Annotated in this window: 210 protein-coding genes, 7 tRNA genes and 2 pseudogenes (2 of these 219 cut by a window edge); 73 read left to right on the top strand and 146 right to left on the bottom strand. The window is 53.4% G+C overall.

Features of this window, described 5'->3' with window-relative positions; all coding sequences use genetic code 11:
• From alkB to LDB27_RS07275, 4 genes are all read right to left on the bottom strand, one after another.
• Window positions 1-55: the beginning of a DNA oxidative demethylase AlkB gene (alkB, locus tag LDB27_RS07290; protein ID WP_000884989.1), read on the bottom strand. It extends 596 nt beyond the left edge of the window; the window shows 55 of its 651 coding nt (coding positions 1-55); the start codon lies at window positions 53-55; its stop codon lies off the left edge, out of view.
• A gap of 2 nt (window positions 56-57) precedes the next feature.
• A complete protein-coding gene (ada, locus tag LDB27_RS07285; protein ID WP_000975979.1) occupies window positions 58-1,119 on the bottom strand; it encodes a bifunctional DNA-binding transcriptional regulator/O6-methylguanine-DNA methyltransferase Ada in 1,062 nt (353 codons plus the stop codon).
• Window positions 1,120-1,199: 80 nt separating this feature from the next.
• The gene (apbE, locus tag LDB27_RS07280; protein WP_058111721.1) at window positions 1,200-2,252 is read right to left on the bottom strand and encodes an FAD:protein FMN transferase ApbE; all 1,053 of its coding nucleotides are present in this window, start codon (window positions 2,250-2,252) and stop codon (window positions 1,200-1,202) included.
• 114 nt (window positions 2,253-2,366) lie between these two features.
• Complete coding sequence (locus LDB27_RS07275; RefSeq protein ID WP_000865520.1) at window positions 2,367-3,503, bottom strand: porin OmpC; 1,137 nt, start codon at window positions 3,501-3,503, stop codon at window positions 2,367-2,369.
• A gap of 727 nt (window positions 3,504-4,230) precedes the next feature.
• Between LDB27_RS07275 and rcsD the strand changes: the two genes are divergently transcribed.
• Together rcsD and rcsB are read left to right on the top strand one after the other, a co-directional pair.
• The gene (gene rcsD / locus LDB27_RS07270) at window positions 4,231-6,900 is read left to right on the top strand and encodes a phosphotransferase RcsD (RefSeq protein WP_000083205.1); all 2,670 of its coding nucleotides are present in this window, start codon (window positions 4,231-4,233) and stop codon (window positions 6,898-6,900) included.
• A 16-nt stretch (window positions 6,901-6,916) separates the two neighbouring features.
• A complete protein-coding gene (gene rcsB / locus LDB27_RS07265; protein ID WP_001061919.1) occupies window positions 6,917-7,567 on the top strand; it encodes a response regulator transcription factor RcsB in 651 nt (216 codons plus the stop codon).
• Window positions 7,568-7,670: 103 nt separating this feature from the next.
• On the opposite strand, the gene rcsC is transcribed toward rcsB, so the two are convergent.
• The 4 genes from rcsC to LDB27_RS07245 form a co-directional block, all read right to left on the bottom strand.
• The gene (gene rcsC / locus LDB27_RS07260; RefSeq protein WP_000876070.1) at window positions 7,671-10,517 is read right to left on the bottom strand and encodes a two-component system sensor histidine kinase RcsC; all 2,847 of its coding nucleotides are present in this window, start codon (window positions 10,515-10,517) and stop codon (window positions 7,671-7,673) included.
• Between the two features lie 117 nt (window positions 10,518-10,634).
• Window positions 10,635-13,271, bottom strand: a complete 2,637-nt coding sequence (gyrA, locus tag LDB27_RS07255) for a DNA topoisomerase (ATP-hydrolyzing) subunit A (protein WP_001281271.1) — start codon at window positions 13,269-13,271, stop codon at window positions 10,635-10,637.
• Window positions 13,272-13,680: 409 nt separating this feature from the next.
• Window positions 13,681-14,883, bottom strand: coding sequence for a mandelate racemase/muconate lactonizing enzyme family protein (locus LDB27_RS07250; RefSeq protein WP_000705581.1), 1,203 nt, complete (start codon window positions 14,881-14,883; stop codon window positions 13,681-13,683).
• Window positions 14,884-14,897: 14 nt separating this feature from the next.
• A complete protein-coding gene (locus LDB27_RS07245; RefSeq protein WP_000098081.1) occupies window positions 14,898-16,223 on the bottom strand; it encodes an MFS transporter in 1,326 nt (441 codons plus the stop codon).
• Between the two features lie 49 nt (window positions 16,224-16,272).
• Here LDB27_RS07245 and LDB27_RS07240 point away from each other — a divergent pair, with 49 nt between their 5' ends.
• The 5 genes from LDB27_RS07240 (at window position 16,273) to yfaE (ending at window position 22,106) form a co-directional block, all read left to right on the top strand.
• Window positions 16,273-17,157 carry a GntR family transcriptional regulator gene (locus LDB27_RS07240; RefSeq protein WP_000944714.1) on the top strand — a complete coding sequence of 295 codons (885 nt, stop codon included), beginning with the start codon at window positions 16,273-16,275 and terminating at the stop codon, window positions 17,155-17,157.
• A gap of 82 nt (window positions 17,158-17,239) precedes the next feature.
• Window positions 17,240-17,968 carry a bifunctional 2-polyprenyl-6-hydroxyphenol methylase/3-demethylubiquinol 3-O-methyltransferase UbiG gene (gene ubiG / locus LDB27_RS07235; protein ID WP_001091009.1) on the top strand — a complete coding sequence of 243 codons (729 nt, stop codon included), beginning with the start codon at window positions 17,240-17,242 and terminating at the stop codon, window positions 17,966-17,968.
• 355 nt (window positions 17,969-18,323) lie between these two features.
• The gene (nrdA, locus tag LDB27_RS07230; protein ID WP_001076491.1) at window positions 18,324-20,609 is read left to right on the top strand and encodes a class 1a ribonucleoside-diphosphate reductase subunit alpha; all 2,286 of its coding nucleotides are present in this window, start codon (window positions 18,324-18,326) and stop codon (window positions 20,607-20,609) included.
• Window positions 20,610-20,721: 112 nt separating this feature from the next.
• Window positions 20,722-21,852, top strand: coding sequence for a class Ia ribonucleoside-diphosphate reductase subunit beta (nrdB, locus tag LDB27_RS07225; protein ID WP_000332026.1), 1,131 nt, complete (start codon window positions 20,722-20,724; stop codon window positions 21,850-21,852).
• Window positions 21,852-22,106, top strand: a complete 255-nt coding sequence (gene yfaE / locus LDB27_RS07220; RefSeq protein WP_000533921.1) for a ferredoxin-like diferric-tyrosyl radical cofactor maintenance protein YfaE — start codon at window positions 21,852-21,854, stop codon at window positions 22,104-22,106. Before nrdB ends, yfaE begins: the two co-directional genes overlap by 1 nt.
• 1 nt (window position 22,107) lies before the next feature.
• On the opposite strand, the gene LDB27_RS07215 is transcribed toward yfaE, so the two are convergent.
• The gene (locus LDB27_RS07215) at window positions 22,108-23,298 is read right to left on the bottom strand and encodes an MFS transporter (RefSeq protein ID WP_023214986.1); all 1,191 of its coding nucleotides are present in this window, start codon (window positions 23,296-23,298) and stop codon (window positions 22,108-22,110) included.
• Window positions 23,299-23,458: 160 nt separating this feature from the next.
• Between LDB27_RS07215 and LDB27_RS07210 the strand changes: the two genes are divergently transcribed.
• Window positions 23,459-24,337: a LysR family transcriptional regulator gene (locus tag LDB27_RS07210; protein ID WP_000176721.1), complete on the top strand. Its 879-nt coding sequence runs from the start codon at window positions 23,459-23,461 to the stop codon at window positions 24,335-24,337.
• Window positions 24,338-24,452: 115 nt separating this feature from the next.
• On the opposite strand, the gene glpQ is transcribed toward LDB27_RS07210, so the two are convergent.
• Together glpQ and glpT are read right to left on the bottom strand one after the other, a co-directional pair.
• Entirely contained in the window at window positions 24,453-25,523 is a 1,071-nt protein-coding gene (gene glpQ / locus LDB27_RS07205) for a glycerophosphodiester phosphodiesterase (RefSeq protein ID WP_000858946.1), read from the bottom strand.
• Between the two features lie 4 nt (window positions 25,524-25,527).
• Window positions 25,528-26,886 (bottom strand): glycerol-3-phosphate transporter, encoded by a 1,359-nt coding sequence (glpT, locus tag LDB27_RS07200; protein WP_000948739.1) that lies wholly within the window; start codon window positions 26,884-26,886, stop codon window positions 25,528-25,530.
• A 272-nt stretch (window positions 26,887-27,158) separates the two neighbouring features.
• Here glpT and glpA point away from each other — a divergent pair, with 272 nt between their 5' ends.
• From glpA to sseL, 4 genes are all read left to right on the top strand, one after another.
• Window positions 27,159-28,787, top strand: a complete 1,629-nt coding sequence (gene glpA / locus LDB27_RS07195) for an anaerobic glycerol-3-phosphate dehydrogenase subunit A (RefSeq protein WP_000701885.1) — start codon at window positions 27,159-27,161, stop codon at window positions 28,785-28,787.
• Window positions 28,777-30,036, top strand: coding sequence for a glycerol-3-phosphate dehydrogenase subunit GlpB (gene glpB / locus LDB27_RS07190; protein WP_000667152.1), 1,260 nt, complete (start codon window positions 28,777-28,779; stop codon window positions 30,034-30,036). The genes glpA and glpB overlap by 11 nt, the downstream gene beginning before the upstream one ends.
• Entirely contained in the window at window positions 30,033-31,223 is a 1,191-nt protein-coding gene (glpC, locus tag LDB27_RS07185) for an anaerobic glycerol-3-phosphate dehydrogenase subunit GlpC (protein ID WP_001285726.1), read from the top strand. Before glpB ends, glpC begins: the two co-directional genes overlap by 4 nt.
• A 425-nt stretch (window positions 31,224-31,648) precedes the next feature.
• Window positions 31,649-32,671 carry an SPI-2 type III secretion system effector deubiquitinase SseL gene (sseL, locus tag LDB27_RS07180; protein WP_001017718.1) on the top strand — a complete coding sequence of 341 codons (1,023 nt, stop codon included), beginning with the start codon at window positions 31,649-31,651 and terminating at the stop codon, window positions 32,669-32,671.
• Between the two features lie 233 nt (window positions 32,672-32,904).
• On the opposite strand, the gene LDB27_RS07175 is transcribed toward sseL, so the two are convergent.
• The 7 genes from LDB27_RS07175 to LDB27_RS07145 all read right to left on the bottom strand — a co-directional run bounded on the left by LDB27_RS07175 (window position 32,905) and on the right by LDB27_RS07145 (window position 39,365).
• Entirely contained in the window at window positions 32,905-33,081 is a 177-nt protein-coding gene (locus LDB27_RS07175) for a hypothetical protein (RefSeq protein ID WP_001112766.1), read from the bottom strand.
• A 5-nt stretch (window positions 33,082-33,086) separates the two neighbouring features.
• A complete protein-coding gene (yfaU, locus tag LDB27_RS07170) occupies window positions 33,087-33,890 on the bottom strand; it encodes a 2-keto-3-deoxy-L-rhamnonate aldolase (RefSeq protein WP_000992941.1) in 804 nt (267 codons plus the stop codon).
• 25 nt (window positions 33,891-33,915) lie between these two features.
• Window positions 33,916-35,205, bottom strand: coding sequence for an MFS transporter (locus LDB27_RS07165; RefSeq protein ID WP_000028928.1), 1,290 nt, complete (start codon window positions 35,203-35,205; stop codon window positions 33,916-33,918).
• A 55-nt stretch (window positions 35,206-35,260) separates the two neighbouring features.
• Complete coding sequence (gene rhmD, locus LDB27_RS07160; protein ID WP_001530644.1) at window positions 35,261-36,466, bottom strand: L-rhamnonate dehydratase; 1,206 nt, start codon at window positions 36,464-36,466, stop codon at window positions 35,261-35,263.
• A gap of 13 nt (window positions 36,467-36,479) precedes the next feature.
• Complete coding sequence (locus tag LDB27_RS07155; RefSeq protein WP_000894173.1) at window positions 36,480-37,262, bottom strand: IclR family transcriptional regulator; 783 nt, start codon at window positions 37,260-37,262, stop codon at window positions 36,480-36,482.
• A gap of 249 nt (window positions 37,263-37,511) precedes the next feature.
• Window positions 37,512-38,708: a nicotinamide mononucleotide deamidase-related protein YfaY gene (locus LDB27_RS07150; protein ID WP_000935683.1), complete on the bottom strand. Its 1,197-nt coding sequence runs from the start codon at window positions 38,706-38,708 to the stop codon at window positions 37,512-37,514.
• A 114-nt stretch (window positions 38,709-38,822) separates the two neighbouring features.
• Window positions 38,823-39,365: a YfaZ family outer membrane protein gene (locus tag LDB27_RS07145; protein ID WP_001562414.1), complete on the bottom strand. Its 543-nt coding sequence runs from the start codon at window positions 39,363-39,365 to the stop codon at window positions 38,823-38,825.
• Between the two features lie 278 nt (window positions 39,366-39,643).
• On the opposite strand from LDB27_RS07145, the gene nudI reads away from it, so the two are divergent.
• On the top strand, window positions 39,644-40,069 hold the full coding sequence (gene nudI, locus LDB27_RS07140) for a nucleoside triphosphatase NudI (protein ID WP_001249905.1): 426 nt from the start codon (window positions 39,644-39,646) through the stop codon (window positions 40,067-40,069).
• Window positions 40,070-40,114: 45 nt separating this feature from the next.
• On the opposite strand, the gene pmrG is transcribed toward nudI, so the two are convergent.
• Window positions 40,115-40,720 carry a lipopolysaccharide core heptose(II)-phosphate phosphatase PmrG gene (gene pmrG, locus LDB27_RS07135; protein ID WP_000879257.1) on the bottom strand — a complete coding sequence of 202 codons (606 nt, stop codon included), beginning with the start codon at window positions 40,718-40,720 and terminating at the stop codon, window positions 40,115-40,117.
• A 298-nt stretch (window positions 40,721-41,018) separates the two neighbouring features.
• Between pmrG and arnB the strand changes: the two genes are divergently transcribed.
• From arnB to arnF, 7 genes are read left to right on the top strand one after another with little or no spacing between them, the layout of a single operon-like run.
• On the top strand, window positions 41,019-42,158 hold the full coding sequence (arnB, locus tag LDB27_RS07130; protein ID WP_001279301.1) for a UDP-4-amino-4-deoxy-L-arabinose aminotransferase: 1,140 nt from the start codon (window positions 41,019-41,021) through the stop codon (window positions 42,156-42,158).
• A 2-nt stretch (window positions 42,159-42,160) separates the two neighbouring features.
• Window positions 42,161-43,144 (top strand): undecaprenyl-phosphate 4-deoxy-4-formamido-L-arabinose transferase, encoded by a 984-nt coding sequence (gene arnC, locus LDB27_RS07125; RefSeq protein WP_000458893.1) that lies wholly within the window; start codon window positions 42,161-42,163, stop codon window positions 43,142-43,144.
• A complete protein-coding gene (gene arnA, locus LDB27_RS07120; protein ID WP_000648762.1) occupies window positions 43,141-45,123 on the top strand; it encodes a bifunctional UDP-4-amino-4-deoxy-L-arabinose formyltransferase/UDP-glucuronic acid oxidase ArnA in 1,983 nt (660 codons plus the stop codon). The genes arnC and arnA overlap by 4 nt, the downstream gene beginning before the upstream one ends.
• Window positions 45,120-46,019, top strand: coding sequence for a 4-deoxy-4-formamido-L-arabinose-phosphoundecaprenol deformylase (arnD, locus tag LDB27_RS07115; protein ID WP_000169775.1), 900 nt, complete (start codon window positions 45,120-45,122; stop codon window positions 46,017-46,019). The genes arnA and arnD overlap by 4 nt, the downstream gene beginning before the upstream one ends.
• Window positions 46,016-47,662, top strand: a complete 1,647-nt coding sequence (arnT, locus tag LDB27_RS07110; RefSeq protein ID WP_225519934.1) for a lipid IV(A) 4-amino-4-deoxy-L-arabinosyltransferase — start codon at window positions 46,016-46,018, stop codon at window positions 47,660-47,662. The genes arnD and arnT overlap by 4 nt, the downstream gene beginning before the upstream one ends.
• Complete coding sequence (gene arnE, locus LDB27_RS07105; RefSeq protein ID WP_000580688.1) at window positions 47,659-47,994, top strand: 4-amino-4-deoxy-L-arabinose-phosphoundecaprenol flippase subunit ArnE; 336 nt, start codon at window positions 47,659-47,661, stop codon at window positions 47,992-47,994. The genes arnT and arnE overlap by 4 nt, the downstream gene beginning before the upstream one ends.
• On the top strand, window positions 47,994-48,371 hold the full coding sequence (gene arnF / locus LDB27_RS07100) for a 4-amino-4-deoxy-L-arabinose-phosphoundecaprenol flippase subunit ArnF (RefSeq protein ID WP_000538694.1): 378 nt from the start codon (window positions 47,994-47,996) through the stop codon (window positions 48,369-48,371). The genes arnE and arnF overlap by 1 nt, the downstream gene beginning before the upstream one ends.
• Here arnF and pmrD read toward each other — a convergent pair.
• The 9 genes from pmrD to LDB27_RS07055 form a co-directional block, all read right to left on the bottom strand.
• On the bottom strand, window positions 48,366-48,623 hold the full coding sequence (gene pmrD / locus LDB27_RS07095; protein ID WP_000455132.1) for a signal transduction protein PmrD: 258 nt from the start codon (window positions 48,621-48,623) through the stop codon (window positions 48,366-48,368). The two genes, arnF and pmrD, sit on opposite strands and share 6 nt — an antisense overlap.
• A 97-nt stretch (window positions 48,624-48,720) precedes the next feature.
• On the bottom strand, window positions 48,721-50,088 hold the full coding sequence (gene menE, locus LDB27_RS07090; protein ID WP_225519933.1) for an o-succinylbenzoate--CoA ligase: 1,368 nt from the start codon (window positions 50,086-50,088) through the stop codon (window positions 48,721-48,723).
• Window positions 50,085-51,047: an o-succinylbenzoate synthase gene (gene menC / locus LDB27_RS07085; protein ID WP_001255555.1), complete on the bottom strand. Its 963-nt coding sequence runs from the start codon at window positions 51,045-51,047 to the stop codon at window positions 50,085-50,087. The genes menE and menC overlap by 4 nt, the downstream gene beginning before the upstream one ends.
• Entirely contained in the window at window positions 51,047-51,904 is an 858-nt protein-coding gene (gene menB, locus LDB27_RS07080; RefSeq protein ID WP_000640013.1) for a 1,4-dihydroxy-2-naphthoyl-CoA synthase, read from the bottom strand. Before menB ends, menC begins: the two co-directional genes overlap by 1 nt.
• A 14-nt stretch (window positions 51,905-51,918) precedes the next feature.
• Window positions 51,919-52,677, bottom strand: a complete 759-nt coding sequence (gene menH / locus LDB27_RS07075) for a 2-succinyl-6-hydroxy-2,4-cyclohexadiene-1-carboxylate synthase (RefSeq protein WP_000979134.1) — start codon at window positions 52,675-52,677, stop codon at window positions 51,919-51,921.
• On the bottom strand, window positions 52,674-54,344 hold the full coding sequence (menD, locus tag LDB27_RS07070; protein WP_000116398.1) for a 2-succinyl-5-enolpyruvyl-6-hydroxy-3-cyclohexene-1-carboxylic-acid synthase: 1,671 nt from the start codon (window positions 54,342-54,344) through the stop codon (window positions 52,674-52,676). Before menD ends, menH begins: the two co-directional genes overlap by 4 nt.
• An 85-nt stretch (window positions 54,345-54,429) precedes the next feature.
• Entirely contained in the window at window positions 54,430-55,725 is a 1,296-nt protein-coding gene (gene menF, locus LDB27_RS07065; RefSeq protein ID WP_000555675.1) for an isochorismate synthase MenF, read from the bottom strand.
• Between the two features lie 100 nt (window positions 55,726-55,825).
• Complete coding sequence (gene elaB, locus LDB27_RS07060; RefSeq protein WP_001522308.1) at window positions 55,826-56,131, bottom strand: stress response protein ElaB; 306 nt, start codon at window positions 56,129-56,131, stop codon at window positions 55,826-55,828.
• A 54-nt stretch (window positions 56,132-56,185) separates the two neighbouring features.
• A complete protein-coding gene (locus LDB27_RS07055; RefSeq protein WP_000568159.1) occupies window positions 56,186-56,647 on the bottom strand; it encodes a GNAT family N-acetyltransferase in 462 nt (153 codons plus the stop codon).
• Window positions 56,648-56,707: 60 nt separating this feature from the next.
• Here LDB27_RS07055 and rbn point away from each other — a divergent pair, with 60 nt between their 5' ends.
• Window positions 56,708-57,625 carry a ribonuclease BN gene (gene rbn / locus LDB27_RS07050; protein WP_000419094.1) on the top strand — a complete coding sequence of 306 codons (918 nt, stop codon included), beginning with the start codon at window positions 56,708-56,710 and terminating at the stop codon, window positions 57,623-57,625.
• Window positions 57,626-57,690: 65 nt separating this feature from the next.
• On the top strand, window positions 57,691-58,695 hold the full coding sequence (locus LDB27_RS07045) for a chemotaxis protein (RefSeq protein ID WP_000368564.1): 1,005 nt from the start codon (window positions 57,691-57,693) through the stop codon (window positions 58,693-58,695).
• 140 nt (window positions 58,696-58,835) lie between these two features.
• Here the strand turns inward: LDB27_RS07045 and nuoN are convergent, their stop codons facing one another.
• From nuoN to lrhA, 15 genes are all read right to left on the bottom strand, one after another.
• The gene (nuoN, locus tag LDB27_RS07040) at window positions 58,836-60,293 is read right to left on the bottom strand and encodes an NADH-quinone oxidoreductase subunit NuoN (protein ID WP_000156669.1); all 1,458 of its coding nucleotides are present in this window, start codon (window positions 60,291-60,293) and stop codon (window positions 58,836-58,838) included.
• 6 nt (window positions 60,294-60,299) lie between these two features.
• Complete coding sequence (nuoM, locus tag LDB27_RS07035) at window positions 60,300-61,829, bottom strand: NADH-quinone oxidoreductase subunit M (RefSeq protein WP_000926430.1); 1,530 nt, start codon at window positions 61,827-61,829, stop codon at window positions 60,300-60,302.
• Window positions 61,830-61,905: 76 nt separating this feature from the next.
• Window positions 61,906-63,747: an NADH-quinone oxidoreductase subunit L gene (gene nuoL, locus LDB27_RS07030; protein ID WP_001056582.1), complete on the bottom strand. Its 1,842-nt coding sequence runs from the start codon at window positions 63,745-63,747 to the stop codon at window positions 61,906-61,908.
• Window positions 63,744-64,046, bottom strand: coding sequence for an NADH-quinone oxidoreductase subunit NuoK (gene nuoK, locus LDB27_RS07025; RefSeq protein WP_000612687.1), 303 nt, complete (start codon window positions 64,044-64,046; stop codon window positions 63,744-63,746). The genes nuoL and nuoK overlap by 4 nt, the downstream gene beginning before the upstream one ends.
• Window positions 64,043-64,597, bottom strand: a complete 555-nt coding sequence (gene nuoJ, locus LDB27_RS07020) for an NADH-quinone oxidoreductase subunit J (protein WP_000393522.1) — start codon at window positions 64,595-64,597, stop codon at window positions 64,043-64,045. Before nuoJ ends, nuoK begins: the two co-directional genes overlap by 4 nt.
• A 10-nt stretch (window positions 64,598-64,607) precedes the next feature.
• On the bottom strand, window positions 64,608-65,150 hold the full coding sequence (gene nuoI / locus LDB27_RS07015) for an NADH-quinone oxidoreductase subunit NuoI (RefSeq protein WP_000172747.1): 543 nt from the start codon (window positions 65,148-65,150) through the stop codon (window positions 64,608-64,610).
• Between the two features lie 14 nt (window positions 65,151-65,164).
• Window positions 65,165-66,142: an NADH-quinone oxidoreductase subunit NuoH gene (gene nuoH, locus LDB27_RS07010; RefSeq protein ID WP_000118515.1), complete on the bottom strand. Its 978-nt coding sequence runs from the start codon at window positions 66,140-66,142 to the stop codon at window positions 65,165-65,167.
• Window positions 66,139-68,865 carry an NADH-quinone oxidoreductase subunit NuoG gene (nuoG, locus tag LDB27_RS07005; protein ID WP_001528469.1) on the bottom strand — a complete coding sequence of 909 codons (2,727 nt, stop codon included), beginning with the start codon at window positions 68,863-68,865 and terminating at the stop codon, window positions 66,139-66,141. The genes nuoH and nuoG overlap by 4 nt, the downstream gene beginning before the upstream one ends.
• Window positions 68,866-68,895: 30 nt before the next feature.
• Window positions 68,896-70,233, bottom strand: coding sequence for an NADH-quinone oxidoreductase subunit NuoF (nuoF, locus tag LDB27_RS07000; protein WP_000800048.1), 1,338 nt, complete (start codon window positions 70,231-70,233; stop codon window positions 68,896-68,898).
• Window positions 70,230-70,730: an NADH-quinone oxidoreductase subunit NuoE gene (nuoE, locus tag LDB27_RS06995; RefSeq protein WP_000545038.1), complete on the bottom strand. Its 501-nt coding sequence runs from the start codon at window positions 70,728-70,730 to the stop codon at window positions 70,230-70,232. The genes nuoF and nuoE overlap by 4 nt, the downstream gene beginning before the upstream one ends.
• 2 nt (window positions 70,731-70,732) lie before the next feature.
• Window positions 70,733-72,535 (bottom strand): NADH-quinone oxidoreductase subunit C/D, encoded by a 1,803-nt coding sequence (nuoC, locus tag LDB27_RS06990; protein WP_000247855.1) that lies wholly within the window; start codon window positions 72,533-72,535, stop codon window positions 70,733-70,735.
• A gap of 86 nt (window positions 72,536-72,621) precedes the next feature.
• Complete coding sequence (nuoB, locus tag LDB27_RS06985) at window positions 72,622-73,284, bottom strand: NADH-quinone oxidoreductase subunit NuoB (protein ID WP_000386728.1); 663 nt, start codon at window positions 73,282-73,284, stop codon at window positions 72,622-72,624.
• 15 nt (window positions 73,285-73,299) lie between these two features.
• Window positions 73,300-73,743, bottom strand: coding sequence for an NADH-quinone oxidoreductase subunit NuoA (gene nuoA / locus LDB27_RS06980; protein ID WP_000062993.1), 444 nt, complete (start codon window positions 73,741-73,743; stop codon window positions 73,300-73,302).
• A gap of 394 nt (window positions 73,744-74,137) precedes the next feature.
• Window positions 74,138-74,290, bottom strand: coding sequence for an STM2329 family putative cytoplasmic protein (locus LDB27_RS06975; RefSeq protein WP_001121022.1), 153 nt, complete (start codon window positions 74,288-74,290; stop codon window positions 74,138-74,140).
• Between the two features lie 79 nt (window positions 74,291-74,369).
• Complete coding sequence (gene lrhA, locus LDB27_RS06970; RefSeq protein WP_225519932.1) at window positions 74,370-75,308, bottom strand: transcriptional regulator LrhA; 939 nt, start codon at window positions 75,306-75,308, stop codon at window positions 74,370-74,372.
• Window positions 75,309-76,239: 931 nt separating this feature from the next.
• Here lrhA and alaA point away from each other — a divergent pair.
• Together alaA and yfbR are read left to right on the top strand one after the other, a co-directional pair.
• Window positions 76,240-77,454 (top strand): alanine transaminase AlaA, encoded by a 1,215-nt coding sequence (gene alaA, locus LDB27_RS06965; RefSeq protein ID WP_000074540.1) that lies wholly within the window; start codon window positions 76,240-76,242, stop codon window positions 77,452-77,454.
• Between the two features lie 93 nt (window positions 77,455-77,547).
• Entirely contained in the window at window positions 77,548-78,147 is a 600-nt protein-coding gene (gene yfbR, locus LDB27_RS06960; protein WP_000813882.1) for a 5'-deoxynucleotidase, read from the top strand.
• Window positions 78,148-78,238: 91 nt separating this feature from the next.
• Here the strand turns inward: yfbR and LDB27_RS06955 are convergent, their stop codons facing one another.
• From LDB27_RS06955 to yfbV, 4 genes are all read right to left on the bottom strand, one after another.
• The gene (locus LDB27_RS06955) at window positions 78,239-80,065 is read right to left on the bottom strand and encodes an SLC13 family permease (protein ID WP_001012861.1); all 1,827 of its coding nucleotides are present in this window, start codon (window positions 80,063-80,065) and stop codon (window positions 78,239-78,241) included.
• Between the two features lie 76 nt (window positions 80,066-80,141).
• Window positions 80,142-80,819: a sugar phosphatase gene (locus tag LDB27_RS06950; protein ID WP_001555201.1), complete on the bottom strand. Its 678-nt coding sequence runs from the start codon at window positions 80,817-80,819 to the stop codon at window positions 80,142-80,144.
• Window positions 80,812-81,306 (bottom strand): YfbU family protein, encoded by a 495-nt coding sequence (locus LDB27_RS06945; RefSeq protein WP_000426135.1) that lies wholly within the window; start codon window positions 81,304-81,306, stop codon window positions 80,812-80,814. Before LDB27_RS06945 ends, LDB27_RS06950 begins: the two co-directional genes overlap by 8 nt.
• A gap of 82 nt (window positions 81,307-81,388) precedes the next feature.
• Window positions 81,389-81,844 (bottom strand): terminus macrodomain insulation protein YfbV, encoded by a 456-nt coding sequence (gene yfbV, locus LDB27_RS06940; protein WP_225519931.1) that lies wholly within the window; start codon window positions 81,842-81,844, stop codon window positions 81,389-81,391.
• Between the two features lie 339 nt (window positions 81,845-82,183).
• On the opposite strand from yfbV, the gene ackA reads away from it, so the two are divergent.
• The 3 genes from ackA to yfcC all read left to right on the top strand — a co-directional run bounded on the left by ackA (window position 82,184) and on the right by yfcC (window position 87,345).
• The gene (gene ackA, locus LDB27_RS06935; RefSeq protein ID WP_000095689.1) at window positions 82,184-83,386 is read left to right on the top strand and encodes an acetate kinase; all 1,203 of its coding nucleotides are present in this window, start codon (window positions 82,184-82,186) and stop codon (window positions 83,384-83,386) included.
• A 76-nt stretch (window positions 83,387-83,462) separates the two neighbouring features.
• Window positions 83,463-85,607 (top strand): phosphate acetyltransferase, encoded by a 2,145-nt coding sequence (pta, locus tag LDB27_RS06930; RefSeq protein WP_000086692.1) that lies wholly within the window; start codon window positions 83,463-83,465, stop codon window positions 85,605-85,607.
• A gap of 217 nt (window positions 85,608-85,824) precedes the next feature.
• A complete protein-coding gene (gene yfcC, locus LDB27_RS06925; RefSeq protein WP_122066093.1) occupies window positions 85,825-87,345 on the top strand; it encodes a putative basic amino acid antiporter YfcC in 1,521 nt (506 codons plus the stop codon).
• Between the two features lie 48 nt (window positions 87,346-87,393).
• Here the strand turns inward: yfcC and LDB27_RS06920 are convergent, their stop codons facing one another.
• The 5 genes from LDB27_RS06920 to LDB27_RS06900 form a co-directional block, all read right to left on the bottom strand.
• Entirely contained in the window at window positions 87,394-88,347 is a 954-nt protein-coding gene (locus LDB27_RS06920; protein WP_000593028.1) for a transketolase family protein, read from the bottom strand.
• On the bottom strand, window positions 88,340-89,170 hold the full coding sequence (locus LDB27_RS06915) for a transketolase (RefSeq protein WP_001103261.1): 831 nt from the start codon (window positions 89,168-89,170) through the stop codon (window positions 88,340-88,342). The genes LDB27_RS06920 and LDB27_RS06915 overlap by 8 nt, the downstream gene beginning before the upstream one ends.
• Window positions 89,167-90,558 (bottom strand): PTS ascorbate transporter subunit IIC, encoded by a 1,392-nt coding sequence (locus LDB27_RS06910; RefSeq protein ID WP_001518515.1) that lies wholly within the window; start codon window positions 90,556-90,558, stop codon window positions 89,167-89,169. Before LDB27_RS06910 ends, LDB27_RS06915 begins: the two co-directional genes overlap by 4 nt.
• Before the next feature lie 20 nt (window positions 90,559-90,578).
• Window positions 90,579-90,851: a PTS sugar transporter subunit IIB gene (locus tag LDB27_RS06905; RefSeq protein ID WP_000699818.1), complete on the bottom strand. Its 273-nt coding sequence runs from the start codon at window positions 90,849-90,851 to the stop codon at window positions 90,579-90,581.
• Window positions 90,852-90,931: 80 nt separating this feature from the next.
• On the bottom strand, window positions 90,932-91,375 hold the full coding sequence (locus LDB27_RS06900) for a PTS sugar transporter subunit IIA (protein WP_000901810.1): 444 nt from the start codon (window positions 91,373-91,375) through the stop codon (window positions 90,932-90,934).
• Window positions 91,376-91,627: 252 nt separating this feature from the next.
• On the opposite strand from LDB27_RS06900, the gene LDB27_RS06895 reads away from it, so the two are divergent.
• Window positions 91,628-92,647 carry a LacI family DNA-binding transcriptional regulator gene (locus LDB27_RS06895; protein WP_000026949.1) on the top strand — a complete coding sequence of 340 codons (1,020 nt, stop codon included), beginning with the start codon at window positions 91,628-91,630 and terminating at the stop codon, window positions 92,645-92,647.
• 5 nt (window positions 92,648-92,652) lie between these two features.
• Here LDB27_RS06895 and yfcD read toward each other — a convergent pair whose 3' ends face one another.
• The 3 genes from yfcD to yfcF are packed head-to-tail and all read right to left on the bottom strand — an operon-like array spanning window position 92,653 to window position 94,515.
• Window positions 92,653-93,207, bottom strand: coding sequence for an NUDIX hydrolase YfcD (yfcD, locus tag LDB27_RS06890; protein ID WP_000230214.1), 555 nt, complete (start codon window positions 93,205-93,207; stop codon window positions 92,653-92,655).
• A 56-nt stretch (window positions 93,208-93,263) separates the two neighbouring features.
• A complete protein-coding gene (yfcE, locus tag LDB27_RS06885) occupies window positions 93,264-93,815 on the bottom strand; it encodes a phosphodiesterase (RefSeq protein WP_000772458.1) in 552 nt (183 codons plus the stop codon).
• A 55-nt stretch (window positions 93,816-93,870) separates the two neighbouring features.
• Window positions 93,871-94,515, bottom strand: coding sequence for a glutathione transferase (yfcF, locus tag LDB27_RS06880; protein ID WP_000043011.1), 645 nt, complete (start codon window positions 94,513-94,515; stop codon window positions 93,871-93,873).
• A 142-nt stretch (window positions 94,516-94,657) separates the two neighbouring features.
• Here yfcF and yfcG point away from each other — a divergent pair, with 142 nt between their 5' ends.
• Window positions 94,658-95,305 (top strand): GSH-dependent disulfide bond oxidoreductase, encoded by a 648-nt coding sequence (gene yfcG / locus LDB27_RS06875; RefSeq protein ID WP_000566563.1) that lies wholly within the window; start codon window positions 94,658-94,660, stop codon window positions 95,303-95,305.
• A 125-nt stretch (window positions 95,306-95,430) separates the two neighbouring features.
• Window positions 95,431-96,324, top strand: a complete 894-nt coding sequence (locus LDB27_RS06870) for a TIGR01777 family oxidoreductase (RefSeq protein ID WP_001166272.1) — start codon at window positions 95,431-95,433, stop codon at window positions 96,322-96,324.
• 51 nt (window positions 96,325-96,375) lie between these two features.
• Here the strand turns inward: LDB27_RS06870 and hisP are convergent, their stop codons facing one another.
• The 10 genes from hisP to LDB27_RS06820 all read right to left on the bottom strand — a co-directional run bounded on the left by hisP (window position 96,376) and on the right by LDB27_RS06820 (window position 106,905).
• Window positions 96,376-97,149: a histidine ABC transporter ATP-binding protein HisP gene (gene hisP / locus LDB27_RS06865; RefSeq protein ID WP_001293591.1), complete on the bottom strand. Its 774-nt coding sequence runs from the start codon at window positions 97,147-97,149 to the stop codon at window positions 96,376-96,378.
• Between the two features lie 13 nt (window positions 97,150-97,162).
• The gene (hisM, locus tag LDB27_RS06860; RefSeq protein ID WP_000569771.1) at window positions 97,163-97,870 is read right to left on the bottom strand and encodes a histidine ABC transporter permease HisM; all 708 of its coding nucleotides are present in this window, start codon (window positions 97,868-97,870) and stop codon (window positions 97,163-97,165) included.
• On the bottom strand, window positions 97,867-98,553 hold the full coding sequence (locus tag LDB27_RS06855; RefSeq protein WP_000965498.1) for a histidine ABC transporter permease HisQ: 687 nt from the start codon (window positions 98,551-98,553) through the stop codon (window positions 97,867-97,869). Before LDB27_RS06855 ends, hisM begins: the two co-directional genes overlap by 4 nt.
• A gap of 180 nt (window positions 98,554-98,733) precedes the next feature.
• Window positions 98,734-99,516: a histidine ABC transporter substrate-binding protein HisJ gene (gene hisJ, locus LDB27_RS06850; protein ID WP_000731868.1), complete on the bottom strand. Its 783-nt coding sequence runs from the start codon at window positions 99,514-99,516 to the stop codon at window positions 98,734-98,736.
• A gap of 237 nt (window positions 99,517-99,753) precedes the next feature.
• Entirely contained in the window at window positions 99,754-100,536 is a 783-nt protein-coding gene (argT, locus tag LDB27_RS06845) for a lysine/arginine/ornithine ABC transporter substrate-binding protein ArgT (RefSeq protein ID WP_000754423.1), read from the bottom strand.
• A 288-nt stretch (window positions 100,537-100,824) separates the two neighbouring features.
• A complete protein-coding gene (locus LDB27_RS06840) occupies window positions 100,825-101,394 on the bottom strand; it encodes a UbiX family flavin prenyltransferase (protein WP_000825676.1) in 570 nt (189 codons plus the stop codon).
• Window positions 101,395-101,420: 26 nt separating this feature from the next.
• Window positions 101,421-102,827, bottom strand: a complete 1,407-nt coding sequence (locus LDB27_RS06835; RefSeq protein ID WP_000380350.1) for an amino acid permease — start codon at window positions 102,825-102,827, stop codon at window positions 101,421-101,423.
• Between the two features lie 63 nt (window positions 102,828-102,890).
• Entirely contained in the window at window positions 102,891-103,994 is a 1,104-nt protein-coding gene (locus LDB27_RS06830; RefSeq protein WP_000281915.1) for an alanine/ornithine racemase family PLP-dependent enzyme, read from the bottom strand.
• Window position 103,995: 1 nt separating this feature from the next.
• Window positions 103,996-105,417, bottom strand: a complete 1,422-nt coding sequence (locus LDB27_RS06825) for an APC family permease (RefSeq protein WP_000072512.1) — start codon at window positions 105,415-105,417, stop codon at window positions 103,996-103,998.
• Between the two features lie 90 nt (window positions 105,418-105,507).
• On the bottom strand, window positions 105,508-106,905 hold the full coding sequence (locus LDB27_RS06820; protein ID WP_000132314.1) for a diaminopimelate decarboxylase family protein: 1,398 nt from the start codon (window positions 106,903-106,905) through the stop codon (window positions 105,508-105,510).
• A gap of 211 nt (window positions 106,906-107,116) precedes the next feature.
• On the opposite strand from LDB27_RS06820, the gene LDB27_RS06815 reads away from it, so the two are divergent.
• Window positions 107,117-108,544 carry a sigma-54 interaction domain-containing protein gene (locus LDB27_RS06815; RefSeq protein ID WP_000168923.1) on the top strand — a complete coding sequence of 476 codons (1,428 nt, stop codon included), beginning with the start codon at window positions 107,117-107,119 and terminating at the stop codon, window positions 108,542-108,544.
• Between the two features lie 35 nt (window positions 108,545-108,579).
• Here the strand turns inward: LDB27_RS06815 and purF are convergent, their stop codons facing one another.
• The 9 genes from purF to pdxB all read right to left on the bottom strand — a co-directional run bounded on the left by purF (window position 108,580) and on the right by pdxB (window position 117,735).
• Entirely contained in the window at window positions 108,580-110,097 is a 1,518-nt protein-coding gene (gene purF / locus LDB27_RS06810) for an amidophosphoribosyltransferase (protein WP_000334205.1), read from the bottom strand.
• Between the two features lie 37 nt (window positions 110,098-110,134).
• On the bottom strand, window positions 110,135-110,623 hold the full coding sequence (gene cvpA, locus LDB27_RS06805) for a colicin V production protein (protein ID WP_000262102.1): 489 nt from the start codon (window positions 110,621-110,623) through the stop codon (window positions 110,135-110,137).
• A gap of 310 nt (window positions 110,624-110,933) precedes the next feature.
• A complete protein-coding gene (gene dedD, locus LDB27_RS06800) occupies window positions 110,934-111,608 on the bottom strand; it encodes a cell division protein DedD (RefSeq protein WP_000157030.1) in 675 nt (224 codons plus the stop codon).
• Window positions 111,598-112,866, bottom strand: coding sequence for a bifunctional tetrahydrofolate synthase/dihydrofolate synthase (folC, locus tag LDB27_RS06795; RefSeq protein WP_000792289.1), 1,269 nt, complete (start codon window positions 112,864-112,866; stop codon window positions 111,598-111,600). Before folC ends, dedD begins: the two co-directional genes overlap by 11 nt.
• 67 nt (window positions 112,867-112,933) lie before the next feature.
• Window positions 112,934-113,848, bottom strand: a complete 915-nt coding sequence (gene accD, locus LDB27_RS06790) for an acetyl-CoA carboxylase, carboxyltransferase subunit beta (protein WP_000118383.1) — start codon at window positions 113,846-113,848, stop codon at window positions 112,934-112,936.
• A gap of 149 nt (window positions 113,849-113,997) precedes the next feature.
• The gene (locus LDB27_RS06785) at window positions 113,998-114,657 is read right to left on the bottom strand and encodes a DedA family protein (RefSeq protein WP_000364317.1); all 660 of its coding nucleotides are present in this window, start codon (window positions 114,655-114,657) and stop codon (window positions 113,998-114,000) included.
• A 48-nt stretch (window positions 114,658-114,705) separates the two neighbouring features.
• Window positions 114,706-115,518 (bottom strand): tRNA pseudouridine(38-40) synthase TruA, encoded by an 813-nt coding sequence (gene truA / locus LDB27_RS06780; protein ID WP_000016631.1) that lies wholly within the window; start codon window positions 115,516-115,518, stop codon window positions 114,706-114,708.
• Window positions 115,518-116,531: an aspartate-semialdehyde dehydrogenase gene (locus tag LDB27_RS06775; protein ID WP_001289141.1), complete on the bottom strand. Its 1,014-nt coding sequence runs from the start codon at window positions 116,529-116,531 to the stop codon at window positions 115,518-115,520. The genes truA and LDB27_RS06775 overlap by 1 nt, the downstream gene beginning before the upstream one ends.
• 67 nt (window positions 116,532-116,598) lie before the next feature.
• Window positions 116,599-117,735, bottom strand: coding sequence for a 4-phosphoerythronate dehydrogenase PdxB (gene pdxB / locus LDB27_RS06770; protein WP_000699176.1), 1,137 nt, complete (start codon window positions 117,733-117,735; stop codon window positions 116,599-116,601).
• 103 nt (window positions 117,736-117,838) lie between these two features.
• On the opposite strand from pdxB, the gene flk reads away from it, so the two are divergent.
• A complete protein-coding gene (gene flk, locus LDB27_RS06765) occupies window positions 117,839-118,840 on the top strand; it encodes a flagella biosynthesis regulator Flk (protein ID WP_000553395.1) in 1,002 nt (333 codons plus the stop codon).
• Here the strand turns inward: flk and LDB27_RS06760 are convergent.
• Both LDB27_RS06760 and LDB27_RS06755 read right to left on the bottom strand, forming a co-directional pair.
• Window positions 118,837-120,015, bottom strand: coding sequence for an MFS transporter (locus LDB27_RS06760; protein ID WP_000127720.1), 1,179 nt, complete (start codon window positions 120,013-120,015; stop codon window positions 118,837-118,839). The genes flk and LDB27_RS06760 overlap by 4 nt on opposite strands.
• 179 nt (window positions 120,016-120,194) lie before the next feature.
• Window positions 120,195-120,569: a hypothetical protein gene (locus LDB27_RS06755; protein WP_001051266.1), complete on the bottom strand. Its 375-nt coding sequence runs from the start codon at window positions 120,567-120,569 to the stop codon at window positions 120,195-120,197.
• A gap of 172 nt (window positions 120,570-120,741) precedes the next feature.
• Between LDB27_RS06755 and LDB27_RS06750 the strand changes: the two are divergent.
• The 3 genes and pseudogenes from LDB27_RS06750 to LDB27_RS06740 form a co-directional block, all read left to right on the top strand.
• Window positions 120,742-120,873 (top strand): annotated as a pseudogene (locus LDB27_RS06750) (helix-turn-helix domain-containing protein); the annotation flags it as partial.
• Window positions 120,819-121,136, top strand: a pseudogene (locus tag LDB27_RS06745) (hypothetical protein); the annotation flags it as partial. The pseudogenes LDB27_RS06750 and LDB27_RS06745, both read left to right, overlap by 55 nt.
• Window positions 121,136-121,654, top strand: a complete 519-nt coding sequence (locus LDB27_RS06740) for a YbjP/YqhG family protein (protein ID WP_000847542.1) — start codon at window positions 121,136-121,138, stop codon at window positions 121,652-121,654. The pseudogene LDB27_RS06745 and the gene LDB27_RS06740, both read left to right, overlap by 1 nt.
• 66 nt (window positions 121,655-121,720) lie before the next feature.
• Here the strand turns inward: LDB27_RS06740 and LDB27_RS06735 are convergent, their stop codons facing one another.
• Window positions 121,721-122,377 (bottom strand): CPBP family intramembrane glutamic endopeptidase, encoded by a 657-nt coding sequence (locus LDB27_RS06735; protein WP_001142914.1) that lies wholly within the window; start codon window positions 122,375-122,377, stop codon window positions 121,721-121,723.
• A 97-nt stretch (window positions 122,378-122,474) separates the two neighbouring features.
• Window positions 122,475-123,689: a beta-ketoacyl-ACP synthase I gene (gene fabB, locus LDB27_RS06730; RefSeq protein WP_000817159.1), complete on the bottom strand. Its 1,215-nt coding sequence runs from the start codon at window positions 123,687-123,689 to the stop codon at window positions 122,475-122,477.
• Between the two features lie 159 nt (window positions 123,690-123,848).
• On the opposite strand from fabB, the gene mnmC reads away from it, so the two are divergent.
• On the top strand, window positions 123,849-125,849 hold the full coding sequence (mnmC, locus tag LDB27_RS06725; RefSeq protein WP_000816076.1) for a bifunctional tRNA (5-methylaminomethyl-2-thiouridine)(34)-methyltransferase MnmD/FAD-dependent 5-carboxymethylaminomethyl-2-thiouridine(34) oxidoreductase MnmC: 2,001 nt from the start codon (window positions 123,849-123,851) through the stop codon (window positions 125,847-125,849).
• 51 nt (window positions 125,850-125,900) lie between these two features.
• Here mnmC and LDB27_RS06720 read toward each other — a convergent pair whose 3' ends face one another.
• Genes LDB27_RS06720 through prmB form a run of 6 tightly spaced genes read right to left on the bottom strand, consistent with a single transcriptional unit; the run spans window position 125,901 to window position 130,447 of the window.
• Complete coding sequence (locus LDB27_RS06720) at window positions 125,901-126,176, bottom strand: YfcL family protein (protein ID WP_000559749.1); 276 nt, start codon at window positions 126,174-126,176, stop codon at window positions 125,901-125,903.
• A 32-nt stretch (window positions 126,177-126,208) separates the two neighbouring features.
• On the bottom strand, window positions 126,209-126,757 hold the full coding sequence (locus tag LDB27_RS06715; RefSeq protein ID WP_001066345.1) for an elongation factor P hydroxylase: 549 nt from the start codon (window positions 126,755-126,757) through the stop codon (window positions 126,209-126,211).
• Complete coding sequence (locus LDB27_RS06710) at window positions 126,757-127,566, bottom strand: sulfite exporter TauE/SafE family protein (RefSeq protein ID WP_000368599.1); 810 nt, start codon at window positions 127,564-127,566, stop codon at window positions 126,757-126,759. Before LDB27_RS06710 ends, LDB27_RS06715 begins: the two co-directional genes overlap by 1 nt.
• Entirely contained in the window at window positions 127,566-128,390 is an 825-nt protein-coding gene (mepA, locus tag LDB27_RS06705) for a penicillin-insensitive murein endopeptidase (RefSeq protein ID WP_000750428.1), read from the bottom strand. The genes LDB27_RS06710 and mepA overlap by 1 nt, the downstream gene beginning before the upstream one ends.
• A 3-nt stretch (window positions 128,391-128,393) precedes the next feature.
• The gene (gene aroC / locus LDB27_RS06700; protein WP_000918457.1) at window positions 128,394-129,479 is read right to left on the bottom strand and encodes a chorismate synthase; all 1,086 of its coding nucleotides are present in this window, start codon (window positions 129,477-129,479) and stop codon (window positions 128,394-128,396) included.
• Window positions 129,480-129,514: 35 nt separating this feature from the next.
• Entirely contained in the window at window positions 129,515-130,447 is a 933-nt protein-coding gene (prmB, locus tag LDB27_RS06695) for a 50S ribosomal protein L3 N(5)-glutamine methyltransferase (protein WP_001542449.1), read from the bottom strand.
• Window positions 130,448-130,612: 165 nt separating this feature from the next.
• On the opposite strand from prmB, the gene smrB reads away from it, so the two are divergent.
• Complete coding sequence (smrB, locus tag LDB27_RS06690) at window positions 130,613-131,164, top strand: endonuclease SmrB (RefSeq protein WP_000730794.1); 552 nt, start codon at window positions 130,613-130,615, stop codon at window positions 131,162-131,164.
• 99 nt (window positions 131,165-131,263) lie between these two features.
• Here the strand turns inward: smrB and sixA are convergent, their stop codons facing one another.
• From sixA to LDB27_RS06670, 4 genes are all read right to left on the bottom strand, one after another.
• Window positions 131,264-131,749, bottom strand: a complete 486-nt coding sequence (gene sixA / locus LDB27_RS06685; protein ID WP_001195800.1) for a phosphohistidine phosphatase SixA — start codon at window positions 131,747-131,749, stop codon at window positions 131,264-131,266.
• Between the two features lie 208 nt (window positions 131,750-131,957).
• A complete protein-coding gene (gene fadJ, locus LDB27_RS06680) occupies window positions 131,958-134,105 on the bottom strand; it encodes a fatty acid oxidation complex subunit alpha FadJ (protein WP_000214151.1) in 2,148 nt (715 codons plus the stop codon).
• The gene (fadI, locus tag LDB27_RS06675) at window positions 134,105-135,415 is read right to left on the bottom strand and encodes an acetyl-CoA C-acyltransferase FadI (protein ID WP_001248130.1); all 1,311 of its coding nucleotides are present in this window, start codon (window positions 135,413-135,415) and stop codon (window positions 134,105-134,107) included. Before fadI ends, fadJ begins: the two co-directional genes overlap by 1 nt.
• A gap of 177 nt (window positions 135,416-135,592) precedes the next feature.
• The gene (locus tag LDB27_RS06670; RefSeq protein ID WP_000030904.1) at window positions 135,593-135,877 is read right to left on the bottom strand and encodes a YfcZ/YiiS family protein; all 285 of its coding nucleotides are present in this window, start codon (window positions 135,875-135,877) and stop codon (window positions 135,593-135,595) included.
• 370 nt (window positions 135,878-136,247) lie between these two features.
• Here LDB27_RS06670 and fadL point away from each other — a divergent pair, with 370 nt between their 5' ends.
• Entirely contained in the window at window positions 136,248-137,555 is a 1,308-nt protein-coding gene (gene fadL, locus LDB27_RS06665; protein ID WP_001549822.1) for a long-chain fatty acid transporter FadL, read from the top strand.
• A 60-nt stretch (window positions 137,556-137,615) separates the two neighbouring features.
• Here the strand turns inward: fadL and mlaA are convergent, their stop codons facing one another.
• Complete coding sequence (gene mlaA / locus LDB27_RS06660) at window positions 137,616-138,371, bottom strand: phospholipid-binding lipoprotein MlaA (RefSeq protein WP_000776787.1); 756 nt, start codon at window positions 138,369-138,371, stop codon at window positions 137,616-137,618.
• Window positions 138,372-138,659: 288 nt separating this feature from the next.
• Here mlaA and LDB27_RS06655 point away from each other — a divergent pair, with 288 nt between their 5' ends.
• Window positions 138,660-139,601, top strand: a complete 942-nt coding sequence (locus LDB27_RS06655; RefSeq protein WP_000377772.1) for a formate/nitrite transporter family protein — start codon at window positions 138,660-138,662, stop codon at window positions 139,599-139,601.
• A gap of 75 nt (window positions 139,602-139,676) precedes the next feature.
• Window positions 139,677-139,751: transfer RNA gene (locus LDB27_RS06650), tRNA-Arg, on the top strand.
• A 155-nt stretch (window positions 139,752-139,906) separates the two neighbouring features.
• On the opposite strand, the gene pgtE is transcribed toward LDB27_RS06650, so the two are convergent.
• The 4 genes from pgtE to pgtC all read right to left on the bottom strand — a co-directional run bounded on the left by pgtE (window position 139,907) and on the right by pgtC (window position 145,546).
• Window positions 139,907-140,845: an omptin family outer membrane protease PgtE gene (gene pgtE, locus LDB27_RS06645; protein ID WP_000716003.1), complete on the bottom strand. Its 939-nt coding sequence runs from the start codon at window positions 140,843-140,845 to the stop codon at window positions 139,907-139,909.
• 267 nt (window positions 140,846-141,112) lie between these two features.
• Window positions 141,113-142,360, bottom strand: a complete 1,248-nt coding sequence (gene pgtA / locus LDB27_RS06640; RefSeq protein ID WP_000930843.1) for a two-component system response regulator PgtA — start codon at window positions 142,358-142,360, stop codon at window positions 141,113-141,115.
• The gene (gene pgtB / locus LDB27_RS06635; RefSeq protein WP_000678501.1) at window positions 142,350-144,356 is read right to left on the bottom strand and encodes a two-component system sensor histidine kinase PgtB; all 2,007 of its coding nucleotides are present in this window, start codon (window positions 144,354-144,356) and stop codon (window positions 142,350-142,352) included. The genes pgtA and pgtB overlap by 11 nt, the downstream gene beginning before the upstream one ends.
• Complete coding sequence (gene pgtC / locus LDB27_RS06630; RefSeq protein WP_000467983.1) at window positions 144,353-145,546, bottom strand: phosphoglycerate transport regulator PgtC; 1,194 nt, start codon at window positions 145,544-145,546, stop codon at window positions 144,353-144,355. The genes pgtB and pgtC overlap by 4 nt, the downstream gene beginning before the upstream one ends.
• A gap of 435 nt (window positions 145,547-145,981) precedes the next feature.
• On the opposite strand from pgtC, the gene pgtP reads away from it, so the two are divergent.
• Window positions 145,982-147,373, top strand: a complete 1,392-nt coding sequence (gene pgtP, locus LDB27_RS06625; RefSeq protein ID WP_000955744.1) for a phosphoglycerate transporter PgtP — start codon at window positions 145,982-145,984, stop codon at window positions 147,371-147,373.
• A 249-nt stretch (window positions 147,374-147,622) separates the two neighbouring features.
• On the opposite strand, the gene LDB27_RS06620 is transcribed toward pgtP, so the two are convergent.
• Window positions 147,623-147,865, bottom strand: coding sequence for a YfdY family protein (locus LDB27_RS06620; protein WP_000639889.1), 243 nt, complete (start codon window positions 147,863-147,865; stop codon window positions 147,623-147,625).
• A gap of 521 nt (window positions 147,866-148,386) precedes the next feature.
• On the opposite strand from LDB27_RS06620, the gene lpxP reads away from it, so the two are divergent.
• Together lpxP and ypdK are read left to right on the top strand one after the other, a co-directional pair.
• On the top strand, window positions 148,387-149,307 hold the full coding sequence (lpxP, locus tag LDB27_RS06615) for a kdo(2)-lipid IV(A) palmitoleoyltransferase (RefSeq protein ID WP_000484431.1): 921 nt from the start codon (window positions 148,387-148,389) through the stop codon (window positions 149,305-149,307).
• A gap of 402 nt (window positions 149,308-149,709) precedes the next feature.
• The gene (gene ypdK, locus LDB27_RS06610) at window positions 149,710-149,781 is read left to right on the top strand and encodes a membrane protein YpdK (RefSeq protein ID WP_010723117.1); all 72 of its coding nucleotides are present in this window, start codon (window positions 149,710-149,712) and stop codon (window positions 149,779-149,781) included.
• A gap of 49 nt (window positions 149,782-149,830) precedes the next feature.
• Here ypdK and alaC read toward each other — a convergent pair whose 3' ends face one another.
• Together alaC and glk are read right to left on the bottom strand one after the other, a co-directional pair.
• A complete protein-coding gene (gene alaC, locus LDB27_RS06605; RefSeq protein ID WP_000763118.1) occupies window positions 149,831-151,069 on the bottom strand; it encodes an alanine transaminase in 1,239 nt (412 codons plus the stop codon).
• 721 nt (window positions 151,070-151,790) lie between these two features.
• Complete coding sequence (glk, locus tag LDB27_RS06600) at window positions 151,791-152,756, bottom strand: glucokinase (protein WP_000170372.1); 966 nt, start codon at window positions 152,754-152,756, stop codon at window positions 151,791-151,793.
• A 203-nt stretch (window positions 152,757-152,959) separates the two neighbouring features.
• Here glk and LDB27_RS06595 point away from each other — a divergent pair, with 203 nt between their 5' ends.
• Window positions 152,960-154,195: an ion channel protein gene (locus tag LDB27_RS06595; RefSeq protein WP_000468928.1), complete on the top strand. Its 1,236-nt coding sequence runs from the start codon at window positions 152,960-152,962 to the stop codon at window positions 154,193-154,195.
• Window positions 154,196-154,214: 19 nt separating this feature from the next.
• Here LDB27_RS06595 and LDB27_RS06590 read toward each other — a convergent pair whose 3' ends face one another.
• Entirely contained in the window at window positions 154,215-155,867 is a 1,653-nt protein-coding gene (locus tag LDB27_RS06590; RefSeq protein ID WP_001180876.1) for an alpha-keto acid decarboxylase family protein, read from the bottom strand.
• 179 nt (window positions 155,868-156,046) lie between these two features.
• On the opposite strand from LDB27_RS06590, the gene mgrA reads away from it, so the two are divergent.
• Window positions 156,047-157,045 carry an L-glyceraldehyde 3-phosphate reductase gene (gene mgrA, locus LDB27_RS06585; RefSeq protein ID WP_000640283.1) on the top strand — a complete coding sequence of 333 codons (999 nt, stop codon included), beginning with the start codon at window positions 156,047-156,049 and terminating at the stop codon, window positions 157,043-157,045.
• A gap of 113 nt (window positions 157,046-157,158) precedes the next feature.
• Window positions 157,159-157,485 carry a DUF2502 domain-containing protein YpeC gene (ypeC, locus tag LDB27_RS06580; protein ID WP_000490091.1) on the top strand — a complete coding sequence of 109 codons (327 nt, stop codon included), beginning with the start codon at window positions 157,159-157,161 and terminating at the stop codon, window positions 157,483-157,485.
• A gap of 60 nt (window positions 157,486-157,545) precedes the next feature.
• On the opposite strand, the gene LDB27_RS06575 is transcribed toward ypeC, so the two are convergent.
• Window positions 157,546-158,787 (bottom strand): Nramp family divalent metal transporter, encoded by a 1,242-nt coding sequence (locus LDB27_RS06575; protein ID WP_000131734.1) that lies wholly within the window; start codon window positions 158,785-158,787, stop codon window positions 157,546-157,548.
• 342 nt (window positions 158,788-159,129) lie between these two features.
• On the opposite strand from LDB27_RS06575, the gene nupC reads away from it, so the two are divergent.
• Window positions 159,130-160,332: a nucleoside permease NupC gene (gene nupC / locus LDB27_RS06570; protein ID WP_000376342.1), complete on the top strand. Its 1,203-nt coding sequence runs from the start codon at window positions 159,130-159,132 to the stop codon at window positions 160,330-160,332.
• Between the two features lie 53 nt (window positions 160,333-160,385).
• On the opposite strand, the gene LDB27_RS06565 is transcribed toward nupC, so the two are convergent.
• From LDB27_RS06565 to LDB27_RS06555, 3 genes are all read right to left on the bottom strand, one after another.
• The gene (locus LDB27_RS06565; RefSeq protein ID WP_001112936.1) at window positions 160,386-162,575 is read right to left on the bottom strand and encodes a sensor domain-containing phosphodiesterase; all 2,190 of its coding nucleotides are present in this window, start codon (window positions 162,573-162,575) and stop codon (window positions 160,386-160,388) included.
• A 190-nt stretch (window positions 162,576-162,765) separates the two neighbouring features.
• Window positions 162,766-162,841 (bottom strand) — tRNA-Ala (locus LDB27_RS06560).
• Window positions 162,842-162,883: 42 nt separating this feature from the next.
• Window positions 162,884-162,959: transfer RNA gene (locus LDB27_RS06555), tRNA-Ala, on the bottom strand.
• A 221-nt stretch (window positions 162,960-163,180) separates the two neighbouring features.
• Between LDB27_RS06555 and LDB27_RS06550 the strand changes: the two genes are divergently transcribed.
• Both LDB27_RS06550 and LDB27_RS06545 read left to right on the top strand, forming a co-directional pair.
• Window positions 163,181-163,543, top strand: coding sequence for a MerR family transcriptional regulator (locus tag LDB27_RS06550; protein ID WP_000472034.1), 363 nt, complete (start codon window positions 163,181-163,183; stop codon window positions 163,541-163,543).
• 1 nt (window position 163,544) lies between these two features.
• The gene (locus LDB27_RS06545; protein WP_000826514.1) at window positions 163,545-163,937 is read left to right on the top strand and encodes a MerR family transcriptional regulator; all 393 of its coding nucleotides are present in this window, start codon (window positions 163,545-163,547) and stop codon (window positions 163,935-163,937) included.
• A gap of 53 nt (window positions 163,938-163,990) precedes the next feature.
• On the opposite strand, the gene gltX is transcribed toward LDB27_RS06545, so the two are convergent.
• A complete protein-coding gene (gene gltX / locus LDB27_RS06540) occupies window positions 163,991-165,406 on the bottom strand; it encodes a glutamate--tRNA ligase (protein WP_000695623.1) in 1,416 nt (471 codons plus the stop codon).
• Between the two features lie 258 nt (window positions 165,407-165,664).
• On the opposite strand from gltX, the gene LDB27_RS06535 reads away from it, so the two are divergent.
• The 4 genes from LDB27_RS06535 (at window position 165,665) to LDB27_RS06520 (ending at window position 166,058) form a co-directional block, all read left to right on the top strand.
• Window positions 165,665-165,740 (top strand) — tRNA-Val (locus tag LDB27_RS06535).
• A 45-nt stretch (window positions 165,741-165,785) separates the two neighbouring features.
• Window positions 165,786-165,861 (top strand) — tRNA-Val (locus tag LDB27_RS06530).
• Between the two features lie 41 nt (window positions 165,862-165,902).
• Window positions 165,903-165,978 (top strand) — tRNA-Val (locus tag LDB27_RS06525).
• 4 nt (window positions 165,979-165,982) lie between these two features.
• Window positions 165,983-166,058: transfer RNA gene (locus LDB27_RS06520), tRNA-Lys, on the top strand.
• 317 nt (window positions 166,059-166,375) lie between these two features.
• Here LDB27_RS06520 and LDB27_RS06515 read toward each other — a convergent pair.
• The 4 genes from LDB27_RS06515 to xapA are packed head-to-tail and all read right to left on the bottom strand — an operon-like array spanning window position 166,376 to window position 169,673.
• Window positions 166,376-167,260: a LysR family transcriptional regulator gene (locus LDB27_RS06515; RefSeq protein WP_000438884.1), complete on the bottom strand. Its 885-nt coding sequence runs from the start codon at window positions 167,258-167,260 to the stop codon at window positions 166,376-166,378.
• A 51-nt stretch (window positions 167,261-167,311) separates the two neighbouring features.
• The gene (locus tag LDB27_RS06510; RefSeq protein WP_000658727.1) at window positions 167,312-167,470 is read right to left on the bottom strand and encodes a XapX domain-containing protein; all 159 of its coding nucleotides are present in this window, start codon (window positions 167,468-167,470) and stop codon (window positions 167,312-167,314) included.
• Window positions 167,471-167,528: 58 nt separating this feature from the next.
• Window positions 167,529-168,785: a nucleoside permease gene (locus tag LDB27_RS06505; RefSeq protein ID WP_000513239.1), complete on the bottom strand. Its 1,257-nt coding sequence runs from the start codon at window positions 168,783-168,785 to the stop codon at window positions 167,529-167,531.
• Window positions 168,786-168,839: 54 nt separating this feature from the next.
• Window positions 168,840-169,673, bottom strand: coding sequence for a xanthosine phosphorylase (gene xapA / locus LDB27_RS06500; protein WP_001119754.1), 834 nt, complete (start codon window positions 169,671-169,673; stop codon window positions 168,840-168,842).
• Between the two features lie 255 nt (window positions 169,674-169,928).
• On the opposite strand from xapA, the gene LDB27_RS06495 reads away from it, so the two are divergent.
• A complete protein-coding gene (locus tag LDB27_RS06495) occupies window positions 169,929-170,690 on the top strand; it encodes an outer membrane protein OmpK (RefSeq protein ID WP_000722939.1) in 762 nt (253 codons plus the stop codon).
• A gap of 61 nt (window positions 170,691-170,751) precedes the next feature.
• Here LDB27_RS06495 and LDB27_RS06490 read toward each other — a convergent pair whose 3' ends face one another.
• Complete coding sequence (locus LDB27_RS06490; protein ID WP_001109838.1) at window positions 170,752-171,678, bottom strand: LysR family transcriptional regulator; 927 nt, start codon at window positions 171,676-171,678, stop codon at window positions 170,752-170,754.
• Window positions 171,679-171,767: 89 nt separating this feature from the next.
• Between LDB27_RS06490 and LDB27_RS06485 the strand changes: the two genes are divergently transcribed.
• Window positions 171,768-172,766 carry a bile acid:sodium symporter family protein gene (locus LDB27_RS06485; RefSeq protein ID WP_000765569.1) on the top strand — a complete coding sequence of 333 codons (999 nt, stop codon included), beginning with the start codon at window positions 171,768-171,770 and terminating at the stop codon, window positions 172,764-172,766.
• On the opposite strand, the gene LDB27_RS06480 is transcribed toward LDB27_RS06485, so the two are convergent.
• The 3 genes from LDB27_RS06480 to zipA form a co-directional block, all read right to left on the bottom strand.
• The gene (locus LDB27_RS06480; protein WP_001519708.1) at window positions 172,763-172,981 is read right to left on the bottom strand and encodes a DUF3820 family protein; all 219 of its coding nucleotides are present in this window, start codon (window positions 172,979-172,981) and stop codon (window positions 172,763-172,765) included. The two genes, LDB27_RS06485 and LDB27_RS06480, sit on opposite strands and share 4 nt — an antisense overlap.
• Before the next feature lies 1 nt (window position 172,982).
• A complete protein-coding gene (gene ligA, locus LDB27_RS06475; protein WP_000433269.1) occupies window positions 172,983-174,998 on the bottom strand; it encodes an NAD-dependent DNA ligase LigA in 2,016 nt (671 codons plus the stop codon).
• 71 nt (window positions 174,999-175,069) lie between these two features.
• Window positions 175,070-176,056, bottom strand: a complete 987-nt coding sequence (gene zipA / locus LDB27_RS06470; protein ID WP_000983115.1) for a cell division protein ZipA — start codon at window positions 176,054-176,056, stop codon at window positions 175,070-175,072.
• A gap of 231 nt (window positions 176,057-176,287) precedes the next feature.
• Here zipA and cysZ point away from each other — a divergent pair, with 231 nt between their 5' ends.
• The 5 genes from cysZ to crr all read left to right on the top strand — a co-directional run bounded on the left by cysZ (window position 176,288) and on the right by crr (window position 181,151).
• Window positions 176,288-177,049, top strand: a complete 762-nt coding sequence (gene cysZ, locus LDB27_RS06465; protein ID WP_000255008.1) for a sulfate transporter CysZ — start codon at window positions 176,288-176,290, stop codon at window positions 177,047-177,049.
• A gap of 163 nt (window positions 177,050-177,212) precedes the next feature.
• Window positions 177,213-178,184, top strand: coding sequence for a cysteine synthase A (cysK, locus tag LDB27_RS06460; protein ID WP_000036904.1), 972 nt, complete (start codon window positions 177,213-177,215; stop codon window positions 178,182-178,184).
• Window positions 178,185-178,567: 383 nt separating this feature from the next.
• A complete protein-coding gene (gene ptsH / locus LDB27_RS06455) occupies window positions 178,568-178,825 on the top strand; it encodes a phosphocarrier protein Hpr (protein ID WP_000487600.1) in 258 nt (85 codons plus the stop codon).
• Window positions 178,826-178,873: 48 nt separating this feature from the next.
• Complete coding sequence (gene ptsI, locus LDB27_RS06450; RefSeq protein WP_000623118.1) at window positions 178,874-180,601, top strand: phosphoenolpyruvate-protein phosphotransferase PtsI; 1,728 nt, start codon at window positions 178,874-178,876, stop codon at window positions 180,599-180,601.
• Window positions 180,602-180,641: 40 nt separating this feature from the next.
• The gene (gene crr / locus LDB27_RS06445; RefSeq protein ID WP_000522253.1) at window positions 180,642-181,151 is read left to right on the top strand and encodes a PTS glucose transporter subunit IIA; all 510 of its coding nucleotides are present in this window, start codon (window positions 180,642-180,644) and stop codon (window positions 181,149-181,151) included.
• A gap of 163 nt (window positions 181,152-181,314) precedes the next feature.
• Here crr and LDB27_RS06440 read toward each other — a convergent pair whose 3' ends face one another.
• Window positions 181,315-181,554: a hypothetical protein gene (locus LDB27_RS06440; protein ID WP_000844541.1), complete on the bottom strand. Its 240-nt coding sequence runs from the start codon at window positions 181,552-181,554 to the stop codon at window positions 181,315-181,317.
• On the bottom strand, window positions 181,551-182,417 hold the full coding sequence (pdxK, locus tag LDB27_RS06435) for a pyridoxine/pyridoxal/pyridoxamine kinase (protein ID WP_000529602.1): 867 nt from the start codon (window positions 182,415-182,417) through the stop codon (window positions 181,551-181,553). Before pdxK ends, LDB27_RS06440 begins: the two co-directional genes overlap by 4 nt.
• Window positions 182,418-182,499: 82 nt before the next feature.
• Here pdxK and ptsJ point away from each other — a divergent pair, with 82 nt between their 5' ends.
• The 3 genes from ptsJ to LDB27_RS06420 are packed head-to-tail and all read left to right on the top strand — an operon-like array spanning window position 182,500 to window position 184,962.
• On the top strand, window positions 182,500-183,792 hold the full coding sequence (gene ptsJ, locus LDB27_RS06430; RefSeq protein ID WP_000565102.1) for a transcriptional regulator PtsJ: 1,293 nt from the start codon (window positions 182,500-182,502) through the stop codon (window positions 183,790-183,792).
• Between the two features lie 14 nt (window positions 183,793-183,806).
• The gene (locus tag LDB27_RS06425; protein ID WP_001263743.1) at window positions 183,807-184,526 is read left to right on the top strand and encodes a GMP synthase; all 720 of its coding nucleotides are present in this window, start codon (window positions 183,807-183,809) and stop codon (window positions 184,524-184,526) included.
• A gap of 58 nt (window positions 184,527-184,584) precedes the next feature.
• Window positions 184,585-184,962, top strand: a complete 378-nt coding sequence (locus LDB27_RS06420; RefSeq protein WP_000710731.1) for a YfeK family protein — start codon at window positions 184,585-184,587, stop codon at window positions 184,960-184,962.
• Between the two features lie 32 nt (window positions 184,963-184,994).
• On the opposite strand, the gene cysM is transcribed toward LDB27_RS06420, so the two are convergent.
• The 10 genes from cysM to LDB27_RS06370 all read right to left on the bottom strand — a co-directional run bounded on the left by cysM (window position 184,995) and on the right by LDB27_RS06370 (window position 193,514).
• Window positions 184,995-185,906 (bottom strand): cysteine synthase CysM, encoded by a 912-nt coding sequence (gene cysM / locus LDB27_RS06415; RefSeq protein ID WP_001093877.1) that lies wholly within the window; start codon window positions 185,904-185,906, stop codon window positions 184,995-184,997.
• Window positions 185,907-186,026: 120 nt separating this feature from the next.
• Entirely contained in the window at window positions 186,027-187,121 is a 1,095-nt protein-coding gene (gene cysA, locus LDB27_RS06410) for a sulfate/thiosulfate ABC transporter ATP-binding protein CysA (protein WP_000021072.1), read from the bottom strand.
• Window positions 187,111-187,986, bottom strand: a complete 876-nt coding sequence (gene cysW / locus LDB27_RS06405) for a sulfate/thiosulfate ABC transporter permease CysW (RefSeq protein ID WP_000852713.1) — start codon at window positions 187,984-187,986, stop codon at window positions 187,111-187,113. The genes cysA and cysW overlap by 11 nt, the downstream gene beginning before the upstream one ends.
• Window positions 187,986-188,819 carry a sulfate/thiosulfate ABC transporter permease CysT gene (gene cysT / locus LDB27_RS06400; protein WP_000881746.1) on the bottom strand — a complete coding sequence of 278 codons (834 nt, stop codon included), beginning with the start codon at window positions 188,817-188,819 and terminating at the stop codon, window positions 187,986-187,988. Before cysT ends, cysW begins: the two co-directional genes overlap by 1 nt.
• The gene (gene cysP / locus LDB27_RS06395; protein WP_000290270.1) at window positions 188,819-189,835 is read right to left on the bottom strand and encodes a thiosulfate/sulfate ABC transporter substrate-binding protein CysP; all 1,017 of its coding nucleotides are present in this window, start codon (window positions 189,833-189,835) and stop codon (window positions 188,819-188,821) included. The genes cysT and cysP overlap by 1 nt, the downstream gene beginning before the upstream one ends.
• Window positions 189,836-189,992: 157 nt before the next feature.
• Window positions 189,993-190,784, bottom strand: coding sequence for an SDR family oxidoreductase UcpA (gene ucpA / locus LDB27_RS06390; RefSeq protein ID WP_000517460.1), 792 nt, complete (start codon window positions 190,782-190,784; stop codon window positions 189,993-189,995).
• 237 nt (window positions 190,785-191,021) lie between these two features.
• Complete coding sequence (gene yfeX, locus LDB27_RS06385) at window positions 191,022-191,921, bottom strand: porphyrinogen peroxidase (RefSeq protein WP_000084583.1); 900 nt, start codon at window positions 191,919-191,921, stop codon at window positions 191,022-191,024.
• 94 nt (window positions 191,922-192,015) lie between these two features.
• Complete coding sequence (locus LDB27_RS06380; RefSeq protein WP_000838967.1) at window positions 192,016-192,591, bottom strand: RpoE-regulated lipoprotein; 576 nt, start codon at window positions 192,589-192,591, stop codon at window positions 192,016-192,018.
• Window positions 192,592-192,652: 61 nt separating this feature from the next.
• Window positions 192,653-193,102 (bottom strand): DUF2919 domain-containing protein, encoded by a 450-nt coding sequence (locus LDB27_RS06375; protein ID WP_000842940.1) that lies wholly within the window; start codon window positions 193,100-193,102, stop codon window positions 192,653-192,655.
• Complete coding sequence (locus tag LDB27_RS06370; protein ID WP_000406008.1) at window positions 193,089-193,514, bottom strand: GNAT family acetyltransferase; 426 nt, start codon at window positions 193,512-193,514, stop codon at window positions 193,089-193,091. Before LDB27_RS06370 ends, LDB27_RS06375 begins: the two co-directional genes overlap by 14 nt.
• Before the next feature lie 212 nt (window positions 193,515-193,726).
• On the opposite strand from LDB27_RS06370, the gene amiA reads away from it, so the two are divergent.
• Both amiA and hemF read left to right on the top strand, forming a co-directional pair.
• A complete protein-coding gene (amiA, locus tag LDB27_RS06365) occupies window positions 193,727-194,596 on the top strand; it encodes an N-acetylmuramoyl-L-alanine amidase AmiA (RefSeq protein ID WP_000102880.1) in 870 nt (289 codons plus the stop codon).
• A 2-nt stretch (window positions 194,597-194,598) separates the two neighbouring features.
• Entirely contained in the window at window positions 194,599-195,498 is a 900-nt protein-coding gene (gene hemF, locus LDB27_RS06360; protein ID WP_000801324.1) for an oxygen-dependent coproporphyrinogen oxidase, read from the top strand.
• Window positions 195,499-195,597: 99 nt separating this feature from the next.
• On the opposite strand, the gene eutR is transcribed toward hemF, so the two are convergent.
• The 18 genes from eutR to maeB all read right to left on the bottom strand — a co-directional run bounded on the left by eutR (window position 195,598) and on the right by maeB (window position 213,084).
• On the bottom strand, window positions 195,598-196,650 hold the full coding sequence (gene eutR / locus LDB27_RS06355; RefSeq protein ID WP_000753665.1) for an HTH-type transcriptional regulator EutR: 1,053 nt from the start codon (window positions 196,648-196,650) through the stop codon (window positions 195,598-195,600).
• Between the two features lie 47 nt (window positions 196,651-196,697).
• Window positions 196,698-197,192, bottom strand: a complete 495-nt coding sequence (gene eutK, locus LDB27_RS06350; protein WP_000606266.1) for an ethanolamine utilization microcompartment protein EutK — start codon at window positions 197,190-197,192, stop codon at window positions 196,698-196,700.
• 12 nt (window positions 197,193-197,204) lie between these two features.
• Window positions 197,205-197,864 (bottom strand): ethanolamine utilization microcompartment protein EutL, encoded by a 660-nt coding sequence (eutL, locus tag LDB27_RS06345; protein WP_001111053.1) that lies wholly within the window; start codon window positions 197,862-197,864, stop codon window positions 197,205-197,207.
• Window positions 197,865-197,873: 9 nt separating this feature from the next.
• Window positions 197,874-198,770, bottom strand: coding sequence for an ethanolamine ammonia-lyase subunit EutC (gene eutC / locus LDB27_RS06340; protein WP_000372336.1), 897 nt, complete (start codon window positions 198,768-198,770; stop codon window positions 197,874-197,876).
• An 18-nt stretch (window positions 198,771-198,788) separates the two neighbouring features.
• Window positions 198,789-200,150, bottom strand: coding sequence for an ethanolamine ammonia-lyase subunit alpha (gene eutB, locus LDB27_RS06335; protein WP_000769988.1), 1,362 nt, complete (start codon window positions 200,148-200,150; stop codon window positions 198,789-198,791).
• 11 nt (window positions 200,151-200,161) lie between these two features.
• On the bottom strand, window positions 200,162-201,565 hold the full coding sequence (gene eutA / locus LDB27_RS06330) for an ethanolamine ammonia-lyase reactivating factor EutA (RefSeq protein WP_001097514.1): 1,404 nt from the start codon (window positions 201,563-201,565) through the stop codon (window positions 200,162-200,164).
• Window positions 201,562-202,788 (bottom strand): ethanolamine utilization protein EutH, encoded by a 1,227-nt coding sequence (gene eutH, locus LDB27_RS06325; protein ID WP_000512360.1) that lies wholly within the window; start codon window positions 202,786-202,788, stop codon window positions 201,562-201,564. The genes eutA and eutH overlap by 4 nt, the downstream gene beginning before the upstream one ends.
• A 119-nt stretch (window positions 202,789-202,907) precedes the next feature.
• The gene (eutG, locus tag LDB27_RS06320; protein WP_001147505.1) at window positions 202,908-204,095 is read right to left on the bottom strand and encodes an ethanolamine utilization ethanol dehydrogenase EutG; all 1,188 of its coding nucleotides are present in this window, start codon (window positions 204,093-204,095) and stop codon (window positions 202,908-202,910) included.
• Window positions 204,085-204,924, bottom strand: a complete 840-nt coding sequence (gene eutJ / locus LDB27_RS06315; protein ID WP_000929678.1) for an ethanolamine utilization protein EutJ — start codon at window positions 204,922-204,924, stop codon at window positions 204,085-204,087. The genes eutG and eutJ overlap by 11 nt, the downstream gene beginning before the upstream one ends.
• A gap of 10 nt (window positions 204,925-204,934) precedes the next feature.
• The gene (locus tag LDB27_RS06310) at window positions 204,935-206,338 is read right to left on the bottom strand and encodes an aldehyde dehydrogenase family protein (protein ID WP_001075649.1); all 1,404 of its coding nucleotides are present in this window, start codon (window positions 206,336-206,338) and stop codon (window positions 204,935-204,937) included.
• 11 nt (window positions 206,339-206,349) lie between these two features.
• Window positions 206,350-206,637: an ethanolamine utilization microcompartment protein EutN gene (gene eutN, locus LDB27_RS06305; RefSeq protein ID WP_001522340.1), complete on the bottom strand. Its 288-nt coding sequence runs from the start codon at window positions 206,635-206,637 to the stop codon at window positions 206,350-206,352.
• Between the two features lie 112 nt (window positions 206,638-206,749).
• Window positions 206,750-207,040: an ethanolamine utilization microcompartment protein EutM gene (eutM, locus tag LDB27_RS06300; RefSeq protein WP_000387716.1), complete on the bottom strand. Its 291-nt coding sequence runs from the start codon at window positions 207,038-207,040 to the stop codon at window positions 206,750-206,752.
• Between the two features lie 40 nt (window positions 207,041-207,080).
• A complete protein-coding gene (gene pta / locus LDB27_RS06295; protein WP_000582917.1) occupies window positions 207,081-208,097 on the bottom strand; it encodes a phosphate acetyltransferase in 1,017 nt (338 codons plus the stop codon).
• A complete protein-coding gene (gene eutT / locus LDB27_RS06290; RefSeq protein ID WP_000997661.1) occupies window positions 208,094-208,897 on the bottom strand; it encodes an ethanolamine utilization cob(I)yrinic acid a,c-diamide adenosyltransferase EutT in 804 nt (267 codons plus the stop codon). The genes pta (LDB27_RS06295) and eutT overlap by 4 nt, the downstream gene beginning before the upstream one ends.
• Window positions 208,894-209,583 carry an ethanolamine utilization acetate kinase EutQ gene (gene eutQ / locus LDB27_RS06285; RefSeq protein ID WP_000733867.1) on the bottom strand — a complete coding sequence of 230 codons (690 nt, stop codon included), beginning with the start codon at window positions 209,581-209,583 and terminating at the stop codon, window positions 208,894-208,896. Before eutQ ends, eutT begins: the two co-directional genes overlap by 4 nt.
• Window positions 209,561-210,040 (bottom strand): ethanolamine utilization acetate kinase EutP, encoded by a 480-nt coding sequence (gene eutP, locus LDB27_RS06280; RefSeq protein WP_000820751.1) that lies wholly within the window; start codon window positions 210,038-210,040, stop codon window positions 209,561-209,563. The genes eutQ and eutP overlap by 23 nt, the downstream gene beginning before the upstream one ends.
• 12 nt (window positions 210,041-210,052) lie before the next feature.
• Window positions 210,053-210,388, bottom strand: a complete 336-nt coding sequence (gene eutS / locus LDB27_RS06275; RefSeq protein WP_001031445.1) for an ethanolamine utilization microcompartment protein EutS — start codon at window positions 210,386-210,388, stop codon at window positions 210,053-210,055.
• Between the two features lie 416 nt (window positions 210,389-210,804).
• Window positions 210,805-213,084 carry an NADP-dependent oxaloacetate-decarboxylating malate dehydrogenase gene (maeB, locus tag LDB27_RS06270; RefSeq protein ID WP_000344300.1) on the bottom strand — a complete coding sequence of 760 codons (2,280 nt, stop codon included), beginning with the start codon at window positions 213,082-213,084 and terminating at the stop codon, window positions 210,805-210,807.
• A gap of 271 nt (window positions 213,085-213,355) precedes the next feature.
• Between maeB and tal the strand changes: the two genes are divergently transcribed.
• Both tal and tkt read left to right on the top strand, forming a co-directional pair.
• Window positions 213,356-214,306: a transaldolase gene (tal, locus tag LDB27_RS06265; protein WP_225519930.1), complete on the top strand. Its 951-nt coding sequence runs from the start codon at window positions 213,356-213,358 to the stop codon at window positions 214,304-214,306.
• 19 nt (window positions 214,307-214,325) lie between these two features.
• Window positions 214,326-216,326: a transketolase gene (gene tkt, locus LDB27_RS06260; RefSeq protein ID WP_023203690.1), complete on the top strand. Its 2,001-nt coding sequence runs from the start codon at window positions 214,326-214,328 to the stop codon at window positions 216,324-216,326.
• A gap of 62 nt (window positions 216,327-216,388) precedes the next feature.
• On the opposite strand, the gene LDB27_RS06255 is transcribed toward tkt, so the two are convergent.
• The 3 genes from LDB27_RS06255 to nudK form a co-directional block, all read right to left on the bottom strand.
• Window positions 216,389-216,619 carry a hypothetical protein gene (locus tag LDB27_RS06255; RefSeq protein ID WP_000700635.1) on the bottom strand — a complete coding sequence of 77 codons (231 nt, stop codon included), beginning with the start codon at window positions 216,617-216,619 and terminating at the stop codon, window positions 216,389-216,391.
• A 128-nt stretch (window positions 216,620-216,747) separates the two neighbouring features.
• Window positions 216,748-217,791, bottom strand: a complete 1,044-nt coding sequence (locus LDB27_RS06250; RefSeq protein WP_001270669.1) for a DUF1176 domain-containing protein — start codon at window positions 217,789-217,791, stop codon at window positions 216,748-216,750.
• A gap of 124 nt (window positions 217,792-217,915) precedes the next feature.
• Window positions 217,916-218,491 carry a GDP-mannose pyrophosphatase NudK gene (nudK, locus tag LDB27_RS06245; RefSeq protein WP_000084037.1) on the bottom strand — a complete coding sequence of 192 codons (576 nt, stop codon included), beginning with the start codon at window positions 218,489-218,491 and terminating at the stop codon, window positions 217,916-217,918.
• A 203-nt stretch (window positions 218,492-218,694) separates the two neighbouring features.
• Between nudK and pbp4b the strand changes: the two genes are divergently transcribed.
• Window positions 218,695-219,993: a penicillin binding protein PBP4B gene (gene pbp4b / locus LDB27_RS06240; RefSeq protein ID WP_000673298.1), complete on the top strand. Its 1,299-nt coding sequence runs from the start codon at window positions 218,695-218,697 to the stop codon at window positions 219,991-219,993.
• A 448-nt stretch (window positions 219,994-220,441) separates the two neighbouring features.
• Here the strand turns inward: pbp4b and aegA are convergent, their stop codons facing one another.
• On the bottom strand, window positions 220,442-222,403 hold the full coding sequence (gene aegA / locus LDB27_RS06235) for a formate-dependent uric acid utilization protein AegA (RefSeq protein ID WP_001078949.1): 1,962 nt from the start codon (window positions 222,401-222,403) through the stop codon (window positions 220,442-220,444).
• A gap of 185 nt (window positions 222,404-222,588) precedes the next feature.
• On the opposite strand from aegA, the gene narQ reads away from it, so the two are divergent.
• Window positions 222,589-224,289, top strand: coding sequence for a nitrate/nitrite two-component system sensor histidine kinase NarQ (narQ, locus tag LDB27_RS06230; RefSeq protein WP_000216809.1), 1,701 nt, complete (start codon window positions 222,589-222,591; stop codon window positions 224,287-224,289).
• A 184-nt stretch (window positions 224,290-224,473) separates the two neighbouring features.
• Window positions 224,474-227,587: a multidrug efflux RND transporter permease AcrD gene (gene acrD / locus LDB27_RS06225; RefSeq protein WP_001263076.1), complete on the top strand. Its 3,114-nt coding sequence runs from the start codon at window positions 224,474-224,476 to the stop codon at window positions 227,585-227,587.
• Window positions 227,588-227,688: 101 nt separating this feature from the next.
• Here the strand turns inward: acrD and ypfM are convergent, their stop codons facing one another.
• Complete coding sequence (gene ypfM, locus LDB27_RS06220) at window positions 227,689-227,748, bottom strand: protein YpfM (protein WP_001386977.1); 60 nt, start codon at window positions 227,746-227,748, stop codon at window positions 227,689-227,691.
• A 412-nt stretch (window positions 227,749-228,160) separates the two neighbouring features.
• Between ypfM and LDB27_RS06215 the strand changes: the two genes are divergently transcribed.
• Genes LDB27_RS06215 through LDB27_RS06205 form a run of 3 tightly spaced genes read left to right on the top strand, consistent with a single transcriptional unit; the run spans window position 228,161 to window position 229,876 of the window.
• Window positions 228,161-228,517: an ArsC family reductase gene (locus LDB27_RS06215; protein ID WP_000631927.1), complete on the top strand. Its 357-nt coding sequence runs from the start codon at window positions 228,161-228,163 to the stop codon at window positions 228,515-228,517.
• Window positions 228,518-228,520: 3 nt separating this feature from the next.
• Window positions 228,521-229,648, top strand: coding sequence for a succinyl-diaminopimelate desuccinylase (gene dapE / locus LDB27_RS06210; RefSeq protein WP_001277825.1), 1,128 nt, complete (start codon window positions 228,521-228,523; stop codon window positions 229,646-229,648).
• Window positions 229,649-229,675: 27 nt separating this feature from the next.
• Window positions 229,676-229,876: a YpfN family protein gene (locus LDB27_RS06205; RefSeq protein ID WP_000383842.1), complete on the top strand. Its 201-nt coding sequence runs from the start codon at window positions 229,676-229,678 to the stop codon at window positions 229,874-229,876.
• Window positions 229,877-229,902: 26 nt separating this feature from the next.
• Here the strand turns inward: LDB27_RS06205 and tmcA are convergent, their stop codons facing one another.
• Window positions 229,903-230,686, bottom strand: the final stretch of a protein-coding gene (gene tmcA / locus LDB27_RS06200) for a tRNA cytosine(34) acetyltransferase TmcA (protein WP_001279825.1). The gene runs 1,235 nt beyond the window's last position; the window shows 784 of its 2,019 coding nt (coding positions 1,236-2,019); its start codon lies beyond the right edge, outside the window — the gene reads right to left on this strand; its stop codon occupies window positions 229,903-229,905.

Below are 230,686 nucleotides of genomic sequence, written 5' to 3'. Positions count from 1 at the left end.
CGCCAGGCGCCAGGGGCTCTTGCCAGGGCGCTTCATCAGCAAATAGATCCAGCATTGCTACTCCTCTTTTTGCGCTTCTCGCTTTAATAGCTGCGCTTTTCGACGCACGCCCCAACGATAACCGGAGAGCGCGCCATCGCGACGCACGACCCGATGACACGGGATCACCATCGCCAGTTTATTCGCGCCGCACGCGCTGGCGACCGCGCGTACTGCCGTGGGTTTGCCGATAGTCGCGGCAAGCTGTTGATAGCTTACGGTTTCGCCGCAGGGAATTGCGCATAACGCCTGCCAGACCTGCTGTTGAAACGCGGTTCCCTGGATATCCAGCGGCAACGAGAGCAGCACATCGCGTGTGTTGATAGCCGCGACAACCTGCCGCACCCGTTGCTGAAAAGGCGCTTCAGCAGGTTCGTGGCGGGCCGCCGGGAAAAGGGTGTGTAATTCAGCCAGTAGCGCGTCGTCGCTATCACCGGGGAGAATCGCGCAAATCCCCCGCTCGCTCTCCGCCACCAGGCACCGTCCGTAAACCCAGTCCGTCAGCGCATAGCGAACGGAGACATTATCGCCGCCTTTGCGAAACTGTTTTGCCGTCATGCCCAGCGTCTGGTCGGCATGTCGGTAGTAGCTACTGCTATCCGGGAAGCCGGCGCGGTAAATAGCCGCCGTGATCTGCTCTCCTTTCGCCAACGCCTCACGCAGCCGCCGGGCGCGCCACGCCTGCTGCCACCCTTTCGGCGTCATTCCGGTGCTCGCTTTAAACAAACGGTGCAGATGAAACGGGCTCATCGCCACCGCCTGCGCCAGAGACGCCAGCGTTACCGGCGTCTCCTGCTCAAGTAAACGGCAGGCGCAGGCAATCTTATCCAACCGCCGTTGCTGCGCGCGCGCATTATCCGGCTGACAGCGCTTGCAGGGGCGAAAACCGGCGTCCAGCGCCTGCTGCGCGTTGGCAAAAAAGCGAACATTTTTACGTAATGCCCGCTTCGAGCGACAAGAAGGGCGGCAAAAAACGCCGGTGGTTCGCACCGCAAAAACGAAACGCCCATCCGCGCTGGCATCGCGCGCCTGCACCCGCAGCCAGCATTCATCATCGGTAAGTAACGCTTTTTTCATCATAGACTCCTTCATTAAGCATAGTGCTTGCTTACATGCAGTGTGTCCGTAAATCCGCCCACAAAAACCCGTAATCTTGCGTTTTAATTCTTATCGCTCACCAGGAACGTTTTGAACTGCGGCGACATCCAGGTTTTAAAGCCCTCACCTTCTTTCATGATCATAAAGACCGCCAGCCCTTCCCGCCGCACGACCTCTTGCGCCTTTTGCGTACCGAGCACCATCAGGCCGGTATCCCAGCCGTCCGCTTCCAGCGCCGTTGGCGCAATGACCGTAACCGATACCAGGTTGTGTTCAATGGGGCGCCCCGTTTGCGGATCGATAACGTGCGAGACACGCTTGCCATCCAGCTCATAATAGTTCCGGTAGCTGCCGGAGGTGCTGATGCCATACCCGTTGATATCCACAATCGCCTGCACCGCGTTTTCCCGGTCGGTCGGCTTCTGAATCGCGACGCGCCACGGCAGCCCTTGCGCATTCATCCCGCGACTGCTTAATGCGCCGCCCACCGAGACCAGATAACGCGCAATGCCCTCCTGCTCCATCAGACGCGCCAGATGATCCGCCGCATAGCCCTCCCCGACCGTGGAGAGATCGACATAAAGATCCGGAAGATCTTTTTGCAAAAACTGATGTCCAGCCCTGTCGATAACCTGCAAATGTTGCAGGCCTGTTTTCGCTTTTGCCGCATCGATTTGTGCTGGTGTTGGGATATGCAGCGGCTGCCGATCCGGTCCAAACCCCCACAGATTGACCAGCGGGCCCACGGTGATATCCATCGCGCCATCCGTCTTCGCGCCAATACGCAGCGCCGAGGTCACGATATCCGCCATGGCTTCGCTGACCGGCCAGGGCGCAAGACTGCGTGAATGGTTAAAACGCATCAGCGCGGAGTCATTTTTATAGGTAGAAAGCAACCAATCATCAGCATCAAGCTGAGTCTGGATTTTAGTCTGTAGCTCTGCGGCGCGTTTCGCATCGATGCCAACCACGCTCACCCGCCAGATAGTCCCCATCGTCTTACCTTCCAGCACCTGAGCGGCAGGTGACGCTGTTGTCGTTTCGGGAGCCTCATCGCAGCCCATAAGTAAAAAAGCCGCCGTCAGACACACGGCCCGGCAAAAAGTCATTTTCATCGCTGTTTATCCTCATTCGAATGGACGCAAGCGTATATCAAAACGTCGTATTTGTACGCCGGAATAAGGCATGAAAAAAGGGCCCGCAGGCCCTTTAGCAACATCTTTTGCTGATTAGAACTGGTAAACCAGACCCAGCGCTACGATGTCGTCGGTGTTGATGCCCGCATCGCGGGTAAAGTCGTTTTTATCCAGCAGGTTGATTTTGTAATCAACATAGGTGGACATGTTTTTGTTGAAGTAGTAAGTCGCGCCGACATCAACGTATTTTACGATGTCCTGGTCGCCATAGCTGGCGCCGTAGCCGTTGCTGATGTCCTTACCTTTAGACTGCAGGTAAGCCACAGACGGACGCAGACCAAAGTCGAACTGGTACTGAGCAACCACTTCAAAGTTCTGCGCTTTGTTGGCAAAACCGTAAGAGTCGGACTTATTGTTGCCGTTAGAGGTACCAAAACGGGTTGCGTTATAGGTCTGAGAATACTGCGCTGCCAGATAGATGTTGTTCGCATCGTATTTCAGGCCGCCGGTGTAGACCGTAGCGCGATCGCCGTTACCATACAGGCGAGCGTCAGCGGTGTTGTTCTGATCGGCAGTACGTTTAGACGTGGTGATAGCGCCACCGACAGAGAAGCCTTCGCCGATTGCATAAGTCAGCGATCCGCCGTAACCGTCGCCGTTCTGGTTCAGCAGGCTGCGACCGTTGGTGTTTTCACCGCTCACGCTGCCGTTTTTGCCCTGATACTGTAACGCGAAGTCCAGACCATCCACCAGGCCGAAGAAGTCGGTGTTACGGTAAGTGGCATAGCCGTTACCACGTTGCTGCATAAAGTTGTCAGCGCCGTAGGTGTCGCCGCCGAACTCCGGCAGAACGTCGGTCCAGGAGGTCACGTCATAGGTTACGCCGTAGTTACGACCATAATCGAAGGAACCTGCGTCAGCGAATTTCAGACCCGCAAACGCCACACGCGTCCAGGAGTCGTTGCTGCCTTCAGTCTGGTTGCCCTGAATCTGATATTCCCACTGGCCATAACCGGTCAGCTGATCGTTAACCTGCGTTTCGCCTTTGAAGCCGATACGCATGTAGGTCTGGTCGCCGTCGCTGCCTTTGTCGTCAGAGAAGTAGTGCAGGCCATCAACTTTACCAAACAGGTCTAATTTGTTGCCGTCTTTATTATAAATTTCAGCCGCATTCGCTGCGCCTGCCACCAGCAGAGCTGGTACCAGGAGGGACAGTACTTTAACTTTCATGTTATTAACCCTCTGTTATATGCCTTTATTGCTTTTTTATGCCACTGCTTACTGGTTAACCCTCATTAACCAGTCGGCAAGTCCATTCTCCGCAAAAATACAGAATAATCCAACACGAATATGATACTAAAACTTTTAAGATGTTACAGTTATCTACATAGATGTTTCAAAATATGAATTTTACGGAACTTTTTTAAAGCAAAAATCAAGTAAAAATAAGCACAAATAGACAAAATATATTCACGAGACTTTTAAAATCAATGGGTTAAATTGATGAAATTCATAGCACTGAATGATAAAACAGAATCTTCATTCGCAACTAAAATAGTGACCGCTATCATCATTAACTTTATTTATTACCGTCATTCACTTCTGAATGTCTGTTTACCCCTATTTCAACCGGATGCTTCGCATTCGGTTTTTTTTACCCTTTTTCAGACACACCCGGCAGATTTATGCTACCTGCCTAAAACTATCACGGTTATTCACTACTCTCGCAGCTCTACCGTTCGTAAGACATTAGCAAATAATTTCTTGATATTTAGTGCTAAACATTTATAAGTAGTCTTTATATTTGTGCCGTTCTGCGAAGGTTGTACGCTTTTTCCGTCCCGCCGACGGAGCGCGTGTTAAGTTGCCCGGCATGACGTAAGAGTCTGGAAATTCATTCATTACCCTTTATACTGCCCTTCACCTTCAGCGTTGCTTTTACAGGTCGTAAACATAAATGAGTCAGTCTGACACAACGGTCTCTACCCGATTCTCCCTTCTACCGGGAAGCATTACCCGTTTCTTCTTATTGCTGATCATTGTGCTGCTGGTAACGATGGGCGTTATGGTACAGAGCGCCGTCAACGCCTGGTTGAAAGACAAAAGCTATCAAATTGTCGATATCACCCACGCTATTCATAAACGCGTGGATACCTGGCGGTATGTTACCTGGCAAATTTATGACAACATCGCCGCGACCACTACGCCATCGACAGGTGAAGGACTTCAGGAAACGCGTCTGAAGCAGGATGTGTATTATCTTGAAAAGCCGCGACGTAAAACTGAAGCGCTGATTTTCGGTTCCCATGACAGCGCCACGCTGGAAATGACGCAGCGTATGTCAACCTATCTGGATACGCTGTGGGGCGCGGAAAACGTGCCGTGGTCAATGTATTACCTCAACGGACAGGATAACAGCCTGATTCTTATCTCTACCCTACCGTTGAAAGATCTCTCTTCCGGCTTTAAAGAGTCCACTATTGGCAATATCGTCGATTCCCGCCGGGCAGAGATGTTGCAACAGGCAAATGCGCTGGATGAGCGCGAAAGTTTCTCCTCATTGCGAAAACTGGCCTGGCAAAACGGTCACTATTTTACGCTGCGCACGACCTTCAATCAGCCAGGACATCTGGCGACCGTGGTGGCGTTTGATCTGCCCATTAATGATTTAATCCCACCAGGAATGCCGCTGGACAGTTTTCGGATAGAGCCTGACGCAACCCAGGCGACGGGGCGAAGCAGTGAAAAGGAAGCGCCTGATAGCGTCACGATTAGCTTTAACGGTTCAAAAATTGAGATCTCCTCAGCGCTTAACTCTACCGGAATGCGCCTGATCTGGCAGGTACCGTTCGGTACGCTTTTGCTTGATACGTTGCAAAATATTCTGCTGCCTTTACTGCTGAACATCGGGCTGCTGGCGTTGGCGTTATTTGGCTACGCTACGTTCCGTCATCAGCCGGGACGGACGACGGAATCGACATCTGGCAACGCGGCGAATAACGAGCTTCGCGTCTTACGCGCCATTAATGAAGAGATCGTTTCTCTGCTGCCGCTGGGTCTGCTGGTCTACGATCAGGAAGGAAACCGCACCGTGATCAGCAATAAAATCGCCGATCATCTGTTGCCGCATCTTAACCTGCAAAATATTACCAGCATGGCGGAACAGCATCAGGGCGTGATTCAGGCGACAATTAATAACGAACTGTATGAGATCCGTCTGTTTCGCAGCCAGATCGCCCCCCGCACGCAGATCTTTATTATCCGCGATCAGGACCGGGAAGTGCTGGTGAATAAGAAGCTTAAACAGGCGCAGCGTTTGTATGAGAAGAATCAGCAGGGCCGTGCCGCCTTTATGCAAAATATCAGCAACACGCTTAAAGAGCCCGTACGCCAACTGGCGGTTAACGCCGCGGCAGTCACCACGCCGGAAAGCCTGAAACTGGCGGATCAGGCGGATGTATTGGTACGTATGATCGATGAAATCCAACTGGCGAATATGCTGGAAAATGACGCATGGAAGAGCGAAGCAACGCTGTTCTCCCTGCAGGATCTTATTGACGAAGTCGTGCCGGAAGTGCTGCCCGCCATTAAGCGTAAAGGGCTGCAACTGCTGATTAATAACCATCTTAGCGGCAACGATGAACGCTGGGGCGATCGCGACGCCCTGCGCCGGATTTTGCTGCTGTTGATTCAGTATGCCGTCACGACGACCGCTATGGGTAAAATTACGCTTGAAGTCGAGCAAGATGAATCTATCGCGGAGCGTCTGACTTTCCGTATTCTGGATACGGGCGAAGGCGTAACGTTAAACGAGATTGATAATCTGCATTTCCCGTATATGAATGAAACGCAGGGCGACCGTTACGGCAAAGCGAATCCGCTCACCTTCTGGCTGTGCAATCAACTGGCGCGCAAACTGGGCGGTCATCTCAACATTAAAGCGCGGGAAACGCTGGGCACGCGCTATACCGTTCATGTAAAAATGCTTCCTCACGATCAGCATACCCAGGTCGAAGAGCGCCTGCTGGACGACGTGAGCGTGATGGTCGATGTGACGTCCAACGAGGTTCGCGCGATTGTGCTGCGTCAGTTAGAAAACTGGGGCGCCACCTGCATCACGCCGGATGAAAGGCAGATAAGTCAAGAATATGATCTCTTTTTAACGGATAATCCGTCTAATCTTACTGCCTCGGGCTTGCTTTTAAGCGATGATGAGTCAGGCGTGCGGAAAATTGGCCCGGGTCAGTTGCGCGTCAACTTTAATATGAGCAATGCTATGCAGGAAGCTGTACTACAACTTATCGAAGAGCAGCTGGCGCAGGAAGAGATTCCCGCCTCCCCGCTCGGCGGAGATGAAAATGCCGAGCTTCATGCCAGCGGCTATTATGCGCTATTTGTAGACACAGTACCGGATGATGTTAAGAGGTTGTATACTGAGGCGGCAACCAGCGATTTCGCTGCGCTGGCCCAAACGGCCCACCGCCTGAAAGGGGTGTTTGCCATGCTTAATCTGGTACCCGGCAAGCAGTTATGTGAAACGCTGGAACATCTGATTCGTGAGAAAGATGCTCCAGGTATAGAAAAATATATCAGCGACATTGACGCCTACGTCAAAAGCTTGCTGTAGCAAGGTAGCCCAATACATGAACAATATGAACGTAATTATTGCCGATGACCACCCGATTGTACTGTTCGGTATTCGCAAATCACTTGAACAAATCGAGTGGGTGAATGTTGTCGGCGAATTTGAAGATTCCACAGCATTGATCAACAACCTGCCGAAATTAGATGCGCATGTGTTGATCACTGACCTCTCCATGCCGGGAGATAAATACGGCGACGGGATCACCTTGATCAAGTACATCAAGCGTCATTTTCCGAGCCTGTCTATTATCGTTCTGACCATGAACAACAATCCGGCGATCCTGAGCGCCGTGTTGGATCTTGATATTGAAGGGATCGTACTCAAGCAGGGTGCGCCAACCGATCTGCCTAAGGCGCTGGCCGCGCTGCAAAAAGGCAAAAAATTCACCCCAGAAAGCGTTTCTCGTCTGCTGGAGAAAATCAGCGCAGGCGGTTACGGCGACAAGCGCCTGTCGCCAAAAGAGAGCGAAGTATTACGCCTGTTCGCCGAGGGCTTCCTGGTCACCGAAATCGCCAAGAAGCTCAACCGCAGCATTAAGACCATCAGCAGCCAGAAGAAATCGGCGATGATGAAACTGGGCGTAGAGAATGATATCGCGCTGCTCAACTATCTCTCTTCCGTCACCCTGAGTCCGACAGACAAAGAATAAATCGCTTTTATGTTACCCAGCCTGATGGCGCTACGCTTATCAGGCCTACCAGTCGACTCATCTTTTGCAGGCCGGATCAGGCGATGCCGCCATCCGGCATTTTTTATGCCCGCGTTTTACGTACCCGCTCGGCATACACCGCCAGCGTCTGTTTCAACACGTCCAGCGTCACAGGCTTCGACAAACAGCTGTCCATACCGGACTCCAGGCAACGTTGTTTCTCTTCCGCCAGCGCGTTCGCCGTCACGCCGACGACCGGCAGCGTCAGCCCAAGCTGACGGATACGCTGCGTCAGGCGGTAGCCGTCCATGTTCGGCATGTTCACATCGCTCAGAACAATATCGATAGCATTTTTACTCAGCACATTCAGAGCGTCCACGCCATCATTGGCTGTCTTACATTGATACCCCAGCGATCCCAATTGATCGGCCAGCAAGCGGCGATTGATAGGATGATCGTCAACGACCAGAATCATCATATCGTCATTTGAATCTGCGGTTTTATCCGTCGTCGGCAATGCGCTGGAAAGCGCTTCACTATCCAGCTCAATACTATAGATACGCGCCAACAGCGCGGGCAACTCATGCACCGACGCCACACTATGCACCCACTCGCCCGGCGCTCTTTCCAACGGAATCCCGATATGACGGCGGCAAAAGACGACCGCCGCCCTCCCCTGCCAGGTATGCTCCAGCGCGTCATCGACAATCAAAATATCGTCAGCAGCGGGTTCTTGCCCTTCATAACGCTGCGTATGAACGCCGCTACGCGCCAGACTGGTCTCAATAAACTGGCACAAAGAAGTATTGCGCACCGCCAGCCAACAGCAGGTTCCGGCGAGTCCTTCCACGCTCTTTTTCACAGGGTATTGCGCGCCATAAAGCGGGATGCGCAGCGTAAACTGGCTTCCCATGCCAGGCTCCGAATCGACGGAAATATCGCCGTCCATCATGCTGATCAATTTTTCGCAAATCGCCAGCCCCAGACCGGTCCCCTGAAAGTTACGCTGTACGCCGGTTCCCACCTGGAAGAAGGGATCGAACAGGCGAACCACCTCTTTTGCCGGAATACCAACCCCGGTATCCCGCACGCGAATGCTGAGATAATCCCCATCACAGCGCACATGCAGCACGATGCAGCCAATATCGGTAAACTTAATGGCGTTGCTCAACAGGTTTGAAATGACCTGCTGTAAACGCATCGGGTCGCCGTTCAGCGATACCGGCACGTCAGGCTCAATAAAACAATACAGGCCGAGCTGCTTACGCACCACCAGCGGCAGATAATTGGCGGTGATATGGTTCATCACCTCTCGCGGTGAAAATTCGCGCGGCTCAATCTTTAGCTGTTCCGACTCAATTTTCGAGAAGTCGAGAATGTCGCTGATAATTTTCAGCAACAGACTGGAGGAGTTATTCATCGCCGTGACCAGACGATCCACGCCTTTTGGCAACTCTTTGGTTTGCAGCAGATCGAGATTGCCGATGATACCGTACAGCGGTGTGCGCAACTCATGGCTGACCGTTGCAAGGAACATGGATTTAGACTGGCTTGCCTGTTCCGCCGCCTGCGCCATCTCCTGCAGCGACTCTTCCATTTTGACGCGCGTACTCACATCTACCAACACGCAAATCGCGACGTTTTCATTACGATAGCGGGAATGGACGAAGCTAATTTGCAAATTGGTATTATTGCTGGTCAATACATCAACAAAGTTGACCTGCTGGCCGCAAATGATTTGCGTCAGGCGCTGTCTGTCTTCATGCGTGAGCATGTTCAGGTAGGTGTGCGCCAGTTCGTTACTCAGAATATTGACGCCATCAATAGTGCGCAGAATACAGATCCCCACCGGCGCGGAGGCGACGATTTTACGGTTGAACTGTTCATGCTCTTCCAGACGCTGGGCATCGCTCTCCGCCGGAATAAAAATTCGCCGCTCATACATCCGCGCAAGCGTAAACAGCCCTGCGCCCACCAGCACGTTCAGCAGGATAGCGTTCAGGATAAGAATACGAATACGCTCCAGGACTAAATCTACAGGCACAGAATAGACAATACTGAGCGAGGATGGCGGCAGGCTTTTTTTGAGTACCAGTTCGCGAAAACCTGGCGTATAACCAAACCAGGAGCGCTCCTGCATCCAGCGCGGCTCCGCTTTAATAATGCCGTCAGGACCGGCCAACGAAATCAGCGAATGGCCGTTCTCATCAATAATGGTGACGCCCATCGGCAAACTGCCCGGCGTGAAAAAATTTTCCATACGGATGGACTGCTCGACGCCCAGCAGCGCCTGCAGACGGTTGGCCAGATACACCGGCGTCAGCGCATAAAAGTAGCCCACGCCCTGACGCGCGCCCTGGCTTATCCAGAAAAGGTTATTCCCACTTTCTTCTTGCGGCGCGTTGCGGTATTTCATAATCCGCTCATGTAACGCTTTTAACGCATCATCGCGCTCCACGGGCATTTCACGCAGGCCGAAATTCGCCATACAGAGGTTATCGCTGCCAATCAGGAAAACGCGGTTAAGATCATACGCTGCTGAAAAGTTGTCGCGCCAGTAACGCATAAACCAGGCCAGCGACTCCAGCGATCCGCGCCAGGCGGAGCCCATCGCCGCACAGTCTGAGTCGGCGAATAGCGGTTCAAAGTCCGGCACCACCATTTTGTCATCACGCGCACGCGACGACATAACGCCGTTTTCCGCCGTTAAACGGTTCTCGGCAATATATTTGAGCTCTTTCATCACATCCGATGTGCGCTGGATAAAACGCTGCGCCTGATCGGAGCTAAGGTTGAACTCCTGACGAATTTCAGATTCCCGCTGGTGCAGGGCATTGACGATGTAAAACACCGAAACAAAGGCGATTAAGAGCCAAATGAGTAACGCTAACGCTCTGAATAAGTAGCGCGAGACTTTCAGCGTAGTTCGAAAGGAAGCAAGGTATTTCAAAGGGGCGAAGCTCCGCCTCAGGATGTAAATAGAGTGTGACTAAGGTAGCGGTAAATGACGTAGCCCGCAACGGCAAAGAAAAAGGGCCGGATATCCGGCCCTCGCACAGCAATAACATTACTCGTCAGCGTCATCCGCAACGTCGTCATCGCTTTCCGCTTCCGGGGCGATATCCTCATCCCCTTCCGCCACGCTGCCGTCGATAGCGTCGAGTTCTTCGTCATCTACCGGTTCAGCAACGCGTTGCAGACCCACCACGTTTTCATCTTCCGCCGTGCGGATAAGGATAACGCCCTGGGTATTACGTCCCACTACGCTGATCTCGGACACACGGGTACGCACCAGAGTACCGGCATCCGTGATCATCATGATCTGGTCGCAATCGTCCACCTGTACCGCGCCAACAACGGAACCGTTGCGCTCGGTCACTTTGATAGAGATAACGCCCTGCGTCGCGCGAGACTTGGTCGGGTACTCGTCCGCTGCGGTACGCTTCCCGTAGCCGTTTTGCGTTACGGTCAGAATAGCGCCTTCGCCGCGTGGGATGATCAGAGAGACGACTTTATCGTCTCCCGCCAGCTTAATACCGCGCACACCGGTCGCGGTACGCCCCATCGCACGGACGGCGTCTTCTTTGAAGCGCACCACTTTACCCGCGGCCGAGAACAGCATGACTTCGTCAGAACCAGAAGTCAGGTCAACGCCAATCAGCTCGTCGCCGTCGTTGAGGTTCACCGCGATAATACCGGCGGAACGCGGACGGCTGAATTCGGTCAGCGCCGTTTTCTTCACGGTACCGCTGGCGGTCGCCATAAAGACGTTGACGCCCTCTTCGTACTCACGAACCGGCAGAATCGCGGTGATACGTTCGTTCGCTTCCAGCGGCAGCAGGTTGACGATCGGACGACCGCGCGCGCCACGGCTGGCTTCCGGCAACTGATAGACCTTCATCCAGTACAGACGGCCCCGGCTGGAGAAGCAGAGGATGGTGTCATGGGTGTTGGCCACCAGCAGGCGGTCGATAAAGTCTTCTTCTTTAATACGCGCGGCAGATTTACCTTTCCCACCACGACGTTGCGCTTCGTAATCCGTCAGCGGTTGATACTTGACGTAACCCTGGTGAGACAGCGTCACGACAACATCTTCCTGGCTAATCAGATCTTCGATATTAATATCGGCGCTGTTGGCGGTGATTTCGGTACGACGCTCATCGCCGAACTGATCGCGAATTAACTCCATCTCTTCGCGAATCACTTCCATCAGGCGATCGGCGCTGCCCAGAATGTGCAGCAGTTCAGCAATCTGCTCCAGCAACTCTTTGTATTCGTCGAGCAGTTTTTCATGCTCCAGGCCGGTCAGTTTCTGCAAACGCAGATCCAGAATCGCCTGCGCCTGCTGTTCAGTCAGGTAGTACTGACCGTCACGCACGCCAAATTCTGGCTCCAGCCATTCCGGACGCGCGGCGTCATCACCGGCGCGCTCCAGCATCGCAGCAACGTTACCCAGATCCCACGGACGCGAAATCAGCGCCGCTTTCGCTTCTGCCGGCGTTGGCGCGCGGCGAATCAGTTCGATAATCGGGTCGATGTTAGCTAGCGCAATCGCCAGAGCTTCAAGGATATGCGCGCGGTCACGGGCTTTACGCAGTTCAAAAATAGTCCGACGCGTCACCACTTCACGGCGGTGGCGCACGAACGCTGAAATGATGTCTTTCAGGTTCATGATCTTCGGCTGGCCGTGATGCAGCGCCACCATGTTAATACCGAAGGAAACCTGTAGCTGGGTCTGGGAGTAGAGATTATTAAGCACCACCTCGCCCACCGCATCGCGTTTTACTTCAATCACGATGCGCATACCGTCTTTGTCGGATTCGTCACGCAGCGCGCTGATGCCTTCCACGCGTTTATCTTTCACCAGCTCGGCGATTTTCTCGATCAGGCGCGCTTTGTTCACCTGATAGGGAATTTCATGGACGATGATGGTTTCACGGCCCGTTTTGGCGTCAGCTTCAACTTCCGCGCGGGCGCGGATGTACACTTTGCCACGACCGGTACGGTAGGCTTCTTCGATACCACGACGACCGTTGATGATCGCGGCGGTCGGGAAGTCCGGACCCGGAATATGTTCCATCAGCCCTTCAATGCTGATGTCTTCGTTGTCGATATACGCCAGGCAGCCGTTAATCACTTCCGTCAGGTTGTGCGGCGGGATATTCGTCGCCATACCTACTGCGATACCGGAAGAACCGTTCACCAGCAGATTCGGAATTTTGGTCGGCATGACGTCCGGAATTTTTTCCGTACCGTCATAGTTATCCACGAAATCCACCGTCTCTTTTTCGAGATCGGCCATCAGTTCGTGGGCGATTTTCGCCAGACGGATCTCCGTATAACGCATTGCCGCCGCGGAGTCGCCGTCAATAGAACCGAAGTTACCCTGACCATCCACCAGCATGTAACGCAGCGAGAATGGCTGCGCCATACGAACGATGGTGTCATACACTGCGGAATCGCCGTGGGGATGGTATTTACCGATTACGTCACCAACGACACGGGCAGATTTTTTATAGGCTTTGTTCCAGTCATTGCCCAATACGTTCATGGCGTAAAGTACGCGACGGTGTACCGGCTTCAGGCCATCTCGGACATCCGGCAGCGCACGGCCAACAATGACCGACATCGCATAATCCAGATAGGAGCTCTTCAGCTCTTCCTCAATGTTGACCGGTGTAATTTCTCTCGCAAGGTCGCTCATCTAACCGCTATCCCTCTACTGTATCCCGGATTCAAAGGTCGCAAATTATAACACATTCGCCCACGTACTGGTAAACGGAATGCAGCCAGACAATGCTTTATTCGGGTGCCGCATGCTCTCTTCATTTATAAGCGTGGTCTCGGCGTTTATTGGCGATCGGCTTCAGAGGCGACACAGGGGAGATCGGGGCCTGGCCAGGAAGAGGTTAGAAAATCAATACCTCCCGTGTATACCCGTCATACTTCAAGTTTCATGTGCGTTGGCAGCGAGTTACTCGGCCCATCCCTGGGCCTCGCCCCGTCGGGGTTAGCGCAAGCGCTGTTCAAGACGGTTAACCATTTTATCCTGCAACTCGAATTATTTAGGGAATATGCCGGGAGGCATAAACAATAATCAGTATCACCAGATGCTATTTAATCACATAGGCCAGATATTCTTTCACTACCTCATCGTTTAATTCCTGACCCAATCCGGGCTGTTCCGGCGCGACATAATAGCCATTTTCCGGCTGATAATCGTGGGTACAAAGTTCCCGAATAGATGCTTTCATCGCATTGGTATGATGCTCATGAATAATAAAGTTGGGAATTGCTGTTTCCATATGCAGCGCGGCTACCGTGGAAACAGGACCGCCGCAAACATGCACCTGTACAGTGGTGTCATAAATATTAGCATAGTCACAGATTTTCTTTCCTTCGGTAATTCCGCCGCAGAGACACAAATCAGGTTGAGCTACGGCAATAGACTGCTTCTCCAGTAATTCCCTGTATCCCCATCTTGTGTAGGAACGCTCACCAGTGGCGATTGGAATCGTTGTTGAACGGGAAACTTTCTGCATATTATCAGAATTTAATGGATGAATCGGTTCTTCATAAAGAAAGATACGATACTTTTCTATCGCCTTCGCAAATTGAATAGCTGAGTTTGTACCGAGAAGAGAATGGATTTCCACGATAATATCAGCATCATCCCCCATTGCTTCACGCATAGCGGCAATTCGCGCTTCCCCCATTTTTAATTGATCGGCCAGTAACAATCCTGAATAGTTACGATTTTTATTCTGAAAAACACAGTCATCGCCATTACGATCGATTTCGAGTGGATCCACTTTAATCGCATCATATCCATCGTCAAGAGCCGCACGCGCCGCTTCAGCATATTCATCAGGTGTCACTAATATCTGGCGTTTATCCCCCCAACCAAATTGTAACTGACTAGCATAGGTTCTTAACTTTTCATTAGTTTTCCCGCCAAGGAGCTGATAAACAGGTACACCTAAATATTTACCTTTGATATCCCAAAGAGCAATATCAATAGCGCTCATTCCGGCATAAAAAACGTTCCCGCCTCCCATCCCCCAAAAAGTCTTTCTGAAAAAGAACTCCCAAATTTTTTCGATATTTAATGGATCTTCACCCACAATCAATGGCGCCAGATCTCTGATGATCCCTACGCCAGCTTTAGCGCCTGCGCCATAGGCCAGCCCTACTTCGCCAATACCACTTAATCCTGAGTCGGTATTCACCCGAATAAGTACTGGATTATAGGAGGACATCGTTTGATCTCTTTTTTTTAATTCACAGTCAAAAACTTCAATAGACGTAATTTTCATAATTTCTCCATTTATCAGGTTCGTGATACAACATTTGTTTGTTGGCTTTTTTCTTTTTTCACATCAATTTTCATTAACGCCAGAACGGCTACCGCAGCGAAGCAAAGTATTGCCTCTACAATAAATATTCCTGTCGCACCATAATGAGTAGAAACGAATCCCAGTGATTTATTAATCAGGAATCCGCCAAGACTTGAACATGAGTTAATAAACGCAATGCTGACAGCCAACCCTGACGGCGACAATAATGCAGAAGGCAGCGCCCAGTAAGGTCCGTAATAGCTGAGGATCCCAACACCATAGAACGTTAGCCCCAGCATTCTCAGCGACATTGAGGGGACAAGAGCAATCATCAGAAAACCACAGCCTGCCAGAAACATGGGTAATGCAGCATGCCATTTTCGTTCATTCTTTTTATCGGAATGCCAGCCCCACCAGGGCATGCTGAACATAGCGAAAATAAACGGAATACTCATGATTAAACCAACGTCAGTATCCGTAAAATCAGCTGAAAATCCCTTCACCAACCCCGGCAACCAATAGTTTGCCGCCAGAGCAGCCGCCTGAATCAACATGTAGGCGAAAGAAAGCTGAAGCAAAACTGGATTTTTGATTACGGAAAGAAAGGATGAGTTGGTATTTTTATTTAATGCAGCTGCGGTTTCATTGTCAGTGCGTAATTTATTAACTAAGGCCGATATCTGCTGTGGCGTAAGCCATTTAGCCTTTTCTGGACTGTCAGGCAGTAAATAAAATGTCAGGATGCCAAGGAATACGGTAGGGATACCTTCAATAGCAAAAAGCCAGCGCCAGCCTTCATAATCCGGGGTATTCAAATGCTCGATGATCCAACCAGACATCGGCGCAGCCAATACCGATGCAACAGCAATAGATAACATGAAGAAACTATTGACTTTTCCGCGTTCACGAGCCGGGAACCAGCATGCAAGATAATAAACCATGCCCGGGAAAAAGCCAGCTTCAAATACCCCCAAAAAAATGCGAGCCAGCAAAATATGTTGAGTATCTTTAGCAAAAAAAATCAGCCCAGTTACCGCTCCCCAGCCGATAATAATGGAACTAATCCATTTTCTTGCACCAAGCTTTTGCAAGCCAATGCTACTCGGAATTTGAAAGATTAAATATGATATGAAGAATATAGAAGAAATATTAGCGAAATCCTCAGGCGTAATACCGAGAGATTCATTCATGCGTAATGCAGCAAACCCAATATTGACACGATCCATATAGTTAAAAAAGTAAAGAATAAAGGCCAAAGGAATGATTTTCCTTTTTACAATACGAATTGCATCGTATAAATTTTCTTGTGGACTACTCATTTTGCATCACCTTTTATGATTCAATGAATAAGGGTATTGACCGGAATCGATGTTACGTAAAAAACAATACAATTCAAAAGCTAATGTGTCATATCTGATATATCAGCAAGCAAACTTAATGAAATATACAATAACAACAATAAAGTATGTAAATTTTCTTATATCTGATATATTAGATCCGTTAATTTTGAATAAATTAATTACAATGGAGCCGGGTTTAACCATGGAGGAGAAGAAAATGAAAAATAGATTAAAGCGTGACTTTAGTCACATATCAATTGAAATACCCAAATCCATCACCCAGGTGATTAAAGAGAAAATAAGGGAGATGATTATCCATGGCGATTTCGATCTTGGGCAAGCGATCAGTGAAAATGAACTATCAAATATTCTGATGGTAAGTAAAACACCAATTCGTGAAGCTTTTATTTGGCTGAGCTATAATGAAAACCTGGTCAACATCATTCCCCGCAGTGGGACATTTGTTTTTTCTGTCACCGACGAGGATATCAATGATCTCATCAAAATGAGGGTTATCCTTGAACAGGGCGCAATTCGTGAAGCGATGGAGAAAAATGCTAACAATGTCATAGTCGAATTAAGCAATATTTTATCGAAGTCAGCAAAAATTAATGCAGAGCGAGATACGCAAGCTTACCTCAAACTGGATCATGATTTTCATTATGTTTTTGTGAAATATGCCGATAATAAATACATTTCGCAAGCACACCTGTTGATCTCAGCACGTTTATTGGCAATTCGCTACAGACTGGATTTTACCGCTGAATATATCACCAGCTCTAACCGGGGACATGCCACTATTTTGGATATGTTAAAAAACAACAACGTCGAGGGCGTCTGTAATTTTATCACGCACCACATCGGTAGCGGTTTTACAGAACGCGCAAGAAAACTTCTTGCGCTGAAAGCGTAATAAAGACGGCAGTAGATATAACGCAGCGACTTTGCACCTGCTATACTGCCCCGATAGATCAATAGCGGAATCTCATGTACTCATGAACACTGAAAAACCGTCGGTAGCTCACAACGTTGACCATAATGAAATCGCCAAATTCGAAGCCGTCGCGTCGCGCTGGTGGGATCTGGAGGGCGAATTCAAGCCATTGCATCGCATCAACCCCCTACGCCTTGGCTACATTACTGAGCGCTCAGGCGGCCTGTTTGGCAAAAAGGTACTCGACGTCGGCTGTGGCGGCGGCATTCTGGCGGAAAGTATGGCACGCGAAGGCGCAACCGTCACCGGGCTGGATATGGGCTTTGAGCCTTTGCAGGTCGCCAAACTGCATGCGCTGGAAAGCGGCATCGAGGTAGAGTACGTGCAGGAGACGGTTGAGGAACATGCGGCAAAACACGCCCAGCAATACGACGTCGTCACCTGTATGGAAATGCTGGAGCACGTTCCCGATCCGCAATCGGTCGTCCACGCCTGCGCCCAACTGGTTAAACCCGGCGGTGAGGTGTTCTTCTCAACGTTGAACCGCAATGGGAAATCCTGGCTGATGGCGGTCGTCGGCGCTGAGTATATTCTGCGCATGGTGCCAAAAGGCACGCACGACGTGAAGAAATTCATTAAGCCTGCTGAACTGTTAAGCTGGGTAGATGAAACCGTCCTGAAAGAGCAACATATCACCGGGCTGCACTACAACCCGATAACCAATACTTTCAAACTCGGTCCCGGAGTAGACGTTAACTACATGTTGCATACCCGCGCTAAAAAAGCCTGACATCAAAGAATTTTCCTATAAGGGTTGCGTTAGATCATCGGGCGCAACCTTTCTCTTCGATGAAGAAATCAGCATTCGATCAAATTTTGATTTTTTTTTATGAATTGTTGACATCCTCTCCAGGCCTTATCAGACGCGCATTTAGCGATTCTTACGCTTTTACAACCGCAATTTAACGCCAAAATCAACTCTTGTACTCAAAAGAATCCCTACTAGAATACTCACCATATAGCGTTTCACTTATCGATCACCCCCTATATATAGTATTTATCCACAGAGTTAGTCACAACGTGACGTTGTGGATAAGCGGGGGGATATTTTTCTTTCACGGACAGGTAAACAGGTAGAAAACCACATGAATCAGAGTCTGCTGGTGACAAAGCGTGACGGCCGTACTGAGCGCATCAATCTCGACAAAATTCATCGCGTGCTTGATTGGGCGGCAGAAGGACTGAATAACGTATCGGTTTCTCAGGTCGAGCTACGCTCGCATATTCAGTTTTATGATGGGATTAAGACCTCCGATATCCATGAAACTATCATTAAGGCCGCCGCAGACCTGATCTCTCGCGATGCGCCGGATTATCAATACCTGGCTGCGCGTCTGGCGATTTTCCACCTGCGTAAGAAAGCCTTCGGCCAGTTTGAGCCGCCCGCACTTTACCACCATGTGGTAAAAATGGTTGAGCTTGGCAAATACGACAATCATCTGCTGGAAGACTACACGGAAGAAGAGTTCAAGCAGATGGATTCGTTTATCGTTCACGATCGCGATATGACCTTCTCCTACGCTGCCGTTAAGCAGCTGGAAGGGAAATATCTGGTGCAAAACCGCGTGACCGGCGAAATCTATGAAAGCGCGCAGTTCCTCTACATTCTGGTAGCGGCCTGCCTGTTCTCGAACTATCCGCGTGAAACGCGTCTTGACTATGTAAAACGTTTTTACGATGCGGTCTCTACGTTCAAAATCTCGCTGCCGACGCCAATTATGTCCGGCGTGCGTACCCCAACCCGTCAGTTCAGCTCTTGCGTACTGATCGAGTGTGGCGACAGTCTGGATTCCATCAACGCCACCTCCAGCGCTATCGTGAAATACGTTTCTCAGCGCGCCGGTATCGGTATCAACGCGGGACGCATTCGCGCGCTGGGCAGCCCGATTCGCGGCGGCGAAGCGTTCCACACCGGCTGCATCCCGTTCTACAAGCACTTCCAGACGGCGGTGAAATCCTGCTCGCAGGGCGGCGTGCGCGGCGGCGCGGCGACACTGTTCTATCCGATGTGGCATCTGGAAGTGGAAAGCCTGCTGGTGCTGAAAAACAACCGCGGCGTGGAAGGTAACCGCGTACGTCACATGGACTACGGCGTACAGATCAACAAGCTGATGTACACCCGCCTGCTGAAGGGCGGCGACATTACGTTGTTCAGTCCGTCCGATGTACCCGGGCTATACGATGCGTTCTTCGCCGACCAGGACGAATTCGAACGCCTGTACGTGAAATATGAAAACGACGACAGCATCCGCAAACAGCGTGTGAAAGCGGTCGAACTGTTCTCGCTGATGATGCAGGAACGCGCCTCTACCGGTCGTATCTATATCCAGAACGTTGACCACTGCAATACTCACAGTCCGTTCGATCCGGTTGTCGCCCCGGTACGCCAGTCTAACCTGTGTCTGGAGATTGCCCTGCCGACCAAACCGCTGCACGATGTCAACGATGAAAACGGCGAAATTGCGTTGTGTACGCTGTCTGCATTCAACCTGGGCGCCATTAAAACTCTGGACGAGCTGGAAGAACTGGCTATTCTGGCAGTACGCGCTTTGGATGCTCTGCTCGATTATCAGGATTACCCGATTCCGGCTGCCAAACGCGGCGCAATGGGCCGTCGTACGCTGGGCATTGGCGTGATTAACTTCGCCTACTGGCTGGCGAAAAACGGTAAACGTTATTCCGACGGCAGCGCCAATAATCTGACGCATAAAACCTTCGAAGCCATTCAATACTATCTGCTTAAAGCGTCCAACGAACTGGCGAAAGAGCAAGGCGCCTGCCCATGGTTCAACGAAACCACCTATGCAAAAGGCATTTTGCCGATCGACACCTACAAAAAAGATCTGGATGCGATCGTCAACGAACCGCTGCACTACGACTGGGAACAGCTGCGTGAGTCGATCAAAACCCACGGTCTGCGTAACTCCACGCTATCGGCGCTAATGCCGTCGGAAACGTCGTCCCAGATCTCCAACGCCACTAACGGTATCGAACCACCGCGCGGCTACGTCAGCATCAAGGCCTCGAAAGACGGTATTTTGCGTCAGGTCGTGCCGGATTATGAGCATCTGAAAGACGCTTACGAACTGTTGTGGGAGATGCCGAACAACGACGGTTATCTGCAACTGGTGGGTATCATGCAGAAGTTTATCGATCAGTCGATTTCCGCCAATACCAACTACGATCCGTCACGTTTCCCGTCAGGAAAAGTGCCGATGCAGCAACTGCTGAAAGATTTGCTCACCGCGTATAAGTTTGGCGTGAAAACTCTGTACTATCAAAATACCCGCGACGGCGCGGAAGATGCGCAGGACGATTTGGCGCCTTCTATTCAGGACGATGGCTGCGAAAGCGGCGCTTGTAAGATCTGATGAATAGTGCCGGGTAGCGCTATGCTTACCCGGCCTACGATTGTACGGTTTGTAGGCCGGATAAGGCGCTTGCGCCGCCATCCGGCGCTCATCCCATAAAGGATTCACTTCAATGGCATACACCACTTTTTCACAGACGAAAAACGATCAGCTCAAGGAACCCATGTTCTTTGGCCAGCCGGTCAACGTTGCACGCTATGACCAGCAGAAATATGACATCTTCGAAAAACTGATCGAAAAACAGCTCTCTTTCTTCTGGCGTCCGGAAGAGGTCGACGTCTCCCGCGATCGTATCGATTATCAGGCGTTGCCGGAGCACGAAAAACATATCTTCATCAGCAACCTCAAATACCAGACGCTGCTGGATTCCATTCAGGGACGTAGCCCGAACGTCGCCCTGCTGCCGCTCATTTCCATCCCGGAGCTGGAGACGTGGGTAGAGACCTGGGCGTTTTCTGAGACGATTCACTCACGATCCTACACCCACATTATTCGTAACATCGTCAACGATCCGGCGGTCGTGTTTGACGATATCGTGACCAATGAGCAAATTCAGAAGCGCGCCGAAGGGATCTCCGCCTACTACGACGAACTTATTGAGATGACCAGTTACTGGCATCTGCTCGGTGAAGGCACCCATACCGTTAATGGCAAAACGGTTGTCGTAAATCTGCGTGAGCTGAAGAAAAAACTGTATCTGTGCCTGATGAGTGTGAACGCGCTGGAAGCCATCCGCTTCTACGTCAGCTTCGCCTGCTCTTTCGCATTTGCCGAGCGTGAACTGATGGAAGGCAACGCCAAAATTATCCGTCTGATCGCCCGTGACGAAGCTCTGCATCTGACCGGCACGCAACATATGCTGAACCTGTTGCGTAGCGGCGTGGACGACCCGGAGATGGCGGAAATCGCCGAAGAGTGTAAACAGGAATGTTATGACCTGTTCGTGCAGGCGGCGCAGCAGGAAAAAGAGTGGGCGGACTATCTGTTCCGCGACGGTTCGATGATCGGCCTGAATAAAGATATCCTGTGTCAATACGTTGAATATATTACTAATATTCGTATGCAGGCGGTAGGGCTGGATCTGCCGTTCCAGACCCGCTCCAACCCAATCCCGTGGATCAATACCTGGCTGGTGTCCGATAACGTTCAGGTCGCGCCACAGGAAGTGGAAGTTAGCTCTTATCTGGTCGGACAAATCGATTCGGAAGTCGATACCGACGATCTGAGTAATTTCCAGCTCTGATGGGACGCGTCACGCTGCGTATCACTGGCACACAGCTGCTGTGCCAGGATGAACACCCTTCTCTGCTGGCCGCGCTGGAATCACATAACGTTGAGGTGGAGTATCAGTGCCGCGAAGGATATTGCGGCTCCTGTCGTACCCGGCTGGTTGCCGGTCAGGTTGACTGGATTACGGAACCTTTAGCGTTTATCCAGCCGGGAGAGATTTTGCCCTGCTGCTGCAGGGCAAAAGGCGATATCGAAATCGAGATGTAACTCAGTGCAACTCGCTGGTGGAAACCAAAGGCATCACGCCACGTTTTTTCATCTGCACGGCATACAGTGCGCCAGCGAGTACCACCAGCACCGCGCCAGCGACATAAATCATACGATAGCCAACCGACTCAACCATCATTCCCATGATAAAGGCGCCAATCGCCATTCCGGCGTCCATCGCGTTAAAGAACAGTGAATTCGCCACGCCGATTTTATGCGGTTCAACCGAGCTGATAATTTGCGTCTGGAAAACCGGCGTGACCGAACCGTAGCCGATACCGATTAGACCGCCGGAAATAATCATCATGATGCTGCCATTGGTGTAGCCCAGCGCCACCAGACCGATGGTAAAAGCCAACAGGCATGGGAAAACAACATATTTCGGCCCTTTTTTATCACAAATATTCCCGGTGAAGGTACGGCATATCATCAGGAAAATCGCGTAGCACAGCAGGAAATTACTGGCCGCCGCCATTAAATCCAGCTCACGCGCATACAGCGCCAGGAAAGCCGACACGCCGGCATAGGAGAAAGTCATAAAAAAGGTGACCAGCGCAAAAGGCAAGGCGGCGCGGTCAAACATCGCGGCAAAACCCAGATTCGGTTTCGAACCATCGGCATGACGAATTACCGGAGGGACCGTCACAATCAGGGAAAGCACAATCCCTAACGCCGCTACAGCGGAACAAAGCCAGAATGCGGCAGTGAACGCGTTCCAGCGGGCCATATTCAAACCGATCCACGGTCCTACGACCATCGCCAGGCCCATCGCTAAAGAGAAAAAGCTGATGCCCTCTCCACGTCGGGAGGCCGGAATTAACCGCGCTGAAATAGTTCCTTTTACCGTGGTAATAATACCAAACGTAATCCCATGAAGTACGCGGATAAAGAGCAGCGACTCGATAGAATGGCAAACCGGATACAGCGCGGTAATCACCAAAAAAGCCAGAGAAGAGAGCACCAGAATCTTTTTATTCGAATATTTTCCCACCCACTGTCCGGCAAATGGCCGAATAACAATTGCCGCGGCCAAGAAACATGTCACTAACAGCCCGGCCTTATCTGCAGAAGCATGCAGGCGGTCAGCGATATAAATGGGTAATAAAGTTAGCAGTACATAAAAAACAAAAAAGATAATAAAACTGACTATGGTGATTGCCCAAAAATCCTTCGTCCATAATTTTTCTTTCATTCTTAACGACCCGTTCAGATGGCGCACGCAGGCAACGCTCAGCTCAACTGAACACCTATCAGGTGCGTCAAATGTGATGTATTCGATAGAATCACAGTATAAACAAGTGCACTCTATTAGAAAAATTAATCGTTTTAATTATATTGATTAGGTTTTACTAATGACGCTAACCCAAATCCACGCCCTGCTTGCCGTACTGGAGTACGGCGGATTTACCGAAGCCAGCAAACGGCTATACATGACACAATCCGCCGTCAGCCAGGCCATCTCCGCGCTTGAGGAGGAGCTCGGCGTTGACATATTGATTCGTGAGCGTCGTAAAGAGATTGAGCTTACCGCCGCCGGTAGCCGCATCGTCAGGCATTTACGCGCGATCCAGCGCGACGTCAACGCGGTAAAAGAGATTGCCGAACAAGAAAAAAAGAACCCGGCCCGTACGCTACGGATTGGCTGTTTTCCCAGCGCCTGCGCCTGCATTTTACCCGGCGTCATTCGCTATTTTGAAAGCCATCATCCAAATGTAAAAATTATCCCCTATGAAGAGAACAGTACGGCTATTATTGATTCGCTGCAGGACGGAAGTATTGATGCCGGTTTCGTTCCTTTTCCGGTCAACGGTATGTATTGCGTCCCCATTTACCGGGATAAATTCACCGTAGTGGTGCCTGAAAATCATCCCCTGGCGACCAACAGTACAGTAACGGTTGAAGAACTGATGGACGAACCCCTTATTGTCAGTAAAGGTCGTTATGAATTAAGCATTATGGCGTTGTTTAAAGAAAAGGGTATTGAGCCGATATTTAAATATGAATTTAACCATCCCGATACTGCGCTGAATTTTATTCGCCAGGGATTAGGTATCGCCTTATTGCCAGAATTAACCTTAAAAGCCACGACAGGAAAATTATGCTCCGTGGCGCTGGAACCCACCTTTTATCGACAAATTTCCCTGTTAGCAAAAGAACCGCCGGTAGAAGGAAGTCCGCTATTTTTATTACAAAAATGTATGGAAACACTGACCGATGAGGGGTTGCTATAAAACAACCCCGCCTGATGGCATTGCGTTTACCAGACTTACGCTGGCAAACGTTGCGCCAGGCCGGATGAGGCGTTTATGCCCTCATCCGGCGCGTCACTTCGACTATGGCAAACCTTTAGTCATTTTTTTGCAGGAACATGACCGCCTTATCCGGGAAGTCAGTGAACAGCCCGTCGACGCCCGCCTTGTTATACAGGATGTCGTACAACTGATTAACGTCTGTGGCATAGTCCGGCAATTGATCGGCACGCACAGTGTAAGGATGCACTACCATCTTATTCTGATGTGCGTCTTGCACCATTCCAGTCAGCTTGATATTCCCTTTCGTTGAGCCTTCCGCGACCAGCATATGGTAATCCGGACCAATACCGTCCGCATATTCCGCCACCTGCTTCATAGCGCCCGGCTTAAACATCCAGTCGTAGTTGTAATTTACCCAACGACCGTCCGGCTGTTTCTGCTGTGTTTCATTCCAGTCGGTATACGCAATAAGTTGAACCAGATTGAGATCCATCCCCATTTTGGGTTCCAGTTCATTCTTAATACGTTTCAGCTCAGCGACATCAAAACACTGCAAATAGACATTGTCCTGCTTGCCGGTGTAACCATACTTCTTCAGCACTTCCAGCGTTTTCGCGGCAATATCTTTCCCTTCCTGATGATGGAACCACGGCGCTTTAATTTCCGGATAAATACCGATATTTTTACCGGTAGAGTGATTTAATCCCTGAACGAATTCAATTTCCTCTTCAAAGGTATGAATGCGGAAATCAGATTTTCCCATCGGGAAACGGCCCGGATAAGTTTGTACTTTTTTGCCGTTTTCAATATCAAACCCTTCGGTAAACTTCAGGGATTTAATTTCATCCAGCGTAAAATCGATAGCGTAATAGCGCCCATCTTTACGCGCCCGGTCCGGAAAACGGTCAGCGACGTCAGTCACCCGGTCAAGGTAGTGGTCATGGAGGACGACCAGATGGTCGTCCTTTGTCATCACTAAATCTTGTTCCAGATAATCTGCCCCTTGCGCATACGCCATCGCTTTCGCTGGTAGCGTATGCTCCGGCAGATAACCGCTGGCGCCACGGTGGGCGATAACGACTTTTTCAGCCGCCACGGCGCCGCTTCCGATGGCCATTCCTGCCAACATCAACGCCACGCTAAGGTTTTTCAGTGTGGTTTTCATGTTATTAGCCTCCGTTGCGTTTTAACTGCAGCTCATCATGATGGCGTTTTTCGCCAATCATCACGACCACCAGCAGGATTACCGCCAGAATGCTGCCGCCAATCATCACCATAAAGCCGCCATCCCAACCGAAGAAGTCAACGGTATAACCCACAATGGCGCTTGCAGCGACAGAACCGCCCAGGTAACCAAACAGACCGGTAAAGCCCGCCGCCGTACCCGCCGCTTTTTTCGGCGCCAGTTCCAGCGCGTGCAGACCGATCAACATTACCGGGCCGTAGATCAGGAAGCCGATGATAATCATACAAGCCATATCAACGTTCGGGTTTCCTGCCGGGTTCATCCAGTAAACGATGGTCGCGATAGTCACCAGGGTCATAAAGAACACGCCGGTCGCACCGCGGTTGCCACGGAAGACTTTATCCGACATCCAGCCACACAGCAGCGTGCCCGGAATACCCGCGTATTCATACAGGAAGTAGGCCCAGGAGGATTTATCGAGTGCGAAATGCTTCACTTCTTTCAGGTAGGTCGGCGACCAGTCGAGGATACCGTAGCGCAGCAGATAGACAAACACGTTGGCGATAGCGATGTACCACAACAGTTTGTTCGGCAGTACGTACTGCATGAAGATCTGCTTCGCAGTCAGCTCTTCTTCCGCTTTTTCGTTGTAGTCATCCGGATAGTCGTTTTTATACTCTTCGATAGGCGGCAGACCGCAGGATTGCGGCGTATCGCGCATCATTGCGAAAGCGAACAGCGCCACCACAATCGCGCCAAAGGCTGGCATATAGAGCGCCGCTTTCCAGTCGTTAAACCACGCCATCCCCAGCAGGAACAGCAGTGGCGGGATCCCGCCGCCGACGTTATGCGCACAGTTCCAGACCGACACAATGCCGCCGCGCTCTTTCTGCGACCACCAGTGAACCATCGTACGTCCGCACGGCGGCCACCCCATCCCCTGGAACCAGCCGCAAAGGAACAACAGCACAAACATCACGGCGATGCTGGATGTCGCCCACGGTACAAAGCCCATAAACAACATGACTGCTGCGGCCAGAATCAACCCTGCCGGCAGGAAAACGCGCGGATTCGAGCGATCGGACACCGAACCCATTATAAATTTCGAAAAACCATAAGCGATGGAAATCCCGGACAGCGCAAAGCCCAGATCGCCGCGTGAAAAACCCTGTTCTACCAGGTAGGGCATCGCGAGGGCAAAGTTCTTGCGCACCAGATAATACGCGGCATAGCCAAAGAATATCCCCAGGAAAATCTGCCAGCGTAATCGGCGATAGGTCGGATCAATCTCCGCCGCTGGCAAGCGCGCTTTATGCGGCGCTGGTTTAAAAATACTCAACATATTGTAGCCTCCGTGGCCCGTATTTTATTTAGAGGTAAACACCGCAGTTTGTTCAAACAACCCCGCTGCTCCCAGTGTGGCCGCGATGTTAAGTAAAGATACGTCACGTTAATGTGAATTACAGCACATATTGTTACAGTTTTATGACTAATGTTCAGAAAGGCGCACGAAATCACGTTTCATTTTCGAATAGTGAGCGATTATGCGCGAAATCAAACATTCCATATGATTTGTATGGCTAAATGATAAAAAACGAACTGTGAGGAAAAACAATGAAAATTCGCGACTCGCAAGCAAGTGACGTGATTATCATTGGCGGTGGAGCAACAGGCGCAGGGATCGCCCGCGACTGCGCGCTGCGCGGTTTACGTGTCATTCTGGTGGAGCGGCATGATATAGCGACTGGCGCGACCGGGCGTAACCACGGGCTGCTGCACAGCGGCGCTCGTTATGCGGTTACCGACGCGGAATCCGCGCGCGAGTGCATTAGTGAAAACCAGATTTTAAAACGGATCGCCCGCCATTGCGTCGAACCGACGGATGGTCTGTTTATTACGTTGCCGGAAGATGATCTTGCGTTTCAGGCCACCTTTATTCGCGCCTGTGAAGCGGCGGGCATTCGCGCTGAAGCCATCGATCCGCAGCAGGCTCGCATCATCGAACCTTCCGTTAACCCTGCGCTCATCGGTGCGGTAAAAGTGCCGGATGGCACCGTGGACCCTTTCCGCCTTACCGCCGCCAATATGCTGGATGCCAGAGAACATGGCGCAATCGTGTTAACGGCGCATGAAGTGACCGGGCTCATTCGTGAAGGCGCAACGGTCTGTGGCGTCCATGTGCGCAACCATCTCACTGGCGAAACCCAGACGCTTCACGCGCCGGTGGTGGTCAATGCGGCTGGTATCTGGGGGCAACGGATCGCCGAATACGCCGACCTGAGTATTCGCATGTTCCCGGCGAAAGGCTCACTGTTGATCATGGACCATCGGATCAACCAGCATGTCATTAACCGCTGCCGGAAACCATCGGATGCCGACATTCTGGTACCTGGCGATACGATTTCACTGATCGGCACTACCTCTACCCATATTGATTACAATGAGATAGACAGCAACCGCGTCACCGCAGATGAAGTCGATATCCTGCTGCGTGAAGGGGAAAAACTGGCCCCTGTCATGGCGAAGACGCGTATTCTGCGCGCGTATTCCGGCGTCCGCCCGCTGGTGGCCAGTGATGACGATCCCAGCGGTCGTAACGTCAGCCGCGGTATTGTGTTGTTCGACCACGCCGAACGCGACGGGCTTGAAGGCTTCATTACCATTACCGGCGGGAAGCTAATGACTTACCGCCTGATGGCGGAATGGGCGACCGACGCCGTGTGCCGCAAGTTGGGCAATACTCGCCCCTGCATCACGGCGGATACGCCGTTGCCTGGCTCAAAAGAGTCTACGGAACATACGCTGAAACGCATTATCTCGCTTCCCGCGCCGCTACGCGGATCGGCGGTTTATCGGCATGGCGATCGCACGCCGGGGTGGCTGAGCGAAGGCCGCCAACACCGTAGCCTGGTCTGTGAATGCGAGGCCGTCACGGCGGGAGAAGTGCAGTATGCCGTCGAAAACTTAACCGTGAATAGCCTGCTGGATCTGCGTCGTCGCACCCGCGTAGGGATGGGCACTTGCCAGGGCGAGCTGTGCGCCTGCCGCGCGGCCGGGCTATTGCAGCGTTTTAATGTGACGACCGCGGCGCAATCTATTACGCAACTCTCTGAATTTCTGAATGAGCGCTGGAAAGGCGTACAACCTGTCGCCTGGGGAGACGCGCTGCGCGAAAGCGAATTCACGCGCTGGGTTTATCAGGGATTATGCGGTCTGGAGAAGGAGCACCAGGATGAAATTTGATACGGTTATTATGGGCGGCGGTCTCGCCGGTTTGCTGTGCGGACTGCAACTCCAGCAGCATGGATTACGCTGCGCCATCGTCACCCGCGGACAAAGCGCACTGCATTTTTCCTCCGGCTCGCTGGATCTACTCAGCGCCCTGCCCGACGGCCAACCGGTGACCGACATTACCGCCGGGCTTGATGCGCTGCGCCGCCAGGCACCTGAACATCCTTATTCACGTTTGGGCGCGCAAAAAGTCCTTACGCTGGCGCAACAGGCGCAAACGCTACTTAACGCCAGCGGCGCGCAGTTATACGGCGACGTACAGCAGGCGCACCAGCGTGTCACGCCGCTTGGCACATTGCGTTCAACCTGGCTTAGCTCGCCGGAAGTACCGGTCTGGCCGTTATCCGCACAGCGAATTTGCGTCGTCGGCGTTAGCGGATTACTGGATTTCCAGGCGCACCTTGCGGCAGCGTCGCTGCGTCAACGCGATCTCAACGTGGAAACCGCAGAAATCGACCTTCCGGAACTGGACGTACTGCGTGATAACCCGACGGAATTTCGCGCGGTCAATATTGCGCGTCTGCTTGATAACGAAGAAAAATGGCCGCTGCTGTACGACGCGCTGTCGCCAATAGCGACAAACTGCGACATGATCATCATGCCCGCCTGCTTCGGGCTGGCGAACGATACGCTGTGGCGCTGGCTTAACGAACGTCTGCCCTGCGCGCTCACGCTGCTGCCGACGCTGCCGCCATCGGTGCTCGGTATTCGTCTGCACAATCAGCTCCAGCGCCAGTTTGTCCGTCAGGGCGGCATCTGGATGCCGGGCGATGAAGTGAAGAAAGTCACCTGCCGTCGCGGTACCGTGAGCGAAATATGGACCCGCAACCATGCCGATATCCCACTGCGCCCGCGTTTTGCCGTACTTGCCAGCGGTAGCTTCTTTAGTAGCGGTCTGGTTGCCGAGCGCGAAGGGATCCGCGAACCTATTTTAGGGCTCGACGTACAACAAACGGCCACCCGCGCCGAATGGTATCAACAACATTTCTTCGACCCACAGCCCTGGCAGCAGTTTGGCGTCGTGACGGATGACGCTTTCCGCCCCTCCCTTGCGGGCAACACGGTAGAAAATCTGTATGCAATAGGTTCTGTGCTGGCGGGATTCGATCCTATAGCTGAGGGATGCGGCGGCGGCGTCTGCGCAGTCAGCGCCCTCCAGGCCGCGCACCATATCGCTGAGCGTGCAGGAGAACAGCAATGAGCGACACACGTTTTGAAAGTTGTATTAAATGTACGGTGTGCACCACCGCGTGCCCGGTCAGCCGCGTTAATCCAGGCTACCCTGGCCCTAAACAGGCCGGACCGGATGGCGAACGCCTGCGTCTGAAAGACGGCGCGCTGTATGATGAGGCGCTGAAATATTGCATTAACTGCAAACGGTGTGAGGTCGCCTGTCCGTCGGACGTGAAGATTGGCGATATCATCCAGCGCGCCCGCGCGAAATACGATACGACGCGCCCGTCATTGCGTAACTTTATTCTCAGCCATACCGATCTGATGGGCAGCGTTTCAACGCCGTTCGCGCCGGTGGTCAATACCGCCACCGCATTAAAGCCAGTGCGCCAGTTGCTTGATTACGCGCTCAAAATCGATCATCGCCGCACCTTACCAAAATACTCTTTCGGCACCTTCCGCCGCTGGTATCGTAGCGTGGCGGCGCAGCAGGCTAAATACAAAGATCAGGTCGCCTTTTTCCATGGCTGTTTTGTGAATTACAACCATCCGCAGCTCGGAAAAGATCTGATTAAGGTGCTGAACGCAATGGGTACCGGCGTACAGTTACTGAGTAAAGAGAAGTGTTGCGGCGTACCGCTGATCGCTAACGGTTTTACGGATAAAGCTCGCAAGCAGGCTATCAGCAATGTGGAGTCGCTACGCGAGGCGATTGCCGTCAAAGGTATTCCGGTCATCGCCACGTCATCCACCTGTACGTTTGCGTTGCGCGATGAATATCCTGAAGTGCTGGACGTGGACAACGCCGGGCTGCGCGAACATATCGAGTTGGCCACCCGCTGGCTATGGCGCAAACTGGATGCCGGGAAAACGCTGCCGCTTAATCCTTTGCCGCTGAAAGTGGTCTACCATACGCCGTGTCATATGGAAAAAATGGGCTGGACGCTTTACACGCTTGAACTGTTGCGGCAAATTCCGGGGCTTGAATTGACGGTACTTGATTCACAGTGCTGCGGCATTGCCGGTACGTATGGATTTAAAAAGGAAAACTATCCAACATCACAGTCCATCGGCGCGCCGCTGTTCCGCCAGATTGAAGAGAGCGGCGCGGACATTGTCGTCACCGATTGTGAAACCTGTAAGTGGCAAATTGAGATGTCTACAAGCAAACGCTGCGAACACCCCATTACGCTACTGGCCCAGGCGCTCGGCTAAGTAAAAAGCGCCGGAGCCCCTCCGGCGCCATTACCCTGATAACCGGGACCGATTTTCCATCAGACATATACCCTTCATACTTCAAGTTGCTTATGTGTTGGCTACGGATTATTTTGGGTATAAACGCGGATGTCTCTTTGCAATAACCTGCCCTATTTGGTTAACCATGACCGCTAACCCACGGTGGCATGACAGATAACGACGTTACTGTTTATAGAGCAATATCTCTTGTATCGACGCGTTACCAGCCTCCTTTAAAGAGGGAGATAACTGAATATCTCCGATAATAATTGAGTGCTATGTGAATAATAATAAAATCAGGTCTATGCCTGATTTAATATATCCCCCACTAACAATAATATTTTTACAAATAATTATAAATTACATCATATTCGCTACTTTCACCTACCAGGAAACAGAGCAAAATGAATATATGTGTAAATTCACTTTACCGATTGAGCATACCGCAATTTCACAGCTTATATGCAGAAGAGGTGAGCGATGAGACGCTTGCGTTGTTGTTTAGCGCCGTAGAGAACGGTGATCAGAATTGTATTGATCTGGTATGCAATCTTGCGTTACGCAACGATGATCTGGGACATAGAGTTGAGAAATTTCTTTTTGATCTTTTTAGCGGAAAAAGATTGGGCTCACCAGATATAGATAAAAAAATCAATCAGGCTTGCCTTGTATTACATCAAATTGCCAATAACGATATAACAAAAAATAATACTGAGTGGAAAAAGCTACATGCCCCTTCCAGATTACTTTATATGGCCGGTTCCGCGACAACCGACCTTTCTAAAAAAATAGAAATAGCACATAAAATTATGGGCGACCAGTTCGCTCAGACAGATCAAGAACAGGTAGGAGTTGAAAACCTTTGGTGTGGTGCGCGAATGATGTCGTCAGATGAGCTAGCAGCTGCAACGCAAGGTCTGGTTCAAGAATCACCTTTTCTCTCGGTAAACTATCCTATTGGGCTTATTCATCCTACCACCAAAGAAAATATATTACGCACTCAGCTACTTGAAAAGATGGCTCAATCAGGATTATGTGAAAATGAAATCTTTCTGATAAATACAGGAGATCACTGGCTTCTCTGTTTATTTTATAAACTTGCAGAAAAAATAAAATGCCTTATATTTAATACTTATCATGATTTAAATGAAAATACTAAGCAAGAGATTATAGAAGCAGCAACAATTGCAGGCATATCAGAAAAAGAAGATATTGATTTTGTTGAGACTAATTTACAAAATAATGTACCCAACGGCTGCGGTCTATTTTGTTACCATACAATTCAACTCTTATCGAATGCCGGACAAAACGATCCTGCTACCACACTACGAGAGTTTGCGGAAAAGTTCTTAACGCTTTCAGTAGAGGAACAAACACTATTTAACACCCAAACCCGGCGACAAATATATGAATACAGTCTCCAGTAATGGTGAGTACTTAGAGCCTATCCCATTAGGCTATTTTATTCGCCATTTTGGGACCGGGCAGTGCTCAAAATCCTCACGTACTACGTGTACGCTACGGTTTCTGCGCGCTGGCCGGCCCCAAACTGGCTTCAACAATTACGCCTGGTGGGATAGGCTCTTATCCTGAAATGATGCTCTGCGAAGAATTTATAAGTATATAAGGGTGGGAAGGCCAGGCCTTCCCACTAAAAGTTCTATGCCGTCAATGATTCAACCACGTCTATCCAGCCATGCTCGCTGGTAATGTCCTCGCCATTAAGCCAGCGGCGCAGCATATTTAGCGCCATCATCGCGCAGACCTCCTGACGTATTGCCAGACTATACCGATTGGCGCTAAAACGCACGCGTAAGGCATACGTGCCATCCGGCATTTTTCTCAATAACTACGTTTTGCCGTGCTTACTGACTGAACAGATTTAAACATCGCCAACCTGCTGTCCAGCGCCTCGGTGTAGAGCATCGTATCTACCCCGACCGCGACAAAATTCGCGCCCCACGCCAGACATTTCTGCGCCATTGCCGGATCGACCGCCAAAAAACCCGCCGCTTTTCCGGCGGCGCGAATACGATAAATACACGCTTCAATGATCCGCTGCACTTCCGGGTGTCCGGCATTATCGGGGTAACCCAATGAAGCAGAGAGATCTGCCGGACCGATAAAGACGCCATCAATGCCTTCAACCTCCAGAATCGCGTCAAGGTTTTCCAGCGCCACTTTGCTTTCAACCTGCACCAACAGGCAGAGCGACTCATTGGCCTGTGCCATATAGTTGTCGATTCTCCCCCAGCGCGCCGCACGCGCCACGCTCGCGCCAACGCCTCGTTGCCCCAACGGCGGGTATCGGGTAGCGGAAACGACCTGGCGCGCCTGTTCTGCGGTGTCAACCATCGGGATCAGTAGCGTTTGCGCCCCGATGTCCAGTACCTGTTTAATGAGCGCTTTACTTCCCTCGATCGGGCGAATCACCGGCTGGCTGGCGTATGGGGCGATGGCCTGTAACTGATGATACAAGTCCTGCACCGTATTAGGCGCGTGCTCGCCATCTATTAACAACCAGTCATAACCCGACGTCGCCGCAATCTCCGCCATATAAGAGGTGGTTGAACTGAGCCACAAACCAATTTGCGTATCCCCTTTACGTAATCCTTCTTTAAAAGGATTTGATAACAATGCGTTCATAGCGATCCTTACAACGTAGATAAGATTAATGATGCGCAGCGCCGGATTGCGCCACCGGACGATTAACGCTCAGCGTGAAGATAATTAATGAGCCAATGATGGCGACTCCGGCCAGCGTCAGCAGGCCCGCCGCATCGCTGGCAAACAACGTTTCCGCTTTTACGCGCAGAATTGGGGCAATAAAACCGCCCACAGCGCCAAACAGATTAACGAAACCAATTCCTGCCGCCAGAGCCGTACCGGAAAGTAGCTGCGTTGGCATGGTCCAGAATACGGGCTGAACGGCAATAAATCCTACTGCTGCAACACAGAGCGCCAGAATAGCAAGCACCGGAGAAACCAGACCTGACAGGCCAATGCCAATGCCCGCAGCCAGTAGCGTCACTGCCGCAACGTTACGACGATCGCCGGTACGGTCGGAGTAGCGAGGAATAAGCCATGTGCCAAGCAAAGCCGCCATCCAGGGAACCGCTGTTACCACCGAAGCGGTAAAGCCCACTTTAGTGCCCAATAGCGCGGCAACCTGGGTCGGCAGGAAAAAGATGAGTCCGTATACCGCCACCTGAATCGTCAGATAAATAATAGCCAGTTGCCAGACGCGTCCATTACGCAGCGCATCCGCAAGCCTTGACGTGACCTTTTTCTCTTCTTCGCTCGCCAGTTGCCTGATAAGCGCGTTCTTTTCTTCCAGGCTAAGAAAACGCGCCTGCTGCGGAGTGTCATCAAGCCAGAAAAAGGTGAATATCCCTGCGCCAATCGCCAGTAGGCCTTCGATAACGAACATCCAGAACCATCCCGGGTGCCCCATAAAACCATGCATCTCCAGCAGAGCGCCGGAGAGCGGCGAACCCAACGTTAACGCCAGCGGCGCGCCCATATAAAATAGCCCCATAATGCTGGCACGGTTACGCTGCGGGAACCATTGTGAAGTTAGATAGATCATGCCGGGGAAAAATCCAGCCTCCGCCGCGCCCAATAGCGTGCGGATTATCAGGAATTTTGCTTCACTATCCGCCCAGGCCATCGCAGCAGAGAGAAAGCCCCACAGCAGGGTAGTCGTGCCGATCCAGGTTCTTGCGCCAAATTTGCGCATCAGCAGGTTAGCCGGTACGCCAAGGAAAGCGTAAACCACAAAGAAAATACCGGCCCCTAGCGCGTAGGCTTCATTACTTAGCCCGGTATCTATCTGATAGGTCTCTTTGGCAAAACCAATATTTGAACGATCCAGAAACGCCAGTACATACAGTGCCAACATAAAAGGAATTAAACGTGCGCGGTTTTTCTTCACTACGCCGTCAAGTAAAGTGATGCTCATAGCAATATCCTCAACAGGATGAGGGCGTTGCCGTACAAAGGCAACGCACGAGTTATTAGTGGCTATAAGGGCGTTTCAAGTGACAGTCACGGTTAAGCTCGACGCCGAAGCCCGGCTTATCCAGCACTGATTTATGGATGCGTCCATTCACCGGCACCGGCTCATCCAGGAGAATCGGGTCAAATTGCGGACGCAGGGTGGAGCAGTCCGGGCTGGTCATCAGGAACTCGCTGAAAGGGGTATTAGTGAAAGTAATAACTGCATGGTGCGAATAGACAGACGAACCGTGCGGCACCACCAGTTGCCCGCGCGATTTGGCAAGCGCGGCGATCTCAACCAGCGTGGTTAATCCGCCGCACCAGCCAACATCCGGCTGCATAATATCAATGCCGGTTTCTGCCAGAGTGCGGAAGGATTGCAGCGTACCATGGTGTTCGCCGCTGGTAACCATCATCCCTGCAGGCGCGTTGCGTTTTAATTCGCGATAGCCTTCATACTGCTGCGGCGGCAGACACTCTTCAATCCATTTGAGATTAAATGGCGCACAGGCGTGAGCCAGTTTAGTCGCATAGTTCACATCCTGACTCATCCAGCAGTCGAGCATCAGCCAGAAATCCGGCCCGCACTTTTCACGCATATCCGCCACCATCGCGGCATCTTTACGGATCCCCGCATCACCATCGTGCGGTCCCCAGTGAGTCGGCATTTTACCGCCGATAAAGCCCATTTCTTTAGCCAGATCCGGGCGTGCGCCGGTGGCGTAAAACTGAATTTCATCGCGCACCGCTCCGCCCAGCAATTTATAAACCGGCAGCCCAACCACCTTGCCAAACAGATCCCACAGCGCCAGATCCACACAGGAAATCGTGTTCATCACCAGACCGCCGGAACCGGAGTAGTACATGGTCGCGCCGAGCATCTGATCGTGAATAAGTTTGATATCGCTTACGCATTTGCCTTCAATAAACCGGTTAAGATGTTTTTCTACGATAAAACAGCCCATCTCCCCTGCTGTCGAAACGGCGAACCCCGTCTGCCCATTTTCCGCCTCTACTTCGACGATCAGCGTCCCTAACACGTTGATCCCAAAAGACTGACGAGACTGCTCATAGTCGCGATATTTGCTCATGGGAGTGGCGATATGGTCATCAATCCAGTGATTTCCTCCCTGGTCGTGATAATCCCCGCCGCCAGCCCCTTTCTCTGCGGTAGCGCCCCCAATAAACCAGGCTCGAACGTGTTTAATTTTAGGAAGAGTCATAATATTCTCCATTTTAAGATGCGAGTGAGTCGAAGGGACTTTTCCATCCCAACAGGCGTGAAATATCTTTGGCACAGGCAATAGCTTTACCGGCCAAATAATCAAGATTCTCTTCGTTGATTTGCAGGCGCGTGCCGACCACTGAAATTGCCGCGGTCAGTTCGTTTCTGGCATTAAATACCGGTGCGGCAACGCAGCGGACATCCGGATAATCCTCCCCGTTATCAAAGCTCCATCCACGCTGGCGAATGCGTTCCAGCTCATCATTCAATTGTTGCGGCTCGGTGATGGTGGTCAGCGTGGCTCGCTCCCATACCATTTTTTCAATAATGGCTTTGCGTACGGCGGCCGGCTGCCATGCCAGCAGGCATTTGCCGATGCCGGAACGATAAAGAGAGAGGCTTTTCCCCTCATGCGAGCGCACGCTGATAGTGGATGAGGATTCCACTTTCAGTATGTAATACGCATTTTCGTGGTCGATGATCCCCAAGTGACACAGCAGCCCGGTTTCATCCATCAGTTGTGTTAGACGAGGACGCGCCAGCTCCCGCAGATCCATCTTGCTGAGCGCATGGCCCGACAATTCAACGAGCTTAGTCCACAGGCAGTAGTTCTCCTGATGATCGAGGCTAATAAATCGCTGACGTTTTAATTCATTCAACAGCAGGTACGCGGTGCTTTTTGGAATACGCAGCGTTTCAATAATGATTGCCGCGCTGCATGGGCCAATACGCGCGATCAAATTGAGGATGTCGATTGCGCGAGTAAGAGCCGGGACTTTACTTGATTCCAACATATTGGACTCCAGTCTGAGACACTGGAATCAGTGTGAAAGGTCAGTAGGGAAAAAATTGTGAAGCGCGTCAAAGCTTATCCGCCTTCCAACGGAGTGGAAGGGTTAACCATATAAATGTGAATTAACGCACGTATTACTTTGTATTCAGTACAATTGGCTGGACAAAAAAGCAGATAATATTGCCGGATAATGGCATAGCGGCCTTATCCGGCTCACGATGTCGTTCCCATCGCAGATAAGAGAAAGGGATTATGATGTCAATGATTCAACCACGTCTATCCAGCCATGCTCGCTGATAATGTCCTCGCCATTAAGCCAGCGGCGCAGCATATTTAGCGCCATCATCGCACAGACCTCCTGACGTATTGCCAGACTATACCGATTGGCGCTAAAACGCACGCGTAAGGCATACGTGCCATCCGGCGTCGCCAGCGCGAAATTAAGATGTTCGTTTTCCAGCCCCGACACGGCCAGCGCCAGACCGGCATAATGATTGCTGCGCCGTTCTGTCGTCCAGTGTGCCGTTTGCGCCAGCGTCTCTTCCTGAGAAGGAACGACTTCGCTGGCAAGAACAGGCGCCCCGGCGCGAGAAAGCTGTAGCGCCAGTAAGCCGCTGGTGTATTGCTCGCTCAACGTCAGACTCAACTGCCTTTCCTGCAGGCGGCGGGCTATTTGCGCCGGCAGGTTTTCCGTACCTTCAAAAATCAGGTTCTGCCCGGCAACCCGTTTGACCTCTGGCCATAACGCCAGCATCGCCTCCCGTTGCGTCGCCGGGCCGGTCAACTTCAGTTCAATGATCGGCATTGATGAGCGATACCCCATCGTCACGCCGGGCGGCAACGGCAGTGAATCGAGACGCTGCGCCAGGTCGCTTTCTGAACGTCCAAAAGTCGTTAACCGCAGGCAAAGCGGCGGCTCCGGCAGCGAAAAACGCGCGCGTAACCGCGGTAAGATTTCCTTCTCCACCATAACCTTAAATTCAGACGGTACGCCGGGGGTGAAAAACATCAGGCAGCGGTTGAGCTGTAGCGCAAATCCACAGGCAGTGCCGACCGGATTATTAATAAACTCCGCGCTGGCAGGCAGTTCCGCCTGTTTACGGTTGCTCGGCGCCATCACACGACCGCGCTGCTGAAAGTAACGTTCCATTTCGGTCAGCCACGCCTGGTGCAGTACTAATCCTTCGCCTTTTGCCGTTGCCGCGGCGAGCGCGCTTAAATCATCGCTGGTCGGCCCTAACCCGCCATTAACAATCAAAACATCAGCATGTTGACTGCGTTCACGCAAGATAGCGACCAGACTGTCCAGGTTATCGCCTACCGTATTTCGCCGTGATAACGGAACGCCCTGATGAAAGAAAAAATCAGCCAGCCAGGCGGCATTGGTGTCAACGATTTGTCCGTGCAACACCTCATCCCCGGTGGATAGCATTTCCACATTTAGCATTGTGTTCTCCTGCTCTTATGATGAAAACACTATAACGCAAAGACGAATATGACGTGGAAAGAAGAATGACGGGAAAAGGAGGAATATGGCGCGACGATTGCCGCGCCGTTAGCATCAAAAGCTGGCGTTTACGCCAACATAAGGGCCGTCAGCAATCGCATTATCGCGGTTGCCGTCTTTACCCGCCAGGTTCAGGTAACGATAACCGGCTTCAATGCTCAGCGGGCGCATAATGGTGAAACGCGCGCCTGCATTCGCTTCTTCATAACTTTCGATACCGCTGGACAGCGAATCTGGTGAATAATAATACTCGCCGAACAGACGGAAGCTGTCGCCGATTTTCCATTGTAACCCACCGCCGACAGCCGCCGCATAGCCTTCATCACTGTCTTTCGGATTGGTATAAATACCTTTACCGCCGACCGTCGCCAGCAGCGGTCCCACCGGAATGTTCAGCCCTAGACCCACGCCCGCAGCATCGCCATCATCATCGTTGTGCATCCAGTTACCGCTTAGCGCCAGTCCCGTCGATTCCGTACCAAAACCCACGCCAATGTTGGTGTAATCTTCGCCCGCCTGGCCGCTAATACTGATAGCCTGCGCCGATGCAGAAACGAACAGCATTCCGGCAAAACCTAATAATATGCTTTTTTTCATTTTTACCCTTTCCAGCAAGCACATAAAGAAAAACTCCCCAAAACGGCAGAATTGTACTGCCAGACGCTGAGGAATCAATGCACTAAGAAACCATTCCAAAAACATATTGTAACGAAATACTACTTTCGCCATGACGCATCATTGCGCCATCACATGGCGACGCCTGCATCAACAAAATTAACAAAAAACGCAGTCTGCGTTATCGCTTCCATTTTTCACAAAGAATTTCGCACAATGATTTGTTAAGCTGATGACCTGGTGGTTTAAGGAAGCGACTTATGCGTCAACGAACTATAGTTTGCCCATTAATTCAAAATGATGGCTGTTATCTGCTGTGCAAAATGGCCGACAACCGCGGCGTATTTCCCGGTCAGTGGGCGCTGTCGGGCGGCGGGGTCGAGCCAGGCGAACGCATTGAAGAGGCGCTGCGTCGGGAGGTTCGGGAAGAACTCGGCGAACAACTGATTCTGAGCGATATTACGCCGTGGACCTTCCGCGACGATATCCGTGTTAAAACGTACGCTGATGGCAGACAAGAAGAGATTTATATGATTTATCTCATCTTCGACTGTGTTTCCGCTAATCGCGATATATGTATTAACGACGAATTTCAGGACTACGCCTGGGTCAAGCCAGAAGAACTGGCGCTGTATGATTTGAATGTAGCGACACGCCACACATTAGCATTGAAAGGGTTATTATAATGACGACAGCCGCTTCAGGCTGTCTTTACGCTTTTAACATGCCGGCTAGCCGGGAACAAATTCACCATCTAAAAAGAGTTTTCCGTTTTCCGCATGCATAACGAGCGCATCAAGATAGTCCGGATCAAACTTTACGCCGCGCTTATTTTTTGCAATATACGTCAAACAATGATTATGGGTAAAAATGACTATATTTTTATTCTGCGACTTTTTCAGCAACGTATTGATTGAAGCATAAATACCGCTGCCGCAATCCATCATTTTTTTATCCACCGTAAGCGACCTGCCCGCAGAAAACCAGGTTGCCGACTGGATGGTGCGCACCGTATTACTGGAATAGAGATTGTAATTTTGTATATCGGCACTAAAGGCTTTACCCAGCGCTCTGGCGTCTTGCGCACCGTTGACCGTAATCCCCGTGCTGTCTGACAGGCAGGTATTATCGGAACGATCGCACCGCTCGGCATGGCGGAATAACACGACTACCGGATGCTGTTTCGCCAGCGCCGCCAGCGCTTTACCGTTAATCTGCGGTAGACCGTTACCACTCCAGGCATGTTGTGAGGTCAACCCGGCGATAATAACCAACGCCCCCGCCAGAGTCGCGAGATAGCGTTTGTTTTTAATAAAGCGTAGGGTAAATGCCAGCACATTAACCTCTCAGGCAGACAGTGCAGCTAACTTAATAGCAATACGATTAAAATGAAATTCCGCAACGGAAGACCAGGCCAGAAACATAAAAACAGCTTTTGGGCATGCATAAAATGCCTTAAACTTTCGGCGAAAGCAAAGCATAATTCCGTTAAAAATTATCTTTTTACTTCACCTTAATTTCTTAATGTTAATTTAATATTCATCCAGTAGGGTTCAGTTAAATGCGTTAAAAAATAAGCCCTTTTCTATTCCCGAAATATTTGAAAAGCGGCTTTCAATGGCTGAAGGAAAAATGATGTCGGACTTTTTGCCTTTCTCTCGTCCGGCGATGGGCGCGGAAGAGCTCGCTGCCGTTAAGACCGTACTGGACTCAGGTTGGATAACAACCGGCCCGAAAAATCAGGAACTGGAAGCGGAGTTTTGTCGGCTAACAGGCAATCAATATGCCGTTGCCGTCAGTTCAGCCACTGCCGGTATGCACATCGCGTTGATGGCGCTGGGCATTGGTGAAGGCGACGAGGTCATTACACCGTCAATGACGTGGGTTTCTACGCTAAATATGATCGTTTTACTCGGCGCGAACCCCGTCATGGTCGATGTCGATCGCGATACGCTGATGGTCACGCCTGAACATATTGAAGCCGCGATTACGCCACAAACAAAAGCAATTATCCCCGTCCACTACGCTGGCGCGCCCGCCGATCTGGACGCTATTTACGCTCTTGGCGAGCGTTATGGCATTCCGGTGATTGAAGACGCGGCGCACGCGACAGGAACCAGCTACAAAGGTCGCCACATTGGTGCCCGGGGCACCGCGATTTTCTCCTTCCACGCCATTAAGAACATTACCTGCGCTGAAGGCGGTATCGTCGTCACGGATAACCCGCAATTCGCCGATAAACTGCGCAGTCTCAAGTTTCACGGGCTTGGCGTTGATGCCTGGGATCGACAGAGCGGAGGACGCGCGCCACAAGCGGAAGTCCTGGCGCCGGGCTACAAATATAATTTGCCCGACCTCAACGCCGCTATCGCGCTTGCCCAGTTACAGAAACTGGATGCGCTTAACGCTCGCCGCGCCGCCATCGCAGCGCAGTACCACCAGGCAATGGCAGACCTGCCTTTTCAGCCTCTGAGCCTTCCGGCGTGGGAACATATTCACGCCTGGCATTTATTCATTATCCGGGTCGATGAAACCCGCTGCGGTATTACCCGGGATGCTCTGATGGCATCGCTGAAAACGAAAGGCATCGGCACAGGACTGCATTTCCGCGCCGCGCATACGCAAAAATATTATCGCGAACGTTTCCCAACGCTCACGCTGCCTGACACCGAGTGGAACAGCGAGCGGATCTGCTCACTGCCGCTCTTCCCGGACATGACCGAGAGTGACTTTGATCGGGTCATTACCGCCCTTCATCAGATAGCAGGACAATAAGCATGTTTGACGCCGCCCCCATAAAAAAAGTCTCGGTGGTTATTCCTGTCTATAACGAACAGGAAAGCCTGCCGGAATTAATAAGACGCACCACCACCGCCTGCGAGAGCCTGGGCAAAGCGTGGGAGATTTTATTGATAGATGATGGTAGCAGCGATAGCTCGGCGGAGCTGATGGTTAAGGCGTCCCAGGAGGCCGATAGCCATATCATCTCTATTTTACTCAACCGTAATTACGGTCAACATGCAGCGATTATGGCGGGGTTTAGCCATGTAAGCGGCGATCTTATCATTACGCTGGATGCCGATCTGCAAAACCCGCCGGAAGAGATCCCACGCCTGGTGGCGAAAGCCGATGAAGGGTTCGATGTGGTAGGCACCGTGCGACAGAACCGACAAGACAGCCTGTTTCGCAAATCGGCGTCAAAAATCATTAATCTGCTGATCCAGCGCACAACGGGCAAAGCGATGGGCGATTACGGCTGCATGTTACGCGCCTATCGCCGCCCTATTATCGATACTATGTTGCGCTGCCATGAACGCAGCACCTTTATCCCTATTCTGGCCAACATTTTCGCTCGTCGTGCTACCGAGATCCCGGTGCATCACGCTGAACGTGAATTTGGCGACTCTAAATACAGTTTTATGCGTCTCATTAACCTGATGTATGACCTGGTGACCTGCCTGACGACGACGCCTCTGCGCCTGTTGAGCCTGCTGGGCAGTGTTATCGCCATCGGCGGATTTAGCCTGTCGGTATTGCTTATTGTACTTCGCCTGGCGCTGGGACCGCAGTGGGCGGCGGAAGGCGTATTTATGCTCTTTGCCGTCCTGTTTACCTTCATCGGCGCGCAATTCATCGGCATGGGACTGCTGGGCGAATACATCGGTCGCATTTATAACGATGTCCGCGCCCGCCCCCGCTATTTTGTTCAACAAGTTATCTACCCGGAAAGCACGCCGTTTACTGAGGAAAGTCACCAATGAAAGCCGTTATTTTTGCCTATCACGATATGGGATGTCAGGGTGTGCAGGCCGTACTGGATGCCGGGTATGAGATTGCCGCGATTTTCACTCATGCCGACAATCCTGCGGAAAACACCTTTTTTGGCTCCGTCTCCCGGCTGGCGGCAGAATTAGGGATTCCGGTTTATGCGCCGGATAACGTAAACCATCCTATCTGGGTCGACCGCATCGCTGAACTTGCGCCGGATATTATTTTTTCGTTCTATTACCGCAACCTGTTAAGCGAAGAAATTCTGCACCTCGCCCCGGCTGGCGCGTTCAATCTGCACGGTTCTCTATTGCCTGCCTATCGTGGCCGTGCGCCGCTAAACTGGGTTCTGGTTAACGGCGAAAGCGAAACGGGCGTAACGCTGCATCGTATGGTCAAACGTGCCGACGCCGGAGAGATTGTCGCCAGTCAACGCGTTGCTATTGCGCAGGACGATGTTGCGCTTACCCTGCATCATAAGCTATGTCAGGCCGCGCGCCAGTTGCTTAATAGCATCCTGCCCACCATGAAATGCGGCGATATACCTTCTGTTCCCCAGCGAGAGTCTGACGCTACATATTATGGTCGCCGCAGGCCGGAAGATGGCCTTATCGACTGGCACAAACCGGTTTCCACGGTGCATAACCTGGTGCGGGCGGTAGCCGCCCCCTGGCCCGGCGCGTTCAGCTATAACGGCTCGCAAAAATTCACTATCTGGTCTTCCCGAATTTGTCCGGATGCGCAGGGCGCGCTTCCCGGCTCGGTAATTTCGGTCTCTCCGCTGCGGGTCGCCTGCGCCGATGGCGCGCTGGAGATTATTACCGGCCAGGCCGGAGACGGCATTACTGTACAGGGCTCGCAGCTTGCACAGACGCTTGGTCTGGTGGCGGGCGCGCGTTTGAACCGTCCACCAGCGACCAGCGGTAAACGTCGCATTCGCGTTCTCATCCTCGGCGTCAACGGTTTTATCGGCAATCATTTGACCGAACGGTTACTGAATGAAGAGAATTACGAGGTCTACGGTATGGATATCGGCAGCAACGCCATTAGCCGATTCCTGCTCCACCCTCGCTTTCATTTCGTGGAGGGAGATATCAGCATCCACTCAGAATGGATCGAATACCATGTCAAAAAATGCGATGTCGTACTGCCGCTGGTAGCAATTGCTACCCCGATTGAATACACCCGCAACCCGCTGCGCGTCTTTGAACTTGATTTTGAAGAAAACCTGCGGATTATCCGTTATTGCGTGAAATACCGTAAACGCGTGGTTTTCCCGTCTACCTCTGAAGTGTACGGCATGTGTACGGACGCCTCTTTTGACGAGGATAAATCGAATCTGATCGTCGGTCCGGTGAATAAGCCACGCTGGATTTACTCCGTTTCCAAACAGCTTCTCGACCGGGTGATTTGGGCTTATGGCGAAAAAGAGGGATTGCGCTTCACGCTTTTCCGTCCCTTTAACTGGATGGGGCCGCGGCTGGATAGCCTGAACGCGGCGCGTATCGGCAGTTCACGCGCGATAACGCAGTTGATTCTGAACCTGGTAGAAGGGACGCCGATAAAGCTTATCGACGGCGGTCAGCAGAAGCGCTGTTTCACCGATATTCGTGACGGGATCGAAGCCTTATTCCGCATTATTGTGAATGATGGCGATCGGTGCGATGGCAAAATCATTAATATCGGCAACCCTGACAACGAAGCCAGTATTCAGGAACTGGCGACGCTGTTGCTCGACAGTTTTGATAAGCATCCGCTGCGCTGCCATTTCCCACCGTTTGCCGGTTTCCAGGTCGTCGAAAGCCGTAGTTATTACGGCAAGGGTTATCAGGATGTCGCACACCGGAAACCCAGTATCGACAATGCCAGGCGCTGTCTGGACTGGGAACCGTCTATTGCGATGCGGGATACGGTTGAAGAAACGCTGGACTTCTTTTTGCGCAGCGTAGATATCGCGGAACGCGCATCATGACGAAAGTCGGTTTACGCATTGATGTTGATACCTTGCGAGGAACGCGTGAAGGTGTTCCCCGGCTGCTGGAGACATTGCATCGCCACGGCGTTCAGGCCAGCTTTTTCTTCAGCGTCGGGCCGGACAATATGGGACGCCATCTTTGGCGTCTGATAAAACCGCGATTTTTATGGAAAATGCTACGTTCAAACGCCGCCTCGCTCTACGGCTGGGATATCCTGCTGGCCGGTACCGCCTGGCCGGGAAAAAATATCGGCAACGCCAATGCCGGGATTATTCGTGAAACGGCAACATACCATGAGACGGGACTACATGCCTGGGATCACCATGCATGGCAGACTCACAGCGGCCACTGGAGTATTCGTCAGCTTGAAGAAGATATCGCGCGCGGCATAACGGCGCTTGAGGCCATTATCGGAAAACCCGTCACCTGCTCAGCTGCGGCCGGCTGGCGAGCGGATGGGCGCGTTGTTCGTGCGAAAGAGCCGTTCAACCTGCGGTATAACAGCGATTGCCGTGGAACCACCTTATTCCGTCCGCTACTGATGCCGGGCCAGACCGGGACGCCGCAAATCCCCGTTACCTTACCCACGTGGGATGAGGTTATCGGCCCCGCCGTTCAGGCGCAGTCGTTCAATACCTGGATTATCTCTCGTATGTTGCAGGACAAAGGCACGCCGGTATATACCATCCATGCGGAAGTCGAAGGCATTGTCCATCAGCCGCTGTTTGAAGATTTGCTCGTTCGTGCACGTGACGCGGGGATCACCTTTTGTCCTCTGGGCGAACTGCTGCCGACATCGCCTGAGTCTCTGCCGTTGGGGCAAATTGTACGTGGACACATCCCTGGCCGTGAAGGTTGGCTGGGGTGTCAACAGGCCGCGAGCGCCTCATGATGAAATCGATACGCTATTATCTGGCTTTCGCCGCGTTTATCGCGCTCTACTATGTTATTCCTGTCAATAGCCGTCTGCTCTGGCAGCCGGATGAAACGCGCTATGCCGAAATAAGTCGGGAGATGCTGGCGTCTGGCGACTGGATCGTGCCGCATTTTCTGGGATTACGTTATTTCGAAAAACCGATAGCCGGTTACTGGATAAACAGTCTGGGTCAGTGGCTTTTTGGCGCTACCAATTTTGGCGTGCGGGCCGGCGCTATTTTAACGACATTGCTGGCCGCAGCGCTGGTGGCGTGGCTGACGTTCCGCTTATGGCGGGATAAACGTACTGCGTTGCTCGCCTCCGTTATATTTCTCTCCCTCTTTGCCGTTTACAGTATCGGGACGTATGCGGTACTCGACCCGATGATCGCCCTTTGGCTTACGGCCGGGATGTGTTGTTTCTGGCAGGGGATGCAGGCCACGACCCGAACGGGCAAGATTGGGATTTTTTTGCTACTGGGTGCAACCTGCGGTCTGGGTGTATTAACTAAAGGCTTCCTCGCCCTGGCCGTACCGGTAGTGAGCGTGCTGCCGTGGGTCATTGTCCAGAAACGCTGGAAGGACTTTTTGCTTTACGGCTGGCTGGCGGTCTTGAGCTGCTTTGTGGTTGTCCTTCCCTGGGCGATCGCCATTGCGCGACGCGAAGCCGATTTCTGGCATTACTTTTTCTGGGTGGAGCATATCCAGCGATTCGCCATGAGCGATGCCCAGCATAAAGCCCCTTTCTGGTACTATCTGCCGGTACTGCTCGCGGGAAGTTTACCGTGGCTGGGATTACTGCCTGGCGCGCTTAAACTGGGCTGGCGCGAGCGAAACGGCGCATTCTATTTGCTCGGATGGACGATCATGCCGCTTCTCTTTTTCAGCATTGCGAAAGGGAAACTGCCCACCTATGTTCTTTCCTGTTTCGCACCGATAGCGATACTCATGGCGCGCTTCGTCCTGCATAACGTAAAAGAAGGCGTCGCCGCGCTACGTGTCAACGGCGGGATCAACCTGGTGTTCGGGTTAGTCGGGATCGTCGCGGCGTTTGTCGTCTCCTCATGGGGCCCGCTGAAATCGCCGGTGTGGACGCATATCGAAACCTATAAAGTTTTTTGCGTCTGGGGCGTCTTTACTGTTTGGGCGTTTGTGGGCTGGTATAGCCTCTGTCATAGCCAAAAATACCTATTACCCGCGTTTTGTCCGCTGGGACTGGCGCTGCTGTTCGGCTTTTCCGTCCCCGACAGGGTGATGGAGTCCAAACAGCCCCAGTTTTTTGTCGAAATGACCCAGGCGCCTTTGGCATCAAGCCGCTATATTCTTGTCGACAACGTGGGCGTCGCCGCCGGGCTGGCCTGGAGTCTGAAACGAGACGATATTATGCTCTACGGACACGCGGGCGAACTCAGGTATGGTCTTAGCTATCCTGATGTGCAGGATAAATTCGTTAAAGCCGACGATTTTAACGCCTGGCTCAACCAGCATCGTCAGGAGGGCATTATTACGCTAGTACTTTCAATAGCCAAAGATGAAGACATCAGCGCTCTTTCCCTTCCCCCTGCGGACAATATTGATTATCAGGGGCGTCTGGTGTTAATTCAGTATCGGCCTAAATGATCGGCGTCGTTCTGGTGCTTGCCAGTCTGCTCAGCGTTGGCGGTCAGCTCTGCCAGAAGCAAGCGACACGGCCATTGACGACAGGCGGACGCCGCCGCCACCTGATGCTGTGGCTGGGCCTGGCGCTGATATGCATGGGTGCAGCGATGGTGCTGTGGCTGCTGGTGCTACAAACCCTGCCGGTGGGAATTGCTTACCCGATGTTGAGTCTGAATTTTGTCTGGGTCACGTTGGCGGCATGGAAAATCTGGCATGAACAGGTTCCGCCCCGCCACTGGTTGGGCGTCGCATTGATTATCAGCGGCATTATCATTCTGGGGAGTGCGGCATAATGGGCGTAATGTGGGGACTGATAAGCGTTGCGATTGCCTCCCTCGCCCAGTTGAGTTTAGGATTCGCCATGATGCGGCTGCCATCGATAGCGCATCCACTGGCGTTTATTTCCGGACTGGGCGCATTTAATGCCGCGACCCTGGCGCTATTCGCCGGTTTGGCGGGGTATCTGGTTTCCGTCTTCTGCTGGCAGAAAACATTACACACGCTCGCGCTCAGCAAAGCCTATGCGCTGCTGAGTCTCAGCTATGTGCTTGTCTGGGTAGCCTCAATGCTGTTACCCGGTTTGCAAGGCGCCTTCAGCCTAAAAGCGATGCTCGGCGTATTGTGTATTATGGCGGGGGTAATGCTGATTTTTCTGCCCGCCAGATCATGAAGGCTTGCGCGTCAACCGCTGCCATTCGTCGCAGGAATAACAGCGTGCATCAACGATTTTTAAGGTCTGGTGTTTTTCCCGATTAATACAATACTGCGCATCCTGTAAAGGCGACAGGATATCGCCGGGACTCAGTAATATCATGGAATTCGCCTCGGCGATCATTTTTAGCGAACCGCCGCTATCGCACAGCACCAGAACATGGCACGCCCTCTTTTTGACATAATGCGATTTCTTAACCAACCATTCCATAGCGCCCCCGTTTCACGCTGATTGTTCATAACACGTTACACATCAACGGATAAACAAAACGGCAATAGCGATGGAATGGTTGTATATTAACCTAACATTAATTTTTACAGCTCTCACACACCCACTGCTGGAGCGCACGGCGAGATATTTTAATCCCTCCGTTTTTCAGTTCTGACGGCAGCGTTAGCCAGCGAACCGGCTGCTGAAAACGCGCCAGCTTATCACGGACCCATTCAGCGAGGTTCACGTCTCCGGCCTGCGATGCATACTCCACAACCGCAACGGGACGATGACCAAACTCTTTATCTTCTACCGGCACGACGAAGGCTTGTTGCACCAGCGGATGCGCGTTAATAACGCGTTCGACTTCCTCCGGCTGAATGCCTTCGCCGCCGCTAAAGAACAGGTTGTCCAGCCGCCCGGCGATGGTTAGCCTGCCGTGGTTCAGCTCGCCGCGATCGCGCGTGGCAAACCAGCCCTCGTCATTAACCAGCGGGATCAGCTTGCCATCACGCCAGTAACCTTCTGCCATACTGGCGGCACGCAGCCAGACGTCATTATCGACGATTCTGATCTCTCTGCCGGGGAGCGGCGCGCCCACATCATCCGAACCATCGGCCTCTTTGGCGCATACCGTAGACGCGAACTCCGTGAGCCCATACCCGCACCAGCAGCGAATCCCTTGTTTGCTGGCCTGGTCGGTGAGTTCAACCGGAATCACCGCGCCGCCGAGCAAAACGGCTTTTAGCGTCACCGCCGCCCGATTCGCCAGCAACCGCCATAGCTGCGTCGGCACCAGCGAAGCATGAGTACACCCTGCCAGCATCTGCTCCAGCGGTTGCTTATCGCGTACCGTCATGCGCGCCCCGGCGAAGAGCCAACGCCACATAATACCCTGCCCGGATACATGAAACAGCGGCAGCGATAGCAGCCAGTCATCCTGAGGGCCAAACGGCATTAGCGAAAGCACCCCCTGCGCGCTGGCAAGATGCGCCTGGCACGTATGTACAGCCGCTTTTGGCAATCCTGTGGAACCCGATGTCAGCGTCATAGAAACCAGACGCTGCGGTTGCCAGGCCACGGCATACGCCGCTGTACTCTTTTGTATCTGCAACGCGGTTAACCCGGAAAATACGTTTTCGCCTTCCAGTGTCAGCGCAAAACGCAGCGTTAACTCCGGTAACAGCGCCTCCAGCAACGTCTGGGGCAACTGCGGGTTGACGGGCAGAACCCGCGCGCCGCACTGCATCAGCGCAAGCCATGCCAACAGAGTGCGCGGCTGATTCCCGGCGCGCAGCAGGACACCGTCGCCCTCCCGTACGCCCTGCGCGGCAAACCCATCCGCCAGCGCATCAATACGCTCACAGAGGGCGCGCCAGCTTAGCACTTCATCGTTCAGGCGCAGAGCGGGCGCCTGACTGCGAACCTGACGCCAGTGGCGCCACGGCCAGTCCGTGAATGTCATAACAGTCGTTCCAGCTCATCACGCTTCAGACAAGGCAACGCGCTACCAGGCCAGGGGCGAACCTGTTGCGCCTGCATCAGATGCAAGGTATCCAGTCCAGGCAGCGTTCCCGGCGTCAACCAGGCGGCAATCCGCGCCAGTTGCGTCAGGCCGAGGCTGGACTCGATCGAAGAGCTGATGACCGCCGTCAGTCCCAACGCATGGGCGGCGGCGACTTGCTCACGCACTTTATCAAGCGATCCGGTCAGCGTAGGTTTGATAACCACAGCCTTGACGCCCTCTTCGGCTTCAAAGGTGAAATCCGCTTCGCGCAGACTTTCGTCCCAGGCAATCGCGATACCGGTTTCACGGGCAAAGGCGCGGGAATCATCCCGCGCCTTACACGGTTCTTCGAGAAAGGCGATACGAGCGCGGTAGTCCGGATTAACATACTTTGCGAACTGTTGGGCTTTTAGCGGCGTCCAGGCGCGATTCGCATCCAGACGCAGATGCAGATCCGGGATCGCCTCCAGCAGCAAATTAACCACCATGCCGTCACGTACCGCTTCATAGAGACCCACTTTGACCTTAGCGATTTTCTCACCGGGCATATCGGCAAGCCGCAGCACCAAATCGTCAGGATCGCCAGTGCATAACGGCGCGGCGCGATAGTCCGCCGCCTCCGGCAAGACGCCAGTCAGTTCCGCCAGCGCGCAGCTTGCACCAAACGCGACCGAAGGCATCTCCGGTAATCCCTCGCTCCCCTGAAGCCAGTCGTTCACCCATGTCAGGAGCGCCGTCTGCGCCTCTTCCCACGTTTCCTGACTGAACCCCGGCAGCGGAGAGATCTCTCCCCACCCTTCACGCTCGCCGTCACGCAGACAAACATACAGCCCGTCGCGAGTTTTTAACCGCCTGTCGCGCAGAACCACCCCCGCGTCCATGGGGATCTGCCAGCGGTATACCTGCGCGCTACGCATTATGGGTTCCGTTTGAATTTGCTGAAGTCAGGCTGACGCTTCTGGTTAAAGGCGTTACGGCCTTCCTGCCCTTCTTCGGTCATGTAGAACAGCATGGTAGCGTTGCCCGCCAGCTCCTGTAGACCCGCCTGACCGTCACAATCGGCATTCAGCGCCGCTTTCAGGCAACGCAGCGCCATCGGACTGTTTTGCAACATTTCGCGGCACCAGCGCACGGTCTCTTTTTCCAGATCCGCCAGCGGAACCACGGTGTTGACCAGGCCCATATCCAGCGCCTGTTGCGCATCGTACTGGCGGCACAGGAACCAGATTTCACGCGCTTTCTTCTGACCAACGATACGCGCCATATATGAAGCGCCCCAGCCGCCGTCAAAGGAGCCGACTTTCGGACCGGTCTGGCCGAAGATGGCGTTTTCCGCCGCGATGGTCAGGTCGCACATCATGTGCAGCACATGACCACCGCCGATGGAATACCCCGCGACCATCGCGACAACCGGTTTTGGACAGGTGCGAATCTGGCGCTGGAAATCCAGCACGTTCAGGTGATGCACGCCGGAGTCATCCTGATAACCGCCGTAATCGCCGCGCACCTTCTGGTCGCCGCCCGCGCAAAACGCTTTATCGCCTTCGCCGGTCAGAATAATCACGCCCACGTTGTCGTCGTAACGGGCATCCGCCAGCGCCTGAATCATCTCTTTGACGGTCAACGGACGAAATGCATTGCGCACCTGCGGACGATTAATAGTGATTTTTGCAATACCGTCGGTGGATTTTTCATAACGAATGTCGGTGTAACCCTCCGAGCAGTCGTGCCATTCTACCGGTGCGTAAAGCATTGTTTCATCAGGATAGATCATAGTGTGTCCTTTAGTCAGAGACGCAGAATCTGAGCCAGACTGTCTACCACGCCAGCGGGGTTTTCCCGATGCGCGTTGTGTCCGGCGTTACGAATAACATGGCATGTCGCCGCCACTTCCTGCGCCAGGGCGCGGAATTTGCTGTCGCGTTCGCCACATAAATAATAAAACGGAAATGCCAGCGCGTTGAGCGCCTCGCGTAAATCCGGCTGGGCGGCAAGCGATGTCGCCTCCAGCATCGCAGCCAGCGTTTCGCCGTTATTCTGGCTACGCAGCGCCGTCAGCGCCTGCCTTTGCTGCGCCGTCAGCGAGGCGAACACCGGCTGCTGATACCAGTCGTGAAAAACCTCAGTCAGGGGTTCACGACGAAAACGCTCTGCCCAGCGCCCGTCGGACAATCGTCTTTCAGCGCGCGCCTGTTCATTTTGCAGCCCCGGATGACCGCCTTCGACCACCAGGCCGCACAGGCCTGGTATTCCCTGGCAGGCTGCCATCATCGCCACCCGGCCTCCAAGAGAGTATCCCACCAACCAGAACTTTAGTATGTTGTAACTAATTAACGTAGCGCGCAGTAATCTGATGACATCGGCAAATCCGCCGACCGGAATAGCCGCAGATCCGCCATGTCCCGGTAAGTCAATATAGAGCCGCGAACAGCCGTGAAACTGTTCGCCAACCGGCTGCCATTCACGGCAATCGCCAGAAAAACCGTGCAGGAAAACCAGCGAGGGCGCCCCAGGCTGTCCGGGCATGTGCTGCGCGTGCAACATCATAGATGGCTTACCTGAGCCAAAAGTTGCTGCAACGTCTGCGCGCCGTCCGTATCGTTTACCACCAGCTCAATCACCGTCGTCGCCGGGGTTCGCCACGCGCCAGCCAGCGCAGACTCCAGTTCTTCCCAGTTTTCCGGGCGATGATAGCGCAGGTTAAACATGGCGGCCGCATGGTCAAAATGGACGTTTTGCGGCATCAAATAAAAGCGCTCACGTTTGCTTTGCGGCGTCGGCAGCAGGGAAAAGATCTGCCCGCCGTTATTGTTGACCACAATCAACACAAACGGCGCGGATACCTGACGTAGTAACGCCAGCGCGTTAAGATCGTACAGCGCGGATAAATCGCCGACGATAGCCAGCGTCGATTTGGCGCTGGCGCGCTGCACGCCCGCCGCTGTGGAAAGCAGGCCGTCAATGCCGCTCGCCCCGCGATTGCTGTATACCGGATAGCCAGCCGGCAACTGCGACAGCGCGTCGATCAGACGCACCACCAGACTATTGCCCACGAACAATTGCCCCTGCTCCGGCAGATAGTCGCGGATACGGTGCGCCAGCTGTGCTTCGCCAAAGGTGTCTCGCTGCGCGACCACCCGTTGCCACGCCAGTTCCGCCAGACGCGGGATCTCTACACACCACGGTTTACGTTTTTCCGCCGGATGCATCTCCAGCCAGTCGGCGATTTTCGCTATCAGTCTGCGTCCACGATGGTGCGCCGGGTCCAGACGACCTTCAATATTGTCGATTACCCAATACTCTTCCGGCTCGCAGGTTGCCTGCCATTGCAGTAAGCGTTTTCCGGTAAGGCTACTGCCAAGCTGGACGACAATTTGCGCCTGCTGCAGTTCGGTCACCGCTTTGGCGTTGCCGAGCCACAGGTCGGCGCACGGCAGCGGCTGCCCGGTTTGCGACAATACGTCGCCAATTAATGGCCATCCCAGAGTTTGCGCCCACTGCGCCACTTTTTTGCCTTCTTCCGCGCTCATACGCCCGGCGACGACGACGCCGCGTTTTTGTCGCCAGAAGAACCAGTCGCGCTGTTTGTCGCTTGCCAGTCGACGCGCTTCGCGCAGCCAGGGTTTTTCATCCTGCCACCAGTCGCCGAGACGCTGCTGCCAGACCAGGCCGGTGTCATTCATATCGCCATACAGCGGTTCGGCAAAAGGACAGTTAATGTGCAGAGCGCCCGCATGAAGCATGGCGAGCGCATTATCGATGGTCGACACCAGCCAGCGCGCCGGAATATCCTGCGTGGGACGCGGCAACGACAGAGTTTGGGAGGGGTGCGAGGAAAACATCCCCGCCTGACGGATCGCCTGGTTGGCGCCGCAGTCAATCAGCTCCGGCGGGCGATCGGCGGTAAGTAAAATAAGCTTCTCGCCCGTCAGCCCCGCCTCAATCAAGGCCGGATAGAGGTTCGCCACGGCGGTACCTGAAGTGACAATAACGGCAACAGGCTGTTGGCTGACTTTCGCCAGCCCTAACGCCAGATGACCAAGCCCACGCTCATCAAAGTGCGTATGGTGAATAAAAGCAGGATTCTCTGCCGCCGCCAACGTGAGCGGCGTGGAACGGGAACCAGGGGCGATACAAACATGCCTGACGCCATGACGGGTTAAGGCTTCCAGGATGACCGCCGCCCAGCGCCGGTTAAATGCACTTACTGACATGAGTTTGTCCGGTATCAATCATTGGGACTAAGTATAAAGAGCTGCAAAAATGGATTATTGATATGGGTCGGGAATATGTGACTCATTACACATCCATCTGCAATAAGGTACGTAACCCGGCCGCTTTATTATCTATTTCCTGCCATTCCTGTTCCGGATCGGAGCCGCGGACGATTCCCGCGCCGGCATACAATCGCACCACATTGGCCGTCACTTTGGCTGAACGTAACGTCACGCAAAACTCACTTTGCCGCGTGGAGAGATAGCCTGCCGACCCGGCATACCATTCACGTTCGAACGGCTCATGTTGTTCTATAAAACAACGCGCGGGTTCACGAGGGATCCCCGCGACCGCTGCGGTAGGCTGTAACTGGTGCAGGCAGAGCGTGTCGTCCGCCTGATTAAGCGCCGTCCAGATACAGCGGCGCAAATGCTGTACCTTGCGCAGTCTGAGCACCTGCGGCGGCAGCACATCCAGCGAGTGGGTGCAGTTTTGCAGTCGCTGGCAGATGTCTTCGACAACCAGCATATTTTCTCGCTGGTTTTTATCGTCTTTCATTAACCATTCGCCAAGCTGCCAGGCTTTATGGTTATCCGGATGGTTCGCCACCGTCCCGGCCAGCGCTTCGGTACGTAGCGCCGTTTCACGCCGCCGCCAGAGCCGCTCCGGCGATGATCCCAGAAAGGCGGTATCGGCGGAAAAGGCCATAAAAAAGTGGTAGCAGTTGAGATTTAAACGACGACTGGACGCCATCATCGCGGCGGCATTGACCGGACGGGAGAATTGTAAGTCGGTGGCCCGCGCCAGCACAACTTTATCAAACGCCTCTTGCGCAATGGTGTGGGTGGCCTGCTGAATCAGCTTCACCCAACCGTCTTTGTCCGGCCAGTGCTGTTCGCTCGTGAGCGAAAGGCGCAGCGCCGGAACAGGCTTAATACCGACCAGAGAAGCGAGAAACGCTTTCGCCTGGCGCGCATCATCGCGTAGCGAAACGTCACTGTGCAGATGTAAGCGTAAGGTCGCCGTACCACCGCTACGTCGCCACTCCAGCCGCGGCAGCAATAAGTAGCCCTCTTTCGGCTCGAACGCATTCAGCCCCCAAATACGCAGGTCAGGCTGCGCGTGCTGACGTAAAAACCGTTGCGCCAGATCGAGCGATGAAAAGACGGTGATTGCCCCGAGAACGGCAGCTTCTTCGTCGCCATTGCGCTGTTGCCAGTAGAATTGCGGAAAGGATGACTGGCTGGCCAGCCAGCTCAATGCATCGAAGGCATCGTTTAAAGGGAAAGGCGCATCGAAAACGCAAAGCCCTGGCGTCGCCGGTATCTCTTGCGATAGCTGACGCGTCAGATTTTCCAGCGCAGTAGTAATAGAATGCACGCGGACCCTCCCTGTTAAAAACCCCACATTATACGGGGTACTGCCCTAAAAAAGCAGTACCTCATTTAGGGAGGGTTGCAATTCTGTTCAGTGGGGGGATTTAGCGCCGCGCCAGCAGCAGTCCAAGTACCAGTCCTACCGCCGCGCCTACGCCAATACCCTGCCAGGGTTTTTCATGAACGTAGTCATCCGCTTTATAAACGGCCTGCTTTGCCCGGTAATAATAGCTATCCGACGCATGGCTTACGCGGTTTTTCACCTCTTCCAGCGCTTGTTCCGCGCGGGCTTTCAGCTCAATGTATTTTTGATCGGCGGGATCGCCTGAGGAACGTAAAACCTCTTCCAGCGTTTCGCTGAGCAAAGTCAGATCATCATCAACACGTGATTCACCAAATTGATATGACATTCTCATTCTCCGTTGTGTTAACACCTGCTCCTAACTATAGTCAACGGTTTCGGTTTATGCCTGATGAACCTCCCGCGCCATTCCCCGGTGCGGAATGCCATCTTCGTCATAAACATCGGTGACCGGAATAAAACCAAACCGCGCGTAAAAAGGTTGCAGATGCGCCTGCGCCCCCAGATATAGCGGCTTATCCGGCCAGTGCCGCCCACAAGATTCCAGCGTTTTCGCCATTAATTGCTGGCCCAGTTTCGCCCCTCGCCAGGCATCGCTGACGATCACCCGGCCAATGACAACCGGGTCTGATTCGTTATCGCTTTTCAGAATCCTCGCATACGCCACCAGCTCATCCTGACGCCAGCCCAGAATATGCCGATTGTCGCCGACTAAATCATCGCCATCCACATCCAGGTAAGGACAGCGCTGTTCTACCACAAAGACCGCGCAGCGCAATTTGAGTAACGCGTAAAGTTGAGGAACGGTAAGTTCGCTATGGTGGAGATCCTGCCAGTCAATCATGATGCGCTCCTGTGTTGTGGTAATCTTGGGTTAAACGATAACCAAACGTGTATGGACAAGATGGAATTAATTTTTTTAGGTACGTCCGCAGGCGTTCCCACGCGCTCACGCAATGTAACGGCAATTTTATTACATCTGCAACATCCAACGCAGCCGGGAGTATGGCTTTTTGATTGCGGCGAAGGGACACAGCATCAAATGCTTAATACCGCGTTTCATCCCGGTAAGCTTGAGCGCATTTTTATCAGCCATCTTCACGGAGATCATCTGTTTGGCCTGCCGGGTCTGCTATGCAGCCGGTCGATGGCGGGGAATCCCCATCCGCTAACCGTATACGGGCCTCAAGGCGTGCGTGAGTTTATTGCAACCACACTGCGCCTTAGCGGTTCATGGACCGATTTTCCGTTGCAAATTGAAGAAATTAGCGCAGGCGATATTCTTGACGACGGTCTGCGTAAAGTGACCGCGTTCAGGCTGGAGCATCCACTGGAGTGCTACGGATATCGCGTTGTTGAACATGACAAGCCTGGCGCGCTGAATGCCAGGGCGTTAAAAGCCGCAGGCGTTACGCCCGGCCCGCTGTTTCAGGCGTTGAAGGCAGGAAAAACCGTCACGCTTGCCGATGGAAGGCAGATCAATGGCGCCGACTACCTTGCTCCCGCCGTGGCCGGGAAATCAGTGGCGATTTTCGGCGATACCGCGCCCTGCGAGGCCGCCCTCGCGCTGGCGCAAGGCGTGGATGTGATGGTACATGAAACCACGCTGGATGCGTCAATGGAGGAGAAAGCCAACGCTCGCGGACACAGCTCCACCCGTCAAACCGCGACGCTGGCGCGGGAAGCTGACGTCGGTCGGCTGATCATGACCCATATTAGCTCACGCTATGACGATAAAGGCTGTCAGCGCTTACTGGCGGAATGCCGCGCTATTTTCCCGGCGACGGAGCTGGCTTACGATTTTTCTGTTTTCCCGGTTTAGCGCTCCATTTTTTGTCCTCATTGCCGATAACACTAAAAAAGGCAGGCTTTCATAATGAGGTGAGGATGGACAATTTTCAGAAAGATATTGATGACAGGGCCAATTTAACCCTGTCAAACCGTTTTGAGCTGCTGTTATTCCGTCTTGGTACATCGCTGCATGAACAGAAGTCAGAGCTGTTCGGCATCAATGTATTTAAGCTGCGCGAAATCGTACCGATGCCCGCCTTTACGCGCCCGGCAGGCATGAAAGCGCCGCTATTGGGCATGGTCAATATTCGGGATCAGGTCATTCCGGTGATTGATTTGCCAGCGGTAGCGGGCTGCAAGCCGGAAACCGGGCTGAATATTTTGCTGATCACCGAATATGCGCGCAGCGTACAGGCATTTGCCGTCGAGTCGGTAGAAAATATTATGCGTCTTGACTGGCAGCAGGTGCATACCGCCGAGAAAGCCGTCAACGGTCGCTACATCACCAGTATTGCCTGCCTGGATGACAACAAAGAAACCAACAACCTGGCGCTGGTGCTCGACGTTGAGCAGATCCTTTATGATATTGTCCCCTCCAGCCACGATCTGCGCGCCACCAATCTGAAGACCAATAAATTTTATATTACCCCAGGCGCGGTAGCCATTGTGGCGGAAGACTCCAAAGTCGCCCGCGCGATGCTGGAAAAAGGGCTGAACGCAATGGGAATTCCTCATCAGATGCATGTGACCGGCAAGGATGCATGGGAGAGAATCCAGCAACTGGCGCAGGAAGCGGAGGCCGAAGGTAAGCCAATTAGCGAGAAAATCGCGCTGGTCCTGACAGATCTTGAGATGCCGGAGATGGATGGCTTTACGTTAACGCGTAAAATTAAAACCGATGAACGGCTGAAAAAGATCCCGGTCGTTATTCACTCTTCCCTTTCCGGCAGCGCCAACGAAGATCATGTGCGTAAGGTAAAGGCCGACGGCTACGTCGCCAAATTTGAAATCAATGAACTCTCTTCAGTGATACAGGAAGTGATGGAGCGCGCGGCGCAAAACGTCAGCGGCCCGTTGGTAAGCCGGCAGTTGCTAAGTTAAATTCCGGTCGCTGAGACCTTACCTGCCGGATGGCGGCGCAAGCGCCTTATCCGGCCTACAATCCATAGTTATTTCAACGCATTACATCAGATAATAAAAAACCCGCTTCGTGAAGCGGGTTTTTCGTTTTTACTTATTGCTTACATCAACGGCGTCGCTAACTGCACAAGGCTAATCAGCGGCTGCGGCCAGACGCCCAGTACCAACACCAGCAACGCGGAGATCAGCACCACGATCCCACCCGCGCTGTACTGCCAGTTTGTCGGCGCGTCGCGTCCCGGTTGCTGCGGCGCGTGCAGGTAGAGACTCACCGCAACACGCAGGTAGTAGTACAAACCAATCGCGGAACCCACCACCACGGCGGCGACCAGCCACCACAGGCTGGCCTGAACGCCGACCGCCAGCACGTAGAATTTGCCGATAAAGCCCAGCGTCATCGGGATACCTGCCAGCGACAGCATCATCACCGTCATCACCGCGGCAAGAACCGGACGGTGCCAGAACAGACCACGGTAAGAGTACAGGGAATCGGCATCCGGGCCGCGGAACGGGCTGGACATCAGGCTAACCACGCCAAACGCACCGAGGCTGCTGAACAGATAACCGGCCAGATAAACGCCTACCGCTTCCATCGACATCTCGCCGCTCTGCAGGGCAATCAGCGCCACCAGCAGATAGCCGAGGTGAGAGATAGAAGAGTAACCGAGCAGACGTTTGATGTTGGTCTGGCTCAGCGCCATCAGGTTACCGAAGATGATAGAGGCAAAGGCGATAATGCCCAGCACCACGCGTACCGCTTCGCTGTCGCCTACCGGCGCATAGAGGAACAGACGCATCACCACGCCGAAGATAGCGATTTTGCTCGCCGTCGCCAGGAAGGTGGAAACCGGCGCAGGCGCGCCCTGGTAAACGTCTGGCGTCCACAGGTGAAACGGCACCAGAGAGAGTTTAAAGCCCAGACCGACAATCATCAGGCCAAAGCCCGCCAGCAGCAACGGCTCGTGCAGCATACCATCACCGAGGCTCTTACCGAGCGCTTCGAAAGACAGGTTGCCGGACTGCGCATAGACCAGCGCCATCCCGAACAGCAGGAAAGACGAGGCGGCGGCGGAGAGGATGGTGTATTTGATACTGGCTTCCAGCGAGCGCTTCTGGCGGAAAGCATAACCAATCAGGCCGAACAGCGGCAGCGAGATCAGTTCAATACCAAGGAACAGCGCCGCCAGGTGGTTGGCGTTCGCCAGCAGAATTCCCCCCAGGCTGGCGATTAACACCAGCAGGTAGAACTCTTCCTGGTTATCGTTATAGCCTTCCAGCCACGGGTAGGCAAAGGTGCAGGTGGCGAGGCTCGCCAGCAGCACCAGCCCGGTGTAGAGCATCGCAAAGCCGTCAACGCGCATCAGCGGCGTGACGTCCATTGCCCCGGCCTGGCCGACAAACCAAAGCGAAACCAGAGCAGCGTTAAGCCCAATGACCGACAGCGTGGCATTGAGGAAGTGATTGCGTCGCCACGCAATGGAGAGCATCACAACCACCACCGTCAAGCCGACGATCAGCAGCGGTAGCAGCGCAATCAGGTGTTGTGGAGTTATTGTCATGGCGATTTACGGCCTTGTAGTAGTAACAGAATTAACAAACCACTGCTGGATGTTGCTCATCGCAGAATGCGAGGTATCCAGAATCGGCTGCGGATAGAAGCCAAGCAGTACCAGAAGCACCACCAGCAACAGAATGATAAACAGCTCGCGCAGCGACATCCCTGGCAGTTCCTGGCTGGCAATCTGGCTCTTCGCTTTACCAAAGTAAGCGCGATGCAGCATCGCCAGCGAGTATACAGAGGCGAATACCAACCCAAAGGTGGAGATAACGGTAATCACCGGCACCACCTGGTAGCTGCCGAACAGAATCATAAATTCGCCGACAAAGTTACCGGTGCCCGGCATCCCGAGCGTCGCCACCGCAAAGAACATGGAGAGCGCAGGCAACCACTTCATCTTGCCCCACAGGCCGCCCATCATACGCATGTCACGCGTATGCAGACGTTCGTACAACTGGCCACACAGAATGAACAGACCGGCTGCGGACAAACCGTGCGCAATCATCTGAATCACCGCGCCCTGGTACGCCAGTTGGCTGCCGGTGTAGATAGCGATCAGCACGAAGCCCATATGCGAAACGGAGGTATAGGCAATCAGGCGCTTGATGTCGTATTGGGTAAAGGCCATCCACGCGCCGTAGAAAATGCCGATAACGCCCAGCCACATGGCGATCGGCGCAAACTCCGCCGACGCGTTCGGGAACAATGGCAGGGAGAAACGCAGCAGACCGTAAGCGGCGGTTTTCAGCAAGATACCGGCCAGGTCGACGGAACCGGCGGTCGGCGCCTGGGAGTGCGCATCTGGCAGCCAGCCATGCAGCGGCACCACCGGCATTTTCACCGCGAAGGCGATGAAGAAGCCCAGCATCAGCAGATATTCCACACCGTGGGACATCGGCGTGTTCAGCAGCTCTTCATAGTTGAAAGTCCACACGCCGGTCGCGTTGTAGTGCACAAAGACCAGCGCCAGGATGGCAATCAACATCACCAGACCACTCGCCTGGGTATAAATGAAGAACTTGGTTGCCGCCGTGATACGCGTTTTCCCGTCAGAAGCTTTATGCCCCCACAGCGCTATCAGGAAGTACATCGGCACCAGCATCATTTCCCAGAAGAAGAAGAACAGGAACATGTCGATGGCCAGGAACACGCCGATAACGCCGCCTAAGATCCACATCAGGTTCAGGTGGAAGAAGCCCTGATATTTTTCGATTTCTCGCCAGGAGCAAAGCACCGCCAGAACGCCGAGCAGGCCGGTCAGCACCACCATTAGCAGCGACAGTCCGTCGAGCGCCAGATGGATAGAGATGCCAAAACGCGGGATCCACGGCAGGACAAATTCAGATTGCCACTGTGGAATACCGGCGGATTGCGTCAGTGAGTAGCCGCCCTGCAACCACAATTGCAGACCGAGCGCCAGCGTCAGCCCCATGGTAATCAGCGCTATCCAGCGCGGCACCTTCACGCCAAAGCGTTCGGTCTGCCAGCACAGAAAGCCGCCGATAAAGGGAATCAATATTAGCCAGGGTAGTAACATGGCGATTTTTATTCCTTTTTAAGGCCTCTGACAGAGGCCTGATTTTCAACGAATTTGGATAAAATTCACTTTACGATCAACGCAGTACCATCAGCAGCGCCAGCACCACAACCGCGCCGATGCTCATGGATGCCACATACCAGCGCAAATAACCGTTCTCGCTCAGTACCAGGCCTTTGCCTGCAAAACGGGAAAGGATAGCCGGAATGTTCATCAACGCATTAAGCGGGTCGCGCTTCAGCAGCCAGGCGATACCGAGGAATGGCTTGACGAATACTTTGTCGTACAGCCAGTCAAAGCCCCAGGCGTTATACCACCAGGTCCCCAGCAGACGGCCCGGCGCGCTGTTGGCGATCGACGTCACCAGCGTGCGTTTACCCAGCCACAGCCATGCGGCAATCAGGATGCCGGCAATCGCCACTACGCCAGAGGTAATTTCCAGCGTCATGACGCGACCATGCGCCAGTTCAGTTGTCTGCGGCAGCACCCCCTGCAATGGCGGCACAATCAGCGCGCCAACAAAGGTAGACAGAATCATCAGGACAATCAGCGGCAGATGGTGGGTAATCCCCTTCCCTGCATGAGCGTGAATTTGTTCTTTACCGTGGAAGACGATGAAAATCATCCGGAAGGTGTACAGGGAGGTCATGAACGCGCCGACCAGACCCGCCACCATCAGATTGATATGACCGTTCGCCATCGCCCCGGCCAGGATCTCATCCTTACTGAAGAAGCCCGCAGTGACCAGCGGCAGCGCCGACAGCGCCGCGCCCCCCACCAGGAAGCAGGCATACACCAGCGGAATGGACTTACGCAGACCGCCCATCTTAAAGATGTTCTGTTCGTGATGGCAGGCCAGAATTACCGAGCCGGACGCCAGGAACAGCAGCGCTTTGAAGAACGCATGGGTCATCAGATGAAAAATTGCCGCATCCCACGCCTGTACGCCGAGCGCCAGGAACATGTAGCCAATCTGGCTCATGGTGGAATAGGCCAGCACGCGTTTAATGTCGGTCTGCACCAGCGCGGCGAAACCCGCCATGACCAACGTAATCGCCCCGATAATGCCCACCAGATGCAGAATTTCCGGGGTCATCAGGAACAAACCATGGGTACGAGCGATCAGGTAGACACCGGCGGTCACCATGGTAGCGGCGTGGATCAGCGCGGAGACCGGCGTCGGGCCGGCCATCGCGTCGGCAAGCCAGGTCTGCAACGGAAGCTGCGCAGATTTACCGACCGCGCCGCCCAGCAGCATCAGCGTCGCCCACATCAGCATGTTGTTGCCGTCAGCAAAGTGCGCTGGCGCCAGCTCGACCATTTCGCGGAAGTTCAGCGTGCCCAGTTCGTTGTAGAGGATGAACAGCGCGAAGGCGAGGAATACGTCACCGACACGGGTCACCACGAAGGCTTTCATTGCCGCTGCGCCATTCTTCGGATCGCTGTAATAGAAGCCGATCAACAGATAAGAGCACAGGCCCACGCCTTCCCAGCCGAGGTACATCAACAGCAGGTTATCGGACAGCACCAGAACAACCATGCTGGCGATAAACAGGTTGGTATAAGCGAAGAAGCGGGAGTAACCCTCTTCTCCACGCATGTACCAGGACGCGAACATGTGGATCAGGAAGCCGACGCCGGTGACCACAGAGAGCATGGTCAGCGACAGGCCGTCCAGCACCAGGTTAAAACCGATGTTGAAGTTACCGACCGACATCCACGTCCACAGCGGCTGGCTGAACGCCTGTTTGCCGTTGGCGAAGAAATCCATCCCGACAAACGCTGTCACCAACGCCGCCAGACCAACGGAGCCCACGCCAATGGTCGCGGAGAGATTTTCCGACCAGCGTCCGCGAGAGAACGCCAGCAGTACAAAGCCAATCAATGGCAGAATAATGGTTAAGGCAAGCATGTTCATCCACGCATCTCACTTACTGAATCGATGTTCAGGTTCTGGCGACGGCGATGGAGTTGCAGCAACAGCGCAAGTCCAATACTCGCTTCCGCAGCCGCAAGGCTGATGGCGAGAATGTACATCACCTGACCATCGGTCTGGCCCCAGTAGCTCCCGGCGACCACAAAGGCCAGCGCGGAGGCGTTAATCATGATTTCCAGCCCGATCAGCATAAACAGCAGATTGCGGCGGATAACCAGACCGGTTAAACCCAGGACGAATAAAATCGCAGCGAGGATCAGTCCGTGTGTTAAGGGGATCATGCGCGCTCCTCCGTTTTTCTTTTCGCGCGGTCATCGGCGCGGTTGCTTAGCACTTCACCCGCACGCTCTTCACGACCGACGTGGAACGCCACCACCAGGCCTGCCAGCAGCAGCATAGACGCCAGTTCGACCGCCAGAACATAAGGCCCGAACAGCGTAATGCCCACCGCTTTCGCGCTAATCGGCGTGCCGTCGATGCCCTGGTCGTTAACGCCCAGAATGGCGTACACAATGACCGCCAGCATAATGGCCGACAAAACCGCCGGACCAATCCACACCTGCGGCTTCAGCCACTGGCGTTCCTGTTCGATTTCGCTGCCGCCGAGGTTGAGCATCATCACCACGAACACAAACAGCACCATGATGGCGCCTGCGTAGACGATAATTTCCAGCGCACCGGCAAAATAAGCGCCCAGCGAAAAGAACACCCCGGAAATCGCCAGTAGCGATATCACCAGATACAACAGCGCGTGTACCGGATTGGTATGGGTGATCACTCGCAGGGTCGCGAGGATGGCTATCAGGCCACAGATATAAAAAGCGAATTCCATTGCCCTCTCCTTACGGTAACAGGCTCTTGACGTCGATAGGCTTGGCTTCGTTCTCTGCTTCGCCTTTATCTTTGCCGTCGATTGCCATACCCGCCATCCGGTAGAAGTTATATTCCGGGTATTTGCCCGGACCGGAAATCAGCAGATCCTCTTTTTCGTACACCAGATCCTGACGTTTGTATTCGCCCAGTTCGAAGTCCGGGGTCAACTGAATCGCCGTGGTCGGGCACGCTTCTTCGCACAGGCCGCAGAAGATGCAGCGTGAGAAGTTAATGCGGAAAAATTCCGGATACCAGCGGCCATCTTTGGTCTCCGCTTTTTGCAGAGAGATACAGCCTACCGGACAGGCTACCGCACACAGGTTACAGGCAACGCAGCGCTCTTCACCGTCCGGGTCGCGCGTGAGCACGATACGGCCTCGGTAACGGGGCGGTAAATAGACCGGCTCTTCCGGATACATCCGCGTTTCGCGTTTGGCGAACGCATGCAGGCCGATCATCCAGATACTACGTACCTGAGTGCCGAAACCTACTAATAATTCTTTTAAGGTCATGGTCTTTGTGTCCCTTATTGCGCCTGCCACAGAATGACAGCCGCCGTTACCAGCAAGTTGATGAGCGTCAGCGGCAGGCAAACTTTCCAGCCGAAGGACATTACCTGGTCATAACGCGGACGCGGTAACGACGCACGAATCAAAATGAACATCATCATGAAGAACGCGGTTTTCAGCGCGAACCAGACGAATGGCGGTAAGAACGGGCCATGCCAGCCACCGAAGAACAACGTTACCATCAGCGCGGAAACGGTGACGATGCCGATGTACTCCCCCACAAAGAACAGACCGAATTTCATCCCGGAATATTCGATGTGGTAACCGTCCGCCAGTTCCTGCTCGGCTTCCGGCTGGTCAAACGGGTGACGGTGACAGACCGCTACGCCCGCGATGGCGAAAGTAACAAACCCAAAGAATTGCGGAATCACGTTCCACAGATGCGCCTGGTTATTGACGATATCGGTCATATTAAATGAACCGGCCTGCGCCACCACGCCCATCAGGGAAAGACCAAGAAACACTTCGTAGCTCACCGTCTGGGCAGACGCACGCATCGCGCCCAGCAGCGAGTATTTGTTGTTGCTCGACCAACCGGCGAACAGCACCGCGTAAACCGCCAGACCGGCCATCATCAGGAAGAACAGAATCCCGATGTTTAAATCGGCCACCACCCAATTAGGGCTAACCGGCACAATGGCGAAGGAGAGCAGCAGCGAAGTAAACGCGATCATCGGCGCCAGGGTAAAGATGACGCGATCCGAGAATTTCGGGATCCAGTCTTCTTTAAAGAACATCTTGATCATGTCCGCGACCAGCTGGAGCGAGCCGCCCCAGCCAACGCGGTTTGGTCCATAACGGTTCTGGAACAGACCCAGCAGACGACGTTCGCCAAAGCTCATGAAGGCCCCGCAGGTGACGACCACCAGCAGAATCACCACCGCTTTGAGAATGCTCAGCAGGATCTCAATCAGATCCGGTGTAATCCAACTCATTGTTGCGCCTCCCGCAGATCCTCAAGACGCGCGCCAGCCAGAACCGGCGCGATGCCAGGCATACCCATCGGCAGCCCTACCTGCCCTGCCGCTAACCCTTCAGAGATTTCAACCGGCAGCGTCACCGTATTGCCATCGTAGCTAAAGGAGACGCGCGTCCCGGCATTAACGCCCAACTTCGCGGCATCCGCCGGGTTAAGTTTGATATACGGCTGCGGCATACGGCTCTGGAAGACCGGAGAACGCTGAGACAATTCGTCGCTGCCAAACAGGTGGTAATACGGCGCAATACGCCACTGACCGTCCTGCGCCTGGAAGCTTGCCGGCACGGTAGTGAAATAATCCAGACCGCCCTCAGTCGCTTCAATCAAACGCACGCCCGGATCGCCGTGACGCAGTTTGCCGCCCACTTCATCCTGGAATTTGTTCCACGCCTGCGGGGAGTTCCAGCCCGGCGCCCAGGCGAACGGAATTTCAGATCGCGGGGCAGTCGGTTGGTTATTCCCTTCCATTGAGAAGGCGAACATGGTGTCTTTATCCTGCGGCTGACGTGGTTCATGCACGCTGATATTGGCGCGCATCGCCGTACGGCCACTGTAACGATGCGGTTCGCGCGCCAGCTTCTGCCCACGAATGCGGAAGGTCGCATCCGGCGCGGCGTCTTTAATGCCGGCAAATTGCGGCATAGCGGCAATGACCGCGTCGATCACGTGGTCAAGCTGAGTCCAGTCCACTTCGCGGTTTTCGACGGTGCTGTGCAGTGAATGCAGCCAGCGCCAGCTTTCCAGCATAATCGTCTTGTTATCGTAGTAGGCCGGATCATAAACCTGGAAGAAGCGCTGCGCGCGGCCTTCGTTGTTGATGACCGTACCATCGCTTTCGGCGAAGCTTGCCGCGGAAAGCACCAGATGCGCGTTTTCCATAATCGCCGTGCGCTGATGGTCAACCACCATCACCAGCGGCGCTTTGGCGAGCGCAGCGTTCACGCGCGTAGCGCTTGCATGACGGTGGAGATCGTTTTCCAGCACCACCACCGCGTCCGCACTGCCGGTTTCCAGCTCGCCCAACGCATCATCAAGCGAACCGCCGCCCATCATACCCAGCCCCATGCTGTTCACGGAACGAGCAATCATAGTAATACCGACGTCGGCGCCACGGCCTTTCAGCGCTTTCGCCACGTTGGCGGCCGCCTGAATCACCTCACTGCTACCGGCGTTAGTGCCGGAGATAATCAGCGGTTTTTTCGCGCCGGCCAACGCCTGCACAATGACATCAATTTTGTTTTGTAAGTCGCTGTCGATACCGTCAACCGCAGGCGCTGTATTGTCCAGCGCATGAGCAATCGCAAAGCCCAGGCGCGCCTGATCTTCCACCGGCGCGCGATAGGTCCAGGCGGCGATATCATCCAGACGGGTGCCGTCCACGTTGGTCACGAACAGCGGATGTTTGGCACGCTGGCCGATGTTAAGGATGGCCGCAATCTGCCAGTCGGCTACTTTCTGCGCCGCCGCCATTTCACGCGCTTTACCTTTCACCGCCTGGCGTACCGCCAGCGCAACGCGCGCGCCGGTCTGGGTAACGTCTTCGCCCAATACCAGTACCGCGTCATAAGATTCGATTTCCCGCAGCGCCGGGGTGTAAATTCCGCCTTCACGCAACACTTTCAGCGCCAGTTGCAGACGTTCCTGCTCGCCGCGCGCGATACCGGTGTAGAAGTTTTCCGCACCAACCAGCTCACGCAGCGCAAAGTTGCTCTCAATGCTGGCGCGTGGCGAACCGATACCGATCACTTTCTTCGACTGGCGCAGAATATCCGCCGCGCCCTGCATCGCCTGCTCGGCGTTGAGAGTAATAAAGTCATCACCACGGCGCTGAACCGGCTGACGCGGACGGTCTTTCAGGTTCACATAGCCATAGCCGAAACGACCGCGGTCGCAGAGGAAGTAGTGGTTAACGGTACCGTTGTAACGGTTTTCGATACGGCGCAGTTCGCCATAGCGCTCGCCCGGGCTGATGTTACAGCCGATGGAACACTGCTGGCAGATGCTCGGCGCAAACTGCATGTCCCATTTACGGTTGTAACGCTCGGAATGCGTTTTATCGGTGAAGACGCCGGTCGGGCAAATCTCGACCAGGTTACCGGAGAATTCGCTTTCCAGCGTACCGTCTTCCGGACGCCCGAAGTAGACGTTGTCATGCGCGCCATAGACGCCCAGATCGGTGCCGTCGGCATAATCTTTGTAGTAACGCACACAACGGTAGCAGGCGATGCAGCGGTTCATTTCGTGAGAGATGAACGGCCCCAGATCCTGGTTGCGGTGGGTACGTTTGGTGAAACGGTAGCGACGGAAACTGTGACCCGTCATCACGGTCATATCCTGAAGATGGCAGTTACCGCCCTCTTCACAGACCGGACAGTCGTGCGGGTGGTTAGTCATCAGCCACTCCACCACGCTTTCACGGAACTGTTTCGCTTCTTCGTCGTCAATAGAGATAAAGGTACCGTCGGTGGCTGGCGTCATACAGGACATCACCAGGCGACCACGCGTATCTTCCGCGTTTTGGTATTGCTTCACCGCACACTGGCGGCAAGCACCGACGCTTCCCAGCGCCGGGTGCCAGCAAAAATACGGAATATCAAGGCCCAGGGACAGACATGCCTGTAGCAGGTTGTCCGCGCCGTTGACCTCGTATTCTTTGCCGTCTACATGAATCGTAGCCATTAGCATGCTTCCAAATTAAAAATCGTTAACTCACCAGCGCTCTTTGAGCAGGTTCGGCTGAATACCATTGATTAAATGGGTATTACTGAACGGCTGCTTGATGCCAGCTTCGAATTCTTCGCGGAAATACTTAATTGCGCTTTGCAGTGGCTCAACCGCGCCCGGCGCATGCGCGCAGAAGGTTTTACCCGGTCCGAGGAAACGACACAGTTGCTCAAGTGTCTCGATATCCCCCGGCTGGCCTTCGCCACGCTCCAGCGCGCGCAGAATTTTCACGCTCCACGGCAACCCGTCGCGGCATGGCGTACACCAGCCGCAGGATTCGCGGGCAAAGAACTCTTCCAGGTTACGCACCAGCGATACCATGCCGATTTCGTGGTCTACCGCCATCGCCAGCGCGGTGCCCAGACGGCTGCCTGCTTTACCGATGCTTTCGAACTCCATCGGCAGGTCAAGATGCGCCTCGGTCAGGAAGTCGGTTCCCGCCCCGCCCGGCTGCCAGGCTTTGAATTTCAGGCCATCGCGCATACCGCCCGCATAATCTTCTAGGATCTCACGCGCGGTGGTGCCGAACGGTAATTCCCACAGGCCCGGATTCTTCACGCGGCCTGAGAAGCCCATCAGCTTGGTACCCGCATCTTTGCTTTTCGAAATGTTCTGGTACCACTCCACGCCGTTGGCGAGGATTGCCGGGACGTTGCACAACGTTTCGACGTTATTCACACAGGTCGGCTTGCCCCATACGCCGGAGGTCGCCGGGAAGGGCGGCTTGGAGCGCGGGTTCGCGCGACGGCCTTCGAGGGAGTTAATCAGCGCCGTTTCTTCACCACAGATGTAACGTCCTGCCCCGGTGTGGACAAACAGTTCAAAGTCGAACCCGGTGCCCATGATATTTTTGCCAAGCAGCCCGGCCTCGGTGGCTTCAGCAATCGCACGGCGCAGATGTACAGCCGCTTCGATATATTCGCCGCGCAGGAAGATGTAACCACGATACGCTTTCAGCGCGAACGCGGAGATCAGCATGCCTTCCACCAGCAGGTGCGGCAGCTGTTCCATCAGCAGACGGTCTTTATAGGTGCCCGGTTCCATTTCATCGGCGTTACACAGCAGGTAACGGATGTTCATGGATTCATCTTTCGGCATCAGGCTCCACTTCAGACCGGTGGAAAAGCCCGCGCCGCCGCGCCCTTTCAGACCGGCGTCTTTTACCTGGCTGACGATTTCATCCGGAGACAGGCCGGTCAGCGCCTTACGCGCGCCTTCGTAGCCGTTTTTGCTACGATATTCATCCAGCCAGACCGGCTGTTTGTCATCGCGCAGACGCCAGGTCAGCGGATGGGTTTCGGGAGTACGGATAACGTTTTTCATTTATACCGCTCCAGTAGTTCAGGAATGGCTTCCGGGGTCAGATGGCTGTGAGTATCCTCATCAATCATCATGTTCGGCCCTTTATCGCAATTCCCCAGGCAGCAGGTCGGCAGCAGCGTAAAGCGACCATCAAAGGTCGTCTGCCCCGGTTTGATGTTGAGATTTTTTTCCAGCGCGGCCTGAATCCCCTGATAGCCGGTGATATGGCACACCACGCTGTCGCAGTAGCGAATCACGTGGCGACCGACCGGCTGACGGAAGATCTGGCTGTAGAATGTGGCGACGCCTTCGACGTCGCTCGCCGGAATACCCAGCACATCGGCAATAGCGTAGATCGCGCCGTCCGGCACCCAGCCACGCTGCTTCTGAACGATTTTCAGCGCTTCAATGGACGCCGCACGCGGGTCTTCGTAGTGGTGCTTCTCGTGCTCTATCGCTTCACGCTCTGCCGCACTCAGCTCAAAAGCCTCGGTTTGTGGTTGTTGATTCTCGTGCATAATTAGCGGTCCACATCTGACATAACAAAATCGATACTACCCAGATAGACAATCAGGTCGGAGACCAGGCTACCGCGGATCGCCGAGGGAATCTGCTGCAGGTGCGCAAAGCTCGGCGTGCGCACGCGGGTACGGTAGCTCATAGTGCTGCCGTCGCTGGTCAGGTAGTAACTGTTAATCCCCTTAGTCGCTTCCACCATCTGGAAGGACTCCTGCGCCGGCATCACCGGGCCCCAGGAGACCTGCAGGAAGTGGGTGATCAGGGTTTCGATATGTTGCAGCGTGCGCTCTTTCGGCGGCGGCGTGGTCAGCGGGTGATCCGCTTTGAACGGGCCTTCCGGCATGTTATCGAGGCACTGCTGAAGAATGCGCAGACTCTGGCGCAGCTCTTCCACTTTCAGCATCACGCGGGTATAGCAGTCGGAAACACCGCCGCCCACCGGCACTTCAAAGTCAAAGTTTTCGTAGCCAGAGTATGGACGCCATTTACGCACGTCGAAGTCGATCCCGGTCGCACGCAGCCCTGCGCCGGTGGTGCCCCACTCCAGCGCTTCTTTCGCGCCGTAAGCGGCAACGCCCTGCGAACGCCCTTTCAGAATGGTGTTACGCAGCGCGGCTTTCTCGTAAGAATCCAAACGCTTCGGCATCCACTCAAGGAACTCTCGCAGCAGGCGATCCCAACCGCGCGGCAAGTCGTGCGCGACGCCGCCGATACGGAACCAAGCCGGGTGCATACGGAAACCGGTAATGGCTTCCACCAGGTCATAAATTTTCTGCCGGTCGGTAAAGGCAAAGAAGACCGGCGTCATCGCGCCGACGTCCTGAATAAAGGTCGAGATGTACAGCAGATGACTGTTAATGCGGAACAGTTCGGAGAGCATCACGCGGATGACGTTCACACGATCCGGGACGGTGATCCCTGCCAACTTTTCTACCGCCAGCACGTACGGCATTTCATTGACGCAACCACCGAGATATTCGATACGGTCGGTATAGGGAATGTAGCTATGCCAGGACTGGCGCTCGCCCATTTTTTCGGCGCCGCGATGGTGATAGCCGATATCCGGCACGCAATCGACGATTTCTTCGCCGTCAAGTTGCAGGATAATACGAAACGCACCGTGCGCAGACGGATGGTTCGGGCCGAGGTTGAGGAACATAAAGTCCTCGTTGTCAGTCCCGCGCTTCATCCCCCAGTCTTCCGGCTTAAAGGTCAGCGCTTCCATTTCCAGATCCTGCTTAGCTTTGGTCAGCTCAAACGGGTCGAATTCGGTCGCACGCGCCGGATAATCTTTACGCAGCGGATGGCCTTCCCAGGTTTGCGGCATCATGATGCGCGTCAGGTGCGGGTGGCCTTCGATATCAATGCCAAACATCTCCCAGGTCTCACGCTCGTACCAGTTGGCGTTAGGGAAAAGTTTAGTGAAGGTCGGCACGCGAAGGTCGTTTTCAGACAACGCCACCTTGAGCATGATATCGCGATTACGCTCAATGGAAATCAGGTGGTAGAAAACGGAAAAATCCGCGGCGGGTAACCCGTCACGGTGCGTACGCAGGCGTTCATCCATGCCGTGTAAGTCAAACAGCATGACGTAAGGTTTCGGCAGTTTCTTTAAGAAATCGCCAACCTCCAGTAGTTGTTCACGCTTGACCCAAACAACGGGGATACCGGTGCGGGTCGCCTGAACGGTAAAGGCATCCGGCCCAAAACGGTTGCGCAGTTCGCCGATAACCGGATCATCAAGATGATCGCGGGTACTCCATGCAGCGTCTTGCGCGGTTAAGTCGGTCATATTGTTCACCATTGCAAATGGTCCGTGGTGGTCGGCAGTGCTTCGCGCTATTAAAATAGTGGTTAGCGAAGTGAAGTGCTGCTGCCGACAGGCGCAAATTAAATCTCGTCCGGGGTACGCAGGTTCGTGACGGCAATACGCTCGCCGCGTTTACGTTCGCGTTCTGGCTGCATATTGGCGCGATACACGCCCTGATCGCCCACCACCCATGAGAGCGGACGGCGCTCTTTGCCAATCGATTCTTGCAGCAGCATCAACGCCTGCATATACGCTTCCGGACGCGGCGGACAGCCAGGGATATACACATCCACCGGGATAAACTTATCAACGCCCTGCACTACCGAATAAATATCGTACATGCCGCCGGAGTTGGCGCAGGCGCCCATAGAAATGACCCATTTTGGCTCCAGCATTTGGTCATACAGACGCTGAATAACCGGGGCCATTTTGGTAAAGCAGGTACCGGCCACCACCATCAGGTCAGCCTGACGTGGCGACGCACGCAACACTTCCGCGCCGAAACGGGCGACGTCATGCACTGCGGTAAAAGAGGTCACCATCTCTACATAGCAGCAAGAAAGGCCGAAGTTGTAGGGCCAAATTGAGTTTTTACGGCCCCAGTTAACCATGTCATGCAGTTTGCCCATGAACACGTTTTTGTTAACTTCCTGCTCCAGGGGGTCAGTTACGATCTCCTGTTTTTGCAGGGGGTAACGGTCATTCTCACCGTTAGGATCTATGCGGGTGAGCGTATAATCCATCTTAATGCCTCGCGGTTAGCGTTGACGATTAGCGATACTGTTCGTTTCCGGGTTCATACGCTCGCGGCGTGAACGCGCGGGCGTCCAGTCCAACGCGCCAATACGCGCCAGATAAACCAGACCAGCCAGTAACACAAAAATAAAAATTGCAGCTTCCACAAAGCCAACCCAGCCGCTTTCGCGGATAGAAGTCGACCATGCGAACAGATACAGCGCTTCAACGTCGAAGATAACGAAGAACATGGCTACCAGGTAAAACTTGGCAGACAAGCGTAAGCGGGCGGTGCCGACCGAGTCGATACCTGATTCAAACGGAACGTTCTTGTGCCTCGCGCGTGCGCGACCGCCCAAAAACCAACCGCCTACCAGCATCAGGCAGCACAGGCCAATGGCAACGATAAGAAAGATAGCGAATGCCCAGTGATGAGCGATGACTTCAGTGGATGTTGACATACTCATTGCTTACTCATCAAAAGTAGCGCCAGTTTCTCTGCTCTTTACGGCAGATGGGCGCCACATCGATTCATGGGGAGGAATAAAAAAAACCCTACAATTACTGTAGAAAATGATAAAAACAGCTAATTGATGTGGTTTTTTACTCCTTTCTATAACCTTTTGTCAACTTTAACAAAAGTTCCTTCACATTAATTTACATCAATTCATCATCATTAACATTAAGTGCCATCCTGGAGAAAATGACTCTTCGACCAGGGGGGATTTTATGTTGTTGAATCGTGTCCGTTGTGAAGCAAAAGAAATAACACACACCTATTTTGACAGGAATTTGTGAAGATGCCTCCCCCTAAATGGGAGTATTTTCTTGATCTGTGACACGCTTTTGTTAATTCACCCCCTAAAACAGCAACAATTTCTCTAGTTTTTTAACATGCAAATTCATAAAATGGATGTTCTGGTTATTTTTTACCCACATTGAACTGCGAATCGCTACTGGCTGATTTACCGCAACTTTTACAATTTGTGCGGTTAAGCGCGTACAGATGGGCACAAAAAAAGAGCCACTGAGCGTTTTTTCATCGCCAGCGGCTCTTTTTTACATTTACGACTTAGCGCCTTTTGCCTGCGAGCTACTCAAAACCCCCTTCCACCATCAGCGGATCATCTCCGCCCTCTGCAGAAAACTGGTTGTAATGCAATGGGTTTTGATAGCTTTCCATCGCATGGAAAATCACCATCGCCAGCTCGTTCTGGCTATTGGGATCGCGGCACAACAGATATTCCGTATCCGGCAAAGGCGGTAATCCGTCTGCGACGCCCAGCACGCGAAGGTCGGGACTCATCATTTCGACAGGTCGAGCCGTTACGCCAAGACCAGCTTTAACGGCCGCGCGTACCGCCGGTAATGTAGACGCCACATAGGCCAGCCGCCAGGGAATACCCGCTGCATTTAGCGTCTCCAGCACCATATCGCGGAATGGGCTGGGATCGTCCAGCAGGACTAATGGTACGGGCTCTCCCCTTTGCAAAACATACTCAGCCGCACAATACCAATGGGTGGGCGAGGTCCGCAAATTCAGACAGTCCAGCGAATGAGGTTGGTTAGTCGTCACCACCAAATCTACTTCCTGCGATTTAACCATGTCCACCATATAGGCGTTGCGTTTTACCCGTACATCAAGCGCGAGTTTCGGATAAACCGAGCTGATTCGGCTAAGCAAAAAAGGCAGGATAGTATCAGCTGATTCATCAGAAGCGCCGATTGTTAACACTCCCTGAAGATTACTGAACATTAATGATGAACACGCCTCATCATTAAAACGCAGGATTTTTCTGGCGTACCCCAGAAGCTGGATACCGTGTTCGGTCAAAAGTTTGTTACGGCCATGGCGGGCGAACAATTCCTTTCCCACGAGTTGCTCAAGACGCTGCATTTGCTGACTGACCGCAGACTGAGTACGACATACCGCCGCCGCCGCCGCGGCGAAGGTGTTCAGATCGGCAACGGCCACGAACGTTCTCAGCAGATCGAGATCGAGGTTAATTATCGGACGATTTGCATTTATCATAATTTTTCACTTACTGGCGGGTCATATCGGGCTGACCTGGTTAATGCTGTGCATTCAGAAACAAGCAATTCCATTTGTAATGTGCATCCTTCGCAGTACCGCCTGGTTACCCAGGTAAATGTTAGAATGTAATTGAAAATACGACAAAAACACTTCTCTTACTTACTGATATAATACCAAATGCAACTGATCGGGATATATCAAAGAGAATGTGTCATACCTTTAGGCGTCTACAGATTTCTGCTAATGATGGACGTGTAAATCTTGTAACAGCGTCAAATAGTTTACCGAGACGCACAGATACAAAAACAATATATTGAACAATAGATTATGTATAAAATCGCGTCATGATAATTAGCAGACAACGCAGACTACGCCCCCGTTTCGGATCATTATCTTAACCTAAAACCGCTATATTTATAAGTATTATTACGAATAATCTTAACCTAGGATATGTTATACTAATCGGACCAGAAAGATATTATTACGACTTTAGTAAATGCTTTTTAAATATTAAATAATAATTAATTAAGATTTCTACCATTCATTAATTATACTTAACAATAGTTTCACACCCCCCGCCGCCGGAAAGGTCTAACCTTCTCATTTTACCTTTAATACTCAGTATTTCCGAAATAGCCAGCGCGACACTAATGATGAATGCTTATCTCTCATAAAACAGATAATTTCTAACAACATAAAAAACCACAGTACGAGCAATCACATAGAATAAAACACTATACATACAGACAAAAATAGAAAATGCATCTAACCAAATGATTTTATGAAGTTTTAAACAGTACGAAAGCGCGTTAAAAATAAACAAAATCTTCTTCTGTTCACTCTTCAAAACTCACCGTCGTGGGAGTACATTGTTTCGTGCTGACTTCCACGGCAGGGAGTGGCAATAACAGCTAAAAGGTCAAGATTCATGTCCCCCATTGAAAAATCCAGCAAACTCGAAAATGTCTGTTATGACATTCGTGGCCCCGTTCTGAAAGAAGCGAAACGCCTTGAGGAAGAAGGTAATAAAGTTCTTAAACTGAATATCGGCAACCCCGCCCCCTTCGGATTCGAAGCGCCGGACGAAATTCTGGTCGATGTCATTCGTAATTTGCCGACGGCGCAAGGATATTGCGACTCGAAAGGGCTTTATTCCGCCCGTAAAGCAATTATGCAGCATTATCAGGCCCGTGGAATGCGCGATGTAACCGTGGAAGATATCTATATCGGTAACGGCGTTTCCGAGCTGATCGTTCAGGCGATGCAGGCGTTGCTTAACAGTGGCGATGAAATGCTGGTTCCCGCGCCCGATTATCCGTTATGGACAGCGGCGGTATCGCTCTCCAGCGGCAAGGCGGTACATTATCTTTGCGATGAATCTTCCGACTGGTTCCCGGACCTTGACGATATCCGCGCCAAAATCACCCCACGTACGCGTGGTATTGTCATTATTAATCCAAACAACCCTACTGGCGCCGTCTATTCTAAAGAATTGTTGATGGAAATTGTCAACATTGCGCGCGAGCATAATCTCATCATCTTCGCCGATGAAATTTATGACAAGATTCTCTATGACGATGCCGAGCATCACTCTATCGCCGCACTGGCGCCTGATCTGCTGACCATCACCTTTAATGGGTTGTCTAAAACCTATCGCGTCGCCGGCTTCCGCCAGGGCTGGATGGTGCTGAACGGGCCGAAAAAACATGCGAAGGGCTATATTGAAGGACTGGAGATGTTAGCCTCAATGCGCCTGTGCGCCAACGTCCCGGCGCAACATGCTATTCAGACCGCGCTCGGCGGCTATCAAAGCATTAGCGAATTTATTCTGCCGGGCGGCCGACTGTATGAACAGCGTAACCGCGCCTGGGAGTTGATTAACGATATCCCCGGCGTTTCCTGCGTAAAACCGCGCGGCGCGTTGTACATGTTCCCCAGGATCGACGCTAAACGTTTTAATATTCACGATGACCAGAAGATGGTGCTGGACTTCCTGCTACAGGAAAAGGTGCTGCTGGTGCAAGGTACCGCCTTTAACTGGCCGTGGCCGGATCACTTCCGCATTGTGACGCTACCGCGTGAAGATGACCTGGAGATGGCCATCAACCGTTTTGGGCGTTTCCTCTCAGGTTACCATCAATAATCTTAAATTCAGGCTACTTCGGTAGCCTGAATTGCATCTTCATCTCCCTCCCCGCACAATGAAGTCTGCCGCAGTGAAAACAAAAGGTAATCTATGAAGCAGAGCCATTTTTTCGCCCATCTCTCCCGCATGAAGTTGATTAACCGCTGGCCGCTGATGCGTAACGTGCGTACGGAAAACGTCTCCGAACATAGTCTGCAGGTGGCGATGGTCGCCCATGCGTTGGCGGCGATAAAAAACCGTAAATTTGGCGGTCAGCTCAATGCTGAACGCATCGCGCTTCTGGCGATGTATCATGATGCCTCGGAAGTACTGACCGGCGATCTGCCGACGCCGGTAAAATATTTTAATTCCCAGATAGCCCAGGAATATAAAGCGATCGAAAAAATCGCCCAGCAAAAGCTGGTTGATATGGCGCCGGATGAATTGCGCGATATTTTCGCACCGCTTATTGATGAGAATGCCTGGAGCGAAGAAGAACAGGCAATCGTAAAACAGGCCGATGCGCTTTGCGCCTACCTGAAATGCCTGGAGGAGCTATCGGCGGGAAACAATGAGTTTGGCCTGGCAAAAACGCGGCTGGAAAAAACGCTGGAATTACGTCGCAGCCAGGAGATGGACTATTTTATGGCGGTGTTCGTACCAAGTTTCCATCTTTCTCTTGACGAGATAAGCCAGGATTCACCGCTTTAGTTGCCGGATGGCGGCTAACGCCTTATCCGGCCTACCGTTCTTCCCGTAGGCCTGATAAGCGCAGCGCCATCAGGCCTTTTCCTGTCTGGGGTTAAAACGGAAACAACATCGGAATCATCACAATACAAACCGCCATCACAATAAGCGTGAACGGCACGCCAAGCTTCACAAAATCGCTAAAGCTATAGTTTCCCGGCCCCAGAACCAGAGTATTGACCGGCGATGAAACCGGCGTCATAAAGGCGGCGGAGGCCGCCATCGCCACCGCCATCGCAAACGGATAGGGCGACACCCCCATCGATTTCGCCGCCGCCAGCGCAATCGGCGCCATCAGCACCGCCGTTGCCGTGTTAGAAATGAACAGTCCTATGACGGCGCACAGCACGAACAGGCATCCCAGCATCATATACGGCCCATAGCCGCCGCCGATATCCATTAACCCTTGCACGACCAGAGAGACGCCGCCGGTTTTTTGCAACGCCAGCGCAAACGGCATCATACCCACAATCAAGATAATACTCGGCCAGTGGATCGCTTTATACGCGCTTTCAGCATCAATACAGCGAAATTTTCCCATCAGCAGGCAGGCGATAATCGCCGCGATCGGGTTGGGAATTTCATCGGTCAACATCAGCGCCACCATCAGTACCAGGCAGAAAATGGCGTGCGGCGCCTGGCTGTGCGCAGGAGAGGCTTCGCTGACCTCGACCGGCATATTCAGCACCACAAAGTCGCGGCCTTTTTGCCCCAGCAGGCTGATTAACTTCCAGTTCCCCACGACCAGAATGATATCGCCCATCAATAACGGCTCATCGGCCAGCGACCCTTCCAGCGCGACGCCGTCGCGTTTCAGGCCGACCACATTCAGCCCGTAACGTGTACGGAAGGCGATTTCACGCACCGACTTGCCAATCAGTTCAGACTCCGGAATAAGCGAAATTTCCGCCATCCCGACATCCAACGCCTGATCGGAAAAATATTCTCCTCGCAATACCATCGGTTCCAGCAGTTGCTCGGCGCAGAACTCTCTGAGGTCAACCTCCGCCGCCGACATATCAATCAGCAGAACGTCGCGAGCGCGAAACTCCGATACGCCGTTCACATTGACGATAACCCGCCGAAAGCGCCGCCAGCGTTCAACGCCGATGACATTGGCGCCGTAACGTTCGCGCAGTTTAAGGTCGTCCAGTCGCTGTCCCACCATCGGCGAACCGGGGCGAATCGCCAGACGGCGAGCGCGCCCCGTCAGACGGTACTCGCGGATAAGATCGCGGAAAGTGCGCCGCTTACCGGCCTGTTGTCCGGGCGCATCGCCTTTTAGCATGAAGCGCATCACCAGCATATAAACAATGCCGAGCGCCAACACCACTACCCCCAGCGGCGTCACGCTAAAAAAGTTGAACCCGTGCAGGCCTTCACGCAGCAGTTCACTGTTAACCACCAGGTTCGGCGGCGTCGCCACCAGCGTCATCATTCCGCTGATAAGCCCGGCAAAACTCAGCGGCATCATCAGGCGCGAAGGCGAGGTCTGCATATGCATAGAAACGCTAAGAACAACGGGGATAAAAATCGCCACCACGCCGGTTGAACTCATGAAAGCGCCAAGTCCGGCGACAGTGATCATCAGTAAAACCAGCATTTTGATTTCACTGCTGCCCGCCATTTTAACCAGCCAGGTACCGACCACCGTAGCAACGCCGGTGCGCACGAGGCCGTCGCCAATAATAAATAAGGCGGCGATAAGAATGACATTCGGATCGCTAAAGCCGGAGAAGGCTTCCGGAAGGGTCAAGGTACCGCTAAGGACAAAAGCAACAATGACGAATAAAGCCACCGCATCCATACGTACTTTGCCCGTCGCAAACAACACGACGGCAATCGCCAGTAAAGAGAGAACCCAAATCAATTCACCGTTCACAACATATCCTTGTCAGATGAGAAGATAACGAGATTCTGCCATAAATATGCCCCGCCAAAGCGGGGCGATATCATGATCAGGTCTTTCTTAACACCACCACATCGCCGTTTGGTTGTTTAGCGACCGATAATTGCGTCAGGCTATCCAACGCAAAATCAACATCCGCCAGACGCGGCGTGTCGGCCGGCGCATTGACCGCAATGACGTGGCAGCCCGCAGCCAGTCCGGACAGCACGCCAGCCGGGGCATCTTCTACTACGACGCACTCCTGAGGGGCCAGGCCAAGCAGTTGTGCGCCCAGCAAATACGCATCCGGCTCCGGTTTGCCGCGTTTGACTCGTTCGGCGGTGACAAACACCTCTGGCGCTGGAAGGCCCGCGACCTGATGGCGCGCACGCGCGACCGGCATTGAACCGGAGGTGACGATAGCCCACGGAATGCCCGCTTTATTCAGGTGATTGAGTAAATCGACTGCCCCCGGCAGCGCGGTGATCCCTGCGGTTTCAGTGGCTTCTATTTGCTCCAGGCGCGTAAACTCAGCGGCAATTTCCGCCTCCGATTTACCCGCCATAAAATGCCGCAACGAGGTGATCGCCTGTTTGCCATGAATAAAGCCCAGCACCTCATCATGAGCAAGGTTAAAACGATCGGCCCAGCTACACCACGCGCGTTCGACGGCAGGTAATGAGTCAACCAACGTTCCATCCAGATCAAACAGAAAACCTTTACACTGCACGCGAGCCTCCTCAGGCATTAATGATTTGATTGATTTCATTCGCGCTCAGGTGGTACTGACGCGGGCAGGCATGCCAGACATTCAACATCCGCTGGTATTTTTCCCACATCGGCGTCTGGGCATTAAAGCCGTGCGTCCCGGCGTCAAAGTGAGTGTAGCGTCCTTCTATATTCACCATAAAACGGACATAGCCGAGGTAACGCGCTTCCGTCGCGGCGTCAAACCCCAGGAAGGTGACGCGACGTTCGTCGATGGCTTGCGTATCTTTGAGGTTGGTCCAGGAGACGTGCAGCGCATGGTACATCTCCATAATATCGATGATGGTACGACAGGTCTCTTCCGTCAGCTCGCCAAACTCGCGATCCAGCTCGCGCATCTGCAGGCCGTAGCCGCGTTCAATAATTGTTTGTAAGCGACGGTAACGCTCGGCGTTGGTGGGATCGAGCATCGTCATCATTTTGTACTGGTTAGACAAAATCAGACGTTGCGCGTTGGTCATTTCCATTTTGAACTCCTGTATCACGCTATAGCGATGAAAAAAAGAAGGCATTGGTATGCCTTCTTTTATATGCGTAATCCGGGGTCAATTACAAATCATCCAGGAAAGTTTTATCCAGTTGTTTGAAGGCGCGCTTAAGCGTGTCAGCTAATGCCTGGTAATCCGGCTTTCCTTCTACCGGCGCCAGCGCTTGTCCAGCCTCCTGCAATTTACCGCGAACTTCGTAAAACCAGTTAAGGATTGAAGGCGGCAACGGCGTCACGGAACGTTTCCCTAACCACCATAATCCCTGCATAGGCAAGCTCAGGGCGAACAGGGCGGTCGCCAGGGCCGGACCTAACTGACCGCCCAGCGCTATCTGCCAGCATAATGTAAAGACGGCGACAGGCGGCATAAATCGTATGGCATAGCGCGTCATACGAATGACGCGGTTTTCGACGAAAACGGGCGCCAGCCGTTTTTCCATCGGCCACGTCTTCGCGTAGTGTTGCCCCCGGCGAAATAAGCTAAAAAAATTTACGGAGCGATTATCCGGTGTCGACATGGCCTACCTCAACTTCACATATAAAATTTAAAAAATTTGTGCAAAACAACAACTGCGAGGGACAACGTTCAAAACATTTTGTCTTCGATACCCACTATCAGGTATCCTGTGTCGGCCTGTCAAAGGCCGGTAGTTTAAAATCATTGAGTCGTCAATATTACACATAGTATGCCATTGGCTGAAAAATACGCAAAATGGCATAGACTCAAAGGTATTTCTTCCATCATGCCCAAAAAAACTCCTGCGCATGATGTTAATCATAAATGTCAGGGCTATCATGCGCTACGCTCTATGGCTCACTGACGTTTTTTTAGCCACGTATCATAAATAGGTACTTCCATGTCGAGTAAGTTAGTACTGGTTCTGAACTGCGGTAGTTCTTCACTGAAATTTGCAATTATTGATGCAGTTAATGGTGATGAATACCTTTCTGGTTTAGCCGAATGTTTCCATCTGCCAGAAGCACGCATCAAATGGAAAATGGACGGCAGTAAACAAGAAGCGGCTTTAGGTGCAGGCGCCGCTCACAGTGAAGCGCTGAACTTTATCGTTAACACTATTCTGGCACAAAAACCAGAACTGTCTGCGCAGTTAACTGCAATTGGTCACCGTATCGTACACGGCGGCGAGAAGTATACCAGTTCCGTAGTCATTGATGAGTCCGTCATTCAGGGCATCAAAGATTCCGCCTCTTTCGCACCGCTGCATAACCCGGCTCACCTGATTGGTATCGCCGAAGCGCTGAAATCTTTCCCGCAGCTGAAAGATAAAAACGTTGCAGTATTCGACACCGCCTTCCATCAGACCATGCCGGAAGAATCTTACCTGTATGCCCTGCCGTACAGCCTGTATAAAGAACACGGCGTTCGTCGCTATGGCGCACACGGCACCAGCCACTTCTATGTAACTCAGGAAGCGGCAAAAATGCTGAACAAGCCGGTAGAAGAACTGAACATTATCACCTGCCACCTGGGCAACGGCGGTTCTGTTTCTGCTATCCGTAACGGTAAATGCGTGGATACCTCTATGGGTCTGACCCCGCTGGAAGGCCTGGTCATGGGTACCCGTTCCGGCGATATCGACCCTGCGATTATCTTCCACCTGCACGACACTCTGGGCATGAGCGTAGATCAGATCAACAAAATGCTGACCAAAGAGTCCGGTCTGCTGGGTCTGACTGAAGTGACCAGCGACTGCCGTTATGTTGAAGACAACTACGCCACCAAAGAAGACGCAAAACGTGCGATGGACGTTTACTGCCACCGCCTGGCGAAGTACATCGGTTCTTACACCGCTCTGATGGACGGTCGTCTGGATGCAGTCGTGTTCACCGGCGGTATCGGTGAAAACGCCGCGATGGTTCGCGAACTGTCTCTGGGTAAACTGGGCGTGCTGGGCTTTGAAGTCGACCACGAACGTAACCTGGCGGCCCGCTTCGGCAAATCTGGTTTCATCAACAAAGAAGGTACCCGTCCGGCGGTGGTGATCCCAACCAACGAAGAACTGGTTATCGCGCAGGACGCGAGCCGTCTGACTGCCTGATTTGACACCGCCAGCCTCGCTGGCGGTGCTGTTTTGTAACCCGTCTCCAAAAGACGGTAACGAAAGAGGATAAACCGTGTCCCGTATTATTATGCTGATCCCTACCGGAACCAGCGTCGGCCTGACCAGCGTCAGCCTCGGCGTCATCCGTGCTATGGAACGCAAAGGCGTTCGTCTGAGCGTCTTTAAGCCTATCGCCCAGCCTCGCGCTGGCGGCGATGCGCCTGACCAGACCACCACTATCGTTCGCGCGAACTCTACCCTGCCGGCGGCTGAACCGCTGAAGATGAGCCACGTTGAATCTCTGCTCTCCAGCAACCAGAAAGACGTGCTGATGGAAGAGATCATCGCGAACTACCATGCGAATACCAAAGACGCGGAAGTGGTGCTGGTTGAAGGTCTGGTTCCGACCCGTAAACATCAGTTCGCTCAGTCTCTGAACTATGAAATCGCGAAAACGCTGAATGCGGAAATCGTTTTTGTCATGTCTCAGGGGACCGACACGCCAGAACAGCTGAACGAGCGTATCGAATTGACGCGCAGCAGCTTCGGCGGCGCGAAAAATACCAACATCACCGGCGTTATCATCAACAAACTGAATGCGCCGGTTGATGAACAAGGCCGTACTCGCCCGGATCTGTCGGAGATCTTTGACGACTCTTCCAAAGCACAGGTGATCAAAATCGATCCTGCTAAACTGCAGGAATCCAGCCCGCTGCCGGTTCTGGGCGCGGTGCCGTGGAGTTTCGACCTGATTGCGACCCGCGCTATCGATATGGCGCGTCACCTGAACGCCACCATCATTAACGAAGGCGATATCAAAACCCGCCGCGTTAAATCCGTCACGTTCTGCGCGCGTAGTATTCCGCATATGCTGGAACATTTCCGCGCAGGATCGTTGTTAGTGACCTCCGCTGACCGTCCGGACGTACTGGTCGCAGCTTGCCTGGCCGCGATGAACGGCGTAGAAATCGGCGCCCTGCTGCTGACCGGCGGCTATGAAATGGACGCGCGCATTTCTAAACTGTGCGAACGCGCATTCGCCACCGGTCTGCCGGTCTTTATGGTGAACACCAACACCTGGCAGACTTCACTGAGCCTGCAAAGCTTCAATCTGGAAGTCCCGGTTGATGACCATGAGCGCATTGAGAAAGTTCAGGAATACGTCGCGAACTACGTTAACGCTGAGTGGATCGAGTCGCTGACCGCCACTTCCGAGCGTAGCCGTCGTCTCTCTCCGCCGGCGTTCCGCTACCAACTGACTGAGCTGGCGCGTAAAGCCGGTAAACGCGTAGTGCTGCCGGAAGGCGACGAACCGCGTACCGTCAAAGCGGCGGCAATCTGCGCTGAACGCGGCATCGCCACTTGCGTACTGCTGGGCAACCCGGATGAAATCAACCGTGTCGCGGCATCTCAGGGCGTTGAGCTGGGCGCAGGTATTGAAATCGTCGATCCGGAAGTGGTGCGTGAAAGCTATGTCGCTCGCCTGGTTGAGCTGCGTAAGAGCAAAGGCATGACCGAACCGGTTGCCCGCGAGCAGCTGGAAGACAACGTGGTGCTCGGCACGCTGATGCTGGAGCAAGACGAAGTCGACGGTCTGGTTTCCGGCGCGGTTCATACCACCGCCAACACCATCCGTCCGCCGCTGCAGCTTATTAAAACGGCGCCGGGTAGCTCCCTGGTCTCTTCTGTGTTCTTTATGCTACTGCCGGAGCAGGTTTACGTTTACGGCGACTGCGCAATCAACCCAGACCCGACTGCAGAGCAGCTGGCAGAAATCGCGATTCAGTCTGCGGATTCCGCCATTGCCTTCGGCATCGAACCGCGTGTGGCAATGCTCTCCTACTCCACCGGCACCTCTGGCGCAGGCAGCGACGTAGAGAAAGTACGTGAAGCGACGCGTCTGGCGCAGGAAAAACGTCCTGACCTGATGATCGACGGTCCGTTGCAGTACGACGCCGCGGTCATGGCTGACGTCGCGAAATCCAAAGCGCCGAACTCGCCGGTTGCGGGTCGCGCTACCGTGTTCATTTTCCCGGATCTGAACACCGGTAACACCACCTACAAAGCGGTGCAACGTTCTGCCGACCTGATCTCCATCGGGCCGATGCTGCAGGGTATGCGCAAGCCGGTGAACGACCTGTCCCGTGGCGCGCTGGTTGACGATATCGTCTACACCATCGCCCTGACGGCGATCCAGGCTTCTCAACAGCAGCAGTAACAGTAAAAGCTAATGCCGGATGGCGGCGTGAACGCCTTGTCCGGCCTACAGGTGAAATACCGTTGTAGGCCGGATAAGACGCGTTAGCATCGCCATCCGGCATTCTGCTATTTACCCTGCAAAGCGGAATTTTTTGCTTAACTGCGCTGCATCAATGAATAACTATTCCCTTCTTCTCATACTTAGCCTCTTTGCTTTGCAACAGGGATAGTCTGTCATGTCTGTCGTTACAGAATCAAAAACAGCCAGAAAATGGGCAATGCCCGATACGCTGGTCATCATCTTTTTTGTCGCCATTTTAACCAGTATCGCCACCTGGGTCGTCCCCGTTGGGATGTTTGATAGCCAGGAAGTGCAGTATCAGGTCGATGGCCAGACAAAAACCCGCAAAGTCGTCGACCCGCACTCTTTTCGCATTGTGACCAATGAGGCCGGGGAAGCGCAGTATCATCGCGTACAATTTTTCACTACCGGCGATGAAAGACTAGGACTGATGAATTTTCCGTTTGAAGGGTTAACATCCGGATCGAAATTCGGCACGGCCGTCGGCATCATTATGTTTATGTTGGTGATTGGCGGCGCATTCGGCATCGTGATGCGTACCGGCACCGTGGATAACGGCATTCTGGCGCTTATTCGCCACACGCGGGGCAACGAAGTCCTGTTTATTCCGGTGCTATTTGTCCTCTTTTCGTTAGGGGGCGCCGTATTTGGCATGGGCGAAGAGGCGGTCGCCTTTGCAATTATCATAGCCCCGCTGATGGTCAGGCTGGGCTATGACAGCATTACCACCGTCCTGGTGACCTATATCGCCACCCAAATTGGCTTTGCCAGTTCGTGGATGAACCCTTTCTGCGTAGTCGTCGCCCAGGGGATTGCCGGCGTGCCGGTACTTTCCGGCTCCGGGCTGCGTATTGTGGTCTGGATTGTCGCCACGCTGATTGGGCTGGTTTTTACGCTGGTCTACGCCTCACGCGTGAAAAAGAATCCGCTGCTTTCCCGCGTCCACGAATCCGATCGCTATTTCCGCGAACAGCAGGATGAAGTCGTCCAGCGCCCTTTCACCTTCGGTGACTGGCTGGTACTGCTGGTCCTGACCGGCGTAATGATTTGGGTCGTCTGGGGTGTGATTGTCCACGCCTGGTTTATTCCGGAGATCGCCAGCCAGTTTTTCACCATGGGCGTGGTGATCGGCCTCATCGGCGTTATCTTCCGCCTCAACGGTATGACGGTCAACGTGATGGCGTCCTCATTCACCGAAGGGGCGAGGATGATGATTGCGCCCGCCTTGCTGGTGGGTTTTGCCAAAGGCATTCTGCTGCTGGTCGGCAACGGCGAAGCCGGGGAACCCAGCGTGCTCAATACGCTGCTTAACAGTATCGCGCATGGCATCAGCGGGCTTAATAATGCTATCGCCGCCTGGTTTATGCTGCTCTTCCAGGCGGTATTTAATTTCTTTGTCACGTCCGGTTCGGGTCAGGCGGCGTTAACCATGCCATTACTGGCGCCGCTCGGCGATCTGGTCGGTGTTAACCGTCAGGTGACTGTTCTGGCCTTCCAGTTTGGCGATGGCTTCAGCCATATTATCTATCCGACATCGGCCTCGCTGATGGCCACACTGGGCGTGTGCCGGGTCGATTTTCGCAACTGGCTGAAAGTGGGGGCGTCGCTGCTGGGACTACTGTTTATTATGTCCAGCGTGGTCGTCATTGGCGCGCAGATGATGGGATATCATTGATCTAAAATGCCGGATGAGCATCAGCGCCATCCGGCAATATCTCCATGATTAAAGCAGTGATTTCGCGGCTTCTACAATCGCTGCGGCGGTGAGTCCGTACTCTTGTTGTAAGAAATCCTGCGTTCCTACCTGCCCATAACGCTCTTTGACGCCAACACGGCGCATCGGCACCGGGCAGTTTTCCACCAGCACTTCTGCCACCGCTGACCCCAGTCCATTATGGATGCTGTGGTTTTCACACGTGACGATACGCCGCGTTTTTTCCGCGTAGTTTTTCACCAACATGCGATCGATAGGCTTTAAGGTGAACATATCAATGACCGCGGCGCTCACGCCTTCCTGCTCCAGTTGGCGCGCCGCCTCCAGCGCCTCCGTCACCATAATACCGTTGGCGATAAGCGTAATATCATCGCCCTCGCGCAGTACGTTGCCCTTGCCAATGGTAAAGGTAGAGCCTGGCGCATAGATACTCCGCGCCTGCTTACGGATAGTACGTAGCCAGTAAAAACCGTCCAGGTCCATTAGCTGGCGTAAAATATCCGCGAACATCACCGCATCCGTCACCTCCAGTACTACGGAGTGCGCCAGCCCGCGAACAATCCCCATATCTTCAAAAGACATATGGGTGCCGCCGTTATGGCACGCCGTCACTCCGGCATCGGAGGCGATCACTTTGACGTTGTTACGCTGATAATCCAGCGCCATGAAGAGCTGATCAAAACAGCGACGGCTGGCAAAAGCGGTAAAGGTATGCACAAACGGTTTACGACCGGTCAGCGCCAGCCCCGCCGCAGTGCCAATCACATTCGCCTCCATAATACCGCAGTTAATGACATGCTGCGGGTAGTCACGCGCCACGCTATCCATCGCCATTGAGCTCATTAAATCAGCCTCAAGCGCAATAATTGGGCTTCCGGCCTCAATCTGCCCGGCGACAAAACCGGCGTAAACTTTGCGCATTTCGATATCGTCTTTAAGCCCTGCGGGCGCAAGCTTAATCATGCATGACCTCCAGTTGATGAATGGCCTCATTGAGCGTCTGCTTCATGCCATCCGTCAGGCGTAAGTGGTGAGAATTCGTTAACTGCTCCAGGCATGGCACCCCCTGCCCTTTAATGCTGTCAAGGATCACTACCCTTGGTCGGGCATCAGCGGGCGGCACTGGCTGAACCACCGCCAGTAGTCCGGCGATATCATCGCCTTTGACGGTGACGACATCGAAATCAAACGCGCGGAATTTCCCTTCCAGATCGAACGGATTGATAATCTCCTCCAGCTCGCCGTCAAGCTGCTGTTTATTCCAGTCAATGAAAACGGTCAGATTATTCAGGCGGTGGTGGGCAATAAACTGAAACGCCTCCCAGCACTGCCCTTCATTGAGCTCGCCATCGCCGACAATGCAAAATACCCGGTTGGGTCGCCGCGCCAGTTTATGCGACAGCGCCATACCGCCAGCAATAGAGATGCCCTGTCCCAGTGAGCCGGTCGTGGCGTCCACGCCGCGCGTTTTTAGCCGATCCGGATGGCTGGGAAGACGGGTGCCGTTCTGGTTAAGCGTATTCAGCTCTTCGCGCGGGAAATAGCCTTTAATCGCCAGGGTACTGTACAACGCGGGGCCCGCATGGCCTTTCGACAGTACGAAGTAATCGCGTTCCGGCCAGTCCGGGTCGGCAGGGTCGATTTTCATCACCGCGCCGTACAGAACCGCCAGAGTTTCCACTACCGACATGCTGCCGCCATAGTGACCAAAGCCAAGATGGTTTAAGGATTTGAGCGTGGCGACGCGAATGTCGCGCGCCAGTTGGGTGATTTCGGTTACGTTCATTCTTTCGCTCCGCTATTTTCCTGCACTTCGGCATTCGCTTTTTTGTTTTTGGCCAACACGTTGTACGCCACCAGTAGCGCGAATAGCGCCACCACCAGCCCCGTGATAGCCATCGGCGACAGATAACGCGCCAGGTTGCCCAGCAAAATACCGATTACACCAAAGTCAGCATCCGAGAACGTGGTATTGGCGAAGCCGATCGCGCCGAGAACCGGCAGTAACAGCACTGGCAGGAAAGTGATTAATAGACCATTAGCAAATGCGCCAATCATCGCCCCGCGGCGACCGCCGGTGGCATTGCCAAAGACGCCTGCGGTCGCGCCGGTAAAGAAGTGCGGCACAACGCCTGGCAGGATTAACACAAGCTTCATCTGTCCAAGCAGGAACAACCCCACCAGCCCGCCGAGAAAACTGAACAGGAAGCCAATCAGTACCGCGTTAGGGGCATAGGGATACACCACCGGGCAGTCCAGCGCCGGACGCGCGTTTGGCACCAGTTTTTCTGAAAATCCGGTAAAGGCCGGAACAATTTCCGCCAGAATCAGACGGACGCCTTGCAGAATGATGAATACGCCGGCGGCGAAGGTGATTGCCATGATGATGGCGTACACCAGATAGTTTTGCCCGCCGCTAAACGTCGCTTCGACATACTCACGCCCTGCGCTGACTGCCATGATCAGATAGATAATCATCATGGTCAGCGAAATCGAGATAGAACTGTCGCGTAAAAAACTGAGGTTTTTCGGCAGGTTCATCTCTTCCGTGGAGCGGGAGCCTTTACCACACAGGCTGCCAATCCAGCCGGAAAGCACATATCCCAGGGTACCGAAGTGACCAAACGCAATGTCATCGGTACCGGTAATCCGCCTCATATAACGTTGGGCCAACGCCGGGAAGAAGGCCATCACCAGCCCCAGGATCAGCGATCCGGTGAAGACCAGCCCTACGCCCTCAAACCCCGCCACGGTCAGGATTACGCCAATCATACAGGCCATGTAAAAGGTGTGATGCCCGGTCAAAAAGATATATTTAAGACGCGTAAAGCGCGCCACGACAATATTGGCCACCATACCAAATGCCATAATTAACGCCGTGGACGCACCATATTTTTCCAGCGCGATTGAAACTATCGCTTCATTATTAGGAATAATGCCCTGAATATTAAAAGCGTGTTCAAACATACCCCCTAGCGGATTTAATGAACCCACCAGTACGGTTGCGCCACCGCCAAGCACAATAAAACCTAAAATGGTTTTAATCGTGCCTTTTACCACATCGGAAAACGCTTTTTTCTGCGCCACCAGACCAATCAGCGCAATTAATCCTACAAGCACCGAGGGCACTTTTAAAATATCAACAACAAAATTCAGCGTTTCAAGGATAAACATATCCACCTCGCCAGCAATAATTATTGTTTAGCGAACCATGCGCGCAGCTGCGTTTCCAGTTCGTTGATGTCGATGATGTTATTGATCACCACCAGTTGGCTTTCCGGTACGCTGGCGCTGGCCGCAATATCTTTGGCCATTACAAAAAGATCGGCGGCCCCGGGCGTGGCCGATGAGAGATCGGAGTGTTCCACTTCAGCGTCAATATTGAGTTTCTTTAATACTTTTTTAATGTTCATTTCTACCATAAAACTACTACCCAGGCCGGAACCGCAAATTGCCATGATTTTCATTATTGTCACCTTTTAAAAGTAGAGTTGGTCTGCATCACGCACGGGCGTAATGTTATTTACCGCAAGAAAATGGAATAAAATCAGAAACGGTCAATAATCGTTTTAATGTCCTCCAGGTTTTTTGCCTGATGTAATTTTTCCATATCTACATCACTGGAAAATAATTCCGCCAGCGCCGATATCATTTCGATATGACTGTGCTTATCAGGCGCCGCCAGCATAATAATGATGTCAACCGGATCGAATTCGTCTGCGCCAAATGAAACGCCGCGCTGTAGTTTCAGTAACGATAAACCTAACCCTTTCGCCCCCTCTTCCGGCCTCGCATGCGGCATCGCTAACCCTGGCGCTAATACATAATACGGCCCAAGCTTTTGGTGCTGCTGAACAATCGCCGTAATGTATTCCGGTGCGATAACACCTGCGTCCAGCAGGGGTTTGCCGCAAATTTCCAGCGCCTGCGGCCACGTTTCCACGCTCTCCTGTAGCGTGATGGTTGCGTCAGATAACCAGGTTCCCAGCATGTTATTCGCCCCCACGGTGTATGAAATTATGAACAAACTTTATTCAAGCCATTCGATATTAGCTGCGATCGTTATCACAAAGATAGCGCTACCAGCGACTATTACTCAAAATTGTGATAGCGCTATCAAATTAAAATCATGGTGTGAAATCACAGCAAAAAAGCGGATTTAAGGCGTATACTGCCAATTATGCGAAGCAAAGAACGACAATAAAAAAGCATCTCAACATGTTGTAATGACGCAGGAATTTGTATGTCGATACCCCGTAAACGGCGCAGTACCGGTAAAGTGACTATCGCCGATGTAGCCCAACTTGCCGGTGTAGGCACGATGACCGTATCACGAGCCTTACGCACGCCGGAACAGGTCTCTGATAAACTCCGGGAAAAAATCGAAGCGGCAGTGCATGAGCTGGGCTATATGCCTAATCTCGCCGCCAGCGCGCTGGCGTCTGCCTCCTCGCACACCATCGCGATGGTCGTACCGAACCTTGCGGAAGCGGGGTGTTCTGAAATGTTCGCCGGGCTGCAACAAATTTTACAGCCCGCAGGCTACCAGATTATGCTGGCGGAATCGCAGCATCGCGTGGAACAAGAGGAGAAGCTGCTCGAAACGCTGCTGGCCTCCAACATTGCCGCGGCGATTCTGCTTAGCGTCGAACATAGCACTACTGTGCGCCAGTGGCTGAAAAATGCCTCTATCCCGGTGATGGAGATGGGCGCGATTCGCAGCGATCCTATTGATATGAATATCGGTATTGATAACGTTGCGGCAATGTATGAGCTGACGGAAATGCTGATTCAGCGCGGTTATCAGAATATCGGGCTACTATGCGCCAATCAGGAGCAGTGGATTTTTCAGCAACATCTGCACGGCTGGTACAAAGCGATGCTTCGCCACCATATGTCGCCAAACCGGGTGATTAATGCCGCCTTGCCGCCCAATTTTTCTACCGGCGCGTCGCAACTGCCGGAGTTTTTACTGGCGTGGCCGGAGCTGGACGCGCTGGTATGCGTATCGGATGAGCTGGCCTGCGGCGCGTTATACGAGTGCCAACGACGGCGGATCAAAGTTCCGGACGATTTAGCGGTGGTCGGGTTTGGCGATAGCGATGTCAGCCGGGTCTGCCAGCCGCCGTTAACCACCATGGCCGTACCGCACCGTAAGATTGGCAGTGAAGCCGGACGGGCGCTGTTGGAAAGGTTAAATCAGGGAAACTGGAGCGATCGAAAATCCATCGCCTCCAGTTTATGTATGCGGGAAAGCTGCTAAAACGCTTATTCCGTCTCTTCCGGTTTCTCCTGGAGCGCGGCTTCGTTTTTGGCGTTGCGGGTCATCCACAGCGCCAGCGCTTTGAGCGAGTCCGGCGTAAACTCATCACAGCGCGCGGTGATCTCCTCCGGAGTCAGCCAACACACTTCGCTGACTTCATCTTCCTGAAGCGCGAAAGGCCCGTGGGAAACGCAGCTAAACAGAGCGCCCCAAACCCGGCAATGTGGGTCTTCAAAGTAAAACAGACCGTGTTCGGCAAACGGCACGCCTGCAATACCCAACTCTTCTTCCGCTTCGCGGCGGGCAGATTCCAGTAGCTGCTCATCAGCCTGGACCACGCCGCCTGCGGTAGCATCTAACATACCGGGCAAAAAATCTTTTGTTTCGGTACGACGCTGCACCAGAATTTTACCCATACCATCATGAACGACGATATACGTCGCACGATGCCGTAAGCGTTGCGCACGCATCTGTTCCCGGCTGGACTGTGCAATGACTTCATTGTCTTCATTCACAATATCCACCCATTCCGTACTTGCCAAACGACGCTGTTCCACCATCAGGAAACCTTCTTATTTCTGGCGCTCTTACGGCGCATTTACGTTTGTGAGGTAAATTACGAGTTAATTGCAACCTGCGCAATGATACTTTGATCATTGAGTGCGATTACGCTCAACACATTATCATCCAGAATACCGTAGCTTGCCGCATACCCGCCTTTCGGGATGCTCACTGACCCAGGATTAAAGTGATACAGTCCTTCCTGCTGTTGCGCCACCGGCAGATGCGTATGACCATAGACCAACACATCGCCAGTATGCAGAGCGGGCAGATTCGTCGGCCCGAAGAGGTGCCCATGCGTTAAAAATAGCCGCCTCTCTTGCGTCAATATTTGCTGCCACGGCGCAGTTATCGGGAAATGCAGCAGCATCTGATCCACTTCGCTATCGCAGTTGCCGCGCACGGCAATGATTTGCGTCGCCACCGCGTTCAGGCGTTCGGCGACCTGGGCGGGCGCATAGCCTTCAGGCAGCGCATTTCGCGGCCCGTGGTTAAGGACGTCGCCTAATATCACCAGCCAACGCGCGCCGCTTTGCGCGAACCGCTCAAGCACGCGTTCCGTGGCGGGTAAAGAACCATGAATGTCCGATGCGAACATCAGTTTCATCGCTCACTCCTCGTTGTGAAAAACGGCGTTATGATACTGGAATATGAATAGATTTTCAGCCTGAACGCTTCGAGGAAAGCGCAATAAAACGCTGTACGGAAGCACGCTGCCACTGGAATGTCGCATATGCCGACAGCGATGCCGGCACGTCATCGCCATGCAGCGCCAGACGATTGATCATCAATGCCAGATCGGTATCGGCAATGCACCATTCACCAAATAAATTTTGCGTCCCCTGCCCCAATAGCGCTTCAGCCGTCGCAAACAGTTTTGCCGCACTGGCTTTTCCAGCCTCGCTTAGCGGCGCTTTTTTCGCCCCGGCAAACACCACGTCGGTAGGCCGTTCTTCGCGAAGCGGCAGTAAATCGCTGCGTAGCCACGCCTGAATCTGTCGCGCGCGGGCGCGTTTTTGTAAATCGTGCGGGTAGATACGCTCCCACTGCGGCGGCGCGAAACGCTCCTCCAGGTATTCCGCAATAGCGGACGACTCGCTCAGCTCAAAATTGTCGGCCTCAAGCACCGGTACGCGCTGCGTCAGCGCATATCCCCGCCAGCCAGGTTGCAGATGTTCTCCCTGGTCCAGATCGCGGGTTTTCAGAGTAAAGGAAAGCCCTTTTTCTTGTAATGCCACCCAGGCGGACAAGACGTAGGGAGAGAAAAAGTTCGCATCCGACCACAGCACAATAACAGGCTTACTCATAATGTCCTCTTGAGGGCGTATTAAGTTTCTTCCCAAAATATAGCGTCTTTCGCCTGCTGTCACCTGATGAAAACTCACACACATCAGGAGGCTTTCTATACTTAATTCAGCCCAGACTCTTTACGCACATGCAGGAGCCAAAATGATTGACCTTTACTACGCCCCCACGCCCAACGGGCATAAAATAACGCTGTTTCTGGAAGAGGCGGAGCTGGCGTATCGTTTGCTAAAAGTAGATATCAGCAAGGGCAATCAGTTTCGCCCTGATTTTTTGGCTATCTCTCCCAATAATAAAATTCCTGCCATCGTCGATCACGCCCCGGCAGACGGCGGTCAACCGCTTAGTCTTTTTGAATCCGGTGAAATTCTTCTCTACCTGGCGGAAAAAAGCGGCAAACTGCTTAGCGGGGAGCTGCGTGAACGCCATACCACACTGCAATGGCTGTTCTGGCAGGTCGGCGGGTTAGGGCCGATGCTGGGCCAGAATCATCACTTTAACCATTTTGCGCCGCAGGCCATCCCCTATGCGATTGAACGCTATCAGGTTGAAACGCAACGCTTATACAACGTCCTGAATAAACGCCTGGAAACCTCCCCGTGGCTGGGCGGCGACCACTACAGTATTGCGGATATCGCCAGTTGGCCGTGGGTTAACGCACATCAGCGTCAGCGAATCGATCTTGATACCTACCCGGCGGTGTATAACTGGTTTGAACGCATTCGCACGCGTCCTGCGACAGCGCGCGCACTGTTACAAGCGCAACTGCACTGTAACAGTACGAAAGCGTAACGCGGTAGCATACATCATGTATGATGTAGAGGTGTATACACGGAAAAAACCTGCGTCCGGCACCCTTATTCGTATTAAAAACCTGACATTAGGGAAGAGGAAATCCTCCCTACTCTGGAGGTCATATGCAGATTCTGATTACCGGCGGTACGGGCCTGATAGGGCGTCATCTCATTCCCCGGCTGCTAACACTGGGGCATCAGGTGACGGTCGTTACGCGCAATCCCGATAACGCGCGTCAGATTCTCGATTCCAGAGTGACATTATGGAAAGGGCTGGCGGAACGTGAGCACCTCAATGAGATTGATGCCATCATCAATCTGGCGGGCGAACCGATTGCCGACAAGCGCTGGACGTCGCAACAAAAAGAACGGTTGTGCCAAAGCCGCTGGGCTATCACGCAAAAGTTGGTGGATTTAATTCATGCCAGCGCAACGCCGCCCTCGGTGTTGATATCCGGCTCCGCCACGGGCTATTACGGCGATCTGGGCGACGCTGTCGTCACTGAAGATGAGCCGCCGCACAACGAATTTACGCATAAACTTTGCGCCCGCTGGGAACAGATTGCCTGTCGTGCGCAGAGCGACCAGACCCGCGTCTGCCTGCTGCGTACCGGCGTTGTCCTGGCGCCGCAAGGCGGGATTCTGGGGAAAATGGTTCCGCCGTTTCGCCTCGGGCTCGGCGGTCCGGTGGGTAATGGTCGACAATATCTGGCCTGGATTCACATCGACGATATGGTCAACGGCATCCTGTGGCTGCTGGATAACGATCTTCGCGGTCCCTTCAATATGGTCTCGCCGTATCCCGTCCATAATGAGCATTTTGCTCATGCGCTGGGTCGCGCGCTGCGCCGTCCGGCGATTATTCGCATTCCGGCGACGGCAATTCGCTTATTGATGGGAGAGTCGTCAGTGCTGGTGCTGGGCGGACAGCGGGCGCTGCCAAAACGGCTTGAAGCCGCCGGATTCGCATTTCGCTGGTATGATTTAGAAGAGGCGCTGGCGGATGTGATTCGCTAGTTCCCAAAGCGCCGTATCCTGCCCGGTAAGCGATGCGCCGCCGGGCTTCTTTTATTTCAGCGAGCCTTTCAGGAATTGCTGTAAACGCGGGCTTTGCGGATTGCCGAACACCTGCTCCGGATCACCCTCTTCTTCAATTTTCCCCTGATGCAGAAAAATAACGTGCGAAGAGACATGGCGAGCGAAGCCCATTTCATGCGTGACCACCACCATCGTTTTGCCTTCTTCCGCCAGTTGTTGCATGATGCGCAACACTTCGCCGACCAGTTCAGGATCGAGTGCCGATGTGGGTTCATCGAACAGTAAAACGTCAGGCTCCATCGCCAGCGCACGCGCAATAGAAACGCGCTGCTGTTGGCCGCCGGAGAGATGGACGGGATATTTGCCCTGAGCGCGCTCATCAATCCCCACCTTCGCCAGATATTTCAACGCCCGCTCGCGCGCGTCGTGCTTGCTTAATCCCAGTACCTGAATCGGCGCTTCCATCACATTTTCCAGCACCGTCATGTGGCTCCAGAGGTTGAAGTGCTGAAACACCATCGTCAGGCGGGTACGCAACAAGCGTAGCTGATTTTTATCCGCCACTTTGAGCTGCCCGTCTTTATCGCGGACCAGATTAATGTTCTGACCGTTCACGATAATCGCGCCTTCGCTCGGTTTTTCGAGGAAGTTAATACAGCGCAAAAAAGTACTTTTACCGGAGCCGGACGAGCCGATAATGCTAATCACATCTCCGGCGCGGGCCTGCAGCGATACCCCTTTCAGCACTTCATGACCGCCGTAGCGTTTGTGCAAATCGATAACGTGTAATTTATTTTCTGACATCATGTTACTCGAATTATTTAGAGGACACGTGCTGCAACCAGCGTCTTTCCGCCCGACGGAACAGGCTTATCAGGACATACGAAATGAGTAAATACAACACGGCGGCAATGCCAAACGCGGTAAACGGCTGGTAAGTCGCTGAGTTAATATCGCGGGCGATTTTCAACAAATCCGGCACCGTCGCGGTAAACGCCAGCGCCGTAGAGTGCAGCATTAAAATCACTTCGTTGCTGTAGGCAGGCAAGGCGATGCGTAATGCCGACGGCAAAATAATGCAGCGATACATTTTAAATGACGAGAAGCCATAGGCCCGTGCCGCTTCAATTTCACCGTGCGGCACCGAGCGAATCGCCCCGGCGAAAATTTCCGTGGTGTACGCGCAGGTATTCAGCGTCAGCGCCAGTACGGTACAGTTCAGTCCGCTGCGGAAAAACGCGTTAAGAAGATCGGTGCCTTTGACTATCTCCAGCGTATACATTCCCGAATAGAACACCAGTAGCTGTACGTACAGCGGCGTGCCGCGAAAAATATACGTAAACAGCCAGATGGGAAAACGGATGAATTTATTACTGGAAACGCGGCCTACCGCCAGAATCACCGCCAGAAGACCGCCCATCACCACCGATGAAATTAACAGCCACAGCGTAATCGCCACGCCGGTAAAACGATAGCCATCCGTCCACAGCAGGGATTTCCAGTACTCCTGAATGATCTCAATCACAAATCGGCCCTCTTCACGCCCACGGAATAGCGACGCTCAAGTAAGAGCAGCACACCATTGGAAACGGTGGTAAATACCAGGTAGATGAGTCCACAGACCACGGCAAAATAGAAAGGCTCCCAGGTGCTTTTGCCGGCAAGCTGCGTGGCTTTGACGACATCTTCCAGGCCCAGCAGCGACACCAGCGCCGTCGCTTTGAGTATCACCTGCCAGTTATTGCCGATCCCCGGCAGGGCGTAACGCATCATCGCCGGGAACATAATCCGCCGGAAGGTTTGCCCGTGGGTAAAACCAAAGGCCGTCGCCGCCTCGATATGGCCTTTCGGCACCGCCATAAACGCGCCGCGAAAGGTTTCGGTAAAATAGGCGCCGTAGATGAAACCAAGGGTGATAATACCGGCCACCATCGGATCAATATCTATCTGGTCGATACCCAGCGAATCGGTCACCACGTTAAGCGCGATTTGCAATCCGTAAAATATCAGCAGCATTAAGACCAGATCCGGCACCCCGCGAATCAGGGTGGTGTATCCTTCAAAAATAAGCCCCGTTACCCGGTTTTGCGAAAGCTTCGCCCCCGCGCCGACAAGACCGATAAGCACGGCCAGCACCACGGAACTGAGCGCCAGTTCCAGCGTGACGATCGCGCCCTGTAAAATTACGCCTGAAAACCCGTACAACATGCAGCCTGTCCTGTTGTGTGTGGTGAAGTAAGAAGCCTCTTTTGCATTTTTGCCTCACATCACGCCGGATGGCGGCTGTGCCTTTCCCGACCTACGATGCTCCGTAGGCCTGACATGCACAGCGCCATCAGGCAATGCAGACAGTCAACATTCTTTGGGCTTTATCTGCACCGACGGTGATTAACCGCCATAAACATCAAAATCAAAGTACTTTTTCGCCAGCTTTTCGTAAGTACCGTCAGCACGCATTTCAGCAAAGGCTTTGTTCAGCGCTTCGCGCAGCTCGTTATCCTCTTTGCGCAGCCCCATACCGGTTCCTACGCCGAATAACTTCTCATCTTTCACCGCCGGGCCGCCGAATTTATAGTCTTTTCCGACGGGCTGTTTAAGGAAACCTTCGCTGGCCGCGACCTCGTCCTGGAACGCTGCATCAATACGGCCAGCCGTCAGATCGGAATAAATGTTGTCCTGCCCCTGGTAAGAGACGATCTCAATCCCTTTCGGCGCCCAGTGCTCATTGCCGAAGGTCTCCTGCGTTGTCCCCTGTAGCACGCCGACGCGCTTGCCTTTCAGCGACGCGACGGTCGGCTGAATATCAGAGTTCTTCGCCACCACCAGACGGGAATCAGCGGCGTAAAGCTTGTCGGTAAACGCGATTTCCTGCTGGCGCTTTTCAGTGATGGACAGCGAGGACATGATGGCATCAATTTTCTTCGCTTTTAAAGACGGAATCAGCGCATCCAGCGGGTTTTCCACGAACGTACACTGTGTGTTGATACGTTTGCACAGCTCTTTGGCCAGATCGATATCAAAGCCGACCAATTCACCTTGTGCATTTTTGGATTCAAACGGTGCGTATGTAGGATCGGTACCGATACGAATCTTTTGTGGAATAGCGGCAAATGCTGCGGTAGCGCTGGAAAATGCCAGCACCAGAGAAAGGGATAACGCCAGTTTTTTCATAACTATCCTCAACAGACTGTCTTTCCAGGAGATCTTTACAGATCCGATGCGACTATCGTGCCATTAATCAGGCCGACAAGGCAAAGCATTCTACCTTGTCAGCCGGTTTATTTTGCATAAAAATCGATTAAGTATGCATTTATGTGCCTGTTCCGCAACGGCTTATGCACCAAAAAGGTGCAAAACATCTATTTTGCACCGTGATAGTTCCCCATCGCGGCGCGTTATCCCCTTTTCTCAATCGCCGTAGACATTAAAATCGAAGTACTTTTTGGCCATTTTGTCGTAAGTTCCGTCCTGGCGCAGTTCGGTCAGCGCTTTATCAAACGCGGCTTTTAGCTCGGTATCGTCTTTGCGCAGCCCAACCCCCGTCCCGTCGCCAAAATATTTTTTATCCTTCACGGAAGGACCGGCAAACGCATACTCTTTGCCCGCTGGCTGCTTCAGGAATCCTTCGCTGGCGGCGACTTCATCCTGCAATGCAGCATCCAGGCGACCGGCGGTTAAATCGGAATAGATAAGATCCTGGTTGGCATAAGCCACCACATCCACACCTTTAGTGCGCCAGTTATCATTGGCGTAAGCCTCTTGCGTGGACCCTTGCAGCACGCCGACATGCTTGCCTTTCAGCGATTCCAGCGTCGGCTGAATGGGAGACCCTTTTGCCGCAATCAGACGTGAATCCGCCGCGTAAAGTTTGTCGGAAAACGCAATTTCTTGCTGGCGTTTATCGGTGATAGAGAGCGATGAAATAATGGCATCAATTTTTTTCGCTTTTAGTGAGGGAATAAGCGCATCAAAGTCGCTGGCGACCCAGGTACATTTCACCTGCATACGCTTACACATTTCATTACCGAGATCGATATCAAAGCCAATAAACTCGCCTTTGGCATCTTTTGATGAGAAAGGCGCGTAGGTGGTATCTGTTCCAATACGAACCGTTTGCGGGAGCGCGGCGTAACTGGCCGCCGTCGCGCCCAGACCTATCAGCAAAGACAAAGCGAGAACGGTCTTCTTCATACATACCCCTCAAGTGGCGTCATTTTCTTATGTTTTACGTGGTGTTGTGTGTTTGCAGACTTTTTCATGCAGGTCTTATGCCATTTTCACGTCAGCAAAACGATTCGACGTTAAATTTGTTAATAAAACGTTGCAATATTGTCCTGATGTTGAAGATAGCAGGTATGACGGTTGAACCGCAGCGTTTCGGCGGCTTTTAACGAATTAAATGTTGAGGATATGATCGCGGTTACAAAATTGCCCTGAAACAGGGCAACAGGGACAATAATGCACGCTAAACAGACAACGCTATGCGCCCTGCCAGCGAACAAAAAGATCGTGCGGAAGGGGGATATCAAACTGATCCAAAACTCGGTTAACCGTTTGATTTATAATATCATCTAACGTCTGAGGAAGATGATAAAAAGCCGGAACCGGCGGCATAATCACCGCGCCTATCTCAGCGGCCTGGGTCATTAAACGCAAATGCCCGATATGCAGCGGCGTTTCGCGCACACACAGCACCAGAGGTCGCCGCTCTTTTAATATCACATCCGCCGCGCGGGTAAGCAGTCCGTCAGTATAACTGTGGACAATCCCCGACAGCGTTTTAATCGAACAGGGCAAGATAACCATTCCCGCCGTCGGGTAAGAGCCCGAGGAAATGCTGGCGGCAATGTCGCGCGCATCGTGCGTCACATCGGCCAGCGCCTGCACCTCGCGCAGCGAAAAATCGGTCTCCAGCGCCAGCGTTTGCCGGGCCGCCTGGCTCATCACCAGATGCGTTTCCACGCTATCGACATCGCGCAAAATTTGTAATAAGCGCACGCCATAAATCGCTCCGCTGGCGCCGCTAATTCCTACAATGAGTCGTTTCATGTTCTCTTACCGTTTACGAGCGCCGTTCATCCCACTGTGTTACGTAATCGGCTCAAAGTGGGTCTGAAGAGATACCATGACAAAAGAATCCCTATCATAAAAGCCAGCTCAACCAACATTATCACTACCCCTTGCTCACTAAACCAGGTGCCGACCATAATGGCAAAATTGGTGATAATGACAAATCGGGCCGTCCAGGGGAAAAGCGGCGATCTGTAGCGTAGCAAATCGCTGGCGTACGTTCCATTACGCACCGATTGTCGGAAGCGATACTGGCACCATCCGATGGTTATCCATGCCAGGCAACCCACCTGCCCGGTACTGGCGATCAGATATAAATAAAATTGCTGTGCAGGAATATAGCGGGTCAGCAACGACACCAACGCCAGCAAGGCCGTGATTAAAATAGCATACACCGGCACGCCGCCGCCGTTCGTTTTACCAAAGCAGGCTGGCGCAAAGCGATCGCCCGCCATAGACCACAGCATACGCGAACTGGCGTAAATGGCCGAGTTAGCGGCAGAAACCGCGGCGGAAAAGATCACCAGCGTCATCAGCGTATCCGCCCCCGGAATGCCCGCGTGGGAGAATACCCATACAAAGGGACTTTGTCCATTTGGCGTCAGTTCATGCGGATAGACCAGCGCCAGCACCGCAATCGCCAGGCCGTAAAACAAAATGATTCTGAGACCGATCCCCAGGATCACTTTCGGTAAAATAATGTGCGGCGATTCGGTCTCCCCTGCCGCATTTCCTACCAGTTCCACCCCCTGGAAGGAGTAAATCACGATCGTCATACAGACCACAATTTGCTCCCAACCGTGGGGAAACCACATTCCGTCTGCTTTTAATGTCGGGTGCCAGTCGCTATGGCCCATTAGCGAGTAGATCATGACCCCGCCCGCGCAGATAAACAGCACGATCGCGAAGACCTTAATGGCCGAAAGCCAGTATTCGCATTCGCCAAAACTTTTTGCGGAGGTAAGATTGATGGCCGTCAGGATGAGCAGAATCGCCAGGCAGAACATATATACCGGAACCGCGGGGAAAAACTGGTGAGCAATAAACCCTGCGGCAGTGAGGTCGGCTGCCAGGGAAAAGACCCAGCTAAACCAGTAAAGCCAGCCAATGGTATAGCTCCAGCAAGGTGACGGCATAAACATCAGCGCGTAATGTTGAAATGAACCGGAGTGAGGAAAGGCGCATGATAATTCGCCAAGACACATCATCGTCGCCAGCATAATGGTTCCGGCAAACAGATAGGCCAGTAAGGTTCCCGCCGGCCCGACGCTGCTTAACGGCTCGGCAATGCCGATAAATAAGCCGGTGCCAATCGTGCCGCCCAGCGACATCATCAGCAGATGCCGTTTCTTCAGGTTACGCCGCAGACCGCCTTCAGGCTCTGCTGGCGGTGATTGTTGCAGGGTATCCATCGTTACTCCCTGTCTTTCGTGAGGTCAAAGATGCCGCCGCGACATAGCCGCGGCGGTTATGCGTTAACGCGTAAACCTCCAGGCGACGCCTTTGGTCTGGCAGGCCATTAACAGGCCCGTATAATCCAGCTCAAAGCGAACCACATCGCCTACTTTTAGCGACTGACGACAATCTTCAATATCCACCAGCGTATGATCGCTGGTTTGCCCTAAGATAGTGATAGCGTCGTCGCATGGCACACAGTTATCCGACGGCACATCCTGGCGACCAAACGCCAGCAATGCGCGTCGGCGTATGCCACGATCGACAAAGGTTTTACTTTGCAAAAAGGCATCGACGCCCAGCTCCCCGACCGGGACGGTCGGTTTACTGTTCAGTTCGATGATTTCCGCTTCCAGGATATACATATCGGAACAGGCTTTATCGACCGGTTTTGCGGAGTGGTGAAATTCATTCAGGTATTTCATGTCCACATATTCAATGCCGAATTCATGCAGTCCGCCGATGCGCAGATGATTCAGCCCCTGCGGCCAGATACCTTTATCCAGCAGGTGATAGCTGGTGCAGTTTCCCGCAGAAAGCCGCCGGACAGGAATACCGCTGTCGGCTTCCAGCCGGGCGGCCAGCGCCAGAAAATCCTCGCCATTTTTTACCGTTGGCAACACGGTGCCGTAACAATTAAAGTTGGTGCCCAGTCCATATAATTCCAGACCGGGCAGACCAGTAATCAGAGTCACGGTCTCAAGAATGCGTTGATATTCACCAAACCAGATACCCTCGCGTAAATCGCCCATATCCACCATCAGTAATACCTGATGCGTTTTCCCCTGGCGTTGGGCTTCCTGCGATAATGCCCGTAATACCACCGGCTCGCTATTTAAACTAATATCCGCGTAGCGCACCACATCTTCGATTTCACTCAGACACGGGCTGCGTAACAGGCAGGTCGTACATCCTGTCTCGCGTATTTTTTTCAAATTATAGGTTCGTGATTCAGCAATAACGGTAATTCCGCCGTTGAACACCGCCTGCGCGGTTTCCACGCAGCCGTCAAAAACTTTATTGACAGCCATCACGTCAATACCGCTGCTTGCCAGCAGAGTTTTTTCCGTGCGGGCGTTTTCTTCCAGCTTGCGTAGATTTATTTCCAGAACTGGCATATACATTTTATTTTCCTCCCGCCATGCTTAAACGGGCATTACGTTTCTGCGCCCGATGGTAAATGTACTCCGCGACAACAACCGCCAGCACGGCTCCGCCAATAATTTTCCCGGCGTACTGGAAATATCCGCCCATATCAATTTGAGAAGGCGGAATAAATAACAGCGCAACGGCAAAGGCTATAGAAAGAAAACCCAGCGCGGGTAAAATAGCCGGTAAAACCTTGCCCGGAATTTTAAAACTTCTTGGCGTATCCGGCTGAGTCTTACGTAAACGCCAGAACGCCGGGAACATCACCAGATAAGGAATAAAATAGGTGATGGTCGTTAGCGCCGTTAACATCCAGTAGGCCGCCGCAACGCTTGGCGAAATAAAAGTCGAAAAACACAGGACCGTGACGATAATCGCCTGTACAGTCAAGGCAAAGGCGGGCGTTTTCCACACCGGATGTAATTTGCCGATTCGGTCCCCCAGCAGATTATCTTCACGCGAGGCTTCCTGGAGCATATAAATCGGCCCCACCAGCCAGGAGTTAATCTGCCCGAGAGCGCCAAAAAACATACAGATGGCCATAACAGGAATTAACCACGGCATATGCAGCGTGTCCGCAGCAGCATGCATAGCCTGCATGACGCCTGCCACGATGTCGGTTTTCCCGGCGGGTAAAAGCGTGTTTAGCGCCCAGGTGCCGACCATATAGATCCCAACGATAACGGCGGCGGAGACGGCCATCGCTCGCGGAAAATCACGCTGTGGATTACGGGTACGCCCAGCAATCATCGGGGCGACCTCCAGTCCGGCAAACGCAAACATCATGCTGGATAAGAAAACGATCGTATCCCAGTGTCCGAGATCCGGAATCCAGTTTTTCGCTGTAGTGTAGTCCGTCTGCATCTGGTGTCCGGTACATAGCCATACCACCGCCAGCAAAATGAGGATAGCGGAGGGAATAAATACGCCGCACCAGGCGCTGATGCTATTAATAATTTTTGTCCATTCCATCCCGCGGATATTCATCAGCGTTAATAGCCAGAAAATTACCGCGGAACCAATACCGATAAATGCTTTATTTTCCGCCAGGCCGCCGCCGATCATATAGCCCAACGCGGTAAAGCCGAATTGCAGCATTAATGGGAAAAACAGTACGCAGGAAAAGAGAAAACAAACCACGACAATCCATGCAATACGTTTACCAAATGCCTCTTTAATCCAGACAAATATCCCGCCATCTTTCGGCCAGCCGGTTGACAGCTCGCCGCATACCATCGCTAAAGGAAAAAACAAGCAGAATGCGGCTATCACCCATAACAACATGGCCGATGCCCCGTAAGGCGCCACGTTAGGGATTTGCCGCAAACTCAGAATAGCGATGACATTCATAAAGACAATGTCTTTGATGCCAAGTAAGCCAGAATTCGTGTTACTCATGGCCATCTCCTGTTATGCATTCAGGCATCACTGCCCTCTTCTTATCATCTGACGACGGGCTTCAGCATGAAACTGAAGCCCAAAACAGTATTAATAAATGTCGTACTTGACCATGTCTTCGTAACTGTCTTCCCGACGAATCAGACGCGTCTCACCATTTTTATCGATCATCACCACGCCCGTGCGCGGACGGTTGTTATAAACGGTTTGACTTTCAATGGTGTATGCCCCGGCATCAAGAAACGCGACAATATCGCCAACATGAGTCTCCTTCGGCAGTAAAAACTCTTCGCCTTTCACTCCCATGTGGAAATAATCTCCGCCATCACACAGCGGCCCGGCTAATTTTATCCAGGCGTCGTGCGCTGCCGTCATGCGAGAGGCGTTATAGACATAAAAGAACCAGTCAAAATGCTGGCTGTCAGAGAGTACGCTGTAACCAGCGTCGACAAATTTCCATTCAACGTGGCATTCCACATTGCCGTTAAGATCGTAATTTGTTTTACGTTTTTCGCAGGAGACTTCCGTCAGTAAAACCGCCGCCGACCCGGTCACTTTACGTCCCGGTTCAATACATATTTCCACATCGGTACGCCATTTATGCACTTCGCGAATGACCGCATCGGCAAAATCCTGGGCGGTAATACCGGCATACATATTATCTTTTAACGGGTCGCCATTCTCGTCGTCATATTTATAGGGAACCGGAATTCCGCCGCCCACGTTGATCAAATCAAATTTAATACCGAGCACCTCTTCCAGGCGACGGGATTCATCCACCAGCACTTTAGTCGCTTTTGCGAAAGGCTCTGACTCCGGCACCTGATCACCCACATGCATATGCAAGCCGCGCAAATGCACATAAGGCATCGCCAGAATGCGGCGGCAGGTTTCTTCCGCCTGTTCCAGGTCGAGACCCGACTTCGCATGGAAAGCGGTAACCAGTTCCGCATGCGTCGCCGAGGGAACATTCGGCTCTACGCGGACGCAAACATTGGCGACTTTCTTCAGCCTGCGAGAGATGGCATCAATATGTTCCAGCTCATACAGGCTATCAACATTAATAAGATACAGATCGTTAGCGATGGCATATTCCAGATCGGCAGGCTTTTTCACCACGCCGTTGAAGACGATCTGATCGCCGCGAAAGCCTATCTCCAGACACTTGCGAACCTCATATTGTGAGTTTGCCTCCGCGCAAATTCCGGCGTCACGAATGGCTTTCAACACCCCCATGACCGAGCAGGTTTTTGACGCAAAGAAGGTTTTGGTATTTTTATGCGCCGCAAATGCCTGCTGGATTTCATGAATGTTACGAATAATCTCCGGCTCAGAAAACACATAGAACGGCGTGGGGTACTGGCGCGCCAGAGCGTCCAGATCGACCCCTTCAAAACACAAATGACCGTCTTTGTGCTGGAAACGGCGATCGCCGTTGATTACCTGCTCACGTAGCTGGTTGTAATTCTGCATAATCGAGTCAGTCATAACGCCCTCTGCTTAATGTTTATGGTAAAAATCCGCATTCTTTACAGGGGATAAAGCAAAAGGCATGCCACTATTTTTTATAAAAATAATCAATTACTTATAAAAATAAGCTATTTCTCATTTTCGTCATTGAGTTTGCTATTCATCACAACGACGAAAATTCGTCACTTTTATAATGACAACATGAACAATAGATATGAGGAATGCATATATGGCATCCACCAATCAGGAGCTGGCCTCGGCGCTCAGGATGTTTTCCCGCTTTTTCGATTTGATTCATCAGCCGTTGGCCGTCATTAATGAGCGTGGTGAATACGTTTACTACAATCAGGAAAGCGCGGATCTGGACGGCTACAGTATTGAACGGGCAATGGGAAAACATATGCTGGATGTCTATCCGGGCATGAAAGAGACCCAAAGCACGATGCTTTCATCGTTAAAAAAAGGCGTGGAATACATTGGCCATTATCAAATTTATTACAATGCGCGAGGCCAGGCCGTTGACTATCAGCACACCACCGCGCCGCTCTATGCAAGCGATGGCGGCATGGTCGGCGTTATCGAAATCGGCAGGAATATGTCCGGCGTCAGGCGGCTCCAGGAGCAGGTGGTAGAACTGAACCAACTGCTGTATGCCGATCACCATGAGAAGCACCATGCCATTATTACCGAAAACCCGGAAATGCTCAGTAATATTGCCAAAGCCAAACGGCTGGCCGCCAGTAATATTCCGGTGACGATTGTCGGGGAGACGGGTACGGGTAAGGAGCTATTTTCCCGCCTGATCCATCAATGCAGCAAGCGGGCGAATAAACCATTTATCGCCCTGAACTGCGGCGCTCTACCGCCTACGCTTATCGAAAGTACGCTTTTCGGCACCGTGCGCGGCGCCTATACCGGCGCGGAAAATAGCCAGGGCTATCTGGAGCTGGCAAACGGGGGAACGCTCTTTCTTGATGAGCTGAACGCCATGCCGATAGAGATGCAAAGTAAGCTGCTGCGATTCTTGCAGGATAAAACCTTCTGGCGGCTCGGCGGACAACAGCAACTCCACTCTGATGTCAGGATCGTTGCCGCCATGAACGAAGCGCCCGTCAAATTAATTCAACAAGAACGTCTGCGGGCAGATCTTTTTTATCGGTTGAGCGTCGGAATGTTGACGTTACCGCCGCTGCGCGCCCGCCCGGAAGATATTCCCTTACTGGCGAATTATTTTATTGATAAATACCGTAATGACGTGCCGCAGGACATTCACGGATTAAGCGAGACGGCGCGTGCTGATCTGCTCAATCACGCCTGGCCGGGTAATGTCAGGATGCTGGAAAACGCGATTGTACGCAGCATGATCATGCAGGAAAAAGATGGGCTGCTCAAACACATCATTTTTGAACAGGACGAGTTAAATTTAGGCGTACCGGAAACCGCGCCGGAAAATCCCCTTCCCTCGTCACCCGATCCGCAGTATGAAGGGTCGCTGGAGGCACGGGTTGCCAACTACGAAAGGCATTTAATAGAAACCGCGCTGGATACGCATCAGGGGAATATTGCCGCCGCGGCCCGCAGCCTTAACGTATCCCGCACCACGTTACAGTACAAAGTACAAAAATACGCTATTCGCTTCGGCGTGGTGCGTAATTGACATCGGCCAGCGGCATCGCGCCGCTGGCAAAGCCATTAGCCTTCGTTATGCATTTCCAGGTTTTCCATTTCGTTCTGGAACAGCACCGCTTTGGCGTCGTCATTACGTAATGAATCCAGGAAGTCGAGGTATTGCTGGTCTACGTCTTTGGTGACATATACCCCGTTAAATACCGAACATTCAAACTGCTGGATATCCGGGTTTTCCGCGCGTACGGCTTCGATCAGATCGTTCAGATCCTGGAAGATAAGCCCGTCTGCGCCGATGATCTGCCGAATCTCATCCACCTCGCGACCATGCGCGATCAGCTCATTGGCGGTCGGCATATCAATGCCATAGACGTTAGGGAAACGAATTTCCGGCGCGGCGGACGCCAGATAAACCTTCTTCGCGCCGGCTTCCCGGGCCATCTCGATGATCTGCTCTGATGTGGTGCCACGCACGATGGAATCATCCACCAGCAGGACGTTCTTATCGCGGAATTCCGCGCGATTAGCATTGAGCTTACGGCGCACGGATTTACGGCGTAGCTGTTGGCCCGGCATGATAAAGGTACGTCCCACGTAACGATTTTTGACAAATCCCTGGCGGTACGGCTTGCCGAGAATACGGGCAATTTCCAGTGCGATATCGCAGGAGGTTTCCGGGATAGGGATCACGACGTCGATGTCCAGATCTTCCCATTCACGAGCGATTTTTTCGCCAAGTTTGGTGCCCATATTCACACGAGCGCTGTAGACGGAGATCTTGTCGATAAAGGAGTCCGGGCGAGCAAAATAAACGTACTCAAACAGACAGGGGTTACTGACCGGGTTATCCGCGCACTGGCGCGTGAACAGTTGCCCCTTTTCGGTAATATAGATAGCTTCGCCCGGCGCGACATCGCGCAGGAATTCAAAGCCCAGCGTATCCAGCGCCACGCTTTCAGAAGCGACCATATACTCCGTACGACCATCGCCAACGTCACGCTTGCCCAGCACTAATGGGCGAATGCCGTGCGGATCGCGAAAAGCCACCATACCGTGACCGATAATCATCGCCACGCAGGCATAGGCGCCGCGAATTTGACGGTTGGTCGCGGCAATCGCGGCAAAAATATTGTCGGCTTCCAGCGGATAGTGACGGAAGTTGTCGAGCTCGCTGGCGAAAATATTGAGCAGGATTTCGGAATCGGAGGTGGTGTTGATATGACGGCGCTTTTCTTCAAACAGCTTTTTACGTAGCTCGTGCGCGTTAGTCAGGTTGCCATTATGGGCCAACGTGATGCCATACGGCGAGTTAACGTAAAAAGGTTGCGCTTCCGAAGCGCTGGAGCTGCCTGCGGTAGGGTAGCGCACATGGCCGATCCCCATGTTGCCCTGCAAACGCTGCATGTGGCGAGCTTCAAAAATATCGTTCACCAGTCCGTTTGCCTTACGCAAGCGGAAGCAGTTATTCGCATCAATGGTGATGATACCGGCAGCATCCTGACCTCGATGCTGGAGCACTGTTAACGCGTCATAAATCGACTGGTTGACCGGCATAACACCGGCGATACCGACAATACCGCACATACGTCATTTTCCTCGTTAAGCCACATCTCAGAACCTGTTACGTCCTGGGCAAGAAACTCGACGAGCTTTGCAGATAGTCAAAGAACCATCTGATGATGAAGCTGAACTGCGGGATGAGCTGCGATTTGCTCCAGTCTTCGCTTTTCGACAAGCCGGTAAAGGTATCAAGGAAGAACAGAATGGCGGCGACAATCAGCGCCCCTCGCAGTGCGCCGAAACAGATCCCCAACACCCGGTCAGTTCCCGACAGGCCGGTCTTTTCTACTAGCTGACCTATCACAAAATTCACGATAGCGCCGACGATAAGCGTCGCGATAAACAGTACCGCGATAGCAATCCCATTACGAACCAGTTCGTCTTCAAAGCCCGTAAACCAGACAGACAGGTAAGTGTAGTAGTGACTGGCGACAAAGAAAGCACAACCCCACGTCACCAGCGATAACGCTTCACGAACAAAGCCGCGGATTAGGCTAACCAGACAGGAAAAAGCAATCACCGCGATAATGGCGTAATCAATCCAGACCATAGATGTCCCACGATTTTACGCCCTGTCGTCCTGTTCGGGGCGCATTCTAACAGAAAAAGAAAACGTTTGCGTAGGGATTTCCTTCCCACGCGTAAATAAAAATGGCGCTGAAAAAATATTCAACGCCATCACACTTTTTATCTCTTCGGGCACGACCAGAAGAGCTGCCATCGGCCTGATAAGCGCAGGATACCAGGTTTATTCCTTCTGCCGGATGGCGGCGTAAACGCCTTATCCAGCCTACAGGACTTCGGCTATTACCAGATGAACACCGTAGGCCTTAACGCTGCGCAGTCGGGCAAAACGCGCCTTAGTTCGGGCTATACCCCATCACCACGCCGCTTAACCCGGAAATCTGCTTGAGCTCGCCAAGCGATCCTTTCATCTTATCTTTCGACGCATCCGGCCCGACGAGAATACGGGTTATTTTACCCTGTACCGGCGTTGAGGGGGAAGTATAAACCCGGAACCCGGCGGAACGAAGCTTGCCGACTATCTCGTTGACTTTATCCGCGTTTTTCAGCGCGCCCAACTGTACGACATAAGCTTTGCCGGTCGGCGCAGGTTTATCGTCGGCGGCCGGTTTCGGCGCGGGCGTCGGCGTGGAAGCGACGACAACCGGCTGTTGCGGTTTAAGCTGCGGCTTTGGCTTTTCAACCGGCTTCGGTTTAGGCGTCTCCGCCGGTATCGGATCAAGCTCGACATTGTTAGACGCCATGCGCGACGGGTCCAGCGATGGCGCTGCCGCATCTCCCGCCCGCACCTCTTCAGCCGCCCCTTCCGGCGGCTGTGTCGGTAGCGCCTGCGTTGCGGCAGGCATCATATCCGGCTCATCGCGGTCGCCAGGCTTCGGTACCAGTGGAATCGCAGCAAATTCATCCTGATAATGCTTTTTCTGTCCGTCCAGCAGACCGGGAAGCACAATAACCCCCAGCGCGACTAACACAATCGTGCCGACTAAACGATTCTGAAACTTACTCGCCACCGATTCTCCCCGCGTCTATCACTTCCATAACATGTGCGACGGTGTGGAACGATCCGCACACCAGCACGGTATCTTCTGGCTGCGCCGCGTCGATAGCGGCCTGCCATGCCTGCGCGACGCTATCATAGACATTCCCTTTCCCCAGATGTTCCAGAAGTTGTTCCGCCGTCGCGCCGCGCGGCCCCTCTAACGGAGCACAATACCAGTCGTCAACCACGCTTTTCAACCAGGCTAACGTGCCGGCGATATCTTTATCATGCAGCATACCAATCACCGCAAGCACGCGCCCGCGTTTCGGCAACATTTTCAGACGACCCGTCAGGTATTCCGCCGCGTGGGGATTATGGGCGACATCAAAGATAACGCGCGGCGACTCACTCACGATTTGAAAACGTCCCGGCAAGGTAGCCTGCGCAATACCGTCGCGAATCGCCTGCTCGTCAATGTTCAACCTGCTGGCGCGCAGCGCGGCCAGGGCGGTGGCGGCATTCGGCTGGGGAACCTGCGGCAACGGCAGTCCGGCAAGCGTACCGTCGCCATCGGTAAACGCCCAGTGGGTCGCTGTCACCTCATAACGCCAGTCAACGCCGCGACGCCGCAACAGCGCGCCGGTCTCCTGCGCGACATCCGCGATAGTTGCCGGCATTTCCGGTTCGCCGACAATAGCGGGTTTTTCCGCGCGAAAAATCCCGGCTTTCTCGCGGCCGATACTTTCGCGATCCGGCCCCAGCCAGTCAGTATGGTCAAGCGCGATGCTGGTAATTACCGCTACATCGGCATCCACAATGTTCGTGGCGTCCAGGCGCCCGCCCAACCCGACCTCCAGAATCACCACGTCAAGGTTAGCCTGTTTAAACAGCCACAATGCCGACAACGTACCATATTCAAAATAGGTCAATGAAATATCGCCGCGCGCCGTTTCTATTTCCGCAAAGGACGCGGTATGCGCGGATTCCGCTAATTCTTTCCCCTGCACGCGCACGCGCTCGGTGTAACGTACCAGATGAGGCGAACTATAGACGCCCACACGGTATCCCGCCGCGATTAACACCGACTCCAGCGTGCGACAGGTCGTACCTTTGCCGTTGGTTCCCGCAACGGTAAAAACGAACGGCGCAGGCTTGAGGATGTCCAGACGCGCTGCCACCTGGCTTACGCGCTCAAGGCCTAAATCGATACTCTTGCTGTGCAGGTTTTCCAGATAAGAAAGCCACGAGGCCAGGGGCGACGCAGCTTGAGGTATAGATTTGTTTTTCATTGATTCCGCTGCTTCTTTACGGTGAAAAGCAAAAGGGCAGAGCCTGCGGCCCTGCCCTTTTCAGTTATCAGGCCTCAGACTCCTGATCCGGCGCCGGAGGCACCACCACGCCTTCACGCGGGGCGTCCGGGTTCGGCGCGGGCAGATTCATCAGCTTCGCCAGAATGCTCGCCAGCTTCAGGCGCATTTCCGGGCGGCGGACTATCATATCAATAGCGCCTTTTTCGATCAGGAACTCACTGCGCTGGAATCCTGGCGGCAGTTTTTCGCGAACGGTCTGTTCGATAACGCGCGGGCCGGCGAAGCCAATCAGGGCTTTTGGCTCGGCGATGTTGAGATCGCCCAGCATCGCAAAACTGGCGGAAACGCCGCCCATTGTCGGATCGGTCAATACCGAGATGTAGGGCAGACCACGTTCCTGCATTTTCGCCAGCGCAGCAGAGGTTTTCGCCATCTGCATCAGAGACATCAGCGCTTCTTGCATACGCGCGCCGCCGGAAGCAGAGAAACACACTAACGGACAGTTATCTTCCAGCGCCTGTTCAACGGCGCGAACGAAGCGTGCGCCAACGACAGACCCCATTGAGCCGCCCATGAACGCGAATTCAAACGCGGCGGCGACAACCGGCATACCGTGAAGCGTCCCTTTCATGACCACCAGCGCGTCTTTCTCGCCGGTTTCTTTCTGCGCGGACGCCAGTCTGTCTTTATATTTTTTGGAGTCGCGGAACTTGAGCACGTCTTTCGGCTCCAGCTCGCTACCCAACTCCACAAGGGAACCTTCATCTAACAGGCTATGCAGGCGATTGCGCGCCGACATGCGCATATGATGGTCACACTTAGGACAGACCTCAAGATTACGTTCCAGCTCAGCGCGGTATAAAACCTGACCGCAGCTATCACACTTGGTCCACACCCCTTCAGGAATGCTTGCCTTGCGGGTGGGAGTAATGTTGCTTTTAATTCGTTCAATCCAGCTCATTGGTGACCTTTCTGCCTGAACCTTAGTCAGCTTTATTATAAGGGGCGCATAATGCCATTTTTGCCCCCAACAGACCATGAATGTTGCACATTAAAACATAACAGCCCGAAACTTTGGATAAAAAAGTGGTCGAACCGCTGAGTTACTTTCTATTTTGCGGCACGCGACGCAGCGCGCTTATGCCGAATAATCTCGATGACGCCAGGTAATATCGAAACCACGATAATCCCCACAATCAGCAGCTTAAGGTTATCCTGAATCAACGGTATCGTACCGAAGAAATAACCGGCGTAGGTAAAGAGCAGCACCCACAGCAGCGCGCCGATGACGTTATAAGCGGCAAAATGCCGATAGGACATGTGCCCCATCCCTGCCACAAACGGCGCAAAGGTTCTGACGATCGGCACGAAGCGAGCGAGAATGATAGTTTTACCGCCGTGTTTTTCATAAAACTGGTGGGTTTTATCCAGGTAACTGCGGCGGAAAATTTTCGAATTCGGATTACTGAACAGTTTTTCGCCGAACAGTCGACCAATCGTGTAATTTACCGCATCGCCAACAATTGCGGCGATCAGCATTAACGCCACCATGACATGCACATTGAGATCGTTGGTTTCCAGCGAAGCCAGCGCCCCGGCGACAAACAGCAGCGAGTCGCCCGGCAGAAACGGCGTGACGACCAGGCCGGTTTCACAAAACAGAATCAAAAACAAAATAGCGTACACCCAGACGCCGTACTCCGCGACCAGCTCCGCCAGATGCACATCGATGTGCAGAATAAAATCAATAATAAAGTAGATCAGGTCCATATTTGTCTTTGCCTTTCTACCCGACACGTTTCGGGTGTGCGATTCGGATTAGTCCGCCAGAAATAGCGGGCCCATTGGTGGTTTTGGAAGGTCAAACCGGTCAGGGTAATCCACCGCAACCAAATATAGCCCTTCCGCCTTCGCCGTTGCCGCCGCCAGCGTTCTGTCCCTGGCCGCTAACAGCTCTGCGATCCAGCTCTCCGGCTGGTTGTGAGCGCCTACTTCCAGCAGGCTGCCGACAATATTCCTGACCATATGATGAACAAAGGCATTCGCTTTGATATCGACCACCACATAAGGGCCGTGGCGGGTAACGTTGATGTGCATCACATTACGCCACGGCGTGCGCGACTGGCACTGCACCGCGCGAAACGAGGTAAAATCATTTTCACCAAGCAGACACTGCGCCGCGCGATGCATCCGCTCTGCATCCAGCGGCTCATAGTAATGCGTCACGCCTTTTGCTAACACCGCAGGACGCAGTCGATGATTGTAGATGATATAGCGATAACGGCGAGCCGTAGCGCTAAATCGCGCGTGAAAATCATCCGGTACAGTTTTCACCCAGCGCACGGCAATGTCACCAGGCAAATTCGCATTTACCCCCAGCGTCCATGCCGCATCTTTGCGCAATGCGGTCGTTTCGAAATGGACAACCTGCCCGGTGCCGTGAACGCCGGCATCGGTACGCCCGGCGCAGAACACGTTAATAGGTTCATTTGCCACCTGCGAGAGCGCTTTTTCCAGCTTTTCCTGCACGCTGCGCACTTCATTCTGACGCTGCCAGCCATAATACTTGCTGCCGTCGTACTCAATACCCAGCGCAATTTTATAGACCGGCGATGATTGCTGTCCGGACATCAGTACAGATACTCCTGCACCAGCTTCTCCGCAATTTTAACGGCCATCAGCGCGCCGCCGAAACGCACGTTGTCCGCCACTGACCAGAACTGAATTTGTTCCGGCATACCGTAATCATTATGCACACAGCCAATAGAAAGCTGTGGATTGCCGGAAGCGTCGCCCACCTGCGTCGGGTAATCCGTCTCTTCTGACAGTACGATATCTTCACCGCGGGAAAACGCCTCGCGCGCCTCTTCCGCCGCCAGCGGACGGAGCGCTTCAAAGCTCACCATCTGCGCATGGCCATAGAACACCGGCGACTGCACGACACTGGCGGAGATCATCACGCCATCGTCCTGCAAAATTTTACGCACTTCATCGACGATACGACGTTCCTGGCGCACGCTGCCTTCACGATCCGGCAGCAGCGGCAGCATATTGAACGCCAACTGGCGGCCAAAGAAATCATCTTCATCAATCGGTATGCCGTTAAGCAGCTTCGCACTCTGTCCGGCCAGCGCATCGACCGCTTTTTTCCCCTGTGCGGACGCTGATAACATACTGGTGACGGCGATGCGCGACAGTCCCCCCTGATCGATTAACGGCTTGAGCGCCGCCAGCAGTTGACTGGTCAGACTATCGGCGACCGCAATCACGTTACGGTTACGGTAATCCGCCAGTACATACGGGTTAACTTCCGGCACGACCAGCGGCACATCAGGCTCCAGCGCGAACAGACCGCTGGAATCTATCACCAGGCAACCTGCATTGGTCGCGTCGTCTATCCAGGCAGCCGATGCCTCTGCGCCGGCAACGAAAAACGCCAACTGCGCCTGCGTCCAGTCAAAGTCCGCCGCATCCTGGACAATGACCGACTTGCCACCAAAACGGAGGTGCTCGCCCGCGCTTTCATGACGCGCCAACGCATAAATTTCACCGACCGGGAACTGGCGTTCAGCCAGTGTTTCAAGCAGGGCTTCGCCTACGGCGCCCGTTGCGCCCAGAATGGCAATGTTCCAGCCTTCAGACATGGTGATTTACTCCAGAAATACATAAGCGTCCCTGTCGCATTATTCGACAGGGAGCATTAAGAAGACATTAATGTGCCGGGTGATGAACAGCGTTAAAACCTAGCTTACACAGCAAGGCGGCTGCCGTTTCGTCGTCACACATCACGTATAAAGACGACCATTCACGGCGCTCAAGATAATTTTTACGCAATTTATCAAATTCACCCGGAATTCCAGCGACTTTACGCAGTGGCGCATCGTCGCGGCGCACATCATACACCAAATGCGCCAGTCTTTTCAGCGTCGGTTGATCCAGCGGGCCGTGAAGCGTAATACGACCAAACTCAGGCGCAGGCAGTAATGTCTCCAGCGCGACATGCTGCTCGCGACCGATAAACGCGCTATACGCCTCAAAGACCTGGGTGGTGCCGCGCGCTTTGCCTTCCAGCGTATAGCCGGCAATATGCGACGTGCCGATATCCACGGCTTCCAGTAGCGCGACGTTAAGATCCGGTTCGCCCTCCCACACATCAAGCACCACGCTCAGCGGCTGCCCGGCATTAAGTCGCGCCAACAACGCGGCGTTATCCACCACCGGACCGCGGCAGGCGTTAATGAGAATGGCGCCGGGTTTCAGTCGACGGATCAGCGTCTCATCGGCCAGATGCAGCGTTTTGTACGGTCCGTCTTTATAAAGCGGCGTATGGAAAGTCAGGACATCCGCTTCCTGCACCAGCTCATCCAGCGTACGAAAATCACCCTCGTCCCCGCGTGCGGCGCGTGGCGGATCGCACAGCAACGTGCGGATACCCAACGCTTCAAGCCTGGTCTGTAGCCGGCTTCCGACGTTACCCACGCCGACAATCCCTATAGTGCGATCGCGTAACGAAAAGCCGTCACGTTCGGCCAGCATCAACAGCGCGGAAAACACATACTCCACCACGGCGATAGCATTACAGCCGGGCGCGGCTGAAAAACCGATGCCCGCCTGCTTCAGCCATGCCTCATCCACATGATCGGTGCCTGCCGTAGCAGTACCAACGAAGTTAATCGGCGTGCCGCTCAGCAGCGATTCATTCACTTTCGTGACCGAACGCACCATTAACGCATCGGCATGGTTCAATTCTTCAACGGGGATCGGGCGACCCGGCACTGCCTTTACCTCACCCAGGCGGCTAAATAATTCGCGGGCGTAAGGCATATTTTCATCAACGAGAATTTTCACGACTGTCGTACCTGTTTGAGAACGAGAGTTAACCGGACAAGTGTGCCATAATCTGGCCGCCAGGCATATATTGCTCAGATTTATGGTTAAAGGATAATTAATTATGCATCCCATCTCCGGCGCCCCTGCACAGCCTCCAGGCGAAGGGCGTAATCCTCTTTCCGCTGCGAGCGAGCAGCCGCTTTCCATGCAACAGCGTACGGTACTGGAAAGGCTGATCACGCGCCTGATTTCACTGACCCAGCAGCAAAGCGCGGAAGTATGGGCCGGAATGAAACACGATCTGGGGATAAAAAATGACGCGCCGCTACTGTCGCGCCACTTCCCCGCCGCTGAACAGAATCTTACCCAGCGTCTGGGCGTAGCGCAGCAAAATCACGCCAATCGTCAGGTACTTTCACAGCTAACAGAGCTGCTTGGCGTCGGGAATAATCGTCAGGCCGTCAGCGATTTTATCCGTCAGCAATACGGTCAAACCGCGCTTAGCCAGCTTACGCCCGATCAACTCAAAAACGTGCTGACGCTCCTGCAACAGGGGCAGCTTTCCATTCCGCAGCCGCAGCAACGTCCGGCAACGGATCGGCCATTATTGCCTGCTGAACATAATACGTTGAATCAGTTGGTGACGAAGCTGGCAGCCGCGACCGGCGAGTCAAACAAACTTATCTGGCAATCAATGCTGGAACTCTCCGGCGTGAAAAGCGGCGAGCTCATTCCGGCAAAACAGTTTACTCATCTGGCGACATGGCTACAGGCGCGGCAGACGCTGTCACTACAACACGCGCCTACGCTACATACGCTGCAGGCTGCGTTAAAACAACCGCTTGAGCCGGACGAGCTCACAGCGATCAAAGAGTATGCCCAACACACTTATCAAATTCAGCCGCAAACGGTGTTGACCACCGCCCAGGTGCAGGACTTACTTAACCATATTTTCCTGCGTCGCGTAGAGCGGGAGGCGGATGAGCTGGAACCGCTCTCTATTCAACCCATCTACCGTCCGTTCGCGCCGATGATTGAAACCGTGAAAAATCTGTCTGCGCGACCAGGCCTGTTGTTTATCGCGCTAATAATTGTACTGGCGCTTTTCTGGCTGGTTTCTTAACCACGCCGGAACGATAATATCGTCACCAGGATGCCAACCACTGCGGAGATCGCTCCCGCGAGAAATACGGAAGGATAGCCGCATGACGTGGCCAGCATGCCCGCCAGCGGGCCGGTAACGCCGTAGGAGATATCCTGAAACGCGGCGTAGCCGCCGAGCGCCGTACCGCGTACCTGTGCAGGTACGCGTTTCACAACCTCCACGCCCAGCGCCGGGAAAATCAGTGAACACCCAGCCCCGGTGAGCGCCGCGCCTACCAGCGCTATCCAGGCCGTCGGCGCCAGCCACAAGAGCAGCAGTCCTGCCGTCTCAACCAGCAATGAGACAACGGCGACCTTCACGCCGCCAAAGCGGTCCGGCATCCAACCGAACAATATGCGCATCAGTACAAACGCACCGCCAAACGCGGTCAGGGTGAATCCCGCCATCGTCCAGCCATTGCTGACAAAATAAAGTGAAATAAACGTACCGATGACGGCAAAGCCCACGCCCTGCAATGCCAGGCCCAGGCCCGGTTTCCAGATAAGCCCGACCACGCTCCACAGTGAAGGTCGCTCCCCCGTATACGCAGGCACTTTACGCACGGTGCCGTTGAATGCCCAGGCCAGCAGCGGTAAAACCATCGTCGTCCCCGCCAGCGCCGCGAAGCCAAAGTGGCTATGGATCAGCAAGCCCAACGGCGCACCGGCCGCCAGCGCGCCGTAAATCGCCATTCCGTTCCACGACATCACCTTACCGGAACGCGTTGGGCCAACCAGCCCCAGTCCCCAGGTCAGGGTTCCGGTCAGCAGCTGGCTTTCGCCAAATCCGAGGATCAAACGCCCGACAATAAGCAGCGCGAATTTTATCGGCGCGGAAACTGGCAACAGCGCGGCCAGGAGCCAGGCGGCGCCCGCCAGCCCGCAGGCAAACATCCCCTGTAACGCCGATCGTTTAGCGCCATATTGATCCGCCAGCCGTCCGGCATAGCCGCGCGTCAGTACCGTCGCAAAAAACTGAATGCCCACGGCGATCCCAACCATCGTATTGCTATAGCCCAGTTCGTGATGGACAAAAAGCGGGATGACGGGTAACGGCAGGCCGACCGTCATATAGGTCAGGAAAACCGCAAAGGCGATGCGGAACAGCGAAAAATTCGCAGACGGGGTCGTTGTTTTTTGGCTAACTGCTGTCATGCATTACTCCAGAATGCAGAGTAAGGCGGGGAAAGGCCACGCCCCCCTCTACCTGAACGTCAGGATTAAGGTGCGTTGGATAACGTTAAACGCTTACGCATTATCGGAAGGATAATGTAGAAAGTGAAGTCTGCCTGTGAGACGCGAAACTTGTCAACCTTGAAATTGCAGCCAGGCTATCAACGTGGCGGCGTGTCATCAAACAGAAAGGGAAAGACCGCTTTCATTCCTCTCACCTTAAAGCGTCCGGTCACCTGCTTGCGCTGTTCTGGCGTCAGTAACCTGAACATCATCTCCCAGATATCTTCAGGCTCCGCTTCCTGTAAGGAAATGGGTTCTGGCGTCGGTTCCTCTCCGCTGTCGTCCAGATAACGATGAACATAAAGAGGGAAAACAGATATATGAAACTCCTCGGCCTTTGATTTAACACGCTTACGCCTGACCCCCTCTTTCCCTTCGCTGTACTTATACAAACGTTCGCGAACCGCAGGCTCGCTTCCCGGAAACCCCGGTAAGCCAAGACATTCCTTAACCGTGAACCATTCCTTTGCCATCGGTTTCTTTCCTTTCCCCTGATGAAATAAAAATATTTCTTCTTTTTCGCGAAATTTTGCTTTCTTTCTGGCACTATTCTCAGAGTGAAAAAGAAAGTAACTTTCTTTTTATCACGCTAATTTTTACCTTAAAAATATCGGTGCCGATAACACATCTTCTTAGGATTACAGAATGGAACCAAAAAGCCAGGACTGGCATCGTGCAGATATTAAAAGTGCACTTGAAAAAAGAGGTATTACGCTCAGAGATCTTTCTCGTCAGGCTGGTGTGCGGAATTTACCCGAAAGGCAATTCAGGCGGGCGGTATCACGCTGGGGCATACATATCATGCGAAAGATTATGGCCCAATGTTAAGAAGCGCCGGATTCACCGCTATTGGTACCTATGAAATGCCGCGCGAGGGTGACGTCATTATTATTCAACCTTACGCTGGCGGAAACCCGAGCGGTCACATGGCGATATACGATGGCGCAGAGTGGTATTCAGATTTTAAACAACGCGATATGTGGGCCGGCCCGGGCTACCGGGCAGCCAGGCCCTCATATACCATCTACAGGAAGAATTAATGAAAACGTTCTCCCTTGTCGCGCTTATCCTGTTGCTTTGTAGTTGCTCTGCGCCTCATCACGACAGTACGCAGGCCGTGAAGCAGTTCTATACCTCATGGATGACGACGTTCACGAACGATGTGAATACCCCTGACGACACCACCGCCTTAATGCAACGTTACGTTGCTAAAGAGGTTATTCATCGCCTGGCGCTAATACAGTCCCTTTATGAACAGGAGATTGTGGGGGCAGATTATTTTATGTATGCGCAGGACTATGCGCCAGAGTGGATTCCACAGTTACGGGTTGGGAAGGCACACCCTTTCCTCGGCGGAGAAAAAGTGGATGTTCTGTTGGGTACAGAGTCAACGCCCATCCACCTGGAAGTTTATACCCGTTGGGAAGAGGGACGCTGGAAAATTTACCGCGTTCGGGATGCTGACAGGGGTTATGAACAGCCGATTTATGACGCAGGCGCCATCACCCAGGCTGAGGCCTGGTCAGCGAAAGTCGCGCCGGAATATAAGAAGCATTAAAAAAGGGAACCGCCATCGGTCTCTTGTTCGTACCGGAGAGGTTAAAGCGCCTCTTGCATCAGGCGCTTATTCCGTCGCTGAAAACAGTAAGCCGAAAATAACCCAGGCATTATTTAAAATATGAAGTATTATCGGTATCATTAGCCCACGGCTTCTCATTCGAACAACGCATAATATCGATGAAAACACAAACAGATAAACAAAAGTCACCGCAAAGAGATATTGTGTATGCATAATTGCAAAAGCGAGTGAGGTAATAATAATACCGGAAACTCTCGAGTACCGACCCCAACCGATACTGCTGTTTAATAAAAACCCTCTGAATATAATTTCCTCCGCCACAGGAGCCAGAAAGCACATCGCCAGCGTGTTAAGAAATTTATGAAGAAAAAATTGCCTTGATAACTCGGCCATCCAGGGTTCCGGGCCACTAAAAGCATTGTAGAGAACGGTAAGGCACACCAGGGCCAGCGCCGGAAAAAAACATTCCACAAATGATAAGCGGCCCAATGATAAAAACGGATAATACTTTGAATAAATACTCCAGGCGGCAATCGCATAGACAAAAACAATACTATATATAAAAGGCGCAGCCAGACCTCCCAAATAAAGCCAGGCATAGGAAGGCGAAAATGAGGCAAAAACAAAAATGCCAAGCAAACCAAATAAAACAGCCACACAACTCAAACTATGCCTAATTTTATCTAATGTATTAGTTGGCATTTATAGAATATCCATATAATTTGTTGTTCCCTGAATGAAAAAACAGGTCGCATTAGCGACCTGTTTCATTATTGATACTACAACGTAATAGTCAGGCTTACAACTTACGCATCACCAGCGTGGCGTTGGTGCCGCCAAAACCGAAGCTGTTAGACATTACAGTAGTCAGTTCACGCTCGGTCGTTTCGGTCACGATGTCCAGACCCGCGGCCTGCTCATCCAGCTCTTCGATGTTGATACTCGGCGCGATAAAACCGTGCTCCAGCATCAGCAGAGAGTAGATAGCTTCCTGCACGCCTGCGGCACCCAGCGAGTGGCCGGTCATCGCTTTGGTTGCAGAAATTGCCGGGCTGTTATCGCCAAACACTTCACGGATTGCACCGAGTTCTTTCACGTCGCCTACCGGAGTAGAGGTACCGTGAGAGTTCAGGTAGTCGATCGGCGTGTCTACGCCGTGCATCGCCATTTGCATGCAACGTACTGCGCCTTCACCAGACGGAGCAACCATGTCTGCGCCATCGGATGTTGCGCCGTAACCGACGATTTCCGCATAGATATGCGCGCCGCGCGCCAGAGCGTGTTCCAGCTCTTCGACAACAACCATACCGCCACCGCCCGCGATGACAAACCCATCACGGTGCGCATCATAGGTACGGGACGCTTTTTCAGGCGTATCGTTATATTTGGTGGACAGTGCGCCCATCGCATCGAACTCACAGGCCATTTCCCAGCACAGCTCTTCGCCGCCGCCAGCAAAAACGATGTCCTGTTTGCCCAGTTGGATCTGTTCAACCGCATTGCCGATACAGTGTGCGGAGGTCGCGCAAGCGGAGCTAATGGAGTAGTTCACGCCATAAATTTTAAACGGCGTAGCGAGGCAGGCGGAAACGCCGGATGCCATTGCTTTCGTCACCACATACGGGCCCACGGCTTTCAGACCACGCGGGCTACGCATGGCGTCTGCGCCAAAGACCTGGAATTTCGGGGAGCCGCCGCCGGAACCTGCAATCAGGCCGACACGCGGGTTATTTTGATAGACTTCCGGCGCCAGACCGGCGTCGGCCACTGCCTGCTCCATAGACAGATAAGCATAGATGGAGGCGTCGCTCATAAAGCGCACGACTTTGCGGTCAATGAGGCCAGTGGTATCCAGTTTTACGTTGCCCCATACCTGGCTACGCATGCCGGCGTCCTTCAGCTCCTGAGAGAAAGTGATCCCTGAACGTCCTTCACGCAGAGATGCCAGGACTTCCTGCTGGTTATTACCGATGCTGGAAACGATGCCCAGGCCAGTAATCACTGCACGTTTCATTCAATACCTCTGTAATTCGCACTATTTTTAAGTTTCGATTGGCACAATAGCGTACACTTGTACGCCGAACAAGTCCGATCAGCCATTTAGTACGGAAATTTGCGCCATCAGGCACACATCGTTAAGATCGCGATACCGCCCGTCAGACGAGTAACTTACGTGAAACAATACGCCATACAACCCGCCACACTCGAATTTAACGCTGAGGGTACACCTGTTTCCCGAGATTTTGATGATGTCTATTTTTCTAATGACAATGGACTCGAAGAGACACGCTACGTTTTTCTTGGCGGCAATCGTCTTGCGGAGCGATTTCCCGTACATTCACATCCATTATTTATAGTCGCGGAAAGCGGTTTTGGCACCGGACTCAACTTCCTGACGCTGTGGCAGGCGTTTGACGGCTTTCGTTCTGAGCATCCACAGGCGACGCTGCAAAGGTTACATTTCATCAGTTTTGAGAAATTCCCGTTAACGCGCGACGATCTGGCGCTGGCGCACCAATACTGGCCGGAGCTCGCGCCCTGGGCAGAGCAGCTGCAGGCGCAATGGCCGCTGCCGCTCCCGGGGTGCCACCGCCTATTGCTGGATCGGGGCCGGGTGACGCTGGATTTGTGGTTTGGCGATATTAATGAACTGACCGACCAACTGGACGCCACGCTGAATCAAACAGTCGACGCCTGGTTCCTCGACGGTTTTGCCCCGGCGAAAAATCCGGATATGTGGACGCCAAACCTGTTTAACGCGATGGCGCGGCTGGCGCGGCCCGGCGCAACGCTGGCGACGTTTACCTCGGCGGGCTTCGTTCGTCGGGGATTACAGGAAGCCGGTTTTACCATGCAAAAACGCAAAGGCTTCGGACGTAAACGCGAGATGCTTTGCGGAGTGATGGAACAACACCTCATGCCGACCCTTTCCGCGCCCTGGTTTTACCGCAGCGGAAGCGAAAAACGTGAAACGGCGATCATTGGCGGCGGCATCGCCAGCGCGCTGTTATCACTGGCGTTACTGCGTCGCGGCTGGCAGGTGACGCTCTATTGCGCAGATGATCAGCCCGCCCAGGGCGCTTCCGGTAATAGACAGGGCGCGCTTTATCCGCTCCTTAGCAAACATGACGCCGCCATTAATCGCTTTTTCCCGACCGCATTCACCTTTGCCCGTCGCCTGTATGATGCCCTGCCCGTCTCTTTTGATCATGACTGGTGCGGCGTGACGCAGCTCGGATGGGATGAGAAAAGCCAGCAGAAAATTGCCCAGATGCTGTCCCTGGCGCTGCCCGCCGGACTGGCCTCGGCGCTCAATGCCGAAGAGGCGGAACAGGCGGTTGGCGTGACGACACGCTGCGGAGGAATTACCTATCCGGCAGGCGGCTGGCTGTGCCCGGAACAATTAACTCGCGCAGTCATCGCACTGGCGACTGAACAGGGTTTACAAACGCGCTTTCGCCATACGCTCACGTCGCTCGTTGCGCAGGAGTCGCGCTGGCAACTGCGCTTTACGTCAGGTGAAACCGTCAGCCATGAGACCGTCGTCCTGGTGAACGGCCATCAGATTAACCGTTTTGATCAGACCCAGCCGCTGCCGGTGTATGCCGTCGGGGGGCAGGTCAGCCATATTCCCACCACCCCCGCTCTCTCGGCGTTGCGTCAGGTGTTATGCTACGACGGCTATCTGACGCCGCAAAATCCGCATAATCAGCAGCACTGTATTGGTGCCAGCTATCACCGGGGCGACGAAAGCACCGTCTGGCGCGAAGAAGATCAGCGTCAGAACCGACAGCGTCTGCTTGACTGTTTTCCGGATGCGAACTGGGCCACAGAGGTTGACGTTAGCGGCAACAGCGCCCGTTGCGGCGTGCGTTGCGCCACCCGCGACCATCTGCCGATGGTGGGCAATGTCCCGGATTACCATGCCACGCTGACGCATTACGCCGATTTAGCCGATAATAAAACGTCGGCGGCGCCTGCACCTGTGTATCCGGGTTTATTTATGCTCGGCGCGCTGGGATCGCGCGGTTTGTGCTCAGCGCCATTATGCGCAGAAATTCTGGCGGCGCAGATGAGTAACGAGCCGATTCCACTGGATGCCAGTACGCTGGCGGCGTTAAATCCGAATCGGTTATGGGTGAGAAAGTTATTGAAGGGAAAAGCGGTGAAGTAATGGGCCAGTCAATAGCGGAAGGCGGCAAGCGTCGCCTTCCGGCCCACGGCGTTATTGTTTTGCCTTGTCGAACAAATTGTCCCACATCGCTTTGACTAACGCCTGATCGCGCGGCGACAGTTCGCCGGCGCCGATCGCTTTTTCCAGACTTTGGCTAACGTTGGCATAGACCGCCTCGACGGAGTGGTCATCACCGCTCTCCAGCTCGGCAATGGCTAACGTCAGGTGGCCACGCAGGTATCCACTGGCAAAAAGCTCATCGTCGCTGGCGTGCTCTACCATATCGTCAATTAATGCCAGAATGCGTGATTCAAACTCCGCGATCATCTTCTTTCCTCATTGTAAACGTGGCGCTGGCTTTAATTAAGCGCTTCCGGCCACGGGAACTGTTCCGCCTTAAGTTCGGGCGTGTGATAGTAATTCTGTAGCGCTTTGATGAAGCGGGCCGGACGTTCAGGAATGCCCTGCTCCAGATACGCCATTACCTGCGCATGAACCCTGCGCTGAAACGCCACGCGATCCGGCTCAATATCGCCTTCCAGATTGTCGCAACTGACGTTAAAGGGATACCCCGCCGCCACGCAAAACAACCAGTCGAAAGCCTGTGGCTTCACCTCCACGTCTTCGAATTGACTTTGGGTCTGCGCGTCGCGTCCATCCGGGCAGTACCAGTAACCAAAGTCAACCAGTTCGCGACGCGCCTTACCGGCGATACACCAGTGAGAAATCTCATGCAGCGCGCTGGCGTAAAACCCATGCGCAAAGACGATGCGGTGGTACGGTACCTGCGCGTCAGCAGGAAGATAGATCGGTTCGTCGTCGCCTTTAATCAGACGGGTATTAAATTCTTCGGCAAAGCAGCCGTTAAAAATCTCAATTAACTGTTCGTAATGGTGCGTATTGTTCATTAATTCATCCCCAACCAGTGGAGGATCTCCTGTCCGTGGCTATCATAAAGTAACCTGGCGCTCATTACCGCCGAGACAATAACGATCATCGGTCTGATAAGCTTTTGGCCTTTGCTCAACACCAGACGCGACCCCATTCGCGCCCCTAAAAACTGACCAACCAGCATCACGAAGCCCGTCGCCCAGATCACTTTGCCGCCGATGATAAATAACAGCAGGCCGCCAACGTTGGAGGTAGCGTTAAGCACTTTGGCATGTGCCGTGGATTTCGCCAGGTTATAGCCACATAAGGTGACAAACGCCAGAGCGTAAAACGACCCGGCGGCAGGCCCGAAAAAGCCGTCGTAAAACCCGACGCATCCCCCGGCTATCAGCGCGAACGGCAATCCATACAGGCGGCGCTGGCGATCTTCCTCGCCCAGCTTCGGCATCAATAAAAAATAGAGGCCGATGAAAATCACCAGGATGGGCAAGATCTGGCGCAAAATATCCGCCTGCACGTGCTGCACCAGCAGCGCGCCGCTCATCGAGCCAATGAACGTCATCAGAATATTGAGCTTTTGCTCGGCCAGGTTTACCACTTTACGGCGAATAAAATAGAGCGAAGATGAGAGGGAGCCGCCGCACGCCTGTAATTTATTGGTCGCCAGCGCGTTTGCCGGCGACATCCCGGCGGCCATCAGCGCAGGGATAGTGAGCAGCCCTCCGCCCCCGGCGATAGAATCGATAAATCCTGCCAGTACGGCGACAAAAAACAGCACCACCAGCAGCAGCGGGGAGACCATAAACAGATCATAAAAATTGTCCATCAGAGTACATGCTCATCCAGTAGCGCCTGGCAGGAAGGCGGCAGCGGCGGCGGTGTCTTCTTCTCAGGCTTTGTGGTGCCAGGTTTTGGCGGTTCGAACCAGCTTTGCAGTTCAGCGCCGCATCCATCGCCCGGCGGGGGTAAAGGTTGATCTTCGCACTCCAGGCTGTCGGCAGGGCAGCGTAAACGCACGTGCATATGCGCGCGATGCTGGAACCAGGGGCGTACTTTACGTAGCCAGTCACGATCGTTTCCGGCATCGAGGCAAAGCTGTTGTTTAATAGCCGGATTGACGAAAATACGGGTGACGTCATTGTCTTGTGCCGCCAGTTTGATCAGACTGGCGATATCCGACGACCAGCGCGACGGCACGACATGTTTACCGTCGCGGGACACCAGATCTAACGCCTGCGGGCGTAATAGCTGCGCCTGGCTCCAGCGCGTTTTCGGCAACTGCAAGAAAATATCCACATCAAGCCCGGTCTGATGACTGGCGTGTCCGCCATTAAAGCGGCCTCCGGCAGGCATCCCCATGTCGCCTATCAGGACGGTTCCGAGCCCCCGTTGCTGCGCCTGATGACTCAACCGCTGGATAAACATAACCAAGTCCGGGTGGCCGAAATAACGGCGCTGATCGGTGCGCATCACCTGATAATTATCGGACTGTACCGGCAACGTGTCGGCGCCAATGATGCATCCGTTGGCAAAGCTACCGATAGACTGGGCGGCGCCGGGGACAGGATGGGTTATTTTCTGCCACGGCGTCGCCGCCAGGCTGGCGCTACTGACAAACCATGCCAGCAGCGCAATCGCGGTTTTTTTCATTTCTTACCAGCGTGGAATCTCTGTCTTTACATCCGCATTCTGTGCCCGATGGCGCAGCAGGTGATCCATCAGCACGATCGCCAGCATGGCTTCTGCGATCGGCACTGCGCGAATCCCCACACACGGATCGTGGCGCCCTTTGGTGATCATTTCGACTTCTTCACCCATCCGGTTGATCGTACGTCCCGGCACGGTAATGCTGGAGGTAGGTTTCAGCGCCATATGCGCCACAATGTGTTGCCCGCTACTGATGCCACCGAGGATGCCGCCAGCGTGGTTGCTCTGAAAACCCTGCGCCGTGATTTCATCGCGATTCTGGCTGCCGCGCAGCGCCACCACGTTAAATCCTTCGCCGATCTCCACGCCTTTCACCGCATTGATGCTCATCAGCGCATGGGCGATGTCCGCATCCAGTCGGTCAAAAACCGGTTCGCCAAGCCCTGCCGGCACGCCGCTCGCCATCACCGTCACTTTCGCGCCGATGGAGTCACCCTCTTTTTTCAGCGCGCGCATCAGTTCGTCCAGCGCGTCAAGTTTGTCCGCATCGGGACAAAAGAACGGATTAAGCTCAACCTGACGCCAGTCTTTAATCTCCAGCGGAATGTCGCCCATCTGGGTCAGGCAGCCGCGGATTTCGATGCCGAACTTTTCCGCCAGGTATTTCTTGGCAATCGCCCCTGCCGCTACGCGCATCGCGGTTTCACGCGCGGAAGAACGTCCACCGCCACGGTAATCGCGCAGGCCGTATTTCTGCTCATAGGTGTAATCCGCGTGTCCCGGACGAAAAACATCTTTAATCGCGCTGTAGTCCTGCGAGCGCTGATCGGTGTTTTCAATCAGCAGGCCAATGCTGGTGCCGGTCGTCACGCCATCAAACACGCCGGAGAGAATTTTTACCTGATCCGGTTCGCGGCGCTGGGTAGTATAGCGCGAGGTGCCAGGGCGGCGTCTGTCGAGATCGTGCTGCAGATCGGCCTCCGTCAACGGGATGCCGGGCGGCACGCCATCGACGATACACCCAAGCGCCAGCCCGTGTGATTCGCCGAAAGTGGTTACGCGAAAGAGTTGTCCAATTGTGTTTCCTGCCATCACGGCTCCGTTATCGTTGTTGTCGTTCGCGTGTTTTAATCTTTATAAATATTGAAATGTTCACGGGCCGCGAGCAACTGCGCTTTGGTCAACATAAAGACGCCATCGCCGCCGTTGTCAAACTCCAGCCAGGTGAACGGCACATCCGGATACTGCTCCATCAGATGTACCATGCTGTTTCCGACTTCACAAATCAGAACGCCGTCATCGGACAGATAATCCGGCGCATTCCCCAGGATACGACGGGTCAATTTGAGGCCGTCAGTGCCGGACGCCAGCCCCAGCTCAGGTTCGTGGCGATATTCGTTCGGCAGATCGGACATATCCTCCGCATCGACATAAGGCGGGTTAGTGACAATCAGATCGTACTGAACTTTCGGCAGATCGCGGAACAGATCGGAACGGATTGGCGTCACGTGATGGATAAGACCGTGTTCTTCAATGTTATGCTCGGCGACAGCCAGCGCATCCGGCGAAATATCGACCGCATCAACCTCTGAGTCCGGGAAAGCATAAGCACAGGCGATGGCGATGCAGCCGCTGCCGGTACACATATCCAGAATATATTTCGGCTGTTGGCTAATAAGGCCGGCGAAGTGGTTATTAATCAGCTCGCCAATGGGCGAACGCGGCACCAGCACGCGCTCATCGACATAAAATTCGTGGCCGCAGAACCAGGCTTTATTGGTCAGGTAGGCGACCGGGATACGCTCGTTAATGCGACGAATCACTCGCTCGACAATGCGGTGTTTTTCGCTGGACGTCAGCCGCGCGGTCCGCATATCTTCCGGAATATCCAGCGGCAGATAAAGAGACGGCAACACCAGTTGCACCGCTTCATCCCACGGGTTATCGGTACCGTGTCCATACCAGATATTCGCCGCGCTAAAGCGGCTTACCGCCCAGCGCAACATGTCCTGAATGGTATGCAGTTCACTTACTGCTTCATCGACGAAAATTTTATCCACGTATTCCTCCAGGGCATGCTCGCATTAAATTCGGCGGCTAGTTTGCCACGAAGACAGGGATAAATCAGCATTGACGCGGCGGGAGAATACGAAAAATCCGTTTTGACCGTTCGGATATCCTCCGGGTCGGGTAAACTAAGGCAAAAGATCAGACGAGACCCACGAATGAAAAAGAAAACATCGCTCAGCGAGGAGGACCAGGCGCTGTTCCGTCAGCTGATGGTCGGCACCCGAAAGATTAAACAGGATACTATCGTCCATCGGCCACTGCGCAAGAAAATCACGGAAGTCCCTACCCGAAGGTTAATTCAGGAACAGGCGGACGCCAGCCACTATTTTTCTGATGAGTTCCAGCCGCTGCTCAATACGGAAGGGCCGGTAAAGTATGTCCGTGAAGATGTCAGCCATTTCGAGCTAAAAAAAATGCGTCGCGGCGACTATTCGCCGGAACTGTTTCTGGATTTACACGGCTTAACGCAGCTTCAGGCCAAGCAGGAACTGGGGGCGCTAATTGCCGCCTGCCGTCGGGAACATATTTTTTGCGCCTGCGTCATGCATGGACACGGTAAACATATTCTGAAACAGCAAACGCCGTTATGGCTGGCGCAGCATCCGCATGTGATGGCCTTTCATCAGGCGCCGAAAGAGTACGGCGGCGACGCCGCGCTGCTGGTGTTGATTGAAGTGGAAGAGTGGCAACCGCCCGAATTACCCTGATGCGGAATTGCCGGATGGCGGCGCAAGCGCCTTATCCAGCCTACGAACAGCCAACGCTGTCGTAGGCCTGATAAGCGAAGCGCCATCAGGCAGCAAAGATTAAATCGCTTTCGCCATTTTCAGATTGCAGGGACTCATTTGCCAGTTGAATGTCCCCTTGCCGCTTTCATCAAGCGTAACGTTGGCAATTGCGGACGTCGTGAACATCGGCGGCGTTTCGCCCGGACAAAGCTCAGATACCAGGTATCCGACCAGAGGTAAGTGAGAGATCACCAGCACCGATCCGATCTCTTCATTGGCCAGCGCCTGGAGGTAGGCGCTGACCAGACCGACATCGCCACAGGGCGTTAGCTCCGGCAGGACATCCACCTGAGCCGGCAGATTCATACAATCGCCGACCACATCTAACGTCTGTTCGGCCCGAAGAAACGGACTCACCAGAACACGTTCGATATCCACTTTTTGACCTTTCAGCCAGTTCGCCATCAGGCGAGACTCGTCACACCCACAAGGGGTCAAGGGACGAACCGAATCACTGGCGGCATCGAGGGCTGCGTCGCCGTGACGCATGATAAAAACTTGCATATTGCACCGCTTTTGTTAACCAGTTTCACCAACACGCTTACCACATGCCCCTATTGGCTGCGGCAAAAATGCGGTGGCCGGCATTGTGCCTTATCCATTCACTGAATGAAACGCTGTTTTTTACCTCAATGGCGTAAGTATAGTCAATCCTTGATTATTATTTCGCCACTAAGGAGGCATTCAGTGCGGATTCATATTCTCTTTGACCTCAATTTCCCTGGTCAGTTTCCCCATTCGTCCAGAAATGTTCCCTGCGCTCCGCCATGCGCACTAATTGTTCACAAGGCGCGTAACGAGGACCGTAAAGTGCGGCCAGGCGCTGTAATGTCGCCACCATTTCACCCGGCCCGAGAGCATCCATATAGCGGAACGGGCCACCGAGAAACGGCGGAAAACCGATACCAAACACGGCGCCAATATCGCCATCGCGCGCGCTGCGAATCACTTTTTCGTCGAAACAGCGCGCCGCTTCGTTAAGCATTAACATGACACAGCGATCTGCCACCTGCTGCGCAGACAGTCGACTCTGCCCTTGCACGCCAATAAGCTTATAAATAGCAGGGTCAACCTGTTTTTTGCTTTTACGCCCTTTTTCGCCATAAAGATAGAAACCGCGACCATTTTTTCTACCTTTGCGATCGTCATTCAAAATTGAAGCGACAACATTTGCAGGCGCGCTAAAACGTTCTCCATACGCCGCCTCAAGCACAGGAATAATTTTAGTGCCCGTGTCGATTCCTACCTCATCCAAAAGTTGGATTGGCCCCACCGGAAAACCAAATTTTACCAGGGCGGCGTCAATATGTTCGACGCGTTCGCCTTCAGTCAGCATCCGAATCGCCTCATTGATATACGGCGCAAGAATTCGGTTAACATAAAACCCGGCTTTATCACTGACGACTATCGGGGTTTTACCCTGTTTTTTCGCCAGCTTAACGGTCGTGGCGATGGTCTGCGCGGAAGTAGACGCATGAGGAATAACCTCAACCAGCGGCATTTTTTCGACCGGGCTAAAAAAGTGCAATCCAATCACCTGTTCCGGTCTGGCCGCATTCGCCGCAATATCGCCAATCGGCAGGGAAGAAGTATTGGAGGCAAAAATGGTGTGAGCAGCGCAATTTTGCTCCACTTCCGCCACCATCTGTTGTTTTAACGGCAGATCTTCAAACACCGCTTCAATGACCAGATCACGATGACTGAAACCACGGTAATCGGTCGAACCTGATATCAACGCCAACTGTTTATCGCGTTCGCTGGCTTTGATATGGCGGCGGCGTACTTTTGTTTCAAGCAGATCCCAGCTGTACTTCAGAGCATGATTGATCCCCTGAGTATTTATATCCTTAATTCGTACTGGCAAGCCGCCTTTACAGGCCGTAACCCAGGCGATACCGCCGCCCATTAACCCGCCGCCTAAGATGCCCACGCTGTTCAGCGGGCCGGGCGGCGCATCGCTACCGGGATCTTTTTTCACCTCGGTACTGGCAAAGAAAATAGCGCGCAGCGCCTGCGATTGAGGCGTCATCGCCAGCTCGCCGAAAGCGCGCGCTTCCGCGTCATAGCCGCTACTGCTGCCCTGCGCCAGTCCAGTTTCAATCACATCAATGATCCGCTCCGTCGCCGGATAATTACCCTGCGTTTTTTGCGCCGTCTTTTTACGCACCAGGCGAAATAACAGCGCGCGTCCCAACGGCCCCGCCAGGATACGTTCCCGGACCGGTAATGTCCGCTGCGCCAGACGTTCTTTTTTAGCCAGCTCGACAGCCGCTTCCAGTAAAATAGTTTGCGGCACCACATCATCAACCAGCCCGGCTCTAAGCGCCTGTCTGGCGCGAAGCTGTTTACCTGTCAGGATCATATCCAGCGCGGTACTGACCCCCACCAGCCGCGGAAGTCGCTGCGTTCCGCCCGATCCCGGTAAAAGCCCTAACTGTACCTCCGGCAGTCCGAGAACGGTTTTAACGTCGTCGGTACAGATGCGCCGATGGCAGGCCAGCGCCATTTCAAGGCCGCCCCCCAGGCAGGCGCCGTGAATGGCGGCGATAACCGGAACAGGCAATGCCTGGATCTCCGCCATCAGTTGTTGCCCCTGACGCGCCAGCGTTTCCGCTTCCTGCGCGTTTTGGCAGTGGCCTATCATGTTGATATCAGCGCCAGCAATAAAGTTATCTGCTTTGGCTGAGATAAAAACAACGCCCTGCAACGCTTTATTTTCCCGGATTTGCTTCAGGATGGCGCGTACCTGCGCGGCAAACTCCGCTTTCAGGGTGTTCACCTTTTCTCCAGGGACATCAATAGCGACAACCGCGACATTATCCAGACGCACGTTAAGCATAAAAGCTGATGTGGTAGTCATTATTCCGCCTCCAGAACCATCGCCGCGCCAAGACCGCCAGCCGCGCAGGCCGTGACCAGGCCAAAACCTCCGCCCCGACGCCGTAATTCATGCAACGTTTGGGTTATCATCCGCGCGCCCGTTGCGGCAAAAGGATGCCCGTAGGCGATTGAGCCGCCGAGCACGTTGAATTTAGCGTCATCCACCTCCCCTGTCGCCTGCGCACGACCAAGCACCTCACGGGCAAATCGTTCGCTGCCCAGCAGTTGTAAGTTCGCCAGAGTCTGGGCGGCAAACGCTTCATGCATGTCAAAAAGCGTCAGATCGGCCATCGTCAACCCGGCCCGCTCCAGCGCCAGCGGCGTTGACCAGGCCGGCCCCAATAGCATGTCCTGCCAGACATCAATAGCGGTAAAGGCGTAGCTGCGCAGATAACCAAGCGGGTGCAGCCCCAGCTCTTTAGCGCGGGATTCGGTCATCAGAATAACGGCGGCAGCGCCGTCGGTCAGCGGTGTACTATTGGCGGCGGTCACGGAGCCATGTTTTCTGTCAAAAGCGGGACGCAGTTTAGCGTAGTCCGCCAGCGTGGAGGTGCCGCGAATGTTGTTGTCTTCTGCAAAGGGGTTTTTATACGGCGGCACATAGGTCGTCATCACTTCTTCCGCCAGTTTACCCTCCGCCCATGCCTGCGCGGCGCGCTGATGTGAACGATGCGCCAGCGCGTCCTGCTGTTCACGCGTAATACCATACGTTTTCGCCATCTGTTCGGCGGTATCGCCCATGCGCAGACCGGTGGAATACTCAGCAACGGCGGGAGGAACGGGCAGCAGGTCGCGTAAGCGCAGACGAGAAAAAAGCGTCAGCCGTTGGCGGGTCGTCCGGGCTTTATTGACATCAACCAGTACCCGCGCCAGGGCTTTACTCACGCCTATTGGCAGTACCGACGACGAATCTGCGCCGCCAGCGATACCCGCGCGTATCGTGCCGGCCATCAGGCTTTCCGCCACATTCGCTACCGCCTGAAAACTGGTGGCGCAGGCGCGGCTTACGCTATAGGCATCGGTATGAACATTCATCCCCGTACCCAGCACAATTTCGCGCGCAATATTGGGGGCTTCCGGCATTTGTACTACCTGACCAAAAACCAGTTGCTCAATGGCATCGGCTGGAATTTCACTGCGCGCCAGCAGCTCGCCTACCACCATCTTGCCGAGATCAACAGCGGGAATACCATGAAATGCAGTGGCCTGACGAGCGAAGGGGGTTCGTAACCCACTGACAATAGCAATGCGATCGCCCTGACGGGTGACCAACGGTAAAGCCTGACGCATAGTACTCCCCTGTAAAAAAATAAATTAGTGGTCTGACCTGATCACAGTCTTAACCAATTTTTTACATTTAGCCAAGCAGAGAGAAAAGAAAGTGGGAGCTAAGGCACAGTGAAGGGAAGCGACAAAAAAAGAAAACGCCTCCGCCAGATGATGACGGAGGCGTCGTGAATGAACGGATTAACGCAGGCCGAGCTGGAAGATCAGCGTTTCTGCTTCGCAGGCGAAAACAAAATCAATATCCAGACGAACGCCTTCGGATTCCTCGGTAAAGGTTGGCGTAATTTGGCAAGGTTCAGACTCCACGCTACGCGCTTTTTCGGTTAACGCCGCCAGCGTCTCTTCAGCCTCTGCGCGGGTAGCGAATACGCGGCTGTATGACGCGGTGCAATCGGAGTTGTCCATGATGGTTCCAACGTCCATACAGCAGCAAACCGGGGTTTCATCAGCACTGCATTTACTCATTGTAGATTTCCTCTGTATTTGCACCCAGGGTGCCAGATAAACGATGGGGATATTTTACGCTCCCGGCATTCGCCTCTCCAGTCGTTAATGGTGGGAAACGCGTTAAGTGACCGAAATCACACTTAAAAATGATCTAAAACAAAAATCACGCGATCGGGTGACCGTTAAGCCCGCCGATTTTGCCAGCCAGATCTCGTTTCTAAGATCACAATTGAAAAAACTTATAAACATACTTGCAACATTCTAGCTGGTCAGACCTATACTCTCGCCACTGGTCTGATTTCTAAGTCGTACCGCAGACCCTACACTTCGCGCTCCTGTTACAGCATGTAACATAGTTTGTATAAAAATAATCAATGAGGTTATGGTCATGAGCCAGAAAACCCTGTTTACAAAGTCTGCTCTCGCAGTCGCAGTGGCAATCATCTCCACCCAAGCCTGGTCTGCAGGCTTTCAGTTAAACGAATTTTCTTCCTCTGGCCTTGGCCGGGCCTATTCGGGTGAAGGCGCAATCGCAGATGATGCGGGTAACGTTAGCCGCAACCCGGCGTTAATTACTATGTTTGACCGCCCGACGTTTTCAGCGGGCGCGGTTTATATTGATCCTGATGTTAATATTAGCGGGACATCGCCATCTCGTCGGACGTTAGATGCGGATAACATCGCGCCGACGGCCTGGGTGCCGAACGTCCATTTTGTCGCCCCGATTAACGATCAGTTTGGCTGGGGAGCTTCTATTACCTCTAACTATGGTCTGGCGACAGAGTTTAACGACACATACGCCGGCGGCTCGGTTGGCGGTACGACCGATCTTGAAACCATGAACCTGAATTTAAGCGGCGCTTATCGCTTAAATGAGGCCTGGAGCTTCGGCCTCGGCTTTGATGCGGTATACGCGCGCGCGAAAATCGAACGTTTTGCGGGCGATTTAGGCCAGTTGGTCGCGGCACAGAATCCGGCGCTGGCGCCGGTCGCGGGTCGGATTCCCAGCGATACCAAGATTGCCCACCTGAACGGTAATCAGTGGGGCTTTGGCTGGAATGCCGGGATCCTTTATGAACTGGATAAAAATAACCGCTACGCGCTGACCTACCGCTCGGAAGTCAAAATTGACTTTAAAGGCAACTACAGTAGCGATCTTCCCATCGCTATAAACCAATTTAATCTGCCCATCCCAACGGCAACCGGCGGCGCGACGCAGTCAGGCTACCTGACGCTGAATCTGCCGGAAATGTGGGAAGTGTCCGGTTATAACCGTGTGGCGCCACAGTGGGCCATCCACTATAGCCTGGCCTATACCAGCTGGAGTCAGTTCCAGGAATTGAAGGCAAAATCGACCGCCGGCGATACGCTCTTTGAGAAGCATGAAGGCTTTAAAGACGCTTATCGCATTGCGTTGGGTACCACCTATTACTACGATGACAACTGGACGTTCCGTACCGGTATCGCCTTCGATGACAGCCCGGTACCAGCGCAAAACCGTTCTATCTCTATTCCGGACCAGGACCGTTTCTGGCTGAGCGCCGGTACGACTTACGCCTTTAACAAAGATGCGTCTGTCGACGTTGGCGTCTCTTATATGCATGGTCAGAGCGTGAAAATTAATGAAGGCCCTTATCAGTTTGAATCTGAAGGGAAAGCCTGGCTGTTCGGTACTAACTTTAACTACGCGTTCTAATCTCTTTCTGAAACGGATCAAAAAGGTGAGCATTGCGCTCACCTTTTTATTTACTGCCGTTTATTCCGAGTCGATCTCTTTGAGTTCGTCCTGAATCGCCTGCGCGTTCGGGTTTTCCTGCGGCTTGAGTTTTCCGCCATTGGCGATAAAGTCATGACGCTGGAAGTACGCCTCGCGCACCATAATATAAGGATCGGAAGACTGGCGCAGCAAACCATCGGAGTCCAGCAACTGCGCGCGGGTTTCTATCCCTTCGATAGTCCATTTTCCTATGGACATTGGCCAGGTCAACCACGAGAGCACCGGATACAAGGTATCCGCCATATCCCCGCCATCTTCACGCAGCGTGAAGCTGCCGTAGAACGGAAGTTGCATATAAGGCCCATACCCCACGCCATAATGGCCCAGCGTACTGCCAAAGCGATGCGGTTCAACGCGCTGCAGCTTAGGATTCGCCATTCCCGCGACGTCAATAAAGCCGCCCATCCCTAATAAGGTATTCAGGAAGAAACGGGTGAAATGCACCATACCCTGATAAGGATCGCCCTGCAGGAAATAGTTCACCATGATCGCCGGTTCTTCGAGGTTACCGGTGAAATTACTTAAACCGTTACGCGCAGGCTGTGGAACATAATCACGCCAGGCGACCGCGACCGGCCGAACAACATACGGGTCCAGCACATTAAAGTTGAAGTTGTACATGGTGCGGTTAAACCCTTCAAATGGGTCTGAACGCCCCTGCTGTTCTGTACCGGAACTCGCACACCCGACCAGCAGTGTGGTTCCCAGCGCCAGCGCCGACAGGCGAAGCTTCATAGATGTCTCCCTGTGAATTATGGCTATCGCTGATTGCCATCCATGACGGAACGCTACCGTATCCGCCTGTTTAGGTGTGAGCGATTTTAACAGCACGTCAAACGATGTCTATATGCGCGATCTCATTGCTCTGAGCATAGCCTGGTAACGCAACAACGTGACGGCCCTATTCTAACGAAACAGATAAAAACGAGCGTGATCATTTTTATTTTTTCGGAGAATGCCCCGGCCTGGGTAAATGAAAAACCGCTACGCTTTATTAATATGTGTTAATCAGCAGAGATCATCATGGATAGCCTTAACGACGATAAAATTAACCGGCACAGCAGTGACCTGGAAGTTGAAAGCGAAGAAAAACAAAGCGGTAAAGAGATTGAAGTGGATGAAGATCGTCTTCCTTCCCGCGCCATGGCGATTCATGAACATATTCGCCAGGATGGTGAAAAAGAAATGGAACGCGATGCGATGGCTTTGCTCTGGTCAGCCATTGCCGCAGGACTTTCTATGGGGGCATCACTCCTGGCGAAAGGGATTTTCCACGTGCAGCTTGAAGGCGTTCCGGGCGGCTTTTTACTGGAAAATCTCGGCTATACCTTTGGTTTTATCATTGTCATCATGGCCCGCCAGCAATTATTTACTGAAAATACCGTTACTGCCGTATTGCCGGTAATGCAAAATCCCACTCTGAGTAACGTTGGCCTGCTGATGCGCTTATGGGGCGTAGTCTTATTGGGCAACCTTATTGGCACCGGGGTTGCGGCGTGGGCATTTGAATATATGCCTATATTTGATGAAGAGACCCGCGACGCCTTTGTCAAAATTGGTATGGAGGTCATGAAAAATAGCCCAACGGAGATGTTTGCCAACGCGATTATCTCTGGCTGGATCATCGCCACAATGGTATGGATGTTTCCTGCTGCAGGCGGGGCAAAAATTGTGGTCATTATTTTGATGACCTGGCTTATCGCGCTGGGCGATACCACCCATATTGTCGTCGGTTCCGTTGAAATTTTGTATTTGGTTTTCAACGGCACGCTGCCCTGGAGCGACTTTCTCTGGCCCTTCGCCCTTCCCACACTTGCCGGAAATATCTGCGGCGGCACCTTTATTTTCGCATTGATGAGCCACGCGCAGATCCGCAACGATATGAGCAATAAGCGTAAGGAAGAAGCGAGGCTACGCGGCGAGCGCCTGGAACGGGAGCGGAAAAAAGCGGAAAAACAGCGCTGAGTGGCGACGGTTTAACCAGTCAGGCGGCGCTACACTTACTCCGGCGAATAAAAAACGCTATACTGGCGGCGCGTTGTCCCCTTAGTTAAATGGATATAACGAGCCCCTCCTAAGGGCTAGTTGCAGGTTCGATTCCTGCAGGGGACACCATTGATACCCAGGACATTCTCTTCTTGCTGCATAACCTTTCGAGCGGTCCCCTTTCATGTTGCTTTTATTGCCCCTATGCAATATCACCGGACATGCCATACGTTCAGCAAAAAGTCGTCATCGGCCGGTTATGACCGATGACATCCTGATGTGGTCTAGAAGCGGTACTGCAACCCCGCGGTAACCGTATAGTTATTATTAGCTATACCTGCGGCATCGCCACCAAAATAAGCCGTATCACCGCTGGTTTTATCTATGATTTGCGTACCGCCCTTACCTTCTTCATATTTACTGTAAGCAAACTCAGCAAAGATTTTTGCATTACTGGTAATATAATATCCGGCGTCAATAGAAGCGCCATAATATCGTGAATTTTCCGTTTTTTCACGGAAGGTAAGTTTGCGCATGTAGTGTTCGTCATTATCATGCGCATTTACCCAGTCGCTGTATTTTAACAGTACATTACACTCAAAGTCATTAATACGATAATCACCCGCCAGCCCGATATAGGGCATTTCGAAACGCTGGCTATAACCTATGCCGCGCACGCCATGAGGAAAATTACCAATATACCGACCATTATCATAAATATAAGACCCGCCTCTTGCCGTCCAGCTAAAACGGGTTTCCTGATAGCCCGCTGTTACGCCCGCCTTGTAGTTATCGCCCTGCAATAACCAACCTTTCACGTTCAAATCGTATTCATTAGCATAGTTGGCGCTGGTGTCCGGATGAATTGAACGATCGGTCCAGCCAGGCTGCTCACTGCTCATCCAGTCATGGTCAACCATATGACCCGATCCCGACGCCAAAGACGTCCAGCCGCGGGCGTCCAGCGTCATGAACGAATAGGGTTCCCATGATAAATCCCCCTGCAACGTGGCGACATTTTTTATTTTCCAGTCCAGTTGACTCAGCTTCCGCCCGGTATCGGTATCATAAACCAGCTCCCTGGATTTACCATTTAACACCCCCACAGAAAGGGATGTCGTGACGCTCTCAGGAGAGACGTCCGGAATAAATAAGGTAGACTCCGCATAAGCCGACTCAGAAAATACGGCGATCATCATTACTGCAATAGCATGTTTTTTCATTTCTCTTGTCCTCATATTCAGATGTAATCTGGAGAGGTAATGAAGTTTTCATCTTGTCAAATCGTCGGACAAGAGTACATTTATTATGCCAGAGAAATTGACGCATTTTTACTTTATATTGAAGTTAAGAAATAGAATTCGATGCTCAGGAGAATAATAAGCAAGCTATAATCATGATGGAATGATTTACCATTACGGTGATGCGGCGTTATCTGGCTAACGACATCGTTGCTGATGTTGTCAGCCAGATTGAAAGTAACTGTAATATCAGAATTTATAATGCTCTTTACTTAAACCATATTTTTTCATGCGCAGATAAAGTTTTTTACGGGGAATTTGCAGGTACTCCGCCACTTCATTAATTCGTCCCTGATGAATATTTAATGCTTCGGTAATAATTTGTCGCTCATACTCTTCAACGCGCCGGTCAAGCGGGGTCGGCTCCTGAAGAAGCAACTGCGGGTTGACCGTTTCCGCCAGCGGCAGCACGCCAACAGCAAAAAGCTCTGCCGCATTAGCCAGTTCGCGCACATTGCTTGGCCAGGCGCGTCGCATTATTCCTTTCAGTAATTCCCCCGCTATTTCCGGCACGGGATGATTGAGTCGCAGGCAGGCTTTTCGAAGATAATGGCGAAATAACGGCTCGATATCATCCGGTCGCTGAGAAAGAGACTGGCAGGCGATTTGGGTCATGGCGAAACAGTAGTAAAGCTCGGCCGCAATCTGGTTAGCTGCCGCCTGCTCCACCAGCGAAGCGCTGCCAACGCCCACCAAACGAAAAGGCCGATGCTCCAGGCTTTGTAAACGCGCCAGATGGTGCTGCTGTTCGCGTGTCAGATATTCGGGATGACTCAACACCAGCGTACCTCCTTGCGCCTGGTCGATGAATGTCTCCAACTGCCCGGCATTCTCCGGCGTGAGTTCATAGCGTACAAACGGCCCTTTCGCGTTACGCCCCAGTTGATGGAGATAACGGGCGCCAGTCATACGTCCAGTGCCATGCTCACCGTAAAACCATACGGCAATGTCCGTTTCCGCCAGTTGTTGTAACCGTTGTCGAAACTGATTCATCCACTCGCTGCGCCCAATCAGTTCAACCTGTAACGTCTGCTGGCAATATTGCCGCCGTGCAATGACCGACCGGCGCTGGCGTAGCGCGTCTTCAATTAATATCAACAGCTTGCCCGGATCGACGGGTTTTTGCAGAAAATCCCAGGCGCCCTTTTTCACCGCATCAACCGCCATCGGTACATCGCCATGTCCGGTAATCAATAAGATTGGCAGTTGATCGTCATCCTGATGAAACAGCGTCATAAGATCGATACCGGAACACCCCGGCATACATACATCGCTCAAAACGATCCCCTCCCAATCCGCTTTTACCCACTCTTTGGCCTCGAAAGGATGGGTAAAGCCACGCACGCGGTAGCCTGCCTGCTCAAGCATTTGGGTATAGGCGTCAAGTACATCAACGTCATCATCAATCAGCAAAATAGAACATTCATCATTCAACATCATCGACATCCGTTACCGAGAATTGCAGCACCACGCAAGCGTTACGCGTCAGCGTCGACGCCAGACGCAGGTCGCCCTTCATTTGCGCCATCAGCGACACGCTAATCGACAGCCCAATACCCAATCCGACAGCTTTACTGGTAGTAAATGGCTTGAGTAAAGAGGGCAACAGCGCCACAGGCCAGCCAGGGCCGTTATCTGCAATATAAACCTCCAGCGCCTCTCCCTGCGTCTGCCACGTCACCGCGATCGCCGCATCATGCGAACAGGCGTCAAGCGCATTCGCCAGTACATTCACCAGAACCTGCTGAATACGCACTTCATCGCCGCTAACCCATACGGTGTCGGTTGGCAGTGAAAGCGCTCCCTGCCGGGATTGGTGGCGCATGGCCAATAACTCCCATGCCGCCACGAAAGTTTGGCGCAGATCAACGGGATACAATGGCGTTTCCAGCTCCGCCCGGCGGGTAAACTGCCGCAGCGAACGGATGATGGCGTCAATCCGGTTAATGAGCCCTTCCGCTTTGGTGAGAGTATTTCTCGCCTGTCCGCTCTGACCTTGTTCAATCGCGCGTCCCGCCGTAAATAAATACATTGAAAGCGCATTCAGCGGCTGGTTAATTTCATGCGCCAGCGTGGTCATGGTCTGGCCGACTACCGCCAGTTTCGCCGTCTGAATCAACTCATCCTGCATGGCGCGCAGGTCGGCTTCTATCTCTTTGCGCTCGGCGACCTCTTGTTCAAGCTGCCTGCGTTGCATATTGAGCTGGCCCAGCGTATGACGTAGCAAACGGGCTATCCGTCCTAGCTCATCGCGCCCGTAAACCGGGATAGTCGAGTCGGTTCTCCCCAGCCCTATCTGTACCACAGCCTGATTAAGCGCGGTAAAACGCTTTACCAGCCGGGAACGGATAAAATAGTGGTTGAGTCCCCAGGCCAGCAACAACGCCAGGAGCGTCGCCACTAAAATAAGCCCGCCGCTAACGCGGACAATCTGTTCCAGGCGTTGATTGAACGTCTGCATTTGCTGGTGACTACTACCTAACTGCGCCTCAAGCAGCGTGCGAAAGCGCCCTAGCGTAGCCTCTCTGGCGCGGCTGGCGTCCAGTAAGGCTTTTTGCGCCGCAACATAATCGCGCATGGTATCGGGCATCTTATTTTTTACCATCCCGATTTCCAATAGTTCGTCGATGGTTTGCCGCAGCGTGATCGTACTGGGCCAGTCATCGAGCGCACGAATATTCTCATCCGCCGTTTTTTTTAGGTTTTCCAGATAGCGAATATGGGTCTCCACCAGCATCCCGTCATTATTGCCGGACTTGAGCTCATTCAATCTGTCGCGCAGGTCGTCAACAATCTGATTTTCAATTCGCGCCAGGGTATATACCTGTTGCTGCTCGTTCTGCACCTCGCGCGAACGTTGCAAGTACTGCGCTGCATCGCCCTGATTCGCCTCAATTTGATCGAGCAGAGTCCCCTGCTGCCAGGTAAAATCCTGTACCAGCGAATTTAGCTCCGTGGTGAAATCATCATGGAGCCAGTCAATACGAGCGGAAAGCTCGCTGACTTTCTCCCGCACCAAAAACATGTTGTAGAGGGCGTTGTCCAGCTCCGCCAGCAAGGTCCGGCTATCCTGTAAAATGACGGACAGTTGCCGGCGCTCAGCAAGCTGAAGCCCCTGACTGAGACGCTCAATCTTATCCAGATGCTGAATAATCTGCGTACGTAACTGCAAACGTACCGTCGTGTTCGGCGCCAACAAAAATTCATTGAGTTGATCCACGGCCAGATTCAGGTTCCCCTCAATTAAAAAAGCGGAATGGATGCGAGGGAAATATTCATCAAGCGAATAGCGAACCTGCGAACTTTGCTCATGCCAGGAATAAAGGCTGACCATACTGACAATCAGCGTCAGTAATGCGCCCGTTAAAAATGCACCCCGTAAACTGTTGCTGATACTGAGCTGACGAAGCCGTTGCAATAATCTCCCCTTCATTTCAGCTCTTCCAGTTTGTGAATCGCCAGCCGCTGATTGTTCAGAAACCAGATCTGCCACTCCATCATTTTTTGTTCGGCAAAGCTTTTATTATCAAACTGCGCCAGCCAGGTTTCATCTTCGCTGCTTGCCGCATCCACCGGGACGCTGGTCAATAAGGCTCTGATTTCAGGTAAGGGGCGTTTAAGCCGCGTTTCTGCGCTGTGCAACGCTCGCCATGCATCTTTAAGCTGCGCGAGACGAAAACTGATCGCGGTATCAAACATGCGTTGTACCAGTTGCTGACGCTTCAGGATCAGACGATAGTTCAACGGCGGCTGGGCCATCAAACGCTGTTGTTGCGCGGCGCGAGGATTATCGGCGCTAAGCGGTGCGACGGGATACTTACCGGTATTCGCGTCAGCCAGTATCCTTTGCCCTTTCGGACTTAATAAGTAATGAATAAAAGCACGCGCTTCGTCTGCATGACGGCTGTTTTTCAACACCGCGACGTAAGTGGGCGACACCGCAGAATACGGGAAATAGGTAAAAGCAAGATTAGGATCGTTAAGTAGCAAATTAGCATAGTTATCAATGACCGGCCCGGCAACGCCAAGCCCGCTTTTGATTTTATCCGCTACGCCGAAACTGCGAGAGGAAATCGTGACCAAATTACCCGAGATTGCCAGCAGCGTCGCCCACCCTGCCGTCCAGCCTTTTTGCTGCAACAGCGACTCCACCATCAAATGATTGGTGTCTGAGCGTGACGGACTGCTCATTAATAGAGCGCCCTGGTAACTGGGCAGGCCCATATCCTGCCAGTCGGCAGGCGGCGGAAGATGGCGCGCAGCGAGCGCTGAACGATTGATCAATAGCCCAAATCCGGATACCGCTACCGCCACTGAAGTTGAGCGGATAGAACGCGGCACCAGCTTCTGGCTGGCGGCAGGCGCGCTATCTAATAGCGCCAGCTTTTGGTGCTCCTGAAGGTGTTGCAACAGCATGGGGGATGACGTCAGGATCAGATCGACATTTTCCGCATTCGCCGTATCAAGTAATTGCTCTAAAGAACCGCTGGTGCGGTTGAGCGTACGAATCATGACGGAACCCGGCTCCGTCTGCCAGCGCTGGATAATCCAGGCGGTCGCGCTGGGTGAAAAGGTCGTTGCCATCACCAGCTCGCGGCTGTACGCTTGGCAAGAACCGAACATCGCCGCCAGCCATAGCGTAAAAGCGCCCACTCTGGCGAAACGACCACAGCATGAGAAAAGTCGATTTGTGATCCCGTTCATAAATATCGATATCACATAAAGAAAATATTGAGACAAAACTTACCCTTTTATTTCTGTTGGCATCCAGAACAGCGTTATTTGAATAATAACGGGTCCGTCGCTCGAAAACATCAATAAAGCGTATCAGATTACTGGCAGCAAATTTGTTAATATCCGCACATGCTAACGATAAAACGGCCATGCCAATAATTAAAGTTTCACCACACCCTTCAGGATGGGTCAAAAATAACCTTTAAATTCACCCAATTGAGTCAATTTTGACACATTTCTTCGACTTGAATTTTATTGTCACTCCTTTCACTCTACCGACAAAACCTCCTGATGTTCATCTCACTATAAAATACAGGTGACTCCATGTTAACAATATTAAAAACAGGGCAATCGGCGCATAAAGTCCCACCGGAAAAAGTCCAGGCTACGTATGGTCGATATCGTATACAGGCATTGTTAAGCGTATTTCTGGGATATCTCGCTTACTATATAGTCAGAAACAACTTCACATTATCGACGCCTTATTTAAAAGAGCAATTGGATCTCAGCGCTACGCAAATCGGCCTGCTGAGTAGCTGTATGCTTATTGCTTACGGAATCAGTAAAGGCGTAATGAGCAGTCTGGCGGATAAAGCCAGTCCAAAAGTCTTCATGGCGTGCGGTCTGGTACTCTGCGCGATTGTTAACGTTGGGCTGGGATTCAGTAGCGCATTCTGGATATTTGCCGCTCTGGTGGTCTTCAATGGCCTTTTTCAGGGCATGGGCGTCGGCCCCTCGTTTATTACTATTGCAAACTGGTTCCCTCGTCGGGAGCGCGGACGCGTAGGCGCCTTCTGGAATATCTCGCATAACGTTGGCGGCGGGATCGTCGCGCCTATCGTCGGTGCGGCTTTTGCGATATTGGGCAGCGAACACTGGCAAAGCGCCAGTTATATCGTTCCGGCCTGCGTCGCCGTCATTTTTGCCTTAATTGTTCTGGTATTGGGAAAAGGTTCGCCGCGCGAAGAAGGTCTTCCCTCCCTGGAACAGATGATGCCGGAAGAAAAAGTCATACTGAAAACGAAGAATACGGCAAAAGCGCCGGAAAATATGAGCGCATGGCAAATCTTCTGTACTTATGTGCTGCGCAATAAAAATGCCTGGTATATTTCGCTGGTCGATGTCTTCGTCTATATGGTGCGGTTTGGCATGATTAGCTGGTTGCCTATCTATCTGTTGACAGTAAAACACTTTTCAAAAGAACAGATGAGCGTCGCGTTTCTCTTTTTCGAGTGGGCGGCGATTCCTTCCACGCTACTGGCAGGCTGGCTGTCAGATAAACTGTTTAAGGGCCGCAGAATGCCGTTAGCCATGATTTGCATGGCGCTGATTTTTGTCTGTCTGATCGGATACTGGAAAAGTGAATCTTTGCTGATGGTAACGATTTTCGCCGCCATTGTAGGTTGTCTGATTTACGTCCCGCAATTCCTCGCGTCCGTACAGACAATGGAGATAGTCCCCAGCTTTGCCGTAGGTTCCGCCGTCGGATTACGTGGGTTCATGAGCTATATTTTCGGCGCCTCGTTGGGCACCAGCCTGTTTGGCGTCATGGTGGATAAACTGGGCTGGTACGGCGGATTTTATCTTCTGATGGGCGGTATCGTATGCTGCATTCTATTCTGTTACCTCTCCCATCGCGGCGCGCTGGAACTGGAACGTCAGCGCCAGAATGCGTTACATAATCAGGACTCGCTGCAGCTTGCGGACGCGCAATAAACGATTAGCCTTCCCGGGGAACAGAAGCGCCGACATCGTATATACCCAAAATAATTCGAGTTGCTTAAAGGCGGCAAGGGAGTGAGTCCCCAGGAGCATAGATAACGATGTGACTGGGGTGAGCGACAAATCTGCCGGGAGCAGATTTGAACGTCGCGTGCGACGGCCCGTCAGGGCGAGGCCCATGGATGGGTCGAGTAATCCGTAGCCAACACATAAGCAACTTGAAGTATGAAGGGTATCTACTGACTAACGCTTACCGTATCCCACCATAAAGCGAATAATTAACCCACATGCCGGTGCGAGAAAAAGCAATAATCCGCTAACGATGTCATCGCCATCCTGCAGCCATACATTGAGTAAATAAATCAGCGCGGCAAGGATAACCATTCCCGTAAAAGAAGAAACCGCAGAAAAAGCCCCCATCACCTGACCGATATAGCCACTCACGGCAAGTATACTTATTGCAAGAAATGTCCATAAATAGATCATCTATAATACCTCCTGTCTATGGCAAGGCTTCCATATAGCCTTACAGTCCCTCTCACTTCTCCTTTAAGATAAACCTTATCAGCACGTCATTTCCATAACATTTATCTCACATTTTATTTTTCTAATCATTTTTCAATAACCTTCGTCTGAAATAAAATTATTACTGTAAAAACAATGCATTAAAAATAATGATTAGCTTATTTTTGCTACGGAAGAAATATTTACGCTTCTTGATAAAGAATTTCTGGGCGCGAGTAAATAACTGGTGGTACATTAGCCTGCCTGGCGTTCATGCCCTCGTGGTTTAGTACTGACTTAGTTTTACACTCCTTACGGGAACCATTGTCGTACATGATGGCCTAACTATACGCAAATCATTCAAGTTACCCTGATGGGCTTACTCAAGTAAGTGCTTCGGATAAGCGAACGCAACTTGAAGGATGATGCGTATTTCAGAGTGTACCGCTGCGGATAATGACTCTTCTGCGATACATTATTTTCGTATCTACAGAAGGTATTTTATGTTTCCTCAAAGCAAATTTTCACGCGCGTTTTTGCACCCGCGCTACTGGCTGACGTGGTTTGGCGTTGGCGTCCTCTGGTTACTGGTGCAGCTTCCCTACCCGGTTTTGCGTTTTCTGGGCACCCGCACCGGTAAACTGGCGCGCCCCTTCCTGAAGCGACGTGAGTCGATCGCCCAGAAAAATATTGAACTCTGTTTTCCGACCCTCTCCCGGGAAGAAAGGGAAAAACTGATCGCCGAGAATTTCCACTCTCTTGGCATGGCGCTGCTTGAAACGGGCATGGCCTGGTTCTGGCCTGATAGCCGGGTTCGCAAATGGTTTGATGTGGACGGGCTGGATAACCTTACCCGTGCGCAGGCGCAAAATCGCGGCGTAATGGTCGTTGGCGTGCATTTTATGTCGCTGGAATTGGGAGGCCGGGTAATGGGTCTCTGCCAGCCGATGATGGCGACCTATCGTCCGCATAACAATCCGCTCATGGAGTGGGTGCAGACGCGCGGTCGTATGCGCTCAAATAAAGCGATGATCGGCAGAAACAATCTGCGCGGCATTGTGGGCGCGCTAAAAAAAGGGGAAGCCGTTTGGTTTGCTCCCGACCAGGACTACGGCCCTAAAGGCAGCTCCTTTGCGCCATTTTTCGCGGTCGAAAACGTCGCCACCACCAACGGCACCTATGTACTGTCCAGGCTGTCTGGTGCCGCCATGTTGACCGTTACAATGGTCAGGAAATCCGATAACTCGGGTTATCGTCTGTATATTACCCCTGAAATGGAAGGTTACCCGGCAGATGAAAATCAAGCCGCTGCCTATATGAATAAAATTATTGAGAAAGAGATCATGCGCGCCCCGGAGCAATATCTCTGGATTCATCGCCGTTTCAAGACTCGCCCGTTGGGAGAAGCGTCACTCTACATCTGAAAAAGGCCGCAAGGCCTTTTATTTTGTCATTTCGCATTGCCATAATATTCACATCGTAAATTACTCATTCCTGCTTTTAGCGATAAGTCTCCTGTTTACAGGCGTTTTTTTACTGTGTCGGCGGCGTCGCTCAATAGCGATTCATCACTGTCAGAAATTAAACTGTCGCCGATTCCCGACACTTGTAAGTTACTAAAAGTAAATAAGAAAATGCCTCTTGTTTCACCTCATTTTTAGGCGTACATTAGCGCCGTCTGGAGCGATGACGCGCAGAATTCTGAGGTGATGCAGGCGGTCGAAACACGAATAATTCTCAATTTCGTATTGTCCGGCATCAACTCTCTATAATCAGGTAAGTGTAAGTTCATTTAGGCGTACGACAGGTACGCGGAGAGATGAAACGTGAAATATTTCTTTATGGGCATTTCATTTATGGTCATCGTTTGGGCCGGTACTTTCGCCCTGATGATTTAAAAGTACAATGCAAAGAAAAACAGGAGCCATGGGGCTCCTGTTTGCTTTTCTACTCCGTGCTCGCCTCAACGGGTTTTGGATGTGACGGCAGCACGCCATCGGCGCGGAACATCGCTTTAATCCCTCTGACGGCCTGGCGAATGCGATCGCGATTCTCTATTAATGCAAAGCGTACATGGGTGTCGCCATAGTCACCAAAGCCTATCCCTGGAGAAACGCAAACCTTCGCCTCATTCAGCAGCTTCTTGGCAAACTCAAGCGACCCCATCGCCGCATATTGCTCCGGGATTTTCGCCCAGACGTACATTGAGGCTTTCGGCATTTCAACCATCCAGCCCGCCTCATGCAACCCCTTCACCAGCACATCGCGACGACGTTTATACTGCTCGGCAATATCGCGCACGCACTGCTGATCGCCTTCCAGAGCGGCGATAGCCGCCACCTGAAGTGGGGTAAAGGTGCCATAATCGTGATAACTTTTAATGCGCGCCAGCGCGCTGACCAGGGTTTTATTGCCCACCATAAACCCAATACGCCAGCCCGCCATATTATAGCTTTTCGACAGTGTGAAAAATTCGACCGCCACGTCGCGCGCGCCAGGCACCTGCATAATGGATGGCGCTTTCCAGCCGTCGTACACGATATCGGCATACGCCAGATCGTGCACTACCAGCACATCATAACGTTTAGCCAGAGCGACCACTTTTTCAAAAAATTCCAGTTCGACGCACTGGGCCGTAGGGTTAGACGGAAAACCCAAAATCATCATTTTCGGTTTCGGATAACTTTCGCGAATAGCGCGCTCCAGCTCGTTGAAGAAATCCACCCCCTCTACCAATGGAACCGAACGCACCTGCGCCCCGGCGATAACGGCGCCATAGATATGAATCGGGTAACTGGGGTTCGGCACCAGTACCGTATCACCATGATCCAGCGTCGCCAGCATTAAATGCGCCAGTCCCTCTTTGGAACCGATGGTCACAATCGCTTCGGTTTCCGGATCGATATCGACATCATAACGTTCCTGATACCAGTGAGAAATCGCGCGGCGTAAGCGCGGTATGCCGCGAGACGTGGAATAACCGTGCGTATCCGGACGCTGCGCGACGGTGCAAAGTTTTTCGACAATGTGGGGAGGGGTTGCGCCATCAGGATTACCCATACTGAAATCAATAATATCTTCGCCGCGCCGACGCGCAGCCATTTTGAGTTCAGCGGTGATGTTAAAAACATAGGGCGGAAGGCGATCGATACGCGTAAAGCGACGTTCAGGGCGGAAGTCAGCCATAATATCCTCAGATTAACGTTAGCGCCCGGACCGTCCGAGCGACGCTGCCACGATGGTGGCTCCTTTAGAAAATAGCCTGAAAATTTTCTTCCTGTCGAGAGGCTAATGAAAATATTTTTTAGCGACGAAAAAGAGGAACAACAGTAAAAATTTACTTTTTAAGCGTGTCGTTATAGCATCAAAAAAAACAATATTATTAACAAATTGATATCTTTGAATTTACCTAAAGCGGTACAGCCGACGATAATTTCCTGTCAATAAACCTTATCTCAAATAATCCCCTTTTGATTTTGTGGTTTTTCCTCTTTAACCAAAATCCTTACTAAGGATAATGGTATTCAATCATGTCATATTGCGGTGTTTTTCAGGGACATTTCCCCGAAAATAAAGATCCTTTCCGGCAAGATGCCGCGATGAAACCGTAAATAAGGCAGCGAACCGGGTACGTATAATAAAATAAATCCCTGTTTTCGCCTGACTAACCGCCATGACGTGATGACTCAACGCGCTGGTGTTTGACCTTTCGCTCAGCAAGAGTAAAGTGAAATAATTCAGACAGTTGAAGCATTCATGCACAGGAACGGCAATGAAAAAAACCGCGTGAGGCACGCGGTTTGAGACTGGCAAGAGAATGATTAATTGCCTGATGACGCTGCGCTTATCAGGCCTACAGATGACACACTTTTGTAGGCCGGATAAGGCGTTTATGCCACCATCTGGCTTATAGAATATGACCTAATGTCTGGCGCAGATGCGCGCCGGAACCTAACAAGCCAGGGTTATCATGGACAATCAGATAGACCGGAATACCGTGTACATAATCTTTAAAGCGGCCTTTATCTTCAAAGCCACCACGGAAGCCGGACGCTTTAAAAAATTCCAGGAAGCGCGGGACAATACCGCCAGCGATATAAACGCCGCCAAATGTCCCCATGGTTAACGCCAGGTCGCCGCCAAATCGCCCCATTATGACGCAAAAGAGCGACAACGCGCGGCGACAATCGATACAGCTATCCGCCAGGGCGCGTTCGGTAATATCTTTCGGGCGCAGATTTTCCGGCAGACGGTTGTCGGACTTAACAATCGCCCGGTAAAGATTCACCAGCCCCGGGCCAGACAGCACGCGCTCGGCGGAAACATGGCCAATTTCGGCGCGCAATATTTCCAGAATCATAGCTTCTTCTTCGCTATTAGGCGCAAAATCGACATGCCCGCCTTCGCCCGGAAGGCTAATCCAACGCTTATCCACATGCACCAGATGCGCCACGCCCAAGCCGGTTCCCGCGCCATACACCGCAATAGGTTTGCCGTCTACCGGTTCGCCGCCGCCGAACTGAATTAAATGCTCTTTTTTCAGCATCGGGATCGCCATCGACACGGCGGTGAAATCGTTGATGATTTCCAGATGGCTAAAGCCGAGATTTTTTTTCATTTCCGCAATAGAAAAAGCCCAGGTATGGTTAGTCATCGCTACCCAGTCACCGGTAATCGGGCAGGCTATGGCGATACAACCATCTTCCACGTTGACGCTATGCTCATCGAGATAAACGCGCACCACGGCCTCAAGACTGGGATAATCCAGGCCGGAATACGTTTTGGCCTGCGAGATTTCTCCACTGGCGATATCACACAGGGCAAGACGCGCATTCGTGCCGCCTACATCTCCTACTAAAGCATACTTTGTCATTCTTCTACTGCTCCGCTAAAGTCAAAATAAGTCTTTGTCACACTGTAAATTCATGGGGGCATAACAACAACGGCCATCAGGCTGACTGCCTATAAATATAGATCTTCATCACAGAATTACTTTCTTGTTTCAGCACCAATTGCAGCAATGCCGTCGGGCAGGCTGTGCAAAATAGGTATACGACCCCGTGTAAGGAAGAGATTATGTTCCACCCGCGTGCCCGAACGATGCTGCTGCTGTCGCTCCCTGCACTGATTATTGGCGTAGCGTCAAGCCTGGTTTTAATCGCCTCGATGAAAGTCGCGTCGGTTTTTCAGCAATTTCTTTGGCAACGACTGCCCGCCAGCATCGGCATCGCTTATGATTCGCCGTTCTGGATAGTGGGTATGCTCACGCTAACCGGGATCGTGGTGGGTTTGATTATCCGTTACAGTCCCGGACACGCTGGCCCCGATCCGGCCATCGAACCGTTAATCAGTATGCCGGTCTCGCCATCTGCGCTGCCCGGGCTGCTTCTCGCCTTAATCATCGGCCTTGCTGGTGGGGTAAGTTTGGGGCCAGAGCATCCGATAATGACAATAAATATCGCGCTGGCGGCGGCTTTCGGTTCCCGCCTGTTTCCGCGTATCACGGCGTTAGACTGGACGATTCTGGCCTCAGCGGGCACCATCGGCGCGCTATTCGGCACGCCCGTCGCCGCAGCGCTGATTTTTTCGCAAACCCTTAGCGGCTCTAACGATATTCCCATGTGGGATCGCCTGTTTGCGCCGTTAATGGCGGCAGCGGCGGGGTCACTCACTACCAGCCTGTTCTTTCATCCGCATTTTTCGTTACCCATCGCCCATTACACGCAGATGCGGCTGGTGGACATTGCCAGCGGAGCGATCGTCGCGGCGATCGCCATTGCTGCAGGGATGGTCGCCGTCTGGTGCCTTCCGCGTCTGCATGAGTTGCTGCACCGACTAAAAAATCCGGTCCTGATTCTCGGCATTGGCGGTTTTATACTGGGTATTCTGGGCGTCATTGGCGGGCCGCTTACCCTGTTTAAAGGCCTGGACGAAATGCAACAAATGGCGTTTAGCCAGACGTTGGGCGCGGGAGATTATTTTACCTTAGCCGCCGTCAAACTCGCCGCGCTGGTCATCGCGGCGGCGAGCGGCTTTCGCGGCGGGCGCATTTTTCCGGCTGTGTTTATCGGCGCGGCGCTGGGGCTCATGCTCCATGCTCATGTTGAGGCCGTACCCGCGGCGATTACCGTCTCCTGCGCGATTCTTGGCTTAGTGCTGGTAGTGACGCGTGATGGCTGGCTCAGTCTGTTTATGGCGGCAGTTGTCGTACCGGATACCAATCTGCTGCCGCTGCTCTGCATTGTGATGCTCCCCGCCTGGCTATTGCTGGCGGGAAAACCGTTGCTGGCCGCCAACCGTCACGAACCCTAATCCGGCGCAGCGGGGGCCATTATCCCCCGTTGCGGGCTTCCAGCGCCCGGGTCACGGTACGCAGTAATTCCGGCAGATCGGCTTTTGGCAACATCACTTCAATAAATGACAGACGTTGTGGGCGCGCCAGCCGTTCGAGGACCTCCGCCAGTTGGATAGCCTGCGTCACCCGCCAGCACTCCGCCTGTTGCGCCGCGTTTAGCGCCGGTGGTATCTGCGTCCAGTTCCAGCTCGCGATGTCGTTATACCGCTGGGCCGCGCCGTGAATGGCGCGCTCTACGGTATAGCCGTCATTGTTGAGCAGCAGGATGACCGGCGCCTGCCCGTCGCGTAACATCGAGCCCATCTCCTGAATCGTGAGCTGCGCCGCGCCATCGCCGATAACCAGAATCACCCGCCGATCGGGGCAGGCGGTTTGCGCGCCAAACGCGGCGGGCAAGGAATAGCCGATAGACCCCCACAGCGGCTGAACCACAACTTCCGCACCGTCAGGAAGCGACAACGCGGCAGCGCCAAAAGCGGCGGTCCCCTGGTCGACAAGGATAATATCGCCGGGTTTGAGATACTGCTGTAAAGTTTGCCAGAAACTTTCCTGGGTCAGTTCTCCCTTATCAATCCGCACTGGCTGTCCGGCGGAACGCGTCGGCGGCGGCGCAAAAGCGCATTCAAGGCACAGTTCGCGCAGCGTAGACACCGCCTGCGCCATCGGGAGGTTGAACCAGGTTTCGCCGATGCGCGACGCGTAAGGCTGAATCTCCAGCGTGCGTTCCGCCGGCAATTGTTGGGTAAATCCGGCCGTAAGGGTATCGACAAAACGGGTGCCGACGCAGATAACCCTATCGGCGTCCTCTATGGCCTGACGCACTTCTTTGCTGCTGGCGCCTGCGCTATAGGTGCCAACGAAGTTCGGGTGCTGCTCATCAAAAAGCCCCTTCCCCATCAGTAGTGTCGCATGAGCGATGGGCGTTTCCGCCATCCAGCGCTGCAACAGTGGTCGTAAACCAAAACGCCCGGCAAGAAAGTCGGCCAATAGCGCAATGCGCCGACTGTTCATCAGGCACTGACGGGCGTGGTAACGAAAAGCCGTCTCCACACCGCTTTGCGCTTCATGCACGGGCAACGCCAGCGCCTCCGTAGGCGGGATGGCCGTTTTTTTCGCCACGTCGGCGGGCAACATGATGTATCCTGGCCTGCGTGCGGCAAGCATTTCACCCAATACACGGTCAATCTCGAAACAGGCGTTCTGTTCATCCAATATTGAGCTGGCAACAGATATCGCCTGACTCATGCGATAAAAATGACGAAAATCGCCGTCACCGAGGGTATGGTGCATCAATTCGCCACGCTGCTGCGCAGCGCTACAGGGCGCGCCGACGATATGCAAGACCGGGACATATTCCGCGTAACTGCCCGCGATACCGTTAATAGCGCTAAGTTCTCCCACGCCAAAGGTGGTGAGTAGCGCTCCAGTGCCCGACATGCGCGCATAACCGTCCGCGGCATAAGCGGCGTTCAGCTCATTAGCGCATCCCACCCAACGCAAGGTCGGGTGGTCAATCACATGGTCAAGAAACTGCAAGTTATAATCGCCCGGTACGCCAAAAAGATGGCCAATGCCGCATCCTGCCAGTCTGTCCAGCAAATAGTCGGCCACGGTATAGGGGTTTTGCATGACAGCTTTCCTTCTGACGTTGACATTATGTTGAGTATTAAGGAATGGCGATGGCTGTCCAGCACGACGGGGATGAAAGCCTGGAAAACAATGTTTACAGCGGCGAACAGTAAAATCCGGATACCGCCTGGCGAGTGTAACCGTATACACTATTTATTCACGCCACAGGGGGAAAGGTCATGATTTATCAGCCCGATGAAAATCGTTATCACACAATGGAGTATCGTCGCTGCGGGCGCAGCGGCGTCAAACTTCCCGCCATTTCGCTGGGGTTATGGCACAACTTCGGCGATGCGACACGGGTAGAAAATAGCCGGGCGCTGCTGCAACGCGCGTTCGATCTGGGCATTACCCACTTTGATCTCGCCAATAATTATGGGCCGCCGCCGGGCTCCGCAGAATGCAATTTTGGCCGCATTCTGCAGGAAGATTTTTTACCGTGGCGCGATGAGTTGATCATCTCCACCAAAGCGGGCTACACCATGTGGGATGGCCCTTATGGCGACTGGGGTTCACGGAAATACCTTATCGCCAGCCTCGATCAAAGCCTGAAACGTATGGGGCTGGAGTATGTCGACATCTTTTATCACCATCGTCCCGATCCCGAAACGCCGCTTAAAGAGACGATGAAAGCGTTAGATCACCTTGTGCGCCAGGGCAAAGCGTTGTACGTGGGGATCTCTAACTATCCTGCCGATCTGGCCAGACAAGCTATCGATATTCTGGAGGATCTCGGCACGCCTTGCCTGATTCATCAGCCTAAATATTCGCTTTTTGAGCGTTGGGTAGAGGACGGGCTGCTGGCGCTGTTGCAGGAAAAAGGCGTCGGTAGTATTGCCTTCTCGCCGCTGGCGGGCGGGCAGCTCACTGACCGTTATCTGAATGGCATTCCGGAAGATTCCCGCGCGGCGAGCGGAAGCCGTTTCCTTAAACCAGAACAGATTACCGCCGACAAACTGGAAAAAGTTCGCCAGTTGAATGAACTGGCTGCGCGACGGGGCCAAAAATTGTCTCAGATGGCGCTCGCCTGGGTGCTGCGTAACGATAACGTTACCTCGGTACTGATTGGCGCCAGCAAACCGTCGCAAATCGAAGACGCCGTAGGAATGCTGGCCAATCGCCGTTTTTCAGCGGCGGAATGTGCAGAAATTGACGCTATTCTGGAGGGCCGGTTTTAGCAAAAAATGCTCTCCTTCATGATTTAAGAGTTAAGGCGATGAAACAAATCTTTACTGCTTTGTAATATTGCATTAACAGGCCGGCGACGGCTCGATCGTGAAGGAGAGAAAGTATGTTCAGGTCACTGATTCTGGCGGCAGCCTTGCTGGCTTTTACACCGCTTGCCGCGAATGCGGGCGAAATCACCCTGTTGCCCTCAATAAAATTACAGATTGGCGATCGCGATGATTACGGTAACTACTGGGACGGTGGTCGCTGGCGCGACCGTGATTACTGGCACAACCATTATGAATGGCGTAAAAATCGCTGGTGGCGTCATGACAACGGCTATCATCGCGGCTGGGATAAGCGTAAAGCGTATGAACGCGGTTATCGGGAAGGCTGGCGCGATCGCGACGATCATCGTGGGCGAGGCCGGGGTCACAAACATCATCACTAAGCCTCCTGCTGAATAATAGCCCGATGACGCCCACGCATCGGGCCTGCTATCTTTCTGTCTTTATGACAATCCCATTACCGTTCCAACCAGCAACCAGATATTCAGGGCGACGACCAGCACGACAATTATCCAGCCAATCTGTTTTACCCGCCGCGTGTTCACCAGCTCGCCCATTAGCGTAGCGTTACTGGTGAAAATCAGGAGCGGCACCAGCGCCAGCGCAATACCAAAACTCAGCAGCACCTGGCTCATCACCAGAATTCGGGTAGGGTCCAGCCCCATCAAAATCACAATAAATGAGGGCAGCATGGTAATGGTGCGCCGTACCCACAACGGAATGTGAAAACGGACAAACCCTTGCATCACCACCTGCCCCGCCAGAGTCCCTACCACGGTGGAGGAAAGCCCTGCCGCTACCAGACTAAGACCAAACACCGTTGCCGCCGCATGGCTTAGTAACGGTTCCAGCGTCAGGTATGCCTGATCGAGGTCGGCGATGCCAGTGTGGCCGCTAAAATGAAACGCCGCCGCGGCGGTCGCCATCATTGCCAGATTGACAAAACCGGCAATCGTCATGGCAATAGCGACATCCCATTTCGTTGCTGAGTACCGTTGTTGCCGCGTTCCGCCGTGCAGATGCTGCGTTAATGACGAGTGCAGATAAATCACGTGCGGCATAATCGTCGCGCCAAGCACGCCGGCGGCTAAGAATACGGCTTCCGGGTTCGGTAGCGCCGGGATAACCATTCCTTTTCCGAGCTGCGCCATATCAGGCTGAGAGAAAAACAGCTCCACAATGTAAGCAGCGGCGACAAAAAGCAGTAAACCGCCGATGACTTTTTCAAGCGGTTTTTGACCGCGGCGTTGTAACATTAAAATCAGAAACGTCGCGATACCGGTCAATACCGCGCCCTGTAATAAAGAGACGCCCAGGATCAGCTTAAAACCTATTGCCGCGCCGATAAATTCAGCTAAATCGGTGGCCATCGCGATGATTTCCGCCTGTACCCAGTAAAACCAGACTACCGGGCGCGGATAATGGTCGCGAATTTGCTCCGCCAGGTTCTTGCCCGTGGCGATTCCGAGTTTTGCCGAAAGGATTTGAATCAGCATCGCCATCAGGTTCGCCCAGACCACCACCCAGAGTAGCTGGTAGCCAAAGCTGGCGCCGGCCTGAATATTGGTCGCGAAGTTACCGGGATCGATATAACCAATCGCGGCAATGAACGCAGGTCCCATTAATGCGAGCCGTAGCTTGCGCGCCGCCCGTCCGCTGCTATTCTCTACGCGATTGTCAGTCATCTTTTGCCTCAAAAACATAGCCTTTGCTATGTTTTATGCTATGTTTATTGATAATGATTATCAAGTGCATTTCAATGGGTACGGGTGATTACTTTGATAGTGTGAAACGATAGACCGATACGATGGCGACCTGTATCAGAACAGTTTGGCTTAACATTACAAGATTAGCACACTGATATAACTTTTCATTTTCATATTCAGTACAGTAAAAGTGTATTACAGATCACTAATTTTGAATCTCGTCACAGGTCCTTATTATAGTGTGTGTTGGATCTCGTTTTCTTTACGGCTGTTGCATAGAATGTGCACGAAAATTAAACCTGCCTCATATTTGGAGCAAATATGGACCGCGTCCTTCATTTTGTCCTGGCGCTTGCCGTTGTTGCGGTACTCGCACTGCTGGTTAGCAGTGACCGTAAAAAAATTCGCATTCGTTATGTCATTCAGTTACTTGTTATCGAAGTGCTACTGGCCTGGTTCTTCCTGAACTCTGATGTTGGCCTTGGCTTCGTAAAAGGTTTCTCCGAGATGTTTGAAAAACTGCTCGGATTTGCCAACGAAGGGACAAACTTCGTCTTCGGCAGTATGAACGATCAAGGTTTGGCGTTCTTCTTCCTGAAAGTATTGTGCCCGATTGTCTTTATTTCCGCGTTGATCGGTATTCTCCAGCATATCCGTGTTCTGCCAGTGGTCATCCGCGCTATTGGTTTCCTGCTGTCCAAAGTAAACGGTATGGGCAAACTGGAATCTTTTAACGCCGTCAGCTCGCTGATCCTCGGCCAGTCTGAGAACTTTATCGCTTATAAAGATATCCTCGGCAAAATGTCCCGTAACCGCATGTACACCATGGCTGCAACGGCGATGTCGACCGTTTCCATGTCTATTGTGGGCGCGTATATGACCATGCTGGACCCTAAATATGTGGTCGCAGCGCTGGTTCTGAACATGTTCAGCACCTTTATCGTACTGTCGCTGATCAACCCCTATACCGTTGATGCCAGCGAAGAAAATATTCAGATGTCGAACCTGCATGAAGGCCAAAGTTTCTTCGAAATGCTGGGCGAGTACATTCTGGCAGGTTTTAAAGTGGCGATTATCGTCGCGGCGATGCTGATCGGCTTCATCGCGCTGATCGCGGCCCTGAACGCCCTGTTCGCCACCGTGACCGGCTGGTTTGGTTACAGCATCTCCTTCCAGGGCATCCTGGGCTACATCTTCTACCCGGTTGCATGGGTAATGGGTGTGCCGTCCAGCGAAGCGCTGCAGGTGGGCAGTATCATGGCGACCAAACTGGTTTCCAACGAATTCGTGGCGATGATGGATCTGCAGAAAATTGCCGCCACTCTCTCTCCGCGTGCAGAAGGTATCCTGTCCGTCTTCCTGGTATCCTTCGCGAACTTCTCTTCCATCGGTATTATTGCGGGCGCGATTAAAGGCCTGAACGAAGAGCAAGGCAACGTGGTTTCCCGTTTTGGTCTGAAACTGGTTTACGGTTCTACGCTGGTGAGCGTACTGTCCGCCTCTATCGCGGCGCTGGTACTGTAAGTCTGCGTTTAATGTAAAAACCGGGGAGCTATCCCCGGTTTTTTTTATGCCGCTTATTTGCCTAACGGGCGCGGGCGGCCAATCAGATATCCCTGCAAACTGTGTACGCCAAGCTGCAATAGCAGATCGCGCTGCGCAGGCGTTTCAACAAACTCAGCCACGACGCTCAACGATTTCGCTTTCGCTAAATCAGTGATGGATTTCACGATCATCGCATCCAGGGAGTCCGTCAGAATATCTTTCACGAAACAGCCGTCGATTTTAATGATGTCCGCCTTGAGGCGTTTTAGCCGTTCATAGTTTGCATAGCCGGTGCCGAAATCATCAATGGCGATTTTTAGGCCAAACTTACGCAGCTGGTTGATATTGTGCATACTGATTTCGGAATGAGAGAAGGCCTGTTCTTCAGTAATTTCGATGATGACCGAAGCAGGCGGGACGCCATAGCGTTTAAAAAGCTGCATAATGCGCGACGCCGTCTCTTTTTGCAGCAGCGTCAGCGGCATCAAATTAACCGAGAAACGCGCCCCCTGCTCCGCCGAAGGATGCGCGGACAACCATTGCAGGAGCGCTTCCATCACCTGCATATCAAACCGTACGCTCAGGTTAAACTGGGCGATAAGCGGAATGAACTGATTGGGCATCATGATACCGTCGTCGCACCGAAGCCGCGTCAGAATCTCGTCATACCCTTTTCCCTGCGCGTCGCGAATGGGTTGCGCATACAAAACAAGCGCGCCGCGTTCCAGCGCCTGACGGATTTTCTGCAACCGCAGCACCCGTTCCGTCGTCTGACCGGAAGCGGCTTCAATACTCTGGGTTAGTGCAAGCACCCGACGGTGCGAGCAGGATTGCTCCGCCAGCCAGCTTAACTGCCCCAACAGCGGTTGCAAGGTTTCCTGGCGACCATCGAATGTTCCCCACGATGCGCCGTATTCCATGTCCAGACCGGTATTGTTCCAGTAAATTTTGCGGTTATTAAGCACATTAAGCATATATTGCAGGCGGGCTTCCGTCTCCGGTCCCGTCAATACCAGCAATAACTCACTGCCCGGCAGATGGAAAATTTTCTCCTTTTCCAGCAGCAGCGGCTGCAACACGCGAAACACCTCGCGTTCGCAATGCACGCGCATCTGCATACCGTAATGACGGCTCAGAAATTCCAGGTTTTCCATGCGTAAATAACACACGCTTTGCCCGGCATCCTGTAAAAGAAACTGCTCCAGCGCACGCAGGTTAGGCAGCTGCGTCAACGGATCGGTCAACGCCTGCGAGTGCCATTGTCGATTCAACCATTCGCTACGCTGATTAATCCGCGCCATGTACAACAAACAAATACTAAAAGAAATGAGAACTGAAAGGATAAATGCCAGCGAATATTCTGAGCCCACGCCCTGCAGAAAATTGCGGTTATAGCTAAGCAGGAATAGCGCAGTGAGAGCCCAACTAAAATTCAACAGCGGATAACTGATTTTCCCCACGCCGATGGTAAATCCAATGAACAGGACTGGCACCAGATAGCCAGCAATATACTTTGTCTCGAAAGGCGTACACAGCACCGCTAATAGCGTCGCCAGAGTGGCAAACCAGAGAAGCGTAAACAGGCGTTTTTCTTTGGCGAGATAAGGAGCGATATCCCTCCGCCAGAAAATACGAATATAGTGCGGGCTGACTATCATCCGCAGCGGATAATAGAAAAAGAGGGTAAAAATAAGCGCGGCAGAAATCAGACTCAATAAATCGACAATCGAGAAAATAGCGGTGCCGGTGCCAAAGAAGGTAGAGATTGTCACCGGGAAAGCCAGGTAGTGCCCCGCCAGATGCATACTGATTTTTATGCCAAACGGCGTCATTAACCCTAACCAGAAAACGCGTAGCCAGATGCCTTGGTTGGGTATTCCGTAGCGCCAGCGCGCGCCCAGCTGCCAGCGAACGATAGCGCAAACCAGCAACACGGGAAACGTCTGGCAAAATAGCAGCACCATCGCCTGTGGCAGAGGTAAATGAAAATTCCATTCATTAGTCAACATCATTCCGCCTACCATCGGCGCGACGCCACGGCGGCCAAATAAGAACAGCACGGAAAACATGACGCAGAGCGGTAGCCAGGCCAGAAAGATATAGCTGGAATCAATTGTGGCGCGGGGAGAAATGAGACGAGATAGCAGAATAGCCGGAACGGTCAGGCAGAAAGCCAGTAAAAATATTTTTATATTTTTTAATACGTTACACTTATCCGGCATTGCTTTAATGCTCACATCATTATATAAGGCGCATGAATAATAAGTATATTCGCATTATGAAGCAATCTAACAAAAGCTCATATTGACCGCAAAAGCAGCGGCAAACAAACGCACCTGAAGAACAGATCAGACGCCATGAATTTTGTGACAAAAAGCAAAAACCCCCGCTTTTCAGCGAGGGTTTGAATATTGGTGGAGCTAAGCGGGATCGAACCGCTGACCTCTTGCATGCCATGCAAGCGCTCTCCCAGCTGAGCTATAGCCCCATAGTGCTTTTACGTATACGCCAAATTTATCGGGAGTAAATTTGGTGGAGCTAAGCGGGATCGAACCGCTGACCTCTTGCATGCCATGCAAGCGCTCTCCCAGCTGAGCTATAGCCCCACTACGTAAAGCTTGTCGAGTTGACGGGCGGCATCATATGAATTCCCTCGGCATGTGTCAACGGCAAAATGAACTTGCCGAATTCAATCGCTGAAAAAGCATTCAAATAAAGGACATTGCGGCACAACTCGCATTCAGTAGTTAAACACGTCACGGTTTCGACTAAAATGGTGCTATAAAATGAACCACTAATTAACCCCACGACTATTCAGGGAATCGTTATGTTCAAGGAACGGATGACGCCAGAAGAACTCGCTAATCTCACCGGTTACAGCCGACAAACCATCAATAAATGGGTACGGAAAGAAGGCTGGGCAACATCGCCCAAACCTGGCGTCCAGGGCGGTAAAGCCCGTCTGGTTCATGTAAACGAACAGGTTCGTGAGTATATCCGCAGCGCTGAACGTTCAGTTGACCATCACGCAGACACATTCACGCCTGCCAGCAACGCATCGCTTGAAGCGCTGCTTATGACGCTCGCCAAAGAGATGACCTCATCCGAGCAGAAACAGTTTACCTCTCTCCTCGTGCGTGAAGGGATTACCGGTTTGTTACAACGCTTAGGGATACGCGATAGCAAATAATATGAAAAGATTACGCAGTAAAATGACCACTGAAGAGCTGGCTGAATGCCTCGGCGTGGCCAGACAAACCGTCAATCGCTGGATCAGAGAACAACACTGGAAAACCGAAAAATTTCCCGGCGTCAAAGGCGGACGCGCAAGACTCATCCATATTGATGCCAGCGTGCGGGAGTTTATTCTCAATATTCCGGCTTTTCGCAAACTGCCAGCGTTTTATCAGGCGGAAGAGGCTTTCGCAGAATATGCGAACGCGGCGCACAGTCACGCTTATCGACAAATTATTGATGCCGTTGAAAATATGTCTGCTCAGGAACAGGAAAAACTGGCGCTGTTTTTATCGCGGGAAGGTATTCGCGGATTTCTGACGCGTTTAGGTATCAATGAGGCGGACTAACAAATAATAAACGGCAGGCGTCTGCCCTGCCGTTTATTCTGTTTCAGCTGGCGTTACTGCTGGCTTTCACGCTCGGCGATAAAGCCCAGCGCTTTGTTGATGCGCTCAATGCTGCGGGTTTTGCCAATCGCATGTACGGTGACATCCAGCGCAGGCGACTGCCCGGCACCGGTCACAGCCACACGCAGCGGCATCCCTACTTTACCCATCCCCACTTCCAGCTCATCCGCCGTGGCCTGAATCGCGTGGTGGACGTTTTCTGCTGACCAGTCCGTAATCGCCGACAGCTTGTCGCGCACCACTTCCAGCGGCTGACGCGCCACCGGACGGAGGTGTTTTTTCGCCGCATCGGCGTCAAACTCGCTGAAGTCTTCATAGAAGTAGCGGCAGCTCTGCGCCATCTCTTTCAGAGTTTTGCAGCGCTCGCCCAGCAACTTCACCAGTTCAGCAAGCTGCGGGCCGTTACGGGTGTCGATATTTTCCTGCTCGATATGCCACTGCAAATGCGTCGCCACATATTCCGGCGCCAGCGTATTGATATAGTGGTGGTTCAGCCACAGCAGTTTATCGGTGTTGAACGCGCTCGCAGACTTGCTCACCGCACCGAGGGAGAACAGCTTGATCATCTCTTCGCGAGTGAAGATCTCCTGATCGCCGCTGGACCAGCCCAGACGCACCAGATAGTTCAGCAACGCTTCCGGCAGATAACCGTCATCGCGATACTGCATCACGCTCACCGCACCGTGACGTTTAGACAGCTTTTTACCATCGTCGCCGTTAATCATCGACACATGCGCGTACATCGGCACCGGCGCGTTTAACGCTTTCAGAATGTTAATCTGGCGCGGAGTATTGTTGATATGGTCTTCGCCACGAATCACATGGGTAATTTCCATATCCCAGTCGTCCACCACCACACAGAAGTTGTAGGTCGGCGAACCGTCGGTACGACGAATGATCAGATCGTCCAGCTCCTGATTGCTGAATTCGATCGGCCCACGGATCTGATCATCAAAAATAACGGAACCGTCCTGCGGGTTAGCAAAGCGCACCACGCATGGCTCATCGTCGGCATGATGTTCGTGACTGTGGCGGCAGCGCCCGTCATAACGCGGCTTCTCGCCTTTCGCCATCTGATCTTCACGCAGTTGCTCCAGACGCTCTTTAGAGCAGTAGCATTTATAGGCCGTTCCCGCCTCCAGCATCTCGTCAATCACCGCGTTATAGCGATCAAAACGTTTGGTCTGGAAATATGGGCCTTCGTCCCATTCCAGGTTCAGCCAGTTCATACCATCCATGATGGCTTCAATGGCTTCCGGCGTGGAACGCTCAAGATCGGTGTCTTCAATACGCAGCACGAACTCACCGCCGTGGTGACGTGCGAAAAGCCAGGAATAAAGAGCAGTACGCGCGCCGCCGACGTGCAGATAACCTGTCGGGCTAGGCGCGAAGCGAGTTTTGATTTTCATGAAATGGCCTTACGTTTATAAAGATGCCGACAACCGGCAAATCCTGGAAAGATGAATAGCCTTGTATTCTATCACTGTGGCTTGATTCCTCAATGTTGATCCGGTCAGAACGCTACGCTTTGCTATTTCCGTATAGAAATCATGCAGCGCGGAGTAATTCACGATCGTTTTGTTTAATTTTACGACGAACAAACAAAAACTTTAGAAAATGCGTTGACTCATTTTCAACTCTCCCTATAATGCGACTCCACACAGCGGGGGTGATTAGCTCAGCTGGGAGAGCACCTCCCTTACAAGGAGGGGGTCGGCGGTTCGATCCCGTCATCACCCACCAACTACTTTATGTAGTCTCCGCCGTGTAGATAAGAAATTGAGAAGTGGGTGATTAGCTCAGCTGGGAGAGCACCTCCCTTACAAGGAGGGGGTCGGCGGTTCGATCCCGTCATCACCCACCACTTTCTCGCCAGCTAAATTTCTTATTGTGAAGTACCGAAGTGGGTGATTAGCTCAGCTGGGAGAGCACCTCCCTTACAAGGAGGGGGTCGGCGGTTCGATCCCGTCATCACCCACCACTTCGGGTCGTTAGCTCAGTTGGTAGAGCAGTTGACTTTTAATCAATTGGTCGCAGGTTCGAATCCTGCACGACCCACCAATGTAAAAAAGCGCCCTAAAGGCGCTTTTTTTGCTATCTGCGATTTATAAGATTCGAACCTGCCGCAAGTTCGGGTCTTGCCTGATGCGCTGCGCTTATCAGGCCTACAGACGACACTGCACACGTAGGCCGGATAAGACGTTAGTCGCCATCCGGCGCAGACGACACCGCACGCGTAGGCCGGATAAGACGTTAGTCGCCATCCGGCGCAGACGACAACGCACACGTAGGCCGGATAAGACGTTAGTCGCCATCCGGCGCAGACGACACCGCACACGTAGGCCGGATAAGACGTTAGTCGCCATCCGGCGCAGACATCATACCGTCAACGCCGCCACCAGTTTCTCCAGTGCTGGCGTTGCCTGCTGCTGGTCATACACAATATACAAATCCGCCGGAATACGTTCCTCTAACGGACGGAACACCACACCCGGCCAGCTCATTTGCGCATAGCCATCAGCCATCAACGTAATCCCAATCCCCATACTGATCATCGCCAACACCGTTTGCGGCTCAACCACTTCCCGAATAATCATTGGCGAGAAACCCGCCTGTTGGCATACACGTTGTAAAAATCCCCAATCAGAATGCACGGAAGGCAGCGTGACAAAATATTCATTGCGCAACGCCGCCAGCGGCACAGAATCTCTGGATGCCAGATCGTGATCTTCCGGAACTGCAACCATGAATGCAGATTCATGCAAACGTATGCTGGTAAAACCGACTGCCGGTTCGATAGCCATACGCCAGATCCCTGCATCAAGCTCCCGACGCTCTAACAACGCCATTTGCATACCTGGAGACTTTTCGCGAAAAAGTACTTCAACATTGGGGTTTGCTTTCAAAAAGTGACGCATCGCAGGGCGCATTCTTCCCCACAGCGCCGTACCAACCACACCCAGTTCAATGCGCCCCGCTTCACCGCGACCAATCTGCTCCACTCGCGCCAGCGCCTGATTTGCATTGGCTAACAAGCGACGTGACTCCTCCATTAAAACTTTCCCGGCATGGGTTAATGCAACGCTGCGGGAATGACGAATAAACAACAATGTACCCAGTTGCTGTTCAAGTTCTTTGATATGGATACTCAAGGGAGGTTGTGACATATTTAACCGGGCAGCAGCCCGGCCAAAATGCAATTCTTCTGCAACAGCGAGGAAATAACGTAATAGCTTTAGATCAATACGATGGGCTCGTTCCATCACTATCGCACTCCAGCAATAAGGGATAACGTCTGGAATTTACCATATTACCTAGTAAAAAATAGATTTAACGACAAGATACCCAATATACATAAATACAATAGATAACACCCCGGGTAAAACATTTGGTGCAGGAATAGGTATTCGGCATAAAGTAAAAAATGCGCCAATACCAAATCCAATACCGGAGGAGAGAATAATTTCTTTCATGCTGTGTCCTTGTTCATAAAAATGGACTGGCGAACATCCTCTCGCCAGTCAAATAAAATTAATGTGCTAATGATTTGGTCGACAGTTTTTCTGGATGGTGCTGATATTTAAAGAACAATGCAAAAATAACGGCCAATGCCAGAGCGTAGGCGGCAAAGACCAGCCAGATGGTTTGCCAATCTTTTACACCATCAATAGAAAAATAATCCACGGCCATACCACTTAAAAGAGACCCAATCCACGCCCCCACGCCGTTAACCATGGTCATAAACAGCCCCTGCGCGCTGGCGCGAATACTTGAGTCCACTTCCTGCTCTACAAATACCGGCCCTGAGATGTTGAAGAAATCAAATGCGCAGCCATAAACAATCATCGACAGCAGCAATAGCACAAAGCCAAACGGGGATGGATCGCCAAAGGCAAAGAAGCCGAAACGCAGCGTCCATGCCAGCATGCTCATCAGCATTACCGTTTTAATACCAAAGCGTTTAAGGAAGAACGGAATGATGAGGATAAAGCCCACTTCCGCCATCTGCGAAACTGAAAGCAAGATAGAGGGATACTTCACCACAAAACTATCGGCAAACTCAGGATTTCGGGCAAAATCATGCAGGAACGGATTACCGAAGACATTGGTAATTTGCAGCACCGCCCCCAACATCATCGCAAACAAAAAGAAGATTGCCATGCGTGGATTTTTAAACAGAACAAAAGCATCCAGTCCGAGCTTACTGGCAAGCGTGGTGTTCGCCTTCTTCTCGGCTACCGGAATTTTCGGTAACGTCAGTGCATACAGGGCCAGCAATAACGATGCGCCAGAAGCGATGTATAATTGCGCACTGCTCAGTTCCAGCCCCATCAGGCTCACCGTCCACATCGCAACAATAAAACCTATTGTGCCGAAAACGCGCACAGGCGGAAATGACGTTACCGGATCCTGACCTGCTTTCGCCAGACAGGAGTACGAAACGCTATTGGATAATGCAATCGTTGGCATATACGCCATCGCATTAACCAACATCACCCAGAACATCGTCTGGGGATCGGTAACGGTGGTGGCGTACAATAACGCCCCCGCGCAAACCAGATGGCAAAGCATATAGGCTCGTTCAGCGCGCAGCCATTTATCAGCAATGATCCCCATAATGCCCGGCATGATAATCGCTGCCAGTCCTTTTGAGCTGTAGACCATACCGACATTCGCGCCGGTAAAATCCAGTGTATTGATCATGTAAGAGCCCAGGGTAACCAGCCAGCTCCCCCAGATAAAATATTGCAAGAACGACATGACTTTTAAGCGGGACGTAATACCCATTTTTTATTCCTTGCCGTGAGATAAAGCCCCAATACGGGGCCGTAGTCATTGTGTTTAGTCCAGCTTACGTAAAAAGCCGCAAATCAGATTTATAAAGTTCTGCCGAGAAAGTTCAGCCGCAGCCAGTGTTTGCGCATGGGAGAGTTTTACATCGCCCAGCCCTTCCGCCAGATTGGTGATCGCTGAGACAGCAACAACTTTGAGACCACAATGACGTGCGCTAATCACCTCAGGGACAACGGACATTCCGACCACATCGCCGCCAATAATCTGCATCATGCGGATTTCTGCCGCCGTTTCGAAGTTCGGACCCGGATAAGAAACAAATACGCCTTCAGTGAGGGGGAATCCCTCCTCTGCCGCAACGGACTGAAGCATGGCGCGATAATCTGCGTCATAAGCATTAGCCAGCGAGAAGAAGCGATCGCCATAACGATCATCGTTTGGCCCCACCATCGGCGTACCGGGCATCGTATTAATGTGATCGCTAAGCGCAACCAGGCTACCCGGCCCCACTTCCGGACGCAGAGATCCTGCCGCATTGGTGCAGAACAACACTTCACAGCCCAGTAATTTCAACGTGCGAATGGCATCGGTCATCACCGCCATTCCACGCCCTTCATAAAAATGCCCGCGGCCTTTCATACAGGCCACCGGAATACCCGCCAGATGGCCGAGCACCAGTTCACCAGCATGGCCGTGTACGGTGCTGACGGGAAATCCCGGCAATTTCTCGTAAGAAATGGCTACCGCATCTTCGATTTGGTCCGCCAGAGCACCCAACCCGGAGCCTAAAATAAACGCGACTCGCGGGGTAAATGCCGGTTTATGTGCATGAATAATATCAACACAATACTCAGGATTATGAGAAAAAAGAGCGTGAGGCATAAGTTTCCTTGTTCTATCGGATTTAATTTGACTCCTTTTTATAACGACCATCGCCCCTTGCTGACCAATACACTTTTCACGTGTCATCAATAGCCATTTAATATCGATAGATTTAGATCGCTTCTGTATTAATACAGAGGGAAAACAGTATTGGTTTTTGCTTGCACTTCATATTAACAATATGCCGCTTTCATATTTATAAACTGCCTCTTTTTAATTAACCCATTAATAATTATCGGCATAGGGAAATATGCTATGAAAAAAATTCTTACTCTGACGCTTTCTTCTTTGCTCATTATTCCCACACTCACCCATGCGGAATTTAAAGGCGGGTTCGCCGATATCGGCCTCCATTACCTCGACTGGACATCAGACACCACGGAAAAAACCAGTAAAAAATCTCATAAAGATGATTTTGGGTACCTGGAACTGGAAGGCGGAGCGAATTTTAGCTGGGGAGAAATGTACGTTTTTTTCGACTGGGAAAATTTTTACAATGGCCGCCACGCTAAACCCGGCAGCGAACAGCGTTACACCTTTAAAAATACTAACCGTATTTATCTGGGCGATACAGGATTAAACCTCTATCTCCATGCCTACGGGACGTACGGTTCACCTCATCGCGCTAATTTCCATGATGACATGTTTCTCTATGGTTTAGGCTATAACTTCGCAGGTAACGGTTACTGGTTTAAACCCTTCTTTGCCAAACGTTATACCGATCAGACCTACTACACAGGCGATAATGGTTATGTATTAGGTTGGGTGGCCGGCTATAGCTTCTCGTTGGGTAGTGAGAAATTCAGCGTAACGAACTGGAATGAGTATGAGTTTGACCGCGATGCGTCCTACGCTGCGGGCAATGGCGGGAAAGATGGCATTAATGGCGCAGTAGCGCTGTGGTGGAATGCGACTCCTCACCTGACCGCAGGAGTACAATATCGTTACGCTGATAATAAGTTAGGAGAATCCTTCCTGCAGGATGGCATTATTTATTCCATCAAATACCTGTTTTAATGCACTGCCCTGTCAAAAATGGCAGGGCAAGACCGCACCTCACGCACGGACAGATAGATATTTATAGCTGATACAGTGGATCTTTCGCCCTCGCGGCGGTTAATTCGCTGGCCTGGGTGCGTACTACATCCCATAACGCCTGCGCCGCGGTGGATAAAGAACGGTTTTTTCGCCGCGCCAGCATGAGCTGCCTTTCAACTACGGGCGTCAGCCGTTTAACCTGTAAGTGGCTGCCCTGCGGGAGCGGTAACGCCAGCGCGGGCAGTACGCTGATGCCGATTCCCGCTTCCACCATTGGAAAAAGCGTGGCCGGGTGACCAATCTCCTGAACAATATTGGCATCAATCGAAAAGTGGGCCAGCGCCGCATCAATCAGCGGTCGACTGCCGGAAGCATAATCCTGTAAGACCAGCGACGCCTGTTTAAGATCCTGCCAGCTTACCCATTCCTGATGCGCCAGCGGATGATCCTGGCGACACAACAGTAAAAAAGGCTCTGATAAGATGGCTTCACACTGTAAATCCACCGCTGCGCCAGGATCGATAACGATGCCAAAATCCACTTCTCCCTGACGGATACTCTCCAGCACCCACTGCTGCGGACGATCGTGCAATACAAAATCAATAGCGGGATAAAGTGAATTACTTTGGGCAATGCATTGCGGAATAAGATGCGCAGAAATGGTTTGGCTCGCGGCAACGCGCACGGTGCCGGTTAATTGTGTCCCTACTCTGCCTGCATCGCGCAGTATGCTGTTCAGTTCATCAAGCACCCGCTCCAGACGCGTCGCCAGTTGTTGCCCCGCCTCGGTCAGCACCACCTCACGCGTGGTGCGATCCAGCAGTCTGACGCCGGTTTGCCGCTCCAGCTCTTTTACGCTATGACTGACCGCAGACTGGCTCAGTCCAATCCTGTCCCCTGCCCGGCTAAAACTTTTGGTCTGGGCGACGGTAATAAAAATACGCAGTTGACGCAGTGAATAGTTCATCGACTAAATTCATATATAGATGCAATAAATCAATTTTATTTCTCAAAGCGAAAAACGCAAAATAGCTGCACCGACTTTCAGGAGTTTTTATGAAACTTTTTCGTATCCTTGACCCTTTCACGCTGACACTTATCACCGTGGTACTACTGGCCTCTTTTTTCCCGGCGGAAGGCGGCTTTGTGCCTGTCGTTGAAGGTATTACGACAGCGGCTATCGCTCTGCTGTTTTTTATGCATGGCGCGAAGCTTTCACGTGAAGCGATCATCGCTGGCGGCAGCCACTGGCGGTTGCACCTGTGGGTCATGTGCAGCACTTTTGTGCTCTTTCCTGTCCTCGGCGTACTGTTTGCCTGGTGGGCGCCTGTCAATGTCGACCCTATGCTCTACAGCGGCTTTCTGTATCTGTGTATTTTGCCCGCCACCGTGCAGTCTGCGATTGCGTTTACTTCACTCGCGGGCGGTAACGTCGCGGCCGCGGTGTGCTCAGCGTCTGCGTCCAGTCTGCTGGGCATTTTCCTGTCGCCGCTGCTGGTCGGTCTGGTAATGAATATTCATGGCGCGCAGGGCAGTCTGGAAGAGGTGGGCAAAATTATGCTGCAACTGCTGCTGCCTTTTGTGCTGGGACACCTGTCTCGCCCGTGGATCGGCAACTGGGTCGCGCGCAACAAAAAGTGGATCGCGAAAACGGATCAGACCTCTATTCTGCTGGTGGTCTACTCGGCGTTCAGCGAAGCGGTGGTCAACGGCATCTGGCACAAAGTCGGCTGGGGATCGCTGCTGTTTATCGTCGTGGTCAGCCTCATACTGTTGGCGATCGTCATCGCTATTAACGTCTTTGTCGCCCGTAAATGCGGCTTCAATAAAGCCGACGAAATCACTATTGTTTTCTGCGGTTCGAAAAAAAGCCTGGCCAACGGGATCCCGATGGCCAATATTCTTTTTCCGACGTCAGTGCTGGGTATGATGGTATTACCGCTGATGATCTTCCACCAGATCCAACTGATGGTCTGCGCAGGGCTGGCGCGGCGCTACAAACGCCAGACCGAGAAGTTACAGGCGCAGCAGGAAAGCCGCGCCGCGAAAGCTTAAAGCGGGCGTTTCAGGGGCTGTACCAGTTGCGTCAGCCCCTCGGTTTTAATCAGCAGAGTGATTTGCATCAACTCCCCCAGTTTACCCGCCGGAAATTGATCTTTACGGGCAAACCACAGCAAATACTCTTCCGGAAGGTCGATCAATCGACGTCCCTGATATTTGCCGAACGGCATCACGGTGTTGGCGATTTCAACCAGCTGCTCTTTTTCCATCTCAGGCATCCAGTAAGCGGATCATTTCCGCTTCATCAATCACGGTAATACCCAGTTCCTGCGCTTTGGTCAGTTTGGAACCCGCCGCTTCACCGGCAATCACCAGATCGGTTTTCTTCGATACGCTGCCTGCCACTTTCGCGCCCAGCGCCACTAAACGCGCTTTAGCGTCATCGCGGGACATCTGGCTCAGGCTACCGGTTAGTACCACGGTTTTACCGGCAAACGGGCTATCGATCTCTTGCACATTAATGACTACCGGCGCGGGCCAGTGAACCCCTTCCGCCAGTAGCTGCCCAATCACGTCACGATTACTCTCTTCGGCAAAAAAGTTAAAGACGTGCGTAGCGACAACAATCCCCACGTCAGGCACTTTCTGCAACTCGTCAATGGTGGCGGCCTGCAGCGCCTCCAACGTGCCGAAATAAGCCGCCAGCCCCGCCGCCGTCGCCTCACCCACTTCACGGATGCCCAGCGCATAGAGAAAACGCGCAAAGGTCGTCGCTTTGGCTTTTTCCAGCGCGTTTACAACATTTTGCGCGGACTTTGGCCCCATTCGGTCCAGGCCGGTCAGTTTACCCGCCGTCAGACGGAACAGATCCGCTGGCGTATGGACATACTCCCTTTCCACCAGTTGGTCGATGATCTTATCGCCCATCCCGTCTACATCCATCGCCCGGCGCGACACAAAATGTTTCAGCGACTCTTTACGCTGCGCGCCGCAAATCAGCCCGCCGGTACAACGGGTAACGGCTTCGCCTTCAACGCGCTCTACGTCCGATCCGCACACCGGACAGTGCGTTGGAAACACAATCGGACGCGTCTCTTCAGGGCGTTCGGACAGAACCACGTTGACCACCTGAGGGATCACATCGCCTGCCCGACGGATAACCACCTTATCGCCAATACGCAAGCCAAGCCGTTCAATTTCATCGGCATTATGCAACGTGGCATTGCTGACCAGCACACCAGCCACCTGAACTGGTTCCAGACGCGCCACCGGCGTAATCGCCCCGGTGCGCCCGACCTGAAACTCAACATCGCGCACAAAAGTCATCTGCTCCTGAGCAGGGAATTTAAACGCCACCGCCCAGCGCGGCGCGCGGGCCACAAAGCCCAGCTGTTCCTGCAAAGCCAGCGAGTTGACCTTAATCACCACGCCGTCGATATCAAAACCGAGCGTGGGGCGATCTTTTTCGACGTTGTGATAAAAATCCAGTACCGCCTGGGGAGAATCGCACAGCGTCACGCGATCGCTGACCGGTAGCCCCCACGCTTTAAATTGCAGCAAACGTCCCAGATGCGTATCCGGCAACTCGCCGCCTTCCAGAATACCGACGCCGTAGCAGAAAAATGTTAGTGGTCGCTTCGCCGTAATACGCGGATCGAGCTGACGCAGCGAGCCCGCCGCCGCGTTACGCGGGTTAGCAAACACTTTGCCGCCAGTACGGCGCGCGTCTTCATTGATCTTTTCGAACCCGGCCTGCGGTAAAAATACCTCTCCGCGAACTTCAAGACGCGCCGGAATGTTATCGCCATGCAGCTTTAAAGGAATGGCACGAATCGTGCGCACGTTTGAAGTGATATCTTCACCGGTGGTGCCGTCGCCACGCGTCGCAGCGCTCACCAGCACGCCGTTTTCATACAGAATGCTGACCGCCAGGCCATCCAGTTTTAGCTCGCAGCACCAGATGACATTTTCCGTGCTTTTTAGACGATCCTGCACTCGCTTGTTAAACGCCAGGAAGCTTTCTTCATCAAATACGTTATCGAGCGACAGCATCGGTACTTCATGGCGAATCTGGTTGAATGCCGTCAGCGGCGCCGCGCCAACGCGCTGCGTGGGCGAATCCGGCGTGATAAGGTCCGGACGTTGCGCCTCCAGCTCTCGCAGTTCCCGCATCAGGCGGTCATATTCGGCGTCGGGAATCTCCGGCGCATCCATCACATGATACAGATATTCATGATGGCGAAGCGTGGTTCGCAGTTCTGTCAGTTGTTGTTCGATTGGTTCCATATCACACCATCAATGATAAAAAACCCCCGACAGGCGGGGGTTACGTTAAAAATGTCACACCTGCGTTAACCTCAGGCGTTAGCGTCCATCACCTCGCGGATGCGGTCCTGATATTCGCGCAGTTTCTGCGGCGTCATCATCCGACGCTGGTCATCCAGCACAACGCCGCCGACCTCATCAGCGATATGCTGCGCGGATTGCAGCATCAGCTTGAAGTTCTGCAGCGCATCGCCGTAAGACGGAACCTGCATAAAGATAGTGACGCCAGGCGTAGTGAAGTCCGTCATTTCAGGATCAAACGTTCCCGGATTGACCATATTCGCGAGACTGAACAAGGCCGGGCCGCTGCCGTCCGGGCTCAAATGACGATGGAAAATATTCATATCGCCAAATTTAAAGCCTGACTGCTGAATACTGTTCAGTAACACTTCACCATTAAGCTCGCTGCCATGATGGGCCGCGACGTTCATAATGATGACCGCCTCTTTACGCTGCGGTTTTTCCACAACCGGCGCTTCTTCCACTACCGGTTCTGCCTCAACCACAGGTTCCGCAGGCTGGAAGGTTTGCGCTGATGGCGGCGGCGCGGGCTGCGCAACAGGCTGCGGCGTTTGCGACGGCGGTGCAGGCTGCTGTTGCGGCGGCTGTACCGGCGGCGCAGATGGCTGAACCTGCTGAGGCTGCGGCGCAGGTTGGACCGGTTGCTGAACCGGCTGTTGCATCGGCGCTTGCGGCTGCGGCGGCGCCGCTGGACGCGGTTGCGCAGACGCATAAGGCGGCTGGTACTGGTGTTGCGGCGACTGACGAGGGGCATCATGCTCCTGCGGCTGGCCGGGGGCATGATTTACGCGGTGAACACGAACTTCACCCACGCCTTCGTCTTCTTCAACATCGTCGTCATACGAGTCGTCGTCGCGTTTCGATTTCATGCGTTTTAGTGGACGATCGCGGAACATAGAAGATCGTTCTTTACGGCTGGTCCAGAAACCATGTACCAGTAAAGCGATTATGGCGATCGCGCCAACAATGATTAATATCAGACGCAAATCCTGCATCATTATATTCTCTGTTGTTCTAACACCTTGCCACCACGGCAAACATTTACTCACTAAGAGTATTTGCCGATTACGTCAAGTGCAAGTGTACTGTTGGCTTTCGCAGCATAAAGATGAAGGAAAATGTACTTTTTGCTGTTTTTTCGAACATTTCCGAACTATCCACCGTCTGATAACCGGGTAAGATATCCCACGTTTACCCAGGGCTTTAAGAAAAAGGAGTATGTCCTGAATATGGTTTCATCATCCACAACCGTACCACGTAGCGGCGTCTATTATTTCTCGCAAGGATGGAAGTTAGTCACCCTACCGGGAATCCGCCGCTTTGTTATTTTACCTTTGCTGGTCAACATTGTGCTGATGGGCGGCGCATTTTGGTGGCTGTTTACCCAGCTTGACGCCTGGATACCTTCGTTGATGAGTCATGTGCCGGACTGGCTGCAATGGCTGAGCTATCTGCTGTGGCCGATTGCGGTTATCTCTGTTCTGCTGGTCTTTGGCTATTTTTTCTCTACCCTCGCCAACTGGATCGCCGCGCCGTTTAACGGCCTTTTAGCCGAACAACTTGAGGCGCGGTTAACCGGCGCCACGCCGCCAGATACCGGCATACTCGGCATCATGAAAGATGTACCGCGCATTATGAAACGTGAATGGCAAAAGCTGGCGTGGTATCTGCCGCGCGCTATTGTACTGCTGGTTCTCTATTTCATTCCTGGCATTGGCCAAACCATCGCGCCGGTGTTGTGGTTTTTGTTCAGCGCCTGGATGCTGGCGATCCAGTATTGCGACTACCCGTTTGATAACCACAAAGTGCCGTTTAAAACGATGCGCGCCGCGTTGCGCACGCAGAAGGTCGCGAATATGCAATTTGGCGCGCTCACCAGCCTCTTTACGATGATTCCGGTGCTTAACCTGTTCATTATGCCTGTCGCCGTCTGTGGCGCGACGGCAATGTGGGTTGATTGCTGGCGTGCTAAGCACGCGTTATGGAAATAACGTAAAAATGTATAAATAAGAGATGGCTTATGCTGTCTCTTATTCCATACTGATAACCATTATTTCCCATCAGCATATAGATATGCGAAATCCTTACTTCCCCATATCTGGCTGGAAGGTATGCTGGGAAGGTATCCCAATTTCATACAGTTAAGGACAGGCCATGAGTAAGATTTATGAAGATAACTCGCTGACTATCGGTCATACGCCGCTGGTTCGACTGAACCGTATCGGTAATGGACGCATTCTGGCGAAGGTGGAGTCGCGCAACCCGAGCTTCAGCGTCAAGTGCCGTATCGGCGCCAATATGATTTGGGATGCCGAAAAGCGTGGCGTACTGAAACCTGGCGTGGAACTGGTCGAGCCGACCAGCGGCAACACCGGTATTGCGCTGGCGTATGTCGCCGCCGCGCGCGGTTACAAACTCACCCTGACCATGCCGGAAACCATGAGCATTGAACGCCGCAAGCTACTCAAAGCATTAGGCGCGAATCTGGTGCTGACCGAAGGGGCGAAAGGGATGAAAGGCGCTATTCAGAAAGCCGAAGAAATTGTCGCCAGCGATCCGCAAAAATATCTCCTGCTCCAGCAGTTCAGCAACCCTGCCAACCCGGAAATCCATGAAAAAACCACCGGCCCGGAAATCTGGGAAGACACCGATGGTCAGGTGGATGTGTTTATCTCCGGCGTCGGTACTGGCGGTACGTTAACCGGCGTCACGCGTTATATCAAAGGGACGAAGGGTAAAACCGATCTTATCACCGTTGCGGTAGAACCCACTGACTCCCCGGTTATCGCCCAGGCGCTGGCTGGTGAAGAGATCAAACCGGGCCCGCATAAAATTCAGGGCATCGGCGCAGGCTTCATCCCAGGCAACCTGGATCTGAAACTGATTGATAAAGTGGTTGGCATCACCAATGAAGAAGCCATTTCTACCGCGCGCCGTCTGATGGAAGAGGAAGGTATTCTGGCGGGAATTTCTTCCGGCGCCGCGGTTGCTGCAGCGCTTAAGCTGCAGGAAGATGAAAGCTTTACCAATAAGAATATTGTGGTTATCCTACCTTCATCAGGTGAGCGTTATCTGAGCACCGCGTTGTTCGCCGATCTCTTTACTGAGAAAGAACTGCAACAGTGATGCCAGCATGTTAAAAACGCGTAAAAAAGCACCTTTTTGGGTGCTTTTTTGTGGCCTGCTTCAAACTTTCACCTCACCTGGCATTGATTCACCCTGCCGGAACTGGTATTTAACCAGACTAATTATTTTGATGCGCGAAATTAATCGTTACAGGAAAAGCGTTAGCTGAATCGATTTTATGATTTGGTTCAAATCTTCCTTTCGCGGCATAATGTTTAATGACGAGCGAAACGTCAGCGGCCATAAGTTGCCAGCAACGGATTGCGTAGAACACCTTTTGTGTCGCGTCCCGTTTACGCCGGCGCTAACAATACAGGCTAAAGTTGAGCCGCCAGGCTAGACTTTAGTTCCACAACACTAAACCTATAAGTTGGGGAAATACAATGTTCCAGCAAGAAGTTACCATTACCGCTCCGAACGGTCTGCACACCCGCCCTGCTGCTCAGTTTGTTAAAGAAGCAAAAGGCTTCACTTCTGAGATTACTGTGACTTCCAACGGCAAAAGCGCCAGCGCGAAAAGCCTGTTTAAACTGCAGACTCTGGGCCTGACTCAAGGCACCGTCGTCACCATCTCCGCAGAAGGTGAAGATGAGCAGAAAGCGGTTGAACATCTGGTCAAACTGATGGCGGAACTCGAGTAAGTTTTTTTCCGGGTTCTTTTAAAAATCAGTCACAAGTAAGGTAGGGTTATGATTTCAGGCATTTTAGCATCCCCGGGTATCGCTTTCGGCAAAGCACTGCTGCTGAAAGAAGACGAAATCGTCATTGACCGGAAAAAAATTTCTGCCGACAAGGTTGATCAGGAAGTTGAACGTTTTCTGAGCGGTCGTGCCAAGGCATCTGCGCAACTGGAAGCGATCAAGACAAAAGCTGGTGAAACGTTCGGTGAAGAAAAAGAAGCCATCTTTGAAGGGCATATTATGCTGCTCGAAGATGAGGAGCTGGAGCAGGAAATCATAGCCCTGATTAAAGATAAGCACATGACGGCTGACGCAGCCGCACATGAAGTTATCGAAGGTCAGGCCACTGCCCTGGAAGAACTGGATGATGAATACCTGAAAGAGCGCGCGGCTGACGTACGTGATATCGGTAAGCGCCTGCTGCGCAACATCCTGGGTCTGGCCATTATCGATCTGAGCGCGATTCAGGAAGAAGTTATCCTGGTTGCCGCTGACCTGACGCCATCAGAAACTGCACAGCTGAACCTGCAGAAAGTGCTGGGCTTCATCACCGACGCGGGCGGACGCACGTCTCATACCTCCATCATGGCGCGTTCTCTGGAACTGCCAGCGATCGTAGGTACCGGTAGCGTCACCTCTCAGGTGAAAAACGGCGACTATCTGATTCTGGATGCCGTAAACAACCAGGTTTACGTCAACCCGACCAACGATGTTATTGAGCAACTGCGCGCCGTCCAGGAGCAGGTTGCGACCGAGAAAGCGGAACTCGCAAAACTGAAAGATCTGCCGGCAATCACGCTGGATGGACATCAGGTCGAAGTTTGCGCCAACATCGGTACCGTTCGCGACGTTGAAGGCGCTGAGCGCAACGGCGCGGAAGGCGTTGGTCTGTATCGTACTGAATTCCTGTTCATGGATCGCGACGCGCTGCCGACGGAAGAAGAGCAGTTTGCCGCCTATAAAGCGGTCGCTGAAGCATGTGGCTCGCAGGCGGTTATCGTCCGTACCATGGACATTGGCGGCGACAAAGAGCTGCCGTACATGAACTTCCCGAAAGAAGAGAACCCGTTCCTGGGCTGGCGCGCCGTGCGTATCGCCATGGATCGCAAAGAGATCCTGCGTGACCAGGTTCGCGCGATTCTGCGTGCCTCCGCTTTCGGTAAATTGCGCATTATGTTCCCGATGATCATCTCTGTTGAAGAAGTTCGCGCGCTGCGCAAAGAGATTGAAATCTACAAACAGGAACTGCGTGACGAAGGTAAAGCATTTGACGAAAGCATTGAGATTGGCGTGATGGTGGAAACACCGGCTGCGGCGACAATTGCGCGTCATTTAGCCAAAGAAGTTGATTTCTTTAGTATCGGCACCAATGATTTAACGCAGTACACCCTGGCAGTTGACCGTGGTAATGATATGATTTCACACCTTTACCAGCCAATGTCACCGTCCGTACTGAACTTGATCAAGCAAGTTATTGATGCTTCTCATGCAGAAGGTAAATGGACTGGCATGTGTGGTGAGCTTGCAGGCGACGAACGTGCTACACTTCTGTTGCTGGGGATGGGTCTGGACGAATTCTCTATGAGCGCCATTTCTATCCCGCGCATTAAGAAGATTATCCGTAACACGAACTTCGAAGATGCGAAGGTGTTAGCAGAGCAGGCTCTTGCTCAACCGACAACGGACGAGTTAATGACGCTGGTTAACAAGTTCATTGAAGAAAAAACAATCTGCTAATCCACGAGATGCGGCCCAATTTACTGCTTAGGAGAAGATCATGGGTTTGTTCGATAAACTAAAATCTCTGGTTTCTGATGATAAGAAAGACACCGGAACTATTGAGATTGTTGCCCCGCTCTCTGGCGAGATCGTCAACATCGAAGACGTGCCGGATGTAGTTTTTGCTGAAAAAATCGTTGGTGATGGCATCGCTATCAAACCAACCGGTAACAAAATGGTCGCCCCTGTTGACGGTACCATCGGCAAAATCTTTGAAACCAACCATGCGTTCTCTATCGAATCCGATAGCGGCATTGAGCTGTTCGTTCACTTCGGTATCGACACCGTTGAGCTGAAAGGCGAAGGCTTCAAGCGTATTGCTGAAGAAGGTCAGCGCGTGAAAGTTGGCGATCCGGTCATCGAGTTCGATCTGCCGTTGCTGGAAGAAAAAGCCAAGTCTACCCTGACTCCGGTTGTTATCTCCAACATGGATGAAATCAAAGAACTGATCAAACTGTCCGGTAGCGTGACCGTGGGTGAAACTCCGGTTATCCGCATTAAGAAGTAATTCTTGCCGCAGTGAAGAATGGCGCCTTTGGGCGCCATTTTTTTTGCCTGTAGGCCGGATAAGGCGCTTGCGCCGCCATCCGGCGATGGTGCGGCGCACTGCCTGATGGCGCTACGCTTATCAGGCCTACAAGGTTGCGAACATTTCAGCGCCAATCCACGGGTTACAACTGCGAGGTCACCGGGCGAAAGCACTTCTCGCGCATCAGGATCTTCATCCCATCCGGGCCACTCTCCAGCATCCTGCGTTCGGAATCGGACACTTGCAACTCGCACTGATAGCCGCCAGTGATACCAAACATCGCCCGCGCTACGCAAATATCTTCCAGCGCGTCCAGCCCGCTCGTTTCAAAATGCCCCACGATACGTCCCTGCTGGCGAACTACCAGCCGATAACTCTTCATCGCGCCTCCCCTGCCGGCGGCAGAATTAACTCATCACAGCCACACTGCTGTGTCCAGGTCATCACCTCCAGCACGCGCTGCGCCGCATCTTTTGCCGCGGTCGTCAGTTTTTTTCCCTGCACAATACCGCTGACCAGCTCGGCGCAGAAGAGATCTCCCGTCCCTTTTAATTCCGTCGCCACCCGCGGGTGGGCAAAGACCTCCACGACCTGCGCGGTAACGACGGCAACCGTTATGGTCTCCAGAGATTCGCCCGGCGCGCTGGTGATAACCACCCATTTCAGCGTATCGGAAAGCAGCGATTGCGCCGCCGCCACCGCCTCTTCCAGCGTGCGACACGGTTTACCACTCAGCATCTCCAGCTCAAATACGTTCGGCGTTAGCCCCTGCGCCTGCGGCAACAAATGTGTGCGATAAGCCTTCGGAATTTCCGCCTGCACATACATTCCACTGTCGGTATCGCCAATGACCGGATCAACAAGAATACACACCTCCGGATGCGAAGCCCGGATCGCCATTAGCCACTTCGAAAGCAAGACAATTTGGTCTGCGCTGCCCATGTAACCGGTGGTAATCGCTTTTAATTCACGTAGCGCATCGCGCTCATTCAACGCCGTAAGGTAGCCTGCAAACCACTCGGCGGGAATAATGCCGCCATAAAAGGTTTTATAGTGCGGCGTATTGCTGAACAGCACCGTCGGGACAGCCGCCACGCGTAATCCCTGCGCTTTAATGGCCGGAACAGCGATGCTGTTGCCTACGCTGCCGTACACGACCTGTGACTGGACGGCGACGATATCGGTCTGTAACGCCCGATGGTTGTCGTCGAAGAGCACTGACTGAATATCACTCTCTTGTCCCATAAAATTTTCCTCTCGCTGGACAGCAGGCTACCGCCTCATTATCATTGTCATATGCTAAAATTCATTTTGTCATAGGTCAATAATGATCGACGGAAAAACCGCTAACGAAATTTTTGACAGTATCCGTCAACACATTATTGCCGGCACGTTACGGGCAGAGGATTCGCTCCCGCCGGTACGGGAGCTGGCAAACGAATTAAAGGTGAACCGCAATACCGTCGCAGCGGCGTATAAACGGCTGATAACGGCGGGACTGGCGCAAAGTTTAGGCCGCAATGGGACGGTGATTAAAGGCAGTCCGTCTCCCGTAGCGCTGGAAGGCGGCGATCCGCATACGCCTCTGCACGACCTTTCCGGCGGCAATCCCGATCCGCAGCGTCTGCCTGACCTCAGCCATTATTTTGCCCGTCTCAACCGCACGCCGCATCTCTACGGCGATGCGCCCGTTTCCCCTGAACTACACGCCTGGGCGGCGCGCTGGCTACGGGATGCCACTCCCGTCGCAGGCGAAATTGATATCACCAGCGGAGCTATCGACGCTATCGAAAGACTGCTTTGCGCGCATCTGCTGCCGGGCGACAGCGTCGCGGTGGAAGATCCCTGTTTTTTAAGCAGTATCAATATGCTGCGCTATGCCGGTTTTAGCGCCAGCCCGGTCAGCGTAGATAGCGAAGGAATGCAGCCTGAAAAGCTGGAGCAGGCGCTAAATCAGGGCGCGCGGGCAGTGATCTTAACGCCGCGCGCGCATAACCCTACCGGCTGTAGTCTGAGCGCTCGCCGTGCCGCTGCGCTGCAAAATATACTGGCGCGTTACCCTCAGGTACTGGTCATTATCGACGATCACTTCGCCTTGCTTTCTTCGTCGCCCTGGCAGCCGGTTATTGCGCAGACAACGCAACACTGGGCGGTGATACGCTCCGTTTCCAAAGCCCTCGGCCCCGATTTACGTCTTGCTATTGTCGCCAGCGACAGCACGACCTCGGCAAAACTTCGGCTGCGGCTAAATGCCGGTAGTCAGTGGGTCAGCCATCTGTTACAGGATCTGGTCTACGCCTGCCTGACCGACCCTGAGTATCAGCACAGGCTGGCGCAAACGCGGCTGTTTTACGCCGCCCGGCAACAAAAACTGGCCTGCGCCCTACAGCAATATGGCATCGCCATTTCTCCCGGCGACGGCGTGAATGCCTGGCTCCCGCTGGACACCCATAGCCAGGCTACCGCGTTTACGCTGGCAAAATCCGGCTGGCTGGTACGTGAGGGAGAAGCCTTTGGCGTAAGCGCGCCGTCTCACGGTCTACGTATCACGCTGTCGACATTAAATGACAGCGAGATCAACACGCTGGCGGCTGATATCCATCAGGCGCTAAATCGCTAACAGGAGAAAATAACGTGCGAGTTCATTTTGTTGTCCATGAGTCGTTTGAATCCGCTGGCGCTTATCTGAAATGGGCTGAAGATCGCGGTTATGCCATTTCATGGTCGCGCGTCTATGTCGGAGAAGCGCTACCGCCCAATGCCGATGAGTTCGATATGCTCGTGGTATTTGGCGGTCCGCAGTCGCCGCGTACCACCCGCGAAGAGTGCCCGTACTTTGACTCTCGCGCCGAACAGCACTTAATTAATCAGGCGATTACGGCCCGGCGAATGGTTATCGGCATTTGTCTTGGTTCGCAGCTCATTGGCGAGGCGCTGGGCGCCGCTGTGTGCCAAAGTCCGGAAAAAGAGATTGGTCACTACCCTATTACGCTCACTGAAGCCGGTCTGCGGCATCCGCTTATCGCCCACTTTGGCTCCCCGTTAACCGTCGGCCACTGGCACAACGATATGCCAGGACTCACCGATCAGGCGACCGTGCTGGCTGAAAGTGCCGGCTGTCCACGTCAGATAGTGCAGTACGGCAATTTTGTCTACGGCTTCCAGTGTCATATGGAATTTACCGTCGAGGCGGTTGAAGGATTAATCCAACATTCGCAACAGGAGTTGGCCGACGCGCAAGGGAAGCGTTTTATCCGCTCGGTCGCCGAGATGCGCGCATGGGATTACCAGCAGATGAATGAAAAGCTGTGGCGTTTTCTGGATGAACTCACGCTGGCGCACTCACAGAAATAACCACACCAGGAGTGCAGCTTATTACCCGGCTAACGGTCTGAGGTGCAGTGATTCTCGCATGAAAAAGGATTTTACCATGAAGAAAATTGTCTGCGCCGTCGTTGCGCTCCTGCTGACCCTACCCGCCTGGGCGAAGCTAAACGCCCACGAAGAAGCGCGCATTAACGCCATGCTTAATGCGCTGGCGCAGAAAAAGGATCTGACATTCGTTCGTAACGGTGATGCGCATAACTGCGAGGAAGCCGTATCGCACCTGCGCTTAAAACTGGGTAACACGCGCAATCGTATCGACACTGCCGAACAGTTTATCGATAAAGTCGCGTCGTCGTCGTCCATCACCGGAAAACCCTATATCGTTAAAATTCCTGGTAAAAGCGATGAAAACGCGCAGCCTTATTTACATGCGCTTATTGCGGAAACGGATAAAACGCTATAACACACGGGTGCCATACGACGATGGCACCTCGTTTAAATCCCCGCCCCCTGGCTGAAATGCTCTTCACCAAACACGCCGGTAGACAAGTAACGGTCGCCGCGATCGCAGATGATCGCCACCACTATCGCACCGGGCGTGGCTCGTGCGACGCGTAACGCACCCGCTACCGCGCCGCCGGAACTCACGCCGCAGAAAATCCCTTCACGCACCGCCAGTTCACGCATGGTGTTTTCGGCATCATTCTGATGAATATCCAGCACCTCATCCACCAGCGAAGCGTTAAATATGCCCGGCATATATTCCGCAGGCCAGCGGCGAATTCCCGGAATACTGCTGCCCTCTTCCGGCTGCAGGCCAACGATAGTGACCGGCTTTTCCTGCTCGCGCAGAAAACGCGACACGCCGGTAATGGTGCCGGTCGTGCCCATGCTGGAGACAAAATGCGTTACCCGCCCCTGCGTTTGCCGCCAGATTTCCGGGCCGGTGGTCGTGTAGTGGGCGTAGGGATTATCAGGATTATTAAACTGATCGAGCAGTTTACCTTCTCTGCGCTCAGACATAGCGAGCGCTAAATCGCGCGCCCCTTCCATTCCCTGCTCTTTAGTGACCAGAATCAGCTCCGCGCCATAGGCCCGCATTGCCGCCCGACGCTCCTGGCTCATGTTGTCTGGCATCAACAGCTTCATGCGATAACCTTTCAGCGCGGCGATCATCGCCAGCGCAATGCCAGTGTTGCCGCTGGTCGCTTCAATCAGGACATCGCCCGGTTTAATTTCCCCGCGCTTTTCCGCCTCGACAATCATCGATAGCGCCGCGCGATCTTTCACCGATCCTGCTGGATTATTGCCTTCCAGCTTGACCCAGATTTCACTGCCGTTATCCGGCGCCAGACGTTGTAATTTGACCAGTGGCGTATTGCCGATGGTTTGTTCTAATGTATTCACGTTTTCAGCTCAATAAAAATGCCGGGTGGCGCTGTGCTTACCCGGCCTACAAAATCACGATATACGCTGTAGGCCCGGTAAGCGAAGCGCCACCGGGCGATAACTATGCAAATTAACCTATCAGGCAGACTCCGCAAGAGCAAGCGCCTCATGGGGCTCAATACGCTGGTCGCCATGATAGAGACGTGCGTTCTGTAAGCCGACAAACAAACGCTCGCCGCGCTGCGGGACGTCGTCACCCGCCATCACCACCGTCAGCGGATCGTGATACCACCCCAGCGGCTGCACCACTAGCTGTGTATAATGACCTTTCGGGCTGGCCTCAATGACCTGTACTGGTAGCGGAGAATCCAGGCTGGTGCGGCGGCTAATATCCACCTCCCACGGACGCAGGAACAGATCGACCGGCCCCTGGTACGCGGGCGTATAACCCAGCGGCCAGCGATGCGCGCCAACGTGAAACTGCCCGCCGCGGACGGTGCCTGTCAGGCGGTTCACCTCGCCCATAAACTCCAGTACGAAGCGGGTTGCCGGTTCACGCCACACTCGATCCGGCGCATCAGCCTGTTCGATATTGCCCTGACTCATCACCACCACCCGATCCGCCACTTCCGTCGCTTCTTCCTGATCGTGGGTGACAAAGACGCTGGTGAATTTCAGTTCTTCATGTAGCTGGCGCAACCAGCGACGTAACTCTTTACGTACCTGGGCATCCAGCGCGCCAAAGGGTTCATCCAGCAGTAGAATTTGCGGTTCCACGGCAAGCGCGCGCGCCAGCGCCACGCGCTGTTTTTGTCCGCCGGAAAGCTGGGCGGGGAAACGATCCGCGAGGTGCGCCAGTTGCACCATCTCCAGCAATTGCGTCACTTTCGTTTTAATCGCCGCCGCAGTTGGGCGGTCGCGTCGCGGCAGCACCGTCAGACCAAAAGCAATGTTGTCAAACACCGTCATATGGCGAAACAGCGCATAGTGCTGAAACACAAAACCGACTTTACGCTCACGCGCGTGCAGGCGGCTAACGTCCGTACCGTGGAAACGAATATGGCCGCTGGACTGATGTTCCAGCCCGGCAATAATGCGCAGCAGCGTCGTTTTGCCGGAACCTGACGGCCCCAACAAGGCAACCATCTGGCCGGAAGGAATATCCAGCGAGATATCATTCAGTACCTGAGTACGACCAAACGATTTCTTAATTCTGGCGATCTCAATGCTCATGATTTTCCTCCTGTTGCGCGCGTTTTTCCTGATTCTCCAGACGCCATTGCAACATGCTCTTCAAAAACAGGGTAATAATCGCCATTAGCGTCAACAATGCGGCGGCGGTAAAGGAGCCGACGGTGTTGTAGTCCTGCTCCAGTAATTCAATCTGTAACGGTAGCGATAACGTTTCGCCGCGAATCGAGCCGGACACCACCGACACCGCGCCAAACTCGCCAATCGCGCGGGCGTTGGTTAATACCACGCCGTAGAGTAGCGCCCAGCGAATATTCGGCAACGTCACGCGGCGAAACATTTGCCAGCCGGATGCGCCCAGTAAAATCGCCGCCTCATCTTCCTGACTGCCCTGGCTGAGCATCACTGGCACCAGTTCGCGCACCACAAACGGACAGGTGACAAAAATAGTGACCAGTACCATCCCCGGCCAGGAGAACATCATTTGCAAATTATGCTCATCCAGCCAGCCGCCCAACGGGCCGTTGGAGCCATAAAACAGCAGATAAACCAGACCGGCCACCACCGGCGAGACGGCAAAGGGAATATCCAGCAGGGTCAGCAGTAGCTGACGTCCGGGGAAGTTAAAGCGCGTCACCAGCCACGCCAGCAGAATGCCGAACACCAGATTCACCGGCACTGCGATCAAGGCAATCAACACCGTCAGCCAGATAGCGTGCAGCATGTCCGGATCGGCCAGATTTTGCAGTACCGGCATTAACCCTTTGCTGAACGCCTGCACGAAGATGTAAATCATCGGCACCAGCAGGATAAACGCCGAAACCAGCATCCCGACGCCAATCAGAAACCATTTTCCCCAGTTAATGCGGGAGACGTCGTATCGCTTCAATTGAGTCACTTCCGCCATTAATGACCTACCACACGTCGACCAAAGCGACTTTGCAGAGTGTTAATTGAGAACAGCAGCAGCAGTGATGCCGCAAGGATCACCGAGGCAATGGCGCTGGCGGCGGGGTAATCAAACTCCTGCAAACGCACAAAAATCATCAGCGAGGTCACTTCTGTTTTCCAGGCGATATTTCCGGCGATAAAAATCACCGCGCCAAACTCGCCCAGGCTACGGGTAAAAGAGAGCGCCACGCCGGCAATCAGCGCAGGCGACAGCTCAGGCAGCACGACTTTGCGAAAACTTTGCAGGCGGGTGGCCCCCAGCGTTTGTGCCGCTTCTTCATATTCCGGCCCCAGCTCTTCCAGTACCGGCTGGACGGTTCGTACCACAAATGGAATGCTGGTAAAGGCCATCGCTACCGCAATACCGAGCCAGGTATAGGTCACTTTGATATCAAACTGCGCAAGAAACTGACCGTAGAAACCGTTCACTGAGAACAGCGAGGCCAGCGTTAACCCCGCCACCGCTGTCGGCAGCGCAAACGGCAGATCCATCAGCGCATCCAGTAACGTGCGCCCTGGAAAACGGTAGCGGGTTAAAATCCACGCCATCAGCAGGCCAAACACGCCGTTAAAAATCGACGCCACAAATGCCGCCAGCAGCGTCACTTTATAAGCAGCCACCACCTGTGGGTTGGTCACGACATCCCAGTATTGCGACCAGCTCATCTGTGAGAGCTGCATCACCAGCGCGCTCAACGGCAACAGCAGGATCAGGCAGACAAACAGCAAACTGGTGCCGAGGCTTAACGTAAAGCCGGGCAGCACGCGTCGGGAAGAAACGGCAAGCATTACTTACGCCCCGCCGCCAACAGTTTGTCCAGCTCGCCGCCGCTGGCAAAGTGCGTTTTCATCACTTCCGGCCAGGAACCAAACTTGTCTTCCACGCGGAACAGTTCGGTCTGCGGGAATTTATCTGCTTGCTTGCCCATGATTTCCGGGTTATTCACGCGGTAGTAGTAATGGGTGATGATGGTCTGCGCCTGCGGGCTATACAGCCAGTTCAGGTAAGCTTTGGCGGCTTTTTCTGTGCCGTTGGCCTTCACGTTTTTATCCACCCAGGCAACCGGGAATTCAGCAAGAATGTTCGTTTTCGGGATCACCACTTCAAATCCCTGGGCTTCATATTGTTTGCGGATGTTGTTCACTTCCGATTCAAAACTAATCAGCACATCGCCCAGACCACGCTCGGCAAAGGTAGTCGTAGCGCCGCGACCGCCGGTATCAAACACTTCGACGTTTTTCAGGAACTGGGTCATAAACTGTTCGGTTTTGGCTTTATCGCCGCCGTCCGCGTTATCCGCCGCGCCCCATGCCGCCAGATACGTGTAACGGGCGTTGCCGGAGGTTTTCGGGTTAGGGAAAATCAGCTTCACGTCGGAACGTACAAGATCGCTCCAGTCGTGAATATTTTTCGGGTTCCCCTTGCGCACCAGGAAGCCCATCGTGGAATAGAATGGCGAACTGTTGTTCGGCAGACGGCTTTGCCAGTCGGCAGGGATCAGTTTGCCTTTATCATGAAGAATCTGTACGTCGGTCACCTGATTGTAGGTCACGACGTCTGCCTTCAGCCCCTGCAAAATCGCCAGCGCCTGTTTTGATGACCCGGCATGAGACTGCTTAATCGTCAGCTTATCGCCGCCGTTATCCTTCGCCCATTGTTGCTCAAACGGCGGGTTAAGGGCGGCAAACAGCTCGCGGGAGACATCGTATGAGCTGTTCAGCAGCTCCGTTGCCTGCGCCTGCCCTGCCAGTAACAGCATTGCTGCCAGCGTCAGGGGTCTCTTTTTCAGTAAGTTAACGGCCATTGCGCACCCTTATAAATTTAATGACTTTCTTATGGTCATCATATTTATAACCAGCGCTAAAGGAGTAACGGTTTTATATACCGTTTGATGATTTGAAAGTTGAAAAGGGAATAAGAGAATCCCTCCCCACGCGGCGCGGGGAGGAGACCGGCATCAATCAGACGCCTACGCTCACGCTTTCAGGCAGGGTACTGCCGCCATCAATGACGTTTTGCGTTCCGGTAAGATAGCTGGACTCATCGGAAGCCAGAAATGCCGCCAGTTCCCCTACTTCCAGCGGATCGGCAAGGCGGCGTAGCGGAATGGCTTTTGCCATTTCCGTTAATACCGATTCCGGATCGTCAGGGTTAGACTGACGGGCAATGCTTTCCGCCATCGGCGTTCTTACATAACCGGGGCAAATGGCATTCACGCGAATACCGGACTGCGCATATTCTACCGCCAGCGATTTGGTTAAACCGACAATGGCGGCTTTTGACAGCGCATAGGCCGTTTCACCCGGGTCCGCCACCATATCTCCCGTGACGGAAGACATCATCACAATGCGGCCATCTTTACGTTTAATCATCTCCGGCAGGACGGCTTTGGTGACGTTCCAGACACCTTTAATATTAATATCAATGTGGAAATCGCGATCTTCTTCACTCATATCGAGGAAGTTGCCCAGACGGCACACGCCAGCGTTATTCACCAAAATATCAATTCTACCTTCAGTCTCTTTGGCGCGCGCAACCGCCGCCTGCACCGAAGCAAAATCTCTGACGTCAGCCTTAACGGCAGTACAGCGATGCCCGCGCCCGCCCAGCTCATCCGCCAGTTTTTCAATCTCATCGGAGATATCCAGCAAGATTAAGTTCGCGCCGTGGCGTGCGAATACGCGAGCGATCCCTTCGCCAATGCCCTGCGATGCGCCCGTAATCAATGCTGTCTTGCCCGTGAGTTTACCCATTTTCAATGTCTCCTTTTGAATATGGAGTCTTACACTCCATTAACACTGAAAATACAGTAATAACAAATAAGTGCTGAGGAATAGCTCACTAATTCAGGTAAATATTAGGTAAAAAAATCCCCGCGGAGGCGGGGATGGGCATTTTTATGCTGTTCTGCCTGATGGCGCTGCGCTTATCAGTCCTACCAATCGTAGGTCGAATAAAGCGTTTGCGCTGCCATCCGACAGGGTTTTACCTTATAGCGCTAACAGGCGATCCAGCGACGGCGCAAAATAGTAGCCGCCAGTTACCGGCTTGGTGAAGCGCAGCATCGCGTCGCGTTTACCGTCGGTATCGCCGAACATACTCAGAAGCTGCTGTTCGATATTGTGCAGACGTGCGCAGTAAGCGCAGAAATAGAGACCATGAGTACCGCTGGCGGTACCGTATGGCAGGCTCTGGCGCACAATCTTCAGCCCTTTGCCATCTTCTTTGAGATCCACGCGGCTAAGGTGAGACGTTGCCGGACGCGCATCGCCGTCAATCTCTTCATTGGCTTCTTTGGTACGCCCGATCATCATCTCCTGATCGTGGATACTCATCCGGTTAAGTTGCTTGAGATTGTGTTCCCAACGCTGCACGAACACATAACTGCCGCCGGCATCCACGCCATCTTTGATCACCGCCACTTCACGACGCGTCTCTTCGCCCGCTGGGTTCTCTGTCCCGTCGACAAAGCCGCTCAGATCGCGTTCTTCCACCCAACGGAAGCCGTGAACTTCTTCTTTCACGTCGATACAGTCGCCGAAGGCTTCCATCGCCGCCTGGGCAACAGAAAAATTCACATCGTGGCGCAGGGAAAGGATATGGATCAGCACGTCATACTGCGTGGCCGGCGCCAGCCCTTTACCATAAGGAATAAAATCTTTCAGTTCTTCCGCCCCGACGCCGCCGCTCAGGGCGCGCCAGGTGTTGTTGCCAAACGCCACAACGGCCCCAAGATGGGCGTCCGGAAATTTGACTTCGAAGGTCGCCAGTTTATCGGCAAATGTTCTGCTGGCCGCGCGCAGGGCGTCCAGGTCGCCTTTTACATTGGCTTCAATCCAAATTGCCGCACGGCAATGTTCCGGCAAAATGCCACTTTGAACCTGAGACATGATTCCTCCTGAAAATGAGAATGCCACGCAGTCGTGGCATTAATGGAGGCTATTTTACCTTGTTTTTAAGCGAAGCGGTTTGTTCAGGCGCAAATTAACGACGCCAAATAATTTTGCGCACGTCCCAGTTTTTTAAGATGTCATCAGGAGGCATTAAGCCTTCCGGTCCGCTCCACTCGCCGGAGAAAACATAGCTAATATGCTGACTTCCCTCGGCTTTACATTCGACGCTGGTATGGCTATCGCTGGAAACCGGCTCGCAGTGACCAAACGCTTTGCTGTAAAGGTCGCTAAACGGCGTACCAATTTTGCCCCCCGCGGCGGTTGGGATATCGCTGTCCAGCACATCAATACGGCTCACGGTTCCCTGCTCGCCGTTGATCACCATCGCGACATTGTCGCCCTTCATCGCTTCGAAAAAGCGCACCACGTTACCGTTATCGGTTTTCATACCGCTACGCAGGCGATAATCGCCATCTAATGCCTCTGCAATAGCCGGCTCTTCCAGCGGCGTGGCGGCGGTCAACGCTCCCACGCCTTGCTCAGTAACTTCTGTCGAGGAACCAAACCAGTTCCATGGATTTGCGGCAGACCAGTTGACCGAGGAGAGCGTCGAGCAGCCGGTCAGCGCCAGCGGCAGTGCGAGTAAAGTCAAACGCAGCGATTTCATCTCACTTCCTTTCTTTTATTAATTAACGTTGGTTGGAGTGCGGGTTCGCCAAAAAGTGCCGTTATTCTTTCTCAAGGGAAAAACAGGCACGCAAACGTTGATTGGTTAACAGCCAGATCAGCGCGACGATGTCCGCCAGCAGCAGCGCCAGCCCGACGCCGTTGACCGGGTCGCCACCCAGCCACATCACCGGCAGCCAGCACAACGACACCAGTTGAGCGAGGATCAGGAGTCCGCGCAGCCAGCGCCACACACCAGGAACCGCTTCACGCCGCCCGCTGAGTAAAAACGCCACTACCGCCGGAACGCCGGGCAACAGCCCCAGCCAAAAATTGTCATGGTCGGGATAAAAAAAGTTTAACAAAGTATTACCCTGTCCACGGGATGAACCGGCAATGACAAAGAGTACCCAGGCGCGCGCCTGAAGTAGCAGTACGCACCAGAACAGAAACGGCAGGCGTAAACGTCCGTGTACATCATAATCGGCTGGATGAAACTCAGTACTCTTCATCTTCAATCAGGCGTTTACCCAAACTTAGGGCGTCAGAATGCTCATACCCCAGACGTTCATACATGCCCAGCACAACGTCGTTATCATCACGCACCATAATTTGGATTTTCGGACACCCGCGGGCGATGAGTTTTTTTTCCAGCCGGTTAAGCAACGCATTCGCAATGCCGCGCCCGCGGAACTCCGGGTGAACGCCCAGGTAATACGCCGAGCCGCGATGCCCGTCATAACCGCCCATTACCGTACCGACAACTTCGCCGCTAACTTCCGCAACGAGGAACAAGCTGACATCGTGATTCACCTTGCGTTCAATATCCATTTCAGGATCGTTCCATGGACGCAGCAGGTCGCAACGCTCCCAGAGGGTAATCACCTCTTCGAAATCTTCCTGGCGAAAAACGCGTATTTCCATGGTATTCGTTGCCTTTTCGGGTGGAAAAACCAAGATTATGGCGCAAACATCTGATTCAGCCAATATCTGACGCGATGTAGCGGAAAAAATGGCATAATGGCGATGTGTCACGTATTGAAATGAAAAGTAAAACAATTCTCATCACCAACCGTCGTAACGGATTACGCGATACGATATAACATCTTGAACTTAATTTTCACAACTCAGGCCGTATGAGCACTTTTAAACTCCTAAAAACTCTCACATCGCGCCGCCAGGTACTCAAAACAGGTCTGGCGGCCCTGACGCTGTCAGGTATGTCGCACGCAATAGCCAAAGAAGAAACGCTAAAAACCAGTAATGGTCACAGCAAACCCAAAACCAAAAAAACCGGCAGTAAACGGCTGGTGATGCTCGACCCCGGACACGGCGGCATCGATACCGGCGCGATTGGCCGCAACGGTTCTCAGGAAAAACACGTCGTGCTGGCAATTGCCAAAAACGTGCGCGCTATTTTGCGAAATCACGGAATCGATGCGCGTTTAACCCGGACAGGGGATACCTTTATTCCGCTGTACGATCGGGTGGAAATCGCCCATAAGCACGGCGCGGATCTGTTTATGTCCATTCATGCCGATGGTTTTACCAATCCGAAAGCGGCGGGCGCTTCCGTTTTTGCGCTTTCCAACCGCGGGGCCAGTAGCGCCATGGCGAAGTATCTCTCCGAGCGTGAAAACCGCGCGGACGAAGTGGCGGGTAAAAAAGCCACTGACCGGGATCATCTATTACAACAAGTTTTGTTTGATCTGGTGCAAACCGATACGATTAAAAACAGTCTGACGCTGGGTTCGCATATTCTCAAGAAAATCAAACCTATACATAAATTACACAGCCGCACTACCGAACAAGCGGCTTTCGTGGTGCTAAAATCACCGTCAATTCCGTCGGTACTGGTCGAAACCTCGTTTATTACCAATCCGGAAGAAGAACGCCTGCTGGGCACGACGGCGTTTCGCCAGAAAATCGCTACGGCGATCGCCAACGGCATCATCAGTTATTTTCACTGGTTTGATAATCAGAAAGCACACACGAAGAAACGGTAATCATGAAACCCGATGCACATCACGTAAAACAGTTTCTGCTACGCCTGCAGGATGATATTTGCCAAAAGTTATCCGCTGCGGATGGCGCAAACTTTGTCGAAGATAGCTGGCGACGCGAAGCGGGCGGCGGCGGACGCAGCCGGGTATTACGCAACGGCGGGATTTTCGAACAGGCGGGCGTTAATTTCTCTCACGTTCACGGCGATGCAATGCCCGCGTCCGCCACCGCGCATCGGCCAGAACTGGCCGGGCGTAGTTTTGAAGCGATGGGCGTATCGCTGGTGGTGCATCCGCACAATCCGTATATTCCCACCAGCCATGCTAACGTGCGCTTTTTTATTGCCGAAAAACCGGGCGCCGATCCGGTGTGGTGGTTTGGCGGCGGGTTCGATTTAACGCCCTACTACGGCTTTGAAGAGGATGCCGTTCACTGGCACCGCACCGCCCGCGACCTGTGCCAGCCGTTTGGCGACGATGTGTATCCGCGTTATAAAAAGTGGTGCGACGACTACTTTTTCCTCAAGCATCGTAACGAGCAGCGCGGCGTTGGCGGCCTTTTTTTTGACGATTTGAATACGCCGGATTTCGACCACTGTTTTGCTTTTATGCAGGCGGTCGGTAACGGCTACACCCAGGCGTATTTACCGATTGTCGAACGACGCAAAGCGATGGTCTGGGGCGAGCGGGAGCGTAATTTTCAACTTTATCGCCGCGGGCGCTACGTGGAGTTCAACCTGGTGTGGGACAGAGGCACCCTGTTTGGTCTGCAAACCGGCGGGCGCACTGAATCTATCCTGATGTCGATGCCGCCGCTGGTGCGCTGGGAGTACGACTGGCAGCCAGAAGCGGGTAGCCCGGAAGCGGCGCTGAGCGAGTTTATTCAGGTACGCGACTGGGTGTAATTGCCTGATAGCGCTACGCTTATCAGGCCTACAACCACAACGGCACCGCCCCGTAGGCCGGATAAGACGCAAAGCGTCGCATCCGGCACAAGAATGCCATCAAGCCCATTGCCGCATCCGTTGATGCAGCGTCAACGATGGTTTTTCGGCAAATAATTGCTGATAATCGGTGGCAAATTGCCCCAGATGCCAGAATCCCCACTGCATCGCGGCATCTTTGACCGTGGCGCTCTGCGACCACGGGCTAATCAGTTCCCGGCGTACTGCGTTTAAGCGAATACGTTTCAGCCACGCATTGGGGCCAATGCCCAAAATGGCGTGAAACGCATTTTGCAGCGTGCGACGGCTTACGTGTAGCTGGTTACATAAGTCGAGCACCGTCAGCGGCTCCGACATATTTTCCAGCACATATTCCCGCGCCCGCGACAGTAGCCTACGATATCCCTGATGGCTGATGCTCTCGGCGCTATGAATCGGCTTCGCCTCTTCCAGCATCGTGCCCATCGCCAGCAACAAATTATCACTCAAGACCTTACGCACCGCAGGTTGATGCAGGGTTTCAGGACTCTCGCTGAAGGTGGCCAGCGCCTGCTGCACAAAGCCCCACAGCGCCGCTTTATGCTGCTCTTTTACCTCCAGCGCTAACTGGTTACGCAGCATATGCAGCACCCTTTCCGGGTTATGCAAAAACGTGGCCTGACGGGAAATAACATCTTCCGAGATAACGACGCCCAGAATGGTGTAATCATCCGGCGTGCTCAGTTCAAACTCGGTGCCTCCCGGTCGGGTGGCAATCTCGGCGCTGCCGAGCCCCTGCGCGCCGATAAATCCCTGTTCGCCGCGTGTCGCCGGAATACCAAACCAGAAAGAGTTTGGCCAAACCAGACACGACTGACGCAGCGCCAGGCCGGTGTATTCACGGAACACCTGAATCTCATCAAGCAGGATTTCCGTGAACTCGCCATGAAATTTACCCGGGTGTAACTGATCGTAGATCTGCTGCCAGGCGGTGATAGTCAGAGCATGTTCATAGACATCCGTCGTCCGTCGCTGATGAACATTGTCCACCTCGACTCTGGGCGTAAGTTTAACGTCTTCGGGTAACGCTTCATGATAAAGATGGTGCAAATTCGCTGTACGGGTCTTTTTCATGATCTTCTATGCCGGACGCCCGCCAGGACGCCCGGCCCTCCGACAGATTAATTTTTGATGCGATAGCGACTACTGCGTTTACGCAACGCTCCGTCAGAAAAGAGTTGTTCCAGCACGTTTCTGGCCTGCTCCAGCGGCCAGCCAAAATGCGCGGCAACCTCTCCCGCCGTCATTCCCTGGCGTACTGATGCTAGCAGCGCCAGTAACGCTTCAGCGAACTCAGGCGTTGCGGGTACCTGGGGCGCTTTCTCAGTCGGCGTTGTCGCACGCGCAAACCCGCCAATCAGCCACTGGGTGTCCTCTTCCGGACGACCAATTTCTTTGCGGCTAATCACACGGCCTGTGCGCTGCGCGGCGGCGCTTCCGGCATCCAGCGCCGCACGACACGCCGCCAGATCGCCCTCTACCACCAGCGTGAGCCTGCCAGGGTCGAGCACTTGATGACTGAGCAAACGCACGTTGGCCGCTTTCAGCATGGCATCCGCCGCATCGACGGCGGCGACCATTCCGTCCACTTCCAGTAATCCCAGGGCATTGATCATTGGCAGCCTCCGTTACGCACGCTGGACAGGGTTACGGGCGATATCCAGCACGGCGTCGGTAAAGGCATTGCAGGCGGCTTTACACGCGGCCTGGCTTCCCGTTAAGAACGCGGCCGAATAGTTGGTTTCCGACGGCGGCGGCACGTAAGTCACCAGTTGAACGTCAGCGGATTTCATCGCCGCGTCAATGCCGAATGTCGCTTCCAGCGGCGGCGCCACCAGATAGGCCATTGGATCGCCCAGCGCAATACCTGCGGTAGATGAGAGGTACGAGCCGGTACGCGAAACCACGTGCGCCAGGAACGCGGTATTTTCCGCATCGTTCGCCCACTGGAACGCCGCCCCATTTTCAATATGCGCCACCATCGCATCCAGACCGGCGCGCACTTCCGCCGGGTTCGGTCCGCCCAGCATAATCAACACCTCACCGGCGGTCGGCGACGGCCCGTGAGCCGCCCCGGCATAGAGGGAGCGGCCATAGACTACTTCCACCATCGCCTGTTTTGTCGCTTCGTCAGCGGCAATATAGGTCACATCATCAGAATCTGCCGTGATGAGTCCGAGGCTACGGATATGTGGCGGTAATTTAAGTTCCCGCGCAAAGCCGTCATTCACGGAGGCAATCACGCGCATGGCAGTCACTGAAGGTCGAATCAAATCTAATGCAGGCATGATGTCTCCTTAACGGGTCATGTTGATGCCGGACGCTTTCTGCTCCAGCATCCGTTTGGCCAAATCCACAATCACGGCGGCGGCTTCTACTGGCGGCGTCCCCCCCTGATGAATGTTTGAAATACAGGTTCTGTCGGCCTCGACGGTGGTCGCCACGCGCGGGGAATAGACGGCGTAGCAGGAAAGGCTTTCCGACTGCCCCAGCCCCGGACGTTCGCCCACCAGCAGGATGACGACCTTCGCGCCGAGAATTTCGCCAATCTGATCTTCAATCTTCACGCGGCCATAGCGCACAAAGAACGGCGTGCCGACGTTCAGCCCGGCCTGCTTCAGACCGGCAAGCAGCGGCGGCAGGATCTCTTCATAGTTGGCGGTGATCGCATCCGTAGAGAGGCCATCGGAGACCACTACCTGCACATCCGGGTTCATCACGCACTGTGACTTCAGCGCGTCAATGGCTTCCGGGCTCAGGCGACGCCCCATATCCGGGCGCGTCAGGTACAGGTTTTTGTCGCTGATTTCCGAACGCACCTCCAGCAGCCCTTGCGCTTTTACCCACTCTTCCGGCACTTCTTTGAGCACGGTGTCTTTCGAACGGGAGTGATCCGCCAGGAAGCGCAACAGCGCCTGGGTACGTGGACGCGGCCCGGCACGACCCGTACAGACACGTGCCGCAGTACTGCGACGCAGTTCGGTCAGCACGTCCGCACGATGCGGGTTCTCGACGCCAATCCAGGCTTTTGCCTCCGCAGAACCTAAATCCAGCGCGCAGCTTTCGGCCACCGTCGGCACGGCGCACTGCGGCTTTGCGCCTTCCTGCGTTGACGGCGCGGCGGGTTGCGGTACGTCCTGTCCCATTGACGCCATCACGCTACGTACAATTTCTTCAATCTGTTTTTGATCCATGGTGTTATCCCCGCGTCATCAGAAGAACAGTGACGGATCGCCCGCCCGTTTGGTCAGACGACCGTTTGCCATAATGCCCATCGTTTCCAGCCAGCATTCAAACTCCGGCGACGGCCGTAAATTCAGCAACTGACGGACGGTGGCGGTATCGTGGAAAGCGGTGGTCTGGTAGTTGAGCATGATGTCGTCGCCGAGCGGCATCCCCATGATGTAGTTACAGCCGGCAGTGGCGAGCAGAATCATCAGGTTTTCGTTAAGGTTCTGGTCGGCGTCGGCATGGTTGGTATAGCAGCAGTCGCAGCCCATCGAGATGCCGCTCAGCTTGCCCATAAAGTGATCTTCGAGACCGGCGCGGATAATCTGCCTGTCGTTGTAGAGATACTCCGGCCCGATAAAGCCCACGACGGTGTTCACCAGGAACGGATCGTAGTGGCGCGCCAGCCCGTAGTTACGCGCTTCCATCGTCACCTGGTCGGCACCAAAGTTCGCGCCAGCCGACAGCGCCGAGCCCTGTCCGGTTTCAAAGTACAGGCAGTTTTCCCCGGCGATGCGGTTGAACTCCGCCCCCACAGCCCGCGCTTCGTCGAGCATCGCCAGCTCGACGCCGAACTCTTTTAAGCCCTTCTCGCTGCCGCAAATGCTCTGGAAAATCAGTCCGCCCGGCGCGCCGCGACGAATCGCTTCAATCTGGGTGGTGACGTGCGCCAGCACGCAGCCCTGGGTCGGAATATTGAATTTATCGATAACGCCGTAAACGGTGTCGAGCACGCGGGTCAGGTTTTCCACGTCATCGGTCACCGGGTTAACGCCGATCACCGCATCGCCTGCGCCGAAAGAAAGCCCTTCGTAGATTTGCGCGGCGATACTCTGTACATCGTCACGGGTATCGTTCGGCTGCAAACGGCAGCTAAAAGTGCCCGGAATACCGATGGTGGTATTGGCTTTTTTGATCACCGGCATTTTCTTGCCGCCGTAGATCAGGTCAGCGTTGGAGCAGATTTTCGCTACTGCCGCCACCACTTCGGAGGTCAGGCCTTTGCGGGTAAACGCGATGTCGTCCACGGAGGTTTCATCGCTCAGCACGTATTCACGCAGTTCGCTGATGCTCCAGTTTTTAATCCGGTTATAGGCCGTTTCGTTGACGTCGTCCTGAATCAGGCGCGTCACGCAGTCCTCTTCATAGGCAATCACCGGATTGTTGCGGATATCCGCCACCGTCATTTCCGACAGTACCTGTTTTGCCGCTACGCGCTCCTGCGAACTTGCCGCGGCAACCCCGGCCAGCACATCCCCCGAACGCAGTTCGTTGGCTTTAGCCAGTACCTCTTTTACATCCTTAAACTGATAAACATTGCCGAACAATGTGGTCTTTAGTTTCATAAGTCGTTCCCTCAGGAAGGAAATGCGAGTGATTTCACCGTCACCGGCACAACCGATCCGCCAAAAAGAGGCGTACCAATGTCGATATAGTCTCCCGCCCGCACGACCACCTCATCGATGACCGCCAGCGGAAGTTGCGGTAACTGTGGGCGCAATAACATGCCCAGCGCTTTACCAAAATCCTGCTCGGCCACCACCAGCAGGGGATGTGGATTGGGATAACGCGCGACAAAAGCCGTCAGCGCGTTGATGACCGTGAGTAATGCGGCGTAACGCACCGGGAGCGTGGCGGGAAGCGCCAGCACGTAAGCGTCGGTTTGCGGGTCGAGATCAAGCTGGAGAAGCGCCTGCCGCCAGGCGTTCACCAGATCGGCGTCATCCTGCGGGATCGCCACCGGCAGGTTGCGCAGCGGCAGTTGGACGTCTTCCAGCCAGATAGTACTGCCGGAAAGCGAGAGCGTATGGGCCCCCGCGCCAATCACCGTGGCGCGCACGGTTTGCGCCGGAAACTGCACGTTCATCTCGCGCAGACGCGGGTGCTCATGCAGCGCGGTCGCCAGCAGCGGCCCGATATCAGAAAAGCAGAACGGATCGGCAGGTTGGTTGCGGTAGCATTCACCTACCCCACCGGAAAGGGTGATCACCTCCGGCGTAATATCGGCGGGCAGCAGCCCGGTTTGCATCAGCGATTGCGCCAGCGGCGAGAGCGCGCCAGTGATAACCTCGACGATGAGATCCGCCATCCGCCGCGCCACCTGCCCCAACTGTGCGGCAGCTAAGGCGCGAGCATCAGTACCCGAACCGAACACCTCATCGATAATCATCTGCCCCGGCTGATGGGCATAAACCACGCGCCCCTGAGCGTCGGTTTCCAGCAGGCGACCACCGACGTTAAGGCAGGCGGTGCCGCTGACTTTTCCCGCGTCAAACAGCGCGTAGTTAGACGTGCCGCCGCCGATATCAATATTCAGCACCCGGCACATCCGCTGCTCAGACAAGCTTTGCGCTCCGGCGCCGTGACCGGCAATGACTGATTCCAGATGCGGCCCAGCGCTGGCGACCACAAAGTCGCCCAGCGCCTGCGAGAGCGCCATGACCGCCGGACGGGCGTTGCGGGTTTTGGCGCTTTCGCCGGTAATAATGATAGCCCCGGAGTCCACCGATTCAGGCGCGATGCCTGCGGCCTGATACTGGGCCAGAATCAGCGCTTTAAGTTCGGCCTCTTTCAGACCGCCCTGCTTATCCACGGGCGTAAAGAAGACCGGGCTTTGCCAGCTAATGTCGCGTTTGATGAATTCGTAGCGCGGCACCTGCGACACCGCCGCACGGTTAACCAACTCCAGGCGCGAGAAGATCACCTGCGTGGTGGTGGTGCCGATATCGATACCGACGCTCAGTAGCTGGCGAGTGTTCACGATTGCGCCTCCACTTCGGTTTTCACCTGGGCGGCGTCATCTTTCGGCACCAGCATCATCGCCACGCCAATCGCCGTCACGCCGCCGATCAGCTTGCCGACGATCATCGGGAAGATCATGGCGTTCATGTTGGCGGCGGCGAAGCCTAAATGGTCGCCCAGCGCGAACGCCGCAGAGACGGCAAATGCGCAGTTAATCACTTTGCCGCGGGTATCCATCTGCTTCATCATGCCGAACATGGGGATATTGTTCGCCAGGGTCGCTACCATGCCTGCCGCCGCAATATTATTTACGTTCAGCAGTTTACCGACATTCATCAACGGTTTTTCAAACCAGCGAGTCAGTAATAGCACCATCGGATACGCGCCGAGCAGCACGCAGGAGATAGAGCCGATCACTTCAATGGCGCGCATCACTTCGCCGGGTTTGTCGCCTGGCGCCATAAAGATCGGGTCGAGTCCCGGAATCAACTCCCAACCCAACAGGAATTTAACCACCGCAGCTGCCAGGCCGATGGTGATCAGCGCCACCAGAAATTTGGCGAAAATCTGGAAACCGTTGATCATTTTTTCCGGGATGAACTTCAGCCCCAGCGCTACCAGCACCGCGACGATCAATACCGGGATCATGTTCATCAGGATCAGCGCGAAGGTAAACTCCACTGGCTGACCATTGATCTGCACGCCTGAGTACATGGCGATCAATCCCCCCGCAATGCAGCCAATGGGAATGGTGACGATACCCGCCAGTACGCCAAGCGCCAGGTAGCGGCGGTCAGACGGTTCGATAATGCCGAGCGCCACCGGAATGGAGAACACAATGGTCGGCCCCATCATCGACCCAAGGATTAACCCTGAGTATAGCCACGCCGCGACATCACCGCCGGCCAGCTCTTTGGCGAGGAAGAATCCGCCCATATCACAGGCCAGCAGCGTACCCGCGAACATGGATGGGTTCGCGCCCAGCATTTCGTATACCGGGATAATAACCGGCCCCAGTACATGCGCCAGCACCGGCGCCAGCGCGGTCATACCGACCATCGCCAGCCCCAGCGCGCCCATCGCCATAAAGCCCTCTTCAAACTGGCCGCCAGACCCCTCAATACTCTTACCGAATTTACCGAGGAAGCGCGCCGACCCGCCGAACTGCGACAGGATTCTGTCCACGGCGGCAATCAGCATAAAGAACATCATGATGTACATGATGATTTCGTTAATTCCCATAGCCCTTACTCCCTGCCATTTATGATTTGTAGGCCGGATAAGACGTTTACGTCGCCTCCGGCATTAACGCCGTGTTATTGCCGGATGGCGGTGCGAGCACCTTATCCGGCCTACAGGCATTACCCGGCAGCCGCGTACAGGTCGATAATCTGTGCCTGTGTGGCGGTGCGTGGGTTACTGCGCAGACAAATATCCTCCAGCGCGGCTTGCGCCCATGCGCTGTAGTGTTCGGGTTTGGCGCCAGCGTCAGCCAGCCGTTTGCTCTGCCCTACTTCGGCAATCAGCTCGCTCACCGCCGCAATCGCATCGCGATCGTCCGATTTCTTATTGGTTAACGCCCGGCCGATTTGACTGAAGCGTTCGCGGCATACCATCCGGTTAAAGCCCATGACCGTTGGCAGCAGCATAGCGTTGGCCTGGCCGTGCGGAATATGCAGCGCCGCCCCTGGCTGGTGCGCCATTGCATGACACAGCCCCAGACCGGCGCTGGAAAAGGCCATTCCCGCCATACAGGAGGCCAGTAACATATTTTCACGCGCCGCCAGATCGTGGCCGTAACCCACGGCTTTCGGCAGCGATTTGCCAATCATCGCTATCGCGCCAATCGCCAGGCTGTCGGTAAACGGCGTGGCGTTGAGCGCGCTGTAGGCCTCAATCGCATGAGTCAACGCATCGATACCGGTCATCGCCGTCACGTTTGGCGGAACGCCTTCGGTCACGGCAGCATCAAGAATCGCCACGTCCGGCATTAGTGACGCGTGCGCCAGCACCTGCTTGCGCCCGCTGACCGCGTCGATAATCACCGTCACGTTGGTGGTTTCAGAACCGGTTCCGGCGGTGGTCGGCACCGCAATCAGCGGCAGACGCGGGCGTAATGTACTGCGCTCGGTCATGGCGCTCAGCGTCTGGTCAGGGTTAGTCACCAGCAGGGCGACCGCTTTCGCCGCGTCCAGCACCGAACCGCCGCCAAAGGCCACTACGCCGTCGCACGCCGCCTCACGCAGTTGCGCCACCGCCGCGCAGACATCGGTAATGCACGGCTCGCCTGGCGGACACGGCCAGACTGTCATCGCCACGCCTTTCATCGCCAGGCTGCGTGCCAGCGGCGCAGTCATTCCCGCCTGATGCAGGAAGCTGTCGACCATCACAAACAGATGGCTTACGCCTCGCGCTTGCGCTTCCTGGCCGCAGGCGCCGAGCGCCCCAAGCCCGCACAGCGTGACCGGCGGTACGCTGAACGTTTTCACCCGTTGCAGATTCAGGGTGTCGAATGCCTGAAACAGCGCCGTCTGTAGTTCAGCTTGCATAGAGTCCCTCCGCTTTCGCTCTCCCGCTGTTAGCTATCGCCAGCGGGGTCATAAACAGGCTGTGCTGTGGTAAATGCACCTGTAACTCCGGGAAACGCTGGCGAAATAACGCCTCCACGCCCGGCTGCATACAGGAACCGCCCGCCAGCCATAAATCAGCAATTCCTTGCCCTTCAATGTGGCGAGCAACGATCTCCGCCATTTTTTCGTACACCGGTTTCACTACCGGCCAGATCTCCTGGGCGTTGCTGCGCTTGTACTGCTCCGCCTCTTCCAACGGGATGCGGCGGTTTCCGGCGAGCGTCAGGGAGATATGATGACCACCGGTCGCTTCATCGGCGGAGTAAGTCACTTCTCCCTGCTTAACGATGGCGATCCCGGTGGTGCCGCCGCCGATATCCACCACCCCGGCGTTATCGAGCTGTAAAAGATCCGCCACCGCGGTCGGCTCATCCAGTACGTGGCTGACTTCTAACCCGGCAGACTCCAGCACGTTGATCGAAATACGCGGGTCGGTGCCTGGCGGGAACGAGGTCGCCGCGTGGGTAAAGCGGCAGCCGAGCTGCTGTTCAAGGGTGTCGAGATGGCGGCGCACGAGGGTGACGGCGCCGAAGAAATCCCAGACGATGCCGTCACGCACAACGTCGGCCCAGTCAAGGCACACCGCCACCGGCTGGGCGTTGCCGTCGACCACCATCGACACCACGTCGCAGGTGCCCAAATCGACGCCCAGCCACAGCGGTGTGTCGCTGGCGGCGGGCGTCTGGTTACACAGGGCCGCCGCTTTTTGCAGTCTTGGGGTGAGCCAGAGTTGTTCGTCGTGCGCCATGAGTCATCCCTTATACAATGCGAAACGCATCCACCAGCACGCATCGACGCAGCCGCACAAAGGTACGCGCGCTGGTCACGCCTTCGCCGGTTGGCGTGGTGATGGTCATGGTGGTCCAGCCTTCTCCGCCCAATCCAAGCCCGGCAATGCACGGCCCGTTTTTGACGAAAATGCTGGTGTCGATGGCGTTCGCCATCTGGTTCATGTTGTCGATATTGCGCGAGTGCATCGCCGCCGTATGGTGGCAACCGCCTTCAAGCTGAACCGCCAGGGCGATGGCTTCTTCGACGTTGGCGACCCGCACCACCGGCAGTACCGGCATCATCATTTCAGTGACGGCAAACGGATGGTTAGCTGGCGTTTCCACAAACAGCAGGCGCGTTTGATCCGGGACGTTCAGGCCGATGGCTGCGGCAATCTTGCCCGCGTCACGACCGACCCAGTCACGGCTGACGGTGCCTTTGCCGCGCTCATCAATATTCTTCAGCAGCACCGGCTGGAGCTGTTCGGCCTGAGCGGCGGTCAGTTTCACCGCGTGCTGACCTTCCATCAGACGCATCAGCTCGTCGGCGACGCTATCCACCACAATCAGCACTTTTTCGTCAGCACAGATGATGTTGTTATCAAACGACGCGCCTTTGACGATGGATTGTGCAGCGCGAGGCAGGTCGGCGGTCTCATCCACCACCACCGGGGGATTACCGGCACCAGCGGCAATCAGGCGTTTATTAGTATGTTTGCGCGCCGCGTCCACCACCGCTTCGCCGCCGGTCACCACCAGCAGGCCAATACCGGGATACTTGAACAGCCGCTGGGCGGTTTCGATATCCGGGTTCGCCACGGTGACCAGCAAATTTTCCGGGCCGCCGGCGGCGACCACCGCCTGATTGAGGAGGGTGATTGCCCGCTGAGAGACCTTTTTCGCCGCCGGATGCGGAGCAAACACAACGCTGTTGCCTGCGGCAATCAGGCTGATGGCGTTATTAATCACCGTCGCCGCCGGATTGGTGGACGGCGTGACCGAGGCCACCACGCCCCACGGCGCATTTTCAATCAGCGTCAGGCCGTTATCGCCGGTCAGCACCTGCGGAGATAAACACTCGACGCCCGGCGTGCCGCGCGCCTGCGCCACGTTTTTAGCAAATTTATCGTCAACGCGTCCCATGCCGGTTTCGCTGACGGCAAGTTCCGCTAATTCTCGGGCGTGTTTTTCGCCCGCTTCGCGAATGGCATGAATGGCAAGCTGGCGCATCGCCACGCTCTTCAGCCCCTGCTGGGCCCGTTTTGCTGCCGCCACTGCGTCATCCAGGGAGGCAAAAACGCCCATCTCATGAACAGTGCTGTCCGGCTGGCTGCTGTCTTTCATTTTCAGCAGTACCGCTTTCACCACCTGTTCAATATCCTGTTGATTCATGATGTTCAGTCCTATTTATGGAAAACCACTTTCCCGCCAGCCACCACTTCATCGACGATGCCAATGACGCACAGATCGACCGGTGATAATTCGCTGCGATGCGCCTGGCGTGCGGAACTGCCGCTGACCAGCAGTACCCACTCTCCGGTTCCCGCCCCGATACTGTCGATAGCGACGGCACACTGCCCGTCGGGGTTGCCCTGGGCATCGATCATTTCCACCATCAGCAATTTGTCATGCGCCAGTCCCTGATGGCGGACGGTACATACGATTTGTCCTGTGACGACTGCCAGTTTCATATCCGCCTCCATGGATTGCCCGTTGGGTCGTAGGCCTTGAATCTGCGCACCATCAGGCAATGGCGCGCATTCATGCCGGATGGCGACGCTGCGCGTCTTATCCGGCCTACCATCAAATGTTGCTGTCGCCTTTGAAGCTGATCGGGAACACTTCTTCCAGATCGCCGTGCGGGCGTGGAATCACGTGTACGGAGACCAGCTCGCCAATGCGCTGCGCCGCAGCGGCGCCAGCATCGGTTGCGGCTTTGCACGCCGCCACGTCGCCACGTACCATGGCCGTACACAGGCCACCGCCAATCTGCTTCACGCCGACCAGCTTCACGCGTGCGGCTTTTACCATCGCATCTGAGGCCTCAATCAGCGCAACCAGGCCCCGGGTTTCAATCATTCCTAATGCTTCCATCGTGTTTTCCTCTCATTAAAGGGGTCCAGAACGGGACCGTTCATTCAACCAGTGTGTGTAAGCTGCGTTCGCGGCTCACGTCAGCCTGGCGCGGCACGGCTGCCACCAACGCCAGTTCGATAATTTCCTGCACGCTACAGCCTCGGGAGAGGTCGTGAAGCGGCGCGGCAAGCCCCTGAATTAGCGGCCCAACAGCGCGATAGCCTCCCAGACGCTGAGCGATTTTGTAGCCAATATTGCCCGCCTCCAGCGACGGGAAAATCATCACGTTGGCGCGGCCTTGCAGCGGGCTGTCAGGCGCTTTTTGCGCGGCGACCTCCGGTACGAAAGCGGCGTCAAACTGCAATTCACCGTCCACAAGCAGTTGCGGCGCACGTTCGCGAACGAGCTCTGTCGCCTGCTGCACGTTGGCAACATTGGGGTGACGGGCGCTGCCGTTGCTTGAAAATGACAGCATCGCCACGTGCGGCTCTTCGCCGGTAATGGCCCGCCAGGTGTCGGCGCTGGCGATAGCGATATCCGCCAGCTGCGCCGCCGTCGGCTGCGGCACTACGCTGCAATCGGCGAACCCTAATGCCCGACCGGCATACTGCGGCAGCATCAGGAAAATAGACGACAATGTTTTGCATCCGGGTTGCAGGCCAATCACCCGCAGCCCTGCGCGCAGCACATTCGCCGTTGACGACAGGTTGCCTGCGATACACACATCAGCCTCACCGGCGCTCACCATGGCGGCAGCGAACATTAGCGGGTCGCTAAGCTTTTCCACTGCGTCCGGCGGCGTTTTTTCTCCGGCACGGGCAAGCCAGCGTTGCGCAAAACGCTGGCGCATACTCAGGTTGCTGTGTGGGTCGATGACCTGAATGCCATCCATCGCCATACGATGACTCAGGGCAAACTGACGCAGCGCAAACGGACTGGCGACCAGAACGGGGCGAGCCAGACCGCACTGTTGCAGGTAATGCGCCGCTTTCAGCACGCGTTCGTCCAGCGCATCGGGAAAGACGACTCTGGCGGGGGCACGTACCGCCAGTTCGCGGGCGCGTTCAATGATCATGGCTTCTCTCCCAACCGTTGTTGAATTTGGGCGACCGTCAGCGGATGTTTCGCCACGCTCAAAATCATCATCACGTAAACCGTGCTGGAGAGACGGTTCAGCGCCTGTAAAATGTCCGGGCGCAAGACCTCAAAACTACGGGTAATAAACACTTGTGCGGCGAGGGTTTCCGTTTCACGGACTTTGGTTCGCAGCAGATTAAGCAGCGCCGCATCGCGACCGTGGCTGGCCTCCGGCACCAGGTGATCGTGGTCGAGATAGCGCAGCGGCTGGTGGGAAAGGCGATGCAGCTCATCCTCGTTCAGCCCGACGATAGACTGCGCCGCCAGCGGTTCATCTATAGCGTCGGCGCGCATAATGTTGCCCAGCCGTGAGCGGATATCGAAAAGCCACGGCTGCCAGGGTTCCGCCAGTTCGATTTGTAGCCACACGGTCAGCGCGATGGCGCTGTCGAGCGCGGCGCGAAAGCCGAGGCGCGGGTCGCTTTTGGCGACCATTTTGTCCGCCGTCAGATGGGTCAGCGTATCGGGCTTTTTCACCACCGGCTGGCGGCACAGTTCACAGCAGGCCTGTGGGTGCGTATCGCTACTGGTTAAGCCATGTACCGGCTGCGGCTGCTGTTCGTCATCATCGACAAACAGCCGGCCTTGCTGATCCAGAAACTTAATGCGCAGGCGACGGCTTTCCAGCAGTTCCCGGGCCGAGGGCGTCAGTCGTGCATCAGCGGGCAGATGGATCTCCGAGCCTTCGCTGAGCGTGTGATTCGCTCTGAGCCACGTTTCGGTGATGAAATCGTTCATACGGATTGCCAGTTCGCAGGCCAGGCGACGTACAGAAAGCGCACGGACGTTGGCGTGCCAAATTCAATGCTGGAGCCTTTAGGGATGAACATGACATCTCCGGCTTTGGCAATCATGGTTTCGCCTTCATGACGTACGTGCAGTTCGCCCTCCAGCACCATGTCGATTTCGTCGTAGTTCAGCGTCCACGGGAAAAAGGCGTTGTCCCACTGCATAAACCCGGCGGCCATGCTGCTGCCGTCCTGCTCTGTAACCAGATCGGTTAAGCCGACGCAGTGCGGTTCGGCGCCGTCGAAGCGGCCAAATTTCACGCTGCTGCCGTCAATGACTTTCACGCCGCCTTTACCCGTGACGGAGGTAAAGCTCGGCTGCATCGTCCCCAGTTCCAACGACTGCTTTTCCTTGAGCACTTTTTCCATCAACTGCGCCACCAGGCTTTCAGTAAACTGCCCTTCCGGGAGCTGCGCGATGATGGCTTCCCGAATGCGCTGGCTTTCGCTTTTACACGCCTGCGCCGATGTGGATGCCGGGACGGACTCGTCGCATTCGGTAATCGTGAAGCCCAGTAGTTCCGCCACTTCGCGAGCCTCCGGGGTAATAATGCTGGCGCGCAGCACTACCGACATCGCCTGTTCGCCGCGGGCGTGGGCCGCACGAATATCGTTAGCTGTGATAAGTTTTTTCACCTGCCTCTTCCTCCTGTTCACTGAGAGCCGCCAGATAATCCACCAACTGCCGCACGCTTTGCGGGTCGTGGCCGTTGAGCTCGAAAATCGGCTCCCGGAATCCAATCTCGCAAAGCAACTGCCGCGTAGCGGCGACGTCGGCATCCGGCATGTCCGTTTTGCTGATAACGGCGATATGTCGTTTACGGGTTCCAACATCCAATAACCCGGCAGGTAAGCGACTTTCTTTATCGTTTGCCGCGTGGACATAAATCAGCGTGTCCACATCCTGCAACGTGGTAATTAAGGCGTGATACCAACGGGGATGGCTAAAATATTCACCCGGCGTATCTATATCGCCATGATCATTAAATTCCACGGCCTGCGTTTTTCTGGCGAGGGAATAATTTCCCCGTAACGCGTTAAAAAGCGTTGTCTTTCCGGCACCGACCGCGCCGACAAAAGCAATACGTTTCATTACCGCCACCAATTAACTTTTTGTTAACTCACACAGGGTAAAGTTTAATAATCGCCCCAGCCCGCTGACTGTCTGTAATAGCGCTTCTTCTACTGCACCGACGGTGCCATAAATCACCAGCGCGCCGCTAAATCTGTCGAGAAAACCGATGTGTACATCCGCAGCCTTCATCGCTAAATCGCCAGCAATCATGGCCGTTTCCCCCGGCGTTAAGGTCATAATGCCAATCGCGCCAGCATCGGGAACGCCGATCTTTTTCGCCAGTTCTTCACCAGGGTGCGCAATGAGATGCGCCAGCGTGACCTGTTTGCCCGGCACAAATTCCTGAATAATGCGTTCTTTATTCATTGCTCACCGTCTCCACTGAAACTGCCGTCATCGTGGCAATTTTTTGTCGGAGTAAATAACAAAATTCGGCAAGGTGATGTAAAAGGTGAGGTAGATCACTAAGAGAAAGAAAATAAAAGGGACTTCTGTCGAAGGTGTTAACGATAAATATCGTGGTGCATCACATTTTCAGGCGTCATTCTGAATTTAAACCTGTTCCGCAATAAATACCCACCGGCTATTCTTTGTATTACTACTATTGATAAAAATAATGCGTATCACTCGATTTGTGCATAGTACAGATTCAGTGAAATAAGTAGGGGTAACACAATAGGTTCCAGAATATCCCCACACGAGCCTTCCATACCATGGCGAAGCCCAGCGGCGCATAAAAAAAGCGCAGGAGAACCTGCGCCAGAAGAGAGTGTAATGCGTTATTAAAGCGGCGTGGTTTGCGCTTCAACTACCGCTAACGCCACCATATTCACGATACGGCGTACAGAGGCGATCGGCGTTAATACATGTACCGGTTTAGACACGCCCATCAGGACCGGGCCGACCGTGACGCCTTCGGAACTGGAGACGCGGAGTAAGTTGTAACTAATGCGGGCGGCTTCCATATTCGGCATCACCAGAATATTGGCGGCTCCCTTCAGCGGGCTATCCGGCATCCGGTCATTACGAATACTTTCCACCAACGCTGCATCACCGTGCATCTCACCGTCAATCATCAGATCGGGCGCTCGTTCGCGTACCCGCTCAAGGGTTTCGCGCATTTTGCTGGCGGACAGCGAATTTGAGGAACCAAAGTTAGAGTGCGACAACAGCGCGACTTTCGGCTCAATACCAAAGCGGCGAACGGTTTCCGCCGCCATTACGGTGATCTCCGCCAACTGTTCCGGCGTGGGATCTTCGTTAACATAAGTATCGGCGATAAAAGTGTTGCCGCTTGGCAGCAGTAAGGCGTTCATCGCCCCTGCCGTATGCACGCCGTCACGGTAGCCAAAGACGGCTTTCACGACGCTGAAATGCTCATGGTAGTCGCCGATGGTGCCGCAGATCATCGCATCCGCTTCCCCACGCTGCACCATGATCGCGCCAATGGCCGTATGGTTGCCGATCATCGCACGCTGCGCCTGTTCCTGAGTTACCCCGCGACGCTTCATGATCTGGTAATACTCGCTCCAGTACTCTTTGAAGCGCGGATCGGATTCATTATTCACGATCTCGAAATCAACGCCCGCTTTGATCTGTAGCCCCAGTTTCTGGATACGCATTTCGATCACGCTCGGACGTCCGATCAGGATGGGTTTCGCCAGCCCCAGGGTGATCAACTCCTGGGTTGCGTGCAGCACGCGCGCCTCTTCCCCTTCCGGCAGCACTACGCGCTTCGGATCTTTGCGTGCCTGCGAGAAGATCGGCTTCATGAACAGGTTGGTTTTGTAGACAAACTCGGTCAGTTTATCGATATAGGCATCAAAGTCAGCAATCGGGCGCGTCGCCACGCCGGAATCCATTGCCGCTTTCGCGACCGCCGGAGCGATTTTGACAATCAGACGCGGATCGAACGGTTTCGGAATAATGTATTCCGGCCCAAAGCTCAGGTCCTGATCGCCATAGGCCGAGGCCACCACTTCGCTCTGTTCGGCGTGCGCCAGCTCAGCAATCGCACGGACCGCCGCCAGTTTCATCTCTTCGTTGATCGCCGTCGCGCCGACGTCCAGTGCGCCGCGGAAGATAAACGGGAAGCACAATACGTTGTTCACCTGGTTCGGATAGTCGGAACGACCGGTACAGATAATGGCGTCCGGGCGCACTTCTTTCGCCAGCGGCGGCAGAATTTCCGGTTCCGGGTTAGCCAGCGCCAGAATCATTGGCGCGCGGGCCATTTTCTTCACCATCTCCTGAGTCAGCACTTTCGGGCCTGAACAGCCGAGGAAAATATCCGCGCCGTCAATGACCTCATCCAGCGTGCGCTTGCCGCTGTCGTCTACCGCATAGGCCGCTTTGGTCTCCGCCATATTCGGCTCACGGCCTTTGTAAATAACGCCCTTAGAGTCGCACACCACGATGTTGTGCTTTTGCATCCCCAACGCGACCAGCAGGTTCATACAAGCGATTGCCGCCGCCCCTGCGCCGGAGACGACCATCCGCACGTCGGAAATATTTTTCTCTACGACTCGCAGGCCATTAAGAATGGCGGCCGTACTGATGATCGCCGTTCCGTGCTGATCGTCATGGAAAACCGGGATGTTCATGCGCTCGCGCAGTTTCTGTTCAATATAGAAACATTCCGGCGCTTTAATGTCTTCGAGGTTAATGCCGCCAAAGGTCGGCTCCAGCGCCGCGACCACGTTGATAAATTTGTCCGGGTCAAGCTCATCGACTTCAATGTCAAACACATCAATGCCGGCGAATTTTTTAAACAGAACGCCTTTGCCTTCCATGACCGGCTTGCCGGCCAGCGCGCCAATGTTGCCTAACCCCAGCACCGCTGTACCGTTGGAAATGACCGCGACAAGGTTGCCGCGCGCGGTGTATTTGTAGGCTGCCAGCGGATCTTTTTCGATTTCCAGGCAGGGCGCCGCCACGCCTGGCGAGTAAGCCAACGCCAGATCGCGTTGGGTGGCAAGGGGCTTAGTCGGAGAAACCTGAATTTTACCGGGTACCGGAAATTCGTGGAAATCAAGGGCGCTTTGTTTTAACTGCTCATCCATCTTGTTGTTCCTTTCACGTATCGTTCAAAAAGTGACGCGGCCTGGTGCGCCGCACATTATCACCGTACTGCGCAACACAAACTTTGAAGGTCTGCAAACTATCACGACGCGGCGCAAGAGTTTGTTATCAACTTATAACGGCCATGTTACCTGCTTATACCAGCAATACCATGCCTATCTGCTATGCTTTTTGGTTATGTAGTGTATCAATCTTTCAGAAGTGTGAATCAACACACTCATCTAACACTTTACTTTTCAAGGAGTATTTCCTATGAACCAGCTAGACGGCATCAAACAATTCACTACCGTCGTCGCCGACAGCGGCGACATCGAGTCCATCCGCCACTACCAGCCGCAGGATGCCACGACAAATCCCTCTTTACTGTTGAAAGCCGCCGGGCTTGAGCAGTATGGTCATTTGATTGAGGATGCGATTGCCTGGGGAAAAAAACACGGCGGTACGCAGGAACAGCAGGTTGCAGCAGCCAGCGATAAACTGGCGGTCAATTTTGGCGCGGAAATACTGAAAAGTATTCCCGGTCGCGTCTCCACTGAAGTCGACGCGCGGTTATCATTCGATAAAGAAAAAAGTATCGAGAAAGCGCGCCGTCTGGTGGATCTCTACCAGCAGCAGGGTATTGATAAATCGCGCATTCTGATCAAGCTCGCCGCAACCTGGGAAGGTATCCGCGCCGCCGGGCAGCTCGAAAAAGAGGGCATTAATTGCAACCTGACGTTGTTGTTCTCTTTTGCCCAGGCGCGCGCCTGCGCCGAAGCGGGCGTCTATTTGATCTCTCCGTTCGTGGGCCGAATTTACGACTGGTATCAGGCGCGTAGTCCGCTGGAGCCGTATGTCGTGGAGGAAGATCCCGGCGTGAAATCGGTACGCAATATCTACGATTACTTTAAACAGCATCGCTATGAAACCATCGTGATGGGGGCAAGTTTCCGCCGTACTGAGCAAATCCTCGCGCTAACCGGCTGCGATCGACTGACTATCTCCCCTAACCTGCTTAAAGAGCTGAAAGAAAAAGAAGAACCGGTGATCCGTAAACTGGTGCCTTCCTCGCAGATGTTCCACCGTCCTACGCCAATGACGGAAGCGGAGTTCCGCTGGGAACATAATCAGGACGCGATGGCCGTAGAGAAGCTGTCGGAAGGTATCCGTCTTTTTGCCGTTGACCAGCGCAAACTGGAAGACCTGCTTGCCGCCAAACTATAAACCTTGCATGGAGTGATTTATGTCCCGTAAAGACCTTGCCAATGCGATTCGTGCGCTGAGCATGGATGCCGTTCAAAAAGCCAATTCCGGGCACCCCGGCGCGCCGATGGGGATGGCGGATATCGCTGAAGTGCTATGGAACGATTTTCTTAAACATAACCCCACCGATCCGACCTGGTATGACCGTGATCGTTTTATCCTTTCCAACGGTCACGCCTCCATGCTGCTCTATAGTCTGCTGCATTTAACCGGTTATGACCTGCCGCTGGAGGAGTTAAAAAACTTCCGTCAACTGCACTCTAAAACGCCCGGTCACCCGGAGATTGGCTATACGCCCGGCGTTGAAACCACCACCGGGCCGCTGGGCCAGGGGCTGGCGAATGCCGTCGGGCTGGCGATTGCCGAGCGTACGTTAGGCGCACAGTTCAACCGGCCGGACCATGAGATTGTCGACCACTACACCTATGTCTTTATGGGCGACGGCTGTCTGATGGAGGGGATCTCGCATGAGGTGTGTTCGCTGGCTGGTACGCTGGGGCTGGGCAAACTGATCGGCTTTTACGATCACAACGGCATCTCCATTGATGGCGAAACCGAAGGCTGGTTTACCGACGATACCGCCAAACGTTTTGAAGCCTACCACTGGCATGTCGTGCATGACATTGACGGGCACGATCCGGAGGCGGTGAAAAAAGCCATTCTGGAAGCCCAGAGCGTAAAAGACAAACCTTCGCTAATTATCTGTCGGACGGTGATAGGTTTTGGCTCGCCGAATAAAGCCGGGAAGGAGGAGTCGCACGGCGCGGCGCTGGGCGAAGAAGAGGTGGCTCTGACCCGCCAGAAGCTGGGATGGCATCATCCGGCGTTTGAGATCCCAAAAGAAATTTACCGCGCGTGGGATGGCCGTGAAAAAGGCGAGAAAGCGCAGCAGCAGTGGCAGGAAAAGTTTGCTGCTTATAAGAAGGCTTATCCTGAGCTGGCCGCAGAGTTTACCCGCCGGATGAGCGGCGGATTGCCGGAGGCATGGGAATCCGCCACGCAAAAATTTATTAACGACTTGCAGGCTAATCCGGCCAAAATCGCCACCCGTAAAGCATCGCAAAATACGCTCAATGCCTACGGTCCCCTGTTGCCGGAACTGTTGGGCGGATCGGCGGATCTGGCGCCGAGCAACCTGACTATCTGGAAAGGTTCGACCTCGTTGAAAGAGGATCCGGCAGGTAATTACATCCACTATGGCGTGCGCGAATTCGGCATGACCGCCATTGCCAACGGCATCGCCCACCACGGCGGCTTTGTACCGTATACCGCCACGTTTCTGATGTTTGTCGAATATGCGCGTAACGCGGCGCGTATGGCGGCCTTAATGAAAGCCCGGCAGATTATGGTCTATACCCACGACTCCATCGGTTTGGGCGAAGATGGCCCGACGCACCAGGCCGTGGAACAACTGGCGAGCCTGCGCTTAACGCCAAACTTCAGCACCTGGCGTCCCTGCGATCAGGTTGAGGCGGCGGTCGGCTGGAAGCTGGCCATTGAACGTCAGCACGGGCCGACGGCGTTGATTCTCTCGCGGCAGAATCTGGCGCAGGTGGAACGCACGCCGGAACAGGTGAAAGCAATTGCTCGCGGCGGTTATATTCTGAAGGATAGCGGCGGCAAGCCGGATATCATTCTGATCGCTACCGGATCGGAAATGGAAATTACCCTCCAGGCGGCGGAAAAATTGACTGGCGAGGGGCATAACGTTCGCGTGGTGTCGTTGCCTTCAACGGATATTTTCGATGCGCAGGACGAGGCATATCGCGAATCAGTGCTACCGGCGCACGTGACCGCCCGCGTCGCGGTGGAAGCCGGTATAGCCGACTACTGGTATAAATATGTTGGCCTAAAAGGCGCAATTATCGGCATGACGGGATACGGTGAATCCGCCCCGGCTGACAAACTGTTCCCGTATTTTGGCTTTACCGTGGAAAATATTGTAGAAAAAGCCCGCCGGGTGCTGAACATCAAAGGCTAAGGCGAGCGTTAGCAACACAGACTTTGCGCAGTCTGCAGACCTGTTCTGTAGGCTGTGCAAAATTACTTCGTAGACTCAGGCGCATCTGACTGCCCGATGACGACCTCATCAATGGATTTATGGCACATCAGGCAAAAGGCCTTTTTTTTATGCGCCTGTAATGTTGAATCCCATGCCGCTGATCCGCCTTCTTTATTCACTTTCTCTCTTATCGCCGCCAGCCGATCTATTTCATAATAAGCGCTCAGGCAGCCACAATGGGGGCATAATACGGGGCCATTATTTATTTTCATACTATTTCCTGCTGTGGTGAGGCTATCGGGTAAAGTAACAATCCTACCGTAACGTAGCAATCTCTATACCATAAATGAAACCTCAATAGGTGTATCCCTATTCTGAAAAGGGGGATAACAACCAGGATTCAACGCGTGATCCACAGCGTAGGCCAGGCATCCGGCCCGTGCCAGCTATCGCAGCTCGGTTCTTCGGCATAACGCACCAGACGAAAACGATCGCCATCATAACGCCAGCGCGTCTGGATACCGCAGTCGGTTAACCCCCGCCCTTTCGCCAACGTCACCAGCTCGCGCGTTTTCTCGTCAAAGAAGGCGTTCATCAACTCCATGTCATTACTTTCGACGCCGCGATTAAACGGCAGCCGCAAACGTACGGCGCGCGAGGCGAGCGTTTTTTTGCGTGAAACTACCCAGGCGAGATCAATGGTGTTATAGGCGCCGGCTTCGCAGTTAACAATCAATAACGCTTTATCATCCGTCAACGCGCTGACCTGCGTCTCGCGACGCAGCGGGTCAAGCGAACAGCGAATGCCGTTTACCCGCCATGCTGCGTAGTCCAGCAGATCGTCGCGTTCTTCCTCACTCAGCGGTACGGGCGTTGGATTAATCACGGCGATCCCCTTTAATGCCGGTGCCGGGGGCACGCTGAGCGGCGGTTCGTTTCCTTTTTCAATCCAGGCGGTTTCGCTGCCCACACGTTTTTGTTGCGCGTCGATAAACAGTAATGCCGCTTTTAATCCCGCCAGCGAAAGCGTCTGAACGCCGTTTTTTAAGGTGATGGCCTGCGCATCCTGAATCGTCTGTAAAAATGCGGTGATGGTGGCAGGATCGCCGGTCATGAGATGCCAGGGCGACACGCGCCAGTGTGGACTGTTGAACGAAAGCGGTTTGCCATCCAGCAATAAGCGAGGCGCAATTGCGGCTTCTTTAGCGTCGGGCGGCGCCAAACCGCCGCGGTCGATACGCAGTACCGCATCGGTACGCGCCCCGGCGCTGCGGCTTAATGTCATCACCAGCCCATGATGTTCGCCAGTATTGCGCGCTACGCAAAAATTTTGGTTATTACAGGTGACCTGCCAGTCGGAAAAAGTCCGTTGCGCTGGCGCAGCCCACAGTAGCTGGACCGGCAACAGGCCAAACAGACAAAAAAGAATAACGCGGTAGCGCATGAACGGAACAACCCCAGATTCAGAACAACACAGCTAAGGCGGTATCTTCCTTGCGCGCCTCAGGGTTCTCAATCAGATTTATCGGATTGGTCTTTTTTGTGTAAAGAAATATATTTCTTTTTTTTCAGTCCATTAGATGAGACGTCTGTAAATAGTTAAGCAATAACACGGTCTTACCGTCCCGAATCTCACCTGAGCGCACCATTTCCAGCGCCCGGGAAAACGGCAGTTCAAGCACCTCAATCTCTTCGTCCTCCACGCCGCCGCCGATGCTGGCACGCTCGCTATCATGATATTCGGCAATGAAGAAATGAATCAGCTCCGTGACGCCGCCTGGCGACATATAAAGCTCAAATATCTTGCGTACCTCACCAACGTCATACCCTGTCTCTTCAATGGCCTCTTTACGGATACAGACCTCCGGCTCGTCGTTATCAAGCAGGCCAGCGCAGGTTTCAATTAACATACCGTCTTGATTACCGTTGACCCATGTCGCCACGCGAAACTGACGAACCAGAACCACGGTTTTTTTAGTTGAGTTGTAAAGCAGAATGGTTGCGCCATTCCCGCGATCGTAAACCTCACGCTTGTGACGGATAACCTCGCCATTACGACGGGTCAGGTCATAGGTAATGTTGCGCAGAGTAAAATAATTATCAGAAAGAATTTTATCCTTAATAAGCGTAATGGTTTGCGACATGCTGGCTCCAGGGTGTAAAAAGAGCATTAATATTACGCCGTGAGGTCGGTTTTGTCTGCTGAAGGGTTAATCCTTAACGCCGACTGAACAGATGTACAGCCATATTTTTCTGTCACTGCCATGACCATATTCTGCTTCTCCGGGCCGCAAAGTCCATGCTCGCGATATGATTTGACGGCCGGAGTGAGACTGAGGGAATCATCATGAAATTTACTCTCGTTGCGACGGTTCTACTGACGTTTTCCCTTTCAGCTTTTGCCGTTGAGTATCCGGTATTGACCACCGCGAGCCCTGATCAGGTGGGATTTGATAGCCAAAAACTTCACCGACTTGATGGCTGGATTCAAAATCAAATTGATGCCGGATATCCCAGTATTAATCTTCTGGTGATAAAAGATAATCATATTGTTCTACAAAAAGCCTGGGGCTATGCCAAAAAATATGACGGTTCCACGCTGTTAGCCCATCCCATTCGGGCGACCACTAACACGATGTATGACCTGGCTTCAAACACAAAAATGTATGCCACTAACTTTGCATTGCAAAAACTGGTGTATGAAGGGAAAATAGATGTCAATGATTTGGTATCAAAATACATCCCCGGCTTTAAGGATATGCCTGGGGATAAAATAAAAGGCAAAGATAAACTCCGCATTATTGATATTCTTCATCACGTCGCGGGCTTTCCTGCCGACCCACAATATCCCAATAAAAACGTCGCCGGTAAATTATTTTCACAGAGTAAAAGCACTACTCTGGAGATGATTAAAAAGACGCCGCTGGAATATCAACCTGGATCAAAGCATATCTACAGCGACGTGGATTATATGATTCTTGGTTTTATCGTTGAATCGATAACGGCAATGCCATTAGATCGCTACGTCGAAACCACCATTTATAAACCGCTCGGATTAAAACATACCGTCTTTAACCCGCTGATGAAAGGCTTCACGCCGCCGCAAATCGCCGCAACGGAACTACACGGCAATACGCGTGACGGCGTGATTCATTTCCCCAATATTCGCACCAATACACTATGGGGCCAGGTGCATGATGAAAAAGCCTGGTACTCAATGGGCGGCGTTTCAGGACACGCCGGACTGTTTTCTGACACCCATGATATGGCTGTGTTAATGCAAGTCATGCTCAATGGGGGCGGCTACGGTAACGTGAAGCTATTCGACGACAAAACGGTTGCTCAGTTTACTCGCCGCTCGCCAGAAGACGCTACCTTTGGTCTGGGGTGGCGCGTTAACGGCAACGCCTCAATGACCCCCACGTTCGGGGTATTAGCCAGTCCACAAACGTATGGACATACCGGATGGACCGGAACGCTGACGTCTATCGATCCGGTTAATCATATGGCGATTGTGATTTTAGGTAACAGGCCGCACTCGCCGGTAGCAAATCCTAAAGTAAATCCGAATGTTTTTGTCAGTGGATTATTACCTGCGGCGACGTATGGCTGGATTGTTGACCGGATATATGGTTCCTTAAAATAAAAATTAAGAGCCTATCCCACCAGGCGTTATTGGCGCAGCCAGTTTGGACACGGACAGCGCGCAAAAACCGGAGCGTACACGTAGTACGTGAGGTTTGACTCGCTACGCTCGCCCTTCGGGCCGCCGCTAGCGGCGTTCAAAACGCTAACGCGTTTTGGCGAGCACTGCCCAGGACCAAAATGACAAGTAAAATAGTCGTAATGGGATAGGCTCTAAGAAGGGATTCTGATAGCGTCCCTTCCTTCAATTTACACTCTATTTTCAATACTAAGATTGGCCTCATCAGGCCTGTTAAACGTCGCCCCGACGGGAAAATGTTTATCGCAGGGCGTCCAGCCCTGCGAGCGTCAACATTTCTGCAAACGGAGTAAGGTTAGCCAATAAGTTTAAGATTTTTTATCACTCAATCATTTAACCGTTCCAGGCCTTAACCGGCCTACAAATACGCTTATTTAGCTAACCAGTCGAGTATCCCCTGCGCGGCATGTCGGCCTTCTGCCATCGCCGTCACCACCAGATCGGCGCCGCGCACCGCATCGCCGCCGGCGAAAATTTTCGGGTTGGACGTCTGGTAACGAAACTCGCTCTCGACGCTGGCGGCAATACGTCCCCAGTTATCCACCTTCACGCCATGCGATTCCAGCCACGACATACCATGCGGATGAAAACCAAACGCCATAATGACCGCATCCGCCGGCATCACGAACTCGCTGTCCGGTACAGGTACCGGACGGCGTCGCCCCTGACCATCCGGTTCGCCAAGCCGCGTACGCAAAAAGCGAATACCGCTGACGCGCCCGTGCGTATCCAGCACCAACTCAACCGGCTGAACGTTAAATTCAAAGTTCGCGCCCTCTTCCCGCGCGTTTTTCACCTCTTTTTTCGACCCCGGCATATTGGCCTCATCACGGCGATAAGCGCAGGTGACGTTGGCAGCGCCATGACGCAGCGCCGTACGTACGCAGTCCATTGCGGTGTCACCGCCGCCCAGCACAACCACGTTAAGGCCCGCAGTATCAATAAACGGCTCGTCAGGCAACGCCGGAAGCCCCATCACCTGTTTGGTATTGGCGATGAGGAATGGCAACGCATCATATACCCCCGGCGCGTCTTCATTCGGTAAATCAGCCTTCATGGAACGGTAGGTTCCTACCCCGACAAAGACGGCGTCATAACTCTCCAGCAGCGTCTCCAGAGAAATATCTTTCCCTACTTCGCAGTTAAGCTCGAAACGAATCCCCATCGCGCTGAAGATTTCCCGACGGCGCGCCAGCAGAGATTTATCCAGTTTGAAAGCCGGAATACCAAAGGTGAGCAAACCGCCGATTTCCGGGTGGCGATCGTAGACGGTGGCGCTTACGCCATGGCGCGCCAGCACGTCAGCGCAGGCAAGACCTGCCGGCCCCGCGCCGATAATCGCCACGCGCTTATCGCTCTTCTGTACGTCCGACAGGTCGGGACGCCAGCCTTTGCTCAGAGCGCGATCGGAGATATAGCGCTCAATGTTGCCGATGGTAACCGCGCCATACTCATCGCGGAGTGTACACGCGCCTTCGCATAGCCGGTCCTGCGGACAGACGCGCCCGGTAATTTCCGGCAGGCAGTTGGTCTGGTGGGAAAGCTCTACCGCCGCATCAATATCGCCGGCTTTCACCAGTTCGATCCACTGGGGAATATGGTTATGCAGAGGACAGGTCCATTCGCAGATACTGTGTTCCCCGCATGTGAGGCAGCGGGACGCTTCACGCTCGGCCTGCGCGGCGCGAAACGGCAGATAAATTTCCTCAAAGGTGGTTTTACGCGCTTCAATCGCCAGTTTATCCGGTTCGCCGCGTGGCGGCGTCGCCTGCATACGCTCGACTTTGCTGCTTGCTGTCCCACTGTGTTGTGTATCCACGGTATGCCAGGGGCGAATCTCCTGCCGGGCGGTACGCAGCCGTCGCGTTTTAGCCAGACGGGTCAACGAGTCTTCGGTGACCAGTTGCAGCGCATCCGCCGGGCAATTTTCCACGCAGGCCGGACCCTGTTCACGTCCCTGACACAGATCGCATTTATGCGCGCTGGCTTTGAACTGGTTTGGCGCGACGGGCGTCAATACCATCTGCATGGTGCCGAATGGGCAGGCGACGACGCAGGATTTACAGCCGATGCACTTCTGCGCATTGACCTGCACGCTGTTGTTAATATGCGCGATCGCGCCGTTCGGACAGCTACGGGCGCAGGGCGCATCTTCGCAATGGTGACATGTGACCGCGCTGCGCTGGTGCTGATGTTTGATGACAGTAATTCGGGGCTGATAGCGCTGTGACGTCAGGACATGTCGCTCATCATTGTGAGCCATTACGCAGGCGACCTCGCAGGCATGGCAGCCCAGACACTGCTGGCTATTGGCCATAATAAAACGATTCATGGCATCCTTCTGTTTTGGTTGTAAAAACCTTATTCTTTATATGAGCATTGTTATTAACTGACGAAGGCGGGGTCGGCAATGTTCATCTGCCCAGGAAGCACAACTATCTGTCCAGAACCTGTGGCAGATCAATTTATTTCAAAGCAAATGCAATTGCGATTCAGCTAAATGCGGGGAGTGCCAGCGTGACGGTTAAACGCCCGGTCTCAGCCAGTCTGGCTAAGGCTTTTTTCTATATTGTGCTGTTGTCTATTCTGTCCACCGGCAGCGCATTACTGACGCTGACCAGCAGTTTACGGGATGCCGAAGCGATCAATATCGCCGGTTCGCTACGAATGCAGAGCTATCGGCTGGGTTACGATCTGCAAAGCCGTAGCCCGCAGATTAATGCGCATCGTCAACTTTTCCAGCACGCGCTCAACTCGCCGGTACTGCAAAATCTCAACGCCTGGTATGTGCCGCAGGCGGTGAAAACTCGCTACGCGCGCCTGCACGCCAACTGGCTGGAGATGAATAGCCGCCTACAGGACGGCGACATTGCCTGGTATCAGATCAATATCAACAATTACGTCGATCAAATTGATCTCTTCGTTCTGGCGTTACAGCATTACGCCGAGCGTAAAGTCATGCTGGTCGTCGCCATATCGCTGGCGGGCGGTATCGGCATATTTACGCTGGTCTTTTTTACCCTACGGCGTATTCGCCAGCAGGTCGTTCGCCCGCTGAATCAACTGGTCACCGCCAGTCAGCGTATTGAACATGGTCAGTTCGCCCCGCTGCCGCTGGATACCAGCTTACCCAATGAGCTGGGATTATTGGCGAAAACGTTTAGTCAGATGTCGAGCGAGCTGCATAAACTTTACCGTTCGCTGGAAGCCTCGGTGGAAGAAAAAACGCACGATCTGCACGAAGCGCATCGCCGCCTGGAGGTGTTATACCAGTGCTCCCAGGCGCTGAATACCAGCCAAATCGATGTCCACTGTTTTCGCCATATTTTGCAAATTGTCCGTGAACATGACGCCGCCTGGTATCTGGAGTTAACCGTGGGCGATAACTGGCGGATTAGCGAAGGCACGCAAAGCCCCGACCTGCCGATGCAAATGCTGCCAGTGACGATGCAGGACACGGTCTATGGCGAACTCCACTGGCAAAGCCCCAACGTTAATGCCTCTACGCCGCTGCTGAACAGCGTCTCCACGATGCTGGGGCGTGGTTTGTACTTTAATCAGGCGCAAAAACACTTTCAGCAACTTTTGTTAATGGAAGAGCGCGCGACAATTGCCCGTGAGCTACACGATTCGCTGGCGCAGGTACTTTCTTATTTACGTATTCAGTTAACGCTTTTGAAGCGCGCCATTCCAGAAGATAACGCCGGCGCGCAAAGCATCATGGCGGATTTTTCCAGAGCGCTGAACGACGCCTACCGTCAGCTTCGCGAGCTACTCACCACGTTCCGTCTGACGTTACAGCAGGCCGATTTACCCTCCGCATTGCATGAGATGCTGGAAGATTTACAGAGTCAGACCCCAGCCAAACTCACGTTGGATTGCCGTTTACCCACGCTGGCACTGGATGCGCAAATGCAGGTGCATTTGTTGCAAATTGTGCGTGAAGCGGTCCTGAACGCCATTAAACACGCCAACGCGAGCGAAATCGCCGTGAGCTGCGTCACCGCGCCTGACGGCGATCATACTGTTTATATTCGCGATAATGGCATTGGTATCGGCGAACCGCATGAGCCTGCCGGACACTATGGTCTGAATATAATGCGTGAGCGCGCGGAGCGCCTTGGCGGCACGCTGAATTTTTCGCAACCCTCCGGCGGCGGCACACTGGTCAGTATCAGTTTTCGCTCCTCCAACAAGGAAGAGAGTCAGTTAACGTAAAGAACGGCAAATCGCCGGAAGGCCAGATGTCAGGCTTTCCGGCGTTGGCACAAAAAGTATGCTGTAAAAGCGCATGATAATTTACATTATCTCCTTTATTTCTCCACGTTTGGCTCGTAGCTTGCCGCTACAGTGAAGCAGTTCAAATCTATAACGATATGTAGAAACACGAGGTTCCCCTTTAATGGCGAATTTTTTTATCGATCGCCCCATTTTTGCCTGGGTGCTGGCTATCCTGTTGTGTCTGACAGGGGCGTTAGCCATTTTTTCTTTACCTGTTGAACAATATCCCGATCTGGCGCCGCCCAACGTACGTATTACCGCGAATTATCCGGGAGCGTCGGCGCAAACGCTGGAAAATACCGTAACCCAGGTTATTGAGCAGAATATGACGGGCCTCGATAATCTGATGTACATGTCATCACAAAGCAGCGGAACCGGACAGGCGACCATCACCCTGAGCTTTATTGCGGGAACCGATCCTGATGAGGCGGTTCAGCAGGTGCAAAACCAGTTACAGTCCGCGATGCGTAAACTGCCGCAGGCGGTACAGGATCAAGGCGTCACGGTACGCAAAACGGGCGATACCAATATTTTGACCATCGCTTTCGTCTCTACCGACGGTTCTATGGACAAGCAGGATATCGCCGACTACGTCGCCAGTAATATTCAGGACCCGCTCAGCCGCGTCAACGGCGTGGGCGATATTGACGCTTATGGTTCACAGTACTCTATGCGTATCTGGCTCGATCCGGCCAAATTGAATAGTTTTCAGATGACCACGAAAGACGTGACCGATGCAATTGAGTCGCAGAATGCGCAAATCGCCGTCGGGCAGCTTGGCGGTACGCCTTCGGTCGACAAGCAGGCGCTGAACGCCACCATTAATGCGCAGTCACTGCTGCAAACGCCGCAACAATTTCGCGATATCACCCTGCGCGTTAATCAGGACGGTTCCGAGGTCAAACTGGGCGATGTCGCCACCGTGGAGCTGGGGGCGGAAAAGTATGACTACCTCAGCCGTTTTAACGGCAATCCGGCTTCCGGTCTTGGGGTTAAGCTGGCTTCCGGCGCGAATGAAATGGCGACCGCGAAGCTGGTGCTGGATCGCCTCAACGAGCTGGCGCAGTACTTCCCTCACGGCCTGGAATACAAGATCGCGTATGAAACCACCTCCTTTGTTAAAGCCTCGATTATCGATGTGGTCAAAACGTTGCTGGAGGCTATCGCGCTGGTTTTCCTGGTGATGTACCTGTTCCTGCAAAACTTTCGCGCCACGCTGATTCCGACGATCGCCGTGCCGGTGGTATTAATGGGCACCTTCTCCGTGCTTTACGCGTTTGGCTACAGTATTAACACATTAACCATGTTCGCGATGGTGCTGGCGATCGGGCTCCTGGTCGACGATGCCATCGTGGTGGTGGAAAACGTCGAACGTATCATGAGCGAAGAAGGGCTCACGCCGCGTGAAGCGACGCGCAAATCCATGGGGCAGATCCAGGGGGCGCTGGTCGGTATTGCGATGGTGCTGTCTGCGGTATTCGTGCCGATGGCGTTCTTTGGCGGTACCACCGGGGCGATTTATCGTCAGTTTTCTATCACCATTGTCTCGGCAATGGTGCTGTCGGTGCTGGTCGCCATGATCCTGACGCCGGCGCTGTGCGCAACGTTATTAAAACCGTTGCACAAAGGCGAACAACACGGGCAACGCGGATTTTTCGGCTGGTTTAACCGTACTTTCAATCGTAATGCCGAACGTTATGAGAAAGGCGTAGCGAAAATTTTGCATCGCAGCCTGCGCTGGATTCTGATTTATGTTCTGTTGCTTGGCGGCATGGTGTTCCTGTTTCTGCGCCTCCCCACCTCCTTTCTGCCGCAAGAAGATCGGGGCATGTTCACTACGTCTATCCAGCTACCGAGCGGCTCTACGCAACAGCAGACCCTGAAAGTCGTTGAAAAGGTTGAAAACTATTACTTCACCCATGAGAAAGACAACATTATGTCGGTCTTCTCGACGGTAGGTTCCGGCCCTGGCGGGAATGGGCAAAACGTCGCGCGCATGTTTGTTCGCTTGAAAGACTGGGACGCGCGCGATCCCACCACCGGCTCCTCGTTCGCCATTATTGAGCGGGCGACAAAAGCGTTTAACCAGATTAAAGAAGCTCGCGTCTTCGCCAGCAGCCCGCCGGCAATTAGCGGTCTGGGCAGCTCCGCCGGTTTTGATATGGAATTACAGGATCACGCCGGAGCAGGCCATGACGCGCTGATGGCCGCACGAGATCAACTCATTGAGCTGGCCGGGAAAAACAGTTCCTTGACCCGCGTGCGCCACAACGGCCTGGACGACAGCCCGCAACTGCAAATTGATATTGACCAACGAAAAGCGCAGGCGCTGGGCGTATCGATTGACGATATCAACGACACCCTGCAAACAGCCTGGGGATCGAGCTACGTCAACGACTTTATGGACCGGGGCCGCGTGAAGAAGGTCTATGTTCAGGCCGCGGCGAAATATCGTATGTTGCCGGATGATATTAATCTTTGGTATGTCCGTAACAAAGACGGCGGCATGGTCCCCTTCTCCGCCTTCGCCACCTCGCGCTGGGAAACCGGATCGCCGCGTCTGGAACGCTATAACGGCTATTCGGCGGTAGAAATTGTCGGAGAGGCCGCGCCGGGGGTCAGTACCGGGACGGCGATGGATGTCATGGAGTCGTTGGTGCATCAGCTACCGGGCGGTTTTGGCCTGGAATGGACAGCCATGTCTTACCAGGAACGGCTCTCCGGCGCGCAGGCGCCTGCGCTGTACGCTATTTCGCTATTAGTCGTCTTCCTGTGTCTGGCGGCATTGTATGAAAGCTGGTCGGTGCCCTTCTCGGTGATGCTGGTTGTGCCGCTCGGCGTCATTGGCGCGCTACTCGCTACCTGGATGCGCGGGCTGGAAAACGATGTTTACTTCCAGGTGGGGCTGTTGACCGTTATCGGCCTCTCGGCGAAAAACGCGATTCTGATTGTGGAATTCGCTAACGAAATGAATCAGAAGGGACACGCGCTGTTAGACGCCACGCTGTACGCCAGCCGCCAGCGCCTGCGACCGATACTGATGACTTCGCTGGCGTTTATCTTTGGCGTATTGCCGATGGCCACCAGCACCGGGGCAGGCTCGGGTAGCCAACATGCTGTCGGAACCGGCGTGATGGGGGGAATGATCTCAGCAACCATTCTGGCTATCTTCTTTGTACCCCTGTTTTTCGTGCTGATACGTCGCCGCTTCCCGCTGAAGCCGCGCCCGGAATAAGCTCCCGGCCAGCCTGATACGAGGTGTCGGGCACAAAAAAGGCGACTTTCGTTGAGTCGCCTTTTCTTATCCCCTATGGGAGCGCGGTGCCTTCCAGGCATTTATTTACGAAGCATGACTTCGATAAAATCTTTCCAGTTCCCCAGTTCACGTTCAATCATAATAGCCTCTCTTATTATTATGGGTATTCTACGTAGTTAGCGGTATAGAGAGAAGTTCATTTAACCGATTGTTGCGATATCCTCTGGTTACGCTGTCTATGATATTACTATGGCGCTGTAGCCGTAAATTTTATGTGACTTACTGCAATATTTAGCAACATTAATACCTTTTCTACTACTTTATCAAATCGGGTTAAAAAACAATCAATTGCATGTGCGCAAAATAGGATTTGTCCCGCGAATTATAAACAAGCCACATTTGGAACGTTTTGGAATCATTATTCACATTCACTCAACAATGTTATATTGATTGCCGATCAGCGCTGGATAAATAACCATTAACAGCCACACTTATTATCCCGCAGACGATACTATTGATTATTTATTCGAATTTCGCGTTAAAGGATTCAATATGATTACCCTCTATGGCATTAAGAATTGCGACACGATCAAAAAAGCGCGCCGTTGGCTGGAGGAGCATGGCATTGATTATCGTTTTCACGATTACCGTGTGGATGGCATAGACCTCCCTCTTCTTAATACCTTTATTGCCGAACTCGGCTGGCAGCCTTTACTGAATACGCGCGGCACAACATGGCGCAAACTGGATGGAGGCGACCGCAGCGGGATTACCGATGCCGACTCCGCCGCTGCTCTCATGGTTGAACAGCCGGCAATCATCAAACGCCCATTGCTCTGCGCGCCCGGGAAGCCTATGCTGCTTGGTTTCAGTGAATCCCGTTATCAGCAGTTTTTTGATGAGGTGTAGTCTATGTCGTGCCCGGTTATTGAGCTGACACAGCAACTTATTCGTCGCCCCTCCCTGAGTCCGGATGACGCAGGCTGTCAGGCATTAATGATTGAACGCCTGCGTAAAATCGGTTTTACCATTGAGCATATGGATTTTGGCGACACGCAAAATTTTTGGGCATGGCGTGGGCGTGGCGAAACGCTGGCGTTCGCCGGGCATACTGACGTCGTACCGGCTGGCGATGTCGATCGCTGGATCAATCCGCCGTTTGAACCTACGATTCGCGACGGAATGTTGTTCGGTCGCGGCGCGGCGGATATGAAAGGTTCACTGGCGGCCATGGTGGTGGCTGCTGAACGTTTTGTTGCGCAGCATCCTCATCACCGGGGCCGTCTCGCATTTTTGATTACCTCTGATGAGGAAGCCAGCGCAAAAAATGGCACCGTAAAGGTGGTTGAAGCGCTGATGGCCCGTAACGAGCGGCTGGATTACTGTCTGGTCGGCGAACCTTCCAGTACTGAAATTGTGGGCGATGTCGTCAAAAACGGGCGTCGCGGTTCTCTCACCTGTAACCTCACTATTCATGGCGTTCAGGGGCACGTCGCCTATCCGCATCTGGCGGATAACCCTGTTCATCGCGCCGCGCCTTTTCTTAATGAACTGGTCGCTATCGAGTGGGATCGGGGCAATGACTTTTTCCCGGCCACCAGTATGCAGGTAGCCAATATCCAAGCAGGCACCGGCAGCAATAATGTCATTCCCGGTGAACTGTTCGTGCAGTTTAACTTCCGTTTCAGCACGGAACTGACCGATGAGATGATCAAAGAGCGGGTACATGCGCTGCTTGAGAAGCATCAGCTACGCTATACCGTAGACTGGTGGCTTTCCGGCCAGCCGTTCCTGACCGCACGCGGCAAGCTGGTGGACGCGGTGGTAAACGCCATTGAGCACTATAATGAAATTAAACCGCAATTACTGACGACGGGCGGTACGTCCGACGGACGTTTTATCGCCCGTATGGGAGCGCAGGTGGTAGAACTGGGGCCGGTGAACGCCACCATTCATAAAATTAATGAATGTGTGAATGCCGCCGATCTCCAGCTACTGGCCCGTATGTATCAACGTATTATGGAACAGCTCGTCGCCTGATGAGCGTTCCTGTAAGAGGAAATAAGCATGGACTGGCTGGCAAAATATTGGTGGATTCTGGTATTGGTGTTTCTGGTAGGCGTACTGCTGAATGTGATCAAAGATCTCAAACGCATCGACCATAAGAAATTCCTTGCCAATAAACCTGAGCTGCCCCCGCATCGCGATTTTAACGATAAGTGGGACGATGAAGAAGACTGGCCGAAGAAAGATCAGCCGAAAAAGTAACCGGATAACATGCCGGACAGGTATCGCTATCCGGCATGGTCCCCACCGCCGGGCATTACGTCGCGCAAACGCTGCGTTCGTCCGGCATCCAGCGCAATCAGCGCCTGCGCCGTCTGCACACGCTGCAACGCCAGCAGAGCTTTACGGCCTGAAATGCGTAGCCGGGCGCACAGTTCGGCATCGCTGGCTTTTTCTTCCAGCCGCCCTCTCAGCGCCGGTAATGGCAATGCGCTGTATTGCAGTAAACGATGCAGGCAACCTAACGATGTCAGTAGCGGGCGGTGCGCGAACGCAAAACCGACCAGCTCACGCCAGTCTTCATCATTAAGCGCCTGTTCATCTAACGCCGCCAGCGGTATCGCCTCGCCGTTCCACTGCGTCAGGATATCCGCATCGCGGCGCAAACGTCGGTGTTCCTGCTGCGCCAGCCGTTTTCCCGCGTCGCTCAGCGGCAATAACGCCATCGCCGTATAGCAACCGCTGCTCGCCTCCCGATGGTTGCCCATCCGTACCAGTACAAAGCCGCAGCGTTGCCAGAAACGCCACAGCTCCGGCGTATAGCCGAAGCTGACGGAAAGATAATCACACTGCGCCGCCTGCATGCACGCGCAGGCAATCAACTGCTGACCGATGCCTTCGCGCTGGCGGGCGGGGTGCACCGCGATACGGCTTACGCGACGCCCGACCAGCGTGGCGGCTAAAGGGTCGCTACCGTGCGCCGCCAGCGACTGCGCCACCAGATTTCCACGCGGACGCCGGAAACCGGCCCATACAGCCTGACTGAGTTCTGCGGATAGCCCGCCCTCTTCG

The sequence above is a fragment of the Salmonella sp. JXY0409-18 genome, from assembly GCF_020268625.1.
Taxonomy (GTDB): domain Bacteria; phylum Pseudomonadota; class Gammaproteobacteria; order Enterobacterales; family Enterobacteriaceae; genus Salmonella; species Salmonella enterica.
Note: the sequence above shows the minus strand (reverse complement) of the source record. Positions and strands in the feature narration are given on the sequence as shown.

Coding starts and splice junctions, on each gene's coding strand:
- ada (WP_000975979.1), bottom strand. CDS start 1,119: ATGATGAAAAAAGCGTTACTTACCGATGATGAATGCTGGCTGCGGGTG.
- apbE (WP_058111721.1), bottom strand. CDS start 2,252: ATGAAAATGACTTTTTGCCGGGCCGTGTGTCTGACGGCGGCTTTTTTA.
- LDB27_RS07275 (WP_000865520.1), bottom strand. CDS start 3,503: ATGAAAGTTAAAGTACTGTCCCTCCTGGTACCAGCTCTGCTGGTGGCA.
- rcsD (WP_000083205.1), top strand. CDS start 4,231: ATGAGTCAGTCTGACACAACGGTCTCTACCCGATTCTCCCTTCTACCG.
- rcsB (WP_001061919.1), top strand. CDS start 6,917: ATGAACAATATGAACGTAATTATTGCCGATGACCACCCGATTGTACTG.
- gyrA (WP_001281271.1), bottom strand. CDS start 13,271: ATGAGCGACCTTGCGAGAGAAATTACACCGGTCAACATTGAGGAAGAG.
- LDB27_RS07250 (WP_000705581.1), bottom strand. CDS start 14,883: ATGAAAATTACGTCTATTGAAGTTTTTGACTGTGAATTAAAAAAAAGA.
- LDB27_RS07245 (WP_000098081.1), bottom strand. CDS start 16,223: ATGAGTAGTCCACAAGAAAATTTATACGATGCAATTCGTATTGTAAAA.
- LDB27_RS07240 (WP_000944714.1), top strand. CDS start 16,273: ATGTTACGTAAAAAACAATACAATTCAAAAGCTAATGTGTCATATCTG.
- ubiG (WP_001091009.1), top strand. CDS start 17,240: ATGAACACTGAAAAACCGTCGGTAGCTCACAACGTTGACCATAATGAA.
- nrdA (WP_001076491.1), top strand. CDS start 18,324: ATGAATCAGAGTCTGCTGGTGACAAAGCGTGACGGCCGTACTGAGCGC.
- nrdB (WP_000332026.1), top strand. CDS start 20,722: ATGGCATACACCACTTTTTCACAGACGAAAAACGATCAGCTCAAGGAA.
- yfaE (WP_000533921.1), top strand. CDS start 21,852: ATGGGACGCGTCACGCTGCGTATCACTGGCACACAGCTGCTGTGCCAG.
- LDB27_RS07215 (WP_023214986.1), bottom strand. CDS start 23,298: ATGAAAGAAAAATTATGGACGAAGGATTTTTGGGCAATCACCATAGTC.
- LDB27_RS07210 (WP_000176721.1), top strand. CDS start 23,459: ATGACGCTAACCCAAATCCACGCCCTGCTTGCCGTACTGGAGTACGGC.
- glpQ (WP_000858946.1), bottom strand. CDS start 25,523: ATGAAAACCACACTGAAAAACCTTAGCGTGGCGTTGATGTTGGCAGGA.
- glpT (WP_000948739.1), bottom strand. CDS start 26,886: ATGTTGAGTATTTTTAAACCAGCGCCGCATAAAGCGCGCTTGCCAGCG.
- glpA (WP_000701885.1), top strand. CDS start 27,159: ATGAAAATTCGCGACTCGCAAGCAAGTGACGTGATTATCATTGGCGGT.
- glpB (WP_000667152.1), top strand. CDS start 28,777: ATGAAATTTGATACGGTTATTATGGGCGGCGGTCTCGCCGGTTTGCTG.
- glpC (WP_001285726.1), top strand. CDS start 30,033: ATGAGCGACACACGTTTTGAAAGTTGTATTAAATGTACGGTGTGCACC.
- sseL (WP_001017718.1), top strand. CDS start 31,649: ATGAATATATGTGTAAATTCACTTTACCGATTGAGCATACCGCAATTT.
- LDB27_RS07175 (WP_001112766.1), bottom strand. CDS start 33,081: ATGCCGGATGGCACGTATGCCTTACGCGTGCGTTTTAGCGCCAATCGG.
- yfaU (WP_000992941.1), bottom strand. CDS start 33,890: ATGAACGCATTGTTATCAAATCCTTTTAAAGAAGGATTACGTAAAGGG.
- LDB27_RS07165 (WP_000028928.1), bottom strand. CDS start 35,205: ATGAGCATCACTTTACTTGACGGCGTAGTGAAGAAAAACCGCGCACGT.
- rhmD (WP_001530644.1), bottom strand. CDS start 36,466: ATGACTCTTCCTAAAATTAAACACGTTCGAGCCTGGTTTATTGGGGGC.
- LDB27_RS07155 (WP_000894173.1), bottom strand. CDS start 37,262: ATGTTGGAATCAAGTAAAGTCCCGGCTCTTACTCGCGCAATCGACATC.
- LDB27_RS07150 (WP_000935683.1), bottom strand. CDS start 38,708: ATGCTAAATGTGGAAATGCTATCCACCGGGGATGAGGTGTTGCACGGA.
- LDB27_RS07145 (WP_001562414.1), bottom strand. CDS start 39,365: ATGAAAAAAAGCATATTATTAGGTTTTGCCGGAATGCTGTTCGTTTCT.
- nudI (WP_001249905.1), top strand. CDS start 39,644: ATGCGTCAACGAACTATAGTTTGCCCATTAATTCAAAATGATGGCTGT.
- arnB (WP_001279301.1), top strand. CDS start 41,019: ATGTCGGACTTTTTGCCTTTCTCTCGTCCGGCGATGGGCGCGGAAGAG.
- arnC (WP_000458893.1), top strand. CDS start 42,161: ATGTTTGACGCCGCCCCCATAAAAAAAGTCTCGGTGGTTATTCCTGTC.
- arnA (WP_000648762.1), top strand. CDS start 43,141: ATGAAAGCCGTTATTTTTGCCTATCACGATATGGGATGTCAGGGTGTG.
- arnD (WP_000169775.1), top strand. CDS start 45,120: ATGACGAAAGTCGGTTTACGCATTGATGTTGATACCTTGCGAGGAACG.
- arnT (WP_225519934.1), top strand. CDS start 46,016: ATGATGAAATCGATACGCTATTATCTGGCTTTCGCCGCGTTTATCGCG.
- arnE (WP_000580688.1), top strand. CDS start 47,659: ATGATCGGCGTCGTTCTGGTGCTTGCCAGTCTGCTCAGCGTTGGCGGT.
- arnF (WP_000538694.1), top strand. CDS start 47,994: ATGGGCGTAATGTGGGGACTGATAAGCGTTGCGATTGCCTCCCTCGCC.
- pmrD (WP_000455132.1), bottom strand. CDS start 48,623: ATGGAATGGTTGGTTAAGAAATCGCATTATGTCAAAAAGAGGGCGTGC.
- menE (WP_225519933.1), bottom strand. CDS start 50,088: ATGACATTCACGGACTGGCCGTGGCGCCACTGGCGTCAGGTTCGCAGT.
- menC (WP_001255555.1), bottom strand. CDS start 51,047: ATGCGTAGCGCGCAGGTATACCGCTGGCAGATCCCCATGGACGCGGGG.
- menB (WP_000640013.1), bottom strand. CDS start 51,904: ATGATCTATCCTGATGAAACAATGCTTTACGCACCGGTAGAATGGCAC.
- menH (WP_000979134.1), bottom strand. CDS start 52,677: ATGATGTTGCACGCGCAGCACATGCCCGGACAGCCTGGGGCGCCCTCG.
- menD (WP_000116398.1), bottom strand. CDS start 54,344: ATGTCAGTAAGTGCATTTAACCGGCGCTGGGCGGCGGTCATCCTGGAA.
- elaB (WP_001522308.1), bottom strand. CDS start 56,131: ATGTCATATCAATTTGGTGAATCACGTGTTGATGATGATCTGACTTTG.
- LDB27_RS07055 (WP_000568159.1), bottom strand. CDS start 56,647: ATGATTGACTGGCAGGATCTCCACCATAGCGAACTTACCGTTCCTCAA.
- rbn (WP_000419094.1), top strand. CDS start 56,708: ATGGAATTAATTTTTTTAGGTACGTCCGCAGGCGTTCCCACGCGCTCA.
- LDB27_RS07045 (WP_000368564.1), top strand. CDS start 57,691: ATGGACAATTTTCAGAAAGATATTGATGACAGGGCCAATTTAACCCTG.
- nuoN (WP_000156669.1), bottom strand. CDS start 60,293: ATGACAATAACTCCACAACACCTGATTGCGCTGCTACCGCTGCTGATC.
- nuoM (WP_000926430.1), bottom strand. CDS start 61,829: ATGTTACTACCCTGGCTAATATTGATTCCCTTTATCGGCGGCTTTCTG.
- nuoL (WP_001056582.1), bottom strand. CDS start 63,747: ATGAACATGCTTGCCTTAACCATTATTCTGCCATTGATTGGCTTTGTA.
- nuoK (WP_000612687.1), bottom strand. CDS start 64,046: ATGATCCCCTTAACACACGGACTGATCCTCGCTGCGATTTTATTCGTC.
- nuoJ (WP_000393522.1), bottom strand. CDS start 64,597: ATGGAATTCGCTTTTTATATCTGTGGCCTGATAGCCATCCTCGCGACC.
- nuoI (WP_000172747.1), bottom strand. CDS start 65,150: ATGACCTTAAAAGAATTATTAGTAGGTTTCGGCACTCAGGTACGTAGT.
- nuoH (WP_000118515.1), bottom strand. CDS start 66,142: ATGAGTTGGATTACACCGGATCTGATTGAGATCCTGCTGAGCATTCTC.
- nuoG (WP_001528469.1), bottom strand. CDS start 68,865: ATGGCTACGATTCATGTAGACGGCAAAGAATACGAGGTCAACGGCGCG.
- nuoF (WP_000800048.1), bottom strand. CDS start 70,233: ATGAAAAACGTTATCCGTACTCCCGAAACCCATCCGCTGACCTGGCGT.
- nuoE (WP_000545038.1), bottom strand. CDS start 70,730: ATGCACGAGAATCAACAACCACAAACCGAGGCTTTTGAGCTGAGTGCG.
- nuoC (WP_000247855.1), bottom strand. CDS start 72,535: ATGGTGAACAATATGACCGACTTAACCGCGCAAGACGCTGCATGGAGT.
- nuoB (WP_000386728.1), bottom strand. CDS start 73,284: ATGGATTATACGCTCACCCGCATAGATCCTAACGGTGAGAATGACCGT.
- nuoA (WP_000062993.1), bottom strand. CDS start 73,743: ATGAGTATGTCAACATCCACTGAAGTCATCGCTCATCACTGGGCATTC.
- lrhA (WP_225519932.1), bottom strand. CDS start 75,308: ATGATAAATGCAAATCGTCCGATAATTAACCTCGATCTCGATCTGCTG.
- alaA (WP_000074540.1), top strand. CDS start 76,240: ATGTCCCCCATTGAAAAATCCAGCAAACTCGAAAATGTCTGTTATGAC.
- yfbR (WP_000813882.1), top strand. CDS start 77,548: ATGAAGCAGAGCCATTTTTTCGCCCATCTCTCCCGCATGAAGTTGATT.
- LDB27_RS06950 (WP_001555201.1), bottom strand. CDS start 80,819: ATGCCTGAGGAGGCTCGCGTGCAGTGTAAAGGTTTTCTGTTTGATCTG.
- LDB27_RS06945 (WP_000426135.1), bottom strand. CDS start 81,306: ATGGAAATGACCAACGCGCAACGTCTGATTTTGTCTAACCAGTACAAA.
- yfbV (WP_225519931.1), bottom strand. CDS start 81,844: ATGTCGACACCGGATAATCGCTCCGTAAATTTTTTTAGCTTATTTCGC.
- ackA (WP_000095689.1), top strand. CDS start 82,184: ATGTCGAGTAAGTTAGTACTGGTTCTGAACTGCGGTAGTTCTTCACTG.
- yfcC (WP_122066093.1), top strand. CDS start 85,825: ATGTCTGTCGTTACAGAATCAAAAACAGCCAGAAAATGGGCAATGCCC.
- LDB27_RS06920 (WP_000593028.1), bottom strand. CDS start 88,347: ATGATTAAGCTTGCGCCCGCAGGGCTTAAAGACGATATCGAAATGCGC.
- LDB27_RS06915 (WP_001103261.1), bottom strand. CDS start 89,170: ATGAACGTAACCGAAATCACCCAACTGGCGCGCGACATTCGCGTCGCC.
- LDB27_RS06910 (WP_001518515.1), bottom strand. CDS start 90,558: ATGTTTATCCTTGAAACGCTGAATTTTGTTGTTGATATTTTAAAAGTG.
- LDB27_RS06905 (WP_000699818.1), bottom strand. CDS start 90,851: ATGAAAATCATGGCAATTTGCGGTTCCGGCCTGGGTAGTAGTTTTATG.
- LDB27_RS06900 (WP_000901810.1), bottom strand. CDS start 91,375: ATGCTGGGAACCTGGTTATCTGACGCAACCATCACGCTACAGGAGAGC.
- LDB27_RS06895 (WP_000026949.1), top strand. CDS start 91,628: ATGTCGATACCCCGTAAACGGCGCAGTACCGGTAAAGTGACTATCGCC.
- yfcD (WP_000230214.1), bottom strand. CDS start 93,207: ATGGTGGAACAGCGTCGTTTGGCAAGTACGGAATGGGTGGATATTGTG.
- yfcE (WP_000772458.1), bottom strand. CDS start 93,815: ATGAAACTGATGTTCGCATCGGACATTCATGGTTCTTTACCCGCCACG.
- yfcF (WP_000043011.1), bottom strand. CDS start 94,515: ATGAGTAAGCCTGTTATTGTGCTGTGGTCGGATGCGAACTTTTTCTCT.
- yfcG (WP_000566563.1), top strand. CDS start 94,658: ATGATTGACCTTTACTACGCCCCCACGCCCAACGGGCATAAAATAACG.
- LDB27_RS06870 (WP_001166272.1), top strand. CDS start 95,431: ATGCAGATTCTGATTACCGGCGGTACGGGCCTGATAGGGCGTCATCTC.
- hisP (WP_001293591.1), bottom strand. CDS start 97,149: ATGTCAGAAAATAAATTACACGTTATCGATTTGCACAAACGCTACGGC.
- LDB27_RS06855 (WP_000965498.1), bottom strand. CDS start 98,553: ATGTTGTACGGGTTTTCAGGCGTAATTTTACAGGGCGCGATCGTCACG.
- hisJ (WP_000731868.1), bottom strand. CDS start 99,516: ATGAAAAAACTGGCGTTATCCCTTTCTCTGGTGCTGGCATTTTCCAGC.
- argT (WP_000754423.1), bottom strand. CDS start 100,536: ATGAAGAAGACCGTTCTCGCTTTGTCTTTGCTGATAGGTCTGGGCGCG.
- LDB27_RS06840 (WP_000825676.1), bottom strand. CDS start 101,394: ATGAAACGACTCATTGTAGGAATTAGCGGCGCCAGCGGAGCGATTTAT.
- LDB27_RS06835 (WP_000380350.1), bottom strand. CDS start 102,827: ATGGATACCCTGCAACAATCACCGCCAGCAGAGCCTGAAGGCGGTCTG.
- LDB27_RS06830 (WP_000281915.1), bottom strand. CDS start 103,994: ATGTATATGCCAGTTCTGGAAATAAATCTACGCAAGCTGGAAGAAAAC.
- LDB27_RS06825 (WP_000072512.1), bottom strand. CDS start 105,417: ATGAGTAACACGAATTCTGGCTTACTTGGCATCAAAGACATTGTCTTT.
- LDB27_RS06820 (WP_000132314.1), bottom strand. CDS start 106,905: ATGACTGACTCGATTATGCAGAATTACAACCAGCTACGTGAGCAGGTA.
- LDB27_RS06815 (WP_000168923.1), top strand. CDS start 107,117: ATGGCATCCACCAATCAGGAGCTGGCCTCGGCGCTCAGGATGTTTTCC.
- purF (WP_000334205.1), bottom strand. CDS start 110,097: ATGTGCGGTATTGTCGGTATCGCCGGTGTTATGCCGGTCAACCAGTCG.
- cvpA (WP_000262102.1), bottom strand. CDS start 110,623: ATGGTCTGGATTGATTACGCCATTATCGCGGTGATTGCTTTTTCCTGT.
- folC (WP_000792289.1), bottom strand. CDS start 112,866: ATGAAAAACAAATCTATACCTCAAGCTGCGTCGCCCCTGGCCTCGTGG.
- accD (WP_000118383.1), bottom strand. CDS start 113,848: ATGAGCTGGATTGAACGAATTAAAAGCAACATTACTCCCACCCGCAAG.
- LDB27_RS06785 (WP_000364317.1), bottom strand. CDS start 114,657: ATGGACCTGATCTACTTTATTATTGATTTTATTCTGCACATCGATGTG.
- truA (WP_000016631.1), bottom strand. CDS start 115,518: ATGTCCGGACAGCAATCATCGCCGGTCTATAAAATTGCGCTGGGTATT.
- LDB27_RS06775 (WP_001289141.1), bottom strand. CDS start 116,531: ATGTCTGAAGGCTGGAACATTGCCATTCTGGGCGCAACGGGCGCCGTA.
- flk (WP_000553395.1), top strand. CDS start 117,839: ATGCATCCCATCTCCGGCGCCCCTGCACAGCCTCCAGGCGAAGGGCGT.
- LDB27_RS06760 (WP_000127720.1), bottom strand. CDS start 120,015: ATGACAGCAGTTAGCCAAAAAACAACGACCCCGTCTGCGAATTTTTCG.
- LDB27_RS06755 (WP_001051266.1), bottom strand. CDS start 120,569: ATGGCAAAGGAATGGTTCACGGTTAAGGAATGTCTTGGCTTACCGGGG.
- LDB27_RS06740 (WP_000847542.1), top strand. CDS start 121,136: ATGAAAACGTTCTCCCTTGTCGCGCTTATCCTGTTGCTTTGTAGTTGC.
- LDB27_RS06735 (WP_001142914.1), bottom strand. CDS start 122,377: ATGCCAACTAATACATTAGATAAAATTAGGCATAGTTTGAGTTGTGTG.
- fabB (WP_000817159.1), bottom strand. CDS start 123,689: ATGAAACGTGCAGTGATTACTGGCCTGGGCATCGTTTCCAGCATCGGT.
- LDB27_RS06720 (WP_000559749.1), bottom strand. CDS start 126,176: ATGATCGCGGAGTTTGAATCACGCATTCTGGCATTAATTGACGATATG.
- LDB27_RS06715 (WP_001066345.1), bottom strand. CDS start 126,757: ATGAACAATACGCACCATTACGAACAGTTAATTGAGATTTTTAACGGC.
- LDB27_RS06710 (WP_000368599.1), bottom strand. CDS start 127,566: ATGGACAATTTTTATGATCTGTTTATGGTCTCCCCGCTGCTGCTGGTG.
- mepA (WP_000750428.1), bottom strand. CDS start 128,390: ATGAAAAAAACCGCGATTGCGCTGCTGGCATGGTTTGTCAGTAGCGCC.
- aroC (WP_000918457.1), bottom strand. CDS start 129,479: ATGGCAGGAAACACAATTGGACAACTCTTTCGCGTAACCACTTTCGGC.
- smrB (WP_000730794.1), top strand. CDS start 130,613: ATGAAAAAGAAAACATCGCTCAGCGAGGAGGACCAGGCGCTGTTCCGT.
- sixA (WP_001195800.1), bottom strand. CDS start 131,749: ATGCAAGTTTTTATCATGCGTCACGGCGACGCAGCCCTCGATGCCGCC.
- fadJ (WP_000214151.1), bottom strand. CDS start 134,105: ATGACTACCACATCAGCTTTTATGCTTAACGTGCGTCTGGATAATGTC.
- fadI (WP_001248130.1), bottom strand. CDS start 135,415: ATGCGTCAGGCTTTACCGTTGGTCACCCGTCAGGGCGATCGCATTGCT.
- LDB27_RS06670 (WP_000030904.1), bottom strand. CDS start 135,877: ATGAGTAAATGCAGTGCTGATGAAACCCCGGTTTGCTGCTGTATGGAC.
- fadL (WP_001549822.1), top strand. CDS start 136,248: ATGAGCCAGAAAACCCTGTTTACAAAGTCTGCTCTCGCAGTCGCAGTG.
- mlaA (WP_000776787.1), bottom strand. CDS start 138,371: ATGAAGCTTCGCCTGTCGGCGCTGGCGCTGGGAACCACACTGCTGGTC.
- LDB27_RS06655 (WP_000377772.1), top strand. CDS start 138,660: ATGGATAGCCTTAACGACGATAAAATTAACCGGCACAGCAGTGACCTG.
- pgtE (WP_000716003.1), bottom strand. CDS start 140,845: ATGAAAAAACATGCTATTGCAGTAATGATGATCGCCGTATTTTCTGAG.
- pgtA (WP_000930843.1), bottom strand. CDS start 142,360: ATGTTGAATGATGAATGTTCTATTTTGCTGATTGATGATGACGTTGAT.
- pgtB (WP_000678501.1), bottom strand. CDS start 144,356: ATGAAGGGGAGATTATTGCAACGGCTTCGTCAGCTCAGTATCAGCAAC.
- pgtC (WP_000467983.1), bottom strand. CDS start 145,546: ATGTTCGGTTCTTGCCAAGCGTACAGCCGCGAGCTGGTGATGGCAACG.
- pgtP (WP_000955744.1), top strand. CDS start 145,982: ATGTTAACAATATTAAAAACAGGGCAATCGGCGCATAAAGTCCCACCG.
- LDB27_RS06620 (WP_000639889.1), bottom strand. CDS start 147,865: ATGATCTATTTATGGACATTTCTTGCAATAAGTATACTTGCCGTGAGT.
- lpxP (WP_000484431.1), top strand. CDS start 148,387: ATGTTTCCTCAAAGCAAATTTTCACGCGCGTTTTTGCACCCGCGCTAC.
- alaC (WP_000763118.1), bottom strand. CDS start 151,069: ATGGCTGACTTCCGCCCTGAACGTCGCTTTACGCGTATCGATCGCCTT.
- glk (WP_000170372.1), bottom strand. CDS start 152,756: ATGACAAAGTATGCTTTAGTAGGAGATGTAGGCGGCACGAATGCGCGT.
- LDB27_RS06595 (WP_000468928.1), top strand. CDS start 152,960: ATGTTCCACCCGCGTGCCCGAACGATGCTGCTGCTGTCGCTCCCTGCA.
- LDB27_RS06590 (WP_001180876.1), bottom strand. CDS start 155,867: ATGCAAAACCCCTATACCGTGGCCGACTATTTGCTGGACAGACTGGCA.
- mgrA (WP_000640283.1), top strand. CDS start 156,047: ATGATTTATCAGCCCGATGAAAATCGTTATCACACAATGGAGTATCGT.
- ypeC (WP_000490091.1), top strand. CDS start 157,159: ATGTTCAGGTCACTGATTCTGGCGGCAGCCTTGCTGGCTTTTACACCG.
- LDB27_RS06575 (WP_000131734.1), bottom strand. CDS start 158,787: ATGACTGACAATCGCGTAGAGAATAGCAGCGGACGGGCGGCGCGCAAG.
- nupC (WP_000376342.1), top strand. CDS start 159,130: ATGGACCGCGTCCTTCATTTTGTCCTGGCGCTTGCCGTTGTTGCGGTA.
- LDB27_RS06565 (WP_001112936.1), bottom strand. CDS start 162,575: ATGCCGGATAAGTGTAACGTATTAAAAAATATAAAAATATTTTTACTG.
- LDB27_RS06550 (WP_000472034.1), top strand. CDS start 163,181: ATGTTCAAGGAACGGATGACGCCAGAAGAACTCGCTAATCTCACCGGT.
- LDB27_RS06545 (WP_000826514.1), top strand. CDS start 163,545: ATGAAAAGATTACGCAGTAAAATGACCACTGAAGAGCTGGCTGAATGC.
- gltX (WP_000695623.1), bottom strand. CDS start 165,406: ATGAAAATCAAAACTCGCTTCGCGCCTAGCCCGACAGGTTATCTGCAC.
- LDB27_RS06515 (WP_000438884.1), bottom strand. CDS start 167,260: ATGGAACGAGCCCATCGTATTGATCTAAAGCTATTACGTTATTTCCTC.
- LDB27_RS06510 (WP_000658727.1), bottom strand. CDS start 167,470: ATGAAAGAAATTATTCTCTCCTCCGGTATTGGATTTGGTATTGGCGCA.
- LDB27_RS06505 (WP_000513239.1), bottom strand. CDS start 168,785: ATGGGTATTACGTCCCGCTTAAAAGTCATGTCGTTCTTGCAATATTTT.
- xapA (WP_001119754.1), bottom strand. CDS start 169,673: ATGCCTCACGCTCTTTTTTCTCATAATCCTGAGTATTGTGTTGATATT.
- LDB27_RS06495 (WP_000722939.1), top strand. CDS start 169,929: ATGAAAAAAATTCTTACTCTGACGCTTTCTTCTTTGCTCATTATTCCC.
- LDB27_RS06490 (WP_001109838.1), bottom strand. CDS start 171,678: ATGAACTATTCACTGCGTCAACTGCGTATTTTTATTACCGTCGCCCAG.
- LDB27_RS06485 (WP_000765569.1), top strand. CDS start 171,768: ATGAAACTTTTTCGTATCCTTGACCCTTTCACGCTGACACTTATCACC.
- LDB27_RS06480 (WP_001519708.1), bottom strand. CDS start 172,981: ATGGAAAAAGAGCAGCTGGTTGAAATCGCCAACACCGTGATGCCGTTC.
- ligA (WP_000433269.1), bottom strand. CDS start 174,998: ATGGAACCAATCGAACAACAACTGACAGAACTGCGAACCACGCTTCGC.
- zipA (WP_000983115.1), bottom strand. CDS start 176,056: ATGATGCAGGATTTGCGTCTGATATTAATCATTGTTGGCGCGATCGCC.
- cysZ (WP_000255008.1), top strand. CDS start 176,288: ATGGTTTCATCATCCACAACCGTACCACGTAGCGGCGTCTATTATTTC.
- cysK (WP_000036904.1), top strand. CDS start 177,213: ATGAGTAAGATTTATGAAGATAACTCGCTGACTATCGGTCATACGCCG.
- ptsH (WP_000487600.1), top strand. CDS start 178,568: ATGTTCCAGCAAGAAGTTACCATTACCGCTCCGAACGGTCTGCACACC.
- ptsI (WP_000623118.1), top strand. CDS start 178,874: ATGATTTCAGGCATTTTAGCATCCCCGGGTATCGCTTTCGGCAAAGCA.
- crr (WP_000522253.1), top strand. CDS start 180,642: ATGGGTTTGTTCGATAAACTAAAATCTCTGGTTTCTGATGATAAGAAA.
- LDB27_RS06440 (WP_000844541.1), bottom strand. CDS start 181,554: ATGAAGAGTTATCGGCTGGTAGTTCGCCAGCAGGGACGTATCGTGGGG.
- pdxK (WP_000529602.1), bottom strand. CDS start 182,417: ATGGGACAAGAGAGTGATATTCAGTCAGTGCTCTTCGACGACAACCAT.
- ptsJ (WP_000565102.1), top strand. CDS start 182,500: ATGATCGACGGAAAAACCGCTAACGAAATTTTTGACAGTATCCGTCAA.
- LDB27_RS06420 (WP_000710731.1), top strand. CDS start 184,585: ATGAAAAAGGATTTTACCATGAAGAAAATTGTCTGCGCCGTCGTTGCG.
- cysA (WP_000021072.1), bottom strand. CDS start 187,121: ATGAGCATTGAGATCGCCAGAATTAAGAAATCGTTTGGTCGTACTCAG.
- cysW (WP_000852713.1), bottom strand. CDS start 187,986: ATGGCGGAAGTGACTCAATTGAAGCGATACGACGTCTCCCGCATTAAC.
- cysT (WP_000881746.1), bottom strand. CDS start 188,819: ATGCTTGCCGTTTCTTCCCGACGCGTGCTGCCCGGCTTTACGTTAAGC.
- cysP (WP_000290270.1), bottom strand. CDS start 189,835: ATGGCCGTTAACTTACTGAAAAAGAGACCCCTGACGCTGGCAGCAATG.
- ucpA (WP_000517460.1), bottom strand. CDS start 190,784: ATGGGTAAACTCACGGGCAAGACAGCATTGATTACGGGCGCATCGCAG.
- yfeX (WP_000084583.1), bottom strand. CDS start 191,921: ATGTCTCAGGTTCAAAGTGGCATTTTGCCGGAACATTGCCGTGCGGCA.
- LDB27_RS06380 (WP_000838967.1), bottom strand. CDS start 192,591: ATGAAATCGCTGCGTTTGACTTTACTCGCACTGCCGCTGGCGCTGACC.
- LDB27_RS06375 (WP_000842940.1), bottom strand. CDS start 193,102: ATGAAGAGTACTGAGTTTCATCCAGCCGATTATGATGTACACGGACGT.
- LDB27_RS06370 (WP_000406008.1), bottom strand. CDS start 193,514: ATGGAAATACGCGTTTTTCGCCAGGAAGATTTCGAAGAGGTGATTACC.
- amiA (WP_000102880.1), top strand. CDS start 193,727: ATGAGCACTTTTAAACTCCTAAAAACTCTCACATCGCGCCGCCAGGTA.
- hemF (WP_000801324.1), top strand. CDS start 194,599: ATGAAACCCGATGCACATCACGTAAAACAGTTTCTGCTACGCCTGCAG.
- eutR (WP_000753665.1), bottom strand. CDS start 196,650: ATGAAAAAGACCCGTACAGCGAATTTGCACCATCTTTATCATGAAGCG.
- eutK (WP_000606266.1), bottom strand. CDS start 197,192: ATGATCAATGCCCTGGGATTACTGGAAGTGGACGGAATGGTCGCCGCC.
- eutL (WP_001111053.1), bottom strand. CDS start 197,864: ATGCCTGCATTAGATTTGATTCGACCTTCAGTGACTGCCATGCGCGTG.
- eutC (WP_000372336.1), bottom strand. CDS start 198,770: ATGGATCAAAAACAGATTGAAGAAATTGTACGTAGCGTGATGGCGTCA.
- eutB (WP_000769988.1), bottom strand. CDS start 200,150: ATGAAACTAAAGACCACATTGTTCGGCAATGTTTATCAGTTTAAGGAT.
- eutH (WP_000512360.1), bottom strand. CDS start 202,788: ATGGGAATTAACGAAATCATCATGTACATCATGATGTTCTTTATGCTG.
- eutG (WP_001147505.1), bottom strand. CDS start 204,095: ATGCAAGCTGAACTACAGACGGCGCTGTTTCAGGCATTCGACACCCTG.
- eutJ (WP_000929678.1), bottom strand. CDS start 204,924: ATGGCGCACGACGAACAACTCTGGCTCACCCCAAGACTGCAAAAAGCG.
- LDB27_RS06310 (WP_001075649.1), bottom strand. CDS start 206,338: ATGAATCAACAGGATATTGAACAGGTGGTGAAAGCGGTACTGCTGAAA.
- eutN (WP_001522340.1), bottom strand. CDS start 206,637: ATGAAACTGGCAGTCGTCACAGGACAAATCGTATGTACCGTCCGCCAT.
- eutM (WP_000387716.1), bottom strand. CDS start 207,040: ATGGAAGCATTAGGAATGATTGAAACCCGGGGCCTGGTTGCGCTGATT.
- pta (WP_000582917.1), bottom strand. CDS start 208,097: ATGATCATTGAACGCGCCCGCGAACTGGCGGTACGTGCCCCCGCCAGA.
- eutT (WP_000997661.1), bottom strand. CDS start 208,897: ATGAACGATTTCATCACCGAAACGTGGCTCAGAGCGAATCACACGCTC.
- eutP (WP_000820751.1), bottom strand. CDS start 210,040: ATGAAACGTATTGCTTTTGTCGGCGCGGTCGGTGCCGGAAAGACAACG.
- eutS (WP_001031445.1), bottom strand. CDS start 210,388: ATGAATAAAGAACGCATTATTCAGGAATTTGTGCCGGGCAAACAGGTC.
- maeB (WP_000344300.1), bottom strand. CDS start 213,084: ATGGATGAGCAGTTAAAACAAAGCGCCCTTGATTTCCACGAATTTCCG.
- tal (WP_225519930.1), top strand. CDS start 213,356: ATGAACCAGCTAGACGGCATCAAACAATTCACTACCGTCGTCGCCGAC.
- tkt (WP_023203690.1), top strand. CDS start 214,326: ATGTCCCGTAAAGACCTTGCCAATGCGATTCGTGCGCTGAGCATGGAT.
- LDB27_RS06255 (WP_000700635.1), bottom strand. CDS start 216,619: ATGAAAATAAATAATGGCCCCGTATTATGCCCCCATTGTGGCTGCCTG.
- LDB27_RS06250 (WP_001270669.1), bottom strand. CDS start 217,791: ATGCGCTACCGCGTTATTCTTTTTTGTCTGTTTGGCCTGTTGCCGGTC.
- nudK (WP_000084037.1), bottom strand. CDS start 218,491: ATGTCGCAAACCATTACGCTTATTAAGGATAAAATTCTTTCTGATAAT.
- pbp4b (WP_000673298.1), top strand. CDS start 218,695: ATGAAATTTACTCTCGTTGCGACGGTTCTACTGACGTTTTCCCTTTCA.
- aegA (WP_001078949.1), bottom strand. CDS start 222,403: ATGAATCGTTTTATTATGGCCAATAGCCAGCAGTGTCTGGGCTGCCAT.
- acrD (WP_001263076.1), top strand. CDS start 224,474: ATGGCGAATTTTTTTATCGATCGCCCCATTTTTGCCTGGGTGCTGGCT.
- LDB27_RS06215 (WP_000631927.1), top strand. CDS start 228,161: ATGATTACCCTCTATGGCATTAAGAATTGCGACACGATCAAAAAAGCG.
- dapE (WP_001277825.1), top strand. CDS start 228,521: ATGTCGTGCCCGGTTATTGAGCTGACACAGCAACTTATTCGTCGCCCC.
- LDB27_RS06205 (WP_000383842.1), top strand. CDS start 229,676: ATGGACTGGCTGGCAAAATATTGGTGGATTCTGGTATTGGTGTTTCTG.